The sequence below is a fragment of the Campylobacter sp. P091 genome, from assembly GCF_002138935.1.
Taxonomy (GTDB): Bacteria; Campylobacterota; Campylobacteria; order Campylobacterales; family Campylobacteraceae; genus Campylobacter; species Campylobacter devanensis.
Window position 1 is genome coordinate 1 of record NZ_MJKZ01000003.1, and the last position, 230686, is coordinate 230686.

220 protein-coding genes, 1 tRNA gene, 1 other RNA gene and 2 pseudogenes (1 of these 224 cut by a window edge) are annotated in these 230686 nt (G+C 33.2%); 153 read left to right on the top strand and 71 right to left on the bottom strand.

Annotation, left to right across the window (positions count from 1 at the left end; translation table 11 throughout):
* The coding region (locus tag CIGNP91_RS03690) for a flagellin (RefSeq protein WP_272889775.1) at positions 1-174 on the top strand (174 nt) is incomplete at its 5' end.
* Between the two features lie 95 nt (positions 175-269).
* On the opposite strand, the gene CIGNP91_RS03695 is transcribed toward CIGNP91_RS03690, so the two are convergent.
* The 3 genes from CIGNP91_RS03695 to pta are packed head-to-tail and all read right to left on the bottom strand — an operon-like array spanning position 270 to position 4129.
* On the bottom strand, positions 270-1562 hold the full coding sequence (locus CIGNP91_RS03695) for a DUF2920 family protein (RefSeq protein WP_086253418.1): 1293 nt from the start codon (positions 1560-1562) through the stop codon (positions 270-272).
* Positions 1559-2761, bottom strand: a complete 1203-nt coding sequence (locus CIGNP91_RS03700; protein WP_086224869.1) for an acetate kinase — start codon at positions 2759-2761, stop codon at positions 1559-1561. Before CIGNP91_RS03700 ends, CIGNP91_RS03695 begins: the two co-directional genes overlap by 4 nt.
* A complete protein-coding gene (gene pta / locus CIGNP91_RS03705) occupies positions 2762-4129 on the bottom strand; it encodes a phosphate acetyltransferase (protein WP_086253419.1) in 1368 nt (455 codons plus the stop codon). It lies immediately after the preceding gene.
* 71 nt (positions 4130-4200) lie between these two features.
* Between pta and flgH the strand changes: the two genes are divergently transcribed.
* A complete protein-coding gene (gene flgH / locus CIGNP91_RS03710; RefSeq protein WP_086228119.1) occupies positions 4201-4914 on the top strand; it encodes a flagellar basal body L-ring protein FlgH in 714 nt (237 codons plus the stop codon).
* Between the two features lie 114 nt (positions 4915-5028).
* On the opposite strand, the gene CIGNP91_RS03715 is transcribed toward flgH, so the two are convergent.
* The 3 genes from CIGNP91_RS03715 to CIGNP91_RS03725 are packed head-to-tail and all read right to left on the bottom strand — an operon-like array spanning position 5029 to position 7926.
* Entirely contained in the window at positions 5029-5820 is a 792-nt protein-coding gene (locus CIGNP91_RS03715) for a YhjD/YihY/BrkB family envelope integrity protein (RefSeq protein ID WP_086224866.1), read from the bottom strand.
* A complete protein-coding gene (locus CIGNP91_RS03720) occupies positions 5820-7199 on the bottom strand; it encodes an FAD-linked oxidase C-terminal domain-containing protein (protein ID WP_086253420.1) in 1380 nt (459 codons plus the stop codon). The genes CIGNP91_RS03715 and CIGNP91_RS03720 overlap by 1 nt, the downstream gene beginning before the upstream one ends.
* Before the next feature lie 10 nt (positions 7200-7209).
* The gene (locus CIGNP91_RS03725; protein WP_086235877.1) at positions 7210-7926 is read right to left on the bottom strand and encodes a plasminogen-binding N-terminal domain-containing protein; all 717 of its coding nucleotides are present in this window, start codon (positions 7924-7926) and stop codon (positions 7210-7212) included.
* 129 nt (positions 7927-8055) lie between these two features.
* Between CIGNP91_RS03725 and CIGNP91_RS03730 the strand changes: the two genes are divergently transcribed.
* The 3 genes from CIGNP91_RS03730 to CIGNP91_RS03740 are packed head-to-tail and all read left to right on the top strand — an operon-like array spanning position 8056 to position 11155.
* Positions 8056-9219: a peptidoglycan DD-metalloendopeptidase family protein gene (locus CIGNP91_RS03730; protein WP_236848369.1), complete on the top strand. Its 1164-nt coding sequence runs from the start codon at positions 8056-8058 to the stop codon at positions 9217-9219.
* 2 nt (positions 9220-9221) lie between these two features.
* Positions 9222-10577 carry a magnesium transporter gene (gene mgtE, locus CIGNP91_RS03735; protein WP_086224863.1) on the top strand — a complete coding sequence of 452 codons (1356 nt, stop codon included), beginning with the start codon at positions 9222-9224 and terminating at the stop codon, positions 10575-10577.
* A complete protein-coding gene (locus tag CIGNP91_RS03740; protein ID WP_086229166.1) occupies positions 10562-11155 on the top strand; it encodes an NUDIX hydrolase in 594 nt (197 codons plus the stop codon). Before mgtE ends, CIGNP91_RS03740 begins: the two co-directional genes overlap by 16 nt.
* Here the strand turns inward: CIGNP91_RS03740 and CIGNP91_RS03745 are convergent.
* The 5 genes from CIGNP91_RS03745 to CIGNP91_RS03765 all read right to left on the bottom strand — a co-directional run bounded on the left by CIGNP91_RS03745 (position 11152) and on the right by CIGNP91_RS03765 (position 15910).
* On the bottom strand, positions 11152-12114 hold the full coding sequence (locus CIGNP91_RS03745; protein WP_236848370.1) for a cation diffusion facilitator family transporter: 963 nt from the start codon (positions 12112-12114) through the stop codon (positions 11152-11154). The two genes, CIGNP91_RS03740 and CIGNP91_RS03745, sit on opposite strands and share 4 nt — an antisense overlap.
* Before the next feature lie 6 nt (positions 12115-12120).
* A complete protein-coding gene (locus CIGNP91_RS03750; RefSeq protein WP_086244971.1) occupies positions 12121-13872 on the bottom strand; it encodes a Na/Pi cotransporter family protein in 1752 nt (583 codons plus the stop codon).
* The gene (locus tag CIGNP91_RS03755) at positions 13872-14588 is read right to left on the bottom strand and encodes an EI24 domain-containing protein (protein ID WP_086253422.1); all 717 of its coding nucleotides are present in this window, start codon (positions 14586-14588) and stop codon (positions 13872-13874) included. Before CIGNP91_RS03755 ends, CIGNP91_RS03750 begins: the two co-directional genes overlap by 1 nt.
* Positions 14585-15280: a dUTPase gene (gene dut / locus CIGNP91_RS03760; protein ID WP_086253423.1), complete on the bottom strand. Its 696-nt coding sequence runs from the start codon at positions 15278-15280 to the stop codon at positions 14585-14587. The genes CIGNP91_RS03755 and dut overlap by 4 nt, the downstream gene beginning before the upstream one ends.
* Before the next feature lie 96 nt (positions 15281-15376).
* Positions 15377-15910 (bottom strand): ATP/GTP-binding protein, encoded by a 534-nt coding sequence (locus CIGNP91_RS03765; RefSeq protein ID WP_086238739.1) that lies wholly within the window; start codon positions 15908-15910, stop codon positions 15377-15379.
* A gap of 101 nt (positions 15911-16011) precedes the next feature.
* Between CIGNP91_RS03765 and CIGNP91_RS03770 the strand changes: the two genes are divergently transcribed.
* The gene (locus CIGNP91_RS03770; RefSeq protein ID WP_086253424.1) at positions 16012-16419 is read left to right on the top strand and encodes a hypothetical protein; all 408 of its coding nucleotides are present in this window, start codon (positions 16012-16014) and stop codon (positions 16417-16419) included.
* On the opposite strand, the gene CIGNP91_RS03775 is transcribed toward CIGNP91_RS03770, so the two are convergent.
* The 3 genes from CIGNP91_RS03775 to CIGNP91_RS03785 are packed head-to-tail and all read right to left on the bottom strand — an operon-like array spanning position 16411 to position 20260.
* Positions 16411-16791 carry a response regulator gene (locus CIGNP91_RS03775; protein WP_086224856.1) on the bottom strand — a complete coding sequence of 127 codons (381 nt, stop codon included), beginning with the start codon at positions 16789-16791 and terminating at the stop codon, positions 16411-16413. The two genes, CIGNP91_RS03770 and CIGNP91_RS03775, sit on opposite strands and share 9 nt — an antisense overlap.
* Positions 16788-19607, bottom strand: a complete 2820-nt coding sequence (locus CIGNP91_RS03780; protein ID WP_086253425.1) for a hybrid sensor histidine kinase/response regulator — start codon at positions 19605-19607, stop codon at positions 16788-16790. The genes CIGNP91_RS03775 and CIGNP91_RS03780 overlap by 4 nt, the downstream gene beginning before the upstream one ends.
* Entirely contained in the window at positions 19604-20260 is a 657-nt protein-coding gene (locus tag CIGNP91_RS03785) for a hypothetical protein (RefSeq protein WP_086224854.1), read from the bottom strand. Before CIGNP91_RS03785 ends, CIGNP91_RS03780 begins: the two co-directional genes overlap by 4 nt.
* Before the next feature lie 154 nt (positions 20261-20414).
* Between CIGNP91_RS03785 and rpmH the strand changes: the two genes are divergently transcribed.
* From rpmH to CIGNP91_RS03845, 12 genes are all read left to right on the top strand, one after another.
* Positions 20415-20549, top strand: coding sequence for a 50S ribosomal protein L34 (gene rpmH / locus CIGNP91_RS03790; protein ID WP_086224853.1), 135 nt, complete (start codon positions 20415-20417; stop codon positions 20547-20549).
* Positions 20550-20557: 8 nt separating this feature from the next.
* Complete coding sequence (gene rnpA / locus CIGNP91_RS03795; RefSeq protein WP_179187537.1) at positions 20558-20890, top strand: ribonuclease P protein component; 333 nt, start codon at positions 20558-20560, stop codon at positions 20888-20890.
* A 78-nt stretch (positions 20891-20968) separates the two neighbouring features.
* Positions 20969-21310: a membrane protein insertion efficiency factor YidD gene (gene yidD / locus CIGNP91_RS03800; RefSeq protein WP_086253426.1), complete on the top strand. Its 342-nt coding sequence runs from the start codon at positions 20969-20971 to the stop codon at positions 21308-21310.
* The gene (gene yidC, locus CIGNP91_RS03805; RefSeq protein ID WP_086253427.1) at positions 21304-22875 is read left to right on the top strand and encodes a membrane protein insertase YidC; all 1572 of its coding nucleotides are present in this window, start codon (positions 21304-21306) and stop codon (positions 22873-22875) included. The genes yidD and yidC overlap by 7 nt, the downstream gene beginning before the upstream one ends.
* Entirely contained in the window at positions 22871-23776 is a 906-nt protein-coding gene (locus tag CIGNP91_RS03810; RefSeq protein WP_086253535.1) for a Jag N-terminal domain-containing protein, read from the top strand. Before yidC ends, CIGNP91_RS03810 begins: the two co-directional genes overlap by 5 nt.
* Positions 23773-25083, top strand: coding sequence for a tRNA uridine-5-carboxymethylaminomethyl(34) synthesis GTPase MnmE (mnmE, locus tag CIGNP91_RS03815; RefSeq protein ID WP_086226318.1), 1311 nt, complete (start codon positions 23773-23775; stop codon positions 25081-25083). Before CIGNP91_RS03810 ends, mnmE begins: the two co-directional genes overlap by 4 nt.
* A gap of 18 nt (positions 25084-25101) precedes the next feature.
* On the top strand, positions 25102-27297 hold the full coding sequence (purL, locus tag CIGNP91_RS03820; protein WP_086253428.1) for a phosphoribosylformylglycinamidine synthase subunit PurL: 2196 nt from the start codon (positions 25102-25104) through the stop codon (positions 27295-27297).
* A 2-nt stretch (positions 27298-27299) separates the two neighbouring features.
* Positions 27300-28019 (top strand): DnaJ domain-containing protein, encoded by a 720-nt coding sequence (locus CIGNP91_RS03825; RefSeq protein WP_086253536.1) that lies wholly within the window; start codon positions 27300-27302, stop codon positions 28017-28019.
* Positions 28020-28028: 9 nt separating this feature from the next.
* Positions 28029-29561 carry a bifunctional phosphoribosylaminoimidazolecarboxamide formyltransferase/IMP cyclohydrolase gene (purH, locus tag CIGNP91_RS03830; RefSeq protein ID WP_086253429.1) on the top strand — a complete coding sequence of 511 codons (1533 nt, stop codon included), beginning with the start codon at positions 28029-28031 and terminating at the stop codon, positions 29559-29561.
* Positions 29562-30205: 644 nt separating this feature from the next.
* Positions 30206-31270, top strand: coding sequence for a methyl-accepting chemotaxis protein (locus CIGNP91_RS03835; protein WP_442861877.1), 1065 nt, complete (start codon positions 30206-30208; stop codon positions 31268-31270).
* A 111-nt stretch (positions 31271-31381) separates the two neighbouring features.
* Positions 31382-31786, top strand: a complete 405-nt coding sequence (locus CIGNP91_RS03840; RefSeq protein ID WP_086224845.1) for an acyl-CoA thioesterase — start codon at positions 31382-31384, stop codon at positions 31784-31786.
* Positions 31787-32217: 431 nt separating this feature from the next.
* Positions 32218-34713: a DarT ssDNA thymidine ADP-ribosyltransferase family protein gene (locus CIGNP91_RS03845; protein WP_086253431.1), complete on the top strand. Its 2496-nt coding sequence runs from the start codon at positions 32218-32220 to the stop codon at positions 34711-34713.
* A gap of 97 nt (positions 34714-34810) precedes the next feature.
* On the opposite strand, the gene dmeF is transcribed toward CIGNP91_RS03845, so the two are convergent.
* Positions 34811-35722, bottom strand: coding sequence for a CDF family Co(II)/Ni(II) efflux transporter DmeF (gene dmeF / locus CIGNP91_RS03850; RefSeq protein ID WP_086253432.1), 912 nt, complete (start codon positions 35720-35722; stop codon positions 34811-34813).
* Positions 35723-35791: 69 nt separating this feature from the next.
* Between dmeF and CIGNP91_RS03855 the strand changes: the two genes are divergently transcribed.
* Entirely contained in the window at positions 35792-36064 is a 273-nt protein-coding gene (locus CIGNP91_RS03855; protein WP_086224842.1) for a metal/formaldehyde-sensitive transcriptional repressor, read from the top strand.
* A gap of 42 nt (positions 36065-36106) precedes the next feature.
* Here CIGNP91_RS03855 and CIGNP91_RS08580 read toward each other — a convergent pair.
* Together CIGNP91_RS08580 and CIGNP91_RS03860 are read right to left on the bottom strand one after the other, a co-directional pair.
* Positions 36107-36328 (bottom strand): annotated as a pseudogene (locus CIGNP91_RS08580) (D-amino acid aminotransferase); the annotation flags it as partial.
* Positions 36329-36340: 12 nt separating this feature from the next.
* On the bottom strand, positions 36341-37594 hold the full coding sequence (locus tag CIGNP91_RS03860) for a PDDEXK-like family protein (protein WP_180383210.1): 1254 nt from the start codon (positions 37592-37594) through the stop codon (positions 36341-36343).
* Positions 37595-37683: 89 nt separating this feature from the next.
* Between CIGNP91_RS03860 and CIGNP91_RS08585 the strand changes: the two genes are divergently transcribed.
* The gene (locus tag CIGNP91_RS08585; protein WP_180383211.1) at positions 37684-37842 is read left to right on the top strand and encodes a hypothetical protein; all 159 of its coding nucleotides are present in this window, start codon (positions 37684-37686) and stop codon (positions 37840-37842) included.
* A gap of 123 nt (positions 37843-37965) precedes the next feature.
* On the opposite strand, the gene CIGNP91_RS03865 is transcribed toward CIGNP91_RS08585, so the two are convergent.
* Positions 37966-38838, bottom strand: coding sequence for a D-amino acid aminotransferase (locus CIGNP91_RS03865; RefSeq protein WP_086253434.1), 873 nt, complete (start codon positions 38836-38838; stop codon positions 37966-37968).
* A 93-nt stretch (positions 38839-38931) separates the two neighbouring features.
* On the opposite strand from CIGNP91_RS03865, the gene CIGNP91_RS03870 reads away from it, so the two are divergent.
* A complete protein-coding gene (locus CIGNP91_RS03870) occupies positions 38932-39444 on the top strand; it encodes a hypothetical protein (protein WP_086224839.1) in 513 nt (170 codons plus the stop codon).
* Here the strand turns inward: CIGNP91_RS03870 and CIGNP91_RS08590 are convergent.
* From CIGNP91_RS08590 to CIGNP91_RS03885, 4 genes are all read right to left on the bottom strand, one after another.
* A complete protein-coding gene (locus CIGNP91_RS08590; RefSeq protein ID WP_179186981.1) occupies positions 39430-39585 on the bottom strand; it encodes a hypothetical protein in 156 nt (51 codons plus the stop codon). The genes CIGNP91_RS03870 and CIGNP91_RS08590 overlap by 15 nt on opposite strands.
* A gap of 350 nt (positions 39586-39935) precedes the next feature.
* Positions 39936-40109, bottom strand: a complete 174-nt coding sequence (locus CIGNP91_RS03875; protein WP_086232715.1) for a YgaP family membrane protein — start codon at positions 40107-40109, stop codon at positions 39936-39938.
* Between the two features lie 20 nt (positions 40110-40129).
* A complete protein-coding gene (locus CIGNP91_RS03880; protein WP_086232716.1) occupies positions 40130-41479 on the bottom strand; it encodes an NAD(P)/FAD-dependent oxidoreductase in 1350 nt (449 codons plus the stop codon).
* A gap of 80 nt (positions 41480-41559) precedes the next feature.
* Positions 41560-42195, bottom strand: coding sequence for a Crp/Fnr family transcriptional regulator (locus tag CIGNP91_RS03885; protein WP_086224836.1), 636 nt, complete (start codon positions 42193-42195; stop codon positions 41560-41562).
* Between the two features lie 73 nt (positions 42196-42268).
* Between CIGNP91_RS03885 and CIGNP91_RS03890 the strand changes: the two genes are divergently transcribed.
* The 4 genes and pseudogenes from CIGNP91_RS03890 to CIGNP91_RS08525 form a co-directional block, all read left to right on the top strand.
* The gene (locus CIGNP91_RS03890) at positions 42269-43210 is read left to right on the top strand and encodes a 4Fe-4S dicluster domain-containing protein (RefSeq protein WP_086253435.1); all 942 of its coding nucleotides are present in this window, start codon (positions 42269-42271) and stop codon (positions 43208-43210) included.
* On the top strand, positions 43210-43884 hold the full coding sequence (locus tag CIGNP91_RS03895) for a cytochrome b/b6 domain-containing protein (RefSeq protein ID WP_086226302.1): 675 nt from the start codon (positions 43210-43212) through the stop codon (positions 43882-43884). Before CIGNP91_RS03890 ends, CIGNP91_RS03895 begins: the two co-directional genes overlap by 1 nt.
* Positions 43881-44810 carry an SLAC1 anion channel family protein gene (locus CIGNP91_RS03900; protein WP_086253436.1) on the top strand — a complete coding sequence of 310 codons (930 nt, stop codon included), beginning with the start codon at positions 43881-43883 and terminating at the stop codon, positions 44808-44810. Before CIGNP91_RS03895 ends, CIGNP91_RS03900 begins: the two co-directional genes overlap by 4 nt.
* 57 nt (positions 44811-44867) lie before the next feature.
* Positions 44868-45010: pseudogene (locus tag CIGNP91_RS08525) on the top strand (signal recognition particle receptor subunit alpha); the annotation flags it as partial.
* Positions 45011-45070: 60 nt separating this feature from the next.
* Here CIGNP91_RS08525 and CIGNP91_RS03905 read toward each other — a convergent pair.
* From CIGNP91_RS03905 to rsmH, 3 genes are read right to left on the bottom strand one after another with little or no spacing between them, the layout of a single operon-like run.
* Complete coding sequence (locus CIGNP91_RS03905; RefSeq protein ID WP_086253437.1) at positions 45071-47020, bottom strand: FUSC family protein; 1950 nt, start codon at positions 47018-47020, stop codon at positions 45071-45073.
* Positions 47020-47301: a hypothetical protein gene (locus CIGNP91_RS03910; RefSeq protein WP_086224831.1), complete on the bottom strand. Its 282-nt coding sequence runs from the start codon at positions 47299-47301 to the stop codon at positions 47020-47022. Before CIGNP91_RS03910 ends, CIGNP91_RS03905 begins: the two co-directional genes overlap by 1 nt.
* The gene (gene rsmH / locus CIGNP91_RS03915; protein ID WP_086238724.1) at positions 47298-48221 is read right to left on the bottom strand and encodes a 16S rRNA (cytosine(1402)-N(4))-methyltransferase RsmH; all 924 of its coding nucleotides are present in this window, start codon (positions 48219-48221) and stop codon (positions 47298-47300) included. Before rsmH ends, CIGNP91_RS03910 begins: the two co-directional genes overlap by 4 nt.
* A 107-nt stretch (positions 48222-48328) precedes the next feature.
* On the opposite strand from rsmH, the gene CIGNP91_RS03920 reads away from it, so the two are divergent.
* The 6 genes from CIGNP91_RS03920 to gltS all read left to right on the top strand — a co-directional run bounded on the left by CIGNP91_RS03920 (position 48329) and on the right by gltS (position 55285).
* The gene (locus CIGNP91_RS03920; protein WP_086226298.1) at positions 48329-48907 is read left to right on the top strand and encodes a class II aldolase and adducin N-terminal domain-containing protein; all 579 of its coding nucleotides are present in this window, start codon (positions 48329-48331) and stop codon (positions 48905-48907) included.
* Between the two features lie 106 nt (positions 48908-49013).
* Positions 49014-50486 carry a peptidylprolyl isomerase gene (locus CIGNP91_RS03925; protein ID WP_086253438.1) on the top strand — a complete coding sequence of 491 codons (1473 nt, stop codon included), beginning with the start codon at positions 49014-49016 and terminating at the stop codon, positions 50484-50486.
* A 2-nt stretch (positions 50487-50488) separates the two neighbouring features.
* Positions 50489-51925, top strand: coding sequence for a cell division protein FtsA (gene ftsA / locus CIGNP91_RS03930; RefSeq protein WP_086224827.1), 1437 nt, complete (start codon positions 50489-50491; stop codon positions 51923-51925).
* 13 nt (positions 51926-51938) lie between these two features.
* Positions 51939-53126 carry a cell division protein FtsZ gene (gene ftsZ, locus CIGNP91_RS03935; RefSeq protein ID WP_086226296.1) on the top strand — a complete coding sequence of 396 codons (1188 nt, stop codon included), beginning with the start codon at positions 51939-51941 and terminating at the stop codon, positions 53124-53126.
* A gap of 163 nt (positions 53127-53289) precedes the next feature.
* A complete protein-coding gene (locus CIGNP91_RS03940; RefSeq protein WP_086253439.1) occupies positions 53290-53940 on the top strand; it encodes a hypothetical protein in 651 nt (216 codons plus the stop codon).
* Positions 53941-54082: 142 nt separating this feature from the next.
* On the top strand, positions 54083-55285 hold the full coding sequence (gene gltS / locus CIGNP91_RS03945; RefSeq protein ID WP_086253440.1) for a sodium/glutamate symporter: 1203 nt from the start codon (positions 54083-54085) through the stop codon (positions 55283-55285).
* On the opposite strand, the gene CIGNP91_RS03950 is transcribed toward gltS, so the two are convergent.
* Positions 55278-57185 carry a bifunctional C40 family peptidase/M15 family metallopeptidase gene (locus CIGNP91_RS03950; protein ID WP_086253441.1) on the bottom strand — a complete coding sequence of 636 codons (1908 nt, stop codon included), beginning with the start codon at positions 57183-57185 and terminating at the stop codon, positions 55278-55280. The two genes, gltS and CIGNP91_RS03950, sit on opposite strands and share 8 nt — an antisense overlap.
* 53 nt (positions 57186-57238) lie before the next feature.
* Here CIGNP91_RS03950 and CIGNP91_RS03955 point away from each other — a divergent pair, with 53 nt between their 5' ends.
* Together CIGNP91_RS03955 and CIGNP91_RS03960 are read left to right on the top strand one after the other, a co-directional pair.
* On the top strand, positions 57239-58546 hold the full coding sequence (locus CIGNP91_RS03955) for an ATP-dependent DNA helicase (protein WP_086253442.1): 1308 nt from the start codon (positions 57239-57241) through the stop codon (positions 58544-58546).
* A complete protein-coding gene (locus CIGNP91_RS03960) occupies positions 58543-59001 on the top strand; it encodes a hypothetical protein (RefSeq protein ID WP_086235903.1) in 459 nt (152 codons plus the stop codon). The genes CIGNP91_RS03955 and CIGNP91_RS03960 overlap by 4 nt, the downstream gene beginning before the upstream one ends.
* A gap of 9 nt (positions 59002-59010) precedes the next feature.
* Here CIGNP91_RS03960 and lolA read toward each other — a convergent pair whose 3' ends face one another.
* A complete protein-coding gene (lolA, locus tag CIGNP91_RS03965) occupies positions 59011-59526 on the bottom strand; it encodes a LolA-like outer membrane lipoprotein chaperone (RefSeq protein WP_086228147.1) in 516 nt (171 codons plus the stop codon).
* Between the two features lie 120 nt (positions 59527-59646).
* Here lolA and secA point away from each other — a divergent pair, with 120 nt between their 5' ends.
* Genes secA through CIGNP91_RS03995 form a run of 6 tightly spaced genes read left to right on the top strand, consistent with a single transcriptional unit; the run spans position 59647 to position 66844 of the window.
* On the top strand, positions 59647-62202 hold the full coding sequence (gene secA / locus CIGNP91_RS03970) for a preprotein translocase subunit SecA (protein WP_086253443.1): 2556 nt from the start codon (positions 59647-59649) through the stop codon (positions 62200-62202).
* A complete protein-coding gene (locus CIGNP91_RS03975) occupies positions 62202-63392 on the top strand; it encodes an ABC transporter permease (RefSeq protein WP_086253444.1) in 1191 nt (396 codons plus the stop codon). Before secA ends, CIGNP91_RS03975 begins: the two co-directional genes overlap by 1 nt.
* A gap of 58 nt (positions 63393-63450) precedes the next feature.
* The gene (locus tag CIGNP91_RS03980; protein ID WP_086224817.1) at positions 63451-64347 is read left to right on the top strand and encodes a branched-chain amino acid ABC transporter permease; all 897 of its coding nucleotides are present in this window, start codon (positions 63451-63453) and stop codon (positions 64345-64347) included.
* Positions 64348-65391, top strand: a complete 1044-nt coding sequence (locus CIGNP91_RS03985; protein ID WP_086226284.1) for a branched-chain amino acid ABC transporter permease — start codon at positions 64348-64350, stop codon at positions 65389-65391.
* Positions 65388-66152, top strand: a complete 765-nt coding sequence (locus CIGNP91_RS03990) for an ABC transporter ATP-binding protein (protein WP_086232728.1) — start codon at positions 65388-65390, stop codon at positions 66150-66152. Before CIGNP91_RS03985 ends, CIGNP91_RS03990 begins: the two co-directional genes overlap by 4 nt.
* Positions 66149-66844: an ABC transporter ATP-binding protein gene (locus CIGNP91_RS03995; RefSeq protein ID WP_086226282.1), complete on the top strand. Its 696-nt coding sequence runs from the start codon at positions 66149-66151 to the stop codon at positions 66842-66844. Before CIGNP91_RS03990 ends, CIGNP91_RS03995 begins: the two co-directional genes overlap by 4 nt.
* A 67-nt stretch (positions 66845-66911) precedes the next feature.
* Here the strand turns inward: CIGNP91_RS03995 and CIGNP91_RS04000 are convergent, their stop codons facing one another.
* Positions 66912-67553, bottom strand: coding sequence for an outer membrane beta-barrel protein (locus CIGNP91_RS04000; RefSeq protein WP_086253445.1), 642 nt, complete (start codon positions 67551-67553; stop codon positions 66912-66914).
* A 121-nt stretch (positions 67554-67674) separates the two neighbouring features.
* Positions 67675-68940, bottom strand: a complete 1266-nt coding sequence (locus CIGNP91_RS04005; protein WP_086253446.1) for an apolipoprotein N-acyltransferase — start codon at positions 68938-68940, stop codon at positions 67675-67677.
* On the opposite strand from CIGNP91_RS04005, the gene yajC reads away from it, so the two are divergent.
* The 17 genes from yajC (at position 68913) to ilvA (ending at position 86221) form a co-directional block, all read left to right on the top strand.
* Positions 68913-69203, top strand: coding sequence for a preprotein translocase subunit YajC (gene yajC, locus CIGNP91_RS04010; protein ID WP_086234673.1), 291 nt, complete (start codon positions 68913-68915; stop codon positions 69201-69203). The two genes, CIGNP91_RS04005 and yajC, sit on opposite strands and share 28 nt — an antisense overlap.
* On the top strand, positions 69190-70773 hold the full coding sequence (gene secD, locus CIGNP91_RS04015; RefSeq protein ID WP_086234672.1) for a protein translocase subunit SecD: 1584 nt from the start codon (positions 69190-69192) through the stop codon (positions 70771-70773). Before yajC ends, secD begins: the two co-directional genes overlap by 14 nt.
* 1 nt (position 70774) lies before the next feature.
* A complete protein-coding gene (secF, locus tag CIGNP91_RS04020; RefSeq protein ID WP_086253447.1) occupies positions 70775-71749 on the top strand; it encodes a protein translocase subunit SecF in 975 nt (324 codons plus the stop codon).
* A 9-nt stretch (positions 71750-71758) separates the two neighbouring features.
* Positions 71759-72097 carry a DUF6394 family protein gene (locus CIGNP91_RS04025; protein WP_086226273.1) on the top strand — a complete coding sequence of 113 codons (339 nt, stop codon included), beginning with the start codon at positions 71759-71761 and terminating at the stop codon, positions 72095-72097.
* A gap of 9 nt (positions 72098-72106) precedes the next feature.
* Positions 72107-74539 carry a leucine--tRNA ligase gene (leuS, locus tag CIGNP91_RS04030; RefSeq protein WP_086253448.1) on the top strand — a complete coding sequence of 811 codons (2433 nt, stop codon included), beginning with the start codon at positions 72107-72109 and terminating at the stop codon, positions 74537-74539.
* Between the two features lies 1 nt (position 74540).
* Positions 74541-75080, top strand: coding sequence for an LPS assembly lipoprotein LptE (gene lptE, locus CIGNP91_RS04035; protein WP_086253449.1), 540 nt, complete (start codon positions 74541-74543; stop codon positions 75078-75080).
* Complete coding sequence (locus CIGNP91_RS04040; protein ID WP_086253450.1) at positions 75061-76590, top strand: diguanylate cyclase domain-containing protein; 1530 nt, start codon at positions 75061-75063, stop codon at positions 76588-76590. The genes lptE and CIGNP91_RS04040 overlap by 20 nt, the downstream gene beginning before the upstream one ends.
* On the top strand, positions 76590-77759 hold the full coding sequence (locus CIGNP91_RS04045) for a Mur ligase family protein (RefSeq protein WP_086253451.1): 1170 nt from the start codon (positions 76590-76592) through the stop codon (positions 77757-77759). Before CIGNP91_RS04040 ends, CIGNP91_RS04045 begins: the two co-directional genes overlap by 1 nt.
* Entirely contained in the window at positions 77749-78642 is an 894-nt protein-coding gene (locus CIGNP91_RS04050; RefSeq protein ID WP_086252353.1) for a M23 family metallopeptidase, read from the top strand. Before CIGNP91_RS04045 ends, CIGNP91_RS04050 begins: the two co-directional genes overlap by 11 nt.
* The gene (locus tag CIGNP91_RS04055) at positions 78591-79010 is read left to right on the top strand and encodes a bactofilin family protein (RefSeq protein ID WP_086224802.1); all 420 of its coding nucleotides are present in this window, start codon (positions 78591-78593) and stop codon (positions 79008-79010) included. Before CIGNP91_RS04050 ends, CIGNP91_RS04055 begins: the two co-directional genes overlap by 52 nt.
* The gene (locus CIGNP91_RS04060) at positions 78991-81939 is read left to right on the top strand and encodes a DEAD/DEAH box helicase (RefSeq protein WP_086253452.1); all 2949 of its coding nucleotides are present in this window, start codon (positions 78991-78993) and stop codon (positions 81937-81939) included. Before CIGNP91_RS04055 ends, CIGNP91_RS04060 begins: the two co-directional genes overlap by 20 nt.
* Complete coding sequence (locus tag CIGNP91_RS04065) at positions 81936-82574, top strand: putative metalloprotease CJM1_0395 family protein (protein ID WP_086253453.1); 639 nt, start codon at positions 81936-81938, stop codon at positions 82572-82574. Before CIGNP91_RS04060 ends, CIGNP91_RS04065 begins: the two co-directional genes overlap by 4 nt.
* A complete protein-coding gene (locus CIGNP91_RS04070) occupies positions 82574-83323 on the top strand; it encodes a DUF815 domain-containing protein (protein WP_086253454.1) in 750 nt (249 codons plus the stop codon). Before CIGNP91_RS04065 ends, CIGNP91_RS04070 begins: the two co-directional genes overlap by 1 nt.
* On the top strand, positions 83310-83978 hold the full coding sequence (locus CIGNP91_RS04075) for a 3-methyladenine DNA glycosylase (protein WP_086253455.1): 669 nt from the start codon (positions 83310-83312) through the stop codon (positions 83976-83978). The genes CIGNP91_RS04070 and CIGNP91_RS04075 overlap by 14 nt, the downstream gene beginning before the upstream one ends.
* Positions 83979-84078: 100 nt before the next feature.
* The gene (locus CIGNP91_RS04080; protein WP_086224797.1) at positions 84079-84483 is read left to right on the top strand and encodes a YgiW/YdeI family stress tolerance OB fold protein; all 405 of its coding nucleotides are present in this window, start codon (positions 84079-84081) and stop codon (positions 84481-84483) included.
* Between the two features lie 144 nt (positions 84484-84627).
* Positions 84628-85026 carry a CoA-binding protein gene (locus tag CIGNP91_RS04085; protein ID WP_086224796.1) on the top strand — a complete coding sequence of 133 codons (399 nt, stop codon included), beginning with the start codon at positions 84628-84630 and terminating at the stop codon, positions 85024-85026.
* Positions 85010-86221, top strand: coding sequence for a threonine ammonia-lyase (gene ilvA / locus CIGNP91_RS04090; RefSeq protein WP_086251447.1), 1212 nt, complete (start codon positions 85010-85012; stop codon positions 86219-86221). Before CIGNP91_RS04085 ends, ilvA begins: the two co-directional genes overlap by 17 nt.
* A gap of 32 nt (positions 86222-86253) precedes the next feature.
* Here the strand turns inward: ilvA and uvrC are convergent, their stop codons facing one another.
* Positions 86254-88050: an excinuclease ABC subunit UvrC gene (uvrC, locus tag CIGNP91_RS04095; protein ID WP_086253456.1), complete on the bottom strand. Its 1797-nt coding sequence runs from the start codon at positions 88048-88050 to the stop codon at positions 86254-86256.
* On the bottom strand, positions 88037-88480 hold the full coding sequence (locus CIGNP91_RS04100) for a hypothetical protein (protein WP_086253457.1): 444 nt from the start codon (positions 88478-88480) through the stop codon (positions 88037-88039). The genes uvrC and CIGNP91_RS04100 overlap by 14 nt, the downstream gene beginning before the upstream one ends.
* Before the next feature lie 154 nt (positions 88481-88634).
* On the opposite strand from CIGNP91_RS04100, the gene guaA reads away from it, so the two are divergent.
* The 7 genes from guaA to CIGNP91_RS04135 all read left to right on the top strand — a co-directional run bounded on the left by guaA (position 88635) and on the right by CIGNP91_RS04135 (position 94212).
* Complete coding sequence (gene guaA / locus CIGNP91_RS04105; RefSeq protein WP_086253458.1) at positions 88635-90167, top strand: glutamine-hydrolyzing GMP synthase; 1533 nt, start codon at positions 88635-88637, stop codon at positions 90165-90167.
* A 414-nt stretch (positions 90168-90581) separates the two neighbouring features.
* Positions 90582-90863, top strand: a complete 282-nt coding sequence (locus CIGNP91_RS04110; protein WP_086253459.1) for an ArsR/SmtB family transcription factor — start codon at positions 90582-90584, stop codon at positions 90861-90863.
* 81 nt (positions 90864-90944) lie between these two features.
* Complete coding sequence (locus CIGNP91_RS04115) at positions 90945-91958, top strand: permease (protein WP_086253460.1); 1014 nt, start codon at positions 90945-90947, stop codon at positions 91956-91958.
* Between the two features lie 18 nt (positions 91959-91976).
* Positions 91977-92354, top strand: a complete 378-nt coding sequence (locus CIGNP91_RS04120) for a thioredoxin family protein (RefSeq protein WP_086253461.1) — start codon at positions 91977-91979, stop codon at positions 92352-92354.
* A 4-nt stretch (positions 92355-92358) separates the two neighbouring features.
* Positions 92359-92739 carry an arsenate reductase/protein-tyrosine-phosphatase family protein gene (locus tag CIGNP91_RS04125; RefSeq protein WP_236842892.1) on the top strand — a complete coding sequence of 127 codons (381 nt, stop codon included), beginning with the start codon at positions 92359-92361 and terminating at the stop codon, positions 92737-92739.
* A gap of 382 nt (positions 92740-93121) precedes the next feature.
* Positions 93122-93580, top strand: coding sequence for a lipocalin family protein (locus CIGNP91_RS04130; protein ID WP_086253463.1), 459 nt, complete (start codon positions 93122-93124; stop codon positions 93578-93580).
* Positions 93577-94212, top strand: a complete 636-nt coding sequence (locus CIGNP91_RS04135) for a uroporphyrinogen-III synthase (protein WP_086253464.1) — start codon at positions 93577-93579, stop codon at positions 94210-94212. Before CIGNP91_RS04130 ends, CIGNP91_RS04135 begins: the two co-directional genes overlap by 4 nt.
* Here the strand turns inward: CIGNP91_RS04135 and CIGNP91_RS04140 are convergent.
* From CIGNP91_RS04140 to CIGNP91_RS04165, 6 genes are read right to left on the bottom strand one after another with little or no spacing between them, the layout of a single operon-like run.
* Positions 94204-94980 (bottom strand): undecaprenyl-diphosphate phosphatase, encoded by a 777-nt coding sequence (locus CIGNP91_RS04140; RefSeq protein ID WP_086253465.1) that lies wholly within the window; start codon positions 94978-94980, stop codon positions 94204-94206. The two genes, CIGNP91_RS04135 and CIGNP91_RS04140, sit on opposite strands and share 9 nt — an antisense overlap.
* A 1-nt stretch (position 94981) precedes the next feature.
* The gene (gene thiE / locus CIGNP91_RS04145) at positions 94982-95590 is read right to left on the bottom strand and encodes a thiamine phosphate synthase (RefSeq protein WP_086224788.1); all 609 of its coding nucleotides are present in this window, start codon (positions 95588-95590) and stop codon (positions 94982-94984) included.
* Complete coding sequence (locus tag CIGNP91_RS04150; RefSeq protein WP_086224787.1) at positions 95587-96312, bottom strand: transporter substrate-binding domain-containing protein; 726 nt, start codon at positions 96310-96312, stop codon at positions 95587-95589. The genes thiE and CIGNP91_RS04150 overlap by 4 nt, the downstream gene beginning before the upstream one ends.
* A gap of 9 nt (positions 96313-96321) precedes the next feature.
* Positions 96322-97047, bottom strand: a complete 726-nt coding sequence (locus CIGNP91_RS04155) for a basic amino acid ABC transporter substrate-binding protein (RefSeq protein WP_086253466.1) — start codon at positions 97045-97047, stop codon at positions 96322-96324.
* A gap of 12 nt (positions 97048-97059) precedes the next feature.
* Entirely contained in the window at positions 97060-97788 is a 729-nt protein-coding gene (locus CIGNP91_RS04160; protein ID WP_086253467.1) for an amino acid ABC transporter ATP-binding protein, read from the bottom strand.
* Complete coding sequence (locus tag CIGNP91_RS04165) at positions 97781-98500, bottom strand: amino acid ABC transporter permease (protein ID WP_086229218.1); 720 nt, start codon at positions 98498-98500, stop codon at positions 97781-97783. Before CIGNP91_RS04165 ends, CIGNP91_RS04160 begins: the two co-directional genes overlap by 8 nt.
* 186 nt (positions 98501-98686) lie before the next feature.
* On the opposite strand from CIGNP91_RS04165, the gene CIGNP91_RS08595 reads away from it, so the two are divergent.
* The 3 genes from CIGNP91_RS08595 to flgG all read left to right on the top strand — a co-directional run bounded on the left by CIGNP91_RS08595 (position 98687) and on the right by flgG (position 100588).
* The gene (locus CIGNP91_RS08595; RefSeq protein WP_180383212.1) at positions 98687-98863 is read left to right on the top strand and encodes a hypothetical protein; all 177 of its coding nucleotides are present in this window, start codon (positions 98687-98689) and stop codon (positions 98861-98863) included.
* A 109-nt stretch (positions 98864-98972) separates the two neighbouring features.
* A complete protein-coding gene (locus tag CIGNP91_RS04170) occupies positions 98973-99788 on the top strand; it encodes a flagellar hook-basal body protein (RefSeq protein ID WP_086253468.1) in 816 nt (271 codons plus the stop codon).
* An 11-nt stretch (positions 99789-99799) separates the two neighbouring features.
* A complete protein-coding gene (gene flgG / locus CIGNP91_RS04175; RefSeq protein ID WP_086253469.1) occupies positions 99800-100588 on the top strand; it encodes a flagellar basal-body rod protein FlgG in 789 nt (262 codons plus the stop codon).
* A gap of 44 nt (positions 100589-100632) precedes the next feature.
* On the opposite strand, the gene CIGNP91_RS04180 is transcribed toward flgG, so the two are convergent.
* Positions 100633-101796 carry a hypothetical protein gene (locus tag CIGNP91_RS04180; protein ID WP_086253470.1) on the bottom strand — a complete coding sequence of 388 codons (1164 nt, stop codon included), beginning with the start codon at positions 101794-101796 and terminating at the stop codon, positions 100633-100635.
* Between the two features lie 9 nt (positions 101797-101805).
* Positions 101806-103305, bottom strand: coding sequence for an MBOAT family O-acyltransferase (locus CIGNP91_RS04185; protein WP_086253471.1), 1500 nt, complete (start codon positions 103303-103305; stop codon positions 101806-101808).
* A gap of 139 nt (positions 103306-103444) precedes the next feature.
* Here CIGNP91_RS04185 and CIGNP91_RS04190 point away from each other — a divergent pair, with 139 nt between their 5' ends.
* On the top strand, positions 103445-104416 hold the full coding sequence (locus CIGNP91_RS04190) for an agmatine deiminase family protein (RefSeq protein WP_086253537.1): 972 nt from the start codon (positions 103445-103447) through the stop codon (positions 104414-104416).
* Complete coding sequence (locus CIGNP91_RS04195; protein WP_086240633.1) at positions 104416-105282, top strand: carbon-nitrogen hydrolase; 867 nt, start codon at positions 104416-104418, stop codon at positions 105280-105282. Before CIGNP91_RS04190 ends, CIGNP91_RS04195 begins: the two co-directional genes overlap by 1 nt.
* Here CIGNP91_RS04195 and CIGNP91_RS04200 read toward each other — a convergent pair.
* On the bottom strand, positions 105272-105868 hold the full coding sequence (locus CIGNP91_RS04200; RefSeq protein ID WP_180383213.1) for a M48 family metallopeptidase: 597 nt from the start codon (positions 105866-105868) through the stop codon (positions 105272-105274). The two genes, CIGNP91_RS04195 and CIGNP91_RS04200, sit on opposite strands and share 11 nt — an antisense overlap.
* Before the next feature lie 199 nt (positions 105869-106067).
* On the opposite strand from CIGNP91_RS04200, the gene CIGNP91_RS04205 reads away from it, so the two are divergent.
* The 7 genes from CIGNP91_RS04205 to CIGNP91_RS04235 are packed head-to-tail and all read left to right on the top strand — an operon-like array spanning position 106068 to position 113394.
* A complete protein-coding gene (locus tag CIGNP91_RS04205) occupies positions 106068-107363 on the top strand; it encodes an MFS transporter (RefSeq protein WP_086253473.1) in 1296 nt (431 codons plus the stop codon).
* Between the two features lie 8 nt (positions 107364-107371).
* Complete coding sequence (gene abc-f / locus CIGNP91_RS04210) at positions 107372-109300, top strand: ribosomal protection-like ABC-F family protein (protein ID WP_086235932.1); 1929 nt, start codon at positions 107372-107374, stop codon at positions 109298-109300.
* Between the two features lie 9 nt (positions 109301-109309).
* Positions 109310-110536 carry a sodium-dependent transporter gene (locus CIGNP91_RS04215; protein ID WP_086253474.1) on the top strand — a complete coding sequence of 409 codons (1227 nt, stop codon included), beginning with the start codon at positions 109310-109312 and terminating at the stop codon, positions 110534-110536.
* Positions 110537-110542: 6 nt separating this feature from the next.
* The gene (locus CIGNP91_RS04220; protein ID WP_086253475.1) at positions 110543-111739 is read left to right on the top strand and encodes a M48 family metallopeptidase; all 1197 of its coding nucleotides are present in this window, start codon (positions 110543-110545) and stop codon (positions 111737-111739) included.
* Positions 111726-112517 (top strand): peptide chain release factor N(5)-glutamine methyltransferase, encoded by a 792-nt coding sequence (gene prmC, locus CIGNP91_RS04225; RefSeq protein WP_086253476.1) that lies wholly within the window; start codon positions 111726-111728, stop codon positions 112515-112517. Before CIGNP91_RS04220 ends, prmC begins: the two co-directional genes overlap by 14 nt.
* The gene (locus tag CIGNP91_RS04230; RefSeq protein ID WP_086238685.1) at positions 112517-112990 is read left to right on the top strand and encodes a DUF4149 domain-containing protein; all 474 of its coding nucleotides are present in this window, start codon (positions 112517-112519) and stop codon (positions 112988-112990) included. The genes prmC and CIGNP91_RS04230 overlap by 1 nt, the downstream gene beginning before the upstream one ends.
* Complete coding sequence (locus tag CIGNP91_RS04235) at positions 112990-113394, top strand: YbgC/FadM family acyl-CoA thioesterase (RefSeq protein ID WP_086233687.1); 405 nt, start codon at positions 112990-112992, stop codon at positions 113392-113394. The genes CIGNP91_RS04230 and CIGNP91_RS04235 overlap by 1 nt, the downstream gene beginning before the upstream one ends.
* Before the next feature lie 29 nt (positions 113395-113423).
* Here CIGNP91_RS04235 and CIGNP91_RS04240 read toward each other — a convergent pair whose 3' ends face one another.
* From CIGNP91_RS04240 to CIGNP91_RS04250, 3 genes are read right to left on the bottom strand one after another with little or no spacing between them, the layout of a single operon-like run.
* Positions 113424-114560, bottom strand: a complete 1137-nt coding sequence (locus CIGNP91_RS04240) for a hypothetical protein (protein WP_086253477.1) — start codon at positions 114558-114560, stop codon at positions 113424-113426.
* Positions 114557-115177, bottom strand: a complete 621-nt coding sequence (locus CIGNP91_RS04245; RefSeq protein WP_086253478.1) for a uracil-DNA glycosylase family protein — start codon at positions 115175-115177, stop codon at positions 114557-114559. The genes CIGNP91_RS04240 and CIGNP91_RS04245 overlap by 4 nt, the downstream gene beginning before the upstream one ends.
* 19 nt (positions 115178-115196) lie before the next feature.
* The gene (locus tag CIGNP91_RS04250) at positions 115197-115679 is read right to left on the bottom strand and encodes a GNAT family N-acetyltransferase (protein ID WP_086241060.1); all 483 of its coding nucleotides are present in this window, start codon (positions 115677-115679) and stop codon (positions 115197-115199) included.
* Between the two features lie 331 nt (positions 115680-116010).
* Between CIGNP91_RS04250 and purD the strand changes: the two genes are divergently transcribed.
* Genes purD through CIGNP91_RS04280 form a run of 6 tightly spaced genes read left to right on the top strand, consistent with a single transcriptional unit; the run spans position 116011 to position 123613 of the window.
* A complete protein-coding gene (gene purD / locus CIGNP91_RS04255; protein WP_086253479.1) occupies positions 116011-117255 on the top strand; it encodes a phosphoribosylamine--glycine ligase in 1245 nt (414 codons plus the stop codon).
* Positions 117255-117713, top strand: coding sequence for an RDD family protein (locus CIGNP91_RS04260; RefSeq protein WP_086229239.1), 459 nt, complete (start codon positions 117255-117257; stop codon positions 117711-117713). The genes purD and CIGNP91_RS04260 overlap by 1 nt, the downstream gene beginning before the upstream one ends.
* Positions 117703-119886, top strand: a complete 2184-nt coding sequence (locus CIGNP91_RS04265) for an LPS-assembly protein LptD (RefSeq protein ID WP_086253480.1) — start codon at positions 117703-117705, stop codon at positions 119884-119886. Before CIGNP91_RS04260 ends, CIGNP91_RS04265 begins: the two co-directional genes overlap by 11 nt.
* Complete coding sequence (locus tag CIGNP91_RS04270) at positions 119883-120578, top strand: phosphoribosyltransferase family protein (RefSeq protein WP_086224762.1); 696 nt, start codon at positions 119883-119885, stop codon at positions 120576-120578. Before CIGNP91_RS04265 ends, CIGNP91_RS04270 begins: the two co-directional genes overlap by 4 nt.
* Complete coding sequence (locus CIGNP91_RS04275) at positions 120579-122759, top strand: polyribonucleotide nucleotidyltransferase (RefSeq protein ID WP_086253481.1); 2181 nt, start codon at positions 120579-120581, stop codon at positions 122757-122759.
* Between the two features lie 11 nt (positions 122760-122770).
* Positions 122771-123613: a universal stress protein gene (locus CIGNP91_RS04280; protein WP_086226228.1), complete on the top strand. Its 843-nt coding sequence runs from the start codon at positions 122771-122773 to the stop codon at positions 123611-123613.
* A gap of 1 nt (position 123614) precedes the next feature.
* On the opposite strand, the gene CIGNP91_RS04285 is transcribed toward CIGNP91_RS04280, so the two are convergent.
* Positions 123615-123974, bottom strand: a complete 360-nt coding sequence (locus CIGNP91_RS04285) for a histidine triad nucleotide-binding protein (protein WP_086253482.1) — start codon at positions 123972-123974, stop codon at positions 123615-123617.
* Between the two features lie 218 nt (positions 123975-124192).
* Between CIGNP91_RS04285 and pheS the strand changes: the two genes are divergently transcribed.
* The 9 genes from pheS (at position 124193) to CIGNP91_RS04330 (ending at position 134680) form a co-directional block, all read left to right on the top strand.
* The gene (gene pheS / locus CIGNP91_RS04290) at positions 124193-125185 is read left to right on the top strand and encodes a phenylalanine--tRNA ligase subunit alpha (protein ID WP_086253483.1); all 993 of its coding nucleotides are present in this window, start codon (positions 124193-124195) and stop codon (positions 125183-125185) included.
* Entirely contained in the window at positions 125182-127518 is a 2337-nt protein-coding gene (gene pheT, locus CIGNP91_RS04295; RefSeq protein WP_086253484.1) for a phenylalanine--tRNA ligase subunit beta, read from the top strand. The genes pheS and pheT overlap by 4 nt, the downstream gene beginning before the upstream one ends.
* On the top strand, positions 127515-128792 hold the full coding sequence (gene aroA / locus CIGNP91_RS04300) for a 3-phosphoshikimate 1-carboxyvinyltransferase (protein WP_086253485.1): 1278 nt from the start codon (positions 127515-127517) through the stop codon (positions 128790-128792). The genes pheT and aroA overlap by 4 nt, the downstream gene beginning before the upstream one ends.
* The gene (locus tag CIGNP91_RS04305; RefSeq protein WP_086226223.1) at positions 128782-129639 is read left to right on the top strand and encodes a 4-hydroxy-3-methylbut-2-enyl diphosphate reductase; all 858 of its coding nucleotides are present in this window, start codon (positions 128782-128784) and stop codon (positions 129637-129639) included. Before aroA ends, CIGNP91_RS04305 begins: the two co-directional genes overlap by 11 nt.
* A gap of 79 nt (positions 129640-129718) precedes the next feature.
* A complete protein-coding gene (locus tag CIGNP91_RS04310; RefSeq protein WP_086253486.1) occupies positions 129719-131389 on the top strand; it encodes a 30S ribosomal protein S1 in 1671 nt (556 codons plus the stop codon).
* A gap of 7 nt (positions 131390-131396) precedes the next feature.
* Positions 131397-131885, top strand: coding sequence for a hypothetical protein (locus CIGNP91_RS04315; protein ID WP_086245954.1), 489 nt, complete (start codon positions 131397-131399; stop codon positions 131883-131885).
* Positions 131882-133465, top strand: coding sequence for a phosphoglycerate dehydrogenase (gene serA, locus CIGNP91_RS04320; protein WP_086241067.1), 1584 nt, complete (start codon positions 131882-131884; stop codon positions 133463-133465). The genes CIGNP91_RS04315 and serA overlap by 4 nt, the downstream gene beginning before the upstream one ends.
* A gap of 11 nt (positions 133466-133476) precedes the next feature.
* Positions 133477-134046, top strand: a complete 570-nt coding sequence (gene efp, locus CIGNP91_RS04325; protein ID WP_086234633.1) for an elongation factor P — start codon at positions 133477-133479, stop codon at positions 134044-134046.
* A 79-nt stretch (positions 134047-134125) separates the two neighbouring features.
* Entirely contained in the window at positions 134126-134680 is a 555-nt protein-coding gene (locus tag CIGNP91_RS04330; protein ID WP_086253487.1) for an SCO family protein, read from the top strand.
* On the opposite strand, the gene CIGNP91_RS04335 is transcribed toward CIGNP91_RS04330, so the two are convergent.
* Positions 134677-135783 carry an FtsW/RodA/SpoVE family cell cycle protein gene (locus tag CIGNP91_RS04335; RefSeq protein WP_086244157.1) on the bottom strand — a complete coding sequence of 369 codons (1107 nt, stop codon included), beginning with the start codon at positions 135781-135783 and terminating at the stop codon, positions 134677-134679. The two genes, CIGNP91_RS04330 and CIGNP91_RS04335, sit on opposite strands and share 4 nt — an antisense overlap.
* Positions 135784-135836: 53 nt before the next feature.
* Here CIGNP91_RS04335 and CIGNP91_RS04340 point away from each other — a divergent pair, with 53 nt between their 5' ends.
* The 14 genes from CIGNP91_RS04340 (at position 135837) to CIGNP91_RS04405 (ending at position 151227) form a co-directional block, all read left to right on the top strand.
* Positions 135837-136811: an RluA family pseudouridine synthase gene (locus tag CIGNP91_RS04340; protein WP_086228265.1), complete on the top strand. Its 975-nt coding sequence runs from the start codon at positions 135837-135839 to the stop codon at positions 136809-136811.
* A complete protein-coding gene (locus tag CIGNP91_RS04345; protein WP_086253488.1) occupies positions 136747-137958 on the top strand; it encodes a fibronectin type III domain-containing protein in 1212 nt (403 codons plus the stop codon). Before CIGNP91_RS04340 ends, CIGNP91_RS04345 begins: the two co-directional genes overlap by 65 nt.
* Positions 137958-139130, top strand: coding sequence for a tRNA (guanosine(46)-N7)-methyltransferase TrmB (gene trmB, locus CIGNP91_RS04350; protein WP_086228200.1), 1173 nt, complete (start codon positions 137958-137960; stop codon positions 139128-139130). The genes CIGNP91_RS04345 and trmB overlap by 1 nt, the downstream gene beginning before the upstream one ends.
* Complete coding sequence (locus CIGNP91_RS04355) at positions 139115-139786, top strand: cell division ATP-binding protein FtsE (protein WP_086224745.1); 672 nt, start codon at positions 139115-139117, stop codon at positions 139784-139786. The genes trmB and CIGNP91_RS04355 overlap by 16 nt, the downstream gene beginning before the upstream one ends.
* Positions 139773-140582, top strand: a complete 810-nt coding sequence (locus CIGNP91_RS04360; protein WP_179186983.1) for an FtsX-like permease family protein — start codon at positions 139773-139775, stop codon at positions 140580-140582. Before CIGNP91_RS04355 ends, CIGNP91_RS04360 begins: the two co-directional genes overlap by 14 nt.
* Complete coding sequence (locus CIGNP91_RS04365) at positions 140583-141773, top strand: murein hydrolase activator EnvC family protein (RefSeq protein ID WP_086234627.1); 1191 nt, start codon at positions 140583-140585, stop codon at positions 141771-141773.
* A 77-nt stretch (positions 141774-141850) separates the two neighbouring features.
* Entirely contained in the window at positions 141851-142570 is a 720-nt protein-coding gene (gene pyrH / locus CIGNP91_RS04370; RefSeq protein ID WP_086226215.1) for a UMP kinase, read from the top strand.
* Between the two features lie 12 nt (positions 142571-142582).
* Positions 142583-142801, top strand: a complete 219-nt coding sequence (locus tag CIGNP91_RS04375) for a DNA-directed RNA polymerase subunit omega (RefSeq protein ID WP_086232778.1) — start codon at positions 142583-142585, stop codon at positions 142799-142801.
* Between the two features lie 97 nt (positions 142802-142898).
* Positions 142899-144974, top strand: coding sequence for a RelA/SpoT family protein (locus tag CIGNP91_RS04380; RefSeq protein ID WP_442861878.1), 2076 nt, complete (start codon positions 142899-142901; stop codon positions 144972-144974).
* Between the two features lie 5 nt (positions 144975-144979).
* Positions 144980-146185, top strand: coding sequence for a tyrosine--tRNA ligase (tyrS, locus tag CIGNP91_RS04385; protein WP_236848375.1), 1206 nt, complete (start codon positions 144980-144982; stop codon positions 146183-146185).
* Positions 146185-147297, top strand: a complete 1113-nt coding sequence (locus CIGNP91_RS04390) for a nitronate monooxygenase (protein WP_086253491.1) — start codon at positions 146185-146187, stop codon at positions 147295-147297. Before tyrS ends, CIGNP91_RS04390 begins: the two co-directional genes overlap by 1 nt.
* Positions 147281-148810, top strand: a complete 1530-nt coding sequence (locus CIGNP91_RS04395; RefSeq protein ID WP_086235958.1) for an N-acetylmuramoyl-L-alanine amidase family protein — start codon at positions 147281-147283, stop codon at positions 148808-148810. Before CIGNP91_RS04390 ends, CIGNP91_RS04395 begins: the two co-directional genes overlap by 17 nt.
* The gene (gene mnmC / locus CIGNP91_RS04400) at positions 148807-150648 is read left to right on the top strand and encodes a bifunctional tRNA (5-methylaminomethyl-2-thiouridine)(34)-methyltransferase MnmD/FAD-dependent 5-carboxymethylaminomethyl-2-thiouridine(34) oxidoreductase MnmC (RefSeq protein ID WP_086253492.1); all 1842 of its coding nucleotides are present in this window, start codon (positions 148807-148809) and stop codon (positions 150646-150648) included. The genes CIGNP91_RS04395 and mnmC overlap by 4 nt, the downstream gene beginning before the upstream one ends.
* Before the next feature lie 63 nt (positions 150649-150711).
* Entirely contained in the window at positions 150712-151227 is a 516-nt protein-coding gene (locus CIGNP91_RS04405; RefSeq protein ID WP_086233663.1) for a hypothetical protein, read from the top strand.
* Positions 151228-151235: 8 nt separating this feature from the next.
* On the opposite strand, the gene CIGNP91_RS04410 is transcribed toward CIGNP91_RS04405, so the two are convergent.
* The 3 genes from CIGNP91_RS04410 to CIGNP91_RS04420 are packed head-to-tail and all read right to left on the bottom strand — an operon-like array spanning position 151236 to position 155691.
* On the bottom strand, positions 151236-153035 hold the full coding sequence (locus CIGNP91_RS04410; protein ID WP_086253493.1) for a dynamin family protein: 1800 nt from the start codon (positions 153033-153035) through the stop codon (positions 151236-151238).
* Entirely contained in the window at positions 153029-155107 is a 2079-nt protein-coding gene (locus CIGNP91_RS04415; RefSeq protein WP_086253494.1) for a dynamin family protein, read from the bottom strand. The genes CIGNP91_RS04410 and CIGNP91_RS04415 overlap by 7 nt, the downstream gene beginning before the upstream one ends.
* The gene (locus CIGNP91_RS04420) at positions 155092-155691 is read right to left on the bottom strand and encodes a disulfide bond formation protein B (RefSeq protein ID WP_086253495.1); all 600 of its coding nucleotides are present in this window, start codon (positions 155689-155691) and stop codon (positions 155092-155094) included. Before CIGNP91_RS04420 ends, CIGNP91_RS04415 begins: the two co-directional genes overlap by 16 nt.
* Before the next feature lie 80 nt (positions 155692-155771).
* Here CIGNP91_RS04420 and CIGNP91_RS04425 point away from each other — a divergent pair, with 80 nt between their 5' ends.
* The 5 genes from CIGNP91_RS04425 to CIGNP91_RS04445 all read left to right on the top strand — a co-directional run bounded on the left by CIGNP91_RS04425 (position 155772) and on the right by CIGNP91_RS04445 (position 160195).
* Positions 155772-156584, top strand: a complete 813-nt coding sequence (locus CIGNP91_RS04425) for a DUF234 domain-containing protein (protein WP_236845607.1) — start codon at positions 155772-155774, stop codon at positions 156582-156584.
* Positions 156577-157560 carry a sensor histidine kinase gene (locus CIGNP91_RS04430; RefSeq protein ID WP_086253496.1) on the top strand — a complete coding sequence of 328 codons (984 nt, stop codon included), beginning with the start codon at positions 156577-156579 and terminating at the stop codon, positions 157558-157560. Before CIGNP91_RS04425 ends, CIGNP91_RS04430 begins: the two co-directional genes overlap by 8 nt.
* Before the next feature lie 61 nt (positions 157561-157621).
* Entirely contained in the window at positions 157622-158452 is an 831-nt protein-coding gene (gene galU, locus CIGNP91_RS04435; RefSeq protein WP_086253497.1) for a UTP--glucose-1-phosphate uridylyltransferase GalU, read from the top strand.
* Positions 158439-159647, top strand: a complete 1209-nt coding sequence (locus CIGNP91_RS04440) for a glucose-6-phosphate isomerase (protein WP_086253538.1) — start codon at positions 158439-158441, stop codon at positions 159645-159647. The genes galU and CIGNP91_RS04440 overlap by 14 nt, the downstream gene beginning before the upstream one ends.
* Before the next feature lie 110 nt (positions 159648-159757).
* Positions 159758-160195, top strand: a complete 438-nt coding sequence (locus CIGNP91_RS04445) for a Dps family protein (protein WP_086224729.1) — start codon at positions 159758-159760, stop codon at positions 160193-160195.
* A 34-nt stretch (positions 160196-160229) separates the two neighbouring features.
* On the opposite strand, the gene CIGNP91_RS04450 is transcribed toward CIGNP91_RS04445, so the two are convergent.
* Positions 160230-160796, bottom strand: coding sequence for a YceI family protein (locus tag CIGNP91_RS04450; RefSeq protein WP_086253498.1), 567 nt, complete (start codon positions 160794-160796; stop codon positions 160230-160232).
* Between the two features lie 71 nt (positions 160797-160867).
* A complete protein-coding gene (locus tag CIGNP91_RS04455) occupies positions 160868-161239 on the bottom strand; it encodes an HIT family protein (RefSeq protein ID WP_086228214.1) in 372 nt (123 codons plus the stop codon).
* Positions 161240-161336: 97 nt separating this feature from the next.
* Here CIGNP91_RS04455 and CIGNP91_RS04460 point away from each other — a divergent pair, with 97 nt between their 5' ends.
* From CIGNP91_RS04460 to truD, 3 genes are read left to right on the top strand one after another with little or no spacing between them, the layout of a single operon-like run.
* On the top strand, positions 161337-161717 hold the full coding sequence (locus CIGNP91_RS04460; RefSeq protein WP_086224726.1) for a hypothetical protein: 381 nt from the start codon (positions 161337-161339) through the stop codon (positions 161715-161717).
* Positions 161696-162514 (top strand): thiamine-phosphate kinase, encoded by an 819-nt coding sequence (locus CIGNP91_RS04465; protein ID WP_086253499.1) that lies wholly within the window; start codon positions 161696-161698, stop codon positions 162512-162514. Before CIGNP91_RS04460 ends, CIGNP91_RS04465 begins: the two co-directional genes overlap by 22 nt.
* Positions 162492-163625 carry a tRNA pseudouridine(13) synthase TruD gene (gene truD, locus CIGNP91_RS04470; protein WP_086253500.1) on the top strand — a complete coding sequence of 378 codons (1134 nt, stop codon included), beginning with the start codon at positions 162492-162494 and terminating at the stop codon, positions 163623-163625. Before CIGNP91_RS04465 ends, truD begins: the two co-directional genes overlap by 23 nt.
* A gap of 83 nt (positions 163626-163708) precedes the next feature.
* Here truD and CIGNP91_RS04475 read toward each other — a convergent pair whose 3' ends face one another.
* The gene (locus CIGNP91_RS04475; protein WP_086253501.1) at positions 163709-165508 is read right to left on the bottom strand and encodes a methyl-accepting chemotaxis protein; all 1800 of its coding nucleotides are present in this window, start codon (positions 165506-165508) and stop codon (positions 163709-163711) included.
* Entirely contained in the window at positions 165495-166412 is a 918-nt protein-coding gene (locus CIGNP91_RS04480) for a cytochrome-c peroxidase (RefSeq protein ID WP_236848376.1), read from the bottom strand. The genes CIGNP91_RS04475 and CIGNP91_RS04480 overlap by 14 nt, the downstream gene beginning before the upstream one ends.
* 148 nt (positions 166413-166560) lie before the next feature.
* Between CIGNP91_RS04480 and rnpB the strand changes: the two genes are divergently transcribed.
* Positions 166561-166882: RNase P RNA component class A (gene rnpB, locus CIGNP91_RS04485), an RNA gene on the top strand.
* 97 nt (positions 166883-166979) lie between these two features.
* Here the strand turns inward: rnpB and CIGNP91_RS04490 are convergent.
* The 4 genes from CIGNP91_RS04490 to CIGNP91_RS04505 are packed head-to-tail and all read right to left on the bottom strand — an operon-like array spanning position 166980 to position 169813.
* The gene (locus CIGNP91_RS04490; RefSeq protein WP_086224722.1) at positions 166980-167195 is read right to left on the bottom strand and encodes a hypothetical protein; all 216 of its coding nucleotides are present in this window, start codon (positions 167193-167195) and stop codon (positions 166980-166982) included.
* Positions 167192-167569, bottom strand: coding sequence for a flagellar export chaperone FliS (gene fliS / locus CIGNP91_RS04495; protein ID WP_086224721.1), 378 nt, complete (start codon positions 167567-167569; stop codon positions 167192-167194). Before fliS ends, CIGNP91_RS04490 begins: the two co-directional genes overlap by 4 nt.
* Positions 167570-167579: 10 nt before the next feature.
* Positions 167580-169436 carry a flagellar filament capping protein FliD gene (fliD, locus tag CIGNP91_RS04500; protein ID WP_086253503.1) on the bottom strand — a complete coding sequence of 619 codons (1857 nt, stop codon included), beginning with the start codon at positions 169434-169436 and terminating at the stop codon, positions 167580-167582.
* Between the two features lie 2 nt (positions 169437-169438).
* A complete protein-coding gene (locus CIGNP91_RS04505) occupies positions 169439-169813 on the bottom strand; it encodes a flagellar protein FlaG (RefSeq protein WP_086238655.1) in 375 nt (124 codons plus the stop codon).
* 152 nt (positions 169814-169965) lie between these two features.
* Between CIGNP91_RS04505 and CIGNP91_RS04510 the strand changes: the two genes are divergently transcribed.
* The 23 genes from CIGNP91_RS04510 (at position 169966) to CIGNP91_RS04620 (ending at position 197404) form a co-directional block, all read left to right on the top strand.
* The gene (locus CIGNP91_RS04510) at positions 169966-170310 is read left to right on the top strand and encodes an ornithine carbamoyltransferase (protein WP_086224718.1); all 345 of its coding nucleotides are present in this window, start codon (positions 169966-169968) and stop codon (positions 170308-170310) included.
* Positions 170300-170884: a 16S rRNA (guanine(966)-N(2))-methyltransferase RsmD gene (gene rsmD / locus CIGNP91_RS04515; protein WP_236848373.1), complete on the top strand. Its 585-nt coding sequence runs from the start codon at positions 170300-170302 to the stop codon at positions 170882-170884. The genes CIGNP91_RS04510 and rsmD overlap by 11 nt, the downstream gene beginning before the upstream one ends.
* A complete protein-coding gene (locus tag CIGNP91_RS04520; RefSeq protein ID WP_086224716.1) occupies positions 170875-171483 on the top strand; it encodes a YigZ family protein in 609 nt (202 codons plus the stop codon). The genes rsmD and CIGNP91_RS04520 overlap by 10 nt, the downstream gene beginning before the upstream one ends.
* An 88-nt stretch (positions 171484-171571) precedes the next feature.
* A complete protein-coding gene (locus CIGNP91_RS04525; RefSeq protein WP_086253505.1) occupies positions 171572-173152 on the top strand; it encodes a flagellin B in 1581 nt (526 codons plus the stop codon).
* A 170-nt stretch (positions 173153-173322) separates the two neighbouring features.
* Positions 173323-174798 (top strand): acetyl-CoA carboxylase subunit A, encoded by a 1476-nt coding sequence (locus CIGNP91_RS04530; RefSeq protein WP_438939281.1) that lies wholly within the window; start codon positions 173323-173325, stop codon positions 174796-174798.
* 3 nt (positions 174799-174801) lie between these two features.
* Positions 174802-175014, top strand: a complete 213-nt coding sequence (locus CIGNP91_RS04535; RefSeq protein WP_086253506.1) for a hypothetical protein — start codon at positions 174802-174804, stop codon at positions 175012-175014.
* On the top strand, positions 175007-175732 hold the full coding sequence (locus CIGNP91_RS04540) for an arginyltransferase (protein ID WP_086253507.1): 726 nt from the start codon (positions 175007-175009) through the stop codon (positions 175730-175732). Before CIGNP91_RS04535 ends, CIGNP91_RS04540 begins: the two co-directional genes overlap by 8 nt.
* 55 nt (positions 175733-175787) lie before the next feature.
* Positions 175788-176612 carry an adenylosuccinate lyase gene (locus CIGNP91_RS04545; protein WP_086234092.1) on the top strand — a complete coding sequence of 275 codons (825 nt, stop codon included), beginning with the start codon at positions 175788-175790 and terminating at the stop codon, positions 176610-176612.
* A 9-nt stretch (positions 176613-176621) separates the two neighbouring features.
* The gene (locus tag CIGNP91_RS04550) at positions 176622-177383 is read left to right on the top strand and encodes a pyridoxine 5'-phosphate synthase (RefSeq protein ID WP_086224710.1); all 762 of its coding nucleotides are present in this window, start codon (positions 176622-176624) and stop codon (positions 177381-177383) included.
* Positions 177380-178306, top strand: a complete 927-nt coding sequence (gene pdxA / locus CIGNP91_RS04555; RefSeq protein ID WP_086226185.1) for a 4-hydroxythreonine-4-phosphate dehydrogenase — start codon at positions 177380-177382, stop codon at positions 178304-178306. Before CIGNP91_RS04550 ends, pdxA begins: the two co-directional genes overlap by 4 nt.
* A 36-nt stretch (positions 178307-178342) precedes the next feature.
* Positions 178343-179884, top strand: coding sequence for an inorganic phosphate transporter (locus CIGNP91_RS04560; RefSeq protein ID WP_086253508.1), 1542 nt, complete (start codon positions 178343-178345; stop codon positions 179882-179884).
* A gap of 85 nt (positions 179885-179969) precedes the next feature.
* Positions 179970-182744, top strand: coding sequence for a flagellin N-terminal helical domain-containing protein (locus CIGNP91_RS04565; protein ID WP_086253509.1), 2775 nt, complete (start codon positions 179970-179972; stop codon positions 182742-182744).
* Positions 182745-183154: 410 nt separating this feature from the next.
* Positions 183155-185158 (top strand): DNA translocase FtsK, encoded by a 2004-nt coding sequence (locus CIGNP91_RS04570; protein ID WP_442861879.1) that lies wholly within the window; start codon positions 183155-183157, stop codon positions 185156-185158.
* Positions 185159-185167: 9 nt separating this feature from the next.
* Positions 185168-185428 carry a DUF2018 family protein gene (locus CIGNP91_RS04575; RefSeq protein WP_086226182.1) on the top strand — a complete coding sequence of 87 codons (261 nt, stop codon included), beginning with the start codon at positions 185168-185170 and terminating at the stop codon, positions 185426-185428.
* Positions 185421-185849 carry a hypothetical protein gene (locus tag CIGNP91_RS04580; protein ID WP_086253510.1) on the top strand — a complete coding sequence of 143 codons (429 nt, stop codon included), beginning with the start codon at positions 185421-185423 and terminating at the stop codon, positions 185847-185849. The genes CIGNP91_RS04575 and CIGNP91_RS04580 overlap by 8 nt, the downstream gene beginning before the upstream one ends.
* An 8-nt stretch (positions 185850-185857) precedes the next feature.
* On the top strand, positions 185858-186736 hold the full coding sequence (locus CIGNP91_RS04585) for a polyprenyl synthetase family protein (RefSeq protein WP_086253511.1): 879 nt from the start codon (positions 185858-185860) through the stop codon (positions 186734-186736).
* A complete protein-coding gene (gene hemA, locus CIGNP91_RS04590) occupies positions 186736-187998 on the top strand; it encodes a glutamyl-tRNA reductase (protein ID WP_086253512.1) in 1263 nt (420 codons plus the stop codon). Before CIGNP91_RS04585 ends, hemA begins: the two co-directional genes overlap by 1 nt.
* Positions 187999-189702 carry a proline--tRNA ligase gene (locus CIGNP91_RS04595; RefSeq protein ID WP_086253513.1) on the top strand — a complete coding sequence of 568 codons (1704 nt, stop codon included), beginning with the start codon at positions 187999-188001 and terminating at the stop codon, positions 189700-189702.
* Positions 189699-190103, top strand: coding sequence for an FxsA family protein (locus CIGNP91_RS04600; RefSeq protein WP_086224701.1), 405 nt, complete (start codon positions 189699-189701; stop codon positions 190101-190103). Before CIGNP91_RS04595 ends, CIGNP91_RS04600 begins: the two co-directional genes overlap by 4 nt.
* The gene (gene hemC / locus CIGNP91_RS04605) at positions 190104-191024 is read left to right on the top strand and encodes a hydroxymethylbilane synthase (protein WP_086244128.1); all 921 of its coding nucleotides are present in this window, start codon (positions 190104-190106) and stop codon (positions 191022-191024) included.
* 95 nt (positions 191025-191119) lie between these two features.
* Positions 191120-194191 (top strand): cytochrome c biogenesis protein, encoded by a 3072-nt coding sequence (gene ccsA, locus CIGNP91_RS04610; RefSeq protein ID WP_086253514.1) that lies wholly within the window; start codon positions 191120-191122, stop codon positions 194189-194191.
* Between the two features lie 20 nt (positions 194192-194211).
* On the top strand, positions 194212-194643 hold the full coding sequence (locus CIGNP91_RS04615; protein ID WP_086228237.1) for a hypothetical protein: 432 nt from the start codon (positions 194212-194214) through the stop codon (positions 194641-194643).
* Positions 194644-194848: 205 nt separating this feature from the next.
* Positions 194849-197404 (top strand): bifunctional aconitate hydratase 2/2-methylisocitrate dehydratase, encoded by a 2556-nt coding sequence (locus CIGNP91_RS04620; protein ID WP_086253515.1) that lies wholly within the window; start codon positions 194849-194851, stop codon positions 197402-197404.
* Positions 197405-197458: 54 nt separating this feature from the next.
* On the opposite strand, the gene CIGNP91_RS04625 is transcribed toward CIGNP91_RS04620, so the two are convergent.
* Positions 197459-199393, bottom strand: a complete 1935-nt coding sequence (locus tag CIGNP91_RS04625; RefSeq protein ID WP_086253516.1) for an LTA synthase family protein — start codon at positions 199391-199393, stop codon at positions 197459-197461.
* 99 nt (positions 199394-199492) lie between these two features.
* On the opposite strand from CIGNP91_RS04625, the gene ispG reads away from it, so the two are divergent.
* The 3 genes from ispG (at position 199493) to CIGNP91_RS04640 (ending at position 204210) form a co-directional block, all read left to right on the top strand.
* The gene (ispG, locus tag CIGNP91_RS04630; RefSeq protein ID WP_086226171.1) at positions 199493-200554 is read left to right on the top strand and encodes a flavodoxin-dependent (E)-4-hydroxy-3-methylbut-2-enyl-diphosphate synthase; all 1062 of its coding nucleotides are present in this window, start codon (positions 199493-199495) and stop codon (positions 200552-200554) included.
* On the top strand, positions 200547-201944 hold the full coding sequence (locus CIGNP91_RS04635) for a replicative DNA helicase (protein ID WP_086226170.1): 1398 nt from the start codon (positions 200547-200549) through the stop codon (positions 201942-201944). Before ispG ends, CIGNP91_RS04635 begins: the two co-directional genes overlap by 8 nt.
* A 247-nt stretch (positions 201945-202191) precedes the next feature.
* Positions 202192-204210 carry a motility associated factor glycosyltransferase family protein gene (locus tag CIGNP91_RS04640; protein WP_086253517.1) on the top strand — a complete coding sequence of 673 codons (2019 nt, stop codon included), beginning with the start codon at positions 202192-202194 and terminating at the stop codon, positions 204208-204210.
* A gap of 22 nt (positions 204211-204232) precedes the next feature.
* On the opposite strand, the gene nth is transcribed toward CIGNP91_RS04640, so the two are convergent.
* Entirely contained in the window at positions 204233-204856 is a 624-nt protein-coding gene (gene nth / locus CIGNP91_RS04645) for an endonuclease III (RefSeq protein ID WP_086228243.1), read from the bottom strand.
* Between the two features lie 111 nt (positions 204857-204967).
* On the opposite strand from nth, the gene CIGNP91_RS04650 reads away from it, so the two are divergent.
* The 10 genes from CIGNP91_RS04650 (at position 204968) to CIGNP91_RS04695 (ending at position 212647) form a co-directional block, all read left to right on the top strand.
* The gene (locus tag CIGNP91_RS04650) at positions 204968-205780 is read left to right on the top strand and encodes a peptidylprolyl isomerase (protein ID WP_086232913.1); all 813 of its coding nucleotides are present in this window, start codon (positions 204968-204970) and stop codon (positions 205778-205780) included.
* A 12-nt stretch (positions 205781-205792) separates the two neighbouring features.
* Positions 205793-206857 carry a class II fructose-bisphosphate aldolase gene (fbaA, locus tag CIGNP91_RS04655; protein WP_086253518.1) on the top strand — a complete coding sequence of 355 codons (1065 nt, stop codon included), beginning with the start codon at positions 205793-205795 and terminating at the stop codon, positions 206855-206857.
* An 89-nt stretch (positions 206858-206946) separates the two neighbouring features.
* Positions 206947-208308: a MotA/TolQ/ExbB proton channel family protein gene (locus CIGNP91_RS04660; protein WP_086245940.1), complete on the top strand. Its 1362-nt coding sequence runs from the start codon at positions 206947-206949 to the stop codon at positions 208306-208308.
* Positions 208308-209294 carry an OmpA family protein gene (locus tag CIGNP91_RS04665; RefSeq protein WP_086253519.1) on the top strand — a complete coding sequence of 329 codons (987 nt, stop codon included), beginning with the start codon at positions 208308-208310 and terminating at the stop codon, positions 209292-209294. Before CIGNP91_RS04660 ends, CIGNP91_RS04665 begins: the two co-directional genes overlap by 1 nt.
* A complete protein-coding gene (locus CIGNP91_RS04670; protein ID WP_086253520.1) occupies positions 209284-210129 on the top strand; it encodes a 1-aminocyclopropane-1-carboxylate deaminase in 846 nt (281 codons plus the stop codon). The genes CIGNP91_RS04665 and CIGNP91_RS04670 overlap by 11 nt, the downstream gene beginning before the upstream one ends.
* Positions 210130-210403: 274 nt before the next feature.
* A complete protein-coding gene (locus CIGNP91_RS04675; protein WP_086226164.1) occupies positions 210404-210715 on the top strand; it encodes a DUF2325 domain-containing protein in 312 nt (103 codons plus the stop codon).
* Between the two features lie 2 nt (positions 210716-210717).
* On the top strand, positions 210718-211206 hold the full coding sequence (gene fldA, locus CIGNP91_RS04680; protein WP_086253521.1) for a flavodoxin FldA: 489 nt from the start codon (positions 210718-210720) through the stop codon (positions 211204-211206).
* A gap of 39 nt (positions 211207-211245) precedes the next feature.
* On the top strand, positions 211246-211749 hold the full coding sequence (luxS, locus tag CIGNP91_RS04685; RefSeq protein WP_086253522.1) for an S-ribosylhomocysteine lyase: 504 nt from the start codon (positions 211246-211248) through the stop codon (positions 211747-211749).
* A gap of 103 nt (positions 211750-211852) precedes the next feature.
* Entirely contained in the window at positions 211853-212341 is a 489-nt protein-coding gene (locus CIGNP91_RS04690; RefSeq protein WP_141081099.1) for a hypothetical protein, read from the top strand.
* A 27-nt stretch (positions 212342-212368) separates the two neighbouring features.
* Positions 212369-212647, top strand: coding sequence for a GIY-YIG nuclease family protein (locus CIGNP91_RS04695; protein ID WP_180383214.1), 279 nt, complete (start codon positions 212369-212371; stop codon positions 212645-212647).
* Positions 212648-213278: 631 nt separating this feature from the next.
* Here CIGNP91_RS04695 and CIGNP91_RS04700 read toward each other — a convergent pair.
* The 13 genes from CIGNP91_RS04700 to CIGNP91_RS04760 form a co-directional block, all read right to left on the bottom strand.
* The gene (locus CIGNP91_RS04700; protein ID WP_086234064.1) at positions 213279-213668 is read right to left on the bottom strand and encodes an SMI1/KNR4 family protein; all 390 of its coding nucleotides are present in this window, start codon (positions 213666-213668) and stop codon (positions 213279-213281) included.
* An 11-nt stretch (positions 213669-213679) separates the two neighbouring features.
* Complete coding sequence (locus CIGNP91_RS04705; RefSeq protein WP_086234063.1) at positions 213680-214264, bottom strand: HNH endonuclease; 585 nt, start codon at positions 214262-214264, stop codon at positions 213680-213682.
* The gene (locus tag CIGNP91_RS04710; protein WP_180383215.1) at positions 214261-217371 is read right to left on the bottom strand and encodes an ATP-binding protein; all 3111 of its coding nucleotides are present in this window, start codon (positions 217369-217371) and stop codon (positions 214261-214263) included. Before CIGNP91_RS04710 ends, CIGNP91_RS04705 begins: the two co-directional genes overlap by 4 nt.
* A gap of 18 nt (positions 217372-217389) precedes the next feature.
* Positions 217390-217863 carry a hypothetical protein gene (locus CIGNP91_RS04715; RefSeq protein WP_086253526.1) on the bottom strand — a complete coding sequence of 158 codons (474 nt, stop codon included), beginning with the start codon at positions 217861-217863 and terminating at the stop codon, positions 217390-217392.
* Positions 217864-217871: 8 nt separating this feature from the next.
* Positions 217872-220169 (bottom strand): dynamin family protein, encoded by a 2298-nt coding sequence (locus CIGNP91_RS04720; protein WP_180383216.1) that lies wholly within the window; start codon positions 220167-220169, stop codon positions 217872-217874.
* 74 nt (positions 220170-220243) lie between these two features.
* Positions 220244-221671, bottom strand: coding sequence for a dynamin family protein (locus tag CIGNP91_RS04725; protein ID WP_086253528.1), 1428 nt, complete (start codon positions 221669-221671; stop codon positions 220244-220246).
* A gap of 424 nt (positions 221672-222095) precedes the next feature.
* Positions 222096-222218: a hypothetical protein gene (locus tag CIGNP91_RS08820; RefSeq protein ID WP_272889774.1), complete on the bottom strand. Its 123-nt coding sequence runs from the start codon at positions 222216-222218 to the stop codon at positions 222096-222098.
* Positions 222187-222543: an outer membrane beta-barrel protein gene (locus CIGNP91_RS04730; RefSeq protein WP_180383217.1), complete on the bottom strand. Its 357-nt coding sequence runs from the start codon at positions 222541-222543 to the stop codon at positions 222187-222189. Before CIGNP91_RS04730 ends, CIGNP91_RS08820 begins: the two co-directional genes overlap by 32 nt.
* 123 nt (positions 222544-222666) lie before the next feature.
* The gene (locus tag CIGNP91_RS04735; RefSeq protein WP_086253530.1) at positions 222667-224094 is read right to left on the bottom strand and encodes a hypothetical protein; all 1428 of its coding nucleotides are present in this window, start codon (positions 224092-224094) and stop codon (positions 222667-222669) included.
* Between the two features lie 743 nt (positions 224095-224837).
* Positions 224838-224924, bottom strand: a tRNA-Leu gene (locus tag CIGNP91_RS04745).
* A 52-nt stretch (positions 224925-224976) separates the two neighbouring features.
* Positions 224977-226317, bottom strand: coding sequence for a DNA repair protein RadA (gene radA / locus CIGNP91_RS04750; protein WP_086226157.1), 1341 nt, complete (start codon positions 226315-226317; stop codon positions 224977-224979).
* An 8-nt stretch (positions 226318-226325) separates the two neighbouring features.
* Complete coding sequence (ftsY, locus tag CIGNP91_RS04755; protein WP_086229295.1) at positions 226326-227186, bottom strand: signal recognition particle-docking protein FtsY; 861 nt, start codon at positions 227184-227186, stop codon at positions 226326-226328.
* Positions 227186-227725 carry a TlpA family protein disulfide reductase gene (locus CIGNP91_RS04760; protein ID WP_086226156.1) on the bottom strand — a complete coding sequence of 180 codons (540 nt, stop codon included), beginning with the start codon at positions 227723-227725 and terminating at the stop codon, positions 227186-227188. The genes ftsY and CIGNP91_RS04760 overlap by 1 nt, the downstream gene beginning before the upstream one ends.
* Positions 227726-227783: 58 nt before the next feature.
* Here CIGNP91_RS04760 and CIGNP91_RS04765 point away from each other — a divergent pair, with 58 nt between their 5' ends.
* The 4 genes in view from CIGNP91_RS04765 to CIGNP91_RS04780 are tightly spaced (at most 8 nt apart) and all read left to right on the top strand, a layout consistent with a single transcriptional unit that may run on beyond the window.
* Positions 227784-228413, top strand: coding sequence for a 5-formyltetrahydrofolate cyclo-ligase (locus tag CIGNP91_RS04765; RefSeq protein ID WP_086253532.1), 630 nt, complete (start codon positions 227784-227786; stop codon positions 228411-228413).
* Positions 228343-229899, top strand: coding sequence for a ribonuclease Y (rny, locus tag CIGNP91_RS04770; protein ID WP_086225696.1), 1557 nt, complete (start codon positions 228343-228345; stop codon positions 229897-229899). The genes CIGNP91_RS04765 and rny overlap by 71 nt, the downstream gene beginning before the upstream one ends.
* Before the next feature lie 8 nt (positions 229900-229907).
* Positions 229908-230537, top strand: a complete 630-nt coding sequence (locus tag CIGNP91_RS04775; protein WP_086225695.1) for a lipid-binding SYLF domain-containing protein — start codon at positions 229908-229910, stop codon at positions 230535-230537.
* Positions 230537-230686, top strand: partial view of a DedA family protein gene (locus CIGNP91_RS04780; RefSeq protein ID WP_086232903.1) — the start only. Its footprint extends 411 nt past the window's final position; only the first 150 of its 561 coding nucleotides appear in the window; the start codon lies at positions 230537-230539; its stop codon lies beyond the right edge, outside the window. The genes CIGNP91_RS04775 and CIGNP91_RS04780 overlap by 1 nt, the downstream gene beginning before the upstream one ends.

A 230686-nucleotide genomic window follows, 5' to 3' on the forward strand; every position in this document is an offset into this window, starting at 1 on the left:
AACATTACAGTTACCCAAGTAAATGTAAAATCAGCTGAATCTCAAATAAGAGATGTAGACTTTGCTAGTGAGAGTGCAAACTTCTCTAAATTTAACATACTAGCCCAAAGTGGAAGCTACGCTATGAGTCAGGCAAATGCTGTCCAACAAAATATATTAAGACTACTACAGTAACTTAAATTTAAATCTTTAATAGCTTAAATTTACTCGCAATGCTTAGCCATTGCGAGGGTTTATTTAAACATAAAATCTAAATTTATTTTATTGCTTTATTTTTTCTTTTTGCACTCTAAGCTAACTTGGTTATCTTTTTGACTAAATTCATATGTATATTGACTAGTTTCTAGCGTGATTACTGGCTCGCATTTTGGACGCTTGTTGGCTGCGATTTTATTTAAAATCCATTCGTAATTATTAGCTACAAGTAGTTTAATGCTCATATCCATTCCGTGAGATAGATTTTTGATAAATTTACCATCAACTCTAGATTTATCGCTTACGATATCAAGAGTAGCATCAAAGCCATTGGCTTGTAATTGCTCATAAAATTTAATCTTTTCACCAATTGGTGCTACACTATCACCTTTTACATGGTAGCATTTAAAAATCGGTTTTGGATAGTTGCTAAGTACTTTTAGATGATTAGGTTCATTGACGTCTCTAATCTCATATCTAGAGCGACTAAAGTAGTTTGGGCTTTGCGAATTTGATGTCCAAAATGTTTTATCTGAGAGGCATAGGTGAAAGTTTTCATTATCTCTACTATCTCGCCTATATTTCATAAAATCAATCTCTTTACCAAATCCAATAGTACGGAATGTTCCTGGCTGGTAGTCTTTTTTATCAAATATTTCAGTGCTTAGGTTCCAACCGCAATTATCCAAAACAGCATCTACAGCCCATGGGGCAAATTTAGCACAGAGATTAGCTATATATCCACCATGGCTTGAGCCTACATAGATTGTAGCAAGCTGCCCATTTTGACAATTAGGATGAAGCTTAAATGGAGGATTGTTTTTAATATATAAAACTGAATTTACCACATCAAGTGCAGCCATTAGGCCAAAGTTTTGATACTCGCCATTTGGTGGAGTTAATGTCATATGCATAGGCATTTTAAAATATCCTCTAAGCTTGCCAGTTAATTTTTGTATTCCAATGAAAGCATATAGATGCTCATTGACAAAGTCCCAAATCTCTTCTGATTCCATTTTGGTTAGTTCTATATTATCTGGAATTGGATTGCCAATATTCTCAGCTACTGTTTTAAGGATTAACTCATCAATCTCATCAATGCTAAATTTTGCCGCTGGTGGATTGCTTTTGACGCCAAAATAATTAACTGTAATTACAGCAGCATCAAGATCTCTTGCTATGCTATGAGCTAGATTGTTTCTATAATAGGTGTCACCATCTTCGCCAAGACCCGGAATAACAGCTATAAGCGCTCTAATCTCTTTAGTGCTATCATAGGTGAGCTTAAACTCAAGCTTTGAGTTACGCTTTATATCTAGTTCAGCGTCGTTTATTCCATCTATTTGATAGTCAATTGTCTTTATCATTTATTACCTTTATTTTTAATTATTCTTAGTGCATCTTGGGCGATGGCTAGCTCTTCGTCAGTTGGGACTATGGCTATGCGGACTTTGGAGTCGATTTGGCTTATGCGTCGTGGTTCATCTTTTGACTCTTTATTTTTAATTTTATCAATTTTGATATCAAAAATCTCTAGACCTTCGCAAACTGCCTCTCTGATTCTAGCGTCATTTTCGCCAATTCCAGCAGTAAATATAATTGAATCGATTTTACCTAAAATTGCAATATACGCACCAATGAATTTTTTCACCTTTAGCACAAACATATCAAATGCAAGCTTAGCATTCTCATCTCCTGCATCCATCTTTTGTTCTATTATACGCATATCGTTGCTACCGCCGATGGCTAATAGGCCAGATTTTTTATTCATTATATTATCAACTTCTTTAGCGCTTAAATTTGCATTTTCCATCAAAAATGGCATAATCGCTGGGTCTATGCTTCCGCAGCGTGTTCCCATCATTAACCCTTCAAGCGGAGTTAACCCCATTGTAGTATCTATACATTTGCCATTTTTTATCGCTGCAATACTAGCACCATTTCCAAGATGTAGAGTGATACAGCTAAATTTATCATAATCAATATTTAAGATTTTAGCAGCTGCTTTAGAGACAAATTGATGAGATGTACCGTGAAAGCCATATTTGCGAATTTTATATTTCTCATAAAATTCAATCGGCAAAGCATACATATATGAGCTTTTTGGCATAGTTTGGTGAAAGACTGTATCAAATACGGCAACATTTGGGATATCTGGGCGAACTTTTAGCGTCTCTCTCATTCCAGCTAGGTGAGCGGGATTGTGAAGTGGAGCTAATGGTATAAGCTCTTCAATTTTTGCCATTACACTCTCATCTATTAATACTGCATCACTAAAAACATCAGCACCTTGAACGACTCTGTGACCTACACCATCAATTTCATCTAAGCTATTTACTACTCCAGAATTAAATAGCAACTCATTCATAATATCTATACCTTGAGCGTGATTGGCTATGGGCCTAGATATCTCTTTGATACTTCCATGAGCGGTGGAGATTTTAGCAAAGGAGTTATCTGAGCCTATTTGTTCAATTAGTCCTTTGCACATTACGCTCTCATTTTTCATATCATAGAGTTTAAATTTAATAGAACTACTACCAGAGTTAATAACTAAAATTTTCATCTACTCTCCCTGGATTGCGCTAATTAGTGCAGTATTTACGATATCTTCGACCAAGCAACCACGACTTAAATCGTTAATTGGCTTATTTAATCCTTGCAATATTGGCCCAATAGCTAAAGCATTTGCTGTTCTTTGGACTGCTTTGTAGCAGATGTTTCCACAATTTAAATCTGGGAAGATAAATACATTTGCATTTCCAGCGACTTTTGAATTTGGTAGTTTTTTGGCTGCTACTACTGGGTCAATGGCTGCATCAAATTGGATTGGACCTTCTACATCTAGGCTTGGATCTAGCTCTTTTAAGATTTTAGTAGCCTCTATAATAGCATCAACGCTTGGGCCACTTCCGCTATCTCCTGTAGAGTAGCTAAGCATAGCAACTTTAGGTTCAAAGCCAAACTCACGAGCTGTAGCAGCTGTAGCAATAGCAGCACCGGCTAGATCTTTTGGTGTAGGATTTGGCATAATAGCACAATCTGCATAGAAGTGAATTTGGCCATTAGCACACATAATAAAGCTACCACTAACGCTAGTAACGCCAGGTTTTGTTTTTATAAATTGCAAGGCTGGACGGATGGTTTGGGCTGTAGTTGTACTAGCGCCACTTACCATTGCGCTTGCTAGCCCTTTATATACAAGCATAGTGCCAAAATATGTTCTATCTTTGATTAGTTCTTTGGCTTTTTCTAGCTCCATACCTTTACTTTTACGAAGATCATAAAGAGTAGTAGCAAATTCTTCTAAAAGTTCGCTATTAGCTGGATTTATAATTTTAGCTTTGCTTAAATTTAGCCCTAATTCATTAGCTCTTTTATTGATATCATTCTCATCGCCAAGAAGAATTAAACTAATAGCACCGCTATTTAGCAAGATATCGCACGCTTTAAGAACTCTATCATCATCGCTTTCTGGTAATACTACAGTTTTTAGCTTTTGGGCAGCTTTTTGATAGAGTAGGGTTTCAAATTTAAGAGGAGTTATATAGTTGCTTTGAGTATTTTTAATCTCATCAATGCTTTTTAATGATTTAAATCCAAGCAGCTTAGCTTTATAAGCAGTTTGATTGCTAAGCAAAAATGGAGCATTTAGATTGCGAGCAAGCAATGAGTCAAGGAGTTCATCGCCAGATCCAATTATTATTATAAACTCAGCCTTAATGCTACCGAATTTATCCATTACAGCTTTGATTAGTTCATTTTCTTTGCCTGAATTTAGTAGAGCGATTGCTTCATTAAGAGTGAAAACTTTAAATTCGCCATCATCGCTAATGGGTAAAATCGTAACACCTTGGCTAAATTTAGAGCTTAAAACATCTCTAAATTCACCATTTTCATAGTCGCTTTTTAAGATATAAATCGATTTTAGCATTGTTTTATCCTATATTTGGTATTATTTTAACGAATTATTAGTATATTGTATCATAAAATTGAGAGTTATTTATGAAAAAAGTTTCTTTTTTTACACTAATTTGCGTTGCAGGCATTGGTCTTGGCGGTTGTACAACTGGGGCTGATCCACACATTTCAATGGCGCCACCAACATATGTAGAAGAGTTGCCAAGTCGTGTTCAAGGTAATGGAGTAGGAAATCCTGGAAGTTTATTTGGTAAAGGGGATAATCCGCTATTTTCTGATAGAAAAGCGATGAATGTCAATGATATCGTAACGGTTATAATCAGAGAAAACGCCAATCAAAGCTCACAGGCTGATCGCTCAACCTCTAAAGATAGCTTAACATCGCTAAAAGGTGGAACATTTACTACGCCTGAAGGCTCACCATTAAAAGGACCACTAAATGATATTAATAAAATAGCTGGTATAGGATTTAGCGCTGGAAGTGGTAGTAGCTATTCAGGTGGGGGTTCAACTAGTAGGACTGAGGCATTTACTACTACGATTTCAGCTAGGATTATTAAGGTTTTAAGCAATGGTAATTACTTTATCGAAGGTAGTAAGGAAATTTTGCTAAATAATGAAAAACAGATAATGCAAATTAGTGGAGTGATTCGTCCATACGATATTAGCCAGTATAATGAGATTGAATCTAGACATATATCTGATGCTAAAATATTATATAAAACCGAAGGCGACCTGCAGCGTGCGACTGATAAACCATGGGGAACTCGTGTTTTAGAGACGATTTGGCCATTTTGATTTATTAATTTATTAAATTTATAATTGCTAGGGTAACAATTTAGTTACCTTAGCAATTGAATTAACTAAATTTAGTATAAATAGCAGATAGATATCTATTATCTACAAATAGCTTTAAATTTGCTCTTTACTTTTTTCAAGTACTGAGCAGAGTCTAACTCCATACAAAAATATAATCCACGATATATATATCCAAAGTATAAAAAATAGCAAAATAGAAAATGAGCCATATATACTAGCGTAAGTTTTATTATAAAATGAGTATTGGATAAAGCCCCATTTTGATAGCGACCAAGCGAGCGAGCTAATAAATGAGCCAATGGCTATGCTTTTAAATGATAATTTTTTGTTGATACTAATTAGATATGTAATAGCAAAAATTGCCCAGATTATAATATGAGGAAATATAGCTAGAAAATTTATCGAACTGGTAAATTCACTGCTTTTTAGTGTGTTTTGGATGAAATTTGAAATCCAAAATGATAAGCCAAGTCCTAAAGGCATAAGAGTAGTAAGTGTCCAGTAATTACTAAGACTTTGCCAAAATCCTCTTTTTGGCACATTAGAAATTCGTGATATAACATGATCATATTCGCTAAAAAACATCAAACTAGTAAAAAATATAGCCACAACTCCCATCACTCCAAGTGAGCTAGAGTTGCTTAAAAATTGATCTAGATATTGGGTGATATTTTGACTTGGTAGCAAGTTTGAGTAGATAAATTCCTTTATTTTAGCATAATAATCAGCAAAATTTGGCATAGTAGTAAAAATACTAAGCGATACAAAAATAATAGGAATTATTGAAAGCAAAGTGTGAAAGCTAAGACTAGAAGCAAAATGAAATATCTGCTTATCTCTTAGCTCTTTTATAATAATCTTAGCAATTTTTTTAGCTTCTTGCATTAAAGTCCCATTTTAAATGGATTTAATATATTATTTGGATCAAAGGCTTTTTTGATTGATCTAAATAGTTCCATCTCTCCATCACTAAATGCTAAATGCATAAAAGGAGCTTTTGATATTCCAATGCCATGTTCGCCACTTAGCGTTCCGCCAAGCTCGATTGTGGCTTTGAAAATTTCTGTGATTGCTTGATGGCCACGCTCGATGGCTTGCGGGTCTGATTTATCTACCATAACATTTGTATGGACATTGCCATCGCCCGTATGGCCAAAGCAAGGTGTAGTAACATTATATCTAGCTGAAATTTGAGATATTTTATCTAAGAGTTCAGGTAGCTTAGAGCGTGGGACGGTGATATCTTCGTTTAATTTCAAGCTACCATACATTGTGATAGCTTGAGAGCAGTTGCGCCTAGCAAACCATATATCAGCACTCTCTTGATCATCTTTTGCTACTTTGAAATCTATGGCGCCATTTTGCGTAAAGCAGTTTTTGATAATCTCTAAATCTTCATTGATTACATCTAAATTTGGTCCATCCACATCACTAATCAATATCGCACCCGCATCAACTGGTAAGCCTTTATTAAATTTTTGCTCAACAGCTTTAATACTTAAAGAGTCTAAAAACTCCATCGCCACAGGGGTTACACCAGCGGCCATTGTCTTATATACGGCATTCATAGCTGAATTCACACTAGGAAATACCCCCATAGCGGTCTTTTTGAATTTAGGTTTGGCGATTAATTTTAGAGTTATTTCAGTAATTACTGCTAAGCTACCTTCACTAGCTATCAAAATTCCAGCTATATTATATCCGGCGACATCTTTTATCGTTTTTTTACCAGCTCTTATAATCTGTCCATTAGGCAACACAGCACGCAAAGCCATCACATAATCTTTGGTAATTCCATATTTCGCAGCACGCATTCCGCCGGCATTTTCACTTACATTGCCACCTATGCTACTATAATTTTCACTAGCAGGATCAGGCGGATAAAATAGCCCCACTTCTAATGCAGCCTTTTGTAAATCCATATTTATCACACCAGGTTGGACTACGGCTACCATATTTTGCATATCTATCTCTAAAATTTTATTCATATGCTTCTCAAAGCTTAACACCACTCCGCCACCACTAGCTAGGGCGCCACCAGTAAATCCACTTCCAGCGCCCCTTGGGACGATTATTATCTTATTTTCGTTACAATATTTTAAAATTTCACTTACATCATTTTCATCTCTTGGGAATAAAACACCATCTGGTTCATATCGCTTTTTTGTTGCGTCATAGCAGTAGGCTATCTGATGGGCTTTGTCAAATTTGGCATTATCTTGACCAATTAAATTCTCAAAATATTTTATATGTTTAGAATCCATACTTATCCCCTTATCTAGCTAAAAGTTTATTGTAATATTTGTCATAATTGCCGATTTTAGCACCATCAAGTTTCCAAAATACTGTATCTATATTTTTAATTCTTGTATAAAATGGTACTTCATAATAATCTACACTGCCAGTTTTAAAGCTTTGCAAAATTTCAAAACTACCACAATCAGCAAAAACAGCCTCTTTATCAAGTGCTATAAATATCAGCCCAGCTGCATTTTGTGCGCACATTTTACGAAAATCAGATCGGCTTGGGTTTGGCTTATACTCATAGCTTAAATAAGCAGCTATAATATCAGGATGAATAAAATCAATATTACTAAAAGCTTTAGTAACTTGATCATAAATTTCTTTGTTTGGAACTACGATTAAAGATCTATTATACATAAAATTTAAAATTACTTCATCGCCAGCTTGTGGCAAGATAGTAGGGAGTGGAAGTGCTGTTTGTTTAAGCTGGTCAAATAGCTCAAATCTTAAATTTGCATAGCCATCTTTTTTGCTAGTTACAACTGCCCTGGCTATTATGGTTTTGCTGCCATCTTTTAATTTGTGTAACACAACACCACTTGAGCCAACTATAAAGTTATTATTATCTATAATTGTAGCGCCACCTTGAGTGGTATTTAAAATTAGATTGTAGCTTGGTTTTAGATCAAATTTAGCTCCAAAACTAAATGAATATATAGCAAAGATTAAAACTATAATTTTTTTCAATTGCATCCCCTTTTTGATACTTTTTATAAATTTGGCCATAATTATATCTTAGTTTGGGTAAATGTTTGCAATGTGTAAATAATTTTGAGTTATAATTACAATATTAATCTGCTTCTATTGAGGTTTTTGATGAAAAAATTTATCTTATCTATTTTAGCTTTTATGAATTTACATGCAGTAACCACAAGTGTTGAAGAGCTGACATGGCCGCAAGGCGATACATTTTTAACCTTTTTAGAGAGACATAATATACCATTATCTATATATTATAATCTCTCAGGCGAGGATAAAGAGTTAGCTAGTGAGTTAAGCGCTGGGACGAAATTTCAAATTTTGCGTGATTCAAATAATAATATTAGTCAAATTTTATTACCTATTAGCAATGAGATTCAAATTCATGTTTTTAAAGATTTTAATAACCATTATAGTCTAGATTTTATCCCAATTGTCTATGAAAATGAAAATTTCATACTAAATGTAGAGATAAATGACTCTCCATATAGAGAGATAAAAAGAGCAACAAATGATGAAGCACTAGCTAATTCGTTTAATAAAGCTTTTAGTGGAAGTGTAAATTTTAAAACGCTTCAAAAGGGCGATCGACTGGCTATAGTATATGAGCGTAAAAAGCGCTTAGGTAAATATATCGGCGAGCCAAATATCAAAGTTGCTATGATAGAGACTAGGGGAAAGCCAAATTATATATATAAATTTAATGATGCGTTTTATGATTCTAATGGAAGAGAGCTTGAAAATTTCTTATTGATTAAGCCTGTGCCAAATGCTAGAATTAGCTCAAGATTTAATCCTAAAAGATTTCATCCAGTATTAAAAAGATATAGAGCGCATTTAGGTACTGATTATGCTGCGCCAAGAGGGACAAAAATTTACGCTGCTGGTGATGGTGTGGTGAGCTTTGTAGGCAATAAAGGCGGATATGGTAAAACTGTAACCATTCAGCACTCAAGTGGATATATGACACTTTATGCGCATTTAAATGGTTATGCTAAAGGTATTAAAAAGGGTAAAAAAGTAAAAAAAGGCCAATTAATAGCCTATGTAGGAAGCACTGGTTTAAGCACTGGACCGCATCTACACTTGGGATTATACAAAAATGGCAACGCTATAAATCCAGAATCTGTAGTCAAAATCACAAAATCTGAACTTAATAAAAACCAAAAAATTGAATTTAACAAGCTAAAAGATAGCCTAAATAACCAAATTCAAGCTAGTTTCAAAGATCATATAAACAAAGCACCGCTTGAAGATATAGCAAATATAACAGAGATATAATCATGCCAAATTCAAATTTAGAAGAGGTAAAAGAACAGCTTCAAAAACATATCGTAGATGAGAATGAGTTAAGTCCAGCCGATGTAGCAAGCCATTTAAAAAGGCTAAAAATCCTTGATGAGGATGAGTATGCTAAGTATTTAGAAAAGCTTGATGCGCAAACTCTTGGTGAAGCAGCTATGGAGATGCCTGATCACATGCTACGAGATGTGATAGAAAATCTTCCAAATGACAAGATAGCTGAAGCGATCGATGAGCTTGAGAGTGATGACGCTACTGATCTTATACAGACTATAGAAGAGATAGATGAAGAGAAAGCCAAAGAGCTTTTTAGCTCGCTTGAAATAGATAGCCAAAAAGAGATTAGCAAGCTTATAAATTATGAAGATAACGAAGCTGGTGCATATATGCAAACAGAGCTATTTAGCGCTAGATTAGATGAGAGTTTAAGTAGCGCTATAGCTAGATTTCGCATTATGAAGCAAGAAGATAAGATAGAAAATGTATTTTCTTTGTTTGTTGTGGATAATGAAGGGGTATTAAAGCATACAATTGCTCTTGAGGATCTTATAACATATGATTTTAATCTAAATTTAAGTCAAATAGTGAGCGAAGATGAGGAGAGATTTAAACCACATTTTGCTATTGATAGTGATGATATTAAAGTAGCTGTGGATATTATTATGGATTATGATTTGAGCGCTATTGCTGTGACTAATAGAGCTGGTGTGCTACTTGGCCGTATCACAACAGATGATATTCACGATTTTTTAGAAGAGAGTGCAACTGAGCAAATCTATAATCTAGCAGGGGTTAATGATGATGCTGAAGAAGAGGGATTAGTAAAGACTGGCCGTGCTAGGGCGGCTTGGCTGTTTGTGAATTTAATTACAGCGATTTTGGGTGTAATTGTGATTGGCTTTTTTGAAAAGTCTATTGAGAGCTTGGTTGCTTTAGCTGTTTTGATGCCAATAGTAGCTAGTATGGGTGGTAACGCTGGTAATCAAACACTAGCTGTTACTGTAAGGAGATTGGCCCTTGGTGAGATAGGGATTGGGGATTTTTGGGTAGTGCTTAAAAAAGAGATTATAATGGCTATTTTTAACTCTCTTATCTTTGCTCTGTTTTTAGGTATTTTGGTGGGGCTTTGGTTTGATAAGCCAATGCTTGGAGTAGTCATAGCAATAGCACTTGTGGCTAATATCATTATGGCGGCATTTTTAGGGACATTTATCCCGCTTAGTTTAAAGAGAATAGGGCTTGATCCCGCTGTTGGTAGCACTGTGTTTTTAACTACAGCGACAGATATTATAGGATTTTTTGTATTTTTAGGATTAGCGACATGGATTTTACTATAAGCGATTTAAGGGTTGTAGCATTAAAAGAGTCTAAATTTGTTAAGCCATTTAGTATTTTATATAATCAAGATGGCAAAAATAAGCGTTGGGATTGCGTAGAAGCGCATGATAGCGTGAGTTGCTTGCTCTATCATAGGGAATTTGAGTCGTTTTTGTTTGTTAGGCAGTTTCGCCCATCTGTGTGGTACTATCAAGAGAAAAATCAAACTCCAATCAAAAATGGCCTTACTTATGAGCTTTGTGCGGGAATTATGGATAAGGGATTAGATACCAAAGCTACGATAATTGAAGAGATTCTAGAAGAGACTGGATATAGAGTTGGTAGCGTTGAGAGAGTGACTAGTAGCTTTACTGCTCTTGGATTTGGGGCGAATGCTCAAACGCTATTTTATGGTGAGATTGATGAGAGTATGAAGGTTTCAAGTGGTGGCGGTGTTGATGATGAGAAGATAGAATTGGTCTTTATAAAGCGTGATGAGATTCTAAGCTTTATATATGATGAGAGTAAGGTTAAAGCGCCAAATTTACAATTTTCGATTCTTTGGTGGATGATAAATAAAAAGGCTAAATTTGATTAAAGCCATTTTGGGTTTTTAGTGAAGCTCACACTTAGCCAAATTTTATAACTTGGGATATCTAATCCCTGTTCTATCTCATCTCTGATTAAATCCATCTCATCTATATTTTGAATTTTAAATGACTCTCCCATTAAGATATTTACCTCAATCATAAAAAATCTTCCGCTTTTTGCTACATGCGTATCATAGTCGCTAAAATTATATTTTTTGGATATATTTTGAAGTAGGGTATCTATCTTCTCATCCATATCTTTTGGTGCGACCATCACCAAATCGGCTAAATTTTTTATAAAAACCTTAAGTGGCATAACACCTAAAATTATTGAAAGTACTACTAAAAGTCCTGGATCAAGGTATTTAGCCCATTCTGATTGGCTCTCTCTATCAAATAGCCAAACTGTTCCAAAAACTACAAATCCACCTAGATATAGCACACTATCAATTAGCCACTCAAGACTATCAACTGAGATTAGAGGAGATTGTAAAATTTTGGCTTGATATGATGTAAAAAGCCAAATTCCAATAGATAAGATCATAGAGAAAAATGAGTAAAGCATAGCCTTATCAAATTCAACTTCATATCCACCAGACAAAATCGCCTGAATTCCATTAACCATCGCATACATACATAACAAGAGTAAAATTAGGCTTTTAAGTAGATTCACCATTGGCTCAAAGCGCATATATCCATACTGAAAGGTATCATCATCTTCTTTGTATATAAATTTAGATGTGATAACGCTAAGTAGTATTAAGATAATTGATAAAAATGCTACTAATCCATCAAAAATAATTGCCTTAGAACCAATATAAATTCCATAAGCAATTCCAAAAACTGCTAGCGCTACAGCACAAGCTAGTGAAATCTTTAAAACAAACTGCTCTTTTTTACACTGCATTAAAGGCTGTTCGACATTATTTCTAACTTTTTTATATTTATTATGTGGACGCTTTATCATATTCTATCACGCAGTTATACTTTCATTTAATGATTGATTGTGATGATGTGCAAATATCATCTCAGCAACCTTTAGCATACCTTTAGTTATATTCTTCATCAGTGCCGTATCATTCATAAGAGAAGTTGCCATTTTATTGGTAATTTTTTTATTTATGATTAGCACATCAAAGTTAAACTCACTATCATATGCATTGTAAATTTTGCGTAGATTTTTTATTTGAGCTTCTAACTCATCTATATCTTTAATGCTTGCAATATTATACATAATGCGAAGGCACTCTAACATCTCAACTCTTAATCTATCATACTCTTCTTTGGCATATTGGTTAGAACTAGTGATATATTTAAAGACATTTGGTTGAGTATTTTTCATATCCTTTAGCGTCTCAGCCATAATTAGTGCTGCATGCCTAATATCCATAAATTTACTTAACTGTTCAGGTTTTGCATTGGTTCCAGCTAATATAGCGTAGTCGATGATTTGACTATAAATCTCTTTAAATCTATTGTTATATAGTTCATCATAATCCATTTTAATTGGAGTTTGGCGTAGCTTTATTATATCTTTTGCTGAAATATCACTATTTTGGATATCGCTGTTACTTATGCTAATAGCTTTAGCTATAATGGAGTTTGCATTAGAATAAAGATGTAAAAGCTCCTTGCCAAGTACTTCAAGCGCACTATCAGGGAATTGCAAAGATTTCTCATCAAGATATTTAGCACTATCGATTTTACTTCTTTTGCTTGAGTCTTTCATATATTTATTTAAAAGTTTTTCCATAAATGGAATAAGCGGGTAAAATATAATAACCCCTAATGCGTTAAAATATGATAAGAATACTGCTAGTCTAAGAGTGTAATCATCATCTGCGATTCCAAAATATGTACTAGTTACATCAGTAATATACATAAAAGGTACGATTAGTATAACGCTAATAATTGCGCATGTTACATTAAATAACACATGAGCAACAGTGAGCTTTTTACCCTCCATATTTGCATTTAAGGAGCCAATAATTGCCATCACAGTTGAGCCGACATTTGAGCCAATGGCAATACCAACAGCATTATCATAGGTTATCTGTCCTGCACTTAGTGCTGCTAAAGCTAGAGTAAGAGATGCGTGCGAGCTTTGGATTAATACCGTAACTATAATTCCTACAAAGGTATAAACAATCAACCCAGCCATTCCAGACATCGCAAATTGCGATAGATCAATGCTATCTTTGATATGATCAAAGCCGCCTTTCATATAAGATATTCCAAGAAATAAAAGACCGATACTAAATAAAAAATATCCAAAACCTTTAATTTTTTCAGTTTTATTTACCATGCATAACATACCTATAACTATTAAAGGCATAGAGTAAGCAGCGATATTTACCTTTAGACCAAAACCAGCCAAAAACCAGCCAGTAGTAATAGTGGCTAAATTTATTCCATAAATGATAGCTAAACCTGAGGCTAATGTGATTAGCCCAGCACTTAAAAATGATATTGCAAGAACGCTAACGAGACCGCTTGATTGCATTACTGTAGCGCTAACTGCACCAAATAAAAAGCTTTGGAAGTTTCTTTTTGTCATTTTTTTTAAAAATTTATCTAGACTTGCCATCATAGAAAAACTTTTTTCTAATACACTCATAGCATATAAAAATATACAAATTCCAAAAATAATAGTAAGAAAGCTTTGGCTAAGATACATTAATACGCAGGTTAAACCAATAAAACCAAAAAATAGAATATTTTTCATTAAAATCCTCTTGAATTTTTCTCTAACAATATATGACTTAAAAATATTACAAAGAATATTTGTAAAAATAGTCCAACAAATGGCACTAATGTTAGAATATAAAATAGTACTGAAGCGCTAAAAAATTTAACCCCACCACCTTTTTGCATATCTATTTCAAAGATTAAGCTATCAGAAGTATTACTAGCTATATCAATGAGCATTAGGCGATAAAATAGATAAAAAAATGGTAAATTTAGAATAAATAAATTTAACACAGGAATAAATAAAAGGGGTATACATATTAAAAATATTAGAATAAATTTAATAATCGTAATACCAATTAGCTTAAAAACATGCATATTACTAGGTAGTGGAGTTGAGTTATAACCATAATACTTATCGTTTATATATTTAACTACATATGGTGTTAAAAATCCAGTTATAATACCTGCAATTGCTACACTTAATAAAATAGCTAAAAATATACTAATTAGATAAAATGATGAAGTTATCATAAACTGCACAATGCTAAGAGATAAAAGCCACGCTATAAATCCATCTCCATTAGCATATGCTTCAATGCTAGGACGGGCTAAAATGCTAAAAACATCACCGCCAAAATATATCACTAACCCAATCAAGCCGCCAAGTGAAATAAAAAGCGGCAAAAATGAAAGTGCTAAAAATCTAAAAGTTAAAAAGTCGCTCAGCGAGCGTTTGATTATACTATTCATTTGATATTTTGGTAGGCAGTTTTAAGTTTAGCGTAAATTTCATCTACGCTACTAGCGCTATTTTGTAAAATTTCATTCATCACAGCATTATCCTCTACACCATTCCAAATTTTTATATAGCTTCCATCTTTATAGCCGTGATCTTGACGGAATTTATTTAAAACATTTTTGCCAATATAGATATTAAATAGCTTTTGTAAATTTACTCCACATTTTAATGAAACCCTAAAATAATCTCTTAAAAGGTCGAAGAAATTTATATTAAATCCACTGCAGCGATTTATAATTAGCTCAGTATCGTTTATAATTTCATAGATACTATACTCTTTTATATTATATGGCTCTTTACAAAACTCATTAAATCCACTAGTTGATACTATATCATCAGTTAAATTATCAATATCGCCAAGGGAATTTATCTTATACTTCTCTAGTCCAAGACTCATAATAAAGTGCCAAATATCAACAATTTCAATGGCAACATTATCTACATCTAGTGGAGAATTTATAGCCTTCCAATGCTTCCACGCAAAGTTATCAATTAGCTCAGCACACTCCATATAAATGCAACGTTTCCAGCTAATTAATTTACCATCTTTAGTATGCCCCATCTCCCAGCCAATACCATTAGTATCATCATTTAATTGCTGTTGGAGATTTAACATCTCTTTTATTAAATTTCTATACATCATAATATACGCCTTAAAATTTTAAATTTAAGATTATACAGTAAATTTGTTTAATTATATATGAAATTTGGCCTAAAAAAGCTTGCTAAAGTAGCAAGCTTATGCATAATAATTTAGATTATTTTGCGGTTTTAGCATATTTTCAAATAGCTTTTGAGTCTGTTCTAGTAGAGATTTATTTAAGTTGTTATTTTTAGTTTTATGTTCTTTTAGCATCTCATCAAACATATCTAAAAGTGAACTTTTTAACTCTATTTTAGCATCATCGCTATTTAAATTTGGTAACTCTTTTTTGAGTGAATTTGCAATATTTGAGATAGTTTCATCGCTAAAAGGTTCATTTTCTTTGATATGTTTCATAAAATCATCAATTTTTGGGCGGAGTTCTTCTAGCGCTTTTGCAATCTCTAATTTATCTTGCTCACTTATACCATTTTGACTATTTAGCTCAAATTTATACCCATATGTATGGCGTAGATTTAGGCTTTGTTCGCTTGAATTTTTGGAGTTCTTGCTTGAGTAGGCTAACTCTTTATTATCATACATCGCAAGATTTATGGTATCGCCAGAGCTAGTTTTAAATGAGTAGTTAAACGCATTATATGAAGCGTTTGCGTAGCTGTTTGTAATCATTGAAAATCCTTAAAATTTTATAGTATATCGGTTAAAATGCGATATATTTTAAGCCAAATTTGGCTAAAATTAAGCAAAAATAGTGCCAAAATGGATGAAAAATGGATGAAAAAATAGCTAAATTTATAGATAGTCAGCATATTTTAACCCTTGGAGTAAATGGGAAAAGTGGCGCATATCTATGTAGTTGTTTTTACGCTTTTTTAAAGCCAAATTTAATTATTGTTGCTTTTGGCGATGATAGCTATCATGCTAAAGTGATTAAAAATGATAGTAGGGTTTTTATAAATATCGCCTTGCAAACAAAAATAGTTGGCAAAATTCAGGGTCTTCAAGCGAGTGGGTCTATATATCTAGTAGATAATGAAGTGGAGAAAAATGCATATATATCACGCTTTATTTATGCTAAGCTAATGAATTTAAATTTATATAAAATAGAGTTAAAGTGGCTCAAATTTACAGATAATACCTTAGGATTTGGTAAGAAAATTGAGTTAAATTTAGCTTGAATTATTGGCAACTTGCTTGATTAATTTACCTAGCGTTTTTTTACTAATTGGCTTTACAAGAAATGCAAGTACTCCAAGCTCCATTGACCGTTGACGAAGAGTTGCATCAGTGCTAATTACGATAATTGGAATATCTTGGAGATATTTGCGACTTTTAAAATTATGTAAAAATTCAAAACCATTTAATCTTGGCATATAGATATCTAAAAGTATTAAATTTATATCAAATCGCCTCTCTAAAATTTCCATAGCCTCAAGCCCATCACTTGCTGTAGTAATGCTAGAGATATATAAATTATCAGATAAAATTAGCTCTAAAAGCTTAATGCTTATTATATCATCATCAATTGCTAAAATATTTAGTTTTGTCATTGGATTAGCTCTTTTATCTGATTTTCTAAGTTAGATTTACTAATATTTGTGCTAATTAGCTGAGTAAATTGGGCTTGAATTTGTGTTGGGATTTTGCTGTTTGGTTCGATAAATAATACGACTTTACTCTCAAAATTATGCAGTTGAGAGCTATTTTTGATAATATTTAAAATTCTATTAGCATCAAAAAAGCTTGCTGTATAATCTATCAAAACCAACTTGTATGCTCTATTTTGCGTAGCCTCTTCAAGCTCATCAAATGAATCGACAGTATCTATCGTATGGCAGACTTTTGATAGTACAGCGTGATAAATTCTATTTTCCATTTTGCTCTTTTTAAATAATAAAATATCTCTTGTGCCATCTAATGCATTAAGTGGATCTTTATTACCAATACTTGCTAAGATTTCGATAATTTGCGATTTTAAAAGCGGCTTTTGTAGATAATAATCAAATAGCAAGTTTGTTTTATTAATTTGCTCTTTAGAACTTGATAACATTGCAATTATCGGTGTTCGTTCGATATCCTTTTCATCTTGAGTACTAATGATATTTGTAGCAGCAATTAGCGCATTTTGTTTATCTAGTGCAATATCTGTAAAAATTGCATCATAATTATTAATTAAAGTAAGCTCATATAAGCTTTTACCATCATTTACTACATCGACACTGGTACAAATTTCTTCAAACATCTCTTTTGTTTTTTTGCTCTTATCATTTGTGCCTATTAGAATTTTTAGGTCATATTTTTGAGTTGATTTTAGGCTATTTAACAAGGCATTTATTAACGAGATTAAGCTAGGACTAAAGCCGTGATTAAGATCGCTAAATTCGATATCTTTTGAATCTTTTTCATTTTTAAATTTACCAATTGCTGGGCTTAAATTTGGCTCAACTATAACTCCAAGATAGTTTAAATATAAATTTATAATTTTTAAATTATCATCGCTTATTCCTTCAGGAATGATTGAAACTTTTGAACCTTTAAAAAGATTTGCATAGCTTTTATCTACATTTGAGTGGAGTTTTAAGGTTAGATCTAGACTAAATTCGCTTCCAATTTTTAGCTGGCTTTTGACATTAATTTTGCTATTTAGCATTTTAGCATATTGGCTAATAATACTAAGCCCAAGACCGGTTCCACCATATGTTTTAGTTGCATTTTCATTGGTATAGAAGTTATCAAAAATCTTGCCTAAAGCATTTTGAGCAATACCAATTCCAGTATCTTTAACCATAAAGCTAAAGCTAATATTACCATTTGTGGATTGTAATTTTTTTACATACACAGTAATTTGTCCGCCACTTTGGGTAAATTTAATAGCATTATCGATTAGATTTATAGCGATTTGTTTAATTTTGTCTTCATCGCTAAAGACAGTTACCATCAATTCTGGATCGATGTAGTAGGTTAAGGTTAAATTCTTAGCCAAAAGTCTATTAAAGTAGGAGTTAATAATCTCATCAAATAGAGTATAAAGGCTAAAATCACTCTCATAAAGCTCGACATTTCCACCTTCAATTTTTGCCATATTTATGATGTTATTAATAGCTTTTAGTAGGTTTTGGCTGCTTTGTTCGATTATATCAATTAACTCTTTTTCATCTTTACCTAGTGAGCGGCTCTTTAATAGCTCACTAAAGCCTAAAATACCATTTAATGGCGCTTTAATCTCATGAGATATATTAGCTAGAAATGCTGTTTTAGAGCGGCTATCACTTTGGGCGATATCTTTTTGAGCGATTATTTTATCTAAGGCTTCATTTATAATTTTATGACCATTTTCTAAAGTTGCAGTTTGAGTAGATTCTAGCGGGTTGGTAGCCGATACGGATTTGATTTTATCGATAATTTTTGATAGGTTATCAATATTGGCTTTTATATAGTTTTTAGTATAGTATGATACTAGTGATAAAATTATACTAATAATCCAAACAATAAAAGCCAAAATAGAATCTATCCATAAATCTTTTTCAAATTCATCTAGCTCAGTTTTGATTTGAGAACTGATTACATCTTGTATTTGATATGAAAATTCTAATTCATCACTGATTAAATCATAATATTTTTGTGCTAAATAAATACTTGGTTCACCATTTTTAATCAACTCTATTGTAAAAGTACTTAAGTTGTCTATAGCTTGCTTATAATTTTCGCTTTTAAATATCGCTTCTATCTGTTTTTTTGCATAACTATCAGGTAAATAGCCGTAATTTAATCCATTATTTCTAATCAAATCTAGCCATAATAAAAGCTCTTGTGTATTAAGTGCTCTGTGATTAATGATATTAGCTACCAAATCACGCTTGGCACTAATTGAAATGCTATTAGAATAAGAGGATATAAATGTAAAAATAAATAGATTTAGCCTATTTGATAGATCATGTTCCCTCAGGTTAAAAATTTCATTTTTAATCAGCAAGTTTAAATCTCTAAAGTAGCTTAAAACTTCGGAGTTATTTAAATTTACATCATCTAGCGTGTAGCGAATTTGAGGTAAGGACTCTAAGTGGTTTAAAATCTCGTTTAAGCCTAGTTCGTTACTATGTAGCTGTTTGATATGTTCTATTGTATGGTCAGTAATTTGCCGATTGACATTTTTGCTATTAGTATCATTGATTATCATCTCTTTATCTAACTCTTTTGAGAGATTGGCAAGATCTAAAGCAATTGAAAATTCATGGCGTAGTTCTTTTAAATTCATACTAAGATTATATTGAAAAATTAGATACCAACTAGATATCAAAAATATTACAAATAGTGGCAATGTAGCAATTAAGCGTAAAATTCCAAGTAAGCTAAAGTATGATCTCATTGCATCTCGCTTTGAATTATATTTTCTATATTTGTTATAAAATTAGTATATTTATAAAATTCATCATTTAGTAGCTGTTCATCGCTAGTTGCTTGAATATTAATTAAGATTTCACAAAATTCGGTTAGTTTTAATTTTGTTGCTAGTTGGGCAAGCTCTCTTATAGTATCATTTGCATCAATTAGTAATAGTTTTGCTTCATATAATTTTTCATAGTTTTGACGGGCAAATTGGGTAAATTCTAGCATTCTACGCTTGAATTCGGTTGCATCTAAACGGCTAATATATAAAATATCCCAAAGCCATCTATTTTTATCATTAACATATGATAGACGATTTCCATCAAATAATAATTTAACACTGTAATAATGTTCATTTACATCCTTTAAATTTACCACCTCTACAGCGATTTTTACACTCATTATATCGCCATTATCAAGCTTAATTTGCATATCTTGGATATTGCTTTGAGATTGAGAGATTATTAGGTCTATGTAGTGATTTTTAGCATTATATAGCGGACTAGTCTCTAAAAAATAGTCACTAATATCATTACAACTCCTAAAAAAATCCTCTGGAGTTAAAAAGCCAAAAAGCGAAAGTCCTTCGCTACTAATACCAATCATTTCATAGTTTTGATCATAAAGTATCATCTTAAATTCCAAAATAAATTTCTTGATTTTAGCGTAATTTGCTTTAGATTGAATTTAAATAGATATAGCTAAATTAAATTTATAAAAATTCAAAGCAGTTTAAGTAAAATTTAGGTAGAATCCAAAACTTAATTTTTACCTAAAGGAAAAGTTTATGAAAAGAACTTATCAACCACATAAAACACCTAAAAAACGCACTCATGGCTTCCGCGTTAGAATGAAAACCAAAAACGGTCGTAAAGTAATTAGCGCTAGAAGAGCAAAAGGTAGAGCAAGACTAGCTGCCTAAGAGCTAAATTGAAAATTAATAAATTTGACTCTATTAGCGATAGTAAAGAGTTTAGCAGAGTCTATCAAAGTGCCAAAAAATGGCATTGTGATTTAGCAGTTGTCTATTTTTTAGAGTCAGATACGAGTAGATTCGCCGCAGTAGCAAGTAAGAAGATAGGAAAGGCAGTTGTAAGAAATAGGGTCAAAAGGCTTTTTCGTGCTGCATTTTCCACACTTAGTAGTGATCTAAAAGATGGTATATATATCTTCATTGCAAAAAGCGGAGCAGATAAGGTGCCCTTTGATAAAATTTGCAAGAGTTTTAGATGGGCGTTAAAAAGGATGGACTCTATAAGATAGTGAGCGCTCTTATCCTTTGAGTAGATAATTTAGCGCTCTTTTTGTTCATTTTGATTGCAAATTTATAGGCGCAAATTAATGAAAATTGCTACTAGTTTGGTTATTTTTTATAAAAAATATATCTCACCATTATTGCCAAGGTCGTGCAGATACTATCCTAGTTGTTCTGAGTATGCTCTTTGGCAGCTTAGCCACAGCGGGATAGTCGCCTCTATTTTTGCCATTAGCCTTAGAATTCTGCGATGCAATCAACTCTTTAGAGGTGGCATAGATTATCCTATTATTAAGCGAAAATTTACGCCCTCTTATCTATTTTTAAAGCAGAGTTATGTAAAGCCAAAATTTTGGCTTATTCGGCATAAAAAAGATAAATTTTATTTAATAAAAGCATTTGACTTATCAAAGGAAAAGAAGTGTTAGATAAACTCTCAACCCAAAAAAGGCTGATAATAGCCACAGTTATATCTGTCTTATTTTTTATAGCTTATGATGCGTTGTTTGTCCCAAAGCCGTTAATTGATACAAATAAAACAGTAGAACAAAATCAAAGCGCACCAGCTACTAATTTAGCTAACTCTACGACAGATAAAGCAGCTATTGCGCCAAAACAAATTAGTAAAAATATCGCTACAATTGAAGGTGCAACTTATAGCGCTACAATTGATGAGCTTGGAAGAATTAGCAACTTTACACTAAAAGATTCTAAATTTAAAAATGAAAATGGTGAACAAATTTCACTTTTAAAACCTAGCTCGCCACTTCCGCTTGAGATTCGTTTCTCAGACACAGCTATAAATGAAAAAGCCTTTAAGGTTGCTTATACTGTAAGTAGTGATAAAATTGATGCTACTAAGTCCCCAGCCAATATTACTCTTACACAAAATTTAGATTCATTTAGCGTAGTGAAAAATTTAACTTTTCACCCAGATGGATCATATGATATTGATGTTAGGGTAAACTCAAATCACGAGTATTTTATCACTGCTGGATTTCGTCCAATTGTAGCAGTAGATGGATATACAGTTCATGGGGTTTTATTACGCAAAGAAGATGATAGTTTAGAGATTATAGAAGATGGTGATGCTAAGGGGAATGAAATATTTAGAAGTGTTGATCTTTTAGCAAATAGTGATAGATATTATACAACTCTATTTTATGATAATAAAAGATCAATGGAAGTCTTTATCCAAAATGATGCCGATGAGAATACCTTAAGCTTTGCTAGAAATATTGGAAATTTTAGCGCTAAAGGCTACATTGGGCCAAAAGATTATAAAACTTTAAAAGCTATTGAACCAAGTTTAGTTGATACTATTGAGTATGGTTGGTTTACATTCATTGCTAAACCTGCATTTTTATTACTTGATTGGCTATACTCGTTTATAGGTAACTGGGGCTTTGCTATTGTTGCGCTTACTATTATTATTCGTATAGTTTTATTCCCGTTAACATATAAGGGAATGGTATCAATGAATAAACTAAAAGAGTTAGCTCCAAGAATGAAAGAGATCCAAACTAAATATAAAGGAGATCCTCAAAAAATCAACGCCCATGTAATGGAATTATATAGAAAGCATGGAGCAAACCCAATGGGCGGATGTTTGCCGATTTTAATTCAAATTCCAATTTTCTTTGCTATTTATAGGGTTTTATTAAATGCTATTGAGTTAAAAGGAGCTGAATGGATATTATGGATTAACGACCTTGCAGAGCTTGATCCATATTTTATTTTACCTATACTTATGGGTATTACGATGTATATTCAGCAACACATCACTCCAACAAATTTTACTGATCCAATGCAAGAGAAGATTATGAAATTTCTACCGCTGATATTTACATTTTTCTTTATTACATTCCCAGCTGGTTTAACGCTTTATTGGTTTATCAACAATCTGTGTTCTATAGCACAACAAATGGTAGTAAATAAAATATTTGCTCGCCATAAAGCTCAAGAGATAGCGGAGAAACGCCATGAGCATTAGGATAGAAGCTAAGGATTTAGAGGCTGCTTATATAAAAGCAGCCAGCCAACTTGGATGCTCTACTATAAATTTAGAAATTACTCCGATTAAACCATCTAGAAAAGGCTTTTTTGGTTTTTTTCAAAAAGATGGACTTTTTGAAGTTGTAGTTAAAAAAGAGGCTGAAAAAAAGGCTAAAAAATCAAAACTAGAGCGCAGTGAAAGAGAGATAAAAGAGCTAAAACATCATACCCCAAAACCATTAAAGGCTGAAACTAGCAATAAAAGTGAAGATAAATCTGAGCTAAAATCTCAATCAGAACCAAAACTTCAATCTGAGCTAAAAACTGAAAATAGGGCCGAAGTAAGATCGGCTAAAGAACAAATAGCCAAAAAACCAGTACTAAATATCGACCACTCTATATTTGATTCATTTCATAAAATAGATGAAAATAAACCTTCTCAAGATGATATTTTATTAGAAATTAGAGCAGGACTTGATAAATTATTGATAGCAAGTTCATTTGATATTGAAGTAAGTGAACTCTCAATTTATGATGCCGATACTATATATATCAAACTTGATGGAGCTGATGCAGCGCTAATGATAGGCAAGGAGGGCTATAGATATAAGGCGATTTCATATTTATTATTTAATTGGATAAATGCTAGATATAATAAAGGAATTCGCTTAGAGATTGCTGAATTTTTAAAAAATCAAGAGAGTAGTATGGCAACATATTTAAGCGGTGTAATCGAAAGAGTAGAGCTGATTGGAAAGGCTCAAACTAAGCCACTTGATGGTGTTCTTGTTAAGATTGCCTTAGAACAGCTTAGAGATAGATTCCCAGATAAATATGTCGGAATTAAAAATAGCGATGAAGGCAAATTTATCGTTATAAATGATTTTCATAAAAAATGAATATTGTAGCACTTGCGACTCCGTATGGAGTAGGAGCAATCTCGATTATAAGACTTAGCGGCAAAGATGCTCTAAGCATTGCTGATAAAATATGTGGTAGTTTAACGCCTAGAGTTGCGCATTTAAAAGAGTTAAAAGATAGAGATGGCAATGTCTTAGATGAGGCTATTGTTATATATTTTAAGGCTCCATTTAGTTTTACTGGTGAAGATGTTGTGGAGTTTCAAACTCATGGTGGCGTAGTTGTAGCAAATTTAATTATAGATGAAATTTTAGCTTATGGAGCTAGGGTAGCTGACCCTGGAGAATTTAGTAAACGAGCACTACTAAATGGTAAAATCGATTTAGCTAAGGCTGAGAGTATTCAAGGATTGATAAATGCTAGAAGCGAAGGTGCGGCTAAAATTTTAGCTAGAGTTATGAGTGGTGAGCTTGGTTTATTTTGCGATACTTTGCGTGATGAACTAATATCAACTCTAGCTTATACTGAGACTTGTATTGATTATGCTGATGATGACTTGCCAGCTGATATAATGGAGCAAATTAAGCTAAAATTAAAAGAAGTATCATCAAAGCTAGATCACATAATCTCAATTTCAAATTCCAAAAAAGGCTTAATTGATGGCTATAAAGTAGCTATTATCGGTTGCCCAAATGTAGGTAAAAGCTCAATTTTAAATTCACTTTTAAATTATGAACGTGCTATAATTAGCGATACTCCTGGTACTACTCGTGATACTATTGAAGAGCAGATAAAAGTAGGCACTCATTTAGTACGCATTATCGATACCGCTGGTATTAGGCATAGTGATCATGATATAGAAAATATAGGAATAGAGTATTCTAAAAGAGCTGCTAATAGCGCTGATATAATTATTTGTGTATTTGATAGCTCAAGAGTTAGTAATAGTGAAGATATAGCTATTTTAGATTTTATCAATAGTTTAAATAAAAAGGTGATTTTTGTATTGAATAAATCTGATTTGGAATTTAAATTTGATCTTGATATTGATGGGATTTTGCTTAGCGCAAAAGATGAATGCTCAGCTTTAAAATTTGCACTTGAGAGATATTTAAACTCACAAGATACAAATGAGATAATGCTAAGCTCAAATCGCCAAATAAAAGCATGCCAAGATGCTAAAAATGCAATTGATAGAGCAACTGAGCTTTTAGATGAATCAGTGTTGGAGCTATTTGCTTATGAGATAAATAGAGCCATAAAAGAGATAGGAAGCATTACAAAACCACTCCAAAATTCTGAAATTTTAGATAAAATGTTTAGCAGTTTTTGTCTAGGAAAATAAATTTAAAAGGGGAAACATATGGATAAAGAAACGATACAAGCGCATAAAATTAGCGATGATGAATATAAGAAGATATTAGAGATTTTAGGGCGCGAGCCAAATTTACTTGAGCTTGGTGTATTTTCTGCAATGTGGAGTGAGCATTGTAGCTATAAATCATCTAAGAAATATTTAAATGGCTTTCCTACTAAAGCCCCATGGGTTCTTCAAGGTCCAGGCGAGAATGCTGGAGTGATTGATTGCGGTGATGGTATGGCTGCTGTATTTAAGATGGAAAGCCACAATCACCCAAGTTTTATTGAGCCGTTTGCTGGTGCTGCTACAGGAGTTGGCGGTATTTTTAGAGATATCTTTACGATGGGTGCTAGGGTTGAGGCTAGTATGAACTCTTTAAGATTTGGTCAAGTGCGTGGCGATACAAAAATCAATCGCCATCAACGCTACTTAGTAAAAGGTGTAGTATCTGGTATTAGCCATTATGGCAATTGTATGGGGGTGCCAACTGTAGGTGGTGAAACTACATTTGATGAGAGTTTTAATGGTAATATTTTAGTTAATGCTTTTGGTCTTGGAATTTGTAAAAGTGATGAGATATTTTACGCAAAAGCCGAAGGTGTAGGAAATCCAGTAATGTATGTTGGGTCAAAGACTGGTAGAGATGGCTTAGGCGGTGCTGTGATGTCAAGCGATAGCTTTAATGAAGAAAATAAATCTCTACGCCCAACCGTTCAAGTAGGCGACCCATTTGCTGAAAAGCTTCTTATGGAGGCATGCTTAGAATTATTTAAGTGCGATTATATTGTAGGAATTCAAGATATGGGAGCAGCTGGTCTTACTTCAAGTAGTTTTGAAATGGCAGGCAGAAGCGGTAGCGGTATGAGAATGTATCTAGATAAAGTTCCTATGCGTGAGAGTGGAATGACTCCATATGAGCTAATGCTTAGTGAATCACAAGAAAGAATGCTAATCTGTGCTAAAAAAGGGTGCGAAGATAAGATAAAAGCAATCTTTGCTAAATGGGATTTAGATGCTGAGATTATCGGAGAGGTAACTGATACTGGCGTGATGGAGTTATATTGGCATGGAGAGCTAGCTGGTAGTGTGCCTATTGCTCCACTTAGCGAGGCTGCTCCTATGCTAGATCGCCCAACTAGCAGACCAAAATATCTTGATGAAATTGCAAAAATTAATTTAGATAATATGCCAAATATTAGTAATCAAGAAGCATTTGAGCTATTAATAAGAGATTTAAATGTGGCAAATAAAAGCTTAATATATGATCAATATGATTCAACTGTAGGTACAAATGTAATTAAAAAAGCTGGCAAACTAGGTGCTGCTGTGATGAGAATAAAAGAAAATGGCAAATCAATTGCTATGGGTATGGAGTGTAATACTAGATATAATTATGTAAATCCAAGAATTGGCGCTGCTGCAGCTGTTGCAACAAGTGGTAGAAAAGTGGCTATGAGTGGAGCTACTCCGCTAGCTATTACAGATTGTCTAAACTATGGAAATCCACAAAATCCTGAAGTAATGTGGCAGTTCGCACAAGGTTGTGAAGGGATTAAAGAGGCTTGTGCTGCGCTTAATACTCCAGTAGTTAGTGGTAATGTAAGCTTGTATAATGAAACTGATGGTATTAGCATTCAGCCAACTCCAAGTATTGTAACTGTAGGTGTAGGTGATGATGCTAATAAAAGCTTAGATAGTGAATTTAATAGTGCTGGCGTGAGTGTTTATTTGCTTGGTAAAACTACTGGTGAGTTTGCTGGATCGCTATATATGAAAGCTATAGCAAATCTATGCGCTGGAGAGCTAAAGGAGATTGATTATAAGGCAGAAAGAGCACTTTGGGATTTAGTAATTGAGGCTAATAAAAATGGAGTTTTAGCTTTTGCCAATAGTGTAGGAGTAGGTGGTATTGCTATAACTCTAGCTAAGATTGCAGCAGTTAGCTCTATTGGTTTTAGTGGTGATGTTAAATTTGATGATAGTCGCTTTGTATTTGATGAGAGTTTTTCTAGAGCAGTAGTAGGTGTTAAAGATGCTATTAAATTTGAAGAGCTAGCTAAAAAATATGGAGTTGAGTTTATTAAAATTGGCTTAAGTGGTGGTGATGAGTTTATTCTTAATGATATTAAAATGGACTTAAAAGAGCTGCAAAATATCTATTTTAGCGAGTTTGCTGCTGTTATTAAAAGTGAAGATTGATAGTGAATATATTTTTAATCTTAATTGGGCTTGTTGTCGCATTTTGGTTACTTAGTCGAGGGTTTGCTAATTCAAACTATAAAAAACAAAGCCTTCAAGAGCTTCAATATGATGATGCTAAATATCTTATAATGCTTACTGCAAAAGTCGCCAAAAGCGATGGAGTAGTAAGCAAAGATGAGGCTAATTATATATCACTTTTATTAGATGATATATGCTTAAAGCTTGGAGATGTTAATGTTAGAAATGATTTAAAAGAGCTATATACCTGGCATAAAGATAGCCATAGCTCAGCTTATGCTATTGCTAAAGAGTATAAGCAAAAGATGAGGTTTAGCCAAAAAATCTGGATAAATCGTATAATATTTTTTATGAATTTAGCCTATATTGATGGTGAATTTAATGGCAATGAAAAGGCAATACTACAAGAGATTTGCGATGGATTTGGCTTGCATAAGAGTATTGTAGAGGATCTTTTTGCTCATTTTGAGGCTGAATTTAAAAATTTATCTAAAGAAAATACTAATATTGATCCATATGAAGTTTTAGGGCTTTCAAAAGATGCTAGTTTTGAAGAGATTAAGGCTAGTTATCGTAGATTATCTAGAGAGTATCATCCTGATTTTACGATGGATAAAAGTGATGAGATAATTACTCAAGCAACTAAAAAAATGCAACAAATAAATGAAGCATATGATATGTTAAAAGCGAAATTTAAATAAGGAGTGTATATGAGGGCATTAATTAGTGTTAGCGATAAAAGCGGTATAGTTGAGTTTGCTTTAGGACTTGAGGCTTTAGGTTTTGAGATTTTAAGTACAGGTGGTACATATAAAACGCTAAAAGATAATGGTATTAAAGTTATAGAAGTTAGCGAATTTACTGCTAGTCCTGAGATGTTTGAAGGTAGAATCAAAACACTTCACCCAAAAATCCATGGAGGAATCTTACATAAAAGAGATAATGCTAGTCATGTAGAACAAGCTAGTAAGCACGATATTAAAGGTATTGATTTAGTATGTGTAAATTTATATCCATTTAAAGAGACTACAATCCGTACAGATGATTTTGAAGAGATTATTGAAAATATTGATATTGGTGGCCCTACTATGGTAAGAAGTGCGGCTAAAAATTTCAAAGATGTCTTAATAGTTACTGATATGAATGACTACGATAAGGTACTTAATGCTATTAGAAATGATAGTGCTAGTTATGAGTTTAGACGTGATTTAATGATTAAAGCATATGAACATACTGCAGCATATGATTCTATGATAGCTAACTATATGAATGAGAGATTTAATGGCGGATTTGGTGCCAAAAGATTTATAACTGGTTCAAAAGTATTTGATACAAGATATGGTGAAAATCCTCATCAAAAAGGTGCTGCATATGAGTTTGATAGCTTTTTAAGTTTAAATTTTACTCAGTTAAAGGGTGAAGCAAGTTTTAATAATATGACAGATATAAACTCAGCTGTAGCTATCGCTTCGGCATTTGGGGATGCTCCAGCAGTTGCTATTTGCAAACATGCTAATCCGTGTGGTTTTGCTATTGGAGAAAATGAGCTTGATAGCTATATAAAAGCTCTTAAATGCGATCCTATTAGTGCATTTGGCGGAGTAGTAGCGATAAATGGTACGCTTACAAAGGAGCTAGCTCTTAAAACTAAAGAGATATTTATAGAGGTTATAATCGCTGCTAATGTAGAAGATGGTGTTTTAGAGCTTTATAGTGATAAAAAACGCACTAAAATCTTTACACAAAATAATAAATTTCTAGTAACATCTGGCTATAAATGGGATTTTAAACATATTGATGGTGGTTTTGTATTTCAAGAAAAAGATAGCATAAGCGATGCTGAAGTAGATAATGCTAAACAAGTTACGATAAAAGCCGCCAATCCGAGCGAGATAAAAGATCTAAAAATTGCATGGAAAATTGCAGCTTTAACTAAATCAAATTGTGTGGTTTATGTCAAAGATAGCACTCTTTTAGCTATTGGAATGGGGATGACTAGCAGGGTGGATGCGGCTCGTGCTGCAGTAGCTAAAGCTAATGATATGGGTATAGATCTAAAAGGTTGCGCATTAGCTAGTGAGGCATTTTTCCCATTTGCTGATAGTATAGAGATAGCAGCAAGTGTTGGCGTTACAAATGTGATTCAACCAGGTGGTTCAATTCGTGATGAAGATGTAATAGAAGCAGCTAATAAAGCTGGAATGAGTATGTATTTTACAGGCATTAGACACTTCTTGCATTAATTTAACTTGGGTCAAATTCGACCCAAGTTTGCCTATTTTAGGCGAAAATTATCTTATTAAACTTCTAGTAAGAGTTAAAGATGTATAATTTCACTATATTTTATTCAAGGTGAGACAAAATGATTAATACCATAGGTAAGAAAATAGTTCTCAGTATTATTGCTGTGCTATTTATTAGCTTTGTAGTTATGCAGTTTATTATCATAGCTCAATTTAACAGTTCATCTACACAAATTACTAAAGATAGTTTAAATATGCTTAGTTCGTCGATTTTTCAAACAGTTCAGACTGCTATGAATACAGGCGACCCACAAATTATAGAAAAATCAGTTCATGATGCAAGTTTAATTAAAGGCGTAGCATCTTTAAATATTTATCGTTCTGATGTTGTATCTGAAGGGTTTGGATTAGATAAGGTGGTGCCTAAGGATAATATTATCAAAGAGCAATTTATAAATCCAAAAAATTATACAGAGACTATCAAAACCAAAGATAACCATCAATTAAGATTAGTTACTCCAATTATTGCTAAGAGCGAATGTTTGGCTTGTCATGCTTTATCTAAAGAAAATGATGTTTTAGGCGTGATGGATTTATCATACTCATTAAATGCTATGGATAAAGATTTACGAGATAAGAGTGTTATGTTCTTTTTAATCTTTGCTATTTCACTTATTTTAACTGCTATTATTGTTTTGGTTGTACTTCGCAAGGTTGTTATTGCTCCAGTGTTGGAGTTATTAAATCGTGCCAAGGATTTAAGTAGTGGCGATGGCGATCTAAGTGCTAGAATTTCAGTTAAAAGTAGTGATGAGATTGGTCAGACTTGCCAGCATATTAATATATTTATAGAGAAAATTCAAGACATAGTCAAAAAAGCTCAAAATAGTGCTAAGAGTGTAGAGAATGAGACAATGACGCTAAATGACAACGCTTCAATACTCCTAAATAGCACAGAAGCAGGAAAAGCTCAAGCCAAAGAGTCATACGCAATTAGTAAAAGCATATCCGATGAGTTAGAGATATCAACTGACAAATCAAGCAAAGCAGCCGGCGCTAATAAACAATCTTATGATGAGCTAGAAGAGATGATACACTCTCTTAGCGAAGTTGTAACTCATCTAAATGAAGCAAATGCTAAAGAACAAGAGATAGCACAAAAAACAATAAGCGTAGTTAGCCAAACCGAAGATATGAAAAAGGTATTAGATATCATAGGCGATATAGCTGATCAAACAAATTTACTTGCTTTAAATGCAGCTATAGAGGCGGCTCGTGCCGGAGAGATGGGAAGGGGGTTTGCCGTAGTGGCAGAAGAGGTTAGAATCTTAGCTGAAAAGACCAATGAATCCTTAAGCGGTATAAACTCTAATGCTCAAAATATGATAGAATCTACTAGGGAGTTAGGTGTTTCGCTTAATGAAAACGCTAAAAATATTGCACTTATTAGCACAAGTGCAAATGATTTAATGGATAGAGCTAGATCAACCCAAAAAGCTACAAGCGAATCTATGCAGATAGTTCAAGAGGTATCATCGATGGCTATAGATATTAATAAAAAGATAAAGACTCTACTAGATCAGTCTGAAAGCTCTGTAGAAGCATTTGATAATAATGCTAAAATTGTACATCAATTCTTAGAAGTATCAACTAGTCTAAAAGATGTATCTACCAGATTAGAAGATGATCTAAATAAATTCAAAACCTAATTCTAGCTACCCAAGCGGTGGCTAGAATTATAGCTTTTTTTAAACTTAAATTTAATTATAATTAATAATTCAAAGTTACAATTTCAATTTAAAAATATTAAGGATTTGATAATGAAAAATATGGGCGAACCAAGGATAAAAATCGTCGCTATGCCAAGCGATACAAATCCAGCTGGAAATATATTTGGTGGATGGATTCTTTCTCAAATTGACCTTGCTGGGGCTATAGCTGCTAGAGAGTTAGCGCCTATAAGAGTTGTAACAATCTCGATGAAAGAGGTAATTTTTAAAGAGCCAGTATTTATTGGTGATATTGTTAGTTGCTATGCAAAAATAACTCAAGTAGGTCAAACTTCAATAACAACAGTGGTAAAAGTAGTCGTGCAAAGATTAAATTCGCAAGGATTTTGTGAGTGTGTTCCAGTTACAACTGCTGAAGTAACTTATGTTAGCGTAGATGAAAAAGGCAACAAAAAACCAATAGATAGCGATTTAAAACGATTACACGGATTTTGATTAATAGGCTAAATTTGAGATTTTAAGTACTCAAATTTGGCTTTCAATTTGTTATTATTTACTCTGCATTTTATTGCAAATAGGTGAAATTTGCCACTATCTTAATTAGATTAAATGAATTGATATTTTGTAAAAAGTATGTTTGTATAAATTTAACTTATTTTAAGAAAAAAGATATTTTTTGGTAGATAAATAGTAATGCAAGTAGCACAAAAGATAAACAATGTCATTTATCAGTGCTACAAAATAAGAGCAAAGCTAGCTTGTTTTTTGTAGAAGTTAGATTGTAGCTAAATTAGTTTTTGCTATATCTGTAAAAATTTTCATTTGCTTTAAAATAAATTCACCGCTAAATTATCCAGCTAAATTTAAACTTATAAAGATATAATATAGCTATCAAAATACTATATTTATATTCCAAAGGCAGACTAATGGCAATTTTCCAAGTAACTAATATAATTAGCACCCTAGAAAAGCTCCCACTCAAAAATGGCTACATCTATTATATTGCCAATCTTGATAATTTAAGCGATATAATGAGTCACGGCATTAGCGCTATCTCCACTGACCCAAAGCGCTCCCACGCTGAGCCGATATATGGCAAGGCAATCAGTGAATATGTAAGCTTATACTTCAACCCACGCAACGCCACCTTATACTCAGCACAAAAGAGTTATGGAAGCAAGGTTATAATCCTACAAATTCACAAAACTGCTCTACTAGCTGATGGGGTGATATTTACTAACGCTAGTGCCACTGCTGCTAGATATGAATGTGCAAATGAGCTTAGCGACTTGCTAAATACGCAGTTTATCAGCTGGAGCGAGGTGATGTCAAAAGGCTGGAACCACGCCAATAAATCCATCAAGCAATCTAAAAGAGATAAAATGATGGCTGAGGCACTTGTACCTACGCATTTGCCAATTGATATGATAGCTGGTATCATCTGTCAAGATAGCTTTATAGCTAAGAGTATTGCTAGTGATTACAACATTACAGCTGTAGCGGATATGGAGTATTTCTTTCCTATTAAGCTATATGCACCACAAACTAAAGATGAACTAGAAAATTTGATTTGTGATGAAGATATATATTTAGGCGATATAGATACTAGCGCCATAACTGATATGAGTGAGTTATTTTATGAGAGTGGGCGTAAAGATTTTAGCGGTATAGATAACTGGGATGTAAGCAGTGTAACTAATATGCATATGATGTTTTATGGTTGCGAAAATTTCAATCAACCACTTAATAACTGGGATGTAAGCAGTGTAACTGATATGAGCGGGATGTTTGGCAGTGTAATTGATTTAGATGAGATGTTTAGAGGTTGCGAAAATTTCAATCAACCGCTTAATAACTGGGATGTAAGTAGTGTAACTGATATGAGAGGGATGTTTGAATATTGCACAAATTTCAACCAACCACTTAATAGCTGGGATGTAAGTAGTGTAACTGATATGCGTGAGATGTTTAGAGATTGCGAAAACTTCAATCAACCACTTGATAGCTGGGATGTAAGCAGTGTAACTAGTATGAGTGAGATGTTTGCTGGTTGCGAAAATTTCAATCAATCACTTAATAACTGGGATGTAAGCAGTGTAACTGATATGTATGAGATGTTTAGAAATTGCGAAAATTTCAATCAACCACTTGATAGCTGGAGAGACAAACTATCTCAAGAGTTAATTGATGAACTTTTGCTGACATGTTTTGTAGAGAGAAAAATAGTAAATAATAAAACACGACACTATCCAAAAACAAAAGATGAATTAAGAAGTTTAGTAAGAGAAGAAAGTTTAAATTTAGGTGATATAGATACTAGCGCTATAACTGATATGAGTTGGTTATTTTATGAGAGTTGGCGTAAAGATTTTAGTGGTATTGAGAATTGGGATGTAAGCAGTGTAACTGATATGAGCGGGATGTTTAGAGGTTGCGAAAATTTCAATCAACCACTTGATAACTGGAATGTAAGCAGTGTAGCTAATATGAGTGATATGTTTGCTGATTGCTATGATTTCAATCAACCGCTTAATAACTGGAATGTAAGCAGTGTAACTAATATGAGTGCGATGTTTTATGAATGCTATAATTTTAATCAATCACTTGATAACTGGGATGTAAGCAGTGTAACTAGTATGAGTTATATGTTTTATGATTGCAAAAATTTTAATCAACCACTTGATAACTGGGATGCAAGCAGCGTAACTGATATGAGTGAGATGTTTGATGGTTGTATAAATTTCAATCAACCACTTAATAACTGGAGAGACAAACTATCTCAAGAGTTAATTGATGAACTTTTGTTGATATGTTTTATAGAGAGAAAAATAGTAAATAATAAAACACGATACTATCCAAAAACAAAAGATGAATTAAGAAGTTTGGTAATAGCAGAAAGTGTAAATTTAGGTGATATAGATACTAGCGCTATAACTGATATGAGTGAGTTATTTTATAAGATTGAGCGTAAAGATTTTAGCGGTATAGAGAGCTGGGATGTAAGCAGTGTAACTGATATGCGCGGGATGTTTGCTGGTGTCGAAAATTTCAATCAACCACTTGATAGCTGGGATGTAAGCAGTGTAGTTAATATGGGCGGAATGTTTGCTGGTTGCGAAAATTTTAATCAACCGCTTAATAACTGGAATGTAAGCAGTGTAACTAATATGTGTGCTATGTTTGCTGGTTGCTATAATTTCAATCAACCACTTGATAACTGGGATGTAAGCAGTGTAACTGATATGTATGAGATGTTTTATAATTGCGAAAATTTCAATCAACCGCTTAATAACTGGAATGTAAGCAGTGTAACTGATATGAGTTTGATGTTTGATGGTTGCAAAATTAATGATGAGAATAAGCCTAAATTTACTAAGTCTAAATTTAATGATGATGAAGATGATGATGAGATACCATTTTAAAGCTACTTACTTTGGTATCTTTATTAAAGCTTAGCAAGCACTAGTAAATAATATAATAGCTAAAATTTTATTCATATTTTCTTCTTGTTATTAAAATTTAATTTAATATTTTTTTTGGATATATTTCCACTATTATATGAACTAGCTCTTCGTGCTTTGATAGCTCTTTTTTGATAAGATTTATATCAATTGGATTAATGGAATTTAGAGAGATTATACAAGTATATTTGTCATTTGCTACTTTTAGAAGGTGTAGATCTTTGATTTCTATATCACTTCTAAATAGGCGTAAAATATCTACCACTTCGCTAACTATTGGCTCATTCATATTAGCATCAAGTAGTATTTTGCCCGATTGTTTTAATAGCCCTATAGCCCACACTAATACCAAAATAGCACCAATAATCCCCATAAGTGGATCTAAAAAATCAGCTCCAAAAAGCAGCCCAAATCCCAAAGCCACAATAGCCAAAATAGAAGTAAGCGCATCAGTAAGGACATGTATATAAGCAGCTTTTAAATTCAAATCATCGTGATGATGGTTATGATGATGATCGTGACTAGACCTTAATAGCCAAGCACAGATTAAATTCACCATAAGTCCGATAATAGCTATCAAAATCGCCTCTTTATATGCTATGGATTCTGGATTTATAAACTTTAAAATAGAGTGATAAATCATCAAAAACGCAATCACTAAAAGCGACAAGGCACTAGTGTAACTAGCTAGAATTTCCATCTTATAAGTACCAAAATTAAATCTAGCATCGCTTTTATATCTATTTGACATAATATAAGCAAAATACGCTAGTCCAAGTGCTAATGCGTGAGAGCTCATATGCCAACCATCGGCTAGTAACGCCATAGAATTAAAGTATATACCGCCTATAATTTCAGCTATCATCATAGATATTGTGATTATCATTGCATATAGCGTGTTTTTCTTGGCGGTAAGATTAGCTGAGTGAAAATTGTGATTATATGAAAAATTTAAAATATTATTACTCATATTAAACCCTTTTTAAAAATATTATGATACTATACCCCAGTATAACTTATAAAAAGATAAAGGAAAATTATGGCTCACATAGTAGCAAATAAAGATAAGCTTCTTTTGCGTATTAAAAAGATAAAAGGGCAAATTTCAGCTTTAGAAAAGGCCTTAGAAGATGAGAAAGATTGCTTTAAAGTACTTCAGCAAATTAGTGCCGCAAGAGGCGCTATCACATCTTTGATGGCAGAAGTCTTGGATGGGCATATCAAAGAGCATCTTGGAAATAGCGTTAGCCAAGAGCAAAGAGAGCAAGAGATAGCAAATTTAACTTCGCTTTTAAAGAGTTTTTTTAAATAATTATTAAAGGGTAAAATAGTCTATTTCACCCTTTAAATTCTCTTATATTATTTTAGCTTGAGCTTTTAAAATCTCTTTATATAGCTTTCTAAGCTTAGTTGTATATTCTCCGATTTTGCCGCCATTTATGGTCTTACCATCGGCTTTAATGACTGGCAAAAGGATTATAGTCGCAGCACTTATGAAGCACTCATCTGCGTTATAAACTTCATCCATGCTAAATTTACGCTCTTGTATTTGTAGGCCAATTTGCTTGGCTAAAGAGTATTTTTTAAGCTATTTTTCTATAAGTTTTTTGTTTAATTTTTCTAAGACACCTTTTAATTTTTCCAAATCATAACGGATTTCACTAATAAATTTTTCTTCATTGCTTAAATAATCCAAAATCAAATCATCAGCATTGCTAAATTTTTTATAACACCATGCCCACCAATCGCTGCTCTTCCAACTTTTATCTGTACAATAATCACTTTCTTTTACAATATCTTGAAAACAATCATTATTTAATTTATCCATTTCTTCATTACTGCGTACTAGACCAAAAAATATATTATTATATCCGTTTCGTGATTCTATGCAATAATAAATATAATTGCCATCGTGGTTTTTTCCATTATATTCATTTAATTTTGCAGAAAAAAATGTAGTATACTGTGTTATTTTTGTTATTTTGTGAGATTCTATTGTCCAATCATTTGTCTTTATTGTTTCTTTTAAAGTTTCAGAAACTTTGCTAAACAATTCATTTAATAAATTTATTTTTGCGCTTTCAAAATTATCGTGTATTGCAGCACAAAGCTTATAATTTTTTTTGATTTGTTCTATTATTAAGTTATTTTCCATTTTCTCTCCATTTATTAGATTTTTTACTGCTTTTTCGTATTGCGTGATTATTACATTTAAATCAGTTAAATTAACAATTTCAATTTTTACTTCATTTAGCCACTTTAAAATTTCATTTTCATATGAAATATGCCTAAAAGCTACTTGATTTTGCCTTAGTTTTAAATAGTCTTTGCCTACTTCATCAATGCCACCTAACTTTTCAATTACATAATCAAAAGGTGTAAGATATAAAACCAAAATTCTTTCATAAATTTCGCTTAATTCATCTTTGTTTTGTTCATCTATAATAGTTTGTATATATCTTGCGACTTGTTCATTGTGGTCACCAGTCCAGAGTTTATTTTCTATTATTATGTGTTTATTGCCATCGGTTATATAAATATCAATATTTTTATATTCTCTATAAATTAGCACATTTGAAGTATCAAGCCCAAAATCATCTATACCACACACTTCTATAAATTTATTTAAAAACAAATCACCTTGATAATGTAAGCCCTTAGGGTCAAGTAAAGAGGCTATAAACTTTGAATGTTTAATTTCTTTTGCCTCCAAAACATCAAATACATTATAATCATGAATTCCACGAGCCCTACGCTCTTTTACCTTATTTTCATATTCTTTATAAGCCTTTTCAAACTCATCAAAAAACTCTTGATATTGTTCTTGTGTGAATTCAGCCATTTTAACTCCTAAAAAATATTTGTATTTTACCATAATTTTAAAAAAATATAACCAAAAGCGTTCGTACTTTTGCGTTAGAATTCCAAAAAATGATAAAAAATGAGAAATACTCACCAAAAACAAAAGATGAGCTAATAGAGCTTGTAAATAATATAAATTTGATTTTAAGCTATATAAATACTAGCAGTGTAACTAATATGAGTGGGATGTTTTATGGTTATAAAATCAATGATGAGATACCATTTTAAAGCTACTTACTTTGGTCTATTTATTAAAGCTTAGCAAACGCTATAGTATTAGCTTTGCTAGGCTTGAGTGATTTAAATCTTTATCATATCTTTATAATTAGAAATTGGCAATTGTGCTATTTATCAACTTATATTAGCCTCTAGTTTTAAAGCCCTTTTATATAGCTCTCTAAGTTTAGTTGTATATTCTCCGATTTTGCCGCCATTTATCGCCTTACCATCGGCTTTAATGACTGGCAAAAGGATTATAGTCGCAGCACTTATAAAGCACTCATCTGCGTTATAAACTTCATCCATGCTAAATTTACGCTCTTGTATTTGTAGGCCAATTTGCTTGGCTAAATTTAATAGTCTATTACGCCTAATTCCAGGTAGAATCTCATTAGATAGTGGTTTGGTGATAAGCGCGCCATCTTTTATGATAAAAGCACTGCTACTTCCAGCTTCAGTTACATAGCCATCTTCAACCATAAAGCACTCATCGGCTCCAGCTATCGTAGCTTGATTTTTGGCGTAGCATTGACCTAATAAGGATATGGACTTGATATCTCGTCGCTTCCACCTTATATCAGGTGTTGAGATGATGGTAATACCGCTTTTTGCTGCTGGATGCTCTAGCACACTATCACTAAAAGCAAAGGCCATAATCGTTGGTTTAACTCCTTTTACAAAGCTAAAATCTCTTGGGGCTACACCACGGGTGATTTGGATATATAATCCACCTTCTTTAAGTGAGTTTATCTCTATTAGATTGTTTAATATACTCTCAAATTCATCATGTGTATAGGGTAAATTTAAGCTAATCTCATTTAAGCTTCTTTGAAATCTATCCCAAAATCCATCTTTTTCTACTATAATTGAGTTTATCACCGGCACAACCTCATAAATCCCATCCCCAAAGATGAATCCACGATCGAATATGCTTATTTTCGCACTATCTTTATCTACAAATTCACCATTTAAAAAGACCTTTTGCATAGATATCAATGCCGCCATTTTGGCTCCTTTTTTAAATTTGAGCTATTTTATCAGATTTTGACTAATTTTTAGATATAATAGCCTATCAAAAATTATTTAAAAAGTATGAAAATGATAGAGAAAATTAAGCAATTTATGTTTAAAAATTTATTTGTAGTGTCTAAGCAACCGGTGCTTTTTCGTGATCTTTTAGAGGCTAATTGTCTGTATAATGAGGGCATGCTAATTGATCCTGCTAAGTTAAATTTCCGTTATAGAAATCGTAGATTTTATGCTATTTATGCTCTTCTTTGCTTTATTGTTTTAACGCTTTTTGTCTGGATACTTCATATTTTGTTTAGCAAATTTGAAGCTGATTTGCATATATCTGTTATTATTACAGTGATTTTAACTGCTTGCGTGTTTATCGGGTTTGATTATTTTAGAGTTTGGACTAGGAGACTCATTAGCCTTGAGCTGATTCGTGCGGCTTGGAGAGTTCATTTTCCATATTTTCCATATGAGAAATACTCTCAAAAAATTGAGATAATCTACAATGAGGCTATAAAGCTTGAAATTCCACGCAAAGATTTAGAAAAATATGTCTTAGATAGATTAGTTCATGGTATATCATCTGATAAGTAGATCGCTTTGAGCAATTATCCTATCTTGTCTTTTGGCAATCTCTAAGAGTAGAAATTTAATCTTTATATCTTGGCTTAATATTCTATCTTCCATATTATCATAAAAGTAATATGGGAGTTTATTTACTCTTTTTTCTATCATTTCAAATCTAGTTGAGATAATATTTATATCTGAATTTAGCGCATCTTTGGTAGTAATTAGTTTATTTGATTGTTTGAGTGAATCGGTATAAACTTTAAGATTACTAAGTAGCGAGCTAATATCATGAAGATTTTTATAGATTTATAGATATCTTTTAAAATTGCAAAAATTCCAAGTATAATATATAATAAGAAGTAGTAAATTTTAATTTTTGTGAGTGTGTTCCAGTTACAACTGCTGAAGTAGCTTATGTTAGCGTAGATGAAAAAGGTAATAAAAAATTAATAGATAAAGATTTAAAAAGATTACATGGATTTTAAGAGTATTATGCCTCGTTTGAGGCATAATAGCTATTTTTTACAACTTTTTTTGTCTATTAGTGAGTATAATGGGCAATATCCATATACTGCAGTAAGCAAAGGAACAAGTCCGATTAACCACCACCAGCATTGGCATACAAATCCAAATACAAAAAATATTATAGCTGCTATTATTAGTCTTATAGTTTTATCTAAGTTACTCATATTATATCCTTTTTTTATTTTTAAGCTTTAGCATGTATCATAGCTTGCATAACCATAGGCTTCATTAAATATACCTTAACAGCCCAGTTTAGCCAACTTTCTCTTGTAGAACCCATACATTCTAATGTCGGTGCAGCTCCTTTATAATTAAACTCAACCATAACAGCCTTACCATATCTAGTAAGTAGCGGACAAGCTGTATAGCCATCGAATTTAGCCTCTAAAGGTTTATTTTTTAAGTGAGATAATATATTTGCACCTACAACTGGATATTGTTTGCGTATACTTGCTCCTGTTTTGCCTTTTGGTACCCCAGCACAATCTCCTAGTGCAAATATATTTGGATATTTTTTGTGTTGTAATGTATATTGATCAACATCAACCCAATTGCCAGCTACATCGCCTTTGCTTGTGTTTAAACCAGCTTGAGTTATAAAATCAGCACTTTTCATTCTAGGCACTACAAATAGATAATCATATGGTATTTCTACTCTCTCTTTTGCTATTTTTTGTATTGAGTCTTGAGTATAAGGCATTAGTTTGTCAAATTTAGCTATTTGATTTATAGTATCAACTTCTACTAAAAGGTGGCGTGTTTTATACTCCATATCTCTTTGTATATACATTTGTTCAATCATCTTAGCGTGTAATGGGCTTGAGAGCATATTTGCACTACCTGTACATAGTATAGTTTTTAAAGATTTTTGGTTATTTTTTTGACCTAAATCATTTAATAGCATATTTACCTTTTTATTTGCTCCACCGCATTTTGATGGTGTATTTGGCTCGGCAAATAGAGCATTACCACCATTTTTAACCAATTCTTGAATAAATTTATTTGATTTTGTTGCTCCATTTGGAGTATATATACTAGTAATTTTAGAGTTAGGATCTTCTATAATATCAGCATTTAAACCTTTTACACTTTGAAAATCATAATACACCCCAGTAGAGATTATTAAATAATCATATTTATAGATATTGCCATCATTTGTTGTAAGTGAATTATTGTTTGGATCTACACTTTGTACATTTTGTTTTATCCATTTTACTTTTTCATTTATTAGATCTGCTTTATCATATTTTGTATCTTTGGTAGTATAAACACCAGCAGCAATTAATGTAAATCCAGGCTCATAATGCATTGTTTGATTTGCATCATATAAGGTAACATTTGCTTTTGGCATTATATCTATTAGATGAGCACTCATTGTGATACCGCCAAGTCCAGCTCCTATGATAGCTATATTTGGAGATAAATCACTTGCAGCTTTGGCTTGTGTAGGTATAGTAACAGAAGTAGCTGCTAAGGCAGAACCTAAGGTAAATATTTTTAGAGCGTCTCTGCGGGATTTTTGAATTTCATTCATAATATATCCTTTATTAGGAAAATAGATATTATGATTATATATAGATTTTCTATTTTTATCAGTGATAAAGTCACAAAAGATTATAAATTTAAAATAATTATTTTCCCACGCTCTAATTTTATTAGATTCTCTTTTTCTATATCTTTTAAAATTCTTGATACCACCTCTCTTGCAGTACCTAAATGGCTAGCAAGTATTTCGTGGGTAATTTGAATTTGATTATTTGTAGCATTTTGTTTAAGAAAATCAATAATCCTTTGTGTAATTGGCGTAAATAGAGCTTGTGTCATAACTTTAATAGCGCTAGCTAATCTTATGGATAAAAGCTCTACTACAAAAGATGCTATTGATGGGTATTTATCTTTTAATACTGAAAAGTAACTAGAGTGTAATAATAGTATTTTTGTATCTTTATTGGCTTGTAAATTTAATTCAAGTTGCAAATTATCAGTCATACAATTAGCACAAAGAATGCATTCATCTCCAGAGTTAAGATTAAATACTGTTATCTCTTTTCCTGTTGTAGATATTGCATATGCTCTTAAATTCCCTTTTAATACATATATAAAACCTTGACAGCTATTTTTATCGACTATTACATCATCACCTTTTTTAAATTCCATTATTTTAACATTTGAACTAACGGTATCTAAATCTTCTTTAGACAAATTAAATTTTTTAAATTTATCTATAAATTGCTCTATATCTTTTTTCATTTGGTAACTTTATCACTGAAAATTTATATTATTTTATCTATAATTCCTTAAAAATATATAAGGATATAAGAAGATGAATAGGCGTAATTTTTTAAAATTTACCCTTATGACTAGTGCTACACCACTTTTAGCTGATCAAGAAATATCAAAGCAGAATTCTCAGATGATGAGTATAATAGATCTTGATTTATGCGATGGGTGCGAAGGTTTTGAAGTACCAAAATGTATAAGTGCTTGCAAAACACATAATAAAGATAAATTCCCAGATCCTAAAAAGCCTATAATGAATTATTGGCCTCAAAAAAAATATGAAGATTATAGTGATAAAAAAGATATTATAGATAGATTAACCCCATATAATTGGACATATGTTCAAAAGATAGAGATAAATGGTAAAAAGATAAATATACCAAGACGCTGTATGCATTGCGATAACCCTCCATGCCAAAAATTATGCCCTTTTGGCGTTATAAGCAAAGATAAATATGGAGCTGTAGATATTGATAAGGATTTTTGTTTTGGCGGTGCTAAATGTAGAGATGCTTGTCCGTGGCAGATACCGCAGCGTCAAGCTGGTGTTGGATTATATTTAAATATAGCGCCAAAATTAGCAGGTGGCGGTGTAATGTATAAATGCGATATGTGTAAAGATCTGCTAAATAAAGGCGATAAGCCAGCATGTCAAAATCAATGTCCAAAAAAAGCTATAAAATTTGCTCCAAAAAATGAGATAATGAGTATAGTAAATAAAGAAAACAGGCATATATATGGATTAAAAGAAAATGGTGGAACATCTACAATATACTTAAGTAGTGTAGATTTTGAATCTATAAATGAAGCAATAACAAAAAAATATGAAAATTTAACAAATAAAATAGGCAGACCTCATATGGCTAGAGTAGATAGTCCATTACAAAAGAGCGAAAATTTAGCTATGGCTGCAATGATTACTCCACTAGCTGCAATAGGTGCGGGAGCTATATCTGCTATAAAATGGAATAAAAAGGATAAATAATGAAAATATATAGACAGAGTTTGCAAAATCGTATCATACATTGGGGAGTTGCTATATCTACTTTTGGACTTATTTTAACTGGTATATTTCAAATGCCAGTGGCTAAAAGATATGGCGTAGCAAATATATGGGAATGGAGTGGCGAGTATTTTGAAGGTCTAGTATTGCATTATATCTTTGCTATAGGGCTTATATTTTTTGGAGTTTATCATATAGTTTATCATAGTTTAAAAAAAGAGTTTGATATCATACCTAAAAAAGGCGATATAAAAAATAGTTATTTAGTTATAAAATCTATGATAACAAAAGATCAAGAACCACCAAACCAAAAATATCTACCAGAACAACGCTTAGCATATATAGCAATTGCTTTTACGCTTTTTATACTAGTATTTACAGGATTAATAAAAACATATAAGAATTTATTAGGATTTGATATAGCAAATTGGGCATATTTTTGGGCGGCACAATTGCATAATTTGGGTATGATACTTATCATAATATTAATTATTGCCCATTTAGCAGCCTTTATACCTAAAATTAATCGCTTTTTGCTTATATCAATGTTTAGTGGCAAGGTAGATGCAAAATACACATTAAAGCGTCATCAATTGTGGAAAGAGGGTATAAAAGAGGCTAATAAAATATTAAAAAATGGCAAGGATAAAAAATGAGTAGAATAAGCAATTTTCCTATTATGTTTTTTGCTATTATAATGGGATTTGGCGGGTTTAGTATGGCTATAAAAAAAGTCAGTGTAGTATTTGAAATTAATAGTTTATATTTTGATATATTTAAAATTATTACATCTGCTATTTTTTTATTGGTTGTATTGTTATATGCTATTAAAATATTTATAAATATAGATGAGGTAAAAAGTGAATTTAATCATCAAATAAGATTAAATTTCTTTGGTGCGATACCTATATCTTTTTTAATTTTAGCCAATCTATGGCAAAAAAGTATTGTATATGAGTGGTTATTTTATAGTGGTTTAATATTGCAAACCTATATAACTTTTAGGGTTATTGCATTTTGGATTAATAAGAATTTAGAGATCAAGCACTCCAATCCAGCTTGGTTTATACCAGTAGTAGGTAATTTAATAGTTGTTATATCATCAGATAAAAACTATGAATGGTTATGGTATTATTTTAGCATAGGGGTATTTTTTTGGATTATTTTATTTTCTATAATGTTTTATAGAATATTATTTCATGAGCAGCTAGCGCAAAAATTTATGCCTACACTATTTATTATGATAGCTCCTCCAGCTGTTGGGTTTTTGGGATATTATAAGCTTGTAGGATTTGATGTTGCTGCTAATATTATGCTTAATCTTACTATATTTTTTAGTTTTATGGTGATTTATATGTATAAAAATTTTTTAAAACTTAAATTTTTCTTATCATGGTGGGCGTTTATTTTTCCTAGTGCTGCAGCTTCTATAGCGATTTTAGAGGGTTATAATATTAATAACAACATAGCTTTTCTCTATATAGGAATGACTATTTTTATCTTGCTTTGCGTGATGGTTACATATGTATCTTATCATACTGTAAAAAATATTATAGCAAAAAATATATGCGTAATGGAATGATTAAAGAATTTTAAAGTATAATTAGCACTTTTTAATCAAAATTTCAAAAGGTATATAGTGTTTGAACTTATTGGCGAATCATTAAAATCAGCTGTAAATAAACTTAAATTTGTTGATGATGAAAAGGCTTTAAAAACGCATTAGAAACACTTAAAAAGTCGCTTTTAAAGGCTGATGTCTATCACAAGGTAACAAAAGAGCACGAAGTCTCACGCAAAGATTTAGAAAAATATGTCTTAGATAGATTAGTTCATGGTATATCATCTGATAAGTAGATCGCTTTGAGCAATTATCCTATCTTGTCTTTTGGCAATCTCTAAGAGTAGAAATTTAATCTTTATATCTTGGCTTAATATTCTATCTTCCATATTATCATAAAAGTAATATGGGAGTTTATTTACTCTTTTTTCTATCATTTCAAATCTAGTTGAGATAATATTTATATCTGAATTTAGCGCATCTTTGGTAGTAATTAGTTTATTTGATTGTTTGAGTGAATCGGTATAAACTTTAAGATTGCTAAGTAGCGAGCTAATATCATGAAGATTTTTATAAATTTCAAGATATCGCTTTAACTCTTTGTTTCTATCGCTTTGGGTAATTGTGTTGTGATAATTGGTAAGGCTATTTGATATCGCATTTTGCTCTATTGAAAATCTGCCTTGGATAACGCTATTACTAAGATTTTTAAATTTAGGTAAAAGATTGATATAGGTATTACTAAGCTTGATCTCATTAGTATGGCGAAATAGTATAAATGCTGCGACAAATGATAGGATAAATCCAATTAAAATATCGATAATTCTAATATATACTACGCTTATTGCATTACCTAAAATAAGAGAATATACCATAGTAAATGCACACATAAAAGCTGCCATAGCATAGGCTGGTGGGAAGTTTTTAAAATAAAAGGCTAGAAAAATACAAACTACACAAAATAGAGCAAATAGATTCTCATTTACTACTATATGAATTAAAACAAATGCTAATGTAATGCCAATTAATGCACCTTTTATATTGGCAATTCCAGTAATTTTAGTCATATATGAGCTATCTTTGCTCATGCTTATTACACCAATTGCGATCCAAACTCCATTATGTACATCACCAAAACTAGCGATGATAATAGCAATGCTTACACCAATAGCTAAGCGTAAGGAGTTTTGTACTATTGGATTATGTAAAGTTATATCTTTTATTGCCTTTTTTAGACTCTTTTTTTCTTTAAATTCAAGAGCAATCTTATCTTCACCGCCATCTTTTATTAGTTCAAATTTGGAGTATAAAACCTCTAAAGATGCCTTAAAAATCTCATAATCACTTTGCCTGGCTAATTTAAGAGCATCTATTTTTAATATGCTGTTTTTATCTATAAATATATTTTTTAATTGAATTAAATTGTTTGTAATTTCGCTATTTAGAGCGTTTAATAAATTTGGATTTTTTATAGATTTAAAATACCTTTGCATAGCAACAAGTAGATGATAAATATCTTCTAATTTATATAGATAAAAAATTGCCCGTGAGTGGTGAATGATTAGGCGAGCATCTTTTATAGTGGAGCTTTTATGGGTAAATACTTTTTTAATTTCGTTGATATGCTCATCGCATTGTTTAGCTAAATTTAAAAATTCTTTATCACTAATATTTTGGCTCATATTAATTAAATCATCAAGCACCATTGTGCAAGATTTTTTAGTAAATTTACCATATGTGCCAAAGCGTGTAAGTCTAAAAGCAATAGCAATTATACTCCCAGCTATAAAGCTTTCTAAAGAGTCTGCAAGATTCCAGCTAGATTGGTTTGAAGCAATGATAGTAAGAAGTCCAGTAGCATTTACAATTGTAAGTATTTTATTTAAATTTTGATTAAAAAGAGTGCTAAACCCTACAAACATCATCCAAATTAGCGTAAAAAAGCAAAATAGCCAGCTAAATTTAAAAATAGTACTTACAAATAAAATTGCAAAAATTCCAAGTATAATATATAATAAGAAGTAGTAAATTTTAATTTTTGTGCTACCATCAAGAGAAGCTAAAAAAAATATTATCATAGATGAATTTGCAGCATATACCATTCCTAAAAATCCACCAAAAAAATTCCCCGCAAAGCCGCAGATTAAGATTGATATAGTTGCCTTAATTGAGTAATTTAGCGCAAACCACGATGGGTCGTAGTGGTTTAGAAATTTAACCACTTTTTGCATTAGTCGCTCATATTATCTATAATTTGATTTTTATATCTTATAAATTCCAAATCTCTTTTTAGTAGTTTATGTTCTTCTTTTAGTACATTTAGCTTGCTTTTTAGTTCGGCAATATCTTTGCTAGTATAGTAAATTTCATTACTAAAATATACTTTTGGTAGAGTAATTATAAGAATAATAAATAAAATTATATATCCAATAATTAATCTCTTAAAGCTTAAATTCTCTTCATTTTTAACTCTACGAGTGTTGCTTTGGAGTAGGTTTTCTTTATCAGTCATCTTTGCCTCTTGATATCAAAGATTCTCATTTTTGAACATGCTGACCTTGAGTTTGCTTTTATCTCTTGAGCACTTGGCGTGATTGGCTTTTTGGTGATAATTTTGCCAATAGAATGGTTATTGCCGCACTCGCAGCGCATAGCCTCAGATGGACATATACAACTTGATTGCCAAGATTTAAATTTATCTTTTATTATTCTATCTTCAAGTGAGTGAAAGCTTATTATTGCTACTCTTGCGTGATTTATGGCTGAGTTTTGGATCGAATTTAATAACTCTTTTAGCACATCTAGTTCTTTATTTACCTCTATTCTAATTGCTTGAAATGCTAAAGTAGCTATACTTACAGATCGATTTTGTAAATTTGAATTGCCAATGATTTGGACTAGTTCTTTAGCTGAGCTTATTTCTTTATTTTGCCTAGCAATAATAATTTTATTAGCTATACTCCTAGCATTTGGTAGCTCGCCATATTCATAAAATATCTTTTCAAGTTGAGATTGACTATAATTATTTACTATAGTTTTTGCATCAAGCTGATTTGAGCTATCCATTCTCATATCAAGAATATCGCTTTTAAGGGCAAATCCACGTTCATTTAAATCTAATTGAAGTGAGCTAACGCCGATATCAGCTAGAATAGCTCTTATATTTTCTTGTGGAATTTTTTGTAAAATTTGGCTAAAGTTGCTTTTGTAGATTTGAATTCTATCTGTGTAATTTTTAAATTTATTCGTGCAATAAGAGATCGCCATATCATCTTGGTCACAGGCTATTATTTTGATATTTGGCAATGTATCAAGCAAAGCTTTTGAGTGACCACCATAGCCTAGCGTGCAATCTAATATAACACCATCATTAATATCTCTAAAAGCTTCAACAACTTCGTTAAGTAAAACAGGAATATGGATAGAATTCAAAAGTTTGCCTTTAATAAATTTAGCAAAAATTTTATCATAAATTTAATGAATAGAGCCTTATAATTTGGTATAATGTTGTAATTTTTGTGCAAATTTTAGGAAGAGTTATGAATATAGAGTATTCAATCAGCGAGATTAAAAAAATCTCAGCATCGATGTTTAAAAAGAATTTTCTAGGTATTTTTCACGGCTCAATATCGGCAAGAATTGAGCATAATCAATTTGTTATTAATAAAAAAGATGCGATTTTTGATGGACTAAATGATAATGATTTGACACTTTTATATTCTAAAAAAGATTATAGATGGAATGATGCAAGCATAGATGCTGATATCCATCTAAATATCTACAAAAATATAGCTGAGGCAAAATATGTCTGCTATTCAATGCCACCATTTATTACTGCTTATAGCATAAATCATTCATTTTTGGAGCCAAAAGATTATTTTGGCTATATGAAATTTGGTAATATTTTTATTTATGATCCAAAAAGATTTGATGATTGGTATGAAAGAGCGCCATCAGAAATTTATCGCTATATGATAGAAAAGCGTACAAATATCGTAGTTATCAAAGGTTATGGAGTTTATCTTTATGAACGAACTGCACATGATTTGGCTAAATCAATAGCGCTTTTAGAAAATAGCTGCAAACTATTAAATTTTTCAAATGGATTTGCAAGTTGATTTTTGGGTAAATTAACTTTAAGAAAAATTTGATTTTAATGTTGATTTTAAGGTAATTTAAAAGCAATTTTTGCTAAAATGAAGCCTTTAGAAAAAAGGTGATTTGATGATAACTTGGATGCAAAAACACAAAAAATATTTAGTTGTTACGATTTGGGTTAGCACTATAGCTTTTGTTGGTGCTGGATTTGTAGGTTGGGGTGCCTATGATATGAATACCAATCGTGCCAAATCAGTAGCTAAAGTCGGAAATAGAAATATTTCAATTGGCGAATTTCAACAAAAATATGGTACTATGTATGAGTATTATATCAATGCTTCTAATGGCAAATTTAGCAAAGAACAAGCCGAACAAATGGGGCTTGATAAGATTGTATTGCAACGATTAATCCAAGATAATATTATGTTAAGTTATGCTGATGAGCTAGGGTTAAGCATCTCTGAGGAAGAGATAATTTTAGCTTTAATGAGTGATGCTAGTTTTTTGACTGATGGCAAATTTGATAAAACAAAATACGAAAATGCATTAAAACAGGCTAGAATTTCACCAAAAGATTATGAACAAAATTTAGCTAATAGTCTGTTACTTAAGAAGCTTTTTAGTGCTATTAGAGTTGATGTTAGCGATAAAGATTTAGATATGTTAGCAGCTAGCTACTTTATGCAAGATAAGGTATCTGCACAGATTATTGCTCTAGATAGAAATAGTATAAAAGTAGATGAAAATGAGCTAAAATCAATCTGGGAAAAAAATAAAGATAAATATCTAACCCAGACAAAATACAATCTCAAAGGCAAATTCATCCCAAAAGTTGTAAGTGATGAGAATTTAACCTTATTACAAGAGTATTATGAAGAGAATAGAGTTCAGTATAGAGATGGATTTGATAAAATTTTAAGCTTTGAAGCGGCAAAAGAGCGTGTAAAAGATGATTACGATATGAGACAAACAAGGAAATTAGCCCTAAGCGAATATCTAAAAGCCAAAAAAGGCGAAGTGGAGCTTGAATTTGATCTAATTGCCTTAGATGATGACTATGAATTTGAAGCACAAGAGTTGAAAAATACTCAAATCGGCGAATATATAAAGCCAGTTAAATATAGAATGAACTATCAAGATGGATATCTGATATCAAGATTGGATTCTAAAGATTTGCCAAAGCCTATGAATTATGAAGAGGCTAGAGAGTTAATAATAGATGAGTATATAGATAATAAACTAAAAGATAGCCTAGAGATTGAGGCCAAGAGAGCTTTAGATAATTTTAGTGGTAAAGATATTGGATTTGTATCTAGGGATTCTATGCCGCAGATTGATGGATTAAATGAAAATGAAGTGAGTGAGTTTATAAATTCAATCTTTGCAAGAAATGTAAAAGATGGCTATATAATTGTAGGCAATAAAGCTATAATATATAAGATCACAGATCAAAAATTAGCAAATGCTAATGATATATCGCAATATGAAAATTTATTAAGCAATAGTGCTTATAATATTAAAAATGAACAGCTAATAGATGATTTACTCTCATCACTTCAGCATAGATATAAGATAGAACAATATTACAAAGGTCAGTAGTCGTGGGAACTAAAATTTTAGGTATTGATATCGGTTCTACGCAGATTTGCGCTGTGATGGTAGAACACGAGCCAAGATCATTAGAAAATACTATAAAAGTTATCGGTATGGGAACTATCAAATCCCAAGGACTAAAAAAGGGCTCAATCACAAATATCGAATTAGCTTCAAATTCTATAAAATCAGTCGTAAGCAGCGTAGTACGGACAGCTGGAATTAAATTTGATAAAGTTATAGTCTCAATATCTGGTAAAGATGCAAAAAATATTAATTGTAAAGATGTGGTAAATATTCCTGAAAAAGAAGTAACAATCAAGCAGATTGAGCGCGCTATTAGTTCAGCTGAATATAAGGTAAAAATTCCACACGATTATGAAATTTTGCATACTTTACCATATAATTTTAAAGTAGATGAACAAGACAATATAGAAGATCCTCTTGGTATGAATGGTACTAGGCTAGAGGTGCAAGCTCATATCATTGCTGTGCAAAAATCTGCTATTATGAATTTACGAAAAGCGATAGAAAAAGCTGGATTAAAAGCTGATAATATTGTATTATCCGGATATGCTTCGGCAATTTCTACATTAAATGAAGATGAAAAAGCTTTAGGTACAGTATTAATTGATCTAGGTGGTTCTAGCTGTAATATGGTGATTCACTCAGGAAATTCAATTAGATATAATGATTTTTTATCAGTTGGAAGTTTAAACATAACCACTGATATATCTACAGTACTTCACACTCCACCAGCAGTAGCCGAAGAAGTAAAAATAAAATATGGCACATTAAAGCCTAGAAGTAACGAGCTAATAGTATTGCCTGATTTAGGAGATGAGAACTCTAGTCACGAAGTAGATATTAGTGTAATAATAAATGTTATATATATGCGTGTTGAAGAGGCTTTAATGATACTTGCTAAGATGCTTAGCGAGAGTGGATATAAAGAGTATGCTTCAGCCGGTATTGTGCTAACTGGTGGTATGGCTAAGATAGAAGGGCTTAGAGAGTTAGCTACTGCAATATTTGATAATATGCCTGTTAGAATTGCTAGACCAAGAGAGTTTAGCGGTTCTATTGATGTCTTTCAAGACCCAGCAAATTCATGCGCAATTGGACTTTGTCTATATGGTGCTGGATATTTTACTCCATATGAAATAGACTCTGAGCGAAAGCTACGCCACAAAGATGAGATAGTATTAAGACCAAATCCATTTGTGGCAACTAAAGAATTTGATGAGCATATCCCGCAGACTATTCCAAGTAATAATTCAGCTAATTTTGATGATGTTATGCCTAAAGTTCAGCCTAAGCAAAAAATGGAACTAGATCTTAAAATTGATGATAATGGCGACAAAGATGTCCTAAAAGAGAATATTGCCCTAGAAAAGGTCAATTCTGTCTCTAAATTTATGAACTATTTAAAAAATTTATTTTAAAAAGGGGCTTGTGATGAGTGGTTTTACAGTAGAAGAGAAACAAAATGTTTATGGTGCAAAGATTAAGGTTGTAGGTGTCGGCGGCGGCGGCGGTAATATGATTAATCATATCATTAGAGAAGGTATACATAACGAAGATGGTATGAAAACTGTGGATTTAATTGTAGCCAACACAGATGCGCAAGCACTTGATAGTTCAGCAGCCCCAAATAAAATTCAACTAGGTGAGAAAAAAACTAGAGGCTTAGGTGCTGGTATGCAACCAACTGTAGGCAAAGAGGCTGCAATGGAGAGTTATGAAGATATTAAAACAACATTAGAAAATTCTGATATTGTTTTTATTGCTTCTGGATTTGGTGGCGGTACCGGTACTGGCGCAGCTCCTATTGTAGCTCAAGCTGCTAAAGAGATTGGTGCGCTAACTATTGCTGTAGTAACTACCCCATTTAAATTTGAAGGTAGCAAGAGAATGCGCTTAGCAGTTGAGGGTATAAACGAGCTTAAAAAAGAGTGCGATAGCGTAGTAGTTGTACCAAATGAGAAATTAAGTAATATAGTAGATAGAAAAGCTGGAATTAAAGATAGCTTTAAAATTGTAGATAGTATTTTAGCTCGTGCAGTAAATGGTATGAGTTCAATCGTTCTTAGTCATGGTGAGAGTGATATTAACCTTGACTTTGCTGATGTAAAAACTGCTATGAGTCATAGAGGTCTATCACTTATGGGGGTAGGAGAAGCTCAAGGTGATGGCGCAGCTCAAGAAGCCTTAAAATCAGCTATGCAATCTCCATTATTAGATGATATGGATATAAAAGGTGCGATGGGTGCTATTGTACATTTTACCATTAATCCAGATTGTCCAATGAGCGATATGACTGAGGCGATGGAGATTATTGAAGCAGCTGCTGATCCTGATGCGGATATATTTTGGGGTACAAAATGTGATATAAATATGCCAGTTGATAAAGTTTTAGTAACTTTAGTAGCTACTGGTTTTTCAGATAGCAATATATCTAAACTTCAACCATCTACCGCTACTGCTAATGCAACTACAGTAGCAGCTACTAAAGAGAGTACTCCAGTAAAAGCTGAAGAGCCAAAAGAGAGTATATTTAGTTATCGTAGAGTTTCAGGTTTGGATTTAAATATTAGTAGTGATGATTTAGATATTCCAACAATTAGTCGTCACCAATTAGATTAATAAATTTAGCCCCTTTATTGGTGGTCAAGCTTAAATTTGGCCACCAACTCTTAAATCTATCTTTTATTTATAACTTAAATTTAACTACAAATTCCAAAATCTATCTTTTATTTAAGCTAAACTGAATATAATTATAAATCTAATTTAAATTTAAGGTGGTAACATGGAAATTACACTCAATTTTTACTCCACTAATTATATTTACCAAACTAGCATAGCTATAGTAACCACTCCATTTAAATTTAAAAATAATGAACAAATTCAACTTGCTACTAAAAATATTAATGAGCTTAAAAAAATGTGCGATGGCGTTGTAGTTATCTCAAATGAGAAATTAAGTGATATCACAGATAGTAAAGCTGACCCAAAAGATAACATTGAATCATTTGATACTATTTTAGCGAGTGCAGTAAATGGTATAAGCTCTATATTTCTTAGTCATAGTGAGTACGATATCAATATTGATTTTGTTGATATTATAACCGTTATGAGTAGTGTAGAATGTTTCTTGACGGGTATTGGCGAGGCTCAAGGCGAGAAGGCAGCTCAAGAAGCCTTAAAATCAGCTATGCAATCTCCGTTTTTAGGTGGTATAGATATAAAAGGCACAATGGGTGCTATAGTTAATTTTACTATACATCCAGATTGTCCGATGAGTGATATGGCTGAAGCTATTCAAATTATAGAAGCAGTTGCTGATCCTAATGCTGATATATTTTGGAGTACAAAATGCGATGCAACTATGCCGATTGATAAGGTTTTGGTAACTTTAATGGTTGCTGACTTTTTTGATAATGTATTTAAACTCCAATAAAAAAGAGCTCTAGCTAAGACATAAGAATAGATATTAGTAGTGAGAATTTGGGTATTGGCTATTATCAAAAATTCTCATAAATGCTTTATTGTTTAAATAAATTAAATATAATAGGTATTAATATTAAATTTTAAGGATTTAAATGGAAATTACACTCAATTTTTACTCCACTCTTTGTGCGATGGTTTTTGTTTTGTTATTAGGTACTTTCATCATCAAACATGTTAAATTCCTAAGAGTTTATAATATTCCTGAGCCAGTTGTGGGTGGGATTATTGTGGCTATTTTGTTATTTATAGCTAATAAATATATTGGGATTAGCTTTAGTTTTGATGGTTCGCTTAAAGATCCATTAATGCTTGCCTTTTATGCTACTATTGGTCTTAGTGCGGATTTCGCCTCTTTTAAAAAGGGTGGAAAGGTAATTATCGGATTTTTATTTATTGTGACTGGGTTATTAATTTTACAAAATTTAGCTGGTATCGGTGTGGCTTTGGCAATGGGTGAAAATCCTATTATAGGGATGCTATCAGGATCTATCACAATGAGTGGTGGGCACGGTACGGGTGCAGCGTGGGCGGCTGAGTTTATCAAAGAGCCTTATAACTACGTTCCAGCTATGGAAGTAGCGATGGCAGCGGCTACATTTGGTTTGATAGCAGGCGGAATCATAGGTGGGCCTGTGGCTAGATATTTGGTTGTGAAAAATAATCTAAGCGGACATCACTTAGAAGAAAAGGACGATCCAACTCTTTTTGAAAAGCCTGAAAAACGAAGATTGATAACATCTTCTTCATTTGTGGAGTCTTTGGCGTTGATTGCTATATGTTTGCTAGTGGGGACTGAGCTTAAAAAAATTGTTACATTTGTAACTATGCCTACATTTGTTTGGTGTTTGCTTACTGGTGCTGTGCTTAGAAATATCCTATCAGCAACCAAAATTCACACAGTATTTGATCGTGAAGTCTCTGTGATTGGCAATGTGAGTTTATCTCTATTTTTGGCATTTGCTTTGATGACTATCAATATCGCTCAACTTATCTCACTAGCACTTCCAATGCTAACAATTCTTATAGTTCAAATTATCCTTATGATCTTATATGTCATATTTATCACTTTTAGATTTTGTGGTAAGAATTATGATGCGGCTGTGCTATCGGCTGGGCATTGTGGATTTGGTCTTGGTGCTACGCCTACGGCACTCGTAAATATGCAAACGGTAACAAAACATTATGGCCCAAGCCACATGGCTTTTATCGTTATTCCATTGGTTGGGGCGTTTTTCATAGATATTATAAATGCCTTTATAATTTCAGCAATGATGGGATTGCCTATATTTAATTAACCCCTAAGGCGGCAAATTCGGGGCGATACTCAAAATGCATTGTATCAAAATGCTCCCATCTGCCGCCCCATATAAATCCATTTTTTTCAAATACCTCTACTATTTTATATGGAATTTTGTTTTGGTAACCATCTTTATTCCATAACCAGTAGTGGCTATTTGCTACATTTATATCTATAGCGATTCCCCAGCTATGCGGTGATAGTCTGTTGGTTTGTGCTATATTTCTATATTTAAATGTTCCGCCAATATTTTGAAGATAGATAATCAAATTTGGCTCATTTTTTACCAATGTATCAAGCTCATCGCTGACTTTTTGTAGTGCTTTGGCTGCGCCATTGATGGAGTTGAATTTGATCTTTTGGTTTAGGCTATTTTTTAGCCAGATTACTTCGCTTAGATTAGCCTCTACTGCTTCTTTGCTATCGCCATAAATTGCGTTAAAAAACTGCTCATTTCTTATCCGTCCAGCGTCTATTAACTTAGAGTTTAAAGGCTTTAAAAGTGGGTAGTTTAGAGCAAACATATCTTTTATACTTGGGCTATTTAAAATATCGCTACCACCTATCTCATATGGCATATATGAGTTGTTGGCAAATATTATATTGTTGTTTTGAAATTTGATATTATAACTATTTTGTAGGGCTAGTTTTGGATTTGGGGTTAAGATATTCATAGACTCTACAAGGCTTAATAAAAGCGCTTTTATATCACTTCTATCCTTGCCAATCTCGATATCAGTTATAGCTGTGCGACCTATGACTGCTCTAGAGTTGTTTTTGGTCTTTAAACCCCATGAAGCGTGAGTAACGCTGATTTTGCCATCTACTACGCCGGTGTAGAGCATGATATGGCCACGCATATACAAAAGTGTAGCATAAGGCACGCCAAATTCAACTATTTTGGCCTTTTTGTCTTCATCTGATAACTCTTTTAAATCTATTATTTGAGCGATTTGGGATTGTTGTTTGGAGTTTCGTGGTAGCCAAATTCCAAAACTAGCAAAATAGTCTTTGGTAAAAGCAGAGCAATCTCTAAGCTCATCGAGTCCGCCCCAGCCGTAATTCATCCCTATCATCTCATTTAATATTAGTTTAGCGTTTTTGGAGTTTAGCTCTAAATTTATAGTGGCGATATCTTGGCTGATTTTATAGCCTTGAGGGGTGATGAAGTTGCCATTTTCAATCTTTGTATATGGGACTAGGCCGCCGATTCTTGAGTAAAATAGAAATTTATTAGATTGATCTTTTATAGCGACTCTATCTTTGATAAATATGCCAAATTTGGATTTTCTAAACTCATTAGCCTCTTTTTTGTTTAGAATCTTGATATCATTACTGGCTACAAAGCCGGTAAATGAGTCACTTTGGATAAAGGCCCACGCACCATCAAGGCTAAAATGCGATACCAAAACTGGATGAAAGGCTTCTAAATTTGAATCTTGTAAGTAATCAAATGGATATCCCTCGCCTGGCCTACTATCTAAAAATAGTCTCTCTTTGGTAGGAAAACTCCTAACGGCGGTATCTCTAAGGATTATTGCAGGTTTTAAAACTCTTTTATAAGCTGCGAAATTCGCATTTTGTCTGTGTCTATCAAACCACTCTTGATCACGCAAAATATGGCTCTCTCCATAATATTTTTGCTTATCATAAGTGTAGGTATTAAACGCCCACATAGCCTCATTTATATCCACATCAAATCCGCTATCCCAAACGCTAAAATATCGATTGATTAGTTTATTATTATTTGATTTGAAGTTTATATCGGTATCGGGTAAGATATTTGCACTTTGATTAAAATCCAAATCAAGCCTTAAATTTAACTCATTTAGTGTATAGCTCTGTTTAGCGCAGCCTAAAAATATAAAGATTATTAGAAATAGTAGTGAATTTTTCATCTTTATCCTTAATATTTTTTAGGTATAATTCTAGCAAAAATAGGATAAATAGTTTGTTAAATTGTATTATAGAGCTTCTTAGGGATAATAATCTATTTTTAACTGGTGGTGGCGGAGTAGGCAAGAGCTATACCACCAAAGAGATTATACGAATTTATAAAGATGATGGCAAGGATATTGTAGCACTTGGTAGCACTGGGATTAGTGCTGTTGGGATCGGTGGGGTGACTATACATAGCTTTTTTAAATTTGGGCTTTGTGCTAATCATATGGAGCTAAAAGCTCTTGATCTTAAGCAAAAATCAGGGCTAAAAGAGTTATTTGATATTATCAAAAATATCGATCTTTTGATAATTGATGAGATATCTATGGTAAGTGCTGAATTGATGGAGATGATAAATTACAGACTTATACAAGGCAATTTCAAAGGTCGTGTGATGGTGGTGGGGGACTTTTATCAATTACCACCGGTTAAAAAGCAAGATGATGGTAGCTTGATGAGTTTTTGCTATGCTTTTGACTCTACTGCTTGGCATAATTTGAAATTTAAAAATGTTGAATTGGTGGTATCTAAAAGGACCTCTGATATTAAATTTTATTCTATGTTATCACGCATTAGACTTGGGATTATAGATGATGAAATTTATCAAAATTTAAGATCTAAAATCACAAATGTAATTCCAGAAGATAGCATAGTTTTATTTGGCAAAAATGCCCCAGCTGATATGCTAAATGCCAAGAGATTGGCTCAAATTCCAAATCCATTAATATCTCTAAAAGCTAGTGGTGAGATATATGATGAAAATTTAGATAAAAATGCCTATGAAAGGTGGGTAAATAGCCTAAATGTTTTGAGTGATTTACAGATTAAAATAGATGCTAGAATTATGTTTTTATCCAATAAAAGGGGCGAATACTATAACGGTGAACAAGGTATAATCAAAGAGCTAAATAGCGATGATGGCGGCAATATTATTAGTATCAGTGTCTTAAAAGATAGTGGCGAGATGGCACAGGTGGAGCCTTTTACATACTCTTTGATTGAGTATGAGAGAGATGGCGAGAGTATAAATGAGAGATTAAGGGCGGAATTTACTCAATTTCCATTAAAATTAGCCTATGCTATTACGATTCATAAATCCCAAGGGATGAGTATTGATAGATTGGTGTGTAATTTGGATAATATTTTTGCTAATGGACAGCTTTATGTAGCACTATCACGAGCAATTAGCTGGGATGATTTAAGTATAATTTATACACGCAAAAGAGATTTTTACTCATATCTAAAAAGTGTAGTAAATATAGATAAATGCGTAGCTAGGTTTTATGAAAAAGAGAATTTTATAAAGGAAGGAATATGAAAAAAATTTTTATGTTTTGGCTAATTTTATGTGGAATTAGCTTTGGTGATGTGGTGAGTGTTGAGGGATTTGAGAGTGATTTATACTCCAAATATGATGTAAATAATCTTAAAAAAATATCAATGGATTTAGAGATTATAACTAGAGATGATAATGTGGCAAGAGCGCCTATTTATGATGCTTTAAATATTGTTGTAGGTAGCTTTTATGCTGAAGATATTATGACCTCAAAGGGCAAAGAGAGCTTTAAATCTACTCTAACAAAATATATAGATAAAAAGCACTCTATAACAATCGATGATATATATATCATTAGGCTCAAATTCGTCGATGAAACTAATGTTCAAAAGATTCTTGATGCTATAAGAGATATGCACAACAAGGGTGATTCAACTCAGCCTAATTTGCCAAATTTACCAAAGATTGAAAATCAACTCTTAGATGGTAGATTTTAATAAAAAATTTTAATTGCTAATAATATCGTAATTGCTTGGAATTTGTGGCGTTAAAATATCTTTGCTTATTATTTTATCTTTGCTTATTTGGGTAAATTCAATTATAGCTTTATTGCCTAGTTTATCCTCATAAGCAATGAGTTTTGGTAGTGAGTTTTGCGTTATAATATCATAGACTACATCTTCATAAACTGCTTGAAAATTATCATCGCTAAGCTTTTTGGCGTTTTTTAGTATTTTAGTGATATCTGGAGAACTTTTTAGGTTAGTAATTATGGCTTGTTCTAATTCTGGTTCTATGATAATAACTTGATTATTGCTAAAATATATTAGTTTTTGCATTGGTGTGTTATATTGCCAAAATGCACCAAAATCACTATCAATAGCTAACGACCCAGTATATATTATCTTTTGGTCTTGACTGGTGATAGTTTGAGTAAATTCGCCAATTAAACTTTTAAATGTTAACTCATTAGCTCCAAAAAGATTTAAAGATAGGATAAAAACAAGTATAAATTTTCTCATATTTTGCCTTAAATTTTGAGTATTTTAGATAGATGATTTTAGCTAAATTTAGCAAATAAAAGCTTAAATTTAAGGGATTTTTAGATAAAATAGCGACTTATTTTAACTACAGGATATAATATGCTTTCATTCATAGCTAGAAAAATATTTGGAACTAAAAATGATAAAGAGATTAAAAAATATTATAAAAGAGTAGCCAAAATTAATGCCTTAGAATCAAAATATGAAGCCTTAAGTGATGATGAATTAAGGGGCGAATTTATTACTTTGCAAAGCTCTTTAATAGATGGCAAGGTTACTAAAGATAGCATATTAAATGATGTTTTTGCTATTGTTAGAGAGGTGTCAAAAAGAACGCTAAATATGAGACACTTTGATGTGCAACTAATAGGCGGTATGGTTTTAAATGAAGGCAAGATTGCAGAGATGAAAACTGGTGAGGGCAAAACTCTTGTAGCAACCTTACCAGTTGTTTTAAACGCAATGGATAAAAAAGGGGTTCATGTAGTAACTGTAAATGACTATCTAGCCAAAAGAGATGCTACGCAAATGAGTGCTATATATAATTTTTTAGGCCTTAGTGTTGGTATTATAGTAGGTGGCGAGTATGATGATACAAAGCGTAAAGCCTCATATGATGCTGATATTACATATGGTACAAATAATGAATTTGGCTTTGATTATCTGCGTGATAATATGAAATTTGAACTATCTAGCAAGGTGCAAAGAGAGCATAATTTTGTAATTGTAGATGAGGTTGATAGTATCTTAATAGATGAGGCTAGAACTCCATTGATTATCTCAGGGCCTACTAATCGCACATTAGATGGGTATATAAAAGCTGATGAGGTAGCAAGAGCTATGAAAAGAGGAGAGCCAGCAGCCACACCGCAAGATAAGCCTACGGGGGATTTTATTGTAGATGAAAAAAATAGAACCATAATGATAACTGAAGCCGGGATTGCTAAGGCTGAAAAGCTTTTTGGGGTTGAGAATTTATACAATTTAGATAATGCTATTTTAAGCCATCATCTAGACCAAGCCTTAAAAGCTCATAATCTTTTTGAGAAAGATGTCCATTATGTGGTGCGTGATTCTGGGGTTGTGATTGTGGATGAATTTACAGGCAGACTTAGCGAAGGTAGGAGATTTAGTGAAGGTCTTCATCAAGCCTTAGAGGCCAAAGAGGGTGTGAAAATTCAAGAAGAGAGCCAAACCTTAGCCGATATAACATTTCAAAACTATTTTAGAATGTATGACAAAATAGCTGGTATGACAGGGACAGCCCAAACCGAAGCTACGGAATTTTCTCAAATTTATAACTTAGATGTAATCTCTATCCCAACTAATCTACCAATTAAAAGAGTTGATAAAGATGATTTAATATATAAGAGTGAAAATGAGAAATTTAAAGCTGTAATAGAAGAGATAAAAATAGCAAATGCTAAAGGTCAGCCAGTGCTAGTAGGTACTGCAAGTATCGAAAAGAGTGAAGTATTTCACAAAATGCTAGTCAAAGAGCGTATAGCTCACTCTGTATTAAATGCTAAAAACCATGAAAAAGAGGCGCAAATCATTGCCGAAGCAGGTGCTAAAGGTGCTGTAACTATTGCAACTAATATGGCTGGTCGTGGCGTGGATATCAGAATCGATGATGAGGTTAGAGCGCTTGGTGGGTTATATATTATAGGCACAGAAAGGCACGAGAGCCGCCGTATAGATAATCAATTAAGGGGCCGTGCTGGGCGTCAAGGTGATCCTGGTGTTAGTAGATTCTATCTAAGTTTAGAAGATAATCTCCTTAGGATATTTGGTAGTGATAAGATAAAAGCTATTATGGAAAGACTAGGTATAGAAGAGGGTGAGAGTATAGAGAGTAGGCTAGTTACTCGTGCTGTAGAGAATGCTCAAAAGAAAGTAGAGAGCTTGCATTTTGAGAGTAGAAAGCATGTCTTAGAGTATGATGATGTAGCAAATGAACAGAGAAAAACTATATATAAATATAGAGATGAGCTACTAGACCCAAATAGCGATCTTAAAGAGAAAATAATCTCAAATAGAGAAGATTTAGTATTAATGATGTTAAGCGAGGCTGATGTTATAGAAGGTGGGTTAAGCGAAGATTTTGATACGAATAGATTAGCTCTTGTGGTAAAAGAAAATAGTCTAATTGATATTGATCCAAATGAGCTTAAAGGGCTTGATTTTAATGAGCTTAAAGGATTGATTATAGATAAATTGGCTGCTGATTATGAGCTAAAGATGTCGCAAATAGATATTGAACAAAGAAAAGGGATTGAAAAATTGCTATATCTTCAAATTTTAGATGCTGCTTGGAGAGAGCATCTATATCAAATGGATATCTTAAAAACAGGAATCGGCCTTAGAGGTTATAACCAAAAAGATCCCCTAACAGAGTATAAAAAAGAGAGTTATAATCTATTTATGGAGCTTGTGAGTAAGCTTAAAACAGAGAGTGCAAGAGCCTTACAGGTGGTTAAATTCAAAATAGAAGAGCCATCGCAAGGGCCAAAATCTAAAGATATAGAAACGCCAAAAGAGAGCCTAAAAACCGCTAAAAAACCATCTCGCAACTCGCCTTGCCCTTGCGGTAGCGGATTAAAATATAAAGAGTGTTGTGGTAAGAGTGGGCCAAAAATCGGAGTCTTTGCCTAGTGGTTAAGTATCTGCTATTTAAATATCTACGATTTGATAAGTCTCAGCCATTTATCACACTATCGGCGATTTTAGCTTTTTTGGGGGTTAGTGTTGGGCTTATGGTGCTTATAATTGCTATGGCTATAATGAATGGTTTTGATAAAGAATTTGAGCGTAAGCTATTTACTATGAACTATCCAATCACGATTATAAGCTATATGAAAGGCTCTATTGATGATAGCGATGTAATCAGGCTTAAAGAGCAGTTTAAAGAGCTTAAATTTAGCCCATATATCTCTACTCAAGCTATTGTAAAACATGGCAATAAGCTTGAAGGCGGTCTATTGTTTGGAGTAAATTTTGATTATGAAAAACAGATAAACTCTGTGGTAAAAGAGGCACTTAGCAATACTACTCCAAGTGGTTTTGAAATTCTTCTTGGCAAGGGAATTGCTGATGATTTTGCCCTTTCGCTTAATGAGAAGGTTACTATGCTATTTATGCAGCTTAGTGCTGGCGGATTAGTATCTATGCCAACAATGAAAAGATTTAATTATGTAGCTAATTTTAGCTCCGGATTAATCGCATATGATAAGGCTTATTCTTATACAGATGTTAATGCTTTGGCTAAAATTTTAGGCTATGAAAGTGGTAGATATGATGGAATTCATATCTACTCAGATAATCCAAAGAGTGATATTGTCAAATTAAATCAAAATCTATCCCCAGGTCAAAGAGCCATCGGATGGTGGGAACAAAATGGCAATTTTTTTAGTGCTTTGGAGTTAGAAAAAAGGGCGCTTTTTATTGTTTTAATGCTTATTATTTTGGTAGCTAGTTTAAATATTATTAGCTCACTTCTTATGACTGTGATGAATCGTCGTCAAGAGATTGCTCTTTTGCTTGCACTTGGTGCTAGTAAAAGCGAGATTAAAAAAAGCTTTTTTGTTCAAGGTGTCGTAATTGGAGGAAGTGGGATAATTTTTGGTCTTATTTTGGGGCTTTTTGGAGTGTGGTTGCTAGGTAGCTTTGATATAGTAAATTTACCTGCTGATGTTTATGGAAGCTCAAAATTACCAATGGAGTTAGCTTTAAGTGATTTAGCAATGATTTTGATTGGTGCGATAGTAATTGTTTTGCTATCATCATATTATCCAGCCAAAAAAGCTAGTAATGTAGATATTTTAACTACCTTAAGAAATGAATAAATTTACTTAGAGTTTAGTAGTTTTTGGCACAATATTAGGTTTATGCAGAAGGAAATTTATGGATATTACTCTATTTTTACAGCAGATGGTAAATGGTTTTAGTCTTGGTTCCATGTATGCTTTGATAGCTATTGGCTATACTATGGTTTATGGTGTTTTAAGGCTTATTAATTTTGCTCATGGCGATATTATGATGGTTGGGGCATATGTGGCTTTGTTTTGTATGACTAGTATGGCACTTCCTTTTGGATTTGCTTTACTTTTTGCAGTTGTTGTATCGGCACTTCTTGGTGTTTGTACTGATAAGATTGCTTATAAACCACTTCGCTCAGCTCCTAGAATTTCACTATTAATTACAGCTATTGGTATTAGTTTTTTACTTGAAAATGTGTTTCAAGTAGTGTTTGGTGGCACACCTAGATCATTTAATGTACCTGAGTTTTTTGAACAAGTAGTAAGTATTGGTGCGATTACATTGCCAGTTAGTGCTATTTTTGTACCAGTAATTACAATATTTTTATTAATGATAGTGTTGTATGTGCTTTATAAAACAAAATATGGCATAGCAATTAGAGCGCTTGCTTTTGATATTAGTACAGTTAATTTAATGGGAATTGATGCAAATTTAATCATATCTATTGTTTTTGGACTTGGTTCATCTCTTGCTGCCATTGGCGGTGTATTTTGGGCTATTAATTATCCTAGTATCGATCCATTAATGGGCGTATTAATTGGGCTTAAGGCTTTTGCCGCTGCGGTGCTTGGCGGTATTGGTAGCGTTGGCGGAGCTGTGCTTGGCGGATTTATTATTGGATTTACAGAGGTTGTTGCTGTGGCACTATTTCCAGATCTTGCAGGGTTTAAAGATGCTTTTGCATTTATCTTTTTGATTTTGGTTTTACTATTTAAACCAACTGGAATTTTGGGATATAATTTTGAAAAGAGTAGGTTTTAGATGGCAAGTAGATTTAAATTTTGGTTAGCTGTTATTTTAGCAATTGGGTTTTTATTTTTTTGTGATGCGTATCTAGGCGAGTATAGTTTAGGAATTGTAAATAATATTGCTATATTTATTACTCTTGCTATTAGCTATAATCTTATAAATGGAGTTACTGGACAATTTAGTCTTGAGCCAAATGGGTTTGTGGCTGTTGGGGCTTATGTAGCTGCTATTTTGCTTCTTAATGCTGATTCTAAGCTATATCAATTTGATGCAGCTGAGCCATCAAATATTATCTTAGCTATTTATACTAGTAATTTTATTTTAGCAATGTTTATCAGTGGTGTTTGTGCTACACTTTTAGCTTTACTGCTTGCTATGCCTGTATTTAGAGTTAGGGGTGATTATTTAGCTATTGTTACTTTGGGGTTTGGTTTTATAATTCAACTTTTAGCTGTAAATTTTCCTGCCTTTACAAATGGTTCAATTGGCTTAAATGAGGTTATGAGAGTAGATAGTAATGGAGATTTAAGCCGTTTTACAAATATTTTTTATAGTGGTGGACTGGCTATTTTTGCTACTGTTGTAATTTTAAATTTAGTATATTCTAAATTTGGCCGAGCTATGAAGGCCGTAAGAGATGATGAAGACGCAGCTATTGCGATGGGGATTAATACCTTTGCTACTAAGACTACAGCGTTTTGTGTAAGTGCATTTTTTGAAGGTATGGGTGGAGCTTTACTAGTTGGATTATTAGGTAGTGTTAGTCCTGATCAATTTACATTTATGTTTACATTCTTACTGCTTATTATCATAGTGCTTGGCGGACTTGGTAGTACTACTGGAGCTATTATTGGTACAGTGTTAGTAATTGGTGGTAGTGAGTGGCTAAGATTTTTAGATGAGCCTATGAATATCTTTGGCTATCAAACTGAGGCTTACCCAGGGCTTAGAATGGTTGTATTCTCATTAGTATTAATCTTTGTAATGCTATTTGCTAGAAAGGGTATTATGGGGCAGATGGAGCTAGGGGATCTATTTAGAGGTAGACGCAAATGATATTAGAACTAAGTAAAATTTGTAAAAATTTTGGTGGTGTAGAGGCTATCAAAGAGACTAGCTTTGGTGTAAAAAGTGGAGAGATTTTTGGGCTTATTGGGCCTAATGGGGCTGGAAAAACTACTATGTTTAATATAATTACTGGAGCCTATGAGCCAAGCAGTGGTGAGATCAAATTTGATGGCAAAATATTAAATGGAATTAAGCCAAATAAAATTGTAAATTTAGGTATTGCTAGAACATTTCAAAATATTCGTCTTTTTGGTTCTCTTACTGTCTTAGAAAATGTATTAATCGGCTTAAATAGCTCAACAAAATATAGTTTTTTAGAAGCTTGTTTGCATCTTGGTAGATTTGCTAAATCTGAAAGAATAGCCAAAGAGTGTGCTATGGGAATTTTAGAGCGTTTAGGTATTGCTAGATATGCTAATGAATTTGCTAAAAACTTAAGTTACGGAACGCAGCGCAAAGTAGAGATAGCAAGAGCGTTAGCAACTAATCCAAAACTACTTTTACTAGATGAACCAGCAGCTGGTATGAATCCTAGCGAGACTGATGAGTTAGCAAATTTAATATTTGATCTTAGGGCTACTGATGGATTATCTATTTTATTAATTGAGCATGATATGAAATTTGTAAATCATCTTTGTGATAGGGTTTTGGTGCTTGATTATGGTAGGGTGATTTTTACTGGCTCGCCAGCTGATGCGGTAAAACACGAAGATGTTATAAGTGCTTATTTAGGGGATTTTATACAATGATAGATGTTGGAAATTTGCATGTATATTATGGAATGATTGAGGCTGTAAAGGGGATTAGCTTTTCTGTGCAAACTGGTCAAATAGTAAGCTTAATCGGCTCAAATGGTGCTGGAAAGAGTAGCACCTTAAATGCACTTATAAACTCAGTTAAAAGAAGTGGCCAGATAAATTTCTTAGGATATGATACTAGTAGGCATAAAACTCATACACTTGTAAGGCAAGGAATTGCTTTGGTGCCTGAAGGTAGAAGAGTATTTATAAACTTAACCGTAGAAGAAAATCTTAAAATGGGTGCTTTTAATAATGATGAAAACTATGAGCATTTAAAAGAGACTATGTATGATCTATTTCCAAGGCTTAAGCAAAAGCGTGATCAACTTGCTGGAACTCTAAGCGGTGGAGAAGCTCAAATGTTAGCTATATCTAGAGCTTTAATGAGTGAGCCAAAGCTTTTAATGCTTGATGAGCCTAGCCTTGGCCTAGCTCCTAAGATTGTAGGCGAGGTTTTTGATATTATTGAGAGGCTTAAAGAAGAGGGTATTACTATATTATTGGTTGAGCAAAATGCATTTTTAGCGCTTAAAACCAGTGATTATACCTATGTATTAGAAAATGGCCATATCGTTATGGAAGGTGTATCAAAAGATATGATAGGCAACGATGAAATTCGCAAAAGATATCTTGGTGCATAATTGTAAATTTAGATAGATTTAGAGTAAATTTAAGTATAAATTAGGGCGAGTTTCTTCGCCCATTTTATTAAAATTTATAGTTATATCCTACATATACACCATAGTTAAGTATGTTATCATAATCTTCTATACCAGTTGTTTGGTAGTCGCCTTTTATACCAAATTCAATCTCATTATTTTCAATAACTTCATAGATGCCACCAAGTTTTAGACCAAATAGCGCACCTGTGCCAGTTGTCGGATCATTATCTATGCCATATTTAACGCCATCTATAGTATATTCTGCTTGGCCTGAGAATTCACCCTTAACAATTGAGAGACCGGTATAAGCACCTAGAGCTAATTTAAAGCTATCTGTTAATGATGGAGTATAATCAGCTCCTACTAAAATATTGTGAGTTTGCCAGTTAAATTCACCATTTATAAAATCTGCGCCATCTTTCATATTATAATCTTCGCTGCCTTTAGTTCTATATGAGTAGCCACCCCAAACTCTAAAAGCATCAAAGTCATAACCACCTTTTAATCCAAGCTCAACGGAGGTATCTTTTGGGTCATCAAGTACTGATGGGTATATATCATCTAGTTTGACTTGACTTTGCAATAATGCACCTTCAACCCCTACAAATACGCCTTGTGCTGCTGCGCTGCTACTTAAAATAGCTGTAGCTGCTATGGCAGCAGCACCAAATTTAAATATATTTGTCAAAAAAATCCTTGTATAATAAATTTGGATAAAATCCGCGTAACGTTATACCCCCACCCTATAAAAGTGAGCTGAAATTCAGTAAAAACCAGATAAAAATTCAAATATATTACCCATAGTGTCACTATGGAGTAATCATCTGGCTTGGACTACCATTTACACTATGATAGATTGTGGTTTTGTATTTATATGCTTTTAGTTTTAGTAGTTTGCTTTGTAAATTTGGCTGAGTAGATGGGCTAAACCACGCATTATTGCTAATAGCTATCATAAATTTAGGATTATCCTTAAATAGCTCATCTTTGGTAGCTTCATAGCAGATAGCATTTCGTATCTTGACCCCATCAATCTCATAATCACTTACGCTATTAGCATGACTATAATCTACGGCTGAATCAAAGAATATCTCATTTATTAAATTTTTAATAAAATTTGGAAGTGGAATCTCTTCGCCAAATGGCACTAATATTAGCTTGTCAAGTCTTTTTATTTCCCCTTTATCAAAAAGATAGGTTGAATTATATATCTTATTATTATTAGCTCCTAGAGCTCCAGCTACGATGGCGATTTGATATGATTTTTGTTTTAAAACGCTAAGTAAAATTTCACTATGATTTAAAAATAGTGGAAATGAACTCTCAGGTAAAACTACAATTCTAGAGCCATCGCTTATAGCTTGATCAATCATATCAAGATTGCTTTTTACAATTTTATCTTTTATAGAGCGTTCCCAGATTTTATCTTGACTAATATTTGTGCTAATAAGTGAGATATCAAAAGGAAGGCTTTTAGACTCAGTTTTATAGTTGTAATTAATCGCTAAAGAGCAAATAAGCAATGAGATACCAAAATATATATTAAATTTAATAGCTATAATTATAGATATAAGCACCAAAGCAAGAGTATAAATAGTAGGCTTAAAAATCGTATCGACAAATATCAATTCAAAATTCAACCAATCAAAGCCAAAAGGTGCCACATAGCTAGCAAATAGCAAGAAAATAGCCTTGATATAGATACTCTCTAGCCAACTAACAGCTAAAAATATAAAGCCATATATTAAGCAAATTCCCAAAATTTCAATAGGTATAAGATAGCCAAAATTATAATAAATCAAACTAAAACTAATCCAATAAAACCAAAATAATCCGATAAAAAACCCACTCCAAAACCAAATTTTTCTATCGCTTTTTAAAAGGATATATAAGCCTATAATCGCACTTAAAAGCCCTAAATTTGCTATGTATTTTAAATTTAGTAGATCCAAAAATATAAAAAGGGATAGCAAAATAGAGATTATAAAGCCTTTTATTATAAATTTTAATGTAAAATAGGCAACTAATTTTTTCTTAAAGGATTTACATGGCAGAAAATTCAATGCTAACTTCATTATTACCTCTTGTTGTATTGTTTGCAATATTCTATTTTTTGGTTATTAGACCACAGCAAAAGCAGCAGCGTGAGCATAAAAATATGCTAGCAAATCTCCAAAAAGGTGATAAAATCATCACAAATGGAGGCTTAGTATGCGAAGTGGTAAAACCAGACGATGATTTTATCAAAGTTAAGCTTAATGATGATGTAATTGTCCGCATTGATAGAAATTTTGTCGCTAAAAAATTAGACAAAATAGAGTCAAGTGATGAGAAGTAGGGTAACTTATAGGCTTATAGTTTTTATCCTTGCTTTAGTGTTTGGTATATTTTTTTCTATACCAAGCTTTACTGATAGTCAAAATGGTAAAAAGGTAAGCCTAGGGCTTGATTTACAAGGTGGTTTATATATGCTATTAAGCGTCCAAACAGACGCAGCCTTAATATCCAAAATTAAATCAATAGCTTCAGCTATTAAATACGATACTGATAAAAATGATATCTTAGTAGATAGATTAAAAGCCGATGAGAGCGGGATTAGTATAGCTCTTTTAGATAGTGATGATATCAAGAAATTAGATGGAATTTTATCTAAAATCAGTGGTATTGAAATTCAAAAAGATGAGCTAAATTACAGAATTTTACTCACCCCGCAAGAGAAGATCGACACAGCCAAATACGCAGTAGATCAAGCAGTAGAGACTATCAGAAATCGCTTAGATCAATTTGGCTTGGCTGAGCCTACGGTAATTAAGCAAGGTGAAGATAAAATTTTAGTTGAACTTCCTGGTATTAAAAATGCAGCCGATGAGCAAAGAGCTATGGATTTGATAGCCAAATCAGCGCATTTACAGCTCATGGCAGTAGATGAAAAACGCCAAGATATGGCTCAAACTATGAACGAAGATGAGGCCGCAGCTTATGGAGATCTATTATTAAGCGATGCTAGAAATCCAAGATATAAGTATTTAGTTAATGAAATTCCTGTTTTAGATGGTAGTATGCTAGTAGATGCTAAGGTGGCATTTGATAATCAAACAAATATGCCAATTATAAATTTTACTCTAAATGCTCAAGGTGCTAAGATATTTGGGGATTTTACTGGGGCAAATGTAGGTAAAAGACTTGCTATAGTATTAGATAATAGAGTATATTCAGCTCCATCTATTAATGAGAGAATCGGCGGCGGAAGCGGTCAGATAAGTGGTGGATTTAGTGTAGAAGAGGCTAGAGATGTGGCTATAGCTTTAAGAAGCGGGGCATTGATAGCTCCTGTGAATTTAGAAGAGAAAAGAAGCATAGGCCCAAGTCTAGGTCAGCAAAGTATCGATCAAAGTATGGTGGCGCTATCTGTGGGTGCTATTTTGGTTTTGATATTTATGGTTATGGTGTATGGTCTAGCTGGAGTTTTGGCTAATATCGCTTTGGTTGTTAATATAGTGCTACTTATAGCGGTTATGGCTCTATTTGGTGCGACGCTTACACTTCCTGGTATGGCTGGTATTTTGCTTACTATCGGTATGGCCGTGGATGCCAATGTGATTATAAATGAGCGCATTAGAGAGCTTTTAAAAGAGGGTCACAATATCCACACTTGTATCCAAAAGGGCTATCAAAACGCTATGAGCGCTATCGTGGATTCGAATTTAACCACGCTTATAACTTCAGCTGCTCTGTATGCTTATGGCACTGGACCTGTAAAGGGCTTTGCTGTAACTATGAGTATAGGTATTGTAGCCTCTATGCTTACGGCGATTTTAGGTACCCATGGGATGTTTGAGTTTTTAAGTCGCAAGATAGAAAAGGGTAGTAGCGTGCTGTGGTTTGGTTATAGGATTAAAAGGGGCTAAAATGCAGATATTTGATAAGAGTAAAATATATAATTTTATGAGCATTAGATGGGTGATGTTTGCTCTTAGTGGTGTGCTGTTTTTTGGTTCTATTGCGCTTTTATTTACCAAGGGGTTAAATTATGGGATTGACTTTGCTGGTGGGACGCTAATTCAGGTTAAATATCATGATAAGGATGCGCCAATAGATTTGATTAGGCAGAAATTTGCTAGTAATGAAATTTTGAAAAATGCTAGTATCACAGAGTTTGGTTCAGCTAGCGAAATCACCATTAGATATACCACAACTAGTGATAGTTTGGGCAATAATCCTGGGGATTTTGTGGCTGATATGCTTAAAGGTAGTGGGGAATTTGAGATTCGCCGAGTTGATGTAGTAGGGCCAAAAATCGGTAGCGAATTAAGGCAAAAAGGTATAATGGCTATTGCGGTTTCGCTTATTTTGATACTTGTTTATATCGGTATTAGGTTTGAGTGGAGATTTGCAATAGCAGCTATATTTAGTGAAATTCACGATGTAGTTATCGTGCTTGGGGCTATTAGTTTGCTTAGTATTGATGTGAATTTAGATACCTTAGCGGCGGTTTTAACTGTTTTAGGATACTCTCTAAATGATACTATTATTATATTTGATAGGATTAGAGAGAGGATTAGAGAGAGTAAATTTATAGAGTTATTTGGGGTAATTAATGAGTCTGTATCGCTTACTCTTTCTAGGACTTTGATGACTTCTGTGACTACGCTTTTAGCGGTGATTACGCTATTTTTCTATGGTGGAGATATGATACATGGATTTTCTACTATTATGATAATTGGAATTTTAATCGGCACTCTAAGCTCGGTTTTTATAGCAGCACCTATGCTAAGTTGGTTTAGATTTAGTGTTGAGGGTTATAGAGCGTTGATTGTTGCTAAGGAGCTAAGAAAAAAAGAGAAAGAGAAAATTCGCGCTATGTATGAAAAAGGTAGATTATAAGGAGTTTATATGGATTGGGGTAAGGTTATATTTACATTTTTTGCGCTTATGAGCTTGACTACTACGGCTGGGTTTTTGTTTGAAGATAGTGCTGTGGCTTTGTTTATCGCTGCTAGTATAAATTTGATCTCAACTCTATTGAAAGTAGGAGTGAGAAATTTGCTCGCAGCGGAGCTTTTTGCTAGTTCATTGGTGGCTGATTTACACCTAATTCCTGCTTTTGTATTACTAATAACTGGCTATAGTCAAAGTATGGTATATACGCTAGTTATAGGTGCGATTTTGGCAAATATATTTTCTATTATTTTGATATTGATAGAAGCGTATAAAACTAGAGATGAATTTTAAGGATAGATAATGCAATATGTAGCTAAAGATATAGAGTATAAATGGCAAACTGCTTGGAGAGATAGCGGTTATAGTGAGCCAAAAGATGATTATAGCTTGCCTAAAAAATATATTTTATCTATGTTTCCATATCCTAGTGGCAGACTTCACATGGGGCATGTTCGAAACTACGCTATAGGTGATGCCTTGTCTAGGTATTATAGAAATATGGGGTTTAATGTCCTTCAGCCAATGGGTTTTGATAGCTTTGGTATGCCAGCAGAAAATGCCGCTATAAAGCATAAAATTCATCCGAAAAAATGGACATATGAAAATATAGAATATATGATAAAAGAGCTTGATACCTTGGGGTTAAGCTTTTCTAAAAATCGCTTATTAGCTACTAGTGATCCACTCTATACAAGATGGGAACAAGAGTTTTTCATAAAAATGTATGAAAAAGGCTTGGTATATCGCAAATCCGCTGTGGTAAATTGGTGTGAAAATGACCAAACAGTTTTGGCAAATGAGCAAGTAGAAGATGGCAAATGCTGGAGATGTGGCCACGATGTAATCCAAAAAGAGATGCCAGGATATTATCTGAAAATCACAGATTATGCTAATGAGCTTTTGGAGTGTTTAAAAGATTTAGATGGCAAATGGCCAAATCAAGTTATCACTATGCAAGAAAATTGGATAGGTAAAAGTAGTGGGCTTGAGTTTGAATTTAAGCTTGATGATCGTAGCAAGGAGATTGCTAGTGAAGATGGATTTATGGTCTTTACTACTAGGGCTGATACTATTTATGGGGTTAGTTATTGTGCTTTAGCACCAGAGCATAGCCTTACAAAAAAGATTTTAAATAGTGATAATACCCCAAAAGAGATAAAAGATAAGATCAAATTTATGCTAAATCAAAGTCCAAAAGAGCGCCAAATAGCCGATAAAGATGGGGTCTATCTAGGCATTAATGCTATCCATCCGATAACCAAAGATCTAGTGCCGATATGGTGTGCGAATTTCGTCTTAGCTGAGTATGGTCATGGGGCTTTGATGGCGGTGCCTGCTCATGATGAGAGGGATTATGAGTTTGCTATTAAATTTAACCTACCTATTAAAAAGATAATAGAGTGCGATGAGTTGCCATATACTCAAAAGAGTGGCAAGCATATAAATTCAGATATGATAAATAATATGGATTATGATGAGGCTAGTAAAACTATCATAAATTACTTCGAAAATAGCAGTAGCGGTAAAGAGGTTACAAACTACAAATTAAGAGATTGGGGCATCTCTAGACAGAGATATTGGGGTGCGCCGATCCCTATAGTGCATTGCGATAAATGTGGAGTTGTGTGCGAGAGTATTGAGAATTTACCTGTTTTATTGCCTGAAGATGTGAGTATCACAGGTGAGGGAAATCCGCTAGACAAGCATCCAAATTTCAAAAAATGTAAATGCCCTAAATGCGGTGGTGAGGCTAAGAGAGAAACCGATACTATGGATACATTTTTTGAAAGTAGCTGGTATTTTGCTAGATATGCAAGTGATGAGAAAACTTGGGAAAAAGTAGCCTTTGATAAAAAAAGTGTTGATTATTGGATGAGTGTAGATCAATATATCGGTGGGATAGAACACGCTATACTTCATCTTTTATACGCTAGATTTTTTCAAAAAGTTTTAAGAGATCTTGGCTATTTGCGTGATAGTGAGCCTTTTGCTAGTCTATTAACTCAAGGTATGGTCTTAAAAGACGGCGCTAAAATGAGTAAAAGCAAGGGAAATACGGTTGATCCAGATGAGATTATTAATAGATATGGTGCTGATACTGCAAGGCTATTTATACTTTTTGCAGCTCCACCGCAAAAGGAGCTTGAGTGGAATGATAGCGCTGTTGAGGGTGCTTTTAAGTTTATAAATAGACTTTATGATAGAAGTGTAAATGCCTATAAAACAGAGCAAATCCCATCTATAAATCACTCAAATTTAAACAAAGATGAGAAATACGCAAGGCTAAAAGTCTATGAAGCACTTAAAAAATCAAGCGATGTTTTTGAGAGTAGCTTTACATTTAATACCTTAATAGCTGCTTGTATGGAGGCTCTAAATGCCTTAAATGCTCAACAAAATAAAGATATATGGACGGAGGGGTATTATATAATTTTAAGTTTGCTTGAGCCTATTATCCCACATGTATCTTGGGAGCTTAGTAGTGAGCTATTTGGGCTTAAAAATCTTAGAAAAATCGAGCTTAAAAGTGAAGTTTTTGAGAGTGATACTATAAATTTAGCTATCACTATAAATGGCAAAAGACGAGCCGAGATAGAGATAGATAAGAGTTTAAGCGACCAAGAGATTATAAATCAAGCCAAAATCGCTGCATCTAAGTGGATTGGCTCAGCTGAGATTATAAAAGAAATTTATGTGCCAAATAAGCTTGTAAATATAGTTATAAAGGGATAGAGTGAGATTAATTGCCATTTTATTGCTAGCGTTTTTTATCGCAGGTTGTGGCTATAAACCATCTAGCGTGGCAGCTAGAGATGCTATAGGCAGCAGCGTTTGGGTTGATGTGATAATTAGTAAAACTGATCCTGAGAGTACTGTGGCTATAAAAGATGGTATAAAATCAGCAATGCTTAGACGCTTAGGTGTAAATTTAGTAGATAAAAATGAGGCTGATAGCATAATAATAGCTTCTATTAAATCGCTTACATTTTCAGCTATATCATATGATCAATTTGGATATGCTACAGCATATAAAGCAAATTTAGTAATGGAATATAGATTAAAGCAAAAAGATGGCTCAATAAAGAGTATTTTAACTAGCGGAGATTATGATTTTAGAGTTACAAAGCGACTAAATGATAGAAGATTTACCGATAGTGTTATTAGCGATAATGAGAGATTTGATGCTATTACAAATGCATCTTTGCAGTGTTTTGACGAGTTTGTAAGTAAGTTAGCTATGCAAGGTCTTTTAAATGGCAAGTCTAATCTCTGAGGTTATCAAAGATGTATTTAAGGAGGCAAGTGATAAGAATATTATTCTAACTCCAGATAACTATCATGAGTTATTTTGTGCGGCTGCAGCTAGGCGAGGGCTGAGTGCAAATGAGTGTAAGAGACTTGAAGGCTATATTGCTCGCTTAGATAAGAGTTACCAAGATGAGATAAAAAAGATAAATGTAAGAAGCATTGATGAGCTTTTTGCTTTTATCTGTTTTAGGTTAAATCGTGCTAATCTAAATGATATAGCTAAAATCAGTCAAGCCCAGACAATGCTTTTAAAACGAGTGTTGCATGCTATAAATTTAATGCACAATAATAAGGCTAAAGATCTAGCTAATTCAAGCTATTCTATGCTAGATGGAACAATTAATGTTGAGAATTTAAATTTAATCAGAGACCGATGGTTTGAGTTTGTTAGCCATTTTGATACTAATTACATAAAGCGACTTGAAAAATATGGAATCAAACAAAGTGATGATATAGAAACCATAATTTCTAAAATTGAGAAATTTAAATATAAAACTAAAGAGAAAAATTTAGAATATCTATCTTACTGCGAGTTATTAATTGCTGCTCTTGTACCATCTATTGCGCCTGGTGCAGATGATGATATAGCTAGAGTAAGTGAGCATTTAAGATCTAATCCTGCTTTATTAACTAGTCAAGCTATGGAAGAAGATATTAAAAAATGTATTTTAAAGCGTGTAAGATTAGACCAAAATGAGATAAAACAAAAAATTAGCGCCTTAGATGAGATTTTAAACAATTTAAATAAACAAATTCAAGATTTTGCTAATACTCTTTTAGATAATGGCAGCAGTCTTGATAGTGCGATTTTTGAGATAAATAGCATAACTAGCTATGATGAATATAATGCTATTAGACAAAAACTACAAAATACATCAAATTCACTTCGTAGTGAAATTTCGGCTATGGGGTTAAAGCTTAGCGATGATAGCAAGATAATTAATGGATTAAAAGAGCGTATAAAAGAGCTTGAAGAGATGATTGAGCAAAGTAAGACCGATGAGCTAACAGGAGTTAATAATAAAAATAGCTTTGAGATAGAACTTGCTAATATCGAAGAGGCTAGAGTAAAGTATGGTGTTGATTATAGCATTGTAGCTATTGGGATAAATTTACTAGATGAAATCAAGGCAAAATATGGAGCAAATGCCAAAGATGCAATCTTATCTACAATGGCTAAAATCGTACAAAATCGTTGTGTAAATGGAGAGTTTATAGCTAGAACAAATACGGATGAGTTTGTGATTTTGGTAGGTAATTTAGATAAAAATGCTACTAATAGCTTAGCTGAAACTATGATAAATGATATTAGTGGGTGTAAATTTAGATATAAAGATGAGCACATAATAGTAAGTGCAAGTTGTGGAATTGCTACACGCTCAGAGTGCAATAGTCAAAATGAGATGCTACAAAGGGTAAATTTAGGGTTGCAAACAGCTAAAAATGAGGGGATAAATTGTATACGAGCACTTTGATGGATTATGAAGTATTTTTAAATAAAAAGCCATTATATTATGATGAGATTGATTATACTAGATTTCCTAGGATATTTAATTTAGTTAAATTACACTTAAATTTACCACCTATAATCCATATAGTAGGCACAAATGGCAAGGGAAGTACAGGTAGATTTTTAGCTCAAATTTTAGCTGGAGCTGGTAAAAAAGTTGGACATTATACTAGTCCGCATATTTTTGATTTTAGTGAGAGATTTTATAGTAGTTTTGAAGAAATTGATAAATTTAGATTAAATTTAGCTCACAATAGACTTTTAGAGATTTTTAGTTTACTCAATAATACTAGTGAAATAGTAGAGAGTTTAAGCTACTTTGAGTGGGCAACATTGATGGCTGGGGTAATTTTTGAGGGGTATGATTTTTTAATTTTAGAGGCTGGAATGGGCGGTGAATATGATGCGACAAATGCCTTTGATAAGTCTCTTAGTATATTTACCCCTATTGGTCTAGATCACATTGATATGCTTGGTAGTACGATAGAAGAAATTGCTAAAACTAAACTTAATTCAATGCAAAATCAAGCATTAATTAGTAGTGAGTTTGCCTGTATGGAGTTAGCAAATCAAATCGCTAAGCAAAAAAGTGTAAGATTAATAAAGCAAAGTGAAATTTATGCTAAAGAGATTCAAAATTATGCTATTAAATTTAATTTACCAGAATTTTTAAGAGCAAATTTAAGTTTAGCAGTAAATGCAGCCAATATTTTAAATATAGAGAATTTAGCCCAAATTATATCAAATTTAGGCGCCTTAACTTTGCGTGGCAGATGTGAAAAAATAAAGCCAAATCTTATAATTGATGTTGGACATAACGCTCACGCTGCTAAGGCTATAGCTCAAAATTTGCAAAATATAGGTTGGAGAGAGATAAATTTAATATATAATGCCTTTGATGATAAGGATATCTTTGGTGTTTTATTAAGCTTAAAGCCTTTTATTGGTAAAATCCATGTTTATAATTATAAAAGCTATAGTAGAAAATTAGCTACACATAAGATAACTCAAATTGCCAAAGATCTTGGTATTACATGTTGCGAGTTTACAAATTTAGATGAAAATGAGAAATATTTAGTCTTTGGTTCATTTATGTTAGTAGAAAACTTCATTAAGGAAGAGATTGAAAGATAAGATTGTTGTTACTATAACTGATGTCAATGGCTCTAGAAATTATTTATTAAGCCAGGTTTTAAAGAGAATTTTTATATATGTTATTGCGGTTTTATTGCTTATTTTTGTTCTTGGTGGGCTATATATGGGATATTTGCAAGATGAGACAAATGTTCTAAGAGAGACTAAAGAGGAGCTAATAAGTAGTAGTAAAAATTTAAATATAGAGTATGAAAATATAAAACAAAAGCTTTCAACCAAAGAAGAGGAGTTGATGGCTATAGAAGATAAAATTTCATTTTTAGAAGAGCAAATCGGGTTAAATGATGACTCAAATATTACTACAATTGATGATAGATTAGAGCAGATTAAGCTTACTGTTGAGCAACAAAATATAATATTTTCAATGATTCCAAATGGCAAGGTAATAGAAGATGGCGGTATTACAGCAGCATTTGGTTGGCGAACTCATCCAGTGTTAGGGCATAAGCATCTTCACCAAGGAATTGACCTTAGAGCACCAATTGGAACTCCAGTGTATGCTCCAGCAGATGGAGTGGTACAAGTGGCGGGATTTAATGTAGTTGGTGGATATGGATATTTAGTAGTTTTAGAGCATAATTTTGGCTTTAAGACTAGATTTGCCCATCTATCTAGAAAAGATGTGGTAAAAGAGGGGCAGTTTGTTAAAAAGGGCGATCTAATAGGCTATAGTGGAAATACTGGTATAAGTACAGGTCCGCATCTGCACTATGAGATAAGATTTGTGCAGCGGCCACTTGATCCGATAAATTTTATCAATTGGAGTCGAAAAAACTATGAAGAAATATTTGAAAAGGAGAAGCGAGTAACATGGCAGTCTTTGGTAAAGGCAGTAGCAAATTTAACTCTGAAACAACCATAATATCAGAAGGCGCATATATAAAAGGCGAGTTAGCCTGCGGTTCAGTTTTATATATTGAAGGTCATGTAGATGGTATGATAAAATCAAATAACACAGTAGTAATTGGTAAAAATGGTAAGGTTACAGGAATAATATCAGCTAATAAAATTGTAGTAAATGGTATTTTTGAAGGCAATGTAGATGCAGATTCAGTGGAGATTTTAAGTGGTGGATTTGTGTTAGGTGATATTTGTTCAGGTAGCTTTAGCATAGAAAATGGTGGTAAATTTGATGGTAAAAGCTCTCTTAAAAAGTCAAATTCAATGCAATCGCTAGAGAATTTTGAGATAATTGACACAGAGGAAAGTGGTGCAAGCAAAGATATATGAGTTTTTTAAAACTCATAGGGATAAATTTAAAATATTAATAGTAAGCGACGATAAGAGTGCTTCTAAGGCTTACGCAGCAGCGACTTATGCTGGGCGTGAGTGTTTTGTTTTGCCTGATTTTAGAGCTAAAAGAGGCGATGATTTACGGGCGTTTAATAGTGAGCTTTTAGATATTAGTAAAGCTTTAAGCAGCTTTTGGCAAAGTTCTAATTCAAATAAACTTTTAATAACTCCATTTCGAACAATCCTACATAAATTACCAAGCGCTAATCAATTAAGAGTAAAAAATATAAATTTTGCCGATACAATTGATTTAAATAGTTTTAAAAACGAAATGCTAGCTTATGGATATACTTTTGTTGATATTGTCGAAAGTAGGGGAGAGATTAGGATTAGCGGAGATATTATTGATATTTATAGCGTAGCTGATGAGTGGCCGTGTAGAATTTTGCTTGATATTAATCTAGTTGAGAGTATTCGTAGGTTTGACCCAGCTACGCAAAAAAGTATAAAAGATGAACAAAGCATCACTATTACTCCATATGTGGCTGCGCTTGATCAGACTGAATTTAAGAATGCATTAAATAGTGCTGAGCATATAGAGTCAAATTCTCTTACGCATGATCTAAATTCGTTTGGATTTTGGGTAATTGATGGATTTATAAATTATTTAGAACAGTTTGAGGCTGTGCGTGATGGAGATATAGATTTTGATGAGTGCGAGATGGATATAAGCGCTCTTGAGGCGGTAACAATCTTGCCTTTAGCAAAATCATATAGGCCATTTGAAGGCAAGATAAATAATGAATTAATTAATTTTCACAAAGATAAAAAAATAGATATTTTAAGCTCTAATGAGAGTGCTTTTAGAGCATTGGGGCTTGATATTAATTTAAATTTAAATTTTATTCAAAGCGACTTAATACTAAATCTAATAAGCAAAGATGAGCTTATAATTAGCCTAAATCAGCCTATTTCACGTCAAAAAAGACGCAAGGCTAGTATTGTTTTAGATGAGTTAAAGATTGGAGATTTTGTCGTTCATAGCGAGTATGGAATTGGTAAATTTGCTGGTCTGGAGTTAATAAGAGTGCTTGGTAGTAGCAAAGAATTTGTTGTTTTAACTTATCAAAATGATGATAGATTGCTTTTACCAACAGAGCATCTTGATATGATAGATAGATACATCGCTGGAAGTGGAGCAGTAGTTAACCTAGATAAGCTTGGCAAGGCTAGTTTTGCAAAGCTTAAGCAAAAAGTCAAAGAAAAACTCTTTATCATTGCTAGTAAAATTATTGCTTTAGCAGCAAAGCGTGAGTTAATCGAAGGTGTTAAAATAGAAGCCAATACAGCTGAATTTGCTAAATTTCAAATGGAAGCAGGCTTTTGCTACACTAGTGACCAAGATAGAGCTATAAATAGCATTTTAAGCCATTTAAAAAGCGGTAAGGTTATGGATATGCTCTTAAGCGGTGATGTGGGCTTTGGTAAGACTGAAGTTGCTATGAATGCGATATTTGCCTGTGTTAAGAGTGGATTTCAAGCGCTATTTTTTGTGCCTACTACCTTACTTTGTGCTCAGCACTACAAAAGTTTACAAGAGAGACTAAGTAAATTTGATATTGATGTAAGACGACTAGATAGATTTAGTAGCACAAAAGATAAATCACGCTTGCAAGCTGATTTGCAAGATGGCAAACCACTTGTAGCAATTGGAACGCATGCTTTGCTTAGTGTACAAAGTGCAAATTTAGGACTGATAATAATCGATGAAGAGCATAAATTTGGCGTAAAGCAAAAAGAGAAACTAAAGGAATTTAGTGAGCATTCTCATCTATTATCAATGTCAGCTACACCAATTCCACGAAGTCTAAATATGGCGCTAAGTAGCATAAAAAGCTATTCTACATTAACAACGCCACCACTTGATAGGCTAGATGTTAGAACTTTTGTTAAAGAGTGGGATAGAGGATTAATTAAAGAGGCTATAATGCGTGAAATTCGCCGTGCTGGGCAAATTTTTTATCTTCATAATAAAATTGCTGATATGCCTAGTATTGAACGTGAGCTAAAGCAGATTGTGCCGACTTTAAAAATTTTAACTCTTCATAGTAAAATTGATGCTAAAACTAGCGAAGATGAGATGATTAAATTTGCTAATGGTGAGTATGACTTGCTTCTTTGTACTAGTATTGTAGAAAGTGGAATTCACTTGCCAAATGCAAATACTATAATAATAGATGAAGCTAATAAATTTGGTATTGCAGATTTGCATCAGCTACGTGGTAGAGTTGGTAGGGGTGCTAAGCAGGGATTTTGCTACTTTTTGGTGGAAGATAGACAGAGTTTAAGCGATGAAGCGATTAAACGACTTGTAGCACTAGAATCAAATTCATTCTTAGGTAGTGGCGCCTTATTAGCTTATCATGATTTAGAAATTAGAGGTGGAGGAAATCTAATTGGTGAGGCACAAAGTGGCCATATAGAAGCTATTGGTTACTCTTTATATCTTAAAATGCTCGAAGATGAGATAAATTTACTTTTAAATAAAGATAACAAAAACGATACTCAAGTCGATATAAAACTAAGCGTAAATGCATTTTTAAATAGTGAATTAATTGCTGAAGATAGGCTACGACTTGAACTTTATAGACGACTTAGTAAATGTACTGAGGTAAGCGAAGTTTATGAGATTGGTGGTGAGATTGAGGATAGATTTGGTAAGCTTGATGTTTATACTAAGCAATTTTTAGATATTATTGCTATTAAAATTATGGCCGCTAAACAAGAATTTAAACATATTAGTAACTATGAACAAAATATCACTCTAACCAAAATCGATGGAATAAAAGTTGCTTTAAAATCGCCAAGCAAAGATGATGACGATGTCTTAGCTGAAATTTTACGCTATTTAAGGAAAAATAGATGATGATTTCAAGTGTTTCATACTACCAGCCAAATTATATGGTAGATAATCAACAAGCTGATGCAAAAACAGGTGATCAAGAGAGCCATAAGCACAACAATCAAACTCAAGCAGAGTTAAAAAAGAGATATAAACACGAGTTAAGTCAAGAGCAAAAACTTCAAGTAATAGAACTTCAAAAGCGAGATATAGAGGTTCGCAATCATGAAGCAGCTCACATGTCAGCAGGAGCTGGACTAACTACTGGGGCTAGTTATAGCTACCAAAGAGGCCCAGATAATAAGATGTATGCTATAGGTGGCGAGGTTGGCATAGATACATCACCAGGCAAAACTCCAGAAGAGACATTAAAAAAGGCCGCCCAAATCAAAAGAGCAGCCCTAGCACCAGCCCAGCCAAGCTCAGCTGATCTTCAAGTAGCAGCAACAGCTACAAATATGGAGATTGATGCTAAGATTGAAATTCAAAATGAATTACTAAAAGAGCAAAAGCAAGATAAGCAAAATGATGATAAAACTCAAAGTAATAAGAATCAATCTGAGCGAAACGAGTCAAATTTAATTCAACATATTTATCAAAATAAAAATAATCCATATGCGCAATATGATTATAGCTCTAGAGTAATAGGATTATTTTAATGAAAATAAAATGGAGAAATACCCATGCAGCACTCGTGCGAGATGGCAAGTTAAGACCGGTTAGAGATATTGCTAAAATTGAACTTGATAGTTTTGTAAATTTGCAAAGTCAAATAGAACAGCTTGAGCTTAATACAATTAAATTTATTGAGCACGGAGTGATAAATCATGCGCTTTTGTGGGGCGAGAGAGGCTGTGGAAAGTCTAGTTTAGTGCGTGGAATATTTTGTAAATTTATGGATAAAAACCTGCGTTTAATCGAGATAAGTGCTAGAGAGTTAAAAAGTTTGCATAAAATTCTTGATAAAATAAGAGATAAGAAAAAGTATAAATTTATAATTTTTTGTGATGATTTTGGATTTGAAAATGGGGATAAGGCTCTAATTGAGCTTAAAAGCCTCTTAGAAGGCTCGATTGAATCTCCGCCAAGTAATGCAATATTTTATGCTACAAGCAATTTAAAGCACTTAGTAAGAAGCCGCCCAAATAGCGACAATTATATTGTCGAAAAAGAAAATAGTAGAGAAAATTTAAGCCTAGCTGATAGATTTGGATTGCACATTAGCTTTTATGAGCTTAGCGTAGATGAGTATATGGATATTGTTTATAATCTTTTTAAAGGGTGTGATATAGATAAAAATCGCCTAAAAACTCAAGCGCTTGCTTTTGCAGCTAGTAAGGGTGTAAGAAGCGCAAGAAATGCTAAGCAATTTTGGCAAAGTATAAAGGACGATATTGAGAAGTGTTGAGCTATTTTTGGCACTTGATGGGGTTTGCGAGTTTGACTTTGAGTTAAATAGACATTGGTGGCCAGATTATGGGAGCTTTTGGGTTATAGTGGGTACGATTTTGACTCAAAATGCTAAGTGGTCAAGCGTGGAAAAATCTTTGGCGAATTTAAGAGATTATGGGGTTAAAGAGCTATCAGATATCGCAAATTTGGATATTCAAGTTTTAAGCGAACTTATTAAGCCAAGTGGATTTTATAATACCAAAGCCAAAAGGCTTAGTATGCTTTGTAATAAAATTATAGATAAATTTGGTAATTTTGATGAGTTTGCTAGTAGCGTTAGCTTTGAGTGGCTTATAGCACAAAAGGGCTTAGGGCTTGAGAGTGTTTATTCTATTTTGTGCTTTGGTTGTGGGCGTGATGTGATGGTCGTAGATAGCTATACTAATAGGATTTTAAGTGCTTTAGGGTATGAATTTGAGAGCTATGAAGAGGCTAGGGAGTGGCTAGAGGGTATCGATAGAGATGAGGTTTATAAAGCAATTGGCGATATAAGCGATAATGAGCTTTTTTGTCGTTATCATGGGGTTATTGTGGAATTTTGTAAAAGCCATTTAAAAGGGGCTAAATTTGATGATTTTGCTTTGAGTTTATTTAGTGAGATTGCTATTTAGATAGCGTTTAAATCAATTTCTATCTTTATAATTAAAATTCACAATAGCTTAACAAATATCATATATAATTACGCTGTATTAATTATTAAAAGGAATTAAGATGAAAAAACTCAGTTTAATAGCTATTTTAGCTTTAACAATTAGCGCAAACGCAGCAGGCTTTACAGGTGGTGCTAGCCAATCAAATACTTCAGGCTTTACAGGTGGTCAAGCACCGATGAATCAAGGTGGATTTTTAGGTCCTAGATATGGGGTAAATAGCGTCAAAGCGGCCCTTAGTGCGTGGGATGATACCTGGGTTGAGATAAAAGGCAAAATCATCTCTCAAGTAGGCCACGAAAAATATAAATTTAGCGATGGTAAAGATACTATTATCATAGAGATTGATGATGATGATTGGGGTGGAGTTAGTGTTGGGCCTGATGAGCTTATCACGATATATGGCGAAGTTGATGGCAACGCTCTTAAAGCAAATGAGATTGATGTAAAAAGAATTACTAAATAAGACTTTAAGTTAGTCTAAATTTAATAAAAAACTTCAAAAACCGCCAAAGTTTGAGTATAAATCACTCACTTTTGGGCGGTTTAAATTTAAACTTAGTAAAATTTAGTTAAAATTCACTCCTAAATTATTAAAAAAGAAAAAATAATGCAAGATATCTTAAAATCTATGAAAAATATAGCCGTTGTAGGCTTTAGCCCTAATGATACTAAAGCTAGTAATCAAGTAGGTTGCTATCTTATAGATATGGGTTTTAATGTCTTTCCTATTTATCCAAAAAGTGGTGAGATAAAAGGTCGAAAAATATATCAAAGTATAGATGAAATTTCAGAAAAAATAGATACTATTGTGATGTTTAGAAAGGCCGAATTTGCCACTGAATTGGCTAAAAAAGCTATAAATTTAGGTGTAAAAAATCTATGGCTTCAGCTAGGAATTGTAAATGATGAGGCTAAGCAAATAGCACAAGATGCAGGATTAAATTTCATACAAGATGCCTGCATAATGATAGAGCATAAAAGGTTTAAAAATGATAAGTCTAAATAAAATTATTCAAGCTAAACGAAATATTGATGGATTTGTGGCTAAAACTCCATTTGGCTTTGCTCCAAAACTAAGCAAGATAGCTGGTGCTGATATATACCTAAAAAAAGAGAATCTTCAAATCACAGGAGCATATAAAGTAAGGGGTGCTTTTAACAAGATTGCAAATTTAGATGAAAATGCTAAAAAGTGCGGTGTAGTTGCTGCAAGTGCTGGTAATCACGCTCAAGGCGTAGCAATTAGCGCTAAGCATTTTGGAGTAAAAGCTATAATTATTATGCCAGAGGCTGCTCCGCTTTCAAAAGTATCAGGAACTAAAGCTTTGGGTGCTGAGGTGATATTAAAGGGTAATAATTTTGATGAAGCTTATGCATATGCCTTAGAATATGCTAAAGAGAATAATATGAGTTTTATTCATCCATTTGATGATGAGTTAGTCCAAGCAGGTCAAGGGACAATAGCTTTAGAGATGCTTGATGAGGTTAGTAATTTAGATTATATTGTCGTGCCTGTAGGTGGTGGCGGGTTAATTAGCGGTGTGGCAAGTTGTGCCAAGCAGATTAATCCTGATATTAAGATTATTGGTGTTAGTGCAAAAGGGGCGCCGGCTATGTTTGAGAGTTTTAAAGATAAGTGCCAGCATAACTCAAAAAGCGTTCGAACTATAGCTGACGGAATTGCTGTAAGGGATGCAAGCCAGATTACTCTATCTCATATTTTAGAGTGCGTAGATGAGATGGTGCAAGTAGATGATGAAGAGATAGCAAATGCGATTTTGTATCTTTTAGAGCAGCAAAAGATTATGGTTGAAGGCGCTGGAGCGGTATCTGTAGCGGCGATTTTGGAGAGTAAATTTGAGTTTAAAAAGGGCTCTAAAATCGGAGCTATATTAAGTGGTGGCAATATAGATGTCCAAACTCTAAGTGTAATTATCGAAAAAGGGCTTTTAAAAAGCTATAGAAAGATGATAATCAATGTCACATTGATAGATAAACCAGGTGCTTTAATGGCGCTTGGAGATGTTTTAAGGATCGCTGGAGCGAATATAGTTAAGATTGATTATGATAGATTTTCAACCAAGCTAAGTTATGGCGATGCTAAGATTACAATAACTTTAGAGACTAAAGGCAAAGAGCATCAAGATACTATAGAAAAAGCATTAAAAGATGCTGGATATGAGTTTACTCAGGAGTTTTAATTAATTTTTTGAGCTAAATTTAGATTTTAAATTTAGCTCTCATTAGTTATTTTTTGAGCTACGCTTTTGTTTGTTACTTTTTTAATCTCATCAAAACTTGCATTTTTAATATTTTCAAAGCTTCCAAAATAGTTAATTAATTTAATTATAGAACCTTTTGAAATGCCTAAATTGGCTAATTGACTACTTTGTATATCGTTTTTTTGCCTAATTTTTTGATGAAAGCTAATGGCAAATCTATGTGCCTCATCACGCAAACGCTGAATAAATTGAAGTTTAATATCGCTTGAGTTTAGACTAAATTTGCCTATATTTGTGCAAATTTTATCATTTGCCTTGCCTTTAGCACGATGGGCTTTAGCATCAATTTTTTCTTTAGAAATTGCGATTATATCTACATTTGCACCGCTACTTTTAATAATATCATTAGCTAAATTTAGTAGCGCATCGCCTCCATCTATTACCCATAAATCTGGAGCTGATGATTTATCAAAGCTTTTGGCTCTATGAGTTAGTATCTGTTGCATTTGGTCATAATCATTTATATTTTGTAGATGCATATGGCGGTATTTTGCCTTATTAAACTCTCCATTTTCCCACACAACCATCGCACCCACAGGGGCTGCGCCAAATAGATGAGAGTTATCAAAAATCTCAATTTTTAATGGTAGATTATTTAGCTCAAATGTCTCTTGAATCTCTCGTGCTAGGGTGTAGCCATTTGTTTTTATATGTTTTTTGATTAATTCAATAGCATTTTGATAAGCTATATTTACTAGCTCTTTTTTTTCACCTATTTGTGGCTGGATGATTTGAAATTTCTTATTGTGGCGAGAGTTTAAGATATTTTCTAAAATCTTAGCATCTTCAAGCTTCATATATGTATAAATTTTAGTTGCACCAACTGGTTGGTCTATACTAAAAGTATCTAAAATCATTGTAGAATATAGAGTCTCTAGTTCTGATTCTACCATATCTTTAGCCGGTTTTATAGTATGAGTAGATGCGCACACTCTACCATCTCGTACGCTAAACCTGACCCCGCAAACAAAGCTACTACTAATATTTACACTAATTACTTCAAAATCTTCTAATTTAGCTAAATCGATTTGAATTTTAATAGCTGTATCGTTGATTGCTTTTATCTGATCTCTAATCTTAGCAGCCTCTTCAAAATTTTCATTTTGAGCTAAGTTTAGCATTGTTTTTTCTAAATTTGGTATTAAAAGCTCTGGATTTTTAATCTTTTTTATAGCTTCATCTACGATTTTAGCATACTTTTCTTTATTTATTAATCCAAGGCAAGGTGCATGGCAGCGTCCAATTTGATAAAATAAACAGCCCTTTTTTTCTCTTAAACAAGATCTTTTTTGTACTAGTTTAAACTCCAAATACAAAGCTTCTAAAATTTCATTAGCACCCCTAAAAAATGGGCCAAAATATTTAATGCTATTACCTTTAAACACCTTTCTAGTAATTTCAAATCTAGGAAAATCTACACTTAAATCTACACAAATATATGGATATGTTTTATCATCTCTAAGTAAAATATTATATTTTGGATGAAGTTGCTTGATAAATGAATTTTCTAATATTAACGCATCTTGTTCGCTTGAAGTTGTAATCCACTCTATATGTATAGCTTCACTTATCATTTTAGCTATTCTAGGGCTTAGTCTTGGGCTAGGTGAGGCATCAGCGTTGAAATAGCTCTTTACTCGATTTTTTAAATTCTTAGCTTTGCCAACATATAAAAGTTTTGAGTTTTTATCAAAATATTGATAAACTCCAGGGGAATTAGGTAGGGATTTTAATTCATCGATTAGCATTTATAGACTCTCTAAGCTTTTCAAAAAGCGTATAAATTTGCTCATCTTTTGCACTGTTTTTAAATAATCCATCACTTCTTTCTATAAATATAGGCTTTTGTTGCGGTGATACTGCTTGAAAATTTTTTAGTTTTGTAATAAAGATTACTACACTATTTATTGGTTGTAATGCACTATTTGGATTGTTGCTAATATAGGTGTTTAATAGGTTTTTTATTTGAAATTTGATACTATCATGATTTAGCTCAAATTTGGCGAGTGGATGTGTAACGGCTATGAATAAAATTCCATCTTTTTGATAGCTAAATTTAATAAGCTTACTCTTAGCTACACCTAATAAATTTAGTAAATTTCTTGCCTCTTTAGCAGCTTTTAAATTTTTATATTTAGGATCGTTGATAATATGATTAATAATCTCAAAACTTCGCATTTGGCTATTATAGCTGCTTTTTGCTTAATTTTTTTAGTAGGGTGTGGATATAAGTCTGATCCATTTTATACAGATTCGCAGCAAGTAAATGTGGCTAATTGATTTATCAGCCAAATTTAGATAGACTTGCACAAATTTAATTTTAGGATGAGTTATGAAAAATGCAGATATTTTGGTACTAGATTTTGGCTCGCAATATACTCAGCTAATTGCTAGAAGACTTAGAGAACAAGGAGTTTATACTGAGCTTGTACCTTTTAATGCTAGCATAGATACTATAAAAGCAAAAAACCCAAAAGGTATAATTCTAAGCGGGGGGCCAGCTAGTGTTTATGATGAAAATGCCTATTTTTGTGATGATGGGATTTTTGCTCTTGGACTTCCTATTCTTGGGATATGCTATGGTATGCAATTAATCGCTTATAAAAATGGCGCAAATGTCGCACCAGCTAGTCACAAAGAGTATGGCAAGGCTAATATCGAGATTATAAAAGAGTGTGAATTTATGAGTGGTGTGGTAGATAATAGCATTGTTTGGATGAGCCACTCTGATAAGGTAAATGAGCTACCAAAAGGCTTTGAAGTGATAGCTAAGAGCCAAAATAGCGAATTTTGTGTTTTTGGTGATTTTGAGCGCAAAATTTATGCTATGCAGTTTCATCCAGAGGTCGCTCATAGCGAGTTTGGGAGTGTGATGCTTAAGAATTTTGCCAAGATTTGTGGGTGCGATAGTACTTGGAATATGGGAAGTTTTGCTAAGACTCAAATTCAAGCTATTAGAGAAAAAGTAGGCAATGATAAGGTGCTTTGTGCTGTAAGTGGTGGCGTGGATAGCTCTGTTGTAGCAGCGCTTTTGGCTACTGCGGTGCCAGAAAATTTGATAGTTGTATTTGTAGATAATGGACTTCTTCGCACCGATGAAGCTAAGCAAGTTGAGGAGATGTTTAAGCTAAAACTTGGAGTGAATTTGATTAGCATTGATGCGAGTGAGTTATTTTTAAGTCGTTTAAAAGGCGTAAGAGACCCAGAGAAAAAACGCAAAATCATCGGCGAGACATTTATAGAAGTTTTTGATAATGAGGCCAAAAAGCACACTAATGTGAAGTATCTAGCACAAGGGACGCTATACACTGATATTATAGAAAGTAGCGTTGTAGGGGCTTCTAAAACTATCAAAAGTCATCACAATGTAGGGGGACTTCCTGAGTGGATGAAATTTGAGCTTATTGAGCCTTTAAGAGAGATTTTCAAAGATGAGGTTAGGGCGCTTGGCTTGGAACTTGGGCTTAGTCGTGATGTGGTTTTCCGCCATCCGTTTCCTGGACCAGGTCTAGCGATACGCATAATGGGTGAGGTGGATGAGCCTAGTCTTGAGCTACTTAGAAAAGCTGATGTGATACTTCAGCAAGAGCTTAAAAGTAGTGGTTGGTATGATAAGACTTGGCAAGCATTTTGTGTACTTTTAAATGTAAGCTCAGTTGGTGTGATGGGTGATAATAGGACTTATGAAAATGCTGTTTGTATCAGGGTAGTGGATGCTAGCGATGGTATGACGGCGAGTTTTTCTAGATTGCCTTATGATCTATTAGAAAATTGCAGCCGTAGAATCATAAATGAAGTTAGCGGGATCAATCGTGTAGTTTATGATATCAGCTCTAAGCCACCAGCGACAATTGAGTGGGAGTAATTTAAAGTTATCATAAGTGATTAAATAAGGCCTTTTTGACTTTAAAATTGTAACAATACCATTTTATTATTGCATATAATAAGTTATGGAAAATTATTCCTCTTTTTTTAAAACAACAAATTTAAAAAAGGAGGATTGCTTAATATCTAATATTCATATGATTGATACAAAAAGTATCATATTGATAAATTATGAAAAATTGTATATATAATTTCTTAAAGACTAGACTTAATAAATAATATTGAAGCTTAAACTAAAGTAGAATTAGCGTATATAAGCAGCATTAAAATAATTTATAAAAATTTCTTTTGATAATAAGAGATATATTCATAGAATATTTTCTAAAACATATTGACAAATATCTATTTATTATATATAATAACACATAGATAAATTTCTATGCAAGGTGAACTTATGAAAAATAAATATATTGAAACTGCTGAAATATTTAAGGCATTTTGTGATGAGAATAGAATAAAAATACTAGAGATGTTACAAACAGGTGAAAAATGTGGTTGTAAACTCCTTGAAGAATTGAATGTTAAACAGCCTACGCTTTCGCATCATATGAAAATTCTTTGCGATTCTGGTGTTGTAATTGGTAGAAAAGAGGGTAAATGGATGCATTACTCTATATCAAAGCAGGGTGCAAAAATCGCATTAGAAACTTTACACAAATTAATAAATTTGAAGTAGCATAAAAGCTGTGTTATAAATAATTTGACATAGCTTTTATGGCAATAATACATAGATATTTTTCTATTTATAGAGGTTTTTATGGAAATAATTAAAACGATATGGGACTTTTTTCAAAATCAAGTCTTGGGTATGAAATGGTTAAATGAGCTGATAGAAAATATGCTATTAACCTTTGGTCTTAATGTGAGCGGTAAAATTGGTGGTAGTGTTCAGTTCTTTTTGTATGATACGATTAAGATTATGATGCTTTTGAGTGTATTGATTCTAATTATTTCATATATTCAAAGTTATTTTCCGCCAGAAAGAAGCAAACGCATACTTAGTAGATTTCACGGAATTGGTGCCAATATTGTTGCAGCACTTTTAGGAACTATAACTCCGTTTTGTTCTTGTTCATCAATTCCTTTGTTTATTGGTTTTACAAGAGCAGGACTTCGGCTTGGAGTAACATTTTCGTTCCTTATTTCTTCGCCTATGGTTGATTTAGGCTCGATCGTTTTGCTTATGAGTATTTTTGGATGGAAAGTTGCTATTACTTATGTTATAGTCGGTCTTATTATAGCTATCATAGGTGGTGCGTTGATTGAAAAATTGCATCTTGAAAATCAAGTTGAAGAATATATAAGACAGGGCAAGTCGTTTAATGTTTTACAAGAGGAATTGCATTTTAAAGATCGTATAAGATATGCTTGGGAACAGATGTTAATAACCGTAAAAAAAGTATTTTCTTATGTTATTATAGGTGTTAGTATAGGTGCTATAATTCATAATTGGATTCCTGAAAATTTAATTGTTAATTTACTAGGTAGCGAAAATCCACTAGGTGTAGTTATTGCAACTATTGCTGGAGTTCCGATATATGCAGATATTTTTGGTACAATTCCTATTGCTGAAGCACTACTTTTAAAAGGGGCGCAACTCGGTGTTGTTCTTTCGTTTATGATGGGTGTAACAACTCTTTCTCTTCCATCAATAATTATGCTCCGTAAAGCAGTTAAACCGAAGCTACTTGTAATATTTATTACGATTTGCACTGTTGGAATTATCCTTGTTGGTTATTTCTTCAATGCTGTTCAAAATATAATGTTATAAATTTAAGAGGTATTTGCAATGATATTATTTAATTTTGGTAAGAAAAATAAAGAAACAAAAGTTCCGACTTGTAGTTGCGATGGTGGATGTGCTGTATCTAAAACAACAGAAACAAAAAATAATAGCTACAATAAAGCAAAAGACGAGATATATTGTGTAAAGATTTTAGGAGCAGGTTGTGCATCTTGCCATCAACAATATCAAAATGTAAAAAAAGCTGTAGAAAATATTGGACTTAATGTTGAAGTTGAATATATAACCGATATGCAAAAGGTTATGGAATATGGCGTTATGAGTGTTCCAGCACTTGTTGTAAATGATAAGGTTGTTTCAACTGGTAAGGTTCTTAAAACAACAGAGGTCGAAAAGCTATTTTATAAACTAGGGTTTAGGTGATATTATGAAAAAGAAAGTAGCCTTTATTTGTATTCATAACTCTTGCCGTAGTCAAATTGCAGAAGCTCTTGGAAAATATTTTTTGAGCGATAAATATGATTTTTATTCAGCCGGAACGCAAACAAAGCCTTATATTGATCAAGATGCTGTTAGACTTATAAAATTACTATATGGAATCGATATGCAAAAGAATCAGTATTCAAAGACTATAGATAAGATTCCTATGCCAGATATTGCAATTTCTATGGGGTGCGATGTTGGTTGTCCGTTTATTGGAAAGGCTTTTGATGATAATTGGAATTTGCCAGATCCTACAGGAAAAACAGATGATTATTTTATTGAAATAATAAAATGTATTGAGAAAAAGGTAAAGAGTTTATCTTAAAAACTTGAATTGGTATTAAAAAATTTTTATTGACTATAAAAATTTTAGTTTTACAGTAAGACTTAAAATACTATAAGTTGCAAATTTATACGCTATTTATTTTTTGAATATAAAGTACTGATATTACAGATATGAAAACGGATTTTATAAATTCTTTCAAAGGAGCGTGTTTAATACTGATATTATGAAAAGATTAAATTCGCATATATAAAAAATTATAGCTTTATAGTGCATTTTAGTAAAATGCTAGTTGATTTAATTATTAGTTGTGCTACAATATCGTTATATTAATATTTTAGCAATATAAAATTTAGTAATCAAAATAATAATTTGTTAAATTTAGTAATTGCTATAATGATATTTTGGATATAAAAGGGTTAATATGTTTGAAGCATTAATTGGAGATATAAATTTAGAAAAATATATGGGACAGTGGTTGCAAATGGCGGCAAAGCCAGCTTTTTTTCAAAGTGGTTGTAATAAATCTTATGCTAAATATAAATTAGAGTATGAAGGTGATACTCCTATAGTTAAAGTTGAAAATAGCTGTTTTAAAAATGGAAAATTATCAGTATCTAATGGCACTGCAAGAGTAAAAAGCGGCCGCACACTCTCAGTTAAATTTAGCCCATTTATGAATATATTTAATAAGCCAAACTATGAGATATATTATATAGATAAAGGTTATAATGTAGCTGTTGTAGGTAGTCCAAATAAGGATTATCTATGGATATTATCTCGTCAAGTAATTCCAAAAGAGCAAATTTTAGAGTTACTAGAGGTGGCAAATGGCTTTGGTTTTGATACTAGTGATATTAAATTTGATATGTGGGAAAAATGATATATTTAGTTTCAAATACGCCATATGATGATAAAGATATAGTATGGCTAAATCTTTGCAAAATTAAATTTTTTAAATTTGATGTTAATCTTAATAAATTTGATGCGATTATAGTAACTAGCAAAAACTCTATAAATGCACTTAAATTTAACTCTATAGCCTTAACTGATATTTTGGTTTTTGCTATTGGTAAGGCTACTGCTTTGGCGTGCAAGGAGTTTGGATTTACGCAAATTTACGAAGCGTTAAATTCGCACGGAAGTGAGTTCGGGGCTGAAATTTTAGAGAAATTATATGGTAAAAGGGTTTTATTTATCAAAGCCAAAGAGACAATTTCAAATTTAGATATATATTTTACTCAAAATGGTATTGATATAAGCGTGATTGATGGTTATGAGAATTTAATCTTAAAAAAAGATATATCTAGCAAGCCAAAACCTAACTCAATTTTGATATTTACAAGCCCGATTAATGTGAGGGCCTTTATCCAAAATTTGGGTTGGGATGATAGCTACAAAGCAGTTGCTATCGGCAAAGCCACAGCCCAAGCATTAAAGCCATATACAGATCCCATAATCTCTAAATCTCAAAATATTAAAGGTTGCGTAGAGTTAGCCAAATCTTTAAAGTGATAGCGACAAAAAGGCTAATCCTAAAATTATACGATAAATCCCAAAACTAATATAACCAAAATGCGCCACAAAACGCAAAAATAGCTTAATCACTATTAAAGCTACGATAAACGCCACAGCAGCGCCGGTTAAAAATATCCAAATTTGGTCTAAATTTGTAGCGAAAATCTCTCTATTTTTATAGCTATCATATATTGTAGCTGCTAGCATAGTAGGGATAGCGAGCAAAAAGCTAAATCTAGCAGCCACTTCACGACTAAGCCCACAAAGCAAACCGGTGATAATAGTAGAGCCACTTCTAGAGGTTCCTGGTATCATAGCTAGGCATTGGCTAAGACCAATTATAAAGGCTTGATTATAGCTGACATTGTGTAGGTGAATTGTGCTAGGAGTGTAGCTAGGGCGTTTATGAAATAGCTCAACAATGATGAAAATAATACCGCCGATTATCAGCATATAGGCTACTGTATTTGGATTAAATAGCTCTTTAATATATTTGTAAGCCAAAAATCCAATAATCGCAGTCGGTATAAATCCGATAATTAGCTTAATCCATAGTGAAATATCACTTGTCAAACGCTCTTTAAAGGCCCACACAACAGCCAAAATACTACCTAATTGAATAACTACTTCAAAACATTTTAAAATTTGAGTCTGCTCAAGACCCAAAAAGTGCGAAGTAAGTATCATATGGCCAGTTGAGCTAATTGGCAAAAACTCAGTAAGCCCTTCTACGATGCCTAAGATTATAGCTGAGATTATATCCATTTTATCCCTTTAATATCGTGTTTAATTTGGCTAGATTTTGCGTGATTGACCCAGATGTATATAGTGCTGAAACAATGGCTATATAATCAATTTCAAGATCTTTAACGATATTTAAATTTGAGCTATTTATTCCGCCTATTACTGCGATTTTACTAGTTAGGTTATTTTTTGCTTCTTTTATTATATCAAGTGAGCAAATAGACGCATTTGGCTTAGTAGGACTAGCAAACAAAGCTCCAAAAGCTACATAATCAGCCCCATTTTTTACTGCATCTTTAGCACGCTCTAAGTCATTATAACAACTTACTCCTATATATGCATTATAGCCTAAAATATCTCTAGCTTTTTGTAGGCTATCATCATCTTTGCCTATATGTACTCCACTAGCTCCTACTATTTTAGCCAAATTTATATCATCGTTAATAATAAAATGAGCACCGCTATTTTTGCAAATTTGGCTTATATCTTTTAGTAAAGCGATATCGTGATTTTGGCTTTTGTTTCTATATTGGATTATTTTGACCCCACCGGCTAAAAGCTCATTTATTTGAGCTTTTAGAGTGTTTAGTGGGGTGAAGTGTTGATCGGTTAGTGCGTAAATTTGATTCATTTAAGGTCATATTTGATTAAGAGTTTATCATAAGTACCGTTTTCTTTAACCTCTTTTAATCCTGCATTAAATTTAGCCAAGAATTCGCTATCTTTACCTTTATCAAATGCAAATGCAAACCCATCGCTACCATCTGATTCTTCTAAAAAGCTTATGATATCGCTATTTTTCTTAAGATATCCAAATCCTACTGAACTATCAACGATAACTACATCTACCTTGCCAGCTTTTAAATTCATAATTGAACCAGCAATACCTTCAGTTGGTATAACTTTAGCTCCTTTTATAGCGTGAGCTACACCTTCTTGAACCGTACCAAGCATTACGCCAATTTTTAATTTACTAAGTTGTTCTTTATTGGTTATATCTTTATTTGTAGCTAGTTTTAGATATAAATTTTTAGTAAAAAAGTATGGATCGCTAAAATCTACTGATTTTTTTCGTTCTGGTGTAGCACTCATACTAGCTGCGATAGCGTCTATTTTACCAGCTTTTAAAGCAGGGATTAGAGCATCAAAGCCAATCTTTGTAAATTTATACTCAAATCCAGCAATTTTTGAAATTTCATCTATTAAATCGATATCAAATCCAGCAATTTTACCATTTTCGTTTATATAATCAAACGGAGGATATTCAGCATCAGAGCCTACTATAATTGTTTTAGCATTTAAGCTAACTGCAGTCAGTGCAATTACAAGAATAAATTTGAATATATTTTTCATTATTTAACCTTATTTTAGATTATATTTAACTAAAAGCTTATCATATGTGCCATCGTTTTTTAATTCATCAATAGCTGAGTTGATTTTTGCTTGAAGTTCTTTGTGTTTGCCTTTATCAAATGCAAAGCTAAAGCCTTCGCTACCATCTGGAAGATGTAAAAATTCAACTAAATCTGGATTTTGTTTTAAATATCCATAGCCTATTGAGCTATCTACGATAAGAGCATCGGCTTTTGCGTTTTTGACTGCCATAACCGCACCAAATATCTCATCAATAGCCATAACCTTAGCTGATTTAATATCTTTAGCGGCTAGCTCTTGGACTGTGCCTAATTGGACGGATATCTTTTTGCCTTCAAGTTGCTCAAATTTAGTTAGCTCTTTATTATCAGCTCTTTTGATAAATAAATTCATAGTATGATAATATGGTTTGCTAAAATCAACGGCTTTTAATCTTTCAGGTGTAGCACTCATAGCAGCTGCGATTATGTCTATTTTACCAGCTTTTAAAGCAGGGATTAAAGAGTCAAATGAGATATTTACAATCTCAATTTTAAAGCCAACTTTTTTTGCAATTTCAGCGATTAAATCCATATCAAATCCAGTAATTTGATTTTGTTCATTGACAAATTCAAATGGCGGATAAGCGGCATTTGTGCCTACTTTGATTGTTTGAGCATTTGCTGCGACTATTAGCATAGCGATGCTAATTAAAAGTTTAAATAGTAGCTTCATTTTGTTCCTTTATTAGTGATTTAGTACTTTGTTTAAAAACTCATTTAATCTTGGGTGGGTAGTATCTTCAAATATTGCTTCAGGGCAGCCATCTACTGCAATTATACCTTTATCCATAAAAAATATTCTACTAGCTACATTTCTAGCAAATCCCATCTCATGGGTTACTACAATCATTGTTAAACCTTCGTTTGCTACCTCTTTCATAATAGATAAAACCTCGCCAACCATCTCAGGGTCTAAAGCACTTGTAGGCTCATCAAATAATATAACTTCAGGTTTTAAAGCTAAACTTCTAGCTATTGCAATTCTTTGTTTTTGGCCGCCACTTAGTTTGTGTGGATATGTATCGGCTTTGGATTCTAAGCCAACTTTTTTTAAAAGTTCAATAGCTCTATCTTTTGCTTCAGATTCACTACATAGTTTAGCTTGTACTGGCGCTAGGGTTAAATTTTGCATTACAGTTTTATTGGCAAATAGATTAAAATGCTGAAATACCATACTTACTTTTTGTCTAATTTTATTAATATTAACTTTTTTATCTAAGATATTTTGGCCATCTATTATTATCTCTCCATCTGTAGGCTCTTCTAATCTATTTAAACAGCGTAAAAATGTACTTTTACCGCCGCCACTTGGGCCAATTACAGCTACTACCTCGCCTTTATTTATTTGTGTATTAATGCCGTTTAAAACGCATAAATCACCATAGTTTTTTATTAAATTTATTGTCTTAATCATGTCTATTTAGCCTATTTTCTAATAATTTTGCCATAACGGAGAATAGTTTAACATTAGCATAATACACCACACCAGCAAATAAAATTGGCTCAGGAGTAAATAGTGTAGATTGCAAGCTTTTGCTCTGCATTGTTAAATCAAATATTCCTATTAATCCTACTACAGATGTCTCTTTAAATAAGCTTATAAATTCATTAGCAAGAGCTGGTAGAATATTTTTAATTGCTTGTGGGAATATTATTAGACGCATTGAAACACTGTAGCTTAATCCCATAGCACGAGCTGCTTCCATCTGACCACGATCGACACTATTGATACCGCTACGAACTATCTCAGCGACATACGCAGAACTATTAAGTCCTAGGGCAATCACAGCTGCATAGAAGTTATCGCTAAGTGTAGCAAGAATGACAAAAGCAAATATCATTAATTGTAAAAGTACAGGCGTACCACGAATAATATCTATATATTCATCTATAAAAAATGATAAAATTTTAATATTTAAGAATTTTAAAAAAGCTAATATAAAGCCCAAAACAATACCGATGCTAATCCCGCCAAAAGTAAGCATAATGGTAGTAAAATATGCATTTGTGTAGGCTGATTTTTGTGCTGATGTAAGCTCACTAGGAAATGTAAGCCACACGCCAATAACAATTATACTAACAGAAAAGATGAATTTAAAAAATTTTTCATTGAGTAATTTAGTCAAATTTATAAACCTTATTTTGATTTTAAAGTAATTTGCAATTATACATTAAAATTAATTTTTTATAGCTTAAGATTTTTATATGATTATCTTTTTTTATTGTTGATTTATTATATTTTTAATATTATAAAACATTAAGATATAATTTAATAGATATTATCAATAAGAGCAAATAATGAGTATAGAGTATTGCCAAATAGTGGCGAAGTAATAAAGCAGAGCAAAAACTCATCTATAATAGAGTTAGCTCAGCTTAGTAAAGATACAAATGATAGAATAAATAGAGCATTGCATAGCAGTATGCCTAAGGCTAAAATAAGTATTCTAAGTAAATATGATAATAGAATGCGATATGTGCGTGGGTGAGTAGCAATTTGTAATTATAACATATAGAAACTAAGGGGGTTCTTATAATTTAAATTCAAAATTGGAACACAACTTGCTTAAGGACTAGCAAATTAACGCAGGAGCGATTATGCAAAATGGATATTATCAAGCAACTGGCGCAATGGTGACTCAGTTTAACCGCTTAGATATCATTACTAATAACTTAGCTAATGTAAATACTAGCGGATATAAAAAAGATGATGTGGTGATAGCTGATTTTGAAAGAATATTTAAAGAGACAAAGGATGCTTTGCCGCTAGAAAATCACACTAAAGATTCAGCTAAATTTCTAAACCGCACATTAAATAGAGTGCCACATATCAATGAGATTTATACTGATTTTGGCACTGGTGGGCTAAAGCATACTAATAATCCGCTAGATATATCACTTGGCAAAAATGATTTATTTTTACTAGTAGATAGTCCATCAGGTATAAGGCTGACTAAAAATGGCTCACTAAATTTAGATAGTGAAGGGTATTTAGTTACAAAAGAGGGTTATAGAGTACTGCCTAGCAACTATGCTGCTCAACAAGGACCAAATAGAGGTATTCAAATCCCGCAAGATACTCAAATGACAGTCGACAAAGATGGTAATATTTACGCAGGAGATGAGCCTGTGGGGAGATTTTATATCGCTCAGCCTAGAGAGATTAGAGATTTACAAAAAGAGGGCGATAATCTCTATAAACTAGATAATATCGATGGCCTAACTGACAATATTGAAAGTGGATCAATCGCTCAAGGCTATGCACAAATCTCAAATGTAAATCCAGTTAAAGAGATGGTAAGTCTAATTGAAACACAAAGAATGGTAGATATGTACCAAAAAGTTATGACAACGCATATGAGCGACCTTAACCAAGATGCAATAAATAAACTAGCTTCTATGAGAGCTAATTAAAGGATAAGATAATGATAAGATCACTATATACAGCAGCTACAGGTATGATAGCACAACAAACACAAATAGATACAACTTCGCACAATATCTCAAATGTCAATACTATAGGCTTTAAGAAAAATAGAGCCGAATTTGCTGATTTAATGTATCAAACAATGCAATACGCTGGTACTCCTACAAGCGCTACTACAATGAGTCCTACAGGTATGGAAGTAGGTCTTGGCGTGCGTCCGACTGCTATTACAAAGATATTTGGGCAAGGATATTTTAAAGAGACAGGAAATGCACTTGATATGACAATTGCCGGTAATGGATTTTTCCAAGTTCAGCTTCCAGATGGTACTACAGCATATACAAGAAATGGCTCATTTAAGTTAGATGGCGATGGAAATATAGTAAATAGCGATGGTTATAGACTACTTCCTGAGATGACTATCCCAGCTGATGCTACTGAAATTTCAATAGGAACTGATGGAACTATATCAGTACTTCAACCAGGTAATGAAGAGATGACACAGATCGGTCAAATAGAGTTAGCTAACTTTATAAACCCAGCCGGACTTCACGCTATGGGGGATAATCTATTTTTAGAAACTGCAGCGAGCGGAGCACCAAATATCGGTAATGGTGGTACTGATGGCTTCGGTCAGATCAAGCAACACTTTGTAGAGATGAGTAATGTCCAATTAGTAGAAGAGATGACTGATCTTATCACAGGCCAAAGAGCTTATGAAGCCAACTCAAAAGCTATCACAACAAGTGATGAAATGCTCCAAACCGTAAATCAGCTAAAACGATAATTTAAATAATTAAATTTGATATAGCCCTATTTATGGGGCTATATTTACTGCTTTATCTGCTCTATCTCTACATTTTCTAAAGCTTTGATAAATGGCGTTATATCATAGGATTTGATCTTTTGCTCCAGTGTTGCTAGATATTTATCTATATTTTGTGGAGTTAGGATATTTGTTTGATTTTTTATAGCGTCGAGTTGGATTGAATTCAAATCTTTGTTATAATGTGGCAAGTCTCTATAATTAGCAATATCATCAGCATAATCTAATTCATCAAATCCATATACTTTGACATTTTTATAACTACTACTTTGAGTGATAAAGTATCTTAAAGATTTCTCCCAAGTATAAAAAAACTTGGAATTATCATTATATATTGTTTCTATATTTTGCATACGATAAAATAATCTTGAATATGTTGGGATGATGATCGAAAATTTAGTATCTGGATAATCTCTAAAAAATCTAATTAGATATTTGTGTAGGTAATCTTGTTGGGGTGAGATATCCCTTATATCTTCTTTTTCAATATTTTTTATATTGCCATTTTTGATATCTATTAGTGTTTGCTTGATCGTACCATTATCTTTATTTTTTATCCAGTTATCAAATCCACCAAATAGTTCTTTATATTCTTTATACCAGTTAGTGATTTGATAGATATCATCTATTGCGCCTACACATCCTTTATCATCTGAAAATTTAAGAGCACAAATCATAAATTTAGAATTTCTATATAATTTTGTATCATTATATGGGTTATTATCGTATAGAAAATCCCAATCCAAAGTGCTATTGCTTAGTATATTTACCATATTTACCATATAATATCCATCAAGAGAGTATATAATATGTTTTGGATTTTGATTTTGAAAGATATAATCTAAAACCATAGCTCTTTGGTTAAAAGTGCTACCGCTAAGCGATATATTTATCCATCTGCCATCGCTGTTAAGTTTGCTGGTGGCCTCTTTGGAGTCTGTGTTTTCTAGCATTGAGGTGCCTATTATATATGAGTCAAATTTATAATGCTTTATAATCCCCAAAGCTTGTTTTCTCATATCTGCAAAGAATGTAGCTTCTCTAAAGTATGGCTTATGAAATATCTGAAATGGGTCATAAATATATATCAAGCTCAATAAAATAGTACCAAGAGCTATAGGGGTAATGATAGTGGCTATTATAAATTTTTTCGCATTTTTATCTGACATGTTAAAACCTTAAAAATTAAAATATATAAACTCTACATATGGAGTTATGCTAAGTGTGATGAGTGCTATATATAACAACAATCCAGCGAAAATTGCGTTTTTCAAATTTGGCTTAAATGAATTTAGCATCTCAATGCTATTTTTGCACATTAGAGTTATGATTAGTGCGATGATAAGATATATTATAGTATCGTTTCTACCGCCAATTTGCTCTAAAATAAAAGGAAATCTAAGCTTTTGTGGTAGTTCTATCCAGACAACCCCAAACATTCCTTTAAGTAAATTTAAAGCCCCATCTAAGTTTTGACTTCTGAAAAATATCCAAGTGATATTTAAAAAATTAAATGTTATAAACCAGCAAAAAATTTTATAGATTTTTGAATTTGCGTATCTTAATGAGATATCAAAATATAGATAAATTCTATGAATCACCATAGCAATGCCATGAAGCGCACCCCAAATCACAAATCCCCATCCGGCACCATGCCAAATTCCGCTTAAAAACGCCACAATAAAGAGATTTCTAAGGGTTAAAATCTTGCCAAATCTATTGCCACCAAGTGGAATATATAGATAATCTTTTAAGAATCTACCTAAGGTTATGTGCCATCTACGCCAAAATTCGGTTATGCTTAATGATTTATATGGCGAGTTGAAGTTTATAGGCAAGATGATACCAAATATCAGCCCAAGCCCAATAGCCATATCACAATACCCACTAAAATCAAAATATAGCTGAAAAGTATATGAAAGCGATGTTACCCATGACTCTATGATATTCATTACCCCGCCATTTTCTACATAGCTAAATCCAGCATTAGCCCACTTCGCAAAGCTATCTGCGATAAATACCTTTTTAAATAGTCCAATACTAAAGATAAATAGCCCTTTGGCTATGGATTGATATTGAGTAGAAAGATTTTCATTAGCTTTAAATTGTGGCATCATCTCTTTGTGATGGACTATTGGTCCGGCGATTAATTGCGGAAAGAAGCTGATAAACAAGCAATAATCTATAAAATCTATCTTTTTACCATGCTCCCTTAGGTCATTGATATCTACATTTTTATAGCAATCAGTTAAAAATGCGATCTGCTGAAAAGTGAAAAATGATATAGCCAAAGGCAAAACTATATGTGGCAAGGGGATATTGAAATTTAAATTTAAAATTTGATTAAAGAGATTAAAATTTTCTAAGAAAAAATCTGTATATTTAAAAAACCCAAGTAAGCTAAGATTAAGGATAATTCCAATGATTAAAAGGCTCTTACCCCCCCCCAATTTGGCTAATTTAATAGATAAAATTCTACTAGCGATAAGGTAATTTATCAAAATCGACCCAACCAAAATAGGCAGATACAAAACATTCCAAAAAGCATAGAAAAATAGACTTCCAAGGACTAAAAATATATTAGAAGCCCTATGATAATTAAGGTATTTTAATAGATAAAATCCAACTATCATAACAGGCAAAAAGCCAAATATAAAAGCATAAGAGCTAAAAACCATAAATCTCCTTTTGTAAAAATAGCCCAAAATAATAGCAAAAAATTGCTAAATTTAATTTATAGTTTATTGGATTTTAAAATTTTTTTTGTTATTCTTTTGGGATTTAATTAAAGGTATTTTGATGGCAAATTTAGGTAAGATTAGAGCCTTTGGCGAGTGGGAAGACCAAGAGCTTTTAATGCTTAGCATTCCACATATTAATAGCGATTGGGCTGAGTATTTAGATGAGATTTTAGATAGCTATGAAGAGTTAGTAAGGGTGGTTAGTAATTACCAAAAAGTGCTATTGATCGCCCCAAATTCAGGTGATTTTGATAGGTTTAAAAAGTATAAAAATTGCGAATTTTTACAAATCGATACCGATGATACTTGGATTAGAGATTATGGTGCTATCGATGTGAATTTAGGTGATGAGATTATCAGCTATGATTTTAAATTCAACGCTTGGGGCGGGAAGTTTAAAAGTAACAAAGATAATGCGCTAAATAAGAAGTTATTTGAGCATTTTGGTGGCACCTTAGAAGATGTGGATTTGATCTTAGAAGGTGGTAGCGTCGAGTTTAATGGCGATGGAGTGATGCTGACTACTAGCGAGTGCTTGTTAAATGATAATAGAAATAATCTAAGCAAATTTGAGCTAGAAAATAGATTAAAAAATCTCTTTGGGTTAAAAAAGATAATTTGGCTAGAACATGGATTTATAAAAGGCGATGATACCGATAGTCATATAGATACTCTAGCTAGATTTATATCCCCAAATACCATAGCTTACGCAGCTTGTGATGATGAGAGTGATGAGCATTTTGTGGAGTTAAATTTGATGAAAAAAGAGCTAGAATCTAGTGGATTTGAGCTTATAGCACTCAATTTACCTAAGCCAGTTTATTATAATGATAGACGCCTTGGAGCTACATATTGTAACTTTATCTTTATAAATGGTGCTTTGATAGTGCCTACATATGGAGATAAAATCGCCGATGAAAAGGCTATAAACTCTCTTAAAAAGGCCTTGCCAAATAGAGATATAATAGGCGTAGATAGTAGAGTCTTTATCAGACAAAATGGTAGCCTACACTGCTCAAGCCAAAATAGATTTAAAAGGATAAAATAGTGAAAGTAGCATTAATCGCACATAGATATTATGGGGACAAAGATAGCACAATTAAGCATACTACACAGATGATTCAAAAAGCCGCCAAAGATGGAGCACAGCTAGTCGTGCTTCAAGAGCTTCATCAAGGGGCGTATTTTTGTCAAGATGAGAGCGTGGGTAAATTTGATCTAGCAAATGATTATGAAAAAGATAAAATTTATTGGTCTAATGTAGCTAAGGATAATAAGGTAGTGCTAGTAACTTCGCTATTTGAGAAGAGAGCTGAGGGCTTATATCATAATACTTCAGTTGTTTTTGATAGCGATGGAAAAGAGGCTGGCAAATATAGAAAGATGCATATCCCTGATGATCCAAATTTTTATGAGAAATTCTATTTTACACCAGGTGATTTAGGTTTTAGGCCTATTGATACGAGTTTAGGTAGGCTTGGGGTTTTAGTTTGTTGGGATCAGTGGTATCCAGAAGCGGCTAGATTGATGGCTTTAAGCGGGGCTAAAATTTTGATATATCCAACGGCAATTGGATGGTTTGACTCTGACGATGAAGCGACTAAATCGGCTCAATTAGAAGCTTGGGTAGCAGTCCAAAGAGGGCATGCTGTAGCCAATAATCTACCTGTTATCGCTGTTAATCGTGTAGGATTTGAGAGCGATGAGTGTGGTGGTGGGATTAGATTTTGGGGGAATAGCTTTGTTTTTGATGCTCAAGGAGTGGAGCTATTTAGGTCAAATTCAACCGATGAGATCGTCCAAATAGTAGATATAGATATGAAAAAATGCGAAGAAGTTAGGCGATGGTGGCCGTTTTTAAGAGATAGAAGAGTTGAGTCTTACGGCGATATCACAAAAAGATTTATAGATTGAGCCTATCTTTAAAATCAGGCATTAAACTTAGAATAAAATCATAAAATTGCTTTTGGTGGTGCGGATAGATGAGGTGAGCTAACTCATGAAGCACCACATATTCTATAAATTTCTTATCTCTTTGGATTAGCTGGGTGCTGAAATTTAAATACCCTTTTTTACTATTACAACTCCCCCATCTAGTGGTCATATTTTTGATTCTAATAGCATTTATGGATTTGCTAATTTTAGGGCTATAAATAGCGATATATTGGTTGATTAGCTCTTTTAGTGTCTCATTTGCGTAATTATTTAAGGTTTGTAAATTTGGAGTAAATATATATTCACCGCTAAATTTAAACTCATTAGATATTTTGATTTTATAGCTTTTGCCTAGAAATTTTACCAAATTTGGATCGCTTTTTGGGATTTTAAGCAGGGTTTTTTCTATCCATTTAGTATGAGATGAGATAAAGCTTTCTATCTGAAATTTGCTTGCATTGAGTGGAGCTACTAGCTTAATATCGCCAGTTTTAGTAATCTTTAAGCGTAGATATTTTACCCGTTTTTTGCTATATTCTATTTTAAAACCCTCATACTCTATCAAGCTAATTCCTTAAGATTAAATTTCAAGATTTTATTTAAATTATTGCTATATTTATTAAAAAATATTCAAAATTTAAGTTTTAAATTTAAATATTTTTTAAATAAATAGTATTTGATTTAATATTTGATTTTATTATTAAACTCTATTTTAGTAATGCTTTTGTATAATACTAGATTTAATTTTTTAAATAAGGAACAAGATGGCTAGATCATTTAGTAGATCAGACATTAGAATTTTGGGGCTTTCATCTCTTGGTGGAATGCTTGAGTTTTATGATTTTATTATCTTTGTATTTTTTGCTTCTTATATATCATTGCTATTTTTTCCGGCTGATTTAGATCCATTTTGGGCTATTTTTAATACATATGGCACCTTTGCTGCTGGATATTTAGCTAGGCCGATTGGTGGGGTGATTATGGCACATTTTGGGGATAAAAATGGCCGTAAAAATATGTTTATGCTCTCTATTTTGCTTATGGTTGTTCCTACATTTTTATTAGGTATTATGCCAACATTTGAAAGTATTGGATATTTAGCACCAATTATTTTAGTTATTATTAGAATTTTACAAGGTATTGCAATTGGCGGAGAGCTTCCTGGAGCGTGGGTATTTGTTAGTGAGCATGCACCTCGTGGAAAGCTATATACTAGCATAAGCATTCTAACAGCAGCAGTTGTAGCCGGTATCTTGCTTGGTAGTTTTGTTACTATGATTGTTAAAGATATTTGGAGTGATAATGAGATTAGAGATGGGATGTGGAGATTGCCATTTATTTTAGGTGGTGTCTTTGGGATTATATCTATATATCTTAGAAGATATTTAAGTGAAACTCCGGTATTTAAAGAGATGCAAGAGAGAAATGAGCTTGATAAAATTCCTTTAAAATCTGTATTTAAATTTCATAAAATTGATAGCATCGCATCTATGCTTATCACTTGGGTTTTAACTGGATGTATTGTTGTTCTTATACTTTTAATGCCAAATTTTATGCCTAAGGCATTTAACGCTGATGGAGTTGAGTTAGGGCGTCTTACAACTATATATATGCAGATGGGTGCTATAGTTCTTTTATGTTTTGGTTGCTTTATTTATGGTAGATTAAGTGATAAATATGGTATTGCTAAAACTACTTTAGTATTGGCTTTATTATTTTCAATTAGTGTTTATGCCTATTTTGATGCGCTTTATAGTGGGGCGAGTTTTGAGATGGTTCTAGGGCTTTATTTGCTTAGTGGCTTACTGGCTTGTGTTGGTCCATGTGGAGCGCCATTTTTAATGATTGCAATATTTCCTAATAAACTTAGATTTAGTGGGATTTCATTTGCTTACAATATTGCTTATGCTATAGCTGGTGGTGTTACTACTCCATTTGCTACTGCTATGGTATTTAAATTTGACCCTATGTATTTGGCGTATTATATGGTAGTTCTTGGCTTTATAGCTGCTGGTTGTAGTGTATGGTTTATGCTTAGACGCAAAGATCTTAACATATAGGAATTGATATGGCTCTTATTGATCTTATAGAAGTTAGTAAAAAATTTGGCGATAAAATTATTTTAAATGAGACGAATTTCAGTGTAAATGAAAAAGAAAGAATCGCCATAATAGGTAAAAATGGTGGCGGTAAGAGTACATTAATGAAGATCTTGCGTGGAGAGTGCGAGATTGATAGCGGTAGAGTGATAAGGCAAAACTCAATAAGTATTGAGATGTTAGCTCAATCACCTAAATTTAATGATAATTTAAGCGTAAAAGATGCATTAAATTATGAATTAAAAGAGATATTTGATGCTAGAGATGAGTATGAGAAAGTTTTAGCTAAAATAAGCAATGAACATGAAAATCCTGAATTGCTCCACCTCCAAGATGAGCTTGTTAAATTTATTGAGTCTAAAGATGGTTGGAATATAGAAAATAAAATTGAGAGAATTTTAGATAGTTTTGGGCTTAGAGAGTATGAGAATAGGCTTGTAAATAGCTTAAGCGGCGGAGAGATACGCAGAGTAGCACTTGGTGCTTTAATATTAAAAAAACCAGATGTGCTTTTACTTGATGAGCCGACCAATCATCTTGATGTTTATATGGTGAGATTCCTTGAAGAGCTATTATTAGCCTCTAATCAAACAATTGTATTTATTAGTCACGATAGGTATTTTATCGATAGACTTGCTACTCGTTCAGTTGAGATTGAAGATGGAGCATTAAGAAGTTTTGATGGAGGATATGCTAATTATCTAACCAAAAAAGAGGAAATTCTAAGAAGCTTAGCTAAATCTCACGAGACACTAATAAAAAATTTAAAAAGCGAAGAAGAGTGGTTAAGACGCGGTGTAAAAGCAAGGCTAAAACGCAATGAAGGTAGAAAACAAAGAATCTTAGCTATGCGTGAAGAGGCTAAGAAAAATCCAGGATTAATTAGAAGAGTTAAACTAGAGCTAGAAAGAGCTAGTAAGAGTTTTAATGGTGGTGGATTAAATCAAAATCGCAAAAAGATGCTATTTGAGTGTAAAAATTTATCTAAAACTATAGATAATAAGGTACTTTTTAGCGATTTTAATGCTAGGGTTTTACAAGGTGAGCGCATAGGAATAGTAGGTAGAAATGGTAGCGGTAAATCTACTATGCTAAAGATATTGCTAGGAGAGCTAAGCCCAGATAGTGGTGTAATCAATCGTGGCGATATCAAAATTGGCTATTTTGATCAAAGCAGAAAGAGTATTAGTGATGATAAGTCCTTAATTGAGCTATTTTGCCCTAATGGTGGCGATCATATAATGGTTCGCGGAAGAAATTATCATGTGTATGGATATCTTAAAAATTTCTTATTTCCAAAGGAGTTTTTAGACAAACCTGTGGGCGTACTAAGTGGTGGAGAAAAAAATCGCCTAGCTCTAGCTCTTCTTTTTACTAAAGAATATGATTGTTTAATTTTAGATGAGCCAACAAATGATCTTGATATCGCTACTATTAATATATTAGAGGAGTATCTGCTTAGCTTTGAAGGAGCGATATTAATAGTAAGCCATGATAGGTATTTTATAGATAAGATTACTAATAAGCTTTGGGCGTATGAAAATGGCAAAATTGAGCAAATTTATATGGAGTATAGTGAATACTTAGATATAGAAGAGGAGCTAAATCAGCTAAGCGATATAGAATCAGAGCTAGGTCAAAACATAGAAACTAAAGAGAAACAAAAAACATCTAAGGTTAAACTAACCTATAAGCAAAATCAAATCCTACAAAATCACCCAGCACTAATAGAAGCTTTAGAGAGCAGAATAAGTGAATTGAATCACGCTCTTTCAACCCCAGAAATTTACCAAAAAATAGGCTTACAAACTTTATTTGAAGAGCTTGAAGAGAAAAAGGGTGAATTGAATTTGCTAGAAAATGAGTATTTTGAGGTGCTTGAGCTTTCTCAAAATTAAGGGATATCAATGGTAGAAAATAGACAAACTTGGAGTTCTAGACTTACATATATTCTAGCTGTTGCGGGTGCTACTATCGGCTTTGGCGCTACTTGGCGTTTTCCATATTTAGTAGGCCAAAATGGCGGCGGAGCTTATGTTCTTATATTTTGTATAGCGATGATTGTTATTGGCATTCCAATGATTTTAGCTGAAAATGCCATAGGTAGAAGACTACATATCAACTCAGTAGATGCATTTGGTGGTTATGCAAATGGTAAAAAAGTAAATCCATTGTGGAAAATTGTCGGATGGATGGGGATTTGTGGCGCCTTTGGTATTATGACAGCTATTTTTGTGCTTATTAATTATATTATATTAGTAAAAGGCGCAGTAGAAGGGATAGAAAAAGCCGCTAAATATCTAATGCCATTACTATTTATATTGATGCTTGCGATGGTGGCTAGGAATGTCACACTTGATGGAGCTATTGAAGGTATTAAATTCTATCTTACGCCAGATTTTAGCAAGATAAGTATGAAGCTATTTATCGATGTTTTAGGTCAAGTTTTCTTTGCATTATCGCTTGGATTTGGGGTTATGATTACACTTTCTAGCTTTTTAAGAAAGGATGAAGATCTTATAAAAACCTCAGTAATTACTGGGATTGTAAATACCGTAATTGCTGTAGTAGCTGGATTTATGATATTTCCATCTTTATTTACTTTTGGAATTTCTCCTGATAGTGGACCAAGTTTGGTATTTAAGAGCTTACCAATAGTATTTTCCAATATGTTTGCTGGTCAGATTATGGCTATTGCGTTTTTTGGGCTACTTATGATTGCGGCACTTACTACTTCGTTGCCAATTTATGAGGTTATTATTACTGTTTTAGAAGAAAAATTTAAAATTAAACGCCATAATGCTATTGTGTTAGTACTTAGTATAATTTTTGTAGTTGGCAATATCCCTTCTTTGATGGCGACAAATATCCTATCAGATATTACAATTTTTGGTAAAAATATATTTGATGCTTATGATGCTATTAGTGCTACTATATTTTTTGTGCTAACTTCTTTGTTTTGTGCGCTTTTTGTTGGTTGGGTGCTAAAAGATGAGGCTAAAGCTGAGATAATGTATGGAACGAAAAGCTCAAAAACTATTGTAAATATATGGTTTTATTATGTTAAATTTGTAATTCCATTTATAATCTTAGTTGTATTTATTAGTAGTTTTTATAATAATTTTTTAAAGTGAGTTTTTATGCTTGAAATTTTAATTACTTTGTATGCTTTATTTACAATTTATAGAGTGGTTTTAAGTATCTTACAGATAAATTACATTAAAAGATGTAAGGAGCCAGTAGTATTGCCTAAGGCAGAATTTCATAATGCCGCAATCGTAGCAATACAAAAGCAAAAATTTGAGATAATTTATAATATTTTTCTATTTATTACTGTAGCTATATGGAGCGTATGGGGCGCTAGCGCTTTGGCTTCTAGCCTTAGTGGTATAGAGATGGTTACAGTAAGAGATGCTTTGCTTGTTGCTTTATTTTTAGTCATTGGGGCAGTAATTAACCTACCTTTTGAGATATATAGTAAATTTGTAATGGATAAGAAATTTGGCTTTTGCAATAGCACAGTTGGGCTTTTTGCCATGGATTTTATTAAAAGTATAATAATGATTTTTGTATTTGGGTTTGGAGTTTCATGGATTTTATTAAATTGCTATGAGTTTTTAGGGCAGAGCTGGTGGATATGGGCTTTTGCGATTAGTTTTGGATTAATTTTGTTAGTAAATTTGATATATCCGACAATTATTGCTCCAATATTTAATAAAATTACTCCATTGCAAAATGATGAGTTAAATTTAGCTATAAATAATCTATTAAACTCATGTGGATTTAAAAGTAGTGGTATATATAGTATGGATGCTAGTAAAAGAGATAATAGATTAAATGCTTATTTTGGTGGGCTTGGAGCGACTAAGAGAGTAGTATTATTTGATACATTAATAAACAAACTTGATAAAAATGAGATTATAGCAGTTCTTGGCCATGAGCTTGGCCACTTCAAACATAAAGATATAATTAAAAATATAGCCTTAATGAGTGCGGTTTTATTTGGTTTTTTTGCAATTTTTGGAAATATTCCAGTTAATATTTATACCGCACTTGGATTAGAACAAAGTGGTGGCGGATTGTTTATCTTTTTCTTGCTATACTCTTCACTTTTTATGGTGGTTGTAGAGCCTTTAATATCGACATTTTCTAGGTCGCATGAATTTGGCGCTGATGAATTTGGTGCTAATAAAACTAATAAAGAGTATATGATATCAGCTCTTAAAAAACTTGGTAAAGAAAATAAATCTTTTCCACTTTCTCATCCATTTTATAGTTTTGTATATCATTCACATCCAACCCTATTTGAGAGGCTAAAGCGTCTTGAGAATTTGTGATGGTTTACACTTAGCCAAGGAATTTGGTAATCGTTTTGCGTACTTATTAATGGAGTTTCATTTAAAAAAAAGTAGAGAGTGGATATTTTTACATTTAAATGATGAGTTGGCTAAAAAAGATAAATTTATAGAATTATTAGATAGATATAAAAACGGAGAACCTCTAGAGTATATCACTGGACATTGTGAGTTTATGGGAAGATATTTTGAAGTAGGGCAGGGAGTTTTAATCCCAAGATTTGAGACTGAGATTTTGATAGAAAAAGCCCTAGAGATAGCTAGTAAATTTAATACACCAAGGATTGCTGAGATTGGCGTTGGGAGTGGAATTATTAGTATATCTTTAGCCTTAGAACTTAAAAATGCTAAAATAATTGCTACTGATATTAGTTTAGATGCACTCAAGTATGCTAAGATAAATAAAGAGAAATTTCAAGTCGATATAGAGCTTATAGAGTCAAATTATCTTGATAAAGTTAATGGTGATTTTGATATTATTATCTCTAATCCGCCATATATTGCAGCTAATTATCCGCTGGATAAATGGGTTTTAAGTGAGCCAAAAACAGCATTAATAGGTGGTAAAATTGGTGATGAGATATTAAAAGATATTGTTAATCTAGCAAAATCTAGAGCTAAATATTTAATTTGCGAAATGGGCTATGATCAAAGAGAATCTATGAAAAATTATCTTGATAAGCTTGATTTTCAAAGTGAGTTTTATACCGATTTAGCTGGATTAGATCGTGGGTTTGTAGCTTATAATAAAGGAAAATAATGGTTAAATTTAGAAGTTTTTATCTGCTTTTGCTTGGTATTTGTATTGGTGCTGAGCTTGCTATTGGGATATTTATGGCGCCTGTGATATTTTATCCATCGCAATATATTGGCGAAGGAGTTTTGAGCCACTATCAAAGCGGTCAATTAATGACTCAAGTATTTTTAAAATATAATGTGATGTTGACATTTATCTCATCGCTAATTTTTCTTTTTGAGATTATTAATTTGAAAAATAGCGAGAGTTTTAATTATAAAATTAGCGCATTTTTCTTAGCACTTATTATAACTCTTTTGGCTATGTCGTTTGTATTTTATTTCACGCCATATATTCTTCAAGCTCAAAAAATCGGCGCTGAAGCGACTGCTACGGCTGAATTTGCTAGTATGCATAAAGCTAGTGAATTTGTGATGAAAGCAATGATGTTGGCTCAAGTGGCACTATTTTTCATTAGAGTGCGTAAGGAGAGTTAATGGGATTAAAGGTTAGAATTTATTACGAAGATACAGATAGTGGTGGGATAGTATATCATAGCAATTATATTAAATTTTGTGAGCGTGCTAGAAGTGAGATAGTATTTGCTTCGGGAATTGAATTTAATGATAGTCGCCACTTTGTAGTTACAAAGCTTGAAGCGCACTATTTAAAACCTGCTGTTTTAGGAGATATATTAGATGTTCAAACCAAGCTTGTCAAGGTTGGCAGTGTAAGTTTAACCCTAGCTCAAGATATATATAAAGTAGCAAACATTAAAGGAGAGTGCGAGCGTGAATTGATATTTCGTGCAAAGGTTATAGTAGGATTTATTAGCGATGGAAAGCTCTCTAGACTTGAGCCAGAATTTGCTAGAGTTTTTGGCCAGTTAAATGAACATTAAAGCTAAGTAATAGGATTTACCTATTACTACTACTCATCAAAATAAAATCCATAATTTCCAGCACGCATAATATTTATATTGTATTGTATTTGATTATTTTGTATCTCTTCTTTAAAGATAGCTTTTGCGCTTTTGTTTATGTAATTTAGATATATAAAATCCATTCCAATCATTGTAGAATAAGCCACCCAATCATAATCAAGCTTTTCTCCTAAAATAGCACTAAGTGTCTCTAGTTGGCTATCAGGAGTCATTATGGAGTTAGCAATATACATATTTTTACGATCACCACTTTGAGTAAGGCTGATTAAAGCGCTATTATAGTTAAGCTGAGTTGAGAGCAGTATGTGAGGTGTAAGCTCAAATACTCTAAATTGCGAACTAAGTAGTGCGCTTTTAATTAATGGAGTATTTAAAAATATAGAGCTATTTTTAACCTTATAATTATTTTTTAAGAAATTTAGCTTTATATCACTACCTTCTATATTCTTAATATATGGTTCATTTGTGTTATTAGCAACTAGATTATTTAGCATATCTGAGACTCTACTACCATCGCCAAATGCGGTTATTTTATGGTTGGCTTTTGTCAATAGCTTTTGAATTTGTGCTTCATAATCAATGCCACCAAAGAATAAATTTGATCTTGGGTTTGAAATATTTTTGATATTGATTGTTGGAATGTAAAATATTAAATCATCATAATCATCGCTATTTACAATCTCTAAGCCGTTTGTTGTTAGTGGAGCAATAAGATATTTAAATCCAGCATTTTTTGCTCTGTTTATAGCTAAATTTAGATTTTCTGCACTCTCATCACCGCTATAAAATATCTCAATATGCGAACCAACATCACGTTTGAAAATATATGCAAAAACTGAATCACTTACTACTACAGAGTAGCTTTTTATTACATCTTGAGGAATTATTAGGGCAACTTTTATATCTTTGCGGCCAATCTCAATCTCTGGAATGGTTGCAAGCTTTTTAATACCAGCATAGTAGCTCTTAAAAGGTTCGCTCATAGTTAGCGGAGTGTAGATAAATTGGATAAAATCAACCCCACGAGATAACTCTTTTAAGCACTCTTTATCACATCTAGATTGCGAATTTGCCTGTATGACTGCTATAAAAATCATAAAAAATGAAATAATTAAATTTTTCATAAATATCCTTTTATTTTTTTTAAATCTGCTATAAACTCATTAGCTTTACTAGGATTTTTGTCTATCCAAGTGTTATCAAAAGTTGGCATATAAAGTGAATTTTTAAGTCTATAAATGCCACCTCTATGGCTCTCAAATGAGCTATTTTTAGCTAGTTCTTTAAAACAATTTAATCCAAAGCTTACAATAAATTTAGGTTTAATGATTGCAAGTTCTTGGTTAAAAAACTTTGTACAAATATCATTATAATACCAATTATTCTGCTTATTAATACATTTTAAAATATATGTAAAATATATCTCATTTGCGTTAAGTCCAGCTAAATTTAAATATCGCAAAAGCGAATCATCAGGAGTACAAAGACCATTTTTATCGCTTCTAACATTTGGACTATCAAGCACAAAAACTACACCACTACTAATATTTCCACTACCAATGACTGCGTTAGTTCGGCTTTTGCATAGCTGGCAAAGATTACAGCTTTTTATTTGTGTATTTAATAGCTTTAAAGAGTTAAACTCAGATATTTTATGTGGTAAAATCTCATCAAAGCTAACAAATTTAAAACCCATTGCACGCAATATCTCAAGCTTGTAAATGGTATAATTTTTGTCCATTATACTACCAAAAAGCTATTTAATCTTTAATAAAATTTGCTAAATTTTCCAACTCTTTACCATCGAGTCTAAGATGAAAAAACTCATCTCTATTTTTAGCGCCAAGTTTATAATAAAACTCTAAACTTGGTTTATTCCAAGTCAAACACTCCCACTCTAGTCGCCCCAATCCTTCATCAATGCATTTTTTAGCAAGAATAGCTAAAAATTGTTTACCAATACCATTGCCACGGAATTTAGGCTGAACATATAAATCCTCTAAATATATCCCCGCACGCCCAAGAAAGCTAGAGAAGGTATAAAAATATATAGCATATCCTATGATTTTTTCGCTATGTTGGCAAACTAAAATGTGAGCGTATTTTTTTTCAAAAATAGAATTTTGAAATAATTCATCACTAAATTTTATCCTATCACTCATCTTTTCATATTCAGCCAGTTCTTTAACAAGATTAATTATATCTTTGATATCATCTTTTTTGGCGGGTCTAATTTTATACATTTTCTACCTTAAATTTTAAAATTTATGCTAGATTATAGCAATTTGGAGCTGAATTTGAAAAAAAATTGATTTAAAATCCAATAAACTATCTAAAATTTAAGTCAAATTTGATATAATTTCCCTGCCTGGATGACTCGATAGCATTTTTATGAAGGTCCAACAAATTAGTATTAGCGAAGATGTGCAGAGTGGTGTGACGTGACTTTGCTTGATGCCTAACGGTTTAGAAGCTGCGACCTAAAGCTGCTGCCTATTTGCAAGATTGGCTTTATATTAGGGCCGATTCTACTATGCACCGACCATCTGGGTATTTTAAATTTATAGGAATTATATGAATATTCTCATTATTGGAAGTGGCGGTAGAGAGTACGCCATTGGACTTAGATTAACTCAAGATAACCAAACACATAATCTTTTTTTCTCGCCAGGTAATGGAGCAACTGCAAATTTGGGTCAAAATGTAGATATTAAAGATTTTAATGAGCTTGCTAAATTCGCACTTGAAAATAAAATAGAACTTACTATAGTTGGTCCTGAAAATGCTTTAAGTGATGGTGTGGTTGATATCTTTAAAGCTAATAATTTAACTATTTTTGGTCCATCACGTGCTGCTGCAAGATTAGAGAGTTCAAAAGCATATATGAAGGAATTTTTAGCCAAAAATAGCATAAGAACAGCAAGATTTATAAATACTAATAATTATGATGAAGCGGCTGAATTTATTGATACCTTAGGCGATATAGTTGTAGTAAAAGCAGATGGGTTATGCGCTGGAAAGGGTGTAATAATTGCTAAGAGCAAAGATGAAGCTAAGACTGCTGTAAAAGATATGCTAAGCGGGGAAAGCTTTGGTGCAGCTGGTAAGAGAGTTGTAGTAGAAGAGTTTTTAGATGGATTTGAGCTTAGTTTTTTTGCTATTTGCGATGGAAATAGCTTCGTCTCACTTCCAGTAGCACAAGATCATAAAAGATTGCTAAGCGGCGATGAAGGGCCAAATACTGGTGGAATGGGTGCTTATGCACCAAGCCCATTAGCCAATGAAGAGCTAATAAAAAGAGTAGAAAAAGAGGTAGTAGAACCGACACTTAAAGGAATGCAAGCTGAGAATGCGCCATTTTGCGGGGTATTATTTGTAGGATTAATGGTGGTAAATGATGTGCCATATGTGCTTGAATTTAATGTTAGATTTGGCGATCCGGAGTGTGAGGTTTTAATGCCATTAATTCGTGGTGAACTAGGTGAGATTTTGCACGGTGCAGCACTTGGAAAATTAAGTAAATTTGAACTAGAAAATGAGATTGCTGTAGGCGTGGTGCTAGCTAGTAAAGATTATCCATATAAAAGCAGTCCAGCAGCTAAAATAAGCGTAGAAAATATTCCACAAAACTCGCATATAGCATATGCTGGAGTGTCGTTAGAAGGCGGTAAATTATATGCGACAGGTGGTAGAGTACTAGTAGCTGTAGGTAAAGGAACGAGTGTAAAAGAGGCTAGAGATAGAGCTTATGAACTAGCTAAAAATATTCAATTTGATGGTATGCAATACCGTGATGATATCGGATATCAGGCGCTTTAATGAGAGAGAGCTTAGAAGAGAAATTATATAGAGAAAATATTACTATTGCAAGCATAAATAAAAGAGCCCTAGCTTATGCTATCGATGATGTTATCATATCTGTGCTATTTATGTTAATTTATTGGGATTATATCGCTAGAGCCAGTAATATTGGCGTTGAGGCTACATTAGCTGCGATATCAAATTTATTTTGGCAAATTGCGCTTATGAAAGTGGCGTATCATACATTTTTTATCTGGTACTATGCTGCAACCCCTGGTAAAATGTTATGCAAGCTTGTTTGTATAGATACTGTGATGCTATCTAGACCTAGCCTTAGTAGTAGCTTTTTAAGAGCTTGTATGAGGCTTTTGAGCGAGACGCTATTTTATATTGGATTTTTGTGGGCGCTTGGCAATTCTCAGCGGCAAACATGGCAAGATAAATTAGCCAAGACTGTAGTTTGTAATGCGTATTAGATTACTAGCATTTGCTGGGCTTTTATGTGGCGAGCTTTTGGCCAATATAGAAAATGTCGAATTTTTAGCTAGTGATGTGCAAAAAGATGGCGATATAATCAGTGCCAGTGGTAATGTTTTGTTATATTCACAAAACTACTTAGCTAGTGCTGATAGTGCAAAGTATGACCAAAAAAGTAATATTATAGAGCTATTTGGTAACGTAAATTTAATGCGTGGTGAGTATGAAGCCAGCCGCTCAGAATATGCTAGAATCAATCTTACAACTAATGAAATGAGCTTTGATAGAAGCTTTGCAATTGACAAGAAAAAAGAGATTTGGCTCCAAAGTAATGAGAGTTGTAGTTCTGATGAGATGCTAAGTGTTAAAAATGCTATTGTATCTAGTTGTAATGTTAGCGATCCAGATTGGCATATAGGATTTAGTAGCGGTGAATTAAATAAACAAAGCAAATTTTTACATCTTTACAATCCTGTATTTTATGTTAAAAACACCCCTGTGATGTATCTACCATATTTTGGTTTTAGCACTGATAAGACTAGAAGAACTGGACTTTTAACTCCACAGTTGTCATATAGTGGAGATGAAGGACTGGTGTATTTACAGCCAATTTATGTGGCTGAGTATAATGAATGGGATTTAGAATTTGACCCGCAAATCCGTACAAATAGAGGGGTTGGGCTATATTCAACTTTTAGATTTGCTGATTCACCGTACTCTAATGGATATATTCGTTCCGGAATATTTAATGAGAGAAGTAAGTATCAAAATCGTGAGAATTTAAAAAATAAACAGCATCGTGGAATTGAGTTAGGCTATGATAGAGATAGATTAATTAGTTATTTAATTGATGGTGATTTTAAAGAGGGCTTGTGGCTTGAATTTGTAAATCTAAATGATATTGATTATTTAAATTTACGTGGTAGAGATGGATCTAGTCATGCCTCACTAGTAGAATCTAGATTAAATTATTTTATTGCTACAGATAATCACTATCTAGGTACATATGCTAAATACTATATTGATACGGCAAAAATCGGTACAAAATATGGTAATGATGATACACTTCAAGAGCTACCAAAGGTGCAATATCATAGCTTTTTTAATACATTTATAGTGCCAAATTTGACTTATTCATTTGATGTTAAATATCATAATTACACTAGAGAAATTGGCGTAAGTGCTAATCAATATGAGATTGATATTCCTTTGGGATTACAGTTTGGATTATTTGATGATTATGTAAATTTATATATTAGTGAGAATTTATACGCTTCACATGTTGATTATAACAGAGCAAAGTACTATGATGGCAATGATTTTTACAATAATCATTATGATGATATAATTAACCATTATCATAGAATCTTGTTAGAAAATGATATGTCAAGGGCATTTAGCAGCTTTTATCATACTATAAATTTTAAATTTGATTATATTAAACCAGGGTATAATAATGGTGATATCAACGAAAAGCTATTAAAGTATTATATGATAAAAGATGGCGCAACCTATGATCCAAATAATCTAGCACTATTTGAAGATAACTTTATCGATAGAGTTTCAAATAGCTTTACAACTGAGCGAATAACATTTGATGGAACTCAATTTTTTTACGATGTTAATGGCCAAAAAGTGCTAAGACACAGCGTAAAAGAGAGCTATGATTTTGATAGAGATGAGTTTGAGAGCTTTGAGAATCGAATAAATCTATATTATGGTAATTTTGATTTTGGTAATAAAATAGAATATTCGCACTTAGACCATGATATCGCAAAGATTCAAACTGGTATATCATATAGCGGAACTAAAATTGCTACTAGAATCTGGCATACATATGATAAAAACTTTTATGATGGCGACGCATATGATAAGGAGAGCTATCTAAGTGGCAATGCAAGTTTAAAACTTCCATATAATTATGAGATATTTGCAGGTGTGGATTATGATCTGCAAAGGGATTATACTAAAATGTGGCAAGGCGGTATCCACTATAAAAGAAAATGCTGGGATTATAGCTTAATTTATAAAGAAGATATCGAACCTAAAAATACTAGCGCTGGATTAGAGTCTAAAAAAAGCCAGGGCGTGTATCTATATTTTAGCTTCTATCCATTAGGGGATGTTGGATATGATTTTTCCATTGAACAAGATAATAAGGCCACAAATTGATAAGCCCAAATGATCTTAAATTTCAAGATGAACTAGATGCAGCAAGTAAATTGTTAGATGTATTGCCACATAATGAGCTAATATCTGGCGATTTTGTCGTAGTTTGTTCATCTTTAGATAGTGTTGTTTTGGCTAATGCTATTGCTAATGAGCTAGATCTTAGTTATGAGCTGTTTTTTAGTGAGAGACTTTATGCGCCAAATAATCCTGAGTGTGAAATTGCTATAGTTAGCGAGACTGAGGAGATTGTTTATAACAGTGAATTGGTTAATGCTTTTGATATAAGCTTAGATTTTATTTATGGTGAAGCACACCGTAAATATGAGGAAAAAATTTTAAAAAATGTTTATAAATATCGTAAAGGTAAGCTTTTAGAAAATCTTCAAGGTAGAAATATTTTATTAGTTGATTTAGGATGTCAAACGGGTATTACAGCACTTGTATGCATTAAATCGTTAATAAATTTAAATGTAAAATCTATAACATATGGCACTCCACTTATAGCAGCTGATATATTATCATACTTTAATACCTTGGTTGATAGTTTATATTATGCTAAAAAGATAAGCAATTTTGTGGATGTAGATTTTTATTACAATTCTAGAGTTGCAGTAGAGTCGGCTATGTCTATTTTAGAAGATAGTCCGCACTATTTACCACTACAAAAAATACAAAAATCAAAGGAGATATAAATGCAGTGCAGTATAGAAGTAAATAATCAAATTCAAATTTTCGATCTAAACAAGGTCGCTAAACAAGCTAGCGGAGCAGTGCTTTTAAGAGTGAAAAATACTGTAGTATTAGCTACAATAGCAAGAGAAGATACTCAAGTTGAAGAGGATTTTTTGCCTTTGACTGTTCAGTATTTAGAAAAACAATATGCAGCTGGTAAAATTCCTGGCGGATATGTAAAGCGTGAGACAAAGCCAGGGGATTTTGAAACTCTTACTAGTCGTATAATAGATAGAAGCCTTCGCCCGTTATTTCCAAAAGGCTACGCATATCCTACGCAAATAGTAGTTATGGTATTAAGTGCTGATCCTGAGGTGGATTTACAAGTTGTAGGATTAAATGCTGCAAGTGTAGCTTTGTATTTAAGTGATATTCCAGTTGAGCGTCCAGTGTGTGGGGTGAGAGTTGGACATATTGATGGAGAGTTTGTATTAAATCCTAGTAATTCAGAGCTTAAAAAATCTACACTTGATCTATATGTAGCTGGGGTTAAAGATGAGCTTTTGATGATTGAGATGAGAAGCTTGCCGACATTAACTAATGATATAACCTCTATGATAGCGATGGATCCAGTAGTGGATATGGGTCTATGTAGTGAGTTTATTCAAAAGCAATCAATGAATGAATTTGATGAATCTAAGATGCTTGAAGCGATTAAATTTGCTAATGAAGCTATCATAAATGGCTCTAATGCCTATGAAGAGGCCTTTAAAGATTATAAAAAACCAGCAGCAAATTTAGAGTATAAAAGCGAGATAGAAAATAACGATATCGCAATTTATATAGATGAGTTTTATAAAACTGAAGTTAAAAACGCTATAAATCAGATGGCAAAAAGTGAAAGAGCAAGTGAATTAGTTAAAATAGCTAATCAAATTGCCCTTAGCGATACAGCTATAAGCGAAGGCTGGGATAAGAATTTAATACTAAATATATTAGGTAAATATAAGAAGAAAATCGTAAGAGAACAGATAATAAATGAATCAAAAAGAGCTGATGGTAGAGGGCTTAAAGATGTTCGTCCAATTAGTATCGAGACAAATATATTACCAAATGCTCATGGTAGTTGTCTATTTACAAGAGGGCAGACTCAAGCCTTAGTCGTAGCTACCTTAGGGACTGATAGTGACGCACAAATGAGCGAGATATTAACAGAAAAGGGCGTTGTAGCAGAGAAATTTATGTTTAATTATAACTTTCCAGGCTTTAGCGTAGGTGAGGCTAGTCCTATTAAGGCTCCAGGTCGTAGAGAACTAGGTCATGGTAATTTAGCCAAAAGAGCCTTGTATCCAAGCATAGATTTAGATAGCCCATACTCTATTAGATTAGTTAGTGAAATTTTAGAAAGTAATGGCTCAAGCTCTATGGCTAGTGTATGCGGTGGTTCTTTAGCGCTTAGGGCTGCTGGAGTACAAAGTTGCAAGCTAGTAGCCGGTGTGGCTATGGGGCTTGTATTTGAAGGTGATAAGCATGCTGTATTAACTGATATTATGGGGTTAGAAGATCATGATGGCGATATGGATTTTAAAGTTGCAGGTAGCAAAGATGGTATAACTGCACTTCAAATGGATATAAAACTTGGCGGCATTAGTCATGAAGTTTTAAAAGAGGCTTTATTGCAAGCTAAAGAGGCTAGAGAGCATATTTTAAATATTATGCAAGAGGCTGATAATAATATAGTAATTAATGAAGATATTTTGCCAAAGTTAGAGCTATTTAGCGTAGATCCATCAAAAATAGTTGATATAATAGGTCAAGCCGGTAAGACTATTAAAGAGATAATTGAGAAATTTGATGTAAGCATCGATTTAGATAGAGAAAAGGGCGAGGTTAAAGTAGCCGGTTCGCAAAAAGGCAAGGTTGAAGCAGCCAAAGAGTATATAATCCAAATCACACAAAAAGATCTAAAAACAAGAGGTGGTAAAAAAGAGGTTAAAAATATAGATAATTTTAAAATTGGAGAGGAATTTGATGGAGAGATTAAAAAGATAGCTACTTTTGGTGCTTTTGTCTCATTAAGAGATGGGGTAGATGGTCTTCTTCATATCTCAAAAATTAAATCGCCTATTAAAGAAGGTGATCGCATTAAAGTAAAAGTAAGCGAGATAAAAGCTGGTAAAATCTCGCTAGATTTAATTTAAAAGGGGTACTTATGAATATCAAAAAAATATTTTGTCCATTAGTTAATAATGATGAAATACAAAATCATATTTATGGTGGCTTGCTTATTGCTAAGGAATTTGGTGCTCATATAGATTTTTTATCTTCTCAGATAGATCTTGAGTTAATATCAAATTTAGATATGACAATTAGTAGAAGCAATATGTTTGAGTCTTTAAAAGGTGCTTTTGCTACTGAATTAAATGATCAAAAAAACAAAAATTACCAAATTTTTGAAAAAATTTGCGGTGAATTAGGCATCAGCATCGGCGATATCACAGGCACAGCAAGTGCGAAATTTGAGACACAAAATGGAATTCGAAGTCGCCTTTATGAGTATGAGGCGAAATTTTGTGATTTAGTTGTGGCAGCGACTCCATTAAAGGGCGAGGCGACATCTACATTTGATGCAACGGTAATAAATAGCGGCAAAAATGCTATTATTATCCCAAATGAGATGAAAAAATTTAGTATGGATAATATATTAATTGGCTGGAATGGTACTACAAGTATCTCAAGAAGTTTAACAAATTCTATAAATATTTTAAAAAGAGCAAAAAATATTCATATTATCGTAACTAAAAAATATGATGATACAGCTTTAAACGCTAAATCAAAATTACTTGAATATCTAAAGTATCATAATATCAATGCTACATTTGAGGTGGTTACTACCACAAATATACCAGGAGAGGCTTTATTAGAAAATACACTAAAAGGCGAATTTGATATGGTTATAGCTAGTAGCTATGGAGAAAATGGGGTAAAAGAGATATTCTTAGGTGGTAGCACGAAGTATTTCTTAGAAAATACTCCAGTGCCAGTTTTTATGTAGTTTAAAAGCTACTTTTTGGGTCGTGTTGGTGATTGTCAGTCCATTTAAGCATAGTGCCGCCTAACATATGAAAATGTAGATGCATCACCTCTTGACCACTATTTTCACCACAATTAGTCACTAAGCGATATCCGGTTTTATCCACACCAATTACTATTGCAACCTCTTGGATAAATTTAGTCATCTCACCCATTAAAGCTGGATCCATTTCTTGAAAATTTTCATAGTGATTTTTAGGGATTATTAAGATATGAACAGGCGCTTTAGGATTTATATCGTGAAATGCTAAAAATTTATCATTTTCTAAAACCTTATTTGAAGGGATTTCTCCAGCTACAATCTTATCAAAAATGCAAGACATCTAAACTCCTATATATAAATTTGGCTATATTATATCAGATAATTTTATATAATTTTCTATAATGTTGAATATTTTTTGATTTTCACTAAAGTTGTTTAAATATTTTTTAATAGGCTTAAATTTGGCATCGTTGTGATTATAAATTTAAGTAATTAGTATCAATTTATTTTAATTAAATTTTAGATACAATAAAAATAAATTTAGTTAAGGAATATGGTTTGCAAGATATTATTAACAAGATCGACTCTGCTCTAAATTTAGATGAATTGGAGCAAATTCGGCTTGAGCTATTTGGTAAAAGGGGTAGCATTACGGCTGAATTTAATAGATTAAAAGATGTTGAGCCTGAAAATAAAAAGGCTTATGCCCAAAGCTTAAATATCAAAAGAGACACTCTAACAGCTAAGCTAAATGAGAAAAAACTTAGCCTAGAAAGTGAATATATTAAATCTAAGATGAAGAGTGAAGCTATTGATATTTCACTATTTAATGAGCCTTTATCTACTGGTGCATTACATCCAGTAATGGAGACTATGGATAGGATCATTGAGTATTTTGTAGCACAAAATTTTAGTATCGAGACTGGTCCATTAATAGAAGATGATTTTCATAATTTTGAGGCTTTAAATTTGCCTAAATATCACCCAGCAAGAGATATGCAAGATACATTTTATCTAAAAGATTTTAGACTTCTTAGAACTCACACTAGCCCAGTCCAAGTCCGCACCATGCTAAATCAAAAGCCCCCGATCCGCATGATTGCGCCGGGGTCAGTATTTCGTAGGGATTTAGACCTTACTCACACTCCGATGTTTCATCAAGTAGAGGGCTTAGTTGTTGAAGATGGCACTAAGGTTAGCTTTGCGAATTTAAAATATATTTTAGAAGATTTTTTGAGATATATGTTTGGTGATGTTAAGGTTAGATTTCGCCCTAGCTTCTTCCCATTTACTGAGCCTAGTACAGAAGTTGATATTAGCTGTATATTTTGTAGTGGATGCGGATGTAGAGTATGCAAGCAAACAGGCTGGCTAGAAGTCCTTGGTAGTGGAGTAGTAGATCCAAATGTATTTAAAGCAGTAGGATACAAAAATGTAAGCGGATATGCTTTTGGACTTGGAGTGGAGCGTTTTGCTATGTTGCTTCATAGAATTCCTGATCTTAGAAGCTTATTTGAAGGGGATATTAGACTATTGGAGCAGTTTAAATGATAATAAGCAAAAATTGGTTAAATGAGATTATAGATCTTTCAAATTTTAGTACTGAGCAGATCTGTGCTAAGCTAAATTCAATCGGATTAGAAGTAGATAGTGTTACTAATATAACAATACCTGATAATATCGTAGTTGGCTATGTTAAGAGTTGTGTAAAACATGAAAATAGCGACCATCTACATGTATGTGAAGTTGATGTAGGAGATAGAGTTTTACAAATAGTTTGCGGTGCGAAAAATGCAACTGCAGATATATATGTTGCTGTGGCTTTAGTAGGTGCTGTGATGCCAAATGGTTTAGAGATTAAAGAGGCGAAATTACGAGGCGTACAAAGCAGTGGAATGTTATGTTCATCAACAGAGCTTGGTTTTCCTAAAATAAATGATGGAATCATGATTTTAGATGATAGCATTGGAGAGCTAGTCTTGGGCAAGGCTTTGAATGAATTTGATATCTTTGATGATGATATTATAGAGATTGAACTAACGCCAAATCGTGGAGATTGCTTAAGTATTTATGGTATAGCCAGAGATCTTTCATGTGCTCTTGATCTTATTTTACGAGATGAAAAAGCAATAAATGAAGATGATAGACAGCTTGGAATTGGGCGTTTAGTTAGCATACATTGTGAAGCTTTGATTAATGGTGCTTTTGCTTATAGGGCTATTGAGATAGGTGAAGGCTTTAAAGAAAGCTTAAAATTAGCATTAAGAGCCGCATTAATAGGATCGCAAAAGACTACGAATTTAGAGCGACTTTTAGAGTGCCTAACTCATTATACGGGAGTTATATTTAGGGCTTATGACCATGGTAAGTTAGCTAGTAGTAGTGATGAAAAGATAGCTTTAACTATAAAAAAGCTTGAAAATGGCGCATACGGAATTCACTGCGGAGATAGACTTTTAAGCATTGCAGGCATTAGTCAAAATGACGATGCAAGAGTGGATGAAAATAGTAAAATAGCTATTATAGAGGCTAGTTATATAGAGCCAAATTTAATCTCAGAGATTTTAGGCAACGATAAAGATATTAAAAAAGATGAGTTTGCTTATCGTTCAACTCGTGGTTCTGAACCAAATTTAAATTATGCGATGAATATTTTATTTAATATTTTTACAAAAAATAATAATATCACACCATATTCTGGTACTCAGCAAGTCCAGCTTAGTAGAGAGCCAATTGCTATTGGTTTTGGCTCATCTGAGATTAGCGCAATGATTGGAATGACAATTAGTAGCACAGATATTGCTAGAATTCTTAAAAAGCTTGGCTTTGAGATTAGCGCAACATCTGATAATGAACAAATTTATGCTAAAGTTCCACTATGGCGTCATGATATTGTAAATTCACATGATATTTGCGAAGAGATTGTAAGAATAATCGGGATTGATAATATCCCGTCAAAAGCCTTAGAATATAGCGAAAAAAACCGCACAAATCAAGCATATAATAGATATAAATTATCTCGTGATATTAGACAAAAAGCTGCGAATTTAGGATTTTTTGAAAGTGTGCATTATCTATTTGATAATCCAGCCGAGCTAAAAGAGTTAGGTGTGCCTTGCTCATCTGAAGCGTTGCTAAATCCGATAAATAGCGAGTTAAGTGCGTTAAAGCCTACATTAATAAATCACTTGCTAAATGCAGCTAGCTTTAATATCAAGAACTCAAAAAGATCGGTTAAATTGTTTGAATTTGGCGATGTTATTAGCAAAGATGGGATTCAAAGAGCTAAATTTGGCTTTGTTTTTAGCGGACTTATAGGTGAGCCAACACTTCTAAATGGGGCTAAACCAGCGACTATTGATTTTATACATTTTGCTAATTTAATCCAAAATATTTTAGGTAAAATTGAGTTAAGAAAATCAAATGATATTGAATTCCTAAGCGAATTTGAACAAGCAAAAGTCTATCAAAATGGTGATTATATCGGCTATATCGGTAGAGTAAATGCTACAATAGAGCAAAGCAGGGATCTATTTAAAACCTATGTTTGTGAGATAGATTTTGACAATTTAAAACCTAGCAAAAAACTAGCAAATCCATACTCTAAATTCCAAAGCTTAAGTAGAGATTTAAGCATCATAATGCCAAAAGATATGCCTTATATCCGCATTAAAGAGACAATTGAGAAGTTAGATATTAAGAGCTTAAAAGAGTTTTTACCAGTTGATATCTATAGTGATGAGAGCTTAGGCAATAGCGTGAGTTTGAGTATTAAATTTACATTTCAAGATGATAGCAAAACCCTTGAAGATGAAGAGATTGTAGCTATTATGGATAGTATTTTAAGAGCATTAAAAGAGAATTTGGGTATTGGATTAAGATGAGAGTAGAGCCTTTAAAATCAAAATTTGATGTAGAGTTTGACCTAGTATCAACAGATAAATCCATTAGCCATAGGTGTGCGATATTTTCGCTTTTGAGTGATGGAGTGAGTGTAATTAGCGATTATCTTGAGGCTGAAGATACTTTAAATTCATTAGAAATTGCTAAAAAACTTGGCGCCAAAATCGAAAAAATTGATAATAAATACTATATCACTCCACCAACCAAAATTAGCTCGGCTAAATCAGTTTTAGAGTGCGGCAACTCTGGAACTGCGATGAGAATATATATGGGGCTTTTAGCTGGTTGCGATGGATTTTATGTATTAAGTGGCGATGAGTATCTAAATGAACGCCCAATGAGGCGAATCGCTGAACCACTTATGAAAGTTGGTGCTACTATCGATGGTAGAGATAGTGCTAATAAAGCACCGATCGCTATTAGAGGTAGAAACTTAGACTATTTTAGCTACGATTCTAAGATATCTTCAGCACAGGTCAAAAGCGCCTTAATCTTAGCTGGACTTTGTGCGAAGGGTTGTGAATTTAGCGAACCAGAATTGAGCCGAGATCATAGTGAAAGAATGCTAAAAGGAATGGGCGCTGATATCAGCTATAAAAATGGTAAAATCATAGTCCAACCGCTAAATTCAAAAAAGCTAAAACCACTTATAATGAGTGTGCCAAATGACCCTAGCTCGTGCTTTTTTTATGCTGTAGCAGCAGCTATAACGCCTGGTGCTAGGGTGAAATTTAAAAATATCTTACTTAATACAACTAGAATTGAAGCTTATAAAGTGTTAGAAAAAATGGGAGCGAAAATCAATTATACTCTTACTAGTTCTCAGTATGAAGATATCGGTGATATTGAGATTATCGGTGATGAATTAAATGCTATTATCGTGGATAAAAATATCTCATGGCTCATTGATGAAGCCCCAGCTCTTGCTATCGCTTTTGCTTGTGCTAAGGGAAAAAGTGAGCTTAGAAACGCAGCTGAGCTTAGAGTAAAAGAGTGCGATAGAATTAGCGTAACTATCAACGCTTTAAAAGCTTGTGGGATAGAGGCCGGAGAGTATGAAGATGGATTTTGGATTGTCGGTACTAAGCCAAATAGGGCATTAGTTGATAGCCATGGAGATCATAGGATCGCTATGAGTTTTGCGGTGCTTGGGCTAAAATGTGGTATGGATATATCAAAGAGCGAATTTATCGCTACATCTTTTCCTAAATTTAGCTATTTCTTGCGAATGTTGGGGGCTAGAGTTGAAGATTGAACTTGCTAAAAATTATGGATTTTGCTTTGGTGTTAAAAGGGCGATTAAGATTGCTGAAAATTCGGCCGGATCACAAGAATCCACATCTGCTACAATCGGTGAGCTTATCCATAATAGTTTAGAGATTAATAGATTAAAGGATAATTTCAGGGTTAAAACCTTAAAAAATATAAGCGAATTAACAGATGAAAAAAGAGCAATTATCCGCACTCATGGCATCACAAAAGGGGATTTAGAAAAGCTCAAAACTACAGGAATTGAGATAGTAGATGCGACCTGTCCTTTTGTCACTAAACCTCAAAATATCGTTGAAAAGATGAGTAATGAAGGCTATGAAATAGTGATTTTTGGGGATATTAACCATCCTGAGGTTAGAGGCGTTATGAGCTACTCAAGCAAACCTGTCCATGTGGTCTTATCAATCGATGAGCTAAAAAGTACAAAACTACCACAAAAAGTAGCCGTCATCTCTCAAACAACCAAAAAAATTGAAGAATTTATCTCAATTGTCACCTATCTAATGCAAAGGGTAAAAGAGGTTAGAGTCTTTAACACTATATGTAACGCAACATTAGAAAATCAAGAAGCCGTAAGAGAGCTAGCCTCCAAAGCCGATGTAATGGTAATCGTAGGTGGCAAAAATTCATCCAATACCAAGCAGTTATATTTAATAGCTAAAAATTTATGTAAAGATAGCTATCTAATAGAGAGCCAAAATGAGCTAAATTCAGAATGGTTTAAAAATAAAAAGATATGCGGAGTAAGCGCTGGAGCTAGTACGCCTGAGTGGGTTATTCAAAATGTTATAAAAGAGCTTGAAAATATCGATAAAATTTGCAATAGTTAATATAATATAAAGCTAAAAAAAGGTAAAATTTAATCTTAAATGCTGTAAAGCAAAGAAATCTATAGATAAAAGGATCAAGATGGCTGAGGCGAATAAATTCGTTCATAATGACATTGACAAAATCGACCTAGAAGAAGATTTTGCTACTATGTTTGAAGAGTCTTTAAAGAGTGAAGAAGCTACTGTGTGTGATGGTGTCATCGTAAATATAAAAGATGACGAAGTGTATGTAGATGTACACAAAAAATCTGAAGGCGTAATGCATATATCTGAGATTACCGATGAAAATGGAAATCTAGTACATAAAATCGGTGATGTTATCAAGGTAGCAGTAACAGGCTCTAGAAATGGCAGACCTAGCGTATCTCATAAAAAAGCTCTTAGAAAAGAGAAGGTAAAAGCTTTCATAGATAATTTTAATGAAGAGGCTGAAAATATATTTGATGTAAAAATCATCTCAAAAAATAAGGGTGGATTTGTCGCTGTTAATGATGATGGTATCGAGTTCTTCATGCCTAGATCACAAAGTGGATTTAAAGATCCAAATCAAGCTATGAACAAAAGCTTTAAAGTTAAAGTTATTAAAATCGATAAAGACGATCAAAGTATCATTGTATCACGTAAAAAACTAGTTGACGAAGATAGAAAAAAACGTAAAGAGATAGTGTCTGCAATTTTAGAAAATACTGATGTAATCGAAGGAACTATCAAAAAAATCACTACATATGGTATGTTTGTTGATGTAGGCGGTATAGATGGACTAGTTCATTATAGTGAAATTAGCTATAAAGGACCAGTAAATCCAAATACTATATATAAAGAGGGCGATAAAGTAGATGTCAAAATCATAAAATATGATAATGAGAAAAAACATTTATCGCTATCAATTAAAGCCGCTACTCCAGATCCGTGGGATGAGATTAAAGATGGATTAGAAGTAGGTGATACTATCAAAGTAACTGTAAGCAATATTGAACCATATGGTGCCTTTGTTGATTTGGGTAATGATATTGAGGGATTTTTACATATTAGCGAAATTTCTTGGGATAAAAATATCAAAAATCCAAAAGAATTTATAAAAGAAAATGAAGAATTAGATGTAGAAGTTATTGAGATTAATCCAACTAGTCGCCGTCTAAGAGTGAGCTTGAAAAACCTACTTCCAAAACCATTTGATGAATTTAGTGCTAAATTTAAAGAAGGCGATATTGTAAAAGGTGTGATAACTACACTTACAAACTTTGGTGCATTTGTTAGAGTTGGCGGCTTAGAAGGATTATTACATAATGAAGATTCGTCTTGGGATAGAAATGATAAATGTAAAGATATCTTTAAAGCCGGTGACGAGGTAGAGGTAAAAATCATTAAAATCGATCCAAAAGAGCAAAAAATCTCTCTAAGCCAAAAAGATTTAAAGGCTAGCCCAGCTATGGAATATGCTAAATCTCACTCTATAGGAGATATCGTAAATGGCACTATAAGAGATATTAAAGATTTTGGTATATTTGTAAGCTTAGATGATAATGTAGATGCCCTAATTCGTAAAGAAGATATTGGCTCACTTAATATTGATTCTTTAAAAATTGGGGATAAAATCGAGGCTGCTATTGCTTTTATCGATGAGAAAAAAAATAGAATTCGCCTAAGCGTGAAAAGATTAGCTAAACAAAAAGAGCGTGAAGTTTTAAATGAAATCAATAATGATGATAAAATGACGCTTGGCGATATCATTAAAGAGCAACTAGCATAATTAAGCTATGAAAAAAAACAGCCTTTATCTAATTTTAGCTGTTATATTTGTAGTAGTTTTTGGTGGGTTTATATCTTTGTTTGCTTATTTAAATTCAGGGTTATCCTCACCATCATCTATTCATACTAGTAATAGTGGTGTAGATTTAGAATACAACTATCAAAAATCAGATAATTGGCTTGAGAAGATTGCGGAGTTTGAAAAAAAAGACTCCGTACTACCTACAAATTTGATGATAATCGAGATAGGCGAGAAGAGTAAATTTGAAAAATATATTTCAAGATACTATATGTTAATTATCGATAGATGTGATTTTTATTCTATGTTTTGTATAAATAGAGTTATTAAAGATTTTAATATAAATTTTACAATTGTAAAAGATGGCGATCAAGCTACCATTTATATAGATACAGATAATAAAGATATAGCCTTAAGTGTAGCTAATGAACTCAAAAAATATAATATTCATACAACTTTAAAGGAAATTAACCTATGAAAACAGTTATAGTATGCGATGCTATTCATCCAGTTGGATTTGAGATCTTAAATGCTCAAAAAGATATCAAAGTTATAGATGCTGTAGATACACCAAAAGATAAACTTTTAGAGATTTTAGGTGAAGCTGATGTGGCAATTACTCGTAGTTCAACTGATTGTGGCGAGAAATTTATAAATGCAGCTACTAAGCTAAAAGCCCTAGTTCGTGCTGGTGTTGGTGTTGATAATGTTGATATAGATGGCTTTTCAAAAAAGGGCATTATAGTTATGAATGTGCCAACTGCAAATACAATTGCAGCTGTTGAAATGACTATGTGTCACCTATTAAATAGTGCTAGAAATTATATCAATTCTGTAAATGATTTACAACAAGATCGTGTTTGGAAACGTGAAAAATGGTACGGAAATGAGCTTTATGGCAAAACCTTAGGAGTTATCGGTTTTGGTAATATTGGCTCTAGAGTAGCATATAGAAGTCTTGCTTTTGGTATGAAAGTTATAGCTTATGATCCATATATTGATCCTAGCAAAGCTACTGATATGGGAGCTACATATACTACTAATTTTGATGATATTTTAGGTTGTGATTTTATTACAATTCATACACCAAAAAATAAAGAGACTACAAATATGGTAGATGAAGAGCAAATTGCTAAAATGAAAGATGGCGTTAGACTTATTAACTGCGCTCGTGGTGGCTTATATAATGAAGATGCGCTTTATAAGAATTTAAAAAGCGGTAAGATCGCTTATGCTGGTATAGATGTATTTGTCAAAGAGCCAGGAAATGATCATCCATTGCTAGATTTAAATAATGTAAGCGCTACTCCACACCTAGGCGCTAATACTTATGAATCACAAAAAAATATCGCCATAGATGCCGCTGAACAAGCTATTAGTGCTGCAAGAGGTATTTGCTATCCAAATGCTCTGAATTTACCTGTGAAAGTAGAGGATTTACCGCCATTTGTAGCGCCTTATACAGAGCTTTTACCTAAGATGGCGTATTTTGCTTCTCAGCTTAGCGGTAAAAAACAGATTAAAGCTATTAGGTTAGAGCTTGAAGGTGAAGTATCTGACTATGCTGAACCGATGTTATCATTTGCCATAGCGGGTGCTTTAAAAGATGTTTTAGGTGATACTATAAATTATGAAAATGCCACATTAAAAGCAGCTGAAAAAGGGATTGAAGTATCTACAACTATAGTCCCAGCAAGCGGGTATAAAAGCAAATTAACAATCAAGCTAATCACAGATGAAGACTCTGTGAGCGTTGGCGGAACGGTCTTTAGTGAAACAGAGCAGAGAATTGTAAGTGTCAATGGATTTAAAACAGATTTTAAACCAAAAGGCAGAATGATAGTATTTAAAAATCGTGATATACCAGGCGTTATAAGTGATATTAGCGGAATTTTAGCTAAATCTAAGATTAATATTGCTGATTTTAGACTAGGTAGAGACAATGATGGTTTTGCTTTGGCTGTTATATTAGTTGATGAAGATATTAAAAAAGATATTTTAGACCAGTTAAATGCACTTGATGCGTGTGTTTGGGCTAGATACGCAGTATTAATTTAAAAGGAGAAAATATGGCTACATACTCTATGGGCGATTTAAAAAAGGGCTTAAAAATTGAAATTGATGGTAAGCCTTATAAGATTGTTGAGTATCAACATGTCAAACCAGGTAAGGGTGCGGCATTTGTTCGTGTAAAGATTAAATCATTTCTTGATGGTAAAGTATTAGAAAAGACTTTCCACGCTGGTGATAAATGTGAAGCTCCAAATCTGATAGAAAAAGAGATGCAATATCTCTATGATGATGGTGAATATTCTCAATTTATGGATGTTGAATCATATGAGCAAGTGGCTATCGCTGATGATGATGTTGGTGAAGCTAAAAAGTGGATGATAGATGGTATGATGGTTCAAATTCTATTCCATAATGGCAAAGCAATTGGCGTAGAAGTACCGCAAGTAGTGGAGTTAAAAATAGTTGAAACTCAACCAAATTTCAAAGGTGATACTCAAGGTAGCAATAAAAAACCAGCAACCCTAGAGAGTGGCGCTGTAGTACAGATACCATTTCATGTGCTTGAGGGCGAAGTTATCCGTGTCGATACTGTCCGTGGCGAGTATATCGAAAGAGCAAATAAATAGCCACTCTTCTCCTTGTAAATTTATCTTACAAGGAGTTTATTCTAATTATTACATAATCTGCTTGATTTTGGGGTGATTTATGAAAAGATTAATTTATGCTATTTTATTGATTATTTTAGCTTTTGGTGTTTATAATTTGGTTGATAATAGGCTTAAGATATCCAAATATGATTTTGACGCTAATAGCACACTTGGAAATGTCAATATAACAAGCTTTAAAGATGAGTATAAAATATTATATTTTGGATATACATTTTGTCCTGATATCTGCCCATCGACTCTTACTATTTTGTCATCTGTGATCGATGAAATGAAGCTTAATAATGATATTAAAATACTATTTGTTACGCTTGATTTACAAAGAGATAATGAAAAAGAGTGTGATGAATTTGCTAAGTATTTTTACTCAAATTCAGTATGCTTAAAGATGAAAGAAGATGAGTTAAAAAAAGTTGTAAAAAACTACAACGCCAAATATGCAATTGTAAATTTACAAAATTCAGCGATGGATTATAGTGTAGCTCATAGCTCTTCAATCTATCTATTTGATAAAAGTGGGAAATTTTATAAAGAGATTTCAAATTTAACCAAAGATGAGATTAAAAAAGAGATTTTAGAGCTAACTAAAGATTAAAAATTAATCTTAACAAATCTATTGGTCTTGTCAAATCTAAAGGTCAATAGATTTTGTAAAATTCCAAATAGACACATAAAAGTAATAAAACTACTACCACCATAACTATAAAAAGGCAGAGGGATTCCAACTACTGGCGCAAAACCTATTGTCATAAAGATATTTACACTAACATAAATAAAGATTAAAAGCGCTACAGCACTTACTGCAGCTTTGATAAAATACTCATCTTTAAGTTTATAATTTAAGCTTAAAAGATGCATAATTAAAAATCCATATAGCATAATTAGTCCTGCACCACCGATAAATCCATATCTCTCAACCGTATAAGCAAAGATAAAATCGCTAGTGGCGATTGGTAGGAATTTAAATTTAGTTTGTGTAGCTTCATCAATACTTTTACCAGTTATACCGCCATTACCGATTGCTATAATACTTTGCCTTACTTGATAGCTTGGCTTTTCGCTTATAAAGTCAGCTATTCTTTGCTTTTGATAGTCGTGTAGATTTTCATATAAGATTGGCGAACAAACGCCAATTAACAAAGCAATACTAATCCAAATTTTGCGATTAACACCTACTATAAATAACACGCCATAGCCAGTAATTAATAGCATAAGAGCCGTGCCTAGATCTGGCTCTTTTAAGATTAAAAAAAATGGTAGAAGGATATAAAAGCTAATTTTTAAAAATTGTTTAAAGTTATATCCATTTTCATCGGGGGGAGTTTTTTTGATGATATAAGCTAACATCAAGACAAAAGCAGGCTTCATAATCTCGCTAGGTTGGATAGTGAAATTTATAAATGGTATCTCGATCCACCTTTGCGCTCCAAGCTTGCTAACACCGACAAATTCTACACTCAAAAGCAAAATTATATTAATCCAATATATACTAGGAATCAACCATTCAAGCTTACGAATCGGTAATAAAAAAAATAGCATAAACGCCCCAAAGCCAATTATAAAATAGGCTATCATCTTAGCTGAGAGCATATCGCTAGCTTCGTTTATTAGGCTATATGAGAGAAATATAATCGGAAGTATAAGTGCTGGCTGAACATAATCAAAATGTGTTAAAATTCTCTTATCTAGTAGTATCAAAATTCAAACCTAAGCAAAAATTAGCTAGAATTCTAGCTAAAAAAGGGTTAATATTGACTGAATTTATATCATCGCAGACTTTAAGGCTTGATCAAGAATTAGCTGCCAAGCTTCAAGTCTCACGAAATCAAGTAGTTAATCTCATTAAAAACGGTAGCGTAAGTGTAAATGGTAAAATAGTTACAAAAGCTGGTTTTGCTCTAAATTTAGGCGATAAAATATCTCTTATAAAACCGCAAATTACTCCAATTCAAAGTGAATTTAAAGCTGAGTTTGATGTAGAAATTTTATATGAAGATAGCGATATTTTAGTTATCAATAAACCAATTGGTGTTACTGTTCATCCAGCACCAAGTGTAAAAGAGGCCACTCTTGTTGAGTGGTTAAAGCAAAAGGGTTATACGCTTTCAAGTTTAGGTGGAACAGAGAGAGCTGGAATAGTACATAGGCTAGATAAAGGTACTAGCGGGGTAATGGTTGTAGCAAAAAATAATCAAGCACATACAGCACTAAGTCAACAGCTAAGTAGTAAAGATATGGGAAGAATTTATTTAGCACTTTGTGATTTACCACTTAAGGAAAATTGCGTTATAGACAGACCAATTAGTAGACATCCTCAAAATCGCCTAAAAAACGCAGTAGTAAGCAGTGGAAAGCCGGCAAAATCAGCCTTTGCTAATATCATTTCAAGTCAAAATCGTAGAGTAAATTTAATTTCAGCAAAACTTTTTACTGGACGTACACATCAGATTCGTGTTCATCTAGCTAGCATTAATAGGCACATTTTAGGTGATGATTTATATGGTTTTAAGAGCAATAGTGATAAAATAAGCAGAATTTTTTTACACGCTTATATTTTGAGATTGATTCACCCTAAAAGTAATCAAATTATGGAATTTAAAGCCCCTTTGCCTAGTGAGTTTTATGAACTAATTAGTAAGGAATTTAATAAGGAGATAGTAGATGAGAATATTAGCGTCTTGTGTGATATCTTTGGGGGTATTGCTCAGTGGATGCGTTACGACTAAGACAACGCAGATAAATCCAGATTTGCCTACAATGAGTGGATTAAAGACTATTAGCGATATGACTGAAATTGCATTTGAGTGGCCACTTATGGCTCAAAGCAATATTAGTGGATTTTACCTATATCGCTCAAATCCAAATGCAAATAATCAGCTAAATGCAATTGCCAAGCTTGAAGATAAATTTATTACTCACTATGTAGATAGTAATCTAGCTCCATCAACTGAGTATATTTACGAGCTTAGAACATATGATAATCAAGGTAATATATCAGCTGAAGGAGAAAGGATTAGCGTTACTACTATGCCGTTAATCGAGTCTGTATCATTTATCCAAGCACTTTATGGTTTGCCAAATAAGATAAAAGTTTTATGGCGTCCTCATCCAGATTTGCGAGTGGTTTCATATATATTAGAAAAAAGTGCTTTATCAAGCAACAACTGGCACGAAGTTGCTCGTATAAATGGTAGATTAAATGTCGAATATATAGATAATGATGTTGAGCCGGGACAGAATTATAGATATCGAATTTCAGTTAAAACTTATAACGGCATAATATCAGCACCAAGCAAGGTAGTAGATGCACAGACAAAAGCATTGCCAAATATGGTTATAAATTTAAGCGCTAGTGTGAATTTGCCTAAAAAAATTATCCTAACTTGGGAGCCAAATTCAAATGATGATTTTGACCATTATGCTATTTATAGAGCAACAAATGATATCTTTCCAATGACTAAGGTTGCAACAACGACAGCAACAGAATATGAGGACTTAATCAATGATAATGGGGTAAATTATCATTATAAAGTTACAGTAGTAGATAGAGATGGTTTAGAAAGCCCTCGTCAAAATGCTTCAGTAGTAGGCTCAACCTTGTCAGCACCTAAAGAACCGGTATTTAGTTATGCTAGATTTAATGGTTCATTAGTAGAGCTTAGTTGGAATCAAAGTAGTGACTCAAGGGCGCTTAAATATAAAATCACAAAAACAAGTAGCAATGGTGAGGATATCATTTATGATATCGATGGGTTAAGTTATAGCGATACTCAGGTTCAAAAAGGTGTAGAATATACATATAAGATTCAAGCCGTTGATGAATATGGCTTAGAGTCTAAATATAGTCAAAAAGCAGTGGTGATAACTAAATAATGCCAAATATTGTAGCAAAAAATTTAAAAAATGTAGAACTTCCGGTTAAATTTAATGAAGTTGAATTTATCTGGGAAGCTAAAAGTAATGATGAGAAATTAATATATACTAAAGCACTTGGATGCGAGTTTTGCCTAGTAGTAAAAGATAGAGGCAATAGCTATGTAATAAAGTGCGATAAGCTTACTAGACCAGCTAAGCTTGAAGCTGTGCAAATGGCGCTGGAGGCTTATAAGCAGCTATTTGCTAGCGATGTAATAAGCCAAGCTACAGCAGTTAAGAAGCCTAAAAATTTAGAGAGCAAATATATAATAAATAGCGATGAATTGCTAAATAGACTTGAAGACTGTGAGTATAAGAGGATTTTTGTAGAGATTGGCTTTGGTAGTGGTAGGCACTTGCTTTATCAAGCAAAAGAAAATCCAGAAGCGCTTATAATCGGTATAGAAGTCTATAAGCCAGCATGTTTGCAAGTAGAAAATTTAGCTGGAATAAATGGGCTAAAAAATATCGTTTTATTAAATTTAGATGCTAGATTGGTGATGAGCTTGCTTAAATCAAATAGTATAGATAGGCTATTTTTGCACTTTCCAGTACCATGGGGTAAGAGCAAAATGCGTCGAGTAGTTAGTCCGCAATTTGCCTTGGAGTGTCAGCGTACTTTAAAAGATGGTGGAACATTTGAGCTAAGAAGCGATGATAGGGATTATACAGATTTTACAATTGGTTGCTTTATGGATCTTAAAAATGCCAATATACAGATATTTAAAAATAGATTTTTAGAGATTTCAAGTAAGTATGAAGATAGGTGGATTAGACAAAATAAGGATATTTATGATGTAATTTGCGCTTTTTATGGTAGTAGTGATGAGTTAGATTTGGATTTTAAATTTGAGTTTAGTGGATTAGAATTAGAATATATAAAATCAAATTTTGCTAATAAAACTATAAAATATAGTGATCATTTTATCCATTTAGAGCGAATTTATATTTTAGACAATGGTGATGCATTAGTTAGAGTAGCGTTTGGGTCTTTTTATAGACCAGAGCATAGATATTTATTAATTTCTAGACAAAATACTATCTATTTATTTAAAAAACCGTTACTAACACCAGAAAATATTAAGGCTCATAATAATTTAGAGGATATGCTAAAATGCGCCACATTGTAGAAGCTAGAGATCTGATTTTAGAGTATGATAAGAGTTTTAGAGTTATAAATAAGGCAAATTTTAGCATCAATGTCAACGATTTTGTCTTTATTACTGGCAAAAGCGGCAGTGGTAAATCTACTTTAATTCGCTCTATGTATGGCGATATGGCTATTAGTGATGGAAGTTTAAATGTCTGCTTAAATGAACTTAAAGGTATTAATCATTCTAGTTTAGCACTTCTTCGTCAAAGAGTTGGAATAATTTTCCAAGATTTTCGCCTAATAAATGAATGGAATGTAGAAAAAAATGTAATGCTTCCACTAATTATTAAAGGTTATAATCAAAGTGTGTGCAAAAAGCAAGCTGCAAAGCTTTTAAATCATGTAAATTTACTGCATAAATCTGATAGATTTCCGCTTGAATTAAGTGGTGGAGAGCAGCAAAGGGTTGCTATGGCTAGAGCTTTGGCTCATAATCCTCAGTTGCTATTATGTGATGAGCCAACTGGAAGTTTAGATGATTACTCAAGCGAAGTAATATGGATGTTGCTTCGTTCAGCAAGAGAAGCGCTTGGTACTTGCGTAGTGGTCGTAACGCATAAGATTCCAGCAGGTTTAAGAATGCATTATCGTCACTTTGAGTTATCAAATGGAGAGGTAAATGAGATCATTTAAGAGCCATATTAGCGTTATTTTTCCACTTTTAATTTTGCTTTTTGCGATTGAATTTAGTCTGATGCTGGGCAAATTTGTGAGTGATTATGAAATAAAAATGGCAAATGATTATAATATTATAATTGTCTCAGAAAACAATCTAAACCAAGAGTCATTAATTTCGCTTATTCCTACTTTTGCTTCTCTTACTAGTCTTGATCCAAAAAGTGTTTTAAACCGCCTTAAAAATGATATATCATCTAAGAATATATCTGTACTAATTAGTATTTTACCAAAATTCTACTCACTCAAACTGACTAAATTTCCATCAAAAGAGACAATGGAAGATATTAAAGAAAATTTGAGCAAAATTCAAGGTATAAAGCGAGTCGAGACATTTTCTAAAACGCACGACCAAGTCTATAATATGCTAGTTTTATCTAAAAATGTAGCTGAGTGTTTTGCGTTTATGGTTGGACTTTTAGGACTTGTTTTAGTGTTTAAACAGATGAGAATTTGGCTTTATGAGCACCGTAGGCGTGTTGAGATTATGACGCTTTTTGGGGCGCCGTATTGGCTAAAATCTGCTATGCTTTATAAGCTTGCTGTGGTTGATAGTATTATTGCTACTACGCTTGTCGTGGTATTTTATGCGATTTTTCCAGCACTTCCTAGTTTTCAAAGCGCAATTTTTTCTATTGGATTTGAACAACCAAATTTAAATCTTTTTAGTGATGCTTTGATTTTATTTAGTGCTTCTATTAGTATATCTATTATCGCAGTTAGTCTTGTTATGCTATTTTCAAGGCGTTCGTAAATGATTAGATTTTTGTTTATTGGATTGATTTTTTCTTCACTTTTTAGCGCAAATGTATCTGATAAAATTAAAGATCAAAAAAATAGTATTGATTCAGCCAAAAAGCTTGAAAGCCAGATAAATAAAAAACTTGAAGAGTTAGCTAATGATATAATTGCTGGCAATAAAGCTGTGCAAAATACTGCTAAGCAGATTGAAGAGCTAGCTAAGCAAGTTGAGGAATTAGAAGATAGTGCTCATAGTGCTAATCTTGAACTAGATAAGCTTACTAGCCAAAATGGTGAGCTAATTCGTAGTCAAAAAGATATGGAGCTTAGGCTAGTCAAAATTATAAGTGAAGATTTTGCCTACGATTTAGTAGCGCCAAATGATTATAGTGAGAGTCAAGATAGCATAATAGCAACTGAGATTTTAAAAAATTTAAATAGTGTAATGAATAGTGAATTTAAAAAATTAGCTCAAGATTATGAAGAGACTACAAATTTGATAAAATCACAATCAAAAAAGATTGAATCTATCAAATTTAATCTTAAAGAATTTCGCCAAAAGCAAAAAGCTTTAAAATCGCTCCAAACTAAGCAAAAGAAAAATTTAGAGATTTTAAACCAAGACAAAAATATATATTCTAAAAAGTTAGCCGATATCAAAAAACAGCAAGATGAGATGAGAAAAACGCTTGAGAGCTTACAAATTTTAGCTATAAAACCAAAAAAACAACCAAAGCAGCAAACCCAAACTACAGCTAAAAACGATGATGTAAGAGTGATAGGTACAAGCTATCAAGCAGGTAATGTAAAGCGATATAGTGGCTCTAAAACCATTGCGCCTTTGGATAAATTTAGTGTAAAGCAAAAATTTGGCGATTATGTTGATCCTGTTTATAATATCAAAATTTTTAATGAATCTGTCGTACTTCGCTCAGCTACTACAGATGCTAGGGTGAAAAATGTTTTAGCTGGGACAATTGTATTTGCCAAAGAAACACCGGTATTAGATAAGGTGGTAATAGTAGAAAATGGCAATGGAATTCACACAATTTATGCTCATTTAGATAAGATTGCTCCTACTATCAAAGTAGGTCAAAAGGTAAAAAAAGGCTATGTTATAGGGCGAGTGAAACAAGATTTGACCTTTGAGGTTACGCAAAAAAACTATCATATAAATCCGCTTGAATTGATCGCTATGAATTGATTGACTTGAATTTAATATTGATTAATGCGTTTTTTAATTTGTTTTAGATATAATTGCCAAATTTTATGGAGATGGTAATGAGTAAAAATAAGCGAATTTTAGTTAAATTTTCTGGTGAAGCACTTGCTGGCGGTAATGGATTTGGGATTGATTCTCATATTTTAAAGTATATTGCTGGTGAGATTAAGTCTTTGGTAAATAGCGATATTGAAGTAGGCATTGTAATTGGCGGTGGCAATATAATCCGTGGTGTAAGCGCAGCCCAAGGTGGCATTATCAAAAGGACAAGTGGCGATCATATGGGGATGCTAGCTACCGTTATCAATGCTATTGCTATGCGTGAGGCGTTGGAGCATTCAGGACTTGATGTAAGAGTCCAAAGTGCTATTAAGATGGAGGCTATATGTGAGACATTTATCACAGGTAGAGCCCAAAGACATTTAGAGAAAAAAAGAGTTGTGATATTTGCTGCTGGGACTGGAAATCCATTTTTTACTACTGATACGGCTGCTACTTTAAGGGCTATTGAGATAAATGCTGATATGATTATCAAAGCTACAAAGGTAAATGGCGTCTATGATAAAGATCCTATGAAATTTAACGATGCAAAGCTATTAAATGAGCTAAGCTATGAAAGAGCTATGGAAGATAATATAAAAGTTATGGATGATACCGCTATAGCTCTAGCTAAGGATAATGCTCTTCCGATTGTAGTTTGTAATATGTTTGAAGATGGAAATTTATTAAAAATCGCAAATGGTGATTATACTAACTGCTCAATAGTCAAAAATTTATAAGAAGGGAAGATAATGAGAATAGAAGAGATAGCTGCTAAGGCTTTAGAAGCTGTGGGTGATGATAGATATAAATTAGCGCTTTTGGTGGCTAAAAGGGCTGAAGCTATAGCAAATGGCGCACAAATTTTAGTAGATGCAAATGCTCAAAAGATGAAATATACAGATATAGCACTTTTAGAGATAGCTCAAGGTAAAGTATCTTTAGAGGGAATAATTGAATCAAATAGATAGCGAGCAGCTCTTAGAGCAGCTTATAGATGAAGTTGTCTGTGCTAAAAGCATAGAGTCGGCAAAGGATGTTTTATACTCTGTAGCTAAGCCAACGGGGATGCTTTTAAAGGCTGTTGATTATTGTATTAGATTACATGATGGGCAGTTTAGAAAGAGTGGTGAGCCATACTCTATTCATCCGATTTTGGTTTGTTCATTTGTAGCGCATATGGGTGGCGATGAGAGTATGCTTATTGCTGCTTTGCTCCATGATGTAGTAGAAGATACAGAATGCACTGAAGAGGAGCTACAATTTGAATTTGGCGAAGAGGTAGCGGTATTAGTGCGTGGGCTTACAAAGATTGTAGCTATTAGAGAAAATGAGCTTATAAGTTCTAGTTCTAATGAGAAATTGACAGCTTCGGCCTTGACATTTAGAAAGATGCTTTTGGTATCTATAGAAGATGTTAGGGTTTTGATTATCAAGCTTTGTGATAGATTACACAATATGCTAACTTTGGATGTATTAAGACCAGAGAAGCAAAAGCGAATTTCAGAAGAGACCTTGGTAGTGTATGCGCCAATTGCTCATAGACTCGGTATATCATCTATTAAGAATATATTAGAGGATTTGAGTTTTAAATATGTTATGCCTAAAGAGTATGCTGGGATAGAGTCATATATAAATGAGCATAAGCAACAACTTCAATTAAAGATAAATTCATTTAGTCAAAAGGTTAGCGAAAAGCTTTTGGCAAATGGCTTTTCTGAAGATAGCTTTGTTATGCAAAAGAGAATCAAACACTACTACTCAATATATTTAAAAATGCAAAGAAAAGGCATTAGCCTAGAAGAGGTTTTAGACCTTTTAGCAATTCGAATTTTAGTACATAATCCAAAAGATTGCTATTTAGCACTTGGGATTATACATATGAATTTTAACCCATTAATATCAAGATTTAAAGATTATATAGCTTTACCAAAACAAAATGGATATCAAACGATCCATACGACAATTTTTGATAATAAAACTATTATCGAGGCTCAAATTCGCTCATTTGATATGCATAAAACCGCAGAGTATGGGGTGGCGGCTCATTGGAAGTATAAAAGCGGCGGCTTGGTATCGCCTAAGCTTGATTGGCTAAGTGATATTAAAGCTCAAGAGAGCGATGATAAGAGTATTGAGGATCTATATGAGTATGCTAAGGATAGCTTATATGTAGAAGATATCGCTGTCTATTCTCCAAAAGGTGGAATATTTACACTTCCTAGGGGTGCTACGGCTTTGGATTATGCGTATGAAATTCACTCTGAAGTTGGCTTACATGCTAAAGAGGCTTATATAAATAGGATTAAGGTTCCTTTATTAACTGAGTTAAAAAATGGAGATATAGTTCGCATTATCACAGGAGATGAGGCTAAATATAGATGTAGTTGGCTTGATAGTGTTAAGACTGGGAAGGCTAGGGCGACTATTAGGAGTTTTTGTCGCCAAAAGTTGCGTGATATAAACTATCAAGTATCGATTGATATTTTATCGGCTATATTTAATGTCAATGAAGCTAAAATTTTGGAGTGGTTAGAAGAAGAGGGATTAAGCAAAAAGATCTCAAAAATAGCCACAGACTCTGTCTATCTACAAGAGGTAGTCCAAATTTTAGATACTCACTCTAAAAAAGATAAGCTATTTTCGCTTAAATTTAGCGACAAACACGAGGTTAAAAAGCAGAAATTTGACAATATAGTTGTATATTCAAATTTCACTATTAAGAGTGTGGATTTTGACTATTGTTGTAACCCAAAACGGGGCGATGATATAATAGGATTTAGAAATAATAGCAATGTTACAGTCCATCACAAACTATGTGAGAGAGCCGCAAAGTTGATGAGTGATAAAGAGGAGATGATCTTTGTCAAATGGACTAGAAATGCTCCGCATAGATATAAGGTTATTTTAAGTATCGAAAACAAAAGAGGAAGTTTGGCTGAATTTTTAACATATTTGGCCAAACTCAATGTTGATTTAGTTACTATCACGCTTAGTGAGAGCGATGATTTGATAGCGGCTGATTATTTCGATGTTGTAATAGAACTTAGTGATAATCTAGATAGCTCTGTGATTAGAGATAGATTAAAGGATCGCTATAAGATAGCTGAATTTAGCTCTCTAAGTGACGCATATAAAAATTAAGGAAGATTATGATAGCTAAAATTATGAGTGAGATCAAGCGTGGAACCGCTGAGATAATTGATTATGAGAGAATTGAAAAATTGATTAAAGATTACTATGAAAATGGTAAAAATTTCTATATCAAGGCGGGATTTGATCCGACTGCCCCTGATCTTCATCTAGGTCATACAGTGGTGTTAAATAAGATGAGATTACTTCAAGAACATGGTGGTATTGTGCAGTTTTTGATCGGTGATTTCACTGCTAAGATAGGCGATCCAACCGGTAAGAGCGTTACTAGAAAGATTTTGAGTGATGATGTTATAGCGCAAAATGCCAAAACCTATAAAGAGCAGGTTTTTAAAATATTAGACGAAAGTAAAACTGAAGTAATGTTTAATTCTGCTTGGCTAAATAGCCTTGGTGCTGATGGATTAATAGCCCTTGCTAGTACATTTAATGTAGCTAGAATGCTTGAGCGTGATGATTTTACCAAAAGATATAAGGCTGAGACGCCAATTGCTATTAGTGAGTTTTTATATCCACTGTTACAAGGATATGATAGCGTAGCTATGAAGTGTGATATAGAGATGGGTGGAACGGATCAGAAATTTAATCTTTTAATGGGTAGAACTCTTGGTCGCACATATAATATAGGAAAAGAACAAGCTATCATCATGATGCCACTTCTAGTTGGTCTTGATGGTGTCAATAAAATGAGTAAAAGTCTTGGTAACTATATCGGTGTTACTGAATCTGCTAAGGATATCTTCGCTAAAACTTTGAGTATTAGTGATGAGCTTATGTGGGTTTGGTATGAGCTATTAAGTAGTTTAAGTAGTGATGAGATTGAGAAGCTTAAAAATAATGTCAAAAGTGGAGCTTTACATCCTAAGGTCGCTAAGGAGAATTTGGCTTTAGAGTTGGCTGCTAGATTTAATAGCATTGAAGAAGCTCAAGCTGCTAGGGATGAGTTTAATAGAGTTCATGCTAAGGGTGAATTGCCAAGTGATATGGCTAAATTTGAGATTAATGCTGATGATATTTGGATAGTTGAAGCGCTTAGTTTGTGTAAGTTAGTTGGGTCAAATTCAGATGCTCGTCGCCACATTAAGGCAAATGCTGTTAGTGTAAATCAGGCCAAAATTAGCGATGAGCAGCTTAGACTTTCTAAGGGTGAGTATGTATTGCAAGTTGGTAAAAAAGCTTATGCTAGATTAGAGGTAAAATAATGGAATTAAAAAGTTTAAAAATCGGAAAATATGTGATCAAATACCCTATTATCCAAGGTGGTATGGGACTTGGTATAAGCTGGAATAAATTAGCTGGTAATGTCAGTTTAAATGGTGGTTTAGGTGTTATCAGCTCTGTTGGTACTGGATATTATGAGCATAGAGCCCACATCACTAAAGAGCTAAACTCAAAACCATATGATAGTGTGAATTTCTACTCTAGAGAGGGATTTAAAGCTATCATCGATAATGCTCGTAAAATTTGTGGAGATAGACCGTTAGCTGCTAATATAATGTGTGCTAGTAATGATTATGCTAGAATAGTCAAAGATGCTTGCGAACACGGCATTAATATCATAATTTCAGGTGCTGGACTTCCTACGAATTTACCTGAGCTTACTAAGGGATTTGCCGATGTGGCTTTGGTGCCGATCATTAGCTCGGCTAAGGCTTTAAAGATAATTTGTAAAAGATGGTATGATAGATATAATAGACTACCAGATGCTGTGGTGCTAGAAGGGCCACTTAGTGGCGGACATCAGGGATTTACATATGAGCAGTGCTTGGATCCAAACTATCAGCTTGAGAATTTGATTCAGCCTGTTGTAGATGAGGCATCTAAATGGGCTGATATAAGCGGAAATCCTATCCCTGTAGTAGCTGCTGGTGGGATATGGGATCATGATGATATAGCTAAAGTTATTGGTCTTGGAGCAAGTGGCGTACAGATGGGAACTAGATTTATAGGGACTTATGAGTGCGATGCTGCTGATGGGTTTAAAGAGGTCTTACTAGCGGCTAAAAAAGAGGATATTAGACTTATCAAAAGCCCTGTTGGATATCCGGCTCGTGGAATTCAGACAAATTTACTTGATCTAGTAGAGAAAAAGGCTGGACCTAAAATTCAGTGTATTAGCAACTGTGTCGCTCCATGCCAAAGGGGCAAAGAGGCTAAGCAAGTTGGGTATTGTATCGCTGATAGGCTCTATGATGCTGTAAGTGGCAATAAAGAAACGGGGCTATTTTTCAGTGGGGCTAATGGATATAGGCTAAATGAGATAATTAGCGTTAAAGAGCTTATTAAAAAGTTGGTTTATGGGGAAAATAGTTAAGCTTTTATTGCCGTTTTTTCTTGCTATTTTTGCTTTTGGTGGTGGTGTTTTTGATGATTTTGATAATAAATTTACCAAGGCAAATAAGCAAGATAGAATCCAAATTTACCACGAATTAAAGGGTGTCTATCTTAGTTCTATTTTAAATAATAATGATAAATTAAAGCTAGAATGCCTTGAGAGATTAGTAAGTGGTGGCAAGAGCCTTGGGATTGATTATAGTGTTTATGCTAATGAGTTAGATTTACTTAGTTCAAAATTTAGCAAATTAAAGCCAAAAATAGTAGAAACTAAAGAGCCAGCTCAGTTAGCTAAAAATACAACCAGTAAGATAGTTCAAAAAATAGAGTATAAAATCCTATCTACTAGTAGTTCTAAAGATGAATTTATTATTAAACTAAATGAAAATATCAGCAATATAAAGATCAAAAAATCTCAGCTCAATACAAATAAAAGCTATCGTCAAATTTTTGATTTTGATGGGGTTTTGACTACATCATATAAGAATAAAAAAAGCCAAATTTCAGATCAAATAAGGGTAGCGCAATTTGATAAAAATAGCGTTAGAATTGTATTTACAAATGATACAAAGCAAGAGATTAATTACACTATTGATGGTGAAAATATAATTTTTAGCATAAAAAATAGCACTCAAAAAGCAACTACTAACACTAAGAGCGCTAAAACAAACCAACAAGCAACTCAAAAAACAAATACTAATGAACAAAAACAAAATCTAAAAACAACTTCAGCTAAGTCTGGTATCAAAAATGATACACAACAAAATATTAGTAAAACTACAGCGCAAAAGGCACAAGCAAGAGGTGTAAATAAAAATAGGATAATCGTATTAGATGCAGGGCATGGTGGCAAAGACGTAGGTGCTGTTGGAAAAAATAAATTATATGAGAAAAATATCGTTCTTAGCATTGCTTTAGAGACTGGCAAAATTCTAAAAAGTCGAGGATACAGGGTATATTTTACCAGAAGTAATGATAAATTTATAAATTTAAGAGATCGAACAAGCATAGCAAATGAGAAAAAAGCTGATATTTTTATTTCAATTCATGCAAATGCTGCCCCAAATGCTAAAAAAGCCAAAGAGATGCAAGGAATAGAGACATATTTTTTAAGCCCTACTAGAAGCGAGCGAAGTATGCAAGCTGCGAATTTAGAGAATAAAGCTGATACTGATGAGATGAATTATTTTACTAAAATTAGTTATCTAAATTTCTTAAATCGTGAAAAGATTATTGCTTCAAATAAGCTTGCAATAGATGTGCAAGCTAATTTATTAGGAGCAGTAAAATCTAAATTTAAAGTAATAGATGGTGGAGTAAGGGAAGCGCCATTTTGGGTTTTAGTAGGTGCGCAGATGCCTGCTGTATTAATAGAGACTGGATATATATCCAATGATAAAGACCATAAGCTACTATCTAATAAGGCATATAGAGATAAGATCGCCCTTGGTATAGCAAATGGAATTGATGATTATTTTGTTAAAAATAGATGATAAAATACCATAATAACGCACTTTATAACTCTGAATTTGATGATATATATTTTAATACTTATGAGCCTTTAAAAGAGTGCGAATATACCTATAGTAGTGCCTTAGATGAGGTAGATAAAGATGAAATTGTGGTGGCTGAGGCTGGATTTGGTGCGGGGCTAAATTTCTTTTGTACTATTAAAAAGTTTAAAACTCTAAATAAAAAGAGCCTACACTATATTGCAGTTGAAAAGTATCCATTTACTAAAGATGAGTTAAATGCTATCTATAATGACCTTGGGCTTGATGGTGCTATATATGGGGAGTTTTTAAAGAGTTATTATATTATCCCAAATTCGCTTTTAAGGATAAATCTAGGCTCAAATATCACTATTGATATATATTTTGGTGATATTTTGGAGTTTTTAGAAGAGTGCGAGTTTAGAGCTGATGTTTGGTATCTAGATGGTTTTGCCCCAAGTAAAAATCCGCAAATGTGGAGTGAGAAGTTTTTATCAAATTTAGCTTGTTACTCTTATAAAGATACAATTATTAGAAGTTTTAGCACTGCTAGAGTTGTTCGTGATAGACTTAGTCAAAATGGATTTGATGTTAGTAAACTAAAAGGTTATCATAAAAAGCGAGAGATGTTACAAGCTATTTGCATTAAGCCAAAATCTAGGATAAAAAAGCAAATTTGGTTTGATTCTCCAGTAATTACAAAACCAAAAACTATCTTAGTAGTTGGTGCTGGAATTTCTGGATTAGCTATTGCTACGCTATTTAAAGAGGCGGGATTTGATGTTGTTGTAGCTGAGGCTAATGATAAAGCTGCACAAGGTGCAAGTTCAAATTTAGCTGGAATTTGCGCTCCGCTTATTACTCAACCTGGAGTAGCTTTGGGTGATATGCATATGAGTAGTTTTTTGCTCTCTAGGCAATTTTATAGGCAATTTGGTGGTGATTTTGTAGATTTTTGTGGGTGTGATGAGTATTTGATAAATGATAAAATGCTTAGTAAATTTAACCACGATAGCAAGTTTTTTAGTATCAGTAATGATATTTATCCTAAAGCAAATATTGATTTAGCTATGCAAATTCAGCCTCAAAATCTCTGCCTTGCATTGGCAAAAAATCTTGAGATTTATTATGGATATGAGTATAAATCGCTCAAACAGCTAGAAAGTTGTTATGAAGTAAATTTTAGCAATTTAAAGACAATTAAAGCCGATGTGGTAATATTTGCTAATGGAAATAGGGCTAGGGAGCTTTTTATAAGTGAGTTTAATGATCCATATATGCAACTTAGCAGCGTTCGTGGGCAGACTACGATGGTAAGTGAGTTTATAAATCTCAATAGACCACTTAGCGCTAGGGGATATATCACAAAGGCGATTGATAAAATTCAGCTAATAGGTGCTAGTTACGCTAGGGGTGATGAGTATGCCTTGCCTAGGGATAGTGATGATGAGTCAAATTTGGCTTTGGTAAGTGAGTTTATAGATGGTAAAAATATAGATATAATTGGCTCAAATGTTGGATTTAGGGGTTATAGCGGGGATAGATTTCCTATAATTGGCGGTATTCATAACGCTAGTGAGTATATGCGAATTTATAGCTCACTCTTATGGACAAAGGCTAAATCAACTCACCAAAATCCGATATATTATCCAAATATTTTGATATCAGCAGCTCACGGATCAAGGGGGCTTAGCACTGGAATTTTGGGGGCTAATATGCTATTAGATATGGTTTTGGGGCGTCAAATTTGCGTTAAAAAGAGCATAATCAATGCTCTAAATCCATCAAGATTTCTAATTAGAAAACTAAAAAAAGGCTTAGTAAAATCAAGTAGCTAAAATAATAAGCTAAGTCAATTATAAATTTAGTTAAAATTACCAAAAGCTTATAAAAGGATTAAAATGTATTGGCAAGATACGCAAATAGCAGTTGTGGAGTGCGATGGTAGGTTTTTTGCTTTAAATGGCTGGAATGATGAGTGCTTTGATAGATGTTGGGAGTGTTCTAGTAAGGATGGCAAGAGATTTGATAGCATTGTAGGCGATGAGACATATCGAATTTGGTGTGATGAAAATGGCGTTAGGTTGGAGCCAAACTGCTTTGGCGCTAAGGATAGTATAGAGTATATGTATAAGGTTTTGGTGCCGTATTCTGGGGCGGCAAATAGTGTAAATGGCGAGATTTTACGAGCTGTTTTAGCTATAGAAAATGGCGAATCATATAGAAGTGGAGCTATAAAATTTATAAATTCACATATAGATGATAGTGAGATTTTAACTCTTTTAGGCTCTTTAAAAGATGGCGATATGAGTCAATTTAGTGAGTTTAAAAGTATGATTGAGAGCTATATCTATACTAAGTTTTTGGCAAATGAATTTATAGATAATTTTGTTGATTTTGAAGATTTGGCAGATTGACTCTGCCATCAAGACCAGCTAAAACTGCTAAGCTCATCAAGATCGCCTTTATATTTGGCTTTTAATGAGTTTATGTAGGTTTGGTTTTTATCCATTAATTGCTCTGTTTGTGCTTGGAGTGAGTTTATGAATTTGGTGATAAATGTGGAGTTACCAGTAAATTCACTCTCAAATTCATAGTAGCTTAACTCATTTAAGATTCTCTCATTTATCTCACTAAGTCTAGGATAATAGAGGCTAAAAGCAAGTGGGTCAGACTCATAATCTTTGCTACTTTTTTCACATTTTTGGGCGATGAAATTTACACTTAATCTAATTGCGTTTTGATAGTTAGCACTAACTTTGATAAATACCCTTTCAAAAAATAGCTCTAAATTTGAAAATTTAGCCAAAAATAGAGTTTCAATATCGCTTAAAAATAGAGAATAAACCTCACTTGAAAATTTACGAATATCAGCAAATAGCAGATCTGAGTGGAGTGGGTCAGATTTTCTAAGGCTTTCATATTTGGCTTTATAGCGAAGTGTTAGCTCTTTTAACTCATCAAAAATAGCTTGTAAATCAGCTAGGATTTCGCTTTGAAATTCGCTTAAATCTCGCTTAAATTTCTTAAATATCTTGGTAAATTTTTCATCATTATAGATTAATTTAGCCAAAATTTCATCTATATCTAAGCTAACTCTTTCATACTCTATTTTCTCAAAGCTATTTTTATTTAAAAAGCCGGTTTTTTCTTTATAATAGGCGGATTTTTGGTTTTTTAAAGCGGAGTTAATCTCATTTGCGATTAGAGCGGCATTTTGTTTGATAGCTTCAAAAAATATCTCAAATTTAGAGTTATAGCTCTCTTTTAACTCGCTAAATTTGAGATTGGTTTTGTTTTGAAATTTAGTGAAAATATCTGAAATTTCATCTAAGATATTGATGAAATTTAAATTTTGATTTTGCGATGAGAGGAGTATCTCTTGTGAAGTTGCTTTGATAAAATCCTCTTTTGTGTTTGCTATTTTATCTAGGAATTTAAACACCGCTTCAAATCCGCTATCGCTGTTATTTTCTCTTTGGAGTTTGGCTGAGATAGCCTCAACAGAGCTAAAATAATTGCTATATGTTAGATTGGCGTGGGCTAAAACTCTAGTTATCTCATCGCTACTTAATTTATCTTTTTGGTTTAATAGGGCAATTGCGTTTTGTTTTAGGCTATTTGGGATGAGAGTTAGCTCATCTAGCTCACTTTTTCTAGCGGCATTATCGATTAAGCTAATCCAAATTAAAGCTACGGCCTCTTTTAATATCATTTTAGTCTCATGTGTATCAGCGTCGCTTCTTGAATTTAGCCCAGGAGTATCGATGAAGCTTATCTTTTTAAGTAGTTCATTTGGGGCGTATATTGTAAGATTTTTGACATCTTTTAGGGCGTGGCGTTGATCTACAAAGGCACTTAGCTCATCTATATTTTTATACTCATCTCTACCATCATTGTGTAGAATTTTAAGCATATAATTTGGTGCGTATTTGATAAATGTAGGCTTAGCGGTTACTGGCACAACCCCAGTTGGTAATATATCAGCACCTAAAAGTGCGTTTAAAAAGCTTGATTTCCCACTACTAAACTGCCCGACAATCGCTACAAGCGGAGGTTCGTGGCTTAGTAGGCTAAGGAAGTTTAATCTCTCGATTAGCTCCTTACTAGGGTGAAATTTAGGCTCACAAATAAAGGCACAAAATCTCTCAAATTCACCTAAAAATCCATCATCAAAGCTGATTTGATATACTCTTTTATACTCTTTTATAAACTCTTTTAGCATAGCTCTATCCTATTTTTGATCTTTTGGCATTGCGATATTTTGGTATCTATATCGGTTATTAATTGCTCTTTGTCTTTGATATTTTCAAAGGCTGATTTGGCTAGTTTGTTTATCTGTTCTTCTTTGGTTTGTAGATGCTCTCTCATAGCGTTTAATTCGAATTTAATGCCATTTATATACTCGTTTGTACAAGCACTAGCTAGTTTGCTAAGTTGGTTTGGTAGATTTAAACTCACTATAAAATCATCAAAAATTTTGGTTAAATTAGCTCCTATAATCTCAATATTTTTATCACTTTTAATAGCTTTATTTACATTGCTATTTAAAATTTCGTAGTTGATTTTAGGTAGATTTTGGTCTATATAACCCCTAATATCTGGCAGATTCAAATTCGCATTTTTCGCCCCAAGTTTTAGCTCTAAAATTTTATTAGCAGAGTCAATATCTTTGCTGATTTGTTGCTTAAAATCTCTGAAAAAATCTATAAAAGAGTCATTAAAACCACTCTCTATAATCACCCCAAGTCTAGCGGTATCTAGCTTGATTTTTTTATTTGTGGCGTATTTGACATCGCTGATTACTCTATCTTTGATTTTAGCGCTTATGGCTTTTAGCGTTGCGTTGCTATTTTCGTTATCATAATTTAATCTTTTAAGTAGATTTTCAAGTTCGCTATTTATGCTATTTGTGGCACTGCTTATCTCATCTATCTCATTTTGGAGTGATTTGACAAGCTCTTTGGCTGTGGAGGTATCTGAAGTTAGGGCTGTTTTTTGTGCTTTTAGATCATCTTCTATTAAATTTGCGATATTTAAAAGCTCTTTTTTGTAGTTATCGATAATTAGGGTTGCCTTTTTGGAATTTGAGCCAAAAAAGCTCTCATAAAGATAGCTTTTTAGCTCATCTATTCCGATATTTTTAATCGCTGAAATGGTAAAAAACTTCGTCTCATCAGCCAAGCTCTCATCAAACCCACACTCACTAAGTTCGGTTTTTATGCTATTTTTGGTGTAGTTTAAAACCTCTTTTATATCATTTGGACTAAGCTTATCAATGTGAGTAAGAGCGATGATGAGGCCTGCGCTTTTACCATTTTTTAGAGTATTTACTATAAATGCCATATCTTTTTTTGTTGCGCTTTGACTAGCGTTCATTAGATGAAGTGTAAAATCGCTTTGACTCATATAATTAGCTGTTAAAATCTCACGCAATACCACCGCATCATCAAGGCCAGGGGTATCAACTATATCAATTCCATCTTTTAAAATATCTAATTTAATCCCCAAAATCACCTCTTTAACCATCTTGCTAATCTCATTAGAAGCTGTTGTGTAGGACTTTAGCTCATCTATTGGGATGATTTTGTCTTGTATCTCTTGTGGTTCTAAATCCATCGATTTTAGCTCTTCGGGCGACCAGAAGCATACTTTGGCAAATTCATCTTTGCTATATGTTAAGACACTTAAATTCGCCGTTTCAGGGATATTGGATGCGCCTAGAATTTTTTTATTCATCAAAGCGTTTAAAGTGCTACTTTTACCAGCGTTGATAACTCCAGTAACTGCTATTTTAAATTTAGAGTTATTGGCACTTTCATATGCATTGCTTAATCTTTTACTAACTTCGCTAAGTTTAAATTCACTTAAGATTTGATGAATTTCATTTAATGTATGTAAATTTTTATGAAATGGCTGAGTTTTGGCACTATTTTGAATAGTAGGGTTTAATTCAAGATTATTTATAAAATCACTTATAAGATTATATCCATTAAAATCTATAATCTCATTTTTGGCTAGTTCATTTAACCCATTTAATACTTTTTGATTATCTATTTTTATAGATTTTATAGCATTGATTATACCTATTTGACTTAATTGGACGCTATACTCGTTTAGATTTAAATTCGCTTTTGAAAATATATCTTTTAAGCTTTGAAGTTTGATTAATCTATCATAATTTCGTGGATTTATACAAAGTATTATCGCCGCTTCATCGCTGTTAAATTCACTTAGGTGATTCTCATCTACATATAGGGTTTTAACTCCCCAAATTTGTTCTAATATTTTAACCATTTTTTACCTTTTAATCTTAATATTAATAAAATCAAGCCCAAAATCAAAGCTACACTAAAAATAATAATTGAAATTTGCGCCATATTTATTAGTTTTAAACTTGGGATTAGATACCAACCATCTTGGTATAGGCTCACAAAATAGTCTTGAATGGCATCAAGCCTAATATCAGTTGGCACCATTGGCATATCTAATCCACATTGCCCAGTTGCTTTAAATAGTGATGGCATAATCTCATCCCACGCAATTTTTAGCTCAAAAATAGGCCTATCCAAACAGCCTTTTACTCCAAATGGATTTGCATTGGCAATTGCTTGATGGATTGTATTTAGTTTCAAACTCTCTAAAAGACCACAAATTGCCCCATAACTAAAAACTAAAATCCCAAATATATAAAGTAAAATTTGCTTATAAAATATCGCTATAAAAATAGCTCCAAATCCTGCTATAATCATATAATATCGTATATAGATACACTGCACACATGGACGCATATATAGATAATTTTGAAATATAAAATGTGCCACGCCGACGCAAAAAAGCATAAAAATACCTATATAAATCCATAATTTTTTACTACTCATTTAATACCATTGTGTTGAATTTGGGCTTTATTATAACCAAAACTTGCTATAATTTTGTAAATTTAAAAGGTTAGAGTGATTTGGATACCTTAAAATATCTGCAATTTTATTTTGTTTTTGACCGGATTTTAGATGGTTATGATGATATTTTTGAGGCGATTGATGGCGAAATTTTGGCTAAATTTGATAGTTTTTGTAGCGAATTTAGTTTCTATCATGATGAGGCGAAAATATTTCTAATGCGCCTTGCTAAGGGTGATAGAAAGAGATTTGTAGCAAGTAAATATCTACCTAGAGCGCTTAGCTTGGCTATAATTAGTGAGTTAAATACTAAGGGATTTATCAAATTTGAGTACTCAAAAGAGGTAAAACCGGTTAAAAATCGTCACCAAAAGCTCAAAAAAGAGCTTAGAAGATATCAAATTCAAGATAAAATTCACTTTACTAAGCGGTTTTATAGATTTTGGTTTAGATTTATTGAGCCAAATTTAGAGCTTTTAAAAGCTGGTGATAAAGAGTCTGTAATGGATAAGATAAAAGTAGAATTTGACCACTACTGCTCGCTTGAGTTTGAACTAGCAAGCATTGAGCTACTCTCAAAAAATTTAAATATTCCAAAAGAGCAAATCTCAAGCTATTGGGATAAGGAAAATGAGATTGATATCTATACTAGTTATGATGGTTTTACTCTAGTGGCCGAAGCTAAATATAAGGAGCGAAAAATCTGCAAAAATATACTAAATTTATTAATGCAAAAGTGTGAAAAATCTAAAATAAATTGGGATAAGATGGCGTTATTTTCAAAATCTGGCTTTAGCAATGAGCTTTTAGGGCTTAGAGATAATAGAGTGATTTTGTTTGGACTTGATGATTTTAAGGATTTATATGAATGAGAATATAAAAAGTATAGAAGAGGGGCTAAAAAGCCTAATAGAACAGACATATTTAATAGAAAAAGAGTATAAAGTATTAGGCGAGTCCTATGCAAATTTGCAAAAGTTTACCCAAGGGATTGTAGAGAGTTTGGGTGCATCACTATGGGCGATTAGTACTAGTGGCGAAGTAATGCTAAGTAATGATAAAGCCAAGCAAATTATGGATATCTTGCCTAGTATTAATATGCAAAAAAGTACTCAAGAGGTTGAATTTGATGGTAGGGTTTATGCTATTAAAATTACTCACAATATGCAAAATAAAATAATTTTAGCTACTGATATAACTGATGAAAAACGAAGCGCTAGACTAGTATCAATGGGTGCAGTAGCAGCACATCTTTCTCATGAGATTCGCAATCCAATAGGTTCAATTTCGTTATTAACTAGTACGCTTTTAAAACGAATAGATGATAGAAATCGACCATTAATAGAAGAGATAAAAAAGGCTATTTATAGAGTTGAGGGGATTATAAAGGCAACTTTACTTTTTACCAAAGGTGTTCAAATAAGTGCAAATGAATTTAAGTTAAAAGATTTAGAGATTATGTGTGGCGAGGCAGTTGCACAATATGCATTTACTAAAGATATCGAGTTTAAATTTAGCGGTTTTGATGGGGTGATTTGCGGTGATATAAATTTGCTTGATTTGGTATTTTGTAACTTTATATTTAATGCAATTGATGCGATTGAAGAGAGTGATGATGATGGCGGTTTAGTAAGCATAGAACATAAATTTAAAGATGGTATGCATAATTTTTATATCAGTGATAGTGGTGTGCAGCTACCTAGTGGAACAATATTCGAGCCGTTTAAGACTACAAAGCTTAAAGGTAATGGTTTGGGTCTTGCGCTTAGCTTAGAGATTATAAATGCTCATAAAGGCTCAGTTGCAGTTCAAAATGAACCAAAACTATTTACAATAAGCTTGCCTTAAAAGTGCTTTTTAAGTAAATTTTGGGTAAATTTAGCAAATTCTTATACATTAAGGAGTTATAATGATACAAACTTGTCTTTTTCCTGCTGCTGGATATGGGACTAGATTTTTACCAGCGACAAAAAGCTTGCCAAAGGAGATGTTGCCAATCTTGACAAAACCGCTTATCCACTATGGTGTAGATGAGGCTAGAGAGGCTGGTATGAATAATATGGCTTTTGTTACTGGGCGTGGTAAAAGAGCGCTAGAAGATTACTTTGATATTAGCTATGAGCTAGAACATCAAATTGCTGGAACTAGCAAAGAGTATCTATTAACTGATATTAGAGAGTTGATGGAGCATTGTTCATTTAGTTTTACTCGTCAAACTCATATGAGAGGTTTAGGTGACGCAATTTATAGTGGCAAGGGTCTTGTAGGAGATGAGGCATTTGGTGTAATTTTAGCTGATGATTTGTGCGTTAATGAAGATGGCGAAAATGTCCTAGCTCAAATGGTAAAAATTTATGAGAAATATCGCTGTAGTATAGTTGCTGTAATGGAGGTACCTAAAGAAACTATAAGTAGTTATGGCGTCATAGATGGCAAATTTATCGAAGATGATCTAATAATGGTAAATGATATGATAGAAAAACCAGACCCAAAAGATGCACCAACAAATTTAGCAATAATTGGTAGATATATTCTAACTCCAGATATATTTGAGATCATAGAACATACCAATCCAGGTAAAAATGGTGAGGTGCAAATCACCGATGCGTTACTTAAACAGGCGCAAAATGGAATGGTTTTAGCCTATAAATTTAAAGGACGAAGGTTTGATTGTGGTAGTGTAGTCGGATATGTTGAAGCTACGAATTTTTTCTATGAGCATGAATATGGTAAAAAATAATCTTAAATTTAGCCCAAAAAATATCACAACAATCAATAGCTATGCTAGGCGAATGAATGATGAAATTAAAGGTGATGATATAGGGTATTATCATCTTCCTAGTTTAGGAATGGATATAGTTAGCAAGATAGAAGAGATGGCTAAATGCGATTTTGATAGCGTAGTGCTTGTAGGAGTAGGTGGAAGCTCTCTTGGAGTTAAAGCGCTATATGATATGTTAAATTTACAAAAAGAGCTAATATTTTTAGATAATCTTGATCCATACAGCATAGAAAAAAAGTGTGCTAAAATCAATCCTAACAAAACGCTATTTATAATTTCAAGTAAGTCTGGAACTACCATTGAGACGATATCTATATATAAGTATATTTTAGCAAAATTTGTTATAAAAAGTTATGAGAATTTTATCTTTATTACTGATCCAGATAGTCCGCTTGAGAGCTATGCTAAAAAAGTTGGAGCTAAGATTTTTAATATTCCAAAGAATGTCGGTGGAAGATTTAGCGTTCTTTCAGCTATCGGGCTTGTACCACTTGGACTATGCGGAGCTGATATAAGCGAGCTTTTAGCTGGAGCTAATAGTGCAAAAGAACAATATTTAAGTAGAAATGATGATGGGATATTGCAAAAGGCCTATCACTACGCCACACATAGTAGTGCTAAGATAAATGTATTATTTAGTTATAGCGATAGATTAACAAGCTTTAATGAGTGGTATGTACAGTTATGGGCTGAGAGTTTAGGAAAAAAGCGTGGGTATAAAAGAGTTGGTTTAACTCCTGTTGGTCTAGTAGGTAGCAAAGATCAACACTCATTTTTACAACTTATAATGGAGGGCGTAAAAGACAAGACAGTAACATTTATAACTATAAAAGATCACAACAGTACTATATCGGTGCCAAATTTAAAATTAAATTTTTTAGATGGATGTGATTTTGTAAATAGCAAAAGTATAGCTGAGGTTTTTAATGCTCAAGCGCATTCTACTATGCAGGCTTTGGCTAGCGAGATGATTAGTATTGATGAGTTAGTTATTGATAGGCTTGATGAGTGGCATTGTGGTTGGTTAATATACTATTACGAGCTACTTACTAGTGCAACTGGATTAATGCTAGGTATCAATACTTATGACCAGCCAGGCGTAGAAGCTGGTAAGAGAATACTTAAAAAGCTATTAGAGAGTAAAGAGAGTTGAATTTAACTTAAATAGTAAAATATTCTAAATAATAAAAATTATTACTTACTTTATACTTTTTTAAGTTAATTCTGTGTATAATTACACAACTTAAATATAAAGGATAAAAAATGAAAAATGTAGTAACACAACTTAACCAACTTCAAGCTGATGCACATAGCTTGTTTGTAGCTTTCCATGATTATCACTGGAATGTAAAAGGTTTGCAATTCTTCTCAATTCATGAATATACTGAAAAAGAGTATAATGAACTTGCTGAGCTTTTTGATGAGATGGCTGAGCGTGCTATTCAATTAGGTGGCAAAGCAATTACAAAAACTGATGAGCTTTTAAAAGTTGCTAAAGCCCCAGTAGTTAGCAAAGATAGCTATACTCCAGTAGAAGTAATTGAAGCTTTAAAAGGTGCTTTTGTTTATCTATTGGCTGAGTTTAAAAAACTTGAAGAGATTGCTGAAAGTGCAGGTGATAATACAACTGTAGCTATAGCGCAAGAAAATTATGCAAGTCTAGAGAAAAAAATCTGGATGCTTAAGGCTACTTTAGCATAATTTAATAAGAGTGGCTCATAAGCCACTCAAATTATTATTTTTTAACCGCTTCAATCTCGATATTTAGTTTAATCTCATCACCAAGTGCCACTGTGCTAGAATCTGGCGCAAAGTTAAAATCACTTCTTTTGATCTTGCCTTCTAGGCTAAATCCTACTATTTCGGTGCCTTGTTTGTTTTTACTTACACCGCCAAATTCATAGTTTAGCACTACTGGTTTAGTAACATCTCTAATTGTTAAATCACCTTTGATTTTGCCTTCGCCATCTCCGCTTTTTTCATAGCTTTTCATTGCGAATTTGATTTGTGGGAATTTTGCACTATCAAAGAAATCTGCCTTTTGAAGGTGAGCATCACGACCATCGTTGTTTGTATTGATTGAATTAACATCAATTGTAGCTGTAAGGCTAGATGGAATTTTGTTTGTGATATCTACTTCACCAGCAAATTTGCCAAATGAACCAGTTACATTGCTAACTTGTAGGTGTTTGATTTTAAAAGTTGTACTAGAATGTGCTGTATCAACGCTATAAACTGTGGCATTTGCCGCACCAAAAAGCAGACCTAAAGCTGCAACTGAAGTTAATATTTGTTTTTTCATATTTTCTCCTTTTGAGTTTATAAATTTGATTATATTTAGCTAAAAATAATATATCTTAAATAATCTAAAATTTAGCCAAAAAACACCTTTAAACGATGGGCTAAAAAGCTAGAAAATTCATCTATTTTTATATCTCTTGGTCTTGCTTCTCGCTGTTTTTTACCCCATAAAGACTCTGGAAAATACTCATCATCTTTAAATCTAGCTTGAATATGCATATGTACTCGTGGCATATAATTTGCAAAGCTTGCCCAATTAATCTTATCAGGGCTATAAAACTCAATCATAGCTTTTTCGCACTCAAGTGCTGCTTGAAATAGTCTATTTCTCGTATCAGTATCGCAATCGCTAAGTTCTTTAAATTCGCTTTGAGTAAATATTTTTACCCATGGAGAGGCGTTTGGTTCTATTTCGATATATATAAATTTATCGCTATAAATCATATTAATCCTTTCTAAAATTTATATAAATTATATCAAATTTATCGCTATTTTATAGGAGTTTTGATACTATTTCGCTATTAAAATAATAAGGTTAAAAGTGAAAAGTGCAATTATTGTCTATGATGGGGTAAATTTTCTTAGTTTCGCTAGAATTTATGATGTTTTTATGCGATGTGGAATTGATTTTGTTGTGATTGGATTTCGTGGTGATGCCCGAGATGAGATGGGATTAGCTCTACCTATGCATCTGAGTTCTGAGTCACTTTATGGTTATGATATTGTAGCAATTCCTGGTGGTTCAGGTGCTGATGTCTGGGCTGATGATGGGATATTTTTAAGCTGGATGAATAGCAGCAGCCAATCAAGAGATATAATCTCACTAGATAATGGAGATTTAATACTTGATGGTGCAGGGCTAAATGGGCGTAAATTTGGCTATGAAGAGGCGCTTGTAGAGTGGATAAAGAACAGAGCATAATATCGAATTTTAAGCATAACTTAAATGGCGATGATGGTGCTATCATCGGTGATATAGTATATAGCAAGGATATGTTTGTAGAAGATATTCATTTTAAATCGCATTGGTTAAGTCCAAAACAGATTGGTAAAAAGGCTATGATAGTAAATCTAAGCGACGCAATTGCTATGAACGCTACGCCAAAATATGCGCTTTTAGGTCTTGGACTACCTAAGAATTTAAGCAATAAATATATTAAAGAGTTAAGCATTGGACTAAAAGAGTGTGCAGCACGATATGGCACACAAATTATTGGCGGAGATACTATTTTAAGTGATAAATTAATAATTAGTCTAACTATAGTATCATATCTAAACTCAAAAAAACCATTAATAAGAAATGGAGCCAAAATAGGTGATATAGTATGTTATACTGGGGTTTTAGGCGGTTCTATTAAGGGGCTTAGAACGCTTTTAAACGGTGGTAAAATTAGCTCAAATTCACGCTTTGTAACTCCAAATTTAAGGCAAGAGTTTATAAAACAAAGTGCTAAATGGATAAGGTCAGGAATGGATATTAGCGATGGTTTAGCTAGTGATTTGCCAAAGATTACACAAAATAGAGCAGTTAAATTTAATAAAAAATTATCCAAATTTGAGTTTATTAGCGGGGAAGAGTATGAGATGTTAATTGTCGTACCGCCTAAAAATATAAAAAGAGTATTAAACCAAGCTAAAAAATGTAGAGTAAAATTAAATTTACTAGGTAAAATTATAAACGAAAGGGCAAAATTTCATGGAAAATTCACCCATTTTTAAGCCATTATTAACAACAACACATACGCCAATCAATGCGCATTTTAGCAAAAATGCAAGTGATTTTGTGGTGCGTGAGATTCCACTATATGAGTTTAGTGGAAATGGCGAGCATTTAGTTATGCAAATTCAAAAAAAAGGCCTAAGCACATCTGAGGCATTGAGTATTTTAGCATCAGCTACTGGTGCTAAGGTTAGAGATTTTGGCTATGCTGGATTAAAGGATAAAGAGGGTATGACTACGCAATATATATCAATTCCAGCTAAATTTCAGAGTGCTATAAGTAGTTTTTCTAATGAAAATATTAAAATTTTAAATGCTACATTCCATAATAATAAGCTAAGAATCGGACATTTAAAAGCAAATCACTTCTTTATTCGTCTTAAAAAAGTATTGCCAAGTGAGGCTAAAAAGCTTCAAAATGTTATAGAATTGATCAAAAATCGAGGTTTTGCCAACTATTTTGGCTATCAAAGGTTTGGTAGATTTGGTGATAATTATCAAAGCGCTAAAGAGTTATTAATAGCTATGGCAAATAATGATAAAAAGAGTCTTAAAAAATATAATCCAAAGCTTAGAGATTTTTTGATTTCTGCATATCAAAGTGAGTTATTTAATCGCTATCTTAGCAAAAGAGTAGAGATTAGTCGATTTTGCGAGAGTTTTAGTGCTAAGGAGTTAGCTGAAATTTATAAATTTGATAACGATACTATCAAAGATTTAAAAAGTCAAAAGCAGTTTTTTAGATTAATTCGTGGTGAAGTGATGGGACATTATCCATTTGGCAAGTTATTTTTATGCGAGAATTTAGAATCTGAGGTTGATAAATTTAATCAGCGTGATCGCACCAGCTGTGGTTTATTAGTTGGAGCTAAAGCTTATGAAGCTACCGGTGTGGCGTTTAGTCTTGAACAAGAGATTATGGCTGAGGGATTTGGATTTGCTAAATTTGCTAATGGAGCAAGAAGATTTAACTGGGTATGGGCTGATGAGATGAAGTGTAGTTATAATGAAGAGGAGGCACAATTTAGCCTAAGCTTTACATTACAAAAGGGATCTTATGCTACTGTGGTTTTGCGTGAGATTTTAGGTAGGGAAATTTTTGATATTTAAAGATTATTAAATTTGCCAAATGCTATGATTATTAGCAGCTTGTCAGCAATGTAGTTTGTGCTGACAAGTCTTATTATAAATATCTACTTAAAGCTAGTTAGCTTATCGTTTAGTTTTTTTGCGCTATTTAAAATTTCATTTGATACTATCTCAATTTGAGTAGCTAATTGAGTCAGATTAGTAGCTGCTCTACTTACCTTATCTATATTACTATTTAGCAGCGTTACACGCTCTTTGGCTGTGATGGATTTTTCTTCTACGGTTTGAGTAGATTGAATTCCAGCGTTTAATTTATTTATTGAATTTGCTATATTATTTTTTAGATCAGCAGCTTTATTTGAGGTATTATTCATAGAGATATGGATATCATCCATTAGGGTTTTATTATAATTAACTTGTTGAACAATAGTTTGAACAGTTATATTTATCTCGCCTAACGATCTGCTAGTTTTATCAGCTAGCGCACGAACTTCATCAGCTACTACTGCAAAACCTCTACCATGTTCTCCTGCACGAGCAGCTTCTATAGCAGCATTTAACGCTAGTAGGTTTGTTTGGTCTGCGATATCTTTAATAGCACTTGTAACGCTATAGATAGTATCAGCGCTTTTTACTAGTTGATCCATATTAGCTACGATCTCATTTTCTTGTTGGCTACTAACTTCAATTAATTCAATCAACTCTAAAAGCGTATTTTCTACAGTATTCATTAATGTTTTTAAATCTTGCATATTTAGCGTTGCGTCATTAGCAAGTAGCTTATTTAGGTTAATTGTTTCATTTAATAAGATTGTAATCTTTTGAACACTAGCTACTTGTTCGTGCTGGTGAAGTGAGTTTTGTTTTAGTTTTTTAGCATTTTCTTGCAAGCTAATTGAGTTTTTATGACTTGTATTTGAACTATCAATAGCCTCTAAAACTGAATTTTGAACAATCTGAATAAATTTGTTTATATATCCAGCACTAGTGGCTAGTTCGCTTTTTGGGTCTATTTTTAAGCGAGAGTTAAGATTTGCTCTGTTGCTTGCTAAATTTGAGCTAAGTAATTCTAGATTTTTAGTTGGGATAACTACTTTAACAAGTGTCAAGTATATAAATAACGCAAATATAAGCAAAGTTACACCAAATACTATAATTGAGATATATAGTTGGTTTTTGTTGTTTTCTTCTATTTGGTTTGCGATTATAGTTTCAAATTTGTTTAATTTTTTGTTTAGCTCTTGATTTAGGTATAGGGTAGAGTTATCTTGCATTACGCTGATTTGGCTTAACATCATAGAGTAGTGCTTTTTAAATAAATTTAATAGCTCACTATTATCTAATCTAGCTTGATCTACATTTTTAACAAGCTCATTAAGCGTATCTAAAACATCTCTAGCCAATATATTTTGAGTTGATACAATGGCTAAGATTTGATCCATCGCATCTAATAGAGCTAGGTTTTCTGGAGTTGGGTTTGCTACTACTAATTTATCTATATCGTGGCTTAGAGTAAATAGATATGCTTTTGAGTTTATAGCGATTGAATTTGCTGATTTAAATCTCTCTAATTGTATCTGCTTATCCTCAAATGATTTAGATATTGAGCTTAGCATATTAGCATCTACATCTAAACTAGCTAAATATTGCAAGGTTTCTTTAAATTTATTGCTATAAACTACGCTTGAGTCGTAGTTTATAAAGTTAAATTTGGTTTGAAAAACTTGATCAATCTGTAAATCATAAATTTGTAGATGTTGCGTAGCCATCGTTATCTCTTCATTTTTTAGAGCGGATCTATAATTATTAAAGATAAATACCAAAAGAATAAAAATAAATACCAAAACAAGCACAGTAAGTGCGATAAACTGAGTTAAAAAACTGATTTTTCTAGAATTGTTCATTATATTCCCCTGTTAAGCTCTCTAAAAATGCGACTATATCTTCTACTGTTTGCTGATCTAGGAATTTTCCTAATTGATAATAAGCCATAAATTGCACGCACGCATCAAGAGTTGGAATACTTCCATCGTGATAATATGGAGCAGTTTTGGCTACATTTCTTAGGCTTGGGACTTTAAAGACCATTTTATCAGATTCTACCTTTGTAATTTCATAGCGACCCAAATTCTCTTGATTTGGATATGGCTCAAAGATTCCAATCTTTTGATACATTGTACCACCTACATTTTGACCTTGATGGCAAGCTACACAACCATTGCTTTTAAATGCTTCCCAACCACGTTTAGCCTGGCTGCTTATAGCATTTTCATCTCCATTTAAATATCGATCAAATGGCGAATTTGGAGTGATTAGCGTCTTTTCAAACTCAGCTATGGCATCGGTGATATTATCCATATTTATTTCACCATAAATTTTATTAAATTTAGCTTTATAATCAGGATTTTGCTCTATTATCTTTATAACTTCAGCTTCATCATTTAGTCCCATCTCTTGCGGATTAGTAAAAGGCGATCTAGCTTGATCGGCTAAATCCTTAGCTCTACCATTCCAAAATTGAACGAAATTAAATGCCGCATTGAATGTAGTTGGCGAGTTAAAAGGGGTATCCATAACTCCATTTATACCAGTTGAAAATACTTGATTATCCATACCAAAGGTCTTTGTATCGTGGCAGGTATTACATGAAACCTTCCCATCTGCTGATAGTGTTGTATCCATATATAGCTGCTTTCCTAGCATTGCTTTTTCTTTGTTATATGGGATACTATCAGGAATAGGCGTAATCATCTGATTTTGATTTATCTCAGTTTGAGCATTACAAATATTAAAGACAACTAAAGTCATAAATAAAGCTCTTTTTATCATATATTATCCTTAAAAATTGCAAATTTAAAAAAATATAAAAAATTAAATTTAGTTAAATTTTACTAAAAAAGAGTTAATTAATTCTACATTAATTATAAATTTTAAGTTCGATTTTGATAAAATTACATTGGTGCGATGGATGGTCACAAGGTTAAAGCCTTGAGGAAAGTCCGAGCTGCAATAAGACAGAGTTCCACCTAACGGGTGGCTGAGGTAACTCAAGGGATAGTGCAACAGAAAGTAAACTGCCGCTTTAGCGGTGATGGTGAAACGGTGGAGTAAGAGCCCACCAGTGCTAGCAGAGATGCAAGCAGCTATGTAAACCCAACTCGCAGCAAGAAGGGATGGTTTGGAGTCTTATATTCAACCCTTCGCTTGAATTTGATCTAAAATCAAATCTAGATAAATGGCCATCATAACAGAACTCGGCTTATAGTCGCACCTATTTTTTTATTTAAAAATTTACCTAAATTGATACTTATATAATTTATAAACTAGCTAAATCTTAAATTTAATAATCTAGCTAGTTTAGCAAGTCAAAAGCTATTAAAAGTCATATTTTTTGGCTTTTTTAACCTTATTTAGCTCAGCTTCTAGCTCTTTTTGCTTAGTACGAAAAAGCTCAGCCGCACTCTTTAAAAGTGCAGCCGTACACTCTAGCTCATCTGGGGCTAGCTTTGGTGGGTAGTTGTTTATAAGGTATTCTATCCTATCTAAATTCTCACTTACCAAAGCGGATTTAAAATCATTGAGCCAACTCATTTATCATCCTTTGTTACATCTCTCCACGCTTCTAAAAGCTCTCTTGTTACATGGACGACTTCATCTAATTTACTTTGGTCGTTTGTGATATTAGCCTCTGAGATTAGCTGAATTTGTCTGCTGTATAACCCTTGGAGATACTCACTGATTTGGCCTTGACTCATATCTAGCGAATTCATTAGCTCAAAAAATATCGCATTTGTTTTATTTAAAAATAGCACCTTATTTTCTATATCACCCTCATCCATAGCCTTTTTAGCACGGTAGATAAAACGCAAAACCCCCTCATATAGCATAGAGATGAGTTTTTGTGGGGAGTCAATCCCCATATTATTTTGATTATAGGCTGCATATGCAGCATTTGATGATGCCATCACTGTTCCTTTACTTGTTAGCATTTCTTGCAGCCTCGATCATACCATTTACAGTATTCATTTGAGATTCTAGCTTAGCAATGATAGTATCATATTGTGACCACTTTTCTGCCATTGTAGTGTATTTAGTATCTAGCTCTTTTTGGCGTTGTTCTTTAGACTCAGTTAGAGATTTGTGCGAGTTTGTTAGGTTTTCTTCATAAGTTGTTAGAGTACCATTAGTGCCAATTAGGCCATTTATAGTATCATTTAATCCTTTAAAGAATCCGCCTATAATCTCAGTTTTACCATCTAGCTTTTGCTCTTTTAGGCCTAGTTTAGTTAAGAAATCACTATTACCTTTAATCTCAATATCAATGCCACCTGAGCCTTTTAGTACTAGTTTGCCATCTTTGTCAAATGAAGCTGAGATATCGCTTAGGCCGCTAGCGTTTGCTATAACTTTTAGTAGGGCGTTTTTCTTGGCTTTTTCATCCCAAGGGGTTGTACCTGTATTGGTTTTTGGAATATCAATTGTAATATCTACCCCATTAATTGTTAATGTGCCTTTTATATCTTCATTCCAATCTATTTTTTTATCCCCAAATGCTGTAACATTTGTAAATTTAGTCTCAGAGCTAAAGAAGCTTTTAAACTCATCAAATTTAGTATTTATCATATCGTTTAGCACTGATGAATCTAGAGTTAGTATTCCATCTTTAGTAAGCGTGATACCAAAATCAGCCAAAGATTTACCATCTTTGCTTACGCCATTTATTATTTTATTTAGTTCTGTGGTGATAGATGTGATCTCTCTTACCCCTTGGAATGTACCAGCTAGGCCAGTTTCGCTATCGTATTTGGTAGCTTCGTTTATATTATTTATTAGTGAGTTATATGACTTTACCATCGCTTGGATATCTTCTAGGATACCATCAGTGTTTTGGGTGATATTTACATTAGTACTCTCACCAGCTTTATCTACTTTATTTAGAGTTAAGCTCACACCTAAGATTAGATCTTCAACTTTATTTGAACTTCTAGTGATATCTATACCATTGTATTTAAATTTAGCATCTTTGGCAACATCTAATTGAGAGCCTACATTATCGCCTTTATCTTTTATATCATCAGGTTTTTTTAATGTTAATCTTTGAATTGTATTGCCATGGCTATCTGTATTTGTCCCAGTAGTATTAGCCTTATCAAAGTAAAATCCTAAAGCTTCTAGAGTACTATCTGTACTAGTGTGTGATGCACCACCGCTAGTTCCACTTGTTATAGCATAAAAGCTCATCGCATTATCTGAGCCGGTCTCAGCTGATTGGATTACTAGTCTATATGACTCAGCCCCAGCTGCGCCACCTACATTTAGGATTTTAGCTTGGACTTTACCTTCAGTAGCTTCATTTATCTTTTCAGCTAATCCTTCTAGCGTGATGCTAGAGTCCGCATTTATCACATAATCCTTGCCACCAATGCTGATACCAAAGCTAACATCTTTATCAAATACTGTACCATTTCTTAAGTCAAATGTCTTAGATTGATAAGAGTCGTGAGTAGCTAATTGTTGTACGCTTAGGCTCATATTTTGTTCAGCTACACCTGCATTTGCCGTTACGCTTACACTACCGCTACCTGTGGCGTTAGCATCACGCCTTAGATATGTGTTATCGCTTGTTAAATTTGATACATTAGCCTTAAATGTGCTAAGTAATGTAGTGATTGCTGTTAGGTCTTTTTGTTTAGTTAGATTGTCTTGAATTTTAGTCTCCAGTGGCTTTACAAGTGCTTTTGTATCAGCCTCTTTTAGCTTATCTATTGTATCCCAGCTTAGGATATTGCCACTACCGACACCTAATTGTGATTTTTCAGTATTGATTGCCATTTTTATTCCTTTTTATCAAATATCATACCCACGATGTCTCTAAAATGCTCAGTAAGCTTCATAACCTGATCAGTTGGGATTTTGCGGATTACTGTGCCAGTATCAGCTTCTAAAACATTGACAAACATACTATCGATTTTATCATTATAGCCAAATCTAATATTTGTATTTAGTAGGCTTAGATTATCGTTAGTTTGGGCTAAAATCTCTTGAATTTGCTCATTTGTTAGGTGCTCATTGGCTCCATTTTGCGCTGCAGAGTCTTGGCGGAGATTTGGATTTTCTACCTCTCTAGTTTGTGGATTAAACTGCTGCTTAAAACTGGCAGTATCTGCCATATCTAGCTGCTGCTGGGCTGCTGCTTTGAAAATTTCCATTTTGCATCCTTTTAGTAAATTGGTTATATGCTAAATCGGTCAAATTTTACCAAATTTTATAGCAAATTCATAGATTTATCTAGATTTTAAGCAAATTTTATACCAAATTTATAGATATTTTGATACTATTTAGGCTTTAAAGGAGTAGGGTAATGAGAGTTTGTATAGATTGTGAGTGTCTGCTTTTAGCTGAGACTTTAAGGCTATTTTTAGGTTCAAATGCAACCACAAAAAAAGATTGCGATTTTATAGTGAGTGATAGAGCATTGCAAAGTAGCAAGCCAGTCTTTATCATAAGTGATGATTCGCCATATCTTAGCGAGCCTTTTAGTAAAGATGTGCTATTAAATACGCTAGGTGAGTTCTATTCAGCGATGCAAATAAGCGGCAAAATACAATCAAGCGAGCTAAGTAGCCTAGAGCGTAGAGTGGGTGATTTAGTCGATGCGTTCAAGGCTGAGCTAATTAAAATAATAAAAGATGAATATGAAAAATAATCTAACCACCACTATCACTAGTGGTAAATTTAAAGGCAAAAAGCTATCTTTGCCAAGCCTAAGCACAACTAGAAGTACTAAATCTATAGTAAAAGAGTCTGTATTTAATAGCCTGCAGGGTGAGATTTATGGTTCGGTATTTATAGAATTATTTGGTGGAAGTGGATTAATGGCTGCGACTGCGGTTAGTAATTACGCTAAAAAAGGTTATGCTATAGAGCTTGATAGAGCAGCATTTAATAGCTTAAGTGAAAATTTTAGTATATTAAATGATGATGGAAATGAGACCTTAGTAGCATTGCATGGTGATACATTTGAGCTAACACCAAAGATTCTTGCTCAAAATATAGAGCAAAAAACTATTCTTTATGCTGATCCACCATTTGATATTAGAGATGGATTTAGTGGAATTTATGAAAAACTTTATAAAATGCTAGAAAAACTAGAGGCCAATATAGTGGTAATAGAGCATATCTCAAGCCATAAACCTTCACAAAACATAGGCAAATTTGCACTTTATAAAAGTCGTAAATTTGGCAATACAACTTTGAGTTATTATACAAAATGTATCTAGTAAAAAAGTGCTACAGCTACGAGCAAGATATCAAAAAATCAAGCTTTGCTAGTTATATATGTCCATTTAGCGAGTTTGAAGAGTTGCGTGCTAGGCTTAAAGCAGACAATCCAAAGGCTGCTCATATAGTCTGGGCGTATAGGTATTATAATAAGTATTTTCAGATTGTAGAAAACTGTAGCGATGATGGCGAACCAAAAGGAAGCTCAGGACCACCGTGCCTAGATGCTTTGCGTGGAGCTGATTTAATAGACACTGCGCTGTTAGTGGTGCGGTATTTTGGCGGTGTAAAGCTTGGTGTTGGTGGGTTAGTTAGAGCGTATGGAAGTAGTGCAAATTTAGCCATAAATGCCGCAGAGCTAGAACGCTATGAGATAAGAGATATTGTGAGCATATTTGTACCATTTGCATTGCTTTCTAGGTTTGATCATTATAGCCAGAGGCAAGGACTAGAGACTAGCAAGCGATATGGCGAGACTGGATGTATGTATGAATTTTATTTAACTGCTAAGGAGTTTAGAGAGTTTAGAGAGTTTGTGCGTGAATTTGAGATAGCTGGAGTGCAATACTATGCTTTGCCTCTTAGCGCACAAGAGTAGGGAATATTATAAACTTTTACCAAAACTTTGGAACACCATTTGCTTAAGGCTTTTATAACTTAATAATATTTCTATAAAAGGATTTATAATGGGTTTTAGAATAAATACAAACGTAGCAGCCTTAAATGCGCATGCTAACTCTGTAGTAAATGATAGAGCACTTACTGGCTCTCTTGGTCGCCTAAGCTCAGGCCTTAGAATTCAAACAGCAGCTGATGATGCTTCTGGTATGGCGATTGCTGATAGTCTTCGCTCTCAAGCTAACTCCCTAGGTCAAGCCATATCTAATGGTAATGATGCTGTAGGTATCATTCAAACTGCAGATAAAGCTATGGATGAACAGATTAAAATACTTGATACTATTAAAACCAAAGCTATCCAAGCAGCTCAAGATGGTCAAAATGCTGATTCTAGAAGAGCACTTCAAAATGATATTAGCAGACTTCTTGAAGAACTAGATATGATAGCTACTACTACAAGCTTTAATGGCCAACAACTACTAAATGGAAATTTTTCAAACAAAAACTTCCAAATTGGTGCTTATAGCAACGAAACTGCTAAAGTAAGCATAGGTGCTACAAACTCAAATACAATTGGGCATACTAGGTTTGAGACCATGAATAATACGATAATTTCTAATTATTCAGCAGTATCCGCTACTGAATTTACAGTAAAGCTAAGCGGAGTAGACGGCTATCCTAATGGTTTTACATTTCAAACATTATCTGGAACAGTATTGCAAACAGATGGCTACAAAGCAATAGCTGAAATGATGAATGGTGCAGCGGATAAAACCGGCGTAAGGGCAGAGGCAAATAATACTCAAATTTTTAGCGTTGCAGTTAAGGCTGGTACAATTCAAAATTTAACTATTAATGGTGTAACAATAGGAAATATTAAAACTCAAGTTAATGATGCCGACAATGCTCTAATCGGTGCAATCAACGCTAAAAAAGATGAAACCGGAGTAGAAGCAAGTCTAGATAACGGTAGATTAGTTTTAGCAACTAAAGATGGTAGAGCCATCAAGATAGGAACATTCTCAGATAGTTATACGGTTATGGGTGGAGATTTAATTGGTGCCTCAAATGGTAGCGCAAATGGTGGAGCTCTGTTATTAGGTCAGCTTACATTTATCCGCCAAGATGCTAGAGATATTAAAGTTGGTATAGCTAATCTATCTACATTTTCAGGATTTACAACTGGCGGTAATGCAATTAGCTTAGCAAGTGTAGCTTCAACTGTATTTAATCAAGCTAGTGTAAATTTAAAATATATGAATGGTGGAACAATTAGCTTTGAAACAGCTAAAGCAATGGGATTTTTCAATGGCGGTTTCTCTAATGTATATGGTACAGCTGATCAAGCTGGTGGCGTAAATACATATGGTGGTGCTCAGGCTATGGTTGATGTAGCTGAATCAGCTAGAAAAAGTCTAGACAAGCTAAGAGCTGACCTAGGTTCAGTACAAAACCAATTAATAGCTACGCTAAATAACATTACAGTTACCCAAGTAAATGTAAAATCAGCTGAATCTCAAATAAGAGATGTAGACTTTGCTAGTGAGAGTGCAAACTTCTCTAAATATAACATTCTAGCCCAAAGCGGAAGCTACGCTATGAGTCAAGCAAATGCTGTACAGCAAAATGTCTTAAAGCTGCTACAATAAGTTAGTTTTAGTACTACGCCTAAACACAAGGCGTAGTAATCTTTTATAAATAGCTTCATTGCCATAAATAGATTGACAAAACCTCATTAAACCAAACATTTGTAACACATTATTTAAAATTTAAATTTATTTTTCTATTTTTAGCTAAAAAATATCCAAATTTAGCTACAATGAATGGAAAATTTTTTAAAGGTAATTCTATGATATATAAAATTTTGATTGCCAATCGTGGCGAAATAGCTGTTAGAATCGTTAGAGCGTGTAAAGATTTACATATCAAAAATGTAGCCATATACACTGAACCTGATAAAGAATCACTTCATGTAAAAGTTGCTGATGAGGCATATGAGATAGGCAAAGACCCGATTAAAGGCTACCTAGATGCTGCTAGAATAGTAGAAGTAGCTAAGGCGTGTGGTGCTGATGCTATACATCCTGGATATGGATTTTTAAGTGAAAATTATGAATTTGCTAAGATGGTTGAAGATGCTGGTCTTACATTTATTGGGCCAAAATCTGAAGTAATACTAAAAATGGGTAATAAAAATATCGCTAGAAATCTAATGCATAAAAATGGTATTCCAGTTGTGCCAGGTACTGAAGCGTTAAATAAAGAAAGTATTGAAACTATAAAATTAGAAGCTGAAAAAATAGGCTATCCAGTAATCTTAAAAGCAAGCGGCGGCGGCGGCGGTCGTGGTATTAGAGAGGTATGGGATCCTAAAGATTTAGAAAGTAGCTATGAGAGTTGCAAAAGAGAGGCTAAGGCATTTTTTAATAACGATGAAGTCTTTATGGAGAAGTTAATTGTAAAACCTAGACATATTGAATTTCAAATTTTGGGTGATAACTATGGTAATTTAATTCACCTTTGTGAGCGTGATTGCTCTATTCAAAGACGCCATCAAAAGGTTATCGAGATTGCGCCATGTCCTACTATTAGCGAAGATTTGCGTAAGAGAATGGGTGTGGCTGCAGTTGCAGCAGCTAAGGCTGTTGGATATACTAATGCGGGGACAATTGAGTTTTTATTAGATGATTATAATAACTTCTATTTTATGGAGATGAATACTAGAATTCAAGTCGAACACGGCGTAACTGAGGAGATAGTAGGAGTCGATCTCATCTCTAGACAAATTCGCATTGCTTCAGGGGAAATTCTAGATATAGATCAAACAGAAGTTAAACCTCAAGGTGTTGCTATAGAGGCTAGAATTACAGCTGAGAATGTATGGAAAAATTTTGCTCCAAGTCCTGGTAAAATCACAGGTTATTTCCCTGCTCTTGGCCCTGGTGTAAGGGTAGATAGTCATATGTATCAAGGATACTCTATACCGCCATTTTATGATTCGCTTGTAGCTAAACTAATAGTAAAAGCTAGAAGTTATGATTTGGCTGTAAGTAAGCTTGAGCGTGCTTTAGATGAGTTTACAATCGAGGGTGTTAGAACCACACTGCCATTTCTTTTAGCTATATCTAAAAGAAGACACTTTAGAAGAGGATTTTTTGATACTAGCTATATTGAAGAGAGACTTCAAGATATCTTAGAAAATACTCACGATCATAATCAAGAGAACAAAGAAGAGGTCATTGCAGCTATTACAGCAGCGATTCAAAAAGTAAAATCTAGTAGAGAAAATGGGTAATTTATGGATTTTTTAGATAGTTTAAAAGAGATAAAAGGGCAGATGGTTAAAGAGCAAAAGACTCAAACCCCAGTTTCAAGACCAAAACCAAATCCAAACCGTGATGAGTTTAAAGATATATTTTCTGAGCCAGAGGTAATAGCTGATAAAGAGGCTAGACTAAGAGATGAATTTATGGAATTTATCAAATATTCGGATATAAAAAAGCTTGACTGAGATTGAATTTAGTACTTTAGATACGCCTTGTGCGTATCTAAAGGGTCGTTCTTCTAGAAGTAGCTATAAATATATTTATGAAGCGTCATATGCTTATAATTCTGCTTTAGTAGAGCATGGTTATAGAAGATTTGGCAAGTATTTTTCCAAGCCAATTTGTAAAGATTGCAATGAGTGTCAAAGCTTAAGAATAGACGCTCAAAAATTTAAATTAACTAAAAGTTTAAGGCGAGTAATCCGTAAAAATAAAGATGCTGGTATAGATGTTGTAGTAACTCGCCCACATCTAAGCCAAGAACATATAAATCTATATGAAAAATATCATAAATTTATGCAAAATAAGCGAGGCTGGGAGTATCATCAAATGAGTTATGAACGCTATTTTAGTGTTTATGTAGATGGTGCTGGAGAGTTTGGCTTTGAGGTAGATTATTATGATAAAGATAGTCTAATCTGTGTAGATTTAATTGATATTACTAGCGATGGAATTAGCTCGATTTATTGCTTTTGGGATACAGATTATGCGTATTTAAGCCTTGGTAAATATTCGCTTTTAAACCAAATTTTATTAGCTAAAGCGCATAAACTTCCGTGGATTTATCTAGGATTTTATGTCAAAAATTGTGAAAGCTTAGAGTATAAAAGCGACTACAAACCATATCAAATTCTAAAAGAGTATTGTGAGTTAGATGAACCTACTATTTGGGTAGATTCATAGTTTTAATGGAACGCAATTTGCTTTAAAAGCCTAAAATTAAAAGATAGGGCTTGAAATGAAGATTACACAGACATTAGAGTCAATTACTATAGTAACTGATGATTGCGATCTGTACCTAAATCTTATTTATAAAATTCGCCAAAGTTTTGCTAATGTGATTGGTACTCGTGATAGAATTATTATATTTTATAGCGAAAATGAGCTGATCCAGCGTAAATATTTGCTAAAATTTATAGCAAATTTATATAAAAAAACTGTCGGTAGCGGAGTAGAGTTTTGGCTAACTCATCATAAAAATATCAAGCTAGTCTATAAAAATCCGACCTCGCTTCAGGTGTTAATAGATATAGATATCAGATTTGAAGAGTTAAAAGTGCTATTTGATTTAAAAAATAGCGAGGAGTTATTTGCTAAATACCTAATGCGTGGTTTTAATGATGCAAATTGTGAATATTACCCACGACAAAATTGGCTGCTTTTTACTCCGCAAAGTCTAAGAGATATAGAGAGTCTTTCAAATATTATAAATAGCAGAGAGCATCTTAAATATGTAGTAAATTTCAACTACGATAAAGAGGAATTTGAGCGATTTAAACGCCGTTTTAATGTGCTAAATTCTAAAGAGTATAAACGAAGATTTGGTATGCTAGCTAGTCTTTTAGAAGAGCATTTTCATACGCTTGGGTGTGAAGTTGGTGATGATTATGAGACGGTTAGAGCAAGTTATTTAAATTTAACTAAAGTTTATCATCCAGATCGTCACGCTACTAAATCAGATAAAATTCAAAAAGACTATACAGATAAATTTCAAAAAATTGGTCTAGCGTATGAAGCGTTAAAACCATATTTTAAAGAACAAAAAAACTATATAAACTCATAAGGATTAAATATGAAACTAGGTGTAAATATCGATCATGTCGCTGTATTAAGAGAAGCTAGAAGGGTAAATGATCCAAATATTTTAAATGCAATGTTTACTGCTATTAATGCTGGCGCAGATCAGATCACAATACATTTGCGTGAAGACCGCAGACATATAGATGATACAGATACTATAAATATTATAAATCTTTGTACTATTCCAGTAAATTTAGAGTGCGCTACTGCTATTACTGATATTGTACTAGAGCTCTCTCCTCATCGTGCTACGATAGTTCCTGAGAGGCGTGAAGAGTTAACTACTGAGGGTGGATTAAATTTAGCTAGTCCAGAACTACCGAGTACCATAGCAGCTATGAATGAGACTGGAATTGATGTTTCACTTTTTATCGATCCAAACTCAGATGATATAATAGCAGCTAAAGAGTTAGGAGCTAATACTATTGAATTGCATACTGGAAGCTTTGCCAATGCCTATTTAATGGCGTATTCAAATATTCCAAAGACTAAATTTAGTATAAAATCATTAGAACATACAAATGCTAAAGAGGCGCTTGAATTTGAGCTAGATAGATTAAAAAAGGCTGCTAAATTTGCTAAAAATATAGGACTAAATGTCGCTGCAGGCCATGGACTAAATTACCAAAATGTAGGTTTAATAGCAAATATCCCAGAGATTTTTGAGCTAAATATCGGTCAAAGCATTATAGCTCGCTCAATCTTTACTGGATTAAGCCAAGCTATAAAAGATATGAAAGAGTTAATCAAATGAAACCCAAAATTGCAATTAGTGTAGGCGATATAAATGGCATTGGAATTGAGATTGCGTTAAAAGCTCATAAAGAGATTAGTAAAATTTGCCAACCAATATATTTTATAAACTCTAAGCTTTTAAACCAAGCAGCTAAAATCTTAAATATCAATATTCCAAAGAATTTTGAGATTTATGAGTGTGGTGATGATTTTGAGATAAAGCCAGGTAAAGTAAGCAAAAAAAGTGGCAAATTCTCATTTATTAGCTTTGAAAATGCACTAAATTTTACTACTAAAGGAAAGGCTAGCGCTCTTGTAACCTTGCCAATTAATAAAGAGAGCTGGAAAAAAGCTAAGATTCCATATAAAGGCCATACTGATGCCTTAAGTGATTATTTTAAAACTAGTGCTATTATGATGCTAGGCTGCGAGAAGCTTTATGTTGCACTATTTAGTGATCATACGCCACTTAAAGATGTTAGTAAAAAGATTAAATTTAATAAAGTTAAAAATTTTTTATTAGACTTTTATGCTTCAACTAAATTTAGCAAAGTAGGTGTTTTAGGCTTTAATCCTCATGCTAGTGATAATGGAACTATTGGAGGCAAAGAAGAATTAGAGATAAAAATGGCTATAAAAGCAGCCAATGCTACAATCGGTAAAGAAATTTTTATCGGTCCGCTTGTACCTGATGCTGCATTTACCCCAAATTCGCTAAAATCTACTAATCGTCTAATAGCCATGTATCACGATGTAGGCTTAGCACCGCTTAAGGCGTTATATTTTGATCGCTCAATTAATATTAGTTTAAATTTGCCAATCATCCGTGCTAGTGTAGATCATGGAACTGCTTTTGATATTGCGTATCAATCTAAAGCAAGGGTTGAAAGTTATATAGAATCAGTAAAATATTGCATAAATTCAGTCAAAATTCAAGCCTAAAAAGCTAAAATAGAAGAAATTTTTTGGAGGTATTGCTTGGGTAGGGACAATTTATTTTTTACTTCAGTTTTTATCATTTCTTTAGTTGTCTTTTTTATATGGGGATATGGATATATATCGAGCCATCATTTAATCTTTTTTATTTTAGCTAGTGTTTTTGGCATATTTATGGCCTTTAATATTGGCGGTAATGATGTTGCTAATGCATTTGGTACAAGCGTGGGAGCTAAGACTCTTACTATTAAACAAGCTTTAATAATCGCAGCTGTATTTGAACTAAGTGGCGCTGTATTTGCTGGAGCTGAAGTTACAAATACTATTAGAAGTGGTATTGTCATACTACCAAATAACGGTGATATCAATCCTATGATTTTTGCTGCTGTTATGCTCTCAGCTCTTATGAGTTCTGGAATTTGGTTATTTGTAGCGACTAAAAAGGGCTTGCCAGTATCTACTACTCACTCTATCGTTGGTGGTATCGTAGGGTCTGGCCTTATGATGGGGTATTTATACTATGATAATGGCAATACCTTAGATATGGTTAAATGGAGTTCTATTGGTAGTATTGCTCTTAGCTGGGTTTTATCTCCGCTAATGGGTGGAGTTATTGCTTATATCGTTTATGGTTATATCAAAACTAAAATTATAACTCCAAGTATGAATCTACATACTCAGATTAAAGCGATAAAAGCACAAAAAAGAGCATTTAAAGAAAATTATATAAACGAGCTTTCTAGCAAGAGCCAGTCGCAACAAATTCAAGAGCTTAAAGCTATTGCCATGAGTTATGATGAAAGAATCATAGGCAGTGGTCCTTTTAGAGATAAGATTAGAGAGTTTAAAGGACAAGAAAAATTAATTGATACAATGAAATATATGAGACTTCATATTCCGATTTTAGCAGCAGTTGCAGCGATGATTATCTCATCTACATTGCTATTTAAAGGGTTAAAGCATATGAACTTAAACTTTAGCACAATTGAGACTATATGGATTTTATGTGTTATTGGTACAGTTGCATATTTGCTTAGTTTCTCGATTATTAATATGATGAAAAGAGATAATCCGCAAAAAGGGATTAATAGAATCTTTGGTTGGTTTCAGATATTTACTGCTTCGTCTTTTGCATTTTCTCACGGTGCAAATGATATCGCTAATGCCGTTGGGCCATTTGCTGCGATTTTAGATGTGTTAAAAAGTGGCGCTATTAATAGCACTACAGTGATTCCTACAGTAGCTATGGTTACATTTGGCGTAGCACTTGTTGTGGGGTTATGGTTTTTAGGTAAAGAGGTGATAACTACTGTTGGGAGTAAGCTTACAGAGATTTTGCCTACAACTGGATTTAGTGCGGAGTTATCAGCAAGTATAGTTATATTAATCGCTACAAAAATGGGATTACCTATTAGCTCTACTCATGTTTTGATAGGAGCGGTGCTTGGTATTGGATTATATAATCGCAATGCCAACTGGGGAATGTTAAAGCCAATTGGTCTAGCATGGGTAATTACTTTACCAATAGCAATGATAGGCTCTGCTATTGGATTTGTGATAGTAGTAAATGTAATAGGATTATGATAATTTAGCAGGGATTTCCTATTAAATTTGCTGGTTTGGGAATGATATTTGCTTGTAAAATTCCTAAATTTTTAGGAGAGTGCAAATGCGTATAACCAACCAGCTTATGAATTTCAATAATGTCTATAACTACCAAAAGAACTCCAACTCACTATATAAGTCTCATCAGGCTTTTAGTACAGGGTTAAAAATCAATTACGCTTATGAAGGTAGCGGTATCTATGTCGATGCTGCTAGGCTGGAGTATGAGAGTAATCTACTCAAACAAGTAGAATCTACAACACTAAAGGCTACTGAATTTTCAAAAAATAGCGATAAGGCGTTAAATGATTTTGTGCTAAAGCTAACTGAATTTAAAACCAAACTAATCCAAGCAGCTAATGATATTCACGATGTAACTTCTCGTAATGCTATTGCTAATGACCTAGAAGGTATCAAGCAAAATCTAATCGATATAGCTAATACTACCATAAATGGCCAGTATCTATTCTCAGGAACTGCGCTAGATACTATGCCAATTGATGATTTAGGCAACTATAATGGTAATGCTGAGAGTATAAAAGCAGTAATTGGCACTAATCAAACTTCTAACTACAATATCAACGGTCAATCACTATTTCTAGGTTCGGATAATGATTATAAAAAGGTTATAACGACAAATGTGAATTTGGTTAATAATTATAATAAATTTGCTAATCCTGATGAGCCAATCAAATATGTCGGGCTTGGAGATGATTTAAGAGATTTAATAGGTACTAATTATCGTAGCGAAGAATTTAATAAAGCTAATCCGCCAAAAGAGGATGATTTTACAAAAGATGCAGTAAAAGATCAACCAACTACATTTTTCCTACAAGGTAGAAAACCAGATGGCTCTACATTTTCTACCAAGGTAACTATGACCCCAGACTCATCTATCCAAAGCCTACTAGATAATATCGGCTACGCTCTAGGCAATGATAAAGAAGGCAAAAATCCACTAGTTCAAGTAGCGTTAAATAATAGCGGCCAAATAGAAATAACTGATATTAGAAATGGTAATCAGATGATGGAGCTTCATCTATTTGGTCTTACTCCGCAACAATCAACTGAGAAGTATAAGGTTGGTGAATATGAGATTAATATTGACCCTCAAACATCTGGCAATTATAAAATAACAACTACAAAAGACGCTAATGGCAATATAACTGAAATTACAGCAGTAAGCAATAATAACAATCAAACATATACAATTAATTTAAGTAATACTAACCAACTTCAAGTTAATAATCAAGTTGTACAAAATATCGGTAATCCACCATTTACACTAGATTTAAACGATCTTGGCAATAATGGTATAGATGCAACTGATTTTACTGCATTTAATCCAAATAATGCTGATCAAGTTCGTGAAATGTCTAGCACCAAAGTTCGTGATAAAGATGGTTCATGGGTTGATGTCAGTGACTTAACCGATTTAGAAACTATCGAAGAAAATGTCAAAAATGGCAAAGTATATTTAACTGAATTTATCAAAAGCGACTTTAAAGACACTCTAGGGGTTAAAAACGATGCTACTGACTATAACAAGCTACAGTTTGCCCAAAAAGATAATATCCTAACTGGCTCAGTCTCTCAAGTAGTCAAGGGTAAAAATACATTTGCTACTGATGCTACTAAGCTAAAAGATGTAGCTGGTGCTGGACTGCAAGATAACCCTGATAGCAATATGACTATGCATATCAAATCTAAAAATGGTAAATATTATCAAGTTAAGATAGATTTTAGCGATCCGCTCTCAGCTAGTAATCCTAAGGCCACGCAACTCACCATCACTGAAATCAACGCAGATGGAACGCCGATAATTCCGCCAGGTGGATTCACACCAGTCCCAGTCTATCAAGGCAATATAATGCTAGGCAAGTATAATGAAGCTACTAAAACCACAGATGGGGTCGTAACTCAAGCTGATGATATAAGTTACAAACAATTAAATGATATAGTAGCTATGGTAGCAGCGGGTAACTTACCAGATGATAGAGTGGGTAACACGGTAGCAAAAAATTTAAGTGATCAAAATTTATTCCCAAATGTGGCAATTAATACTGCTAATGATCTTAAAACGAGATTAAAAACCAATGTTAATGACCCTGCTACAGAAGCTATAATAGATCAAGCAGTAGATGCGGCTGGGCTTACTTTTCCAGTAACTAACAAACAAGAAGCCCTAGGCAAGATAAAAGATCTTATAATCAATAACACAGATTATGCTACAGCTAGATTTGAAGCTTATAATAAAGCTGTAGATGCAGCCACTGCTAGTGTCAATGTAGAGCTAAATTATAGAGGCCAAATGCAAATCATAGACAAAAGCGCAACCGTATCAAATATAGAAATATCTATTTTTGAGACTTTTAGTGCTGATAAACCTGAATTTGGTAAAGAGGCTAACTCTACAGTCGCAGGGTCGCTATTTAATTTTAATGCTAATAATATGATTAGCATAGATGAGCCAAGTGTGGATATTTTTAAAGATTTAGATGCTATGATAGCAGCTGTAAGAGATGGTAGCTATAGAGGCAATCCAGATGGTACTAACGCTCGTACTACTGGAATCCAAGGCGCTCTAAAGAGAATTGACCATATCCAAGACCATGTAAATAAACTCCATACGCAGATTGGTTCATATACTAATGTATTAGAGAGTTCTAGCTCACGAGCTAGTATGTTATATGTTAATGTGGAGAGTATTAAAAATGATGTTATTGGCGCTGATTTGGGTGAGAGTATGCTAATTTATAAACAGTATCTAACACAGTTTGAAGCAATGCTACAAACTTCATCAATGATTAGTAAAATTAGCCTACTTAATTATATGTAATATAGCTATTATAAAGTATTTATAAAATTTAAAAATAGTCGCCATTTGCTAATTTTATTAGCTTAAAATGGCGGCTTAAATCGCTTTTTAATCAATACAAACTAAGCAATATATAACAAAATTTTTGATATAATCAGCGGATTTTTCAAGTTTTATTCAAGGATTTTACGATTTTGCGAGAGATTTTGCTGGTTGTAGCTATCTGTGTGCTTGTATATCTTGGTGTGGCAACTATCGTTCCGCATGCTTCATTTGTGGGGAGTTATGGTGGCGCTTTAGGCTGGTATAATGCAAGACTATTTGGCTATGCGTCATATTTTTACCCATTTATTTTGTTATATCCTGTTTATAATTTATATAAATCTTATACGAAATTTAGCCTAAAAATAGCTGGAAATATCATTGGATCGCTGATGTTATTTTATGCTTTTTTATTGCTTTGTGCGATGTTTAATCCTATAGCTGGCGGCATAGTTGGTGGATTTAGCTATGAGGCGCTTGGGAGTGTGATTGGTAGTATTGGGACATTTATTTTTATTTTAATGATATTTTTTATTGGATTTGGGCTTAGCTTTGATGATAGGCTTGATGTAATGATAAAAAAGGCATTTGTAGTTAAATCTATACCTAAATTTAGCCCAAATTCAGCCTTAGAATCTAATATTAAAGATGAAGAGATATCTCAGTTTCAAGAGGTAAAATTTAACAATAATAATCTAGAAGTAGCTAAATCACAAAGCGCTACACCTGAGCCTAAAGTATCAAAATCTAGAAAAAAATCCCAACAAAAAGAGCTTGATGAAGTAGATATAGATAATATAGATGAAGTTGATAGATTTAGCGAATTTAATATAGATGATGAGCAAAACCAAATTCCAAGCGAGATTACTCAAGATACTGATATATCTTTGTTAAAAGAGCCAAAATCAACATCAAGTGGCGCTATAATCCTTAATGAAGTAGCTGAAAATAAACAGCTTTTAAGCCAAATTGAGACAGGCAAAATAGAAAAGCCAAAGGATTTTATGTTGCCAAGTTTGGATTTTTTAAAGGATCCACCAAAGCGTAGTAAGGCTATAAATGAGGTTGAAATAGATCAAAAAATTGCTGATTTGCTAGATAAATTAAGGCGTTTTAAAATCGATGGCGATGTAGTAAGAACCTATTCTGGTCCAGTGGTTACGACATTTGAGTTTAAACCAGCAGCCCATGTAAAAGTAAGCAAAATCCTAACTCTTCAAGATGATTTGGCTATGGCGTTAAAGGCTCAAACTATTAGAATTCAAGCCCCAATTCCTGGTAAAGATGTAGTTGGGATAGAGATTCCAAATAAAAATATAGAGACTATATATCTAAAAGAGATATTACAAAGCGATATCTATAAAAATGCCAAAAGCGAGCTTACCTTAGCACTTGGTAAAGATATCGTAGGCGATCCATTTATAACTGACCTTAAAAAATTACCACATCTTTTAATCGCTGGAACCACAGGAAGTGGCAAAAGTGTCGGAATAAATGCGATGGTATTAAGCCTATTATATCGTAATTCACCTAAGACATTGCGCCTTATAATGATAGATCCAAAGATGCTTGAATTTAGTATGTATAATGATATACCCCATCTACTAACTCCAGTTATAACTGAACCTAAAAAGGCGATTGCTGTACTAGCAAATTTAGTTGCTGAAATGGAGCGTAGATATAGGATAATGAGCCAAACTCGCACAAAAAATATAGAGAGCTACAATGAAAAGATGAAAAAAGAAGGCGGTGAAACCCTGCCTTTTATAGTAGTTATCATAGATGAGTTAGCTGATCTTATGATGACAAGTGGCAAGGATGTGGAGTTTCATATAGGTCGCTTAGCTCAAATGGCTAGAGCTAGTGGAATTCATCTAATAGTAGCAACACAACGCCCAAGTGTAGATGTAGTAACTGGGCTTATAAAGGCGAATTTGCCAAGTCGCATAAGCTATAGAGTAGGGCAAAAAATCGATAGCAAGGTTATCTTAGATCAGATGGGAGCAGAGAGTTTGCTAGGGCGTGGAGATATGCTCTTTACACCACCTGGAAGCCCTGGAGTAGTCAGGCTACATGCGCCATTTGCTAGTGAAGAGGAGATTGATCATATAGCTGAGTTTTTAAAAGCTCAAGAGAGTGTTGTGTATCAAGAGAGCTTTTTAAAAGATGATAATGCTAGTAATAGCAGTATCGGAGAATTTAGCGGTGAAATAGATGAGCTTTATGATGAGGCTAAGGAGATAGTCTTAAGCGAAGAAAAAACATCTATAAGCTATTTACAAAGACGATTAAAAGTAGGCTATAATAGAGCTGCAAGCATAATAGAACAGCTTGAACAAAATGGCGTATTAACTCCGCCAAATTCAAAAGGTCAACGAGATATAATAAGATAGGAGAGTATAATGATATTTGATGATATTTTTGGTGGTCAGCCTAAGGATAAATTTTTTGATATTGTCTATAATGCTAATCGAAATATAGTAGAAAATGAGCTTGAAATTTTATTTAGTGAGCTTGTAGCATTAAGAGAGCTGGCTGAGAGTAGTGGTATTACACAAGTTCAAATAGATAGCTTTAAGGCGTTAAATCCAGATGCTATGGAGAGCGGACTAAATGATATATATATAGATATTACAGGGAAAATATTAACACAAAATGAGTAGATTAACTCTTTGGCTTTTGCCATTTTTTTGTTTTGGGTTGCTATATGGTGTAGCTCCAAAATGGACACATCAGAAGGAATTTGTCCTTAAAAAAGATGAGAAAGCTAAGATTATATTTTTTGAAAGGCGCCATCAGATAAAAGACGAATTTGAGTTTTCGTGGACTCTTTATGATAATACAAATTTAGTAGTTCATACTAAATTTAGAAAATATCCACGCCAGATTGTCTTAAGTCTTAGAAGGGGGTTAGAGATGTATCGTCAGCCGATTTTGGCATTTATCAAAAACCCACTTGTAGATAATGTGGATTTATATCTAGTCTTTAAAGAGTATAGACATTATGATGGCAGTGTAGTATTTGACGCATTGATAATGGATCAAAGTGCTAGAGTTGAGATAGAGTATATACCAGATAGATAGGAAGTTTTATGGTTGATAAGATTTTATATGAGTTTGTCAAGGAGTGTGGTTATAATAGAGCTCTTGAGATGTTTAATAATATTAGTAGTGGCAAAAAGCTACGAAGCAAGCTAATTTTAAAAATAGCTGGTCAAAATGAGACTTCGCTTAGGCTATGTGCGGTGATAGAGCTTATACATCTAGCGAGTTTATTGCACGATGATGTCATAGATGACTCTACTATTAGGCGTGGTAAGCCTAGTATAAATTCGCTTTTTGGTTCTAAGAACGCAATAATGCTAGGTGATATCTTATACTCTAAGGGCTTTTATGAGATTGTAAGCTTAAATCCGCAAATTGCTAAAATTATATCTAAAGCAGTTCTTGATCTAAGCATTGGTGAGATGATGGATGTGGATCTTGGGAGTAAATTTAGCCCAAATTTAGATGAATATCTAAAGATGATAGAGCTTAAAACGGCAGTTTTGATAGAAGCAGCAGCTAAAAGTGCAGCTATAATAGCTGGTATAGATAGTGATTCATATGCAAATTACGGCAAAAATTTAGGCCTAGCATTTCAAATTGTAGATGATATACTTGATATTAGCGCTGATGTAGCTACACTTGGTAAGCCTGCATTTAGTGATTATAAAGAGGGCAAGACAACTCTTCCATATATCTTTTTATATAATGCCTTAAATTTAGATGATAAAGAGATTTTAAAAAGCCTATGGGGCAAAGAGCTTGATAAGGGTGAAATTAAATGGATTAAAGATAAATTTGATGAGTTTGATATCATTCAAAAATGCAAAGAATTTGCTAAAGATTTAGGTGCTAAAGCTATAGCCTCAGTAAGCGATGAAGAGCTAAAGGATATAGTCACAAGTATGATAGATAGGGAGTTTTAATGCACTATATAAGTATTAGCTTTACGCATAAAAATACAGATATTAGTATCAGAGAGAAGCTATCTTTAAGTGATGAGAGCCGTAAAAAGGAGATTTTGCGCCTATTGAGTGCTAATGAAAATATAATTGAATCTATGATTCTTAGCACTTGTAATAGAGTTGAGGTTTTTGCTTATGTATCTAAAATAAATGAGTGTGTTAGGCATATTTTAAATTCTATTTCAATTTTAACCCTTGTACCTTATGATGCGCTTGAGCTTAGAGCTGATATTTATGAAGATGATGGAGCTATTCATCATTTATTTGCTGTAGCTAGCTCCCTTGATAGTTTAGTTATTGGTGAGACTCAAATTGCTGGTCAGCTTAAAGAAGCATTTAAATTTGCCTATGACAATGGCAGTTGTGGTGATAATATTAGCTACGCTATACATTTTGCTTTTAAATGCGCTTCTAAAATTAGAGCCGCAACGACAATTAGTAAAAACCCCGTATCAGTCTCAAGCGTAGCAGTAGCAAAAGCCAAAGAGATATATGGCAATTTAGGCGGTATGACTGCAGTTGTAGTAGGCGCTGGACAGATGAGTGCCTTGGCGTGCAAGCATCTAATAACATCTAAAGTAAATGTAATAATAGTAAATAGAGATCAAAATAGAGCTGCTCAGCTACAAAATGAGTTAGGCGAGCTAGCTAGTATTGCACCGTGGGAGCGTCTTGGTGAGTTGATAAATAGATATCAGTTAATCTTTAGTGCTACTGGTGCTAATGTGCCTGTTATCACTGATGAGATTATAGAGATGGTGGAGTTTAATCGATATTTTTTTGATATTGCTGTGCCTAGAGATATTGATATTAGCTACTATGATAATATAAGCGTTTATGCAGTTGATGATTTAGAAAGTATAGTAAAAAGTAATTTAAATTTGCGTGAGGAACAAGCTGGCGTAGCATATGCAATAGTAGGAGAGATGACAGCTGAGTTTTTCAAGTGGCGCTCATCACAAAATAGCACGCCAGCTATAAAAGCCCTTAGATTTAAAGCTAAGAATATAGCTGAATTAGAGATAGAAAAAGCGATTAAAAAAGGCTATATCAAACGCTGTGATGAAAATGAGGCTAGAAAGCTAGTTCATCAAGTTTTCAAGGCATTTTTACACACGCCAACTATGCGTTTAAAAGATAAAAATAGCGATGATATACTTGGTGCGCTTGAGTATCTATTTGATATTACAATTGATAAAATAGAATTAAAAGAGGAAGAGTAGATGAAATTTACCAAATTATATATCCCAACACTAAAAGAGGCGCCAAAAGACGCAACCTTGCCTAGCCATCAGTTTTTGCTTAGGGCTGGATTTATCCAACAAACTGGTAGTGGGCTTTATAACTTCTTACCACTTGGCAAAAGGGTTTTAAGAAAGATAGAAAATATCATTAGAGATGAGATGGATAAAGCTGGAGCAAATGAAGTATCTATGAGCTTTGTCGTGCCTAGTGAATTATGGAAGCAAAGTGGGAGGTTTTTTAAATTTGGAAGCGAGCTTTTAAGGCTAAATGATAGAAAAGGAAATGATTTTGTTCTAGGGCCAACACACGAAGAGAGCGTGGTGGATATGGTGCGCGGAAGAGTAAATAGCTATAAGCAACTACCTTTGAATTTATATCAAATTGGATTAAAATTTAGAGATGAGGCTAGACCTAGATTTGGGCTTTTGAGATGTCGTGAATTTATAATGAAAGATAGCTATAGTTTTCATTCTAGCTATGAAGATTTAAAGCGTGAGTTTGACTTGATGCAAGAGACCTATAGTAAGATTTTTACTAGACTTGGGCTAAATTTTAGATGCGTTGAGGCTGATAGTGGAGCTATTGGCGGTAGTGGAAGCAAAGAGTTTATGGTGCTTGCTGATAATGGCGAAGATGATATTTTAATTAGTGATAGTTCAGATTATGCTGCAAATATTGAAGCTGCTAAAAGGGCTAAACGCACTTGTAGTGCAGAACGCCCAAAAAGCAATGGAATGCTTAAATTTCATACGCCTAATTGTAGCACTATCGCAAGTGTGAGTGAGTTTTTTAAAGTTGATCCATTTTATACTATTAAGGCTGTTATCAAAAAGGCTATATATGAAGATAGAAGCGAAGTTGTGATATTTTTCCTAAGGGGAGATGATGAACTTCAAGAGACAAAAGCACTAAATGCTTGTGGGGCATTAGGGCTATGTGATGCTAATATAGATGAGATTAAAAATGCTGGATTAGTAGCTGGATATTGTGGGCCAATCGGGCTACCTGAGGGGGTGAATTTCTATATTGATAGTGAGCTTGATGGCGAATATGAGATGATTTGTGGAGCAAATCAAAAAGATTATCACGCTATTGGCGTAAGCATTATAAATTTCAATAAAGATAGATTTAAAGATTTAGTAGCCATCAAAGATGGGGATAAAGCCCTTGATGGTGGGAGATTGAGCCTTACAAAAGGGATTGAAGTCGGCCATATATTTCAATTAGGCGATAGGTATTCAGCGGCGATGGATGCTACATTTTTAGATGAAAATGGCAAGGCAAAGCCGTTTATAATGGGATGTTATGGTATCGGTGTGAGTAGGTTAGAAGCTGTGATTATAGAGTCTAGCCATGATGATAAGGGATGCGTATGGAAAAAAGAGTGCGCTCCATTTAGCGTTCATATCATAGTATCAAATTTCAAAGATGAAGCCCAAGCTAAATTCGCTCTAGAGCTTGAAAATAGCCTTGAAAATGCTCAAATAGAGGTGCTTTTGGATGATAGAGATGAGAGGTTTGGTGTAAAGATGGCGGATTTTGAACTGATTGGAAATCCATTTGGTGTAGTAGTAGGCAAAGGATTAGCTAATGCAGAAGTAGAATTGATAATCAGAGATGGTTTAATAAAAGAAAAAGTTGCTTCTAGCGAAATTTTAGGCAAATTAAAAGAGCTTGTATGATTAGAATTTCATTGCTACCATATATCTTTTTAGAGATAGTATTGGTTGTTTTATATGTATTAGAATTTGGATTTTTTAGTCTATTTAGTGAGATTTTTCTTAGTGCATTACTTGGCGTAATTTTAATACTAAATTATGGATTTGCTAATTTATTTCAAAATATAAACTACTTTAATATCAAAGATATTTTTGGTAGTTTGGGGCTTGCTATTGGTGGATTGGCTCTTATAATTCCTGGGATGTTAAGCGATATTTTTGGGGTAATTGTGATCGGAGTTGCTTTAGCTTTAAAAATTTATTCTAAATTTAGTACTCCTAGGTATCAAAATAATCAAAATAAATATCGTCAAACCAATCATAATGATGATATAATAGATGTAGAGATTATAGAGGAGAGATAGATGAATATTAAAATCGCAAGTAGAAATAGCGCCTTAGCACTTTGGCAGACATATCATATTAGAGATCTTTTAGAGGCTCGTGGTCATAATATAGAGATTATTACTATGAAGACTAAAGGCGATGTTATTTTAGATACTCCATTAGCTAAGATTGGTGGTAAGGGTTTATTTACCAAAGAGCTTGAGAATGCGATGCTTGATGGAAGGGCTGATATTGCTGTGCATAGTTTAAAAGATGTACCAACTACATTTCCAGATGGGTTAAAATTAGCCTGTGTTTGTAGTAGAGAAGATATAAATGATGCTATGCTAAGTATGAATTTTAAAAGCTTTGATGAGCTTCCAAATGGTGCAAGAGTTGGAACAACATCTTTGCGTAGAAGAATGCAACTTCTAGCTCTTAGACCTGATTTAGAGATTATCTCGCTTCGTGGAAATGTAAACTCAAGAATTGCTAAGCTTAAAGATGGTGAATTTGATGCTATTATACTTGCTATGGCTGGAATTAATCGTCTTGAACTCTATAAAGAGATAAATTATGTATCTTTGCTTAATACTATTGCAGCAATGGGGCAAGGAGCTTTGGGTATTGAAGCAGTAGATAGGGTTGATATTTTAGAGGCGATTGAGTTTTTAAATGATGAAAAGAGCGTTATAGAAACTACTATTGAGAGAGCATTTGTGCATAAATTAAATGGCGGGTGTCAAGCCCCAATTGGAGTAAGCGCAAGATTAGATGGTGATAAAATTTTCGTTAGAGCAATTTTAGGTACTCCAGATGGTAAAGAAATATTAAAAGATGAAAGAGTCTTTAATAAGGCTAAATATAAAGAAGCTGGAGAAATTTTAGCTGATGAGTTTATAAATAAAGGAGCTAAGGAGATTTTGGCTAGGGCTGAAGAGATAGCAAGTCGAATTTGAGTAATAAAATAATTTTATTTTAAAATAATTTTATTTTAAAAATGTTTATTTATATTCAATATAATCGCAAATTAATTTTTTTACTGAGGGCATTTATGGGTATTATTCATAAATTATTTTTTAGTATGGGCTCAGCCGTTGTATTTTTCTTGATTTTTGCGTTTGCTAGTGGTGCTGCGACAATTATTGAGAGTGTTTATAATACACAAACTGCTTGGGCTTTGGTCTATGGTGCTGGATGGTTTGCGTTAATTCAGCTGATTTTGGGGGTGAATTTAGTTTATAATATCTATGAATATAAACTTTTTAAGCTTAAAAAACTCCCCGCCTTTATATTTCATTTAAGCTTTTTATTTATTTTAGTTGGTGCGGGTATCACGAGATATTTTGGTTTTGAAGGGCATATGAGTATCCGTGAAAACGATAGTAGCAACGAGATAAGAACAATGCAAAGCTATATCCAAATGATCTCAAGCGATGGTAATAATACCTACACAGTCTCAGAGCCAAAATATATATCTAGTACTATAGGAAATGATTTTAATCTAAGACTCAATATCCATGATAAATTGGCCACTTTGAAATATAAAGATTTTACTCCAAATGCTACGCCAGCTTGGATCGATAGTCCTAATGGTGAGGCGGTTTTGGAGCTTATGTTTTCTGATGAGAGCAATAGTGAGTCAGTTACTATGAAACTTGGGGATAAATTCGAAGTTGGTGATATGAGCTTTAGCTTTGGTGCCAAACCTACAAAATCCAAATATATTCAAATTTATATTAAAGATAGTAAATTTTATATCAAAACCAATCAAGATATAAGCTATATGGTAATGAGTGATATGAGTAAAGGCCAATTGCCAAAAGATACAGAAGTTGAGTTTGCTGGGCTTAGATTATATAGTATGGGTGGAGTAAATTTTGCACCTAGAACGATGAAGGTAAGTGCTATAAAAGGTGTGAAAAAAGCCGGCGAAAATGTAGCAGGCGCAGATACTATCATAGCAACCCTAAGCTATAATAACGATAGCAAAGATGTTGCGATATTGAGCAATTACCCGCCTGAAGCAGTGGAGGTCGGCGGACAGAAATTCTATGTAGCGTGGTCTCCAATGGCTATTACATTGCCATTTAGCATATATCTAAAAGATTTTGAGCTAGCTAGATATCCAGGATCAAACTCACCAATGAGTTATAGCAGTGATGTAGTCGTAGAAGATGGGGATTTTAAGATGGATTATAGAATTTATATGAATAATGTGCTTGATTATAAAGGTTATAGATTCTTCCAAAGTAGTTATGATTCTGATGAAGGCGGTACGATACTTTCAGTAAATAGCGATCCAGGTAAATGGCCTACATATTTTGGATATTTCTTGTTAACTTTGGGGCTTTTATTAAATGTTATGAATTCTCATTCAAGATTTAGAAAACTGGCTAAAGCTGTAAATGAGGCAAATACCAAGGCGCTTGGGCTGATGTTAATAGCTGGACTGGCAATATTTGGTGCTAAAAATAGCTATGCTCTAACAATGCCACAAATTCCACAAAGCCATATAGATAAGGTATCAACTCTAATTATACAAGGTTCAGATGGTAGAATGAAACCATTTGATACTATGGCACACGAGATTTTAAATAAAATTTACCGCAGTGATAAGTTTCAATCAATGGGTGCTAATGCTGTATTTTTATCAATGATGGCAAATTCAGAAAATTGGCGTTCCGTACCAATTATTAAAATTAGCGATGATGAGTTAAAAAAGGTATTAGGAATTCCAAAAAGTCAAAAATATGCTAGTTTTGATGATTTCTTTGGCCCTAATAAAGATGGTCAAATAGAGTATAAGCTAATTAAATTCACAGAACTTGCTAATCGTAAAGCACCAGCTACAAGGGGGCTTTTTGATAAAGATGTTATAAAAGCTGATGAGAAGCTAAATATTCTTTATATGGTATTTATAGGAGAGATGTTTAGAGTAATACCTAAAAAAGATGATTATAATAATACTTGGCTAAGCCCAGGTGGGGCACTTATGGAGCTTAGCGGTGAAGAGGCATCAAATGTAGCTATAATGCTACAAAGATATTTTACTGCAGTACTTGAAGCACAAGATAGTGGCGAGTGGAGTAAAGCTGATGAAGCTATAGAAGTGATTAAAAAATATCAGGCTGAATTTGGTGCAACCGTAATGCCAGCTAGTAATAGGGTAGATTTAGAATTAGCATTTAATAAATATAAGATATTTCAAAATTTAACTCCAGTATATCTTTTGGCCGGTTTTGCACTTTTAATAGTAGTGTTTGTTAAGATGTTACGCCCTAAAATTAAAATAAATTTAATTTTTAAAATTGCCTATTGGGTCAATATCTTAGCATTTATCGCTCACACTATTGGTATGGGGCTTAGATGGTATATCGCAGAGCATGCGCCTTGGAGTGATGGATATGAGAGCTTGGTATTTATCGCTTGGTGTTTGGCATTTAGCGGGACAATGTTTGCTAGAAGTTCGGCCATATCACTAGCTTTGACATCTATTTTAGCCGGAGTTACTCTATTTGTAGCTCATCTTAGTTGGCTCGATCCGCAGATTACAAATTTAGTGCCGGTTTTAAAAAGTTATTGGCTTACAATCCATGTAAGTGTAATAACGGCTAGTTATGGATTTTTAGGGCTTTGTGCTCTTCTTGGGCTATTTACTTTGGTTTTATTTTCACTTCAAGGCAAAAATGAGAATAAAGAGCTTACTAGAAATATAATTGAAGCCACTAGAATCAACGAAATGGCGATGATTTTAGGTCTTAGCTTGCTTGTTGTAGGTAACTTCTTAGGCGGTGTCTGGGCTAATGAGAGTTGGGGAAGATACTGGGGCTGGGATAGTAAGGAGACTTGGGCTTTGGTTAGCATTTTAGTCTATGCGGCTGTAGTTCATATGAGATTTATACCAAAAGTAAATTCGCAATATGCCTTCGCTGTAGCATCAATGTTTGCTTATAGTGCGATTATAATGACCTATTTTGGGGTGAATTTCTATTTAGTTGGAATGCATAGTTATGCAGCTGGTGATGCTGTGCCTGTGCCAAATTTTGTCTGGATAGCACTTGTGGTAATGGTAGTTATTAGCCTACTTGCTTATCGCAAAAGGTCATATAGCGCTAGACTGTAACTAAATTTAGGAGGTTTAAGTTGAACGAAAGTATTATATTTATTGCGATGGCTACAGTAGCTGTCGTTTTGGGTGTGATTGTCGTGGTTGTGATAAAATCGCTCAGCCGCGGTTCAAGCGCACCAAAACAGACAACTCAGCAAAAAGAGGATGAACCAAAGATCACTTTAGAAGATCTACTAATTATCGTATCTAATAAGGATTCAACCAAAGAAGAGATAGAAAGAGCATCGTTGTATTTCATTCAAAAATTCCCAATTCCAGCAAAAAATCGTGGGCATGTACCTTCTAATGCAATTCCTTATCTTAAATTTATTTCATTAGTTTCAGGTCATAAAAAATCAGATGCTAAGCTAATCTCATATCTAACAAATGAGCTTGATAAACAGCATGCTGAGTATATTGCTGAGATCGAGCAGTATAAAAATATGGGACTTCGTGCTAGATTTTAACCATAGTAGGTAAATTTAGCTTTTTAAAGCAATCAAATAGCTATTAAATTTTTGTCATAATTTGATAGCTATTTTTACATTTTCTCTAAATTTGGATTCATAGAAAATTTAAAATATACTAAAATATAAAATCTAAGTTATTTTTTACTACTAAATTTTTATTTTTTTTGGTAGAATAATCAAAAATTTTTTTTAAAGGATGAAAATGGGCTTTTTTGAACAATACAATAGCGCTAAAGATGAACGCGCAAAACTTGGTATTCCACCACTTCCGCTTACTAAAGAGCAGACAAAAGAGGTATGCGAATTACTTAAATCATCTGCTAGTGCAGAACTTGTTGATTTGTTAGCAAATCGTGTTAATCCAGGCGTTGATGATGCAGCTAAGGTTAAAGCTGAGTTTTTAAATGAGATTATAAATCACGGCTTAAATTGTAGTTTGATTAGCAAAATTGATGCCGTAAAAATGCTTGAGCCAATGCTTGGCGGATATAGCGTTATAGTGCTTGTGGCTACTCTTAGAAGTAGTGATGAGAGCGTAGCAAAAGCTGCTGCAGATGTATTAAAAAATACAATTTTTGTTCATGATTACTTCAATGATGTAGCACACCTTGCTAAAGAGGGAAACAAATTTGCCGCTGAAGTTATCAAAAGCTGGGCAAATGCTGAGTGGTTTAAATCTAGAGATGATATCCCTGAAAAGATCGAAGCTATAGTATTTAAAGTCCCAGGCGAGACTAATACTGATGATTTAAGTCCAGCTAGTGAGGCATTTAGCCGCTCAGACATACCACTTCACGCAAATGCTATGTTAATGAAACGCCAACCAGGTAGCTTAGAAAAAATTGCCGAGCTTAAAAAAAGCGGTCGTGAAGTTGTCTATGTAGGTGATGTAGTTGGAACAGGTAGCTCAAGAAAGAGCGGTATCAACTCAATTCAATGGCATATAGGTCGTGAAATTCCAGGAATTCCAAACAAAAAAACAGGTGGTGTAATCCTAGGTAGCATCATCGCTCCAATATTCTTTAACACTGCTGAAGATAGCGGTGCTTTACCAATTATCGTAAATGTAGATGGCTTAGAAACCGGTGATGAGATTGAAATTTACCCACACAAAGGCGAGATAGTAAAAGATGGCAGAGTGATAAAAACTTTCAAACTTGAGCCAAATACTCTAAAAGATGAAGTAAAAGCCGGTGGTAGAATCCCACTAATCATAGCTAGAAGCCTATGTGCTAAGGCTAGGGCAGAGCTAAATTTAGGTAGTGAAGATATCTTTACTAAACCAGCCCAACCTGCAAGTGATGATAGCGCAGGTTACACTCTAGCACAAAAAATGGTCGGCCGTGCTTGTGGCTTAGATGGTGTTCGCCCAGGTATGTATGTAGAGCCTATCACTCTAACAGTAGGTAGTCAAGATACAACAGGTCCAATGACAAGAGATGAGATAAAAGAGCTTGCAAGCCTTGGATTTTCAGCTGATTTTGTATTACAAAGCTTCTGTCACACAGCAGCTTATCCGAAACCAACAGACGCTTTAATGCATAAAACTTTACCAGATTTTATGATTAGTCGTGGTGGTGTGAGCCTAAAACCAGGTGATGGCGTTATTCACTCATGGTTAAATAGAATGGTTTTACCTGATTCAGTAGGAACAGGTGGGGACTCTCATACTCGTTTCCCTATCGGTATAAGCTTCCCAGCAGGTAGTGGTCTAGTAGCTTTTGCGGCGGTTTTAGGCTCAATGCCATTAAATATGCCAGAGTCAGTTTTGGTAAGATTTAGCGGTAAGATGCAACCGGGCATAACTCTAAGAGATTTAGTAAATGCTATCCCATATTACGCTATCAAAAAAGGTCTTTTAACAGTAGAGAAAAAAGGCAAAGTAAATGTATTTGCCGGTAAGGTACTTGAGATTGAAGGCTTGCCAGATCTTAAAGTAGAACAAGCATTTGAATTAAGCGACGCAAGTGCTGAAAGAAGTGCTGCAGCATGTGCTATCGCTCTAAATAAAGAGCCTGTAATAGAGTATCTAAAATCCAATATAACTCTAATTGACGCTATGATAGAAGCAGGATATGGCAGTGATAAAACTTTAGCTCGTCGCCGTGATAAGATGAAAAAATGGCTAGAAAATCCAGAGTTATTACAAGCTGATAAAAATGCGAAATACCACACTATAATTGAGATCAATATGGATGAGATCACTGAACCAATTTTGGCGTGTCCAAATGACCCAGATGATGTGGCTACTCTAAGTGAAATTCTAAATGATCCAAAACGCCCTAAAAATATAGATGAAGTTTTCGTAGGTAGTTGTATGACAAATATCGGCCATTATAGAGCTTTAAGCGAAGTCTTAAAAGGCGAAGGTCAAGTGCCTACTAGATTATGGGTTGTTCCACCTACAAAAATGGATGAAGCCCAATTAAGAGCCGAGGGTAGATACTCGCTATTTGGTGCAGCCGGTGCTAGGACAGAGGTGCCAGGATGCTCACTATGTATGGGTAACCAAGCTAGAGTAGCTGATAATGCTATAGTATTCTCAACCTCTACAAGAAACTTTGATAATCGTATGGGTATGGGCGCTCAAGTTTATCTAGGTTCTGCTGAGCTTGCAGCGGTGTGTGCTATGCTAGGAAGACTTCCAAGTGTAGAAGAGTATATGAAAATTGTACCAGCTAAACTTGCTGGTAAAGAAGCTGAAATTTATAAATATCTAAATTTCAACTTAATTGAAAACTACAAATTAGAAAACTAATTTATAAAACCCGCTTTATATAGCGGGTTTGTTTATTTTATCAAATTTGCTTATTTAATAAATCAAACCTAATCTCCAAGCTAACTGATAGTAACTAAATTCTTCATATAGCTTATGAAACTGAGCTTTTGATTCATCAAGCTCAAAGCTATCATTACTATTTTTTAATGTATTTGAGTTTTGATATCTATATCCTTTAGTGCTTGATATTGGATATATGCCATCATTATCAGCCCAGACATTTATATGCATTGCAAACTCCATCTTAGTATCATTAGGTCTAGATAGCATATCTCTACCACCCATGCTTAGATATTTGGTATTATTTAGACTAAGATTATATAGAGTTGGAAATATATCTTTATGCGAGCCGATTCTATCTTTGTCATAATAGATATTGTTTTGTAAATTTTGTGGTATATATAGATAAAATGGCACACTAATCCCAAAAGCTATCTCATTTTTATAATCAAATTTATACTCTCTATTTGCATGATCGCCAGTTGCTGCTACTATTATTTTATCTTTGAATTTGCTATTTTTGATCTTATTTAAATAATCTCCAAAGCTGTTATTTGCGTAGCTATATGCGTTTAATAGTGCTTTATAGTCAGTAGAATAACGACTAATCTCAGAGCTATTTAGATCTAAATTTAGCTCATTTTTACCTTTGTGTAAATATGGAGGATGGTTTGAAATACCAAGAGAGATAATTAGAGTTGGTTTGGTTGCATTATTAAAAATCTCATAAATCTTGTTATACATATACTCATCTTTTATCCCATATGGATGCTTAGACTCTTTGGCATTTGCATACTCTTGCATTAGTATAGTCTCATCTATAATCTCATCTACACCTTGAGCTTTTAAAAAGTAATTTATATTATACCAAGCAGAATTCCCCGAATAAGCAAAAACCACTCTATAACCAGCTTTTTTATAGGTATCAATGACTGTGTAAGGTAGCTTTGTCTTTTGAAATTTGCTACTTGTGAGATTGATTATAGGACTTTGAAATAGTATTCTATTTAGACTATCTATCGTACCATTAGTAGAAGGCAAAAATCTTTTAAATACAAAATCAGAGTTAAAATGTTCATCAAGGGAGCCTAAAAGTATTTTTTGCATAGCTTTATCTTCTTGAAGCAGCCCAAGCCCAAAGCTCTCCATGAGATTAAAATGTATATGCATTTTAGCATGATTGGAGTTTTGTTTTGTAATAGCAAACATATCAAACAATCTCTTTTGCAGCTCTTTGCCTCTATTTATATCCACATATGGGAAGTTGGCTTGATTTTTATACTCTTTACTAGCCCATGAAAGAGCCATAATAGGATTAGTAGATATCTCATTAAATGGTTTAAATGAGCTAAATTGATATGTAGAAGCACGAAGCGCATTATATACTGGATGAGCCCGCAGTGCCACAGCATATGCGTAAATTAATATAATATTACAAATAATTAAAGTCCAAATCGGTTGGTTGGATTTTTTAAATTTAATTTTTAAAATTTTACTATTTAAATATCCACATAAAATAGCAAAAACCAAAGCGCATAATAGTATTAAAATTACTGGATAATCATTCCAGATAATCGATATTAAAGCAGCGGTATCATCATCTTTAAGCCCAAATATAAACATATCAATCTTATTGTGATAAATTTGATAATAGTAATAGTTGATAAATGCAAAAATAACCACGATAAATGATACAATGGCTATATAAACGCTAGAGATAATTTGATAAAATTTGGCTAAATTTAATCTGATAAATCCGCCCAAATAGCTAAGAAACCCAGATAAAAATATAGGCAAAAATATAGCACTAAAAGTCCGCATATCATGCCCAAGCCCATGCCAAAATACCCCACCCCAATCATCAATATCATGCTCAATTAGGTTATATAGCATAACCGCTCTCATAAGAGCAAAGATAGCCATATATATGGCTGTAAAGATGAGAATTTGGGTTATGATTTTTCGCATTAATTTCCTTAAATTTACTGTTTTAAATTTGCTATTTTACAATATTTTTATTAAATTTTAGATAGACTTATGGCTTTAAAATTTATTTGAGTGATGATAATGCAAAGATACAAAACAAGACAAATTCAAGTAGGCAGTGTAAAGATAGGTGGCGACGCGCCAATAAGCGTCCAATCAATGACGTTTTCTAAAACAAGAGATGTAGCTGGTACTTTAGAGCAGATTAACCGCTTATATTTTGCGGGGTGCGATATAGTGCGGTGTGCTGTGTTTAATAAAGATGATATAGAAGGGCTTAGGCAGGTTAAAAAAGATAGCCCACTGCCGATCGTAGCTGATATACACTTTAACCATCTTTATGCCTTGGCTGTGGCTGAATTTGTAGATGCTATTAGGATAAATCCGGGTAATATCGGTGGTAAAGAGAAGATTAAAAAGGTGGTGAATGCTTGTAAAGAGCGAAATTTACCTATAAGAATTGGTGTAAATAGCGGTAGCTTAGAAGAGCAGTTTGAGCAAAAATATGGCAGAAGCGTCAAAGCTATGGTAGAGAGTGCTTTGTATAATATTAAGCTTTTAGAAGATTTTGATTTTAGAGATATTGCTGTGAGTTTAAAAAGCAGCGATACGGCAAATACAATGGCAGCATATAGAGCGTTGCGTCCAATGGTGGATTATCCATTTCATTTAGGGGTTACAGAAGCTGGAACGACATTTCACGCTACGATAAAATCAGCTATAGCACTTGGTGGGCTTTTGATGGAGGGGATCGGCGATACTATGAGGGTTAGTATCACAGGAGAGCTTGAAGAAGAAATTAGGGTAGCTAAGGCAATTTTACAAGATAGCGGAGTCCAAAAAAGTGGATTAAATATCATCTCATGTCCTACATGTGGTAGGCTCCAAAGCGATTTAGTAAGCGCTATAAAGATAGTAGAAGAGAAGACCGCTCACATAACCGCACCATTAAATATAAGCGTAATGGGCTGTATAGTAAATGCTATTGGAGAGGCAAAGGGTGCAGATGTGGCTATCGCTTTTGGCAAGGGAAATGGGCTTATAATGCGTCATGGAGAGGTGGTAGCTAGATTGTCTGAGTCTGAACTAGTAGATAGATTTTTACAAGAGATAGATGATGAGCTAAAGGCTAGAAATGAATGAGATAAACTCAAATTTATATGACCTAGATATGGAGCGCTCGATATTGAGTGCGATATTATTTGAGCAAGATAATTTGGGTGAAATTTATGATATTATCAGCCCAAAAGATTTTTATTTAAAAGCTCATGAAGATATATTTGCAGCTATGCAAAGTTGCTTAAATAGCGATGATCCAGTAGATATAGCCTTTGTTAAAAAGCATTTGGGGACTAAATTTAATGAAGAGGTTTTTAATAGCGTTTTAACTACAAATTCAATCCTAGATATCAAAAAATACGCTACAGAGCTTAAAGAGTTTTCAATCAAAAGATCGCTAGTCAAAGTAGCAAATCAAATCCCATCTAAGGTAAATGAGAATAAGCCTGGCCGTGATATGGTAGATGAGATTAGTAGCGAAATTTACTCTTTAGTAGATGGCGTAGGTAGTGGCGTGATAAAAAATGCTAAAGAGATTGTGGTTGATTTAATTGAAGAGTTAAATAAGCAAAAGCTTGCCAAAGATCATGATGTAGTAGGGCTTGATACTGGTTTTCGTGAATTAAATGAGCGGACAAAGGGATTTAAAGATGGTGATTTAGTCATTATCGCAGCTCGCCCTGGTATGGGAAAAACTACATTTGTGCTAAATTTGGTACAAAGGGTACTAGATCAAAACTTAGGTGTAGTATTTTTCTCTCTTGAAATGCCTGCAACTCAGCTTATGTTAAGGTTATTAAGCGCTAAAACATCGATAAATTTACAAAATCTTATGACATCAGATATGGATAATGATGAAATTGAACGCTTAAGTAATGCGTGTGATATGATGAGTCAAAAAAAGCTTTTTGTCTATGATAGCGGTAATGCTACTATTCATCAGGTTCGTACTCAAATGAGAAAATTAAAAAGCGCTCATCCAGAGATAAAACTATGCGTGATTGATTATATCGGCCTTATGACAAACTCATCAGCATATAGTGATCGCCATTTGCAAATTGCAGAGATTTCACGCGGATTAAAGCTTTTAGCCAGAGAGTTAAATTTGCCAGTTGTAGCTCTTTCGCAGTTAAATAGAAGTCTAGAATCAAGAGCTAATAAACGTCCTATGCTAAGCGATTTGCGTGAGTCTGGAGCAATCGAACAAGATGCTGATACGATTTTATTTGTTTATAGAAATGAGGTTTATTTAGAACAAGAGGAGAATGAGAAAATTCAAAAAGCAAAGCTCGAAGGTAAAGAATATACCCCTAAGTTTAGTAGAAATAAAGTAGAAGAAAGTGCTGAGATAATTATTGGTAAAAATAGAAATGGCCCAACTGGAACTATTGAGTTGGTATTTCAATCTATTTATACTCGTTTTGTGGAAAAAACACACAATCATCCTGCTGAGATGGTAACTTTTGAGGGGTGATGTGAATTTATGTGATTAAATTTGAGATTTATTCACATATTGATTTAAATTCACATTAATAGTTAAATTTATATAATTTAATCTGTGATTAAATAAGGTTTAAAGCTCGAATTAATAGGTATTTGACTAGATTTTCACATAGTGAAAAAACAGTGAATAACTTTTTTAAATTTGACTTTTTAAAGCAGTAATCTTATGATACTTAAGATAAAATTTAGTATAATGCTAAAAAGCACGAAGGAGATATATGCAAAATTATGACAAAGAGGCTGAAGCGCAGGCATTTGAAGAGTTTCAGCGTGAATTAGAGGCTAGATTTAAAGCCGAGGGTACTCCATCAAATTTTATAAAAAATATTGTAGCACTTAGTGCCATAAATTTTAGATTAGCTAAGGCTGTGTATGATTTAAAAAGCAATACTAAATTTGATGTATTTGCTGGTAAGACAAATTTGGATATAAATATAATAAATACCGAGCTTAAAGAGCCAATTTATACTGAGTCTCCAGCAGCTCATACAAATGCTATGTTGGAAAAATTTAAAGATGAATATGCGCTATATCCATCGCTATTTTTCTTTGGACTTGGAAATGGAAATTTTTATACCAAATTACTACAAAACCAAACCCATGAAAAGATTATAGTATTTGAACCAGAGATTGAGATTATATTTATAGCATTTAATCTTTGTGATTTTGGTGCTGATATATTTAATGAGAGATTTATCGTGGTTCATCCAGATTATTTTAGAAGTGGTCAAATGGAAGTGTTATGCCATTATCCAGCAGTTGTAGCAAATATTAGAAATTATGATTTTCATGTTTATAGTGATTATTATGCTAAAAATTATGGCCAAATAGCACAAAAAATCAATAAAAAACTTATAGAATTATCATCTAAAATGATTCTAAATATGGGTAATGATGCTTACGATAATTTACTTGGTATCAAACATGTTGTGGCAAATATGCCTCATATTTATAGCGGAATTCAGTTAAAAGATATAATTGAATTAAATAAAGGCAAAAATAAGACAGCTATCATAGCCTCTACTGGTCCAAGTCTAAATAAGCAGATTGAGCTTTTAAGAAAGGTTGCTCCACACGCATTAATTTTAATTCCAGATGCTTCATATCATGTGCTTAAGATAAATGGTATTAAGCCTGATTTTGTAACTACAATGGAGAGAGTAGAGAAGACTAGCGAGTTTTTCCAAAGCCAGCCAAGCCAGTTTGATGATAATATAATATTTATAGCAGCATCTCTTACGCATCCCCAAACTAGCAAAAATTTAGAAGGGCGAAATCGCACTTATGCTCATAGGCCAATTAGATTTGAGTTTATCTTAAAAGATGAGATTCCATTTATGTGTAAAGGGCCTAGCTCAGCACACTTTGCTCTTGATATGGCTCTTAGACTTAAATGCGAAAGAATTATATTTATCGGTCAAGACCTTGCCTTTGGTAAAGATGGAGCTAGCCATGCTAAGGGAAATATATTTGAAAATTATATAAAAGAAGATGGTACTATAACAATTAATCCAAATGCTAGACAAAGACCACAAACTGCCATAGCGTACGGTGGAGATGGTGAAGTAAAAACTACTGATGTTTGGAATTTCTTCCGTGGGTATTTTGAATCTATGATGGAGCCAACTCATTATGATTATGCATTTAAAGTCTATAACGCTACTGAAGGTGGAGCTAGAATTCATGGAATGATAGAAAAGCCATTTAGTGAATTAGTAGATGAAATATTGGCCGAAAATAGTATTAAAACAGTAATCAAGCCTGAGCCAATTAGTCTTGAAGAATCAAAAGCAGTAATAAAACATCAAAAGGCATTAGTAGAAAATCTGATCAAATATGGTCTAGAAAAGCAAAAGCTTTGTGAAGAGTTATTTAAAAAGATTAGCAAAGCTGTAGAAAATGCTAATCGTGATATCTCTCGTGGCAAAGAGCCTCATTATCCTAAATTTTATGAATTAAAAGAGAGAATTGATAGATTTAAAAATAACTTTAAGAACGATGAGGTTTTTGATACTGTTTATTACCATGTAGCAAGTAACTTTTGTATTCATCAAGAGATGGAATTTGGCGAATTAATGGTAAAACCTGAACGCACCAAAAATGATAAAGATAAAAAGATATTTGAGTATGTAAGGCAGCATGGATACTATTTCTTTAGTCTTGCTGGAATGATTGAAGCTGCTAGAGATACAATGAAAGAGTCACTGCAAAGCTGGGATGAAGAGAATAAATCCTAGCTTTGCAAAGCTAGTCTAGTAGCTAAATTTTAGCCTTGCAAATGTGATTTAAAAAGCACTCATTACACTTTGGTTTGAGTGCTTTGCATGTGTAGCGTCCATGTAGTACCATTGCTTGATGTAAAGTATTAAGCTCAGTTTTAAAAGCTTTAACCAAATCTATCTCAGTAGCTTCTGGCGTTTTAGCTTTGCTAAGCCCAAGTCTATGCGAGACACGAAAAACATGGGTATCAACTGCCATTAAATTTGCATTTTGATACTCAATAAGTACTACATGAGCTGTCTTTTGTCCTACGCCAGCAAGTTTTACTAAGCTTTTTTCATCTAATGGAATCTCTCCGCCAAATTCGCTAATAACCGAATTTGCCATTTTGATTAAATTTATAGCTTTATTGTTAAAAAAGCTACAACTATTTATTAGCAGTTTTAGACTTGATAAATTTGCTTTAGCAAGTGAATGTGCGTCTGGATAAGCCTCAAATAGTGCTGGTGTGATTAAATTTACTCTTTTATCAGTGCATTGGGCTGAGAGCATTACAGCTACTAAAAGCTCATATAGATTTTTAAAATTTAACTCAGTCTTTGCTCCGCTAAAATGCTCTAAAAATAGCGCTTTTATCTCATTTATATCTTTTTTACTTCTCATGTTTTAATTATAACAAAATATAAAAAACATAATCTAAATTCAATAAGATATAATCAAATTTATAGTATAATACTGGACTTATTTTAAAAATTTAATACTGAAGGAAAACAGATGAAAAAAGGTCTATTTCTAGCTCTTAGCTTAGCTGCTACTATGAGTTTAAATGCAGCGGTTTTAGCAACTGTAAATGGTGAGGAGATTACTGATAAAGATTTAGCTCCACTACTTGGTGCGCATGGTGCAGATTTTGATAAAATTCCAGATCAAATGAAAAAACAATTAATAGATATGGCTATTAATGGTCAATTGATTTTAGAACAAGCTAAAAAAGATGGTGTTGAAAAAACAAAAGAGTATAAAGAAGCTCTTGAATTTAGCCAAGACAATGTTTTAAGAAATGTTTGGACACAAAATGAATATAAAAAAGTAAAAATCTCTGAAGCTGATGTAAAAGCATTTTATGATAAAAATAAAGATACAATTTTTGTCAGTCCAGCTCAAGCAAAAGCAAAACATATCTTAGTGGGTACTCAAAAAGAGGCTGAAGATATAATCGCTCAATTAAAAGGTTTAAAAGGTGATGCATTAACAGCTAAATTTAGCGAACTAGCTAAAACTAAATCAATAGACAAAGGTAGTGCTATGAATGGTGGCGAGCTAGGTTGGTTTGATGAGTCAAGAATGGTTCCTGCATTTAGCAAGGCTGCATTTGCTCTAAAAAATGGAACAATCACTATAAAACCAGTTAAGAGTGAATTTGGATATCATGTAATCTTAAAAGAGGATTCAAAAGCTAAAACAACAGTATCATATGATAAAGTTAAAAAGAACATAGAAGAGCAATTAAGAAGTGAAAAATTTAGAACTGTAATGCAAGACAAAATGAACGAACTAAGACAAGGTGCAAAAATAGAATACAAATAATAGGGGTATGATATGGGAGTAACAAATATCGTTAAACCTGGCGTAGTCTGGGGTGAGGATCTTAGCAAGTTATATGAGTATGCTAAAAGTGAAGGCTTTGCAATTCCAGCAGTTAATGTCGTAGGAAGTCACTCTATAAATGCAGTAATGGAAGCAGCCAAAAAAGCAAATTCGCCTGTTATAGTACAATTTAGTAATGGTGGCGCAAGCTATTACGCTGGTAAGGCTTGCCCAAATGGTGATGTACTTGGCGCTATAGCTGGAGCTAAACAGGTTCATCTACTAGCTCAAGCATATGGAATTCCTGTGGTTTTACATACTGATCATGCTGCTAGAAAGCTTTTACCGTGGATTGATTCTCTTATAGAGGCTAGTCGCGAAAATATTAAAAGTTGCAAAGTTCCTCTATTTAGCTCACATATGCTAGATCTAAGCGAAGAGCCATTAGAAGAGAATTTGGCTACTTGTCAAGAGTATTTAAAAACTCTAAGCGACCTTGGCATAGCACTTGAGATTGAACTTGGTGTAACTGGCGGTGAAGAAGATGGAGTGGATAATACAAATGTAGATAATGCGCTTTTATACACTCAGCCTGAAGATGTATCCATAGCATACGAAAGACTTGGCAAGATTAGTGATAAATTTAGCATAGCTGCAAGTTTTGGTAATGTGCATGGTGTCTATAAACCCGGTAATGTTGTGCTTCGTCCAGAGATTCTTAAAAATTCTCAAGAATATATCAAAGCCAAATTTAACACAACTAGCAATAAACCAGTAAATTTTGTATTTCATGGTGGCAGCGGTAGCGAGTTAGCTGATATTAAAGCAGCAGTAAGCTACGGTGTGATTAAGATGAATATCGATACTGATACTCAGTGGGCATTTTGGGATGGTGTGCGTGGATATGAGGCTAAAAATCATGACTATTTGCAAGGTCAAATAGGAAACCCAGAAGGTAGCGATAAGCCAAATAAAAAATATTATGATCCTAGAAAATGGCTAAGAGAAGGCGAAGAAAGTATGGTAAAAAGACTTTTAGAAGCTTTTGAGGATTTAAACTGTATTAATAAAAATTAAATTATTTAGCCAAAGATATCTTTGGCTAAATTACTTTAAGCTTAGCTATCTTTGATGGTTAATCTTAGTGTAATTAAAAGGAAATTTAAATGGAAAAAGAGAGCGAGCTTGGCGAGATATATCTGCCTGAAAGCGGAAATAGACAGAGTAAATTTGTATATTTTAAAATTGTATTAGTACCGATTTTGGTATATATAATGTGTATACTGTGCTATTTTGATATTATAAAATTTAAAGTTGGACTTGATATTGTTATTATTATGGGGCTTATGCTTGTTGTAGCATTAGCTTTTGCTAGACATAGTGCTGAGCTTGGGTGTTGTCTATTTGAACAAAAAAAAGATATATTTAAAAAAGAGCTAAAAAATTATATCATCAAAACTCTACTTACAATTGGTAAGGAGAGAAAATCAAATGGCAGCTTTGATGAATTTGCTTCTAGATACTCTAAAGATGTGCGAAATGACAACTTTGCAACTGTGGCGACTGGAGTTTTTCCTATGCTTGGAGTTTTTGGGACATTTGTGAGTATTGGGATATCTATGCCGGTTTTAAGCTCGGCTGATATGCTTAGTTTAGAGAGTGAGATTACTAAATTATTTGCAGGTATTGGGGCATCTTTTTATCTATGTGCTTATGGGATATTTTTAGCGCTTTGGTGGATATTTTTTGAGAGATATGGCATTAGTAGATTTGAGAGACTAATTGCTAGACAAAAGAATGCTACGATGTCGTTTTTTTGGACTTCTGATGAGATTCAAAAAAGATATATGCAAGAGACATTAGGTAGCTTTGAGAAAATTGGAGTGATATTTGATTATGTTAGTAAACAAGAATTTTTCAAAGAGCTTGATAATGTTGTGCAGAAAAAATTTGATAATTTTACTAAGCTTTTACAGACCGAAGAGGAAGCTGTAAAAGTAAGTGGTGAGCATATTAAACAGACAATGGATATGTTAATAAGATCACAAAGAGATCAAAAAGATATGATTAAGATTCATGCTGAAATTATTAATGTTTTAAATTTATTCAATAGCAATATAAAAGAGTTACAAATTAGATGGAGCGAGAGTTATGCAAGGCTGCAAAGCATTAGCGATGAGAAAGTTGCAAAGCTTGATAAAACTGTTTATAATCTAGGTATGAATATCATCAAATTTGAAAGATCGCTAGAGGAGTTTAGTGTAAATATTCTTGAGAAGCAGCAGCTTGCTTTAGATGGGTTTAAGATTGCTATTGTCGATGGTATGCAAGCATTTAAAGATGCATTTGATGAGGAGAGCGTAGGTAAAGATAGTAGTACTGTTATTGTTGAAGAGCTTAAAAAAAGTATCCAAGAGATAGATAATGAAGCAAATATCGCCCTAGAGATGCTAGAAAAAACTGACTTTGAAACTATCTTAAAATCAGATGAAGAAGAATCAAAATCAAGTGATGAGAAGAAAGATTGATGAGAATTAATATATCAAATGATGAGAGATCAAGCTTTTGGCTTAGCTATATTGGACTTATAACAGGGTTATTTTTTATCTTTGTTTTAGTAGTTGGGGTAGTAGTTGTACGATACTCCATCTCTGCTTCAAATTTAGCATACCTCCAAAAGGATTTAAATGATAATATCGCTTCTTTAAATGCTGCAAATAAGGAGTTAAATAAAAAGCACGAGAGCATTAAAAACTTTATTGAGCAACTAAAATCAAATCCTGATAGTAATAATATTGAGCAGCTTTATTTAAATTTAAATAAAGAACTAAGTAAAGCAACATCAACTATAAATAATAGCTTGGATGTGATTAGTTTAAAAAATGATGAACTAACAGCACATATTAATAAGCAAGAGGAGTTAATAAGCGATCTAAATAATCAAATCAATCAGCGAGATATTCAAATAGATGTTATTGAAAACGACTTACAAAATTATAAAAGCAGCTTAGAAAACTATACAAAAATTAGAGAAAATATCGCTTTATCTCTTAAGTCTAAGCTAGTAAATATGGCGCAGATAGATCCTAAAACTGCTGAGATTACTATGGATGCAGCAAAGATTTTTAACATTAACTCATCAGTTATTAGGGATGATGCCAAATTTGACCTACGCCGAATTTTTAAGGTATATTTAGATCATATGCTAAGTTCTGAAGTAGTGCAAAATATCGATAAAATTATCATTGAATGTCATACAGATAGCGATGGTGGATATATGCATAATCTAGATTTATCCCAAAAACGAGCGTTAGAGATTATGAAATTTGCCTACGCAATTTATAAAAATGAAAGTTTAAGTAGATATTTGGTTTCTATTGGAAAAAGTAATAGTGAGCCAATATTAAAAGATGGTCTAGAAGACCCAGTAGCAAGCTTTAGAATAAAAATTAAATTTGATTTACAAGATCCTAAATATTTCATTGATAAGGTTTTAAATCAGCGTGTCAATTGAACCAATCTACTTTAGAGGGCGTAGATTTTGGGTTTTGCGAGATGATTTAATAGGTGGCGAGTTTAATGGTAATAAAGCTAGAAAGCTTGCCTTTTTGCTAAACTCAAATTTAAACCACATAAATCGCATAATTTCATATGGCTCAAGCCAGTCAAATGCTATGTATTCTATTAGTCTTTTGGCTAAAATGCGTGGAGTTAAATTTATATATTTTACCAATCATATTTGTGATTTTTTATTAAATAATCCATGTGGAAATTATGCTTACGCATTAAAAAATGGTATGGATATTAAAATAAGTGCTAACCCATCAAAATCAGCTCAAGATGAATGTAAATCAAGTACAGATCTTTTCATTCCTGAGGGTGTAGCAATGAGCGAAGCCGAGCTTGGATTTAAAGAGCAAGCTAAGATAATTATGGATTTTGCCAAAAAAAATGGCATAAAATTTGATATATTTTTGCCTAGTGGGACAGGGTGTAGTGCGGCATTTTTGGCAAAAAATTTAGATGATATGGCAGTTTGGAGCGTGCCTTGTGTAGGTGATGCGAAGTATTTAAAAGAGCAAATTTCAACCCTTGATCCATTTAATAAGGTTAAGATATTAAATCCACCTAAAAAATATCATTTTGGTAAGTTGTATCTTGAAATTTATGAGATATATAAAGAGCTTTTAGATAGCAATATAGAGTTTGAATTACTGTATGATGGAGTAGGGTGGCTTACTTTGATGAATAATTTAGATAAATTTCAAAATGAAATTTTATACATTCATCAGGGTGGAATATTAGGAAATATTACGCTTTTAGATAGGTATAAACGAAAATTTAATTAATGAATTTATATTTAGTTATTATATTTTAGATATACTTTTTTAGCTAAATCGTATCATTTAGCTCTTAATTAAATAAGATAAAATAAGGAGGAATAAGGTAGTATAGTTGATATTATTTATCAATTATAATTTTATATAAATTTGAATTTAATCTTTTTATGGTGCTAAAAAAAGAGCTTTTAAAAATATTTTTGATAATTATAATCAAAATAAGCTAAAATTTATAATAGCTAGATTATAATAACAATTATCAAAAATACTACAAAGGCAAGAGATGTCAGTATTAGTAATAGGCGCAGATGAGATAGCACCGATTAGGGCAGTTTTACAAGGTTTAGGCGTTAGCAAGATAGAGCATTGGGATGCGAGAAACGAAAATAGAGTAAATCGCAAGCCCATACCTCAAGAGGTAGAATGCGTTGTAATGCTAACTAGTTTTTTAAATCATAACACGATGAAAAAGATTAAAACTCAAGCCAAAAAACGCAATATCAAGCTAGTTTGCGCTAAAAGAAGCGTGAGTTGTGTCTATTGCGAATATTGTAAAGTTTTTGGCTTAGATCGTGAATTTAAATGTGAAAGGTAAATATGACAGCAGTAATTTTTGGTAGTTCAATGGGAAACGCAGAAGAAGCAGCGAATAAAATCGCAGCAAATTTAGGTATCGATACAGTTTTAAATATATCTGATACTTCAGCAGATGAGATTAATGGATTTGATAAATTAATAATCGGCTCATCAACTTGGGGAAGCGGTGATTTACAAGATGATATGGATGCTTTTGACTTTTCTGAGCTAAGCTTAAGTGGCAAAACAGTTGCTTTATTTGGCGTTGGTGATAGCTCTAGCTATGATGATACATATTGCGACGCTTTGGGTATTTTGTTTGAAAAATGCACAGAATTAGGCGCAAATATCGTAGGTGCTACAGAGGCTCCAAAATATGATTTTAAAGAGTCAAGAGCAGCTAAAGATGGTGGATTTGTAGGCTTGGCGCTTGATTTTGATAATTATGGTGATGAAGTTGATTCTAGAATTTCAAATTGGTGCGACCAAATCAGAGCAAATTTCAGTTAATTTTTGATACAATTACGCAAAAATTATAAAGGATTAAATATGCCGCTACTTGATAGTTTTTGCGTAGATCATACTATTATGAACGCCCCAGGCGTTAGACTTGCTAAGGTGATGAAAACCCCAAAAGGCGATGATATCAGTGTTTTTGATTTGAGATTTTGTAAGCCAAATGTAGATATCTTGCCAGAGCGTGGAATTCACACGCTAGAGCATCTTTTTGCGGGTTTTATGAGAGATCATCTAAATTCAAATAGTGTTGAAATCATAGATATATCGCCGATGGGTTGTAGAACCGGATTTTATATGAGTCTCATCGGAACGCCTAAAATAGATGATGTTATCGAAGCTTGGCGACTATCTATGCATGATATCCTATCTGTAAAAAGTCAAAGCGATATCCCAGAATTAAACAAATTTCAATGTGGAACATACAAAATGCACTCTCTAGATGAAGCCAAAGAGATAGCGCAAAATATCCTAAATTCAACCATTAGCCACATCGATAATGAAGCTATAAAATTAGATCTTAATAAAATTAAGTAATCTCTAATTTCACATTCATCTGCGTTTAGATATGGCATCTAAACGCAGATGAAGCTTAAATACAAAATCAAGCTTAAAAGGAGTAAAAATAAAATTATCAAATTTGTTGCCTTTTTTAGCTGAAAATCAAAACGAGTTTAAAGTCCATTGTGCTATTGGCGGGCAAGGTAGAGATGCGCAATTGCCATTAAATGAATTTTTTAGTGGGAAATTTAGTGATTACCAAAACCACCAAACTCAAAAGAACTTTGGTCGCAAATATATACTTTCATTATGCTATTTAAATAAAGATGAGTGGCTATTTGTAGGTATATATGAAAGTTTGGGTGTAGCTGGCACAGTAAAAGAAGCAGATAGAGAGCTTTATAAATATAACACAAAGCTAACCGATATCGGCGCTGAATTTATAGGTAAGCTCGTAGTTGGCTTTAAAAAAGATTTCCGCCAAAGCTATCCAAATCTCGAAACTTGCCTAAATAATTTAGAGGTTTTAGAGCTCAAAAGAGAGGTGATAAAAGCAGAATTCCCAGGCTATGATAATGTAAATGTAACTTGGAGAGAGCTTGAAAGCCTTATAGAAACACCTGCATGAAAAACAGCCTTGGAAAATCAAAAAGCTGTGTACCTAATAGTAGATACCAAAACTGGCAAAAAATATGTAGGCTCAGCGTATGGCGATAATATGTTGCTTGGGCGTTGGCGTAACTATATAGCAAATGGACATGGCGGAAATAAGCTTTTAAAGCCACTAGATTTTGAGTATATAAAAGAAAACTTTAAATATTCAATTTTAGAGATTTTTAAATCTAGCATAGATGATGAAATAATAATAAATAGAGAAAGCTTTTGGAAAGAAGTTTTATTAACTCGCACAGACTTCGGATATAACGGCAATTAACTGCTCTTAAGCTAGAATTTAAAATTATTTTAATTCTAGCCCCCCCCATTTTCACACCAAAAACCTAAAATCAATCCAAAATCCAAATTTCTTTGATATTTCAAATTCATAAAACCACAAAAATTTTAATAAAATTTATAACTCACAAATGAAATTCAAATTTATATTAACCCCAAAAATCATTTTTATTAAAGCTCGAAGAGTTTTGATAAAAATGGTATAAATCTGCGCCCAGCACAGCAACTTTAAAAGGCTTTTCCAGGGGGTTGGGGGGGGGGGTGTTAAGGGAGAAAGCCAAGGTTGTTGCTATCTTTCGTAGCGTCGCAAACGATGATTTACACCGTTTTTGCTGTCACGCTACTCATCTGCCAAAAAGCGCACCCTTCCTACTTAAAAAAAGAAATATTTTTAATATTTTAAATTCACTAAACAGAAAAATAAATTTCTTTAAAATTTCAAATTTCTTAAAAAAATAAATTTATTTGATACTTCATACCCATAAATCAAAAAAATCTTATCAAAAAATAAATTTACTGATAATATCAGTAAATTTATTAAAATACATATCTTAGAAGTTACTACAGACAAAAAATCTAAAAATAAAGTTTTAATTTTATAGTAAGATTAGAATTTATTTGTGCAAAAGCTCCAAAAATTCATTAAAAGAATTTGCTATAAACTCTACACTAGCTGTTTCATGTAACCACAATACTATCTTATTATCTTGAAGGCAGATAAAATTGCCAAACTCATCAATTGCGATAGGGAAACAATTTTTGTTTTCTTCTCTAATAATATTAACAAAAGTGAAAATATTTTCTTTGTCTTCTTTATTGTAAGAAAGAAGTTTTTTTATTGTTCTATTCTTTGTTTTTTGTGTATCAAAAATATTATAACTAGGACGACCATTATTATAACTTAAGATGCACTGCTTCAAATCTTCTGGCAATTTGATATTATATTGTTTTTCAACTTCCAAAATTCTATCAATAGTCGTATTTTTTACATATTTCCATTCCATTTTATCTCCTTTTATCTATTTTCAGAACCACCACCCCAAATAGCTTTACCGCCGGTGTGTCCTGTTTTGGCATGTATTTCAGAATCCACTAACTGCATTTTACCTTTTTCTTCATTATGATGCCAAGTGTAGCCATCAGGCGTATCCCCATTTTTGACCTGCTCAAGCTGTTCGTCAGTAAACTTACTGACTAATTCTGGATTATTTTCTATAGCTTCTTGCAACTGTTTATTACACTCTTTAAATTGCTCGCTATCGCTAGCTTGTTCTAACTCATCAGGCAATTGAGCATCAAATACAGATTTAAATTCAGGGAAAACACCTTTTATTTCATTGCCATTTTCATCAGTAACTGTTTTTTCCTTAAAGGGTACACCAGTTTGAGGATGTTCTTGCCCAGCCAAATCTTCATTGCGACATTTTATACAGTTTTTTTCATTCGACTCCAACATTTTATCCGGATTAAAACTCTTTCTGTTACCTGTTTCATTAAAGTTTTTTGTTAATTCCTTATTTGAGTCTAACATTTTATCAGGATTAAAAGAGCTAGGGGTCTCAGTGGTTTTAAGAGCAGCTTTGGCTATTTCCATCATCATATTCTACCTCCATCAAAACTCCATTTTTCAAGCTGAGATACTTCGCCTACATCATTACATATATAGTCAGTAATAATACACTGTCTAATCTTTCTTCGTAGCTCATCAATCTCTATTGCTAAAGCATTATCTGTAGCTATAGACCATTGTTTTGTATCGGACACAAAAGCTTTATAAGATTCCATAAAAGCCCTTTTTGCTACTGGAAATAATTCTGACATAATTGGCGCAAGCCGTAAAACACTAGCTTCTTTTGGTGGATTTTGTAGATATTTTAGAATTTCTACTCTAATGCTAGATTTTAGCTCTAGTTTATCAAGGTCTTTTACTAATTCTTCTTTGCTAGCTTTTATACCTTTGCACAAAAGATCTGCTATTTTAATTTTAATTCCACCAGTATCTGACTCATCTTTTGTTTTAGTTGTTCTATCGCACTCATAAGTACCGCTTTTACTCTCAGCTACACCAATTTTACACAGCACAGGTTCAATCCATTCATTTTGATACACAGCAGCCACGCCACAAGGCAGTTTGGCTAGTTCGGTGATTTGGTCATCATTTAGATTTGCTGCTTTGCCTACTAGCTCTCTATCGTCTTGGTCTGGTAGGCGCATGATGATTTTTGTATTAGTATTGCGGATTACTGCCATATCTAGCAGTGCTGGTGCTTGATCTGCTATGATAAAGCCTTCGCCGTATGTTCTCATCTCAGCTATTGCATTTGTTAGCATTTCTACTGATTTACCTATTAGATTTGCGCTTTCACTGCTTTGCTCTGTGCTAGTGCGTTTTAGTAGGTTATGTGCTTCTTCTAGCACTGTGATATGTTTTAAATCTGAGTTCATACCATTAGTATTAGACATGCGGTATTCTTGTAGTTTTAGCACAAGAATACCCATGATAAGAGATTTAGTCTCAGTAGAGCCTACTCTGCTAAGATCTACTATAACATTTTTATCAAAAAGTTCTTCGCTAGATATTTCATCACGGTTAAAAATTAGCCCATTTAGCCCATTTGTTAGTGACTTTAATCTAGTAAGCAATGAGCCTTTATAAGCACCTTTATTTTCAGCATTATACTCTGATGAGTCTATGATGCTTTTGATATTTCTTGCTACATCTGAGAATTCTGGATATAGATTTTCACCATAAGCATTTGTGTTGTTTGTGAGATCCCAGCCAGCGTCTTCATATGATTTTTCAACTGCGTCTTTTAGCACAGCTGGCATAGCTGCATACATAGGCCAGCAAACATTAAATATTTCTATTAGTCTATCAATGTGTTCTAAAACATGTATTTCTTTTGGGAAAGAAAATGGATTTATTTTTAAAAGCTCAGTTAGACTAGGATTTGTGCCATATACTTTTGCTTTGCTGCCAAATACATTTTTGTATTCCCCTTTAGCTGGTTCAACAACTAGAAATTTCACATCACTAGGTAAATTTTCTAGAATTTTATACACAGTATTTGATTTGCCACTACCAGTAGAACCTGTAATAAATGTATGTGAGCAAAGGCTTTTTGCTGATAAATTAACTAGCAATTCTTCTTCGCTATGCATATGAAATATTTTTCCTAGCTCTATTTTAGATCCACTATTTTGTGTATCATAAGATGATACTGTTCTACCAAACTCAGCGCATTCTATAACTGGAATTCCAGCTATAGATTTATTTGGCAATCCAGCATGGATAGCAAGCTCCAAACTACTTACTAATGTTCCAGGTGTAACTTCTAGCTCATTAACCCTTATTTTTGGGTGGCACATGTGAGTTAAATAAGGCATGATTTTATCTTTGCCATCATCACGCCATATATTTATAGCACCATTTTCTAATGATGAATTTTTACCGCGGATTAAAGATTGATAAGTGCTAGCTGCTAATCTAGATACATATTCACTATCGCTTATACAATACATAGCACAGTTCCACATACCTATATCAGAACATTCATCAAGTCTTTTTAGTGTTTCATCTATCTTTTCTAGCATTCTTTTTATAGAATGATTTTCCGTTTTGATTTGGACACCTTTTGATTTTCCTAAGGTAATTGTTTTGCTTTTTGATTCCGAGTTGCCTTCTGTCGTGCTAGTTGTCGTAGTGGTAGCTTTAGCTATGCTATCTGATTCATTTGTGCCTTCGCTCCTATCACCATATGTAAGAGTACCCAAAACACCACCGATAGCGCCACCAACAGCACCACCTAAAATTGTGCCGACTACAGGTACAGCGCTTCCAATAACAGCTCCAGCTCCAGCTCCCATGCTAGCACCTATGGCTGTTCCACTTCTGCTTATATTTTTGCTTGTCCCAGAAGTATGTGTTATAGTATTTGTTACACCTTCGCTTAGTGTTTTTGTATAAGATTTTGTTAATGTCTCACCAGCAGCCACTGAAGCATTTTCACCAAGTGTAATTTGAACTTCGCTAAATGGCACTAATTGAGAATATTGACTTTCTAATGCTAATTTTGCCATTTTTAAATCATTTTGACTAACTGGATCAGCTATTAAAAGCATAGTATATTCATCTCCATTCATAGCATCAATTAGCTTTTCTATGCCTTGGATAAATACTCTATCTTTATTTTCTTCTTCGCTTTGTAAGGCTGCTATATCTGAGACAGAAGCCACAGTTGAAGAGTTGCTAATATCTCTTAGCAACTCTTCAACTTTTGGTTTTCTTATTAGCTCAGATTTTGTTCCAGGGAAATTTGCTTTTAAATTATTTTCTAGAATTTCTGATAAAAGTGTAGTGTGGTTTATACCATCATCGCTATCATCAAATAACACATTTTTTATTCCCATATAAATTTCTGTGCTATCTTTTTTGCCTTTTATTAACAACAAAATAGAGCCATTTGCGTTCCAAACAGAGTGAAAAACATTAGAGAGTTTATCTCTCATATTTTCACTTTTATTTGTGATAATTTGTCCTATACTAAAAAACCTAACAACCGAGTTTACATCATTGCTATTTGTTTTTATAGATAAAACTTCACCATTTGTTAGATTTGACAAATACGACTTACTAAGCGCAATATCAGCATTTTCAAATGCTTTTTCTAACATTGAGTTTTCTTTTGTTAGCACTACATCATTCATCATTTACTCCTTAAATTTTTAACCAGCGAATAAGACAATACCTATCAATACAGCTACACCAGCTACTATAGCATAGATAAGTTTATTTCCATCCTTATCTGTTCTTACATGCCTAGCCGAATTTCCGCATCTTTGGTAATTATTGCTAGTGTTATTATTGCTGCCACCTTGATTATTGTTGCTATCTATTTTTGGCGGATATAGTTTTATAGCAATTTTTTTAAGAGCCTCCACTCTTTCTCTTGAAAAATTACTATTTAACCCAGATCTAAGTTTTTTATAATTTTCCTCAGTTATATCATTTGATATTTCTACGCCATTATGTGGTTCATATATCTCAGACTCTGGAATTCCATTTTTCACGCAGTATTCAAGACAATCTTTAAAATTACCGGTCAAACTCTTATCTAGTAAAATATTTGCTATAAGATAACTCCTAATATTAAAAATATCTCTCTTGGCAACAGCTTTTTTAATGTTTTCAGTAACCATAGTAGCCCCTATATAGACAAGATATTTTCTAGCTTATTTTTAATTTCAGAAATCCAAGCTAGTTTTTTTTCATTTTCTGCTAATTCATCTTCAAATTTCTTTTTATCTTTCATTATCTCATCTTGTTCTTTTACTTTTTCTTTTATTTTAGATTCTAACTTGTCAAATTCATCTAAGAAAAATTGCTTGAATTCCATCTCTTGCCTTAACGCCTCTTTGAGAGCTGCTGTCCTATTATTAGAAACAAATTCTTCTATATTAGGAAGTATTTCGTTATTCTTTATTGTTTCCAAATCAACCCTTTCTACATAATCATATTTATCGACAGTAATAGTCTTTTTGCGTCCCCAGCTAAAAGGATTATACCACTTAGAATCGCTTACTTCTTTTTCACGACTTCCAACTTTTTCACGTTCTTTAGTCTTATAGCTGCTGATTATAGAACTAGTGCTAATTTCTGATAAATCGCCAAGAACAGCAGAAGCAAAACTCATCTTAAAGCTAACATTTCCAACCAAGCTTTCTACATATTTTTGATACTCTTTGACATATTTTTCAGCTTGTTCTTTTATGCCAGTTTCTAATAAACTACCAATCTGAGCTTTTAACTCACTAGAAGCATTGTTTAAAATCATATTAAATCTATCTATTTTTGCTTCTGCTGCTTCGGCAAGTACATTGCCAGTTAATTTAGATAACTCATCGTCTAAATTATCAAAAAAAGCAGCTGAAGCATCGTCTAATTTTTCTTCAAAACTTTTCTGCAATGAAATTTCTGAAATTTCAGATTTAATTTTTTTTGCCTTATCACTGTTAGCTAACGCACTTTTGATCATTTCAATATTTTTAATGCGTTCTTCTATAGCTTCTTGATTGCCTTTAAGTTTATCCATTTCATCAGCTTCAATACCTAGATTATCAATCTTTTCTTTAAAAGAAGCCACACCTTCATTTACTTTTTTAGGTAAAGCATATTTTGATATATACTCAGCGATAGCAAGTTCTATTGAAACTATACCTGTATGAATTAGCGCCTCTTCATATGGATTATCTTTTGCTTTTTCTAGCATTTCATCTTGTAGATTTTTACAATAATTAGACAAAGAAGCATATTTTTCAAAATGTTTATATTCTCTTTTTATAAAAGAAGTATGTTTTGGTAAAATTTCGTCTTCTTCTGTTTCTGTTAATGTATCTTTATTTATATACTGTCTAATAACCTTTGCCATTAGAGCTGAAACTGGGAATATTCTAGGTTCAAAAATATCATGTTTAGCAAGGTATTCTTTTACTGTTTTTATAGCATTTTCTAGTTTTTCACCTTCGCCTTTACCAGGATCAAATTGATCTGCTTTATTTAAAATAAACATAAAACGCTCATTTGATTGTCTCCCGCCAGCTTTCATAGCTTGTGAAACCGATTTTAATAGGAGATTATCATCATTAGTTGCCAATTGAGTAGCGTTTAATACATACAAAATCATAGGTTTATATTCTTTGTTTAAAAGACTATGAGTATGTTCTTTGTGTTCTTGTGTTCTGCTATTGTTTGGTCCTGGGGTATCTGAAAGAACTAAACGCATATTATTAGAATCAATACCTACTATATCTCCATGAATCTCAATAGTAGATGGTCTATCATTAGCGTTGTCTCCGTCATATTTATCGCTATTTCCAGCAGTATTTACAGCATCCATATCAGCTAGTGTAAAATTATCAAATGTTTGTATGATTTTACCACTTACACTTCTAACCTCGGCTGTAAAGTTTGTCATACCATCTTCATCGTAAATTTTAGCTATTGTAGCAGTTGTTGCTTCATTTCTAGCTGGTAATAATTCTCTACCAAGCATTGCGTTTATTAAAGTAGATTTTCCACTTGACATTGTAGCCACGACTGCGATTTCAAAATCATTTGAAGTAGCCATTAAAAAGTGATTTTTTATTTCATCATTTTTTAATTGCTCATATGGGCTAGTCTCTTGAATTTCAGCAAAAATTGTTTTTAATTTTTCTAATTGATCCTTAGCGTATACACAATTTTCTTTACCTGTTAAGCTAAATGAACTAGAATTCTTATGAGCTTTTAAAGCATCTTCTAAAAACTCATAATCTCTCATAATTCCTTTGAAATTTATTTCATACTCTGAGTCATTGTATTTTCTCTCTAGCTCATCGTAGAAGTCGCTTGCCCAGTTGCCAAGTTCGTCTATTTTCTTCTCTCCCCATACTTGTGGCATGTTAGCCTTAGCACCATTTACCTCCAAAGCCACTTCACTGAGAAATGGATTGTAACTAAGATTCACTTTTGTCATTTTTTCTCCTTATGATTTTATTTTGCTTTTGAAAAGAATGTTTCAGGAAGTGTTGAATTTCCTCTTTACATTTCATCTTTAGATAACAAGGTTTCAATATCGCTTTCTAAACCTAATAAGCCAGTATTTTTTAGAGCTTGATAAATTTTTTGAATTTCAACTTCTTCTCCATCTAATGTAATGGATTCTCCAAATTCCAAAGATCTTTGTATTGTTTCTTTTATATAAAATACATCATTGCTAGCAGCCAGATTTAGTCTTCTATTAAATTTATTCACAAGAGGTTTAAATTCATCTAGCTCGTTTTCGCTAAATAAATCAACCCTTCCATTTAAAGCCATTTTAAATAGCCTTGCTGCCTTTGATGAGATTGGATAAATTTTTGGTTTCTCAAATCCTAGATCCTCTAAAAATTCTAAGTATCTAATTACTATATCATCTTTACTTTCTTTGGATAAGTCTATAGAATCAAATTTATTTATAACAAATAACATTTTGCTTTTAGATTTTGGAAGAATTTTCTCTCTTAATTCTACAAGCAAATTTTTATCATCTTCTGTAGCTAAATGTTCAGCATTAGCTACGTATATAATGGCATCCATTTTATTTTGACTTAAAAAATTCATAGTTATTTTACTATGGTTGTCATTGCCACTATTATTTATACCAGGAGTGTCATGAACGGCTACAACTATATCATTATTGCTTATATTATCCAAATCTGACTCTAGAATAATATGATCGGCTTCTGAGTTCCACTTATCAATAGCTACTGTGTCCATATTATCACCAATAGCATATATGTGATCATTTCTTACTGCTACACCAATCATATTTTTTGCGTTGTCATAGTCGTATACGCTAGTAATACAAGCAGTAGTGGCTTCATTTCTAGCTGGCAAAAAATCATTTCCCAAAAGAGCATTTACAAAGGTGGATTTGCCGCAACTCATATTTGCACATATTCCAATGTGTTTAACTTTTGTTTGTTTATATTTATTGTGTGAGTCTTTAAAATTTACATGTTCCACAAAAGATTTCAATATTTTTTCATTTTTAATTCTACCATGATCTTTTGCATACTCTAAAGCAAGAGCAAAATTCTTTTTAGAAAAACACAGCTTTTTTTGCAACAACACTTTGTCTTCTTCTTTTAGTGTATTTATATTTAAAAGCTCTAAAGCGTGTAATAGCTGTGATACCAATACAAACCTATAATCAACCTTATTTCCAAGGATAAGCTTATTTTTTATCTTTTTAATAGACAATTTGATATCAGAATCTAAATCTATATTATGTCTTAGTTTTGCATACTGATGCAAACTACCACTATGTGTTTTTAGCATATCATTTAGCAAAACGCAATATGCATGGAAATAATATTTACTTAAATCTTTTTTCTTATAGGAAAATTTTTGCCCCAAGACAAACTCAGTGTAATTCATAAACTCAAAAATATTTTGAAATGAATCTTTTTTGCATTTAACTAGCATTTATTAAAAAACTTTCTTTTTAAAGGGAAATATAAACTTGGTTATTATAAGAAAAAGTGCTAAAATAAAATTAAAAATAAGGGGGGTAACGCTTTTCATAAATTTCCTTAAACCAAATTTTGAATCGAAAATTATAACAAAAATAGATAAAAATTTTCTTATTTTATAATAAAAATTGGGGATAATATAGATATTTTATTGAAATTTGGGGTGGTGGTTGGGCTGATAAAATTAGATTTTGTTTTAAAAGTTTACTTTGGAGATATCCAGAATTTTAATTCTTGGGGATTTGGGATTTAAAAGATATTAAAGAATTTAGAAGAGTTTTTTAAAAAAAGGGTAAAGCTTAAAAATCTTTAAAAACCCAAATAATATAAATAAGATTTCTAAAATTCAAATAAAACTTTAGAGCCTAAATAATATTTTAGAATTCAAATTTGACATTTGCTATACCATTGATACCTTGTCTTTTGCCTAAGCGGCCAAATAGACCTACATCTACACTAAAGCCTCTATTAGCATTGATACTTAGACCAGCTTCTAGCATAGCAGAAGCACCACTTAAAGTAGGTGAATCCATCTAGGTTATTATATAGATATTTAGCATATATATCAAGAGCTTGATTATATCTTCTAAACTCATATCCAGCACCCACATGGATACCAAAGTAGTTTGTATTCATATTATATTTAGCGTAATTTCCATAGCCATCAGCCACATTGGTATTTTTATATCTATTGTAGTTTCTACCAAGTTTAGCAGAGCCCTCTATATATGGTCTAGATGCTGTAGTGCTACCAAAGTCATACCTAGCTAGTAAACCAGCACCGATATATTTGCTATCACCATCACCTCTTCTCTTCGCCTTCACCAAAGTCATTATAGGTGCTATACCAGTTTTTGCCCATCTCCATAAATGGCCCTATAGCTAGTTTGCCACTATCAGTATATTTACCATTGGCAGCACCAAGTATTACACTAATACCAGTTGTTTTTACATAAGAGCCATTTTTATCTTACTTGTTCCACCCATTGAAGAGCCAAATGGAGCTACCACAGCAGTTCCAGCGCCAGCAGTAGCCATATTGGCAGAAGTAGAAGTAGTAGCAGCCTCTATACCCTTACTAGCAGCGTTTTCAGAGGCTATAGATATAACAGCTGCACCAGCTACTAAACCTTCACTTATAGTTTTTGTCTCCTCTTTTATTCCTGTTGTTTCACCTACTTTACCAGTTTCACCAAGGTTGTTTGGATCTATCTCTACTTTATAGGTTATCGCTCCACCTTTTACAGCTGTTACCTCTATATTGCTTACACTACCTTGGATTGCTGTAGATGCATTGCCTTCTGCTTTAAATAGCTGTATAGGATCGCCAGATTGAACGCTTGGTTGTAAATTTAGTTGAGCTGTTATAGTTGTGTTATTCACATCTATTGAGCCGTTTTGTCCGATGGTTATAGCGGCTTGATTAGCACCTATATTGCTTACTGCTATGCTGATGGTTTTAGCACCACTAGTATTACCTTCTAGGGTTACAGGGTTTTTAGTATTTATATTTAGTGTATTTCCACTACCACCATTGCTAGTGGTATCACCTACTTGGATATTACCAGTTACTTTAGTAAGGTCGCCTGATAGGGTTATTGTGTTGTTGCTACCTTGAACCTTTTGTGTTGCTTCATTATAACCACCATAGATATTACCATCTACATTGCCATTAGCAGTTATTTGGTTGCCACCAGTTTGGCCATTAGGATCGTTAGTTTGACCGCCGATGATATTTCCTTGGGTATTACCATCTATATTTATAATGTTATTACCAGCTGAACCACTATCTGTTTTACCACCGATTACTGTGCCACCTATATTACCAGCTACTTTTATGTTGTTGTTTTCAGAGCCGATTTTACCTTCACCGCCAGTTACACTTCCGCCGATGATAATATTGTTTTTATTTGAGGTGCCTTGGGCACTTGTACCACCAATAATTTCTGAAACCTGTGATATGTTGGCATCTTTTCCTATACTTATTTGGTTACCATTTGCTGTATAACCATCTACTTTGCTTTCACCGCCTTTTATAACTCCAATTATTGTGGCGTTGTCTTCTATGCTTACTTTATTATTGTGTGCTTCCTTGGAGAAATGACCAGCATGACCACCACCGCCAGTTATATTACCTTCTACTTTAGAATCACCTCTTACTATTACGGTATTTTCATTTACTTTAGCCGCTCTGCCTGAGTGCCCGCCTAGGATATTGCTATTTTCAACAGCTGAATCTACTATTACTGTATTTTTTGATGCTTCGCCACCAGTTGCATATCCGCCATAAATAAGGCCGGTTACTGTAGCTCCATCTTTAATTATTACATTATTGTCATTTACAGAACCATTGTCGTCATAAACCCGGCCACCCATGACATATGTAGATTTTACATTTGCGCCTTCTCCAGAGATGATTATAGTATTTCTACTTGCACTTGAATTGACATCTCCATGTGCGCCAGTATATCCGGCACCTATATTGGTGGTGCTTGGTCTTTTGTCTGGTCTAGGTCCTCCTACTGATGATCCACCAGATATTTATATTTTATTTTCATCAGCTTTTCTAGAGCCTATAAAAGCGGCATAGAGACTGTAGCTGGTAACATTAGTTTTACTTCTTATAATTATGCTCTGTCCAGTTACCTCGGTAGTTTGATCTGTTTTAGGGAAAAGAATAATAGTATTTGTTGTGTTTTTGTCGCTTATAATACATGTTTTGTTGTTGTTAGTCATTTGGCAATAAGACTTGCCATCAGCGAAACTAGCAGAGTATAAGACAGTAATTGCAATTGATGATAGTAGGATTTTGGGATTGTTTAGTTTTTTAGAATGTGTGGGTAGTAGCGGAATTTGCTACTTATAGTAGTCTTTAGTCCTTTCATTTTTTCTCCTTATTAGTAAAATTTAGGTGGGATTATAGCAAAAAATGAAAAAATTTACTTATTTTTATAATTAAATATTAAAAATTTATTTTTTTGATAAGGATTAAAAATAATTTTTTATATTTAAATTTAAAATCTTTTATTTGATTTTTGTGATTGGAATTTTGTTTTTAATATTTTTAGGGCTTTTTTGGTGATTTGTGAAAGTTTAAGAAAAGTATTAAAATGGGGTGATGGTGCCTGAGGTCGGACTCGAACCGACACAGGGTTGCCCCTACTAGATTTTGAGTCTAGCGCGTCTACCAGTTTCACCACTCAGGCTTAAAAAGAGTAAAATTATAGCTAAATTTAGATTAAAATATTATAAATTTAGCTACATCCATTCTAAAACTTGGGTTATTTCTTTGGCTACGAATGTTTTTATAGGGTAGGTTTCTAGTGGTTTGTTTGGAGTGATAGCGTTTTTGAATTTTTGAAATACGGCTTCTTTTAGTCTTGCATCAAGGTTAAAAATTTCTCTAATCTCTCCATTTAAACTAAGCTCACCGATAAATACGCTCTCTTTAGATATTGGGCGGTTGCGAAAGCTCGATATTATCGCAGCAACTACGGCTAAATCACAGGCTGGTTCGTTGATTTTTACTCCGCCTGTAACATTGATAAAAACATCATAATGACCAAGTGGAATCTCAAGCTTACGTTCTAAAAGTGCTAAAATCATATCTAAGCGATTTTTATCAAATCCAGTTGAGCTTCTTTTTGGGTAGCTGCTTTCACATACTAAGGCTTGAATTTCTACTACTAACGCACGACTTCCTTCCATTGTTACAGTAATAGCTGAGCCACTAACGGCATTGCCACGAGTAAAAAATTTGCTACTGATATCTTTAGCGCTTACTAGCCCATTACTTCTCATCTCAAAGATGCCAACCTCGCTAGTTGTTCCAAAGCGGTTTTTAATCCCTCTTAAAATTCTAAGCTCTTTGCTACTATCGCCTTCAAAATATAATACTACATCTACCATATGCTCCAAAATTCTAGGTCCAGCTATAGAGCCTTCTTTGGTTATATGGCCAATGATAAATATAGCTATATCCTCTTTTTTGGCTAATCTCATTAGTTCAAATGTAATCTCTCTAACTTGCGATATAGAGCCTGGCGCGGAGCTAATCTTATCACTATATAAAGTCTGGATAGAGTCTATAACTATAGCTTTATACTCATTTTTAGCCACTTCAGCTAGTATAGATGAAAGATCAATCTCAGTAAGCAAAAATAGATTATCGCTATTAGCATTTAGGCGATCGGCTCTTAATTTAATCTGACTAGCACTCTCTTCGCCGCTGACATATAAGACTTTTTGATTATCATTGGCTAAATTTGAAGCAATTTTAAGCAGTAGAGTAGATTTGCCAATACCAGGGCTTCCACCGATTAAAACTAGCGAACCACTTACTACTCCACCACCTAATACAAGGTCAAGCTCATTATCGCCGGTGGATTTGCGTTTTATCTGTTCTATTTGAATTTGTGATATTGGAGTTGCGTTATTTATAGTTTTAGTTAGTTTTGCTAATTCTTGGCTTGCTTTTATTTGCTCATTACTAAGCTCTATAAAACTCTCCCAAGCACCACATTGCGGACATTTTCCCATCCATTTACTCTGCTGATTTCCACACGCTTCACATTCAAATAGAGTTTTTAACTTTGCCATTTTTATTTTTAAAATATAGCATCGCAGATAGTATCTACGAACTCTTTTGGATTAAATTTAATTAAATCGTCTTTGCTCTCGCCAACACCAATGTATAAAATAGGCAATTCAAGCTCTCTAGCAATTCCAAATAATGCACCGCCTTTAGCAGTACCATCAAGCTTAGTGATTATTACTCCATCGACCTTTATAATCTCATTGAATGCCTTAGCCTGAGCAACTCCAGCACTTCCTTGTGTACCATCTAATATTAGAATTTTTTGATGTGGAGCGCCACTTAGGGCTTTATCGCTGATTCTTGAGATCTTTTCTAGCTCACTTGCTAGGTTTTTTTGATTTTGTAATCTTCCAGCTGTATCGATAATCGCATAATCCATCCCCTTAGCCACAGCAGAGCTAATGGTATCATAAGCCACAGCGGCCGGGTCGTGGCCTTGATTTGAAGCAATTATTGGCACTTCTAATCTGGTTGCCCATTGGCGTAGTTGTTCTATTGCACCAGCTCTAAATGTATCACTAGCACCCAAAATAACACTTTTTGAATTTGATTTAAATAAATTTGCTAATTTAGCTATTGTAGTTGTTTTGCCAGCACCATTTACGCCCAATATCATCATAACAAATGGCTTAGCTTCTATGCTTTTGCTATCATACATAAAGTATGTTTGCATAACTCTAGATAGATCGGCTTTATCAACTATTTCACGTGGTGGAAGGTAATATATAATCTCTTGTACTATTTCATATGGCACATCTGCTTCTAATAAAAGCTCTTCAAGAATATCTTTAGTAATTTTTTTATCTGCTGGTTTAGAACCAGTAAAGGCACTTATGGTCTTTTCAAGACCTTTTTTAAGGAAGCTAAACATTATTTAATCACCTTTTTAATATCATTTTCAAGCATTTCAATAGGCACCAATCCGCTATAAGATGTAGCAAATTTGCCATTTGGATAGTATAAAATGCTAAAGGGAATTCCAACTACACCGCCAAGCGATGAGATTAGATACTCATTTTCCTTGGTATAGGCAATTGGATAGTTGATATTTAACAACTCTTTAAATTCATTTGCTTGTTCTAGACTTATCTCATCAACTGATACTCCAATGACTTGAAGCTTATCTTTAAATTTATCTTGAAGCGATACAAGATATGGAATTTCTATTTTGCATGGAGGGCACCAAGTAGCAAAGAAATTTAAAAATACTGCCTTATCTTTAATATCAATATCATATCCATCATTACGCTTTTGTATATTAAGTTCTGTGCCATCGTTTAATGGGAGTTTAAATGGTTTTGAGTAGTCAGCTTGCATAACTGATGGCGTAGATGGTTCTTTGTCATTTTTATCATCGCAGCCAGTAAAAAATACCAGCAAGGCTGCTACTAAAAAGATTTTAAATTTCATCATATTTTCCTAATTTTTTGGTAAAATGTTGCAATTATACTAAATAAAGATTAATAATATGGTTAAATATGATAAACAAACTTATAGAAAAATGGCTAAAACCGCTCTAAAAAAAGAGTCCAAAAGAGTAGCTAATAGTTATAAAAATAGACTAAATTTTGATATTTTAAGGCTAATTAATTTTTATAAAGTAAGAAATTTATTGATTTTTACTCCGATGCAAACAGAGCCAAATTTGATAATGCTTAGACGCAAGTTAGCAAAAAATTGTACAATATTTGTCCCATTTATGGTAGATAAAAGCTTAAAAATGGTAAAATTGCGTCTGCCATTTTTTGTATCTAAATTTGGAATTAAAGAAGCAAGAGATTCAAATGCTTATAAAAAAAAGATAGATATGGCAATAGTGCCAGTAATTGCAGTAGATACAAATATGGCTAGAGTAGGGCATGGTGCTGGATTTTATGATAGATTTTTTGATAGTCTAGGATATAGACCAGTTATTGTGTTTGTGAGCATAAAAGATATGTATATTAATGATAAAATTTGTGATGCACATGATATTTGTGCGGACTTTTATATCACACCTACTACAAAATATATTAAAAAGGTATGTTATGATAGAGATGTCATTAGTGGGGTTAGGAGGCTTAATTTTCGGAGCCGGTGGTGGTTGGCTAATATCTAAAAAGATAAATGATGCTAATTATAGTATATTTTTAGAACAGGCTAAGGCTAAGGCTAAGGCTATTGAATTTGAAGCCGAAAGCGTACTTAAAGATGCCAAAGTCAAGGTAAGCGAGGCTGAATTTGAAGCTAAAAAAAGATATGAGGAAAAAGGCAGCAAGCTTCAAAAAGAGTATAACCAAAAATTTGATGAAATAAATAAAAAAGAGCAAAATTTATTATCTCAAAAAGAGAGCTTAAATAATCTAAAAAATGATCTAGAACAGAGTCAAAATAGAGCTAATGCTTTATATGAAGAGGGTTTGAATTTAAAAAATTCATATCAAGAAAAGATTGATGAAGTGCTAAAAACTATGGAGCGCATAGCTGGTTTAACTCAAGAAGAGGCTAGGGATTTGGTTTTAAAAAAAGTTGAAGAAAAAAGCCGTGCCGATATCGCTCATATCGTTAGGAAATACGAAGAAGAGGCAAAAAGAGAGGCTAAGAAAAAGGCAAATTATATCTTAGCTCAAGCCACTAGTAGATTTGCTGGGGAGTTTGCTGCTGAGAGATTGATTAATGTAGTTGATATCAAAAATGATGAGTTAAAAGGTCGCATTATCGGCAAAGAAGGGCGAAATATCAAAACTCTTGAAATGGTGCTTGGCGTGGATATCATAATCGATGATACGCCCCATGCTATCGTGCTTTCTAGCTTTAATTTATATCGCCGAGCTATCGCTACAAGGGTTATTGAGCTTTTGGTTGAAGATGGGAGAATTCAACCTGCTAGAATAGAAGAAATCCATCAAAAAGTTTGCGAAGAATTCGAAGCTAGTATCTTAGAAGAGGGCGAAAATATCTTGATTGATTTAGGAATTACCAAGGTTCATCCTGAAATTGTCAAATTAATAGGCAAGATGAAATTTAGGGCTAGTTATGGTCAAAATGCCTTAGCTCATAGCCTAGAAGTCGCTCACTTAGCAGGTATTATCGCAGCTGAAACTGGCGGAGATGAGAAGCTAGCTATTAGGGCTGGTATTTTACACGATATTGGCAAAGCCTTAACGCACGAATACCAAGGTAGCCATGTGGATTTGGGTGCTGAAATTTGCAAGCGATATAAGGAGCATCCGGTTGTAATCAATGCTATTTATGCTCATCACGGACACGAAGAAGCCTTAAGCGTAGAGTGCGCAGCAGTTTGTGCTGCTGATGCCTTATCTGCGGCACGCCCTGGAGCTAGAAGAGAGGTGCTTGAGAGTTTCTTAAAAAGAGTTGAAGAGATAGAAAATATCGCAAATTCAAAAGAAGGAATCAAAAATGCCTACGCTATAAATGCGGGTCGTGAGATTAGGGTTATTGCTAATGCGGAGTTAGTCAATGATGATGAAGCGGTGCTTTTAGCTAAAGAGATTGCTGAAGAGATAGAGAGCAAAATGCAATATCCAGGCGAGATTAAAGTAAATGTAATCCGGGAATTACGAGCCGTAGAGTATGCAAAATAGGGGCGCAAATGATAAGGGTTATCTGGTTGGTTCTATTTAGTTTAAGCTTATTATATGGTGGAAATGAGAGATTATTAGATAGTGCAAATGCCTATAATCATATTAATAGAATTAATAAAATCCCCCAGTCTATCGTTATAAATTCATCTGCGATTATTATTTTTCCTACTTTTGTTAAGGCTGGATTTATCCTTGGAGCGACTATAGGGCGTGGAGTTATGCTTGTGCGTGATGATGTAGATGAATTTTATAGCGATGATAACCTTACTCGCCATCTAAACAGCAACTGGAGCGCAGTTCCTGTGCGACTTGGTGGGGCAACTATTGGGTTGCAAGCTGGATATGAAAATAATTTTTTAGTAATGTATGTAATGAATCCGGCAGTAATTAAAGATATTTATGATAATAAGCTTACTCTTAATGCTAGTGCATCAGTAAGTTTTATGGATTATGGTACTAAAAATGAAATAGTTAGTGATATTGGCTTTAGTGATATTTATATTTATACAAATAATAGCGGCTTTTTTGCTGGGGCAAATCTTGGTGGATCGGTAATAACTGTTGATGATAAAATACGTTTTAATACAAATTCATACGGTTACAAACAATTAATGCATGCTATAACGGTGGTAAGATAATGCAAGATATACTTACAAATCTCTCAACTTATGGCTATTTAATTTTATTTTTATATAGTCTTGGCGGCGGTATGGTGGCTATTATTGGAGCAGGGCTTTTGAGTTTTGAAGGTAATATGAATTTGACGTTATCTATTATTATTGCAGCA

Bases quoted from the DNA above. Each gene is read 5' to 3' on its own strand.
- CIGNP91_RS03695 (WP_086253418.1), bottom strand. From the start codon at position 1,562: ATGATAAAGACAATTGACTATCAAATAGATGGAATAAACGACGCTGAA.
- CIGNP91_RS03700 (WP_086224869.1), bottom strand. From the start codon at position 2,761: ATGAAAATTTTAGTTATTAACTCTGGTAGTAGTTCTATTAAATTTAAA.
- pta (WP_086253419.1), bottom strand. From the start codon at position 4,129: ATGCTAAAATCGATTTATATCTTAAAAAGCGACTATGAAAATGGTGAA.
- flgH (WP_086228119.1), top strand. From the start codon at position 4,201: ATGAAAAAAGTTTCTTTTTTTACACTAATTTGCGTTGCAGGCATTGGT.
- CIGNP91_RS03715 (WP_086224866.1), bottom strand. From the start codon at position 5,820: ATGCAAGAAGCTAAAAAAATTGCTAAGATTATTATAAAAGAGCTAAGA.
- CIGNP91_RS03720 (WP_086253420.1), bottom strand. From the start codon at position 7,199: ATGGATTCTAAACATATAAAATATTTTGAGAATTTAATTGGTCAAGAT.
- CIGNP91_RS03730 (WP_236848369.1), top strand. From the start codon at position 8,056: ATGAAAAAATTTATCTTATCTATTTTAGCTTTTATGAATTTACATGCA.
- mgtE (WP_086224863.1), top strand. From the start codon at position 9,222: ATGCCAAATTCAAATTTAGAAGAGGTAAAAGAACAGCTTCAAAAACAT.
- CIGNP91_RS03740 (WP_086229166.1), top strand. From the start codon at position 10,562: ATGGATTTTACTATAAGCGATTTAAGGGTTGTAGCATTAAAAGAGTCT.
- CIGNP91_RS03745 (WP_236848370.1), bottom strand. From the start codon at position 12,114: ATGATAAAGCGTCCACATAATAAATATAAAAAAGTTAGAAATAATGTC.
- CIGNP91_RS03750 (WP_086244971.1), bottom strand. From the start codon at position 13,872: ATGAAAAATATTCTATTTTTTGGTTTTATTGGTTTAACCTGCGTATTA.
- CIGNP91_RS03755 (WP_086253422.1), bottom strand. From the start codon at position 14,588: ATGAATAGTATAATCAAACGCTCGCTGAGCGACTTTTTAACTTTTAGA.
- dut (WP_086253423.1), bottom strand. From the start codon at position 15,280: ATGATGTATAGAAATTTAATAAAAGAGATGTTAAATCTCCAACAGCAA.
- CIGNP91_RS03765 (WP_086238739.1), bottom strand. From the start codon at position 15,910: ATGATTACAAACAGCTACGCAAACGCTTCATATAATGCGTTTAACTAC.
- CIGNP91_RS03770 (WP_086253424.1), top strand. From the start codon at position 16,012: ATGGATGAAAAAATAGCTAAATTTATAGATAGTCAGCATATTTTAACC.
- CIGNP91_RS03775 (WP_086224856.1), bottom strand. From the start codon at position 16,791: ATGACAAAACTAAATATTTTAGCAATTGATGATGATATAATAAGCATT.
- CIGNP91_RS03780 (WP_086253425.1), bottom strand. From the start codon at position 19,607: ATGAGATCATACTTTAGCTTACTTGGAATTTTACGCTTAATTGCTACA.
- CIGNP91_RS03785 (WP_086224854.1), bottom strand. From the start codon at position 20,260: ATGATACTTTATGATCAAAACTATGAAATGATTGGTATTAGTAGCGAA.
- rpmH (WP_086224853.1), top strand. From the start codon at position 20,415: ATGAAAAGAACTTATCAACCACATAAAACACCTAAAAAACGCACTCAT.
- yidD (WP_086253426.1), top strand. From the start codon at position 20,969: ATGAAAATTGCTACTAGTTTGGTTATTTTTTATAAAAAATATATCTCA.
- mnmE (WP_086226318.1), top strand. From the start codon at position 23,773: ATGAATATTGTAGCACTTGCGACTCCGTATGGAGTAGGAGCAATCTCG.
- purL (WP_086253428.1), top strand. From the start codon at position 25,102: ATGGATAAAGAAACGATACAAGCGCATAAAATTAGCGATGATGAATAT.
- purH (WP_086253429.1), top strand. From the start codon at position 28,029: ATGAGGGCATTAATTAGTGTTAGCGATAAAAGCGGTATAGTTGAGTTT.
- CIGNP91_RS03835 (WP_442861877.1), top strand. From the start codon at position 30,206: ATGTTCTTTTTAATCTTTGCTATTTCACTTATTTTAACTGCTATTATT.
- CIGNP91_RS03840 (WP_086224845.1), top strand. From the start codon at position 31,382: ATGAAAAATATGGGCGAACCAAGGATAAAAATCGTCGCTATGCCAAGC.
- CIGNP91_RS03845 (WP_086253431.1), top strand. From the start codon at position 32,218: ATGGCAATTTTCCAAGTAACTAATATAATTAGCACCCTAGAAAAGCTC.
- dmeF (WP_086253432.1), bottom strand. From the start codon at position 35,722: ATGAGTAATAATATTTTAAATTTTTCATATAATCACAATTTTCACTCA.
- CIGNP91_RS03855 (WP_086224842.1), top strand. From the start codon at position 35,792: ATGGCTCACATAGTAGCAAATAAAGATAAGCTTCTTTTGCGTATTAAA.
- CIGNP91_RS03860 (WP_180383210.1), bottom strand. From the start codon at position 37,594: ATGGCTGAATTCACACAAGAACAATATCAAGAGTTTTTTGATGAGTTT.
- CIGNP91_RS08585 (WP_180383211.1), top strand. From the start codon at position 37,684: ATGATAAAAAATGAGAAATACTCACCAAAAACAAAAGATGAGCTAATA.
- CIGNP91_RS03865 (WP_086253434.1), bottom strand. From the start codon at position 38,838: ATGGCGGCATTGATATCTATGCAAAAGGTCTTTTTAAATGGTGAATTT.
- CIGNP91_RS03870 (WP_086224839.1), top strand. From the start codon at position 38,932: ATGATAGAGAAAATTAAGCAATTTATGTTTAAAAATTTATTTGTAGTG.
- CIGNP91_RS08590 (WP_179186981.1), bottom strand. From the start codon at position 39,585: ATGATAGAAAAAAGAGTAAATAAACTCCCATATTACTTTTATGATAAT.
- CIGNP91_RS03875 (WP_086232715.1), bottom strand. From the start codon at position 40,109: ATGAGTAACTTAGATAAAACTATAAGACTAATAATAGCAGCTATAATA.
- CIGNP91_RS03880 (WP_086232716.1), bottom strand. From the start codon at position 41,479: ATGAATGAAATTCAAAAATCCCGCAGAGACGCTCTAAAAATATTTACC.
- CIGNP91_RS03885 (WP_086224836.1), bottom strand. From the start codon at position 42,195: ATGAAAAAAGATATAGAGCAATTTATAGATAAATTTAAAAAATTTAAT.
- CIGNP91_RS03890 (WP_086253435.1), top strand. From the start codon at position 42,269: ATGAATAGGCGTAATTTTTTAAAATTTACCCTTATGACTAGTGCTACA.
- CIGNP91_RS03895 (WP_086226302.1), top strand. From the start codon at position 43,210: ATGAAAATATATAGACAGAGTTTGCAAAATCGTATCATACATTGGGGA.
- CIGNP91_RS03900 (WP_086253436.1), top strand. From the start codon at position 43,881: ATGAGTAGAATAAGCAATTTTCCTATTATGTTTTTTGCTATTATAATG.
- CIGNP91_RS03905 (WP_086253437.1), bottom strand. From the start codon at position 47,020: ATGCAAAAAGTGGTTAAATTTCTAAACCACTACGACCCATCGTGGTTT.
- CIGNP91_RS03910 (WP_086224831.1), bottom strand. From the start codon at position 47,301: ATGACTGATAAAGAAAACCTACTCCAAAGCAACACTCGTAGAGTTAAA.
- CIGNP91_RS03920 (WP_086226298.1), top strand. From the start codon at position 48,329: ATGAATATAGAGTATTCAATCAGCGAGATTAAAAAAATCTCAGCATCG.
- CIGNP91_RS03925 (WP_086253438.1), top strand. From the start codon at position 49,014: ATGATAACTTGGATGCAAAAACACAAAAAATATTTAGTTGTTACGATT.
- ftsZ (WP_086226296.1), top strand. From the start codon at position 51,939: ATGAGTGGTTTTACAGTAGAAGAGAAACAAAATGTTTATGGTGCAAAG.
- CIGNP91_RS03940 (WP_086253439.1), top strand. From the start codon at position 53,290: ATGGAAATTACACTCAATTTTTACTCCACTAATTATATTTACCAAACT.
- gltS (WP_086253440.1), top strand. From the start codon at position 54,083: ATGGAAATTACACTCAATTTTTACTCCACTCTTTGTGCGATGGTTTTT.
- CIGNP91_RS03950 (WP_086253441.1), bottom strand. From the start codon at position 57,185: ATGAAAAATTCACTACTATTTCTAATAATCTTTATATTTTTAGGCTGC.
- CIGNP91_RS03960 (WP_086235903.1), top strand. From the start codon at position 58,543: ATGAAAAAAATTTTTATGTTTTGGCTAATTTTATGTGGAATTAGCTTT.
- lolA (WP_086228147.1), bottom strand. From the start codon at position 59,526: ATGAGAAAATTTATACTTGTTTTTATCCTATCTTTAAATCTTTTTGGA.
- secA (WP_086253443.1), top strand. From the start codon at position 59,647: ATGCTTTCATTCATAGCTAGAAAAATATTTGGAACTAAAAATGATAAA.
- CIGNP91_RS03980 (WP_086224817.1), top strand. From the start codon at position 63,451: ATGGATATTACTCTATTTTTACAGCAGATGGTAAATGGTTTTAGTCTT.
- CIGNP91_RS03985 (WP_086226284.1), top strand. From the start codon at position 64,348: ATGGCAAGTAGATTTAAATTTTGGTTAGCTGTTATTTTAGCAATTGGG.
- CIGNP91_RS03990 (WP_086232728.1), top strand. From the start codon at position 65,388: ATGATATTAGAACTAAGTAAAATTTGTAAAAATTTTGGTGGTGTAGAG.
- CIGNP91_RS03995 (WP_086226282.1), top strand. From the start codon at position 66,149: ATGATAGATGTTGGAAATTTGCATGTATATTATGGAATGATTGAGGCT.
- yajC (WP_086234673.1), top strand. From the start codon at position 68,913: ATGGCAGAAAATTCAATGCTAACTTCATTATTACCTCTTGTTGTATTG.
- CIGNP91_RS04005 (WP_086253446.1), bottom strand. From the start codon at position 68,940: ATGAAGTTAGCATTGAATTTTCTGCCATGTAAATCCTTTAAGAAAAAA.
- secF (WP_086253447.1), top strand. From the start codon at position 70,775: ATGCAGATATTTGATAAGAGTAAAATATATAATTTTATGAGCATTAGA.
- CIGNP91_RS04025 (WP_086226273.1), top strand. From the start codon at position 71,759: ATGGATTGGGGTAAGGTTATATTTACATTTTTTGCGCTTATGAGCTTG.
- leuS (WP_086253448.1), top strand. From the start codon at position 72,107: ATGCAATATGTAGCTAAAGATATAGAGTATAAATGGCAAACTGCTTGG.
- CIGNP91_RS04040 (WP_086253450.1), top strand. From the start codon at position 75,061: ATGGCAAGTCTAATCTCTGAGGTTATCAAAGATGTATTTAAGGAGGCA.
- CIGNP91_RS04045 (WP_086253451.1), top strand. From the start codon at position 76,590: ATGGATTATGAAGTATTTTTAAATAAAAAGCCATTATATTATGATGAG.
- CIGNP91_RS04055 (WP_086224802.1), top strand. From the start codon at position 78,591: ATGGCAGTCTTTGGTAAAGGCAGTAGCAAATTTAACTCTGAAACAACC.
- CIGNP91_RS04065 (WP_086253453.1), top strand. From the start codon at position 81,936: ATGATGATTTCAAGTGTTTCATACTACCAGCCAAATTATATGGTAGAT.
- CIGNP91_RS04070 (WP_086253454.1), top strand. From the start codon at position 82,574: ATGAAAATAAAATGGAGAAATACCCATGCAGCACTCGTGCGAGATGGC.
- CIGNP91_RS04080 (WP_086224797.1), top strand. From the start codon at position 84,079: ATGAAAAAACTCAGTTTAATAGCTATTTTAGCTTTAACAATTAGCGCA.
- CIGNP91_RS04085 (WP_086224796.1), top strand. From the start codon at position 84,628: ATGCAAGATATCTTAAAATCTATGAAAAATATAGCCGTTGTAGGCTTT.
- ilvA (WP_086251447.1), top strand. From the start codon at position 85,010: ATGATAAGTCTAAATAAAATTATTCAAGCTAAACGAAATATTGATGGA.
- uvrC (WP_086253456.1), bottom strand. From the start codon at position 88,050: ATGCTAATCGATGAATTAAAATCCCTACCTAATTCCCCTGGAGTTTAT.
- CIGNP91_RS04100 (WP_086253457.1), bottom strand. From the start codon at position 88,480: ATGCGAAGTTTTGAGATTATTAATCATATTATCAACGATCCTAAATAT.
- guaA (WP_086253458.1), top strand. From the start codon at position 88,635: ATGAAAAATGCAGATATTTTGGTACTAGATTTTGGCTCGCAATATACT.
- CIGNP91_RS04110 (WP_086253459.1), top strand. From the start codon at position 90,582: ATGAAAAATAAATATATTGAAACTGCTGAAATATTTAAGGCATTTTGT.
- CIGNP91_RS04115 (WP_086253460.1), top strand. From the start codon at position 90,945: ATGGAAATAATTAAAACGATATGGGACTTTTTTCAAAATCAAGTCTTG.
- CIGNP91_RS04120 (WP_086253461.1), top strand. From the start codon at position 91,977: ATGATATTATTTAATTTTGGTAAGAAAAATAAAGAAACAAAAGTTCCG.
- CIGNP91_RS04125 (WP_236842892.1), top strand. From the start codon at position 92,359: ATGAAAAAGAAAGTAGCCTTTATTTGTATTCATAACTCTTGCCGTAGT.
- CIGNP91_RS04130 (WP_086253463.1), top strand. From the start codon at position 93,122: ATGTTTGAAGCATTAATTGGAGATATAAATTTAGAAAAATATATGGGA.
- CIGNP91_RS04135 (WP_086253464.1), top strand. From the start codon at position 93,577: ATGATATATTTAGTTTCAAATACGCCATATGATGATAAAGATATAGTA.
- CIGNP91_RS04140 (WP_086253465.1), bottom strand. From the start codon at position 94,980: ATGGATATAATCTCAGCTATAATCTTAGGCATCGTAGAAGGGCTTACT.
- thiE (WP_086224788.1), bottom strand. From the start codon at position 95,590: ATGAATCAAATTTACGCACTAACCGATCAACACTTCACCCCACTAAAC.
- CIGNP91_RS04150 (WP_086224787.1), bottom strand. From the start codon at position 96,312: ATGAAAAATATATTCAAATTTATTCTTGTAATTGCACTGACTGCAGTT.
- CIGNP91_RS04155 (WP_086253466.1), bottom strand. From the start codon at position 97,047: ATGAAGCTACTATTTAAACTTTTAATTAGCATCGCTATGCTAATAGTC.
- CIGNP91_RS04160 (WP_086253467.1), bottom strand. From the start codon at position 97,788: ATGATTAAGACAATAAATTTAATAAAAAACTATGGTGATTTATGCGTT.
- CIGNP91_RS04170 (WP_086253468.1), top strand. From the start codon at position 98,973: ATGCAAAATGGATATTATCAAGCAACTGGCGCAATGGTGACTCAGTTT.
- flgG (WP_086253469.1), top strand. From the start codon at position 99,800: ATGATAAGATCACTATATACAGCAGCTACAGGTATGATAGCACAACAA.
- CIGNP91_RS04180 (WP_086253470.1), bottom strand. From the start codon at position 101,796: ATGTCAGATAAAAATGCGAAAAAATTTATAATAGCCACTATCATTACC.
- CIGNP91_RS04185 (WP_086253471.1), bottom strand. From the start codon at position 103,305: ATGGTTTTTAGCTCTTATGCTTTTATATTTGGCTTTTTGCCTGTTATG.
- CIGNP91_RS04205 (WP_086253473.1), top strand. From the start codon at position 106,068: ATGGCTAGATCATTTAGTAGATCAGACATTAGAATTTTGGGGCTTTCA.
- abc-f (WP_086235932.1), top strand. From the start codon at position 107,372: ATGGCTCTTATTGATCTTATAGAAGTTAGTAAAAAATTTGGCGATAAA.
- CIGNP91_RS04215 (WP_086253474.1), top strand. From the start codon at position 109,310: ATGGTAGAAAATAGACAAACTTGGAGTTCTAGACTTACATATATTCTA.
- CIGNP91_RS04220 (WP_086253475.1), top strand. From the start codon at position 110,543: ATGCTTGAAATTTTAATTACTTTGTATGCTTTATTTACAATTTATAGA.
- CIGNP91_RS04230 (WP_086238685.1), top strand. From the start codon at position 112,517: ATGGTTAAATTTAGAAGTTTTTATCTGCTTTTGCTTGGTATTTGTATT.
- CIGNP91_RS04235 (WP_086233687.1), top strand. From the start codon at position 112,990: ATGGGATTAAAGGTTAGAATTTATTACGAAGATACAGATAGTGGTGGG.
- CIGNP91_RS04240 (WP_086253477.1), bottom strand. From the start codon at position 114,560: ATGAAAAATTTAATTATTTCATTTTTTATGATTTTTATAGCAGTCATA.
- CIGNP91_RS04245 (WP_086253478.1), bottom strand. From the start codon at position 115,177: ATGGACAAAAATTATACCATTTACAAGCTTGAGATATTGCGTGCAATG.
- CIGNP91_RS04250 (WP_086241060.1), bottom strand. From the start codon at position 115,679: ATGTATAAAATTAGACCCGCCAAAAAAGATGATATCAAAGATATAATT.
- purD (WP_086253479.1), top strand. From the start codon at position 116,011: ATGAATATTCTCATTATTGGAAGTGGCGGTAGAGAGTACGCCATTGGA.
- CIGNP91_RS04260 (WP_086229239.1), top strand. From the start codon at position 117,255: ATGAGAGAGAGCTTAGAAGAGAAATTATATAGAGAAAATATTACTATT.
- CIGNP91_RS04265 (WP_086253480.1), top strand. From the start codon at position 117,703: ATGCGTATTAGATTACTAGCATTTGCTGGGCTTTTATGTGGCGAGCTT.
- CIGNP91_RS04275 (WP_086253481.1), top strand. From the start codon at position 120,579: ATGCAGTGCAGTATAGAAGTAAATAATCAAATTCAAATTTTCGATCTA.
- CIGNP91_RS04280 (WP_086226228.1), top strand. From the start codon at position 122,771: ATGAATATCAAAAAAATATTTTGTCCATTAGTTAATAATGATGAAATA.
- CIGNP91_RS04285 (WP_086253482.1), bottom strand. From the start codon at position 123,974: ATGTCTTGCATTTTTGATAAGATTGTAGCTGGAGAAATCCCTTCAAAT.
- pheT (WP_086253484.1), top strand. From the start codon at position 125,182: ATGATAATAAGCAAAAATTGGTTAAATGAGATTATAGATCTTTCAAAT.
- aroA (WP_086253485.1), top strand. From the start codon at position 127,515: ATGAGAGTAGAGCCTTTAAAATCAAAATTTGATGTAGAGTTTGACCTA.
- CIGNP91_RS04310 (WP_086253486.1), top strand. From the start codon at position 129,719: ATGGCTGAGGCGAATAAATTCGTTCATAATGACATTGACAAAATCGAC.
- CIGNP91_RS04315 (WP_086245954.1), top strand. From the start codon at position 131,397: ATGAAAAAAAACAGCCTTTATCTAATTTTAGCTGTTATATTTGTAGTA.
- serA (WP_086241067.1), top strand. From the start codon at position 131,882: ATGAAAACAGTTATAGTATGCGATGCTATTCATCCAGTTGGATTTGAG.
- efp (WP_086234633.1), top strand. From the start codon at position 133,477: ATGGCTACATACTCTATGGGCGATTTAAAAAAGGGCTTAAAAATTGAA.
- CIGNP91_RS04330 (WP_086253487.1), top strand. From the start codon at position 134,126: ATGAAAAGATTAATTTATGCTATTTTATTGATTATTTTAGCTTTTGGT.
- CIGNP91_RS04345 (WP_086253488.1), top strand. From the start codon at position 136,747: ATGAGAATATTAGCGTCTTGTGTGATATCTTTGGGGGTATTGCTCAGT.
- trmB (WP_086228200.1), top strand. From the start codon at position 137,958: ATGCCAAATATTGTAGCAAAAAATTTAAAAAATGTAGAACTTCCGGTT.
- CIGNP91_RS04355 (WP_086224745.1), top strand. From the start codon at position 139,115: ATGCGCCACATTGTAGAAGCTAGAGATCTGATTTTAGAGTATGATAAG.
- CIGNP91_RS04360 (WP_179186983.1), top strand. From the start codon at position 139,773: ATGAGATCATTTAAGAGCCATATTAGCGTTATTTTTCCACTTTTAATT.
- CIGNP91_RS04365 (WP_086234627.1), top strand. From the start codon at position 140,583: ATGATTAGATTTTTGTTTATTGGATTGATTTTTTCTTCACTTTTTAGC.
- pyrH (WP_086226215.1), top strand. From the start codon at position 141,851: ATGAGTAAAAATAAGCGAATTTTAGTTAAATTTTCTGGTGAAGCACTT.
- CIGNP91_RS04375 (WP_086232778.1), top strand. From the start codon at position 142,583: ATGAGAATAGAAGAGATAGCTGCTAAGGCTTTAGAAGCTGTGGGTGAT.
- CIGNP91_RS04380 (WP_442861878.1), top strand. From the start codon at position 142,899: ATGCTTTTAAAGGCTGTTGATTATTGTATTAGATTACATGATGGGCAG.
- CIGNP91_RS04390 (WP_086253491.1), top strand. From the start codon at position 146,185: ATGGAATTAAAAAGTTTAAAAATCGGAAAATATGTGATCAAATACCCT.
- CIGNP91_RS04395 (WP_086235958.1), top strand. From the start codon at position 147,281: ATGGGGAAAATAGTTAAGCTTTTATTGCCGTTTTTTCTTGCTATTTTT.
- mnmC (WP_086253492.1), top strand. From the start codon at position 148,807: ATGATAAAATACCATAATAACGCACTTTATAACTCTGAATTTGATGAT.
- CIGNP91_RS04405 (WP_086233663.1), top strand. From the start codon at position 150,712: ATGTATTGGCAAGATACGCAAATAGCAGTTGTGGAGTGCGATGGTAGG.
- CIGNP91_RS04410 (WP_086253493.1), bottom strand. From the start codon at position 153,035: ATGCTAAAAGAGTTTATAAAAGAGTATAAAAGAGTATATCAAATCAGC.
- CIGNP91_RS04415 (WP_086253494.1), bottom strand. From the start codon at position 155,107: ATGGTTAAAATATTAGAACAAATTTGGGGAGTTAAAACCCTATATGTA.
- CIGNP91_RS04420 (WP_086253495.1), bottom strand. From the start codon at position 155,691: ATGAGTAGTAAAAAATTATGGATTTATATAGGTATTTTTATGCTTTTT.
- CIGNP91_RS04430 (WP_086253496.1), top strand. From the start codon at position 156,577: ATGAATGAGAATATAAAAAGTATAGAAGAGGGGCTAAAAAGCCTAATA.
- galU (WP_086253497.1), top strand. From the start codon at position 157,622: ATGATACAAACTTGTCTTTTTCCTGCTGCTGGATATGGGACTAGATTT.
- CIGNP91_RS04440 (WP_086253538.1), top strand. From the start codon at position 158,439: ATGGTAAAAAATAATCTTAAATTTAGCCCAAAAAATATCACAACAATC.
- CIGNP91_RS04445 (WP_086224729.1), top strand. From the start codon at position 159,758: ATGAAAAATGTAGTAACACAACTTAACCAACTTCAAGCTGATGCACAT.
- CIGNP91_RS04450 (WP_086253498.1), bottom strand. From the start codon at position 160,796: ATGAAAAAACAAATATTAACTTCAGTTGCAGCTTTAGGTCTGCTTTTT.
- CIGNP91_RS04455 (WP_086228214.1), bottom strand. From the start codon at position 161,239: ATGATTTATAGCGATAAATTTATATATATCGAAATAGAACCAAACGCC.
- truD (WP_086253500.1), top strand. From the start codon at position 162,492: ATGGAAAATTCACCCATTTTTAAGCCATTATTAACAACAACACATACG.
- CIGNP91_RS04475 (WP_086253501.1), bottom strand. From the start codon at position 165,508: ATGAACAATTCTAGAAAAATCAGTTTTTTAACTCAGTTTATCGCACTT.
- CIGNP91_RS04480 (WP_236848376.1), bottom strand. From the start codon at position 166,412: ATGACTTTAGTTGTCTTTAATATTTGTAATGCTCAAACTGAGATAAAT.
- CIGNP91_RS04490 (WP_086224722.1), bottom strand. From the start codon at position 167,195: ATGAGTTGGCTCAATGATTTTAAATCCGCTTTGGTAAGTGAGAATTTA.
- fliS (WP_086224721.1), bottom strand. From the start codon at position 167,569: ATGGCATCATCAAATGCTGCATATGCAGCCTATAATCAAAATAATATG.
- fliD (WP_086253503.1), bottom strand. From the start codon at position 169,436: ATGGCAATCAATACTGAAAAATCACAATTAGGTGTCGGTAGTGGCAAT.
- CIGNP91_RS04505 (WP_086238655.1), bottom strand. From the start codon at position 169,813: ATGGAAATTTTCAAAGCAGCAGCCCAGCAGCAGCTAGATATGGCAGAT.
- CIGNP91_RS04510 (WP_086224718.1), top strand. From the start codon at position 169,966: ATGAGAGTTTGTATAGATTGTGAGTGTCTGCTTTTAGCTGAGACTTTA.
- rsmD (WP_236848373.1), top strand. From the start codon at position 170,300: ATGAAAAATAATCTAACCACCACTATCACTAGTGGTAAATTTAAAGGC.
- CIGNP91_RS04520 (WP_086224716.1), top strand. From the start codon at position 170,875: ATGTATCTAGTAAAAAAGTGCTACAGCTACGAGCAAGATATCAAAAAA.
- CIGNP91_RS04525 (WP_086253505.1), top strand. From the start codon at position 171,572: ATGGGTTTTAGAATAAATACAAACGTAGCAGCCTTAAATGCGCATGCT.
- CIGNP91_RS04530 (WP_438939281.1), top strand. From the start codon at position 173,323: ATGAATGGAAAATTTTTTAAAGGTAATTCTATGATATATAAAATTTTG.
- CIGNP91_RS04535 (WP_086253506.1), top strand. From the start codon at position 174,802: ATGGATTTTTTAGATAGTTTAAAAGAGATAAAAGGGCAGATGGTTAAA.
- CIGNP91_RS04545 (WP_086234092.1), top strand. From the start codon at position 175,788: ATGAAGATTACACAGACATTAGAGTCAATTACTATAGTAACTGATGAT.
- CIGNP91_RS04550 (WP_086224710.1), top strand. From the start codon at position 176,622: ATGAAACTAGGTGTAAATATCGATCATGTCGCTGTATTAAGAGAAGCT.
- pdxA (WP_086226185.1), top strand. From the start codon at position 177,380: ATGAAACCCAAAATTGCAATTAGTGTAGGCGATATAAATGGCATTGGA.
- CIGNP91_RS04565 (WP_086253509.1), top strand. From the start codon at position 179,970: ATGCGTATAACCAACCAGCTTATGAATTTCAATAATGTCTATAACTAC.
- CIGNP91_RS04575 (WP_086226182.1), top strand. From the start codon at position 185,168: ATGATATTTGATGATATTTTTGGTGGTCAGCCTAAGGATAAATTTTTT.
- CIGNP91_RS04580 (WP_086253510.1), top strand. From the start codon at position 185,421: ATGAGTAGATTAACTCTTTGGCTTTTGCCATTTTTTTGTTTTGGGTTG.
- CIGNP91_RS04585 (WP_086253511.1), top strand. From the start codon at position 185,858: ATGGTTGATAAGATTTTATATGAGTTTGTCAAGGAGTGTGGTTATAAT.
- hemA (WP_086253512.1), top strand. From the start codon at position 186,736: ATGCACTATATAAGTATTAGCTTTACGCATAAAAATACAGATATTAGT.
- CIGNP91_RS04595 (WP_086253513.1), top strand. From the start codon at position 187,999: ATGAAATTTACCAAATTATATATCCCAACACTAAAAGAGGCGCCAAAA.
- CIGNP91_RS04600 (WP_086224701.1), top strand. From the start codon at position 189,699: ATGATTAGAATTTCATTGCTACCATATATCTTTTTAGAGATAGTATTG.
- hemC (WP_086244128.1), top strand. From the start codon at position 190,104: ATGAATATTAAAATCGCAAGTAGAAATAGCGCCTTAGCACTTTGGCAG.
- ccsA (WP_086253514.1), top strand. From the start codon at position 191,120: ATGGGTATTATTCATAAATTATTTTTTAGTATGGGCTCAGCCGTTGTA.
- CIGNP91_RS04620 (WP_086253515.1), top strand. From the start codon at position 194,849: ATGGGCTTTTTTGAACAATACAATAGCGCTAAAGATGAACGCGCAAAA.
- CIGNP91_RS04625 (WP_086253516.1), bottom strand. From the start codon at position 199,393: ATGCGAAAAATCATAACCCAAATTCTCATCTTTACAGCCATATATATG.
- ispG (WP_086226171.1), top strand. From the start codon at position 199,493: ATGCAAAGATACAAAACAAGACAAATTCAAGTAGGCAGTGTAAAGATA.
- CIGNP91_RS04635 (WP_086226170.1), top strand. From the start codon at position 200,547: ATGAATGAGATAAACTCAAATTTATATGACCTAGATATGGAGCGCTCG.
- CIGNP91_RS04640 (WP_086253517.1), top strand. From the start codon at position 202,192: ATGCAAAATTATGACAAAGAGGCTGAAGCGCAGGCATTTGAAGAGTTT.
- nth (WP_086228243.1), bottom strand. From the start codon at position 204,856: ATGAGAAGTAAAAAAGATATAAATGAGATAAAAGCGCTATTTTTAGAG.
- CIGNP91_RS04650 (WP_086232913.1), top strand. From the start codon at position 204,968: ATGAAAAAAGGTCTATTTCTAGCTCTTAGCTTAGCTGCTACTATGAGT.
- fbaA (WP_086253518.1), top strand. From the start codon at position 205,793: ATGGGAGTAACAAATATCGTTAAACCTGGCGTAGTCTGGGGTGAGGAT.
- CIGNP91_RS04660 (WP_086245940.1), top strand. From the start codon at position 206,947: ATGGAAAAAGAGAGCGAGCTTGGCGAGATATATCTGCCTGAAAGCGGA.
- CIGNP91_RS04665 (WP_086253519.1), top strand. From the start codon at position 208,308: ATGAGAATTAATATATCAAATGATGAGAGATCAAGCTTTTGGCTTAGC.
- CIGNP91_RS04675 (WP_086226164.1), top strand. From the start codon at position 210,404: ATGTCAGTATTAGTAATAGGCGCAGATGAGATAGCACCGATTAGGGCA.
- fldA (WP_086253521.1), top strand. From the start codon at position 210,718: ATGACAGCAGTAATTTTTGGTAGTTCAATGGGAAACGCAGAAGAAGCA.
- luxS (WP_086253522.1), top strand. From the start codon at position 211,246: ATGCCGCTACTTGATAGTTTTTGCGTAGATCATACTATTATGAACGCC.
- CIGNP91_RS04700 (WP_086234064.1), bottom strand. From the start codon at position 213,668: ATGGAATGGAAATATGTAAAAAATACGACTATTGATAGAATTTTGGAA.
- CIGNP91_RS04705 (WP_086234063.1), bottom strand. From the start codon at position 214,264: ATGATGATGGAAATAGCCAAAGCTGCTCTTAAAACCACTGAGACCCCT.
- CIGNP91_RS04710 (WP_180383215.1), bottom strand. From the start codon at position 217,371: ATGAATGATGTAGTGCTAACAAAAGAAAACTCAATGTTAGAAAAAGCA.
- CIGNP91_RS04715 (WP_086253526.1), bottom strand. From the start codon at position 217,863: ATGGTTACTGAAAACATTAAAAAAGCTGTTGCCAAGAGAGATATTTTT.
- CIGNP91_RS04725 (WP_086253528.1), bottom strand. From the start codon at position 221,671: ATGCTAGTTAAATGCAAAAAAGATTCATTTCAAAATATTTTTGAGTTT.
- CIGNP91_RS08820 (WP_272889774.1), bottom strand. From the start codon at position 222,218: ATGCTAGAAGCTGGTCTAAGTATCAATGCTAATAGAGGCTTTAGTGTA.
- CIGNP91_RS04735 (WP_086253530.1), bottom strand. From the start codon at position 224,094: ATGGGTGGCCGGGTTTATGACGACAATGGTTCTGTAAATGACAATAAT.
- radA (WP_086226157.1), bottom strand. From the start codon at position 226,317: ATGGCAAAGTTAAAAACTCTATTTGAATGTGAAGCGTGTGGAAATCAG.
- ftsY (WP_086229295.1), bottom strand. From the start codon at position 227,186: ATGTTTAGCTTCCTTAAAAAAGGTCTTGAAAAGACCATAAGTGCCTTT.
- CIGNP91_RS04760 (WP_086226156.1), bottom strand. From the start codon at position 227,725: ATGAAATTTAAAATCTTTTTAGTAGCAGCCTTGCTGGTATTTTTTACT.
- CIGNP91_RS04765 (WP_086253532.1), top strand. From the start codon at position 227,784: ATGGTTAAATATGATAAACAAACTTATAGAAAAATGGCTAAAACCGCT.
- rny (WP_086225696.1), top strand. From the start codon at position 228,343: ATGATAGAGATGTCATTAGTGGGGTTAGGAGGCTTAATTTTCGGAGCC.
- CIGNP91_RS04775 (WP_086225695.1), top strand. From the start codon at position 229,908: ATGATAAGGGTTATCTGGTTGGTTCTATTTAGTTTAAGCTTATTATAT.